At 52.6% G+C, this 230,686-nt stretch carries 207 protein-coding genes and 6 tRNA genes (1 of these 213 only partly in view); 129 read left to right on the top strand and 84 right to left on the bottom strand.

Going from position 1 to position 230,686, the window contains the following annotated elements:
* Positions 1-102 precede the first annotated feature (102 nt).
* Positions 103-1,479 carry an argininosuccinate lyase gene (argH, locus tag OGV77_RS22045; protein ID WP_087050906.1) on the top strand — a complete coding sequence of 459 codons (1,377 nt, stop codon included), beginning with the start codon at positions 103-105 and terminating at the stop codon, positions 1,477-1,479.
* A gap of 62 nt (positions 1,480-1,541) precedes the next feature.
* Positions 1,542-2,858 carry an anaerobic C4-dicarboxylate transporter family protein gene (locus tag OGV77_RS22040; protein WP_087050905.1) on the top strand — a complete coding sequence of 439 codons (1,317 nt, stop codon included), beginning with the start codon at positions 1,542-1,544 and terminating at the stop codon, positions 2,856-2,858.
* 124 nt (positions 2,859-2,982) lie between these two features.
* On the opposite strand, the gene OGV77_RS22035 is transcribed toward OGV77_RS22040, so the two are convergent.
* Complete coding sequence (locus OGV77_RS22035; RefSeq protein WP_043017138.1) at positions 2,983-4,299, bottom strand: anaerobic C4-dicarboxylate transporter family protein; 1,317 nt, start codon at positions 4,297-4,299, stop codon at positions 2,983-2,985.
* 144 nt (positions 4,300-4,443) lie between these two features.
* Here OGV77_RS22035 and OGV77_RS22030 point away from each other — a divergent pair, with 144 nt between their 5' ends.
* From OGV77_RS22030 to cysM, 7 genes are all read left to right on the top strand, one after another.
* On the top strand, positions 4,444-5,100 hold the full coding sequence (locus tag OGV77_RS22030) for a FadR/GntR family transcriptional regulator (RefSeq protein WP_043017137.1): 657 nt from the start codon (positions 4,444-4,446) through the stop codon (positions 5,098-5,100).
* A gap of 173 nt (positions 5,101-5,273) precedes the next feature.
* Positions 5,274-6,065: an SDR family oxidoreductase UcpA gene (gene ucpA, locus OGV77_RS22025; RefSeq protein WP_047409642.1), complete on the top strand. Its 792-nt coding sequence runs from the start codon at positions 5,274-5,276 to the stop codon at positions 6,063-6,065.
* A 158-nt stretch (positions 6,066-6,223) separates the two neighbouring features.
* Entirely contained in the window at positions 6,224-7,240 is a 1,017-nt protein-coding gene (gene cysP, locus OGV77_RS22020; RefSeq protein WP_087050904.1) for a thiosulfate/sulfate ABC transporter substrate-binding protein CysP, read from the top strand.
* On the top strand, positions 7,241-8,074 hold the full coding sequence (gene cysT, locus OGV77_RS22015; protein WP_003038061.1) for a sulfate/thiosulfate ABC transporter permease CysT: 834 nt from the start codon (positions 7,241-7,243) through the stop codon (positions 8,072-8,074). It abuts the gene before it with no gap.
* The gene (gene cysW / locus OGV77_RS22010) at positions 8,074-8,949 is read left to right on the top strand and encodes a sulfate/thiosulfate ABC transporter permease CysW (protein WP_043017134.1); all 876 of its coding nucleotides are present in this window, start codon (positions 8,074-8,076) and stop codon (positions 8,947-8,949) included. Before cysT ends, cysW begins: the two co-directional genes overlap by 1 nt.
* Entirely contained in the window at positions 8,939-10,036 is a 1,098-nt protein-coding gene (gene cysA, locus OGV77_RS22005; RefSeq protein WP_047409650.1) for a sulfate/thiosulfate ABC transporter ATP-binding protein CysA, read from the top strand. The genes cysW and cysA overlap by 11 nt, the downstream gene beginning before the upstream one ends.
* Positions 10,037-10,103: 67 nt before the next feature.
* Positions 10,104-11,015, top strand: coding sequence for a cysteine synthase CysM (gene cysM, locus OGV77_RS22000; protein WP_043017132.1), 912 nt, complete (start codon positions 10,104-10,106; stop codon positions 11,013-11,015).
* Positions 11,016-11,105: 90 nt separating this feature from the next.
* Here the strand turns inward: cysM and OGV77_RS21995 are convergent, their stop codons facing one another.
* Together OGV77_RS21995 and ptsJ are read right to left on the bottom strand one after the other, a co-directional pair.
* Entirely contained in the window at positions 11,106-11,822 is a 717-nt protein-coding gene (locus tag OGV77_RS21995; RefSeq protein ID WP_043017131.1) for a type 1 glutamine amidotransferase, read from the bottom strand.
* Positions 11,823-11,835: 13 nt separating this feature from the next.
* Complete coding sequence (gene ptsJ, locus OGV77_RS21990) at positions 11,836-13,128, bottom strand: MocR-like B6 salvage transcription factor PtsJ (RefSeq protein ID WP_087050903.1); 1,293 nt, start codon at positions 13,126-13,128, stop codon at positions 11,836-11,838.
* An 82-nt stretch (positions 13,129-13,210) separates the two neighbouring features.
* Between ptsJ and pdxK the strand changes: the two genes are divergently transcribed.
* Together pdxK and OGV77_RS21980 are read left to right on the top strand one after the other, a co-directional pair.
* On the top strand, positions 13,211-14,077 hold the full coding sequence (gene pdxK / locus OGV77_RS21985; RefSeq protein ID WP_047409657.1) for a pyridoxine/pyridoxal/pyridoxamine kinase: 867 nt from the start codon (positions 13,211-13,213) through the stop codon (positions 14,075-14,077).
* Positions 14,074-14,313 (top strand): hypothetical protein, encoded by a 240-nt coding sequence (locus tag OGV77_RS21980; protein ID WP_043017128.1) that lies wholly within the window; start codon positions 14,074-14,076, stop codon positions 14,311-14,313. The genes pdxK and OGV77_RS21980 overlap by 4 nt, the downstream gene beginning before the upstream one ends.
* Positions 14,314-14,518: 205 nt before the next feature.
* Here the strand turns inward: OGV77_RS21980 and crr are convergent, their stop codons facing one another.
* From crr to cysZ, 5 genes are all read right to left on the bottom strand, one after another.
* The gene (gene crr, locus OGV77_RS21975; RefSeq protein WP_000522253.1) at positions 14,519-15,028 is read right to left on the bottom strand and encodes a PTS glucose transporter subunit IIA; all 510 of its coding nucleotides are present in this window, start codon (positions 15,026-15,028) and stop codon (positions 14,519-14,521) included.
* 40 nt (positions 15,029-15,068) lie between these two features.
* The gene (gene ptsI, locus OGV77_RS21970) at positions 15,069-16,796 is read right to left on the bottom strand and encodes a phosphoenolpyruvate-protein phosphotransferase PtsI (RefSeq protein ID WP_008785405.1); all 1,728 of its coding nucleotides are present in this window, start codon (positions 16,794-16,796) and stop codon (positions 15,069-15,071) included.
* A 45-nt stretch (positions 16,797-16,841) separates the two neighbouring features.
* A complete protein-coding gene (gene ptsH / locus OGV77_RS21965; RefSeq protein WP_043017126.1) occupies positions 16,842-17,099 on the bottom strand; it encodes a phosphocarrier protein Hpr in 258 nt (85 codons plus the stop codon).
* A gap of 383 nt (positions 17,100-17,482) precedes the next feature.
* Positions 17,483-18,454 carry a cysteine synthase A gene (gene cysK / locus OGV77_RS21960; RefSeq protein ID WP_003038091.1) on the bottom strand — a complete coding sequence of 324 codons (972 nt, stop codon included), beginning with the start codon at positions 18,452-18,454 and terminating at the stop codon, positions 17,483-17,485.
* A gap of 163 nt (positions 18,455-18,617) precedes the next feature.
* The gene (gene cysZ / locus OGV77_RS21955; RefSeq protein ID WP_087050902.1) at positions 18,618-19,379 is read right to left on the bottom strand and encodes a sulfate transporter CysZ; all 762 of its coding nucleotides are present in this window, start codon (positions 19,377-19,379) and stop codon (positions 18,618-18,620) included.
* Between the two features lie 230 nt (positions 19,380-19,609).
* On the opposite strand from cysZ, the gene zipA reads away from it, so the two are divergent.
* From zipA to OGV77_RS21940, 3 genes are all read left to right on the top strand, one after another.
* Complete coding sequence (gene zipA / locus OGV77_RS21950) at positions 19,610-20,623, top strand: cell division protein ZipA (protein WP_043017124.1); 1,014 nt, start codon at positions 19,610-19,612, stop codon at positions 20,621-20,623.
* Positions 20,624-20,694: 71 nt separating this feature from the next.
* Positions 20,695-22,710: an NAD-dependent DNA ligase LigA gene (gene ligA, locus OGV77_RS21945; RefSeq protein WP_087050901.1), complete on the top strand. Its 2,016-nt coding sequence runs from the start codon at positions 20,695-20,697 to the stop codon at positions 22,708-22,710.
* A gap of 1 nt (position 22,711) precedes the next feature.
* Positions 22,712-22,930: a DUF3820 family protein gene (locus OGV77_RS21940; RefSeq protein WP_003038102.1), complete on the top strand. Its 219-nt coding sequence runs from the start codon at positions 22,712-22,714 to the stop codon at positions 22,928-22,930.
* On the opposite strand, the gene OGV77_RS21935 is transcribed toward OGV77_RS21940, so the two are convergent.
* A complete protein-coding gene (locus OGV77_RS21935; protein WP_047409665.1) occupies positions 22,927-23,925 on the bottom strand; it encodes a bile acid:sodium symporter family protein in 999 nt (332 codons plus the stop codon). The genes OGV77_RS21940 and OGV77_RS21935 overlap by 4 nt on opposite strands.
* Positions 23,926-24,014: 89 nt before the next feature.
* Here OGV77_RS21935 and OGV77_RS21930 point away from each other — a divergent pair, with 89 nt between their 5' ends.
* Complete coding sequence (locus tag OGV77_RS21930) at positions 24,015-24,941, top strand: LysR family transcriptional regulator (protein ID WP_087050900.1); 927 nt, start codon at positions 24,015-24,017, stop codon at positions 24,939-24,941.
* On the opposite strand, the gene OGV77_RS21925 is transcribed toward OGV77_RS21930, so the two are convergent.
* Complete coding sequence (locus tag OGV77_RS21925) at positions 24,932-25,273, bottom strand: FlxA-like family protein (RefSeq protein ID WP_087050899.1); 342 nt, start codon at positions 25,271-25,273, stop codon at positions 24,932-24,934. The genes OGV77_RS21930 and OGV77_RS21925 overlap by 10 nt on opposite strands.
* A 291-nt stretch (positions 25,274-25,564) precedes the next feature.
* Between OGV77_RS21925 and xapA the strand changes: the two genes are divergently transcribed.
* The 3 genes from xapA (at position 25,565) to OGV77_RS21910 (ending at position 28,695) form a co-directional block, all read left to right on the top strand.
* On the top strand, positions 25,565-26,398 hold the full coding sequence (gene xapA, locus OGV77_RS21920) for a xanthosine phosphorylase (protein ID WP_043017119.1): 834 nt from the start codon (positions 25,565-25,567) through the stop codon (positions 26,396-26,398).
* Positions 26,399-26,455: 57 nt separating this feature from the next.
* Entirely contained in the window at positions 26,456-27,712 is a 1,257-nt protein-coding gene (locus OGV77_RS21915; protein WP_043017118.1) for a nucleoside permease, read from the top strand.
* A 98-nt stretch (positions 27,713-27,810) separates the two neighbouring features.
* Positions 27,811-28,695, top strand: coding sequence for a LysR family transcriptional regulator (locus tag OGV77_RS21910; protein WP_043017117.1), 885 nt, complete (start codon positions 27,811-27,813; stop codon positions 28,693-28,695).
* 163 nt (positions 28,696-28,858) lie between these two features.
* On the opposite strand, the gene OGV77_RS21905 is transcribed toward OGV77_RS21910, so the two are convergent.
* Both OGV77_RS21905 and OGV77_RS21900 read right to left on the bottom strand, forming a co-directional pair.
* A tRNA-Lys gene (locus tag OGV77_RS21905) sits at positions 28,859-28,934 on the bottom strand.
* Positions 28,935-28,938: 4 nt separating this feature from the next.
* Positions 28,939-29,014 (bottom strand) — tRNA-Val (locus OGV77_RS21900).
* Positions 29,015-29,272: 258 nt separating this feature from the next.
* On the opposite strand from OGV77_RS21900, the gene gltX reads away from it, so the two are divergent.
* Complete coding sequence (gltX, locus tag OGV77_RS21895) at positions 29,273-30,688, top strand: glutamate--tRNA ligase (RefSeq protein WP_043017116.1); 1,416 nt, start codon at positions 29,273-29,275, stop codon at positions 30,686-30,688.
* Positions 30,689-30,744: 56 nt separating this feature from the next.
* Here gltX and OGV77_RS21890 read toward each other — a convergent pair whose 3' ends face one another.
* On the bottom strand, positions 30,745-31,137 hold the full coding sequence (locus OGV77_RS21890; protein WP_043017115.1) for a MerR family transcriptional regulator: 393 nt from the start codon (positions 31,135-31,137) through the stop codon (positions 30,745-30,747).
* Between the two features lies 1 nt (position 31,138).
* On the bottom strand, positions 31,139-31,501 hold the full coding sequence (locus tag OGV77_RS21885; protein ID WP_006683575.1) for a YfeC-like transcriptional regulator: 363 nt from the start codon (positions 31,499-31,501) through the stop codon (positions 31,139-31,141).
* A 221-nt stretch (positions 31,502-31,722) separates the two neighbouring features.
* Between OGV77_RS21885 and OGV77_RS21880 the strand changes: the two genes are divergently transcribed.
* Together OGV77_RS21880 and OGV77_RS21875 are read left to right on the top strand one after the other, a co-directional pair.
* A tRNA-Ala gene (locus OGV77_RS21880) sits at positions 31,723-31,798 on the top strand.
* A 42-nt stretch (positions 31,799-31,840) separates the two neighbouring features.
* Positions 31,841-31,916: transfer RNA gene (locus OGV77_RS21875), tRNA-Ala, on the top strand.
* A 143-nt stretch (positions 31,917-32,059) separates the two neighbouring features.
* On the opposite strand, the gene nupC is transcribed toward OGV77_RS21875, so the two are convergent.
* Complete coding sequence (gene nupC, locus OGV77_RS21870) at positions 32,060-33,262, bottom strand: nucleoside permease NupC (RefSeq protein WP_042306965.1); 1,203 nt, start codon at positions 33,260-33,262, stop codon at positions 32,060-32,062.
* Positions 33,263-33,535: 273 nt separating this feature from the next.
* Here nupC and OGV77_RS24930 point away from each other — a divergent pair, with 273 nt between their 5' ends.
* Positions 33,536-33,610: a hypothetical protein gene (locus tag OGV77_RS24930; RefSeq protein WP_418219455.1), complete on the top strand. Its 75-nt coding sequence runs from the start codon at positions 33,536-33,538 to the stop codon at positions 33,608-33,610.
* Positions 33,607-34,845 (top strand): Nramp family divalent metal transporter, encoded by a 1,239-nt coding sequence (locus OGV77_RS21865; RefSeq protein ID WP_043017113.1) that lies wholly within the window; start codon positions 33,607-33,609, stop codon positions 34,843-34,845. Before OGV77_RS24930 ends, OGV77_RS21865 begins: the two co-directional genes overlap by 4 nt.
* A gap of 52 nt (positions 34,846-34,897) precedes the next feature.
* Here the strand turns inward: OGV77_RS21865 and OGV77_RS21860 are convergent, their stop codons facing one another.
* From OGV77_RS21860 to mgrA, 6 genes are all read right to left on the bottom strand, one after another.
* Entirely contained in the window at positions 34,898-35,890 is a 993-nt protein-coding gene (locus OGV77_RS21860) for an ABC transporter permease (protein ID WP_087051275.1), read from the bottom strand.
* A gap of 13 nt (positions 35,891-35,903) precedes the next feature.
* Positions 35,904-37,430 carry a sugar ABC transporter ATP-binding protein gene (locus OGV77_RS21855; protein WP_087051276.1) on the bottom strand — a complete coding sequence of 509 codons (1,527 nt, stop codon included), beginning with the start codon at positions 37,428-37,430 and terminating at the stop codon, positions 35,904-35,906.
* 73 nt (positions 37,431-37,503) lie between these two features.
* Positions 37,504-38,466, bottom strand: coding sequence for a sugar ABC transporter substrate-binding protein (locus OGV77_RS21850; RefSeq protein WP_043017111.1), 963 nt, complete (start codon positions 38,464-38,466; stop codon positions 37,504-37,506).
* A gap of 43 nt (positions 38,467-38,509) precedes the next feature.
* Positions 38,510-39,718 (bottom strand): PfkB family carbohydrate kinase, encoded by a 1,209-nt coding sequence (locus OGV77_RS21845; RefSeq protein ID WP_043017110.1) that lies wholly within the window; start codon positions 39,716-39,718, stop codon positions 38,510-38,512.
* Between the two features lie 294 nt (positions 39,719-40,012).
* Positions 40,013-40,339, bottom strand: coding sequence for a DUF2502 domain-containing protein YpeC (ypeC, locus tag OGV77_RS21840; protein ID WP_003834889.1), 327 nt, complete (start codon positions 40,337-40,339; stop codon positions 40,013-40,015).
* Positions 40,340-40,476: 137 nt separating this feature from the next.
* On the bottom strand, positions 40,477-41,466 hold the full coding sequence (mgrA, locus tag OGV77_RS21835) for an L-glyceraldehyde 3-phosphate reductase (RefSeq protein WP_047409686.1): 990 nt from the start codon (positions 41,464-41,466) through the stop codon (positions 40,477-40,479).
* 181 nt (positions 41,467-41,647) lie between these two features.
* Between mgrA and OGV77_RS21830 the strand changes: the two genes are divergently transcribed.
* Complete coding sequence (locus OGV77_RS21830; protein WP_087051277.1) at positions 41,648-43,300, top strand: alpha-keto acid decarboxylase family protein; 1,653 nt, start codon at positions 41,648-41,650, stop codon at positions 43,298-43,300.
* Here OGV77_RS21830 and OGV77_RS21825 read toward each other — a convergent pair whose 3' ends face one another.
* Complete coding sequence (locus OGV77_RS21825) at positions 43,301-44,536, bottom strand: ion channel protein (protein WP_075145852.1); 1,236 nt, start codon at positions 44,534-44,536, stop codon at positions 43,301-43,303. It abuts the gene before it with no gap.
* A 204-nt stretch (positions 44,537-44,740) separates the two neighbouring features.
* On the opposite strand from OGV77_RS21825, the gene glk reads away from it, so the two are divergent.
* From glk to ptsP, 6 genes are all read left to right on the top strand, one after another.
* Complete coding sequence (gene glk, locus OGV77_RS21820; RefSeq protein WP_043017106.1) at positions 44,741-45,706, top strand: glucokinase; 966 nt, start codon at positions 44,741-44,743, stop codon at positions 45,704-45,706.
* A gap of 218 nt (positions 45,707-45,924) precedes the next feature.
* Entirely contained in the window at positions 45,925-46,251 is a 327-nt protein-coding gene (locus OGV77_RS21815) for a PTS fructose transporter subunit IIB (protein WP_003028254.1), read from the top strand.
* Positions 46,252-46,271: 20 nt separating this feature from the next.
* Entirely contained in the window at positions 46,272-47,519 is a 1,248-nt protein-coding gene (locus tag OGV77_RS21810; RefSeq protein ID WP_087051278.1) for a PTS fructose transporter subunit IIC, read from the top strand.
* A 17-nt stretch (positions 47,520-47,536) separates the two neighbouring features.
* The gene (gene ypdF, locus OGV77_RS21805; RefSeq protein WP_087051279.1) at positions 47,537-48,622 is read left to right on the top strand and encodes an aminopeptidase; all 1,086 of its coding nucleotides are present in this window, start codon (positions 47,537-47,539) and stop codon (positions 48,620-48,622) included.
* A complete protein-coding gene (gene ypdE / locus OGV77_RS21800) occupies positions 48,622-49,662 on the top strand; it encodes an aminopeptidase (protein WP_087051280.1) in 1,041 nt (346 codons plus the stop codon). The genes ypdF and ypdE overlap by 1 nt, the downstream gene beginning before the upstream one ends.
* A 23-nt stretch (positions 49,663-49,685) precedes the next feature.
* Complete coding sequence (gene ptsP, locus OGV77_RS21795; RefSeq protein WP_087051281.1) at positions 49,686-52,181, top strand: phosphoenolpyruvate--protein phosphotransferase; 2,496 nt, start codon at positions 49,686-49,688, stop codon at positions 52,179-52,181.
* A 368-nt stretch (positions 52,182-52,549) separates the two neighbouring features.
* On the opposite strand, the gene OGV77_RS21790 is transcribed toward ptsP, so the two are convergent.
* The 3 genes from OGV77_RS21790 to OGV77_RS21780 are packed head-to-tail and all read right to left on the bottom strand — an operon-like array spanning position 52,550 to position 55,875.
* Entirely contained in the window at positions 52,550-53,413 is an 864-nt protein-coding gene (locus OGV77_RS21790; protein ID WP_087051282.1) for an AraC family transcriptional regulator, read from the bottom strand.
* A 15-nt stretch (positions 53,414-53,428) separates the two neighbouring features.
* Positions 53,429-54,163, bottom strand: a complete 735-nt coding sequence (gene ypdB, locus OGV77_RS21785) for a two-component system response regulator YpdB (protein WP_043017099.1) — start codon at positions 54,161-54,163, stop codon at positions 53,429-53,431.
* A gap of 14 nt (positions 54,164-54,177) precedes the next feature.
* Positions 54,178-55,875 carry a sensor histidine kinase gene (locus OGV77_RS21780; RefSeq protein WP_087051437.1) on the bottom strand — a complete coding sequence of 566 codons (1,698 nt, stop codon included), beginning with the start codon at positions 55,873-55,875 and terminating at the stop codon, positions 54,178-54,180.
* A gap of 387 nt (positions 55,876-56,262) precedes the next feature.
* On the opposite strand from OGV77_RS21780, the gene alaC reads away from it, so the two are divergent.
* On the top strand, positions 56,263-57,501 hold the full coding sequence (gene alaC, locus OGV77_RS21775) for an alanine transaminase (RefSeq protein WP_043017098.1): 1,239 nt from the start codon (positions 56,263-56,265) through the stop codon (positions 57,499-57,501).
* A gap of 66 nt (positions 57,502-57,567) precedes the next feature.
* Here alaC and ypdK read toward each other — a convergent pair whose 3' ends face one another.
* On the bottom strand, positions 57,568-57,639 hold the full coding sequence (gene ypdK, locus OGV77_RS21770) for a membrane protein YpdK (protein WP_010723117.1): 72 nt from the start codon (positions 57,637-57,639) through the stop codon (positions 57,568-57,570).
* A gap of 343 nt (positions 57,640-57,982) precedes the next feature.
* Here ypdK and OGV77_RS21765 point away from each other — a divergent pair, with 343 nt between their 5' ends.
* Complete coding sequence (locus OGV77_RS21765) at positions 57,983-58,597, top strand: lysozyme inhibitor LprI family protein (protein ID WP_047409718.1); 615 nt, start codon at positions 57,983-57,985, stop codon at positions 58,595-58,597.
* Between the two features lie 41 nt (positions 58,598-58,638).
* Here the strand turns inward: OGV77_RS21765 and lpxP are convergent, their stop codons facing one another.
* The gene (lpxP, locus tag OGV77_RS21760) at positions 58,639-59,559 is read right to left on the bottom strand and encodes a kdo(2)-lipid IV(A) palmitoleoyltransferase (RefSeq protein ID WP_087051283.1); all 921 of its coding nucleotides are present in this window, start codon (positions 59,557-59,559) and stop codon (positions 58,639-58,641) included.
* Positions 59,560-59,998: 439 nt separating this feature from the next.
* Between lpxP and OGV77_RS21755 the strand changes: the two genes are divergently transcribed.
* Positions 59,999-60,241 (top strand): YfdY family protein, encoded by a 243-nt coding sequence (locus OGV77_RS21755; RefSeq protein WP_043017095.1) that lies wholly within the window; start codon positions 59,999-60,001, stop codon positions 60,239-60,241.
* Between the two features lie 107 nt (positions 60,242-60,348).
* Here the strand turns inward: OGV77_RS21755 and pgtP are convergent, their stop codons facing one another.
* Entirely contained in the window at positions 60,349-61,740 is a 1,392-nt protein-coding gene (pgtP, locus tag OGV77_RS21750; protein ID WP_043017094.1) for a phosphoglycerate transporter PgtP, read from the bottom strand.
* A gap of 416 nt (positions 61,741-62,156) precedes the next feature.
* Here pgtP and pgtC point away from each other — a divergent pair, with 416 nt between their 5' ends.
* Genes pgtC through pgtA form a run of 3 tightly spaced genes read left to right on the top strand, consistent with a single transcriptional unit; the run spans position 62,157 to position 66,599 of the window.
* Positions 62,157-63,356 carry a phosphoglycerate transport regulator PgtC gene (pgtC, locus tag OGV77_RS21745; protein WP_141110918.1) on the top strand — a complete coding sequence of 400 codons (1,200 nt, stop codon included), beginning with the start codon at positions 62,157-62,159 and terminating at the stop codon, positions 63,354-63,356.
* A gap of 11 nt (positions 63,357-63,367) precedes the next feature.
* Entirely contained in the window at positions 63,368-65,362 is a 1,995-nt protein-coding gene (pgtB, locus tag OGV77_RS21740; RefSeq protein ID WP_170928031.1) for a two-component system sensor histidine kinase PgtB, read from the top strand.
* Positions 65,352-66,599, top strand: a complete 1,248-nt coding sequence (gene pgtA, locus OGV77_RS21735) for a two-component system response regulator PgtA (protein ID WP_080626272.1) — start codon at positions 65,352-65,354, stop codon at positions 66,597-66,599. Before pgtB ends, pgtA begins: the two co-directional genes overlap by 11 nt.
* Positions 66,600-66,703: 104 nt before the next feature.
* Here pgtA and OGV77_RS21730 read toward each other — a convergent pair whose 3' ends face one another.
* Complete coding sequence (locus tag OGV77_RS21730; protein WP_043017090.1) at positions 66,704-67,243, bottom strand: DUF2058 domain-containing protein; 540 nt, start codon at positions 67,241-67,243, stop codon at positions 66,704-66,706.
* Positions 67,244-67,618: 375 nt separating this feature from the next.
* On the opposite strand from OGV77_RS21730, the gene OGV77_RS21725 reads away from it, so the two are divergent.
* Both OGV77_RS21725 and OGV77_RS21720 read left to right on the top strand, forming a co-directional pair.
* On the top strand, positions 67,619-69,517 hold the full coding sequence (locus tag OGV77_RS21725; protein ID WP_080626273.1) for a methyl-accepting chemotaxis protein: 1,899 nt from the start codon (positions 67,619-67,621) through the stop codon (positions 69,515-69,517).
* Between the two features lie 174 nt (positions 69,518-69,691).
* The gene (locus tag OGV77_RS21720) at positions 69,692-70,321 is read left to right on the top strand and encodes an ECs1377 family protein (RefSeq protein ID WP_043017088.1); all 630 of its coding nucleotides are present in this window, start codon (positions 69,692-69,694) and stop codon (positions 70,319-70,321) included.
* A gap of 51 nt (positions 70,322-70,372) precedes the next feature.
* Here the strand turns inward: OGV77_RS21720 and OGV77_RS21715 are convergent.
* Together OGV77_RS21715 and OGV77_RS21710 are read right to left on the bottom strand one after the other, a co-directional pair.
* Positions 70,373-70,444 (bottom strand) — tRNA-Arg (locus tag OGV77_RS21715).
* Positions 70,445-70,519: 75 nt separating this feature from the next.
* The gene (locus OGV77_RS21710; RefSeq protein ID WP_043017087.1) at positions 70,520-71,461 is read right to left on the bottom strand and encodes a formate/nitrite transporter family protein; all 942 of its coding nucleotides are present in this window, start codon (positions 71,459-71,461) and stop codon (positions 70,520-70,522) included.
* Between the two features lie 288 nt (positions 71,462-71,749).
* Here OGV77_RS21710 and mlaA point away from each other — a divergent pair, with 288 nt between their 5' ends.
* Positions 71,750-72,505, top strand: a complete 756-nt coding sequence (gene mlaA, locus OGV77_RS21705) for a phospholipid-binding lipoprotein MlaA (RefSeq protein WP_043017086.1) — start codon at positions 71,750-71,752, stop codon at positions 72,503-72,505.
* Positions 72,506-72,564: 59 nt separating this feature from the next.
* Here the strand turns inward: mlaA and fadL are convergent, their stop codons facing one another.
* Complete coding sequence (gene fadL / locus OGV77_RS21700; RefSeq protein WP_043017085.1) at positions 72,565-73,845, bottom strand: long-chain fatty acid transporter FadL; 1,281 nt, start codon at positions 73,843-73,845, stop codon at positions 72,565-72,567.
* Positions 73,846-74,216: 371 nt separating this feature from the next.
* On the opposite strand from fadL, the gene OGV77_RS21695 reads away from it, so the two are divergent.
* From OGV77_RS21695 to sixA, 4 genes are all read left to right on the top strand, one after another.
* Positions 74,217-74,501: a YfcZ/YiiS family protein gene (locus tag OGV77_RS21695; protein ID WP_003028186.1), complete on the top strand. Its 285-nt coding sequence runs from the start codon at positions 74,217-74,219 to the stop codon at positions 74,499-74,501.
* Between the two features lie 176 nt (positions 74,502-74,677).
* Entirely contained in the window at positions 74,678-75,988 is a 1,311-nt protein-coding gene (fadI, locus tag OGV77_RS21690) for an acetyl-CoA C-acyltransferase FadI (protein WP_043017084.1), read from the top strand.
* Positions 75,988-78,135 (top strand): fatty acid oxidation complex subunit alpha FadJ, encoded by a 2,148-nt coding sequence (gene fadJ, locus OGV77_RS21685; protein ID WP_087051284.1) that lies wholly within the window; start codon positions 75,988-75,990, stop codon positions 78,133-78,135. The genes fadI and fadJ overlap by 1 nt, the downstream gene beginning before the upstream one ends.
* A 208-nt stretch (positions 78,136-78,343) precedes the next feature.
* Entirely contained in the window at positions 78,344-78,829 is a 486-nt protein-coding gene (sixA, locus tag OGV77_RS21680) for a phosphohistidine phosphatase SixA (RefSeq protein WP_003028179.1), read from the top strand.
* 80 nt (positions 78,830-78,909) lie between these two features.
* On the opposite strand, the gene smrB is transcribed toward sixA, so the two are convergent.
* Positions 78,910-79,461 carry an endonuclease SmrB gene (gene smrB, locus OGV77_RS21675; RefSeq protein WP_003839296.1) on the bottom strand — a complete coding sequence of 184 codons (552 nt, stop codon included), beginning with the start codon at positions 79,459-79,461 and terminating at the stop codon, positions 78,910-78,912.
* Positions 79,462-79,627: 166 nt separating this feature from the next.
* Here smrB and prmB point away from each other — a divergent pair, with 166 nt between their 5' ends.
* From prmB to OGV77_RS21645, 6 genes are read left to right on the top strand one after another with little or no spacing between them, the layout of a single operon-like run.
* Positions 79,628-80,560 carry a 50S ribosomal protein L3 N(5)-glutamine methyltransferase gene (gene prmB, locus OGV77_RS21670; protein ID WP_043017082.1) on the top strand — a complete coding sequence of 311 codons (933 nt, stop codon included), beginning with the start codon at positions 79,628-79,630 and terminating at the stop codon, positions 80,558-80,560.
* A gap of 39 nt (positions 80,561-80,599) precedes the next feature.
* Positions 80,600-81,685 carry a chorismate synthase gene (gene aroC, locus OGV77_RS21665; protein WP_043017081.1) on the top strand — a complete coding sequence of 362 codons (1,086 nt, stop codon included), beginning with the start codon at positions 80,600-80,602 and terminating at the stop codon, positions 81,683-81,685.
* Between the two features lie 3 nt (positions 81,686-81,688).
* Positions 81,689-82,513, top strand: a complete 825-nt coding sequence (gene mepA / locus OGV77_RS21660; protein ID WP_043017080.1) for a penicillin-insensitive murein endopeptidase — start codon at positions 81,689-81,691, stop codon at positions 82,511-82,513.
* Positions 82,513-83,322: a sulfite exporter TauE/SafE family protein gene (locus OGV77_RS21655; protein WP_043017079.1), complete on the top strand. Its 810-nt coding sequence runs from the start codon at positions 82,513-82,515 to the stop codon at positions 83,320-83,322. The genes mepA and OGV77_RS21655 overlap by 1 nt, the downstream gene beginning before the upstream one ends.
* Positions 83,322-83,870, top strand: coding sequence for an elongation factor P hydroxylase (locus OGV77_RS21650; RefSeq protein WP_005129723.1), 549 nt, complete (start codon positions 83,322-83,324; stop codon positions 83,868-83,870). The genes OGV77_RS21655 and OGV77_RS21650 overlap by 1 nt, the downstream gene beginning before the upstream one ends.
* 32 nt (positions 83,871-83,902) lie before the next feature.
* Positions 83,903-84,181: a YfcL family protein gene (locus tag OGV77_RS21645; protein ID WP_087051285.1), complete on the top strand. Its 279-nt coding sequence runs from the start codon at positions 83,903-83,905 to the stop codon at positions 84,179-84,181.
* A gap of 110 nt (positions 84,182-84,291) precedes the next feature.
* Here the strand turns inward: OGV77_RS21645 and mnmC are convergent, their stop codons facing one another.
* Positions 84,292-86,292, bottom strand: coding sequence for a bifunctional tRNA (5-methylaminomethyl-2-thiouridine)(34)-methyltransferase MnmC2/FAD-dependent 5-carboxymethylaminomethyl-2-thiouridine(34) oxidoreductase MnmC1 (gene mnmC / locus OGV77_RS21640; RefSeq protein WP_170928029.1), 2,001 nt, complete (start codon positions 86,290-86,292; stop codon positions 84,292-84,294).
* A 159-nt stretch (positions 86,293-86,451) separates the two neighbouring features.
* On the opposite strand from mnmC, the gene fabB reads away from it, so the two are divergent.
* Entirely contained in the window at positions 86,452-87,666 is a 1,215-nt protein-coding gene (gene fabB / locus OGV77_RS21635) for a beta-ketoacyl-ACP synthase I (protein WP_003028160.1), read from the top strand.
* Positions 87,667-87,716: 50 nt separating this feature from the next.
* Here fabB and OGV77_RS21630 read toward each other — a convergent pair whose 3' ends face one another.
* The gene (locus OGV77_RS21630; protein ID WP_043017960.1) at positions 87,717-88,235 is read right to left on the bottom strand and encodes a YqhG/Tai3 family protein; all 519 of its coding nucleotides are present in this window, start codon (positions 88,233-88,235) and stop codon (positions 87,717-87,719) included.
* Positions 88,236-88,524: 289 nt separating this feature from the next.
* Here OGV77_RS21630 and OGV77_RS21625 point away from each other — a divergent pair, with 289 nt between their 5' ends.
* Positions 88,525-89,703, top strand: a complete 1,179-nt coding sequence (locus tag OGV77_RS21625; protein ID WP_003834805.1) for an MFS transporter — start codon at positions 88,525-88,527, stop codon at positions 89,701-89,703.
* Here OGV77_RS21625 and flk read toward each other — a convergent pair.
* The gene (gene flk, locus OGV77_RS21620) at positions 89,700-90,701 is read right to left on the bottom strand and encodes a flagella biosynthesis regulator Flk (RefSeq protein ID WP_043017959.1); all 1,002 of its coding nucleotides are present in this window, start codon (positions 90,699-90,701) and stop codon (positions 89,700-89,702) included. The genes OGV77_RS21625 and flk overlap by 4 nt on opposite strands.
* Before the next feature lie 108 nt (positions 90,702-90,809).
* Here flk and pdxB point away from each other — a divergent pair, with 108 nt between their 5' ends.
* From pdxB to purF, 9 genes are all read left to right on the top strand, one after another.
* Positions 90,810-91,946, top strand: a complete 1,137-nt coding sequence (gene pdxB, locus OGV77_RS21615; RefSeq protein WP_087051287.1) for a 4-phosphoerythronate dehydrogenase PdxB — start codon at positions 90,810-90,812, stop codon at positions 91,944-91,946.
* 67 nt (positions 91,947-92,013) lie between these two features.
* Entirely contained in the window at positions 92,014-93,027 is a 1,014-nt protein-coding gene (locus OGV77_RS21610) for an aspartate-semialdehyde dehydrogenase (protein WP_043017075.1), read from the top strand.
* The gene (gene truA / locus OGV77_RS21605) at positions 93,027-93,839 is read left to right on the top strand and encodes a tRNA pseudouridine(38-40) synthase TruA (RefSeq protein ID WP_043017074.1); all 813 of its coding nucleotides are present in this window, start codon (positions 93,027-93,029) and stop codon (positions 93,837-93,839) included. The genes OGV77_RS21610 and truA overlap by 1 nt, the downstream gene beginning before the upstream one ends.
* Positions 93,840-93,863: 24 nt before the next feature.
* Positions 93,864-94,523: a DedA family protein gene (locus tag OGV77_RS21600; protein WP_043017073.1), complete on the top strand. Its 660-nt coding sequence runs from the start codon at positions 93,864-93,866 to the stop codon at positions 94,521-94,523.
* Between the two features lie 149 nt (positions 94,524-94,672).
* Entirely contained in the window at positions 94,673-95,587 is a 915-nt protein-coding gene (gene accD / locus OGV77_RS21595) for an acetyl-CoA carboxylase, carboxyltransferase subunit beta (protein ID WP_043017072.1), read from the top strand.
* A 192-nt stretch (positions 95,588-95,779) separates the two neighbouring features.
* Entirely contained in the window at positions 95,780-97,048 is a 1,269-nt protein-coding gene (gene folC / locus OGV77_RS21590) for a bifunctional tetrahydrofolate synthase/dihydrofolate synthase (RefSeq protein ID WP_087051289.1), read from the top strand.
* The gene (dedD, locus tag OGV77_RS21585; protein ID WP_043017070.1) at positions 97,038-97,700 is read left to right on the top strand and encodes a cell division protein DedD; all 663 of its coding nucleotides are present in this window, start codon (positions 97,038-97,040) and stop codon (positions 97,698-97,700) included. The genes folC and dedD overlap by 11 nt, the downstream gene beginning before the upstream one ends.
* A 220-nt stretch (positions 97,701-97,920) precedes the next feature.
* The gene (gene cvpA / locus OGV77_RS21580) at positions 97,921-98,409 is read left to right on the top strand and encodes a colicin V production protein (RefSeq protein ID WP_005129678.1); all 489 of its coding nucleotides are present in this window, start codon (positions 97,921-97,923) and stop codon (positions 98,407-98,409) included.
* Between the two features lie 33 nt (positions 98,410-98,442).
* On the top strand, positions 98,443-99,960 hold the full coding sequence (gene purF, locus OGV77_RS21575) for an amidophosphoribosyltransferase (protein ID WP_016153855.1): 1,518 nt from the start codon (positions 98,443-98,445) through the stop codon (positions 99,958-99,960).
* A 102-nt stretch (positions 99,961-100,062) separates the two neighbouring features.
* On the opposite strand, the gene OGV77_RS21570 is transcribed toward purF, so the two are convergent.
* Positions 100,063-102,024: a glycoside hydrolase family 127 protein gene (locus OGV77_RS21570; RefSeq protein ID WP_087051290.1), complete on the bottom strand. Its 1,962-nt coding sequence runs from the start codon at positions 102,022-102,024 to the stop codon at positions 100,063-100,065.
* A gap of 7 nt (positions 102,025-102,031) precedes the next feature.
* On the bottom strand, positions 102,032-103,435 hold the full coding sequence (locus OGV77_RS21565) for an MFS transporter (RefSeq protein WP_080626278.1): 1,404 nt from the start codon (positions 103,433-103,435) through the stop codon (positions 102,032-102,034).
* Between the two features lie 339 nt (positions 103,436-103,774).
* Here OGV77_RS21565 and OGV77_RS21560 point away from each other — a divergent pair, with 339 nt between their 5' ends.
* From OGV77_RS21560 to hisP, 7 genes are all read left to right on the top strand, one after another.
* Complete coding sequence (locus tag OGV77_RS21560; protein ID WP_080626279.1) at positions 103,775-104,767, top strand: LacI family DNA-binding transcriptional regulator; 993 nt, start codon at positions 103,775-103,777, stop codon at positions 104,765-104,767.
* Positions 104,768-104,828: 61 nt separating this feature from the next.
* The gene (locus OGV77_RS21555; RefSeq protein ID WP_043017066.1) at positions 104,829-105,398 is read left to right on the top strand and encodes a UbiX family flavin prenyltransferase; all 570 of its coding nucleotides are present in this window, start codon (positions 104,829-104,831) and stop codon (positions 105,396-105,398) included.
* A gap of 287 nt (positions 105,399-105,685) precedes the next feature.
* Positions 105,686-106,468 (top strand): lysine/arginine/ornithine ABC transporter substrate-binding protein ArgT, encoded by a 783-nt coding sequence (gene argT / locus OGV77_RS21550; protein WP_043017065.1) that lies wholly within the window; start codon positions 105,686-105,688, stop codon positions 106,466-106,468.
* A gap of 247 nt (positions 106,469-106,715) precedes the next feature.
* A complete protein-coding gene (gene hisJ, locus OGV77_RS21545) occupies positions 106,716-107,498 on the top strand; it encodes a histidine ABC transporter substrate-binding protein HisJ (protein ID WP_003028120.1) in 783 nt (260 codons plus the stop codon).
* Positions 107,499-107,683: 185 nt separating this feature from the next.
* On the top strand, positions 107,684-108,370 hold the full coding sequence (locus OGV77_RS21540; RefSeq protein WP_043017064.1) for a histidine ABC transporter permease HisQ: 687 nt from the start codon (positions 107,684-107,686) through the stop codon (positions 108,368-108,370).
* Positions 108,367-109,074 carry a histidine ABC transporter permease HisM gene (hisM, locus tag OGV77_RS21535; protein WP_043017063.1) on the top strand — a complete coding sequence of 236 codons (708 nt, stop codon included), beginning with the start codon at positions 108,367-108,369 and terminating at the stop codon, positions 109,072-109,074. Before OGV77_RS21540 ends, hisM begins: the two co-directional genes overlap by 4 nt.
* Before the next feature lie 13 nt (positions 109,075-109,087).
* Positions 109,088-109,861 (top strand): histidine ABC transporter ATP-binding protein HisP, encoded by a 774-nt coding sequence (gene hisP / locus OGV77_RS21530; RefSeq protein ID WP_043017062.1) that lies wholly within the window; start codon positions 109,088-109,090, stop codon positions 109,859-109,861.
* A gap of 33 nt (positions 109,862-109,894) precedes the next feature.
* Here hisP and OGV77_RS21525 read toward each other — a convergent pair whose 3' ends face one another.
* The 4 genes from OGV77_RS21525 to yfcG form a co-directional block, all read right to left on the bottom strand.
* Positions 109,895-110,410, bottom strand: a complete 516-nt coding sequence (locus OGV77_RS21525) for a GNAT family N-acetyltransferase (protein ID WP_072033921.1) — start codon at positions 110,408-110,410, stop codon at positions 109,895-109,897.
* Between the two features lie 71 nt (positions 110,411-110,481).
* Positions 110,482-111,375: a TIGR01777 family oxidoreductase gene (locus OGV77_RS21520; RefSeq protein WP_087051291.1), complete on the bottom strand. Its 894-nt coding sequence runs from the start codon at positions 111,373-111,375 to the stop codon at positions 110,482-110,484.
* A gap of 19 nt (positions 111,376-111,394) precedes the next feature.
* The gene (gene folX / locus OGV77_RS21515) at positions 111,395-111,757 is read right to left on the bottom strand and encodes a dihydroneopterin triphosphate 2'-epimerase (protein WP_087051292.1); all 363 of its coding nucleotides are present in this window, start codon (positions 111,755-111,757) and stop codon (positions 111,395-111,397) included.
* Between the two features lie 54 nt (positions 111,758-111,811).
* On the bottom strand, positions 111,812-112,447 hold the full coding sequence (gene yfcG / locus OGV77_RS21510) for a GSH-dependent disulfide bond oxidoreductase (RefSeq protein WP_043017958.1): 636 nt from the start codon (positions 112,445-112,447) through the stop codon (positions 111,812-111,814).
* A gap of 134 nt (positions 112,448-112,581) precedes the next feature.
* Between yfcG and yfcF the strand changes: the two genes are divergently transcribed.
* Genes yfcF through yfcD form a run of 3 tightly spaced genes read left to right on the top strand, consistent with a single transcriptional unit; the run spans position 112,582 to position 114,435 of the window.
* Positions 112,582-113,226 (top strand): glutathione transferase, encoded by a 645-nt coding sequence (yfcF, locus tag OGV77_RS21505; protein WP_043017058.1) that lies wholly within the window; start codon positions 112,582-112,584, stop codon positions 113,224-113,226.
* Between the two features lie 55 nt (positions 113,227-113,281).
* Positions 113,282-113,833: a phosphodiesterase gene (gene yfcE, locus OGV77_RS21500; protein ID WP_043017057.1), complete on the top strand. Its 552-nt coding sequence runs from the start codon at positions 113,282-113,284 to the stop codon at positions 113,831-113,833.
* Positions 113,834-113,889: 56 nt separating this feature from the next.
* Positions 113,890-114,435, top strand: a complete 546-nt coding sequence (gene yfcD, locus OGV77_RS21495) for an NUDIX hydrolase YfcD (RefSeq protein WP_087051293.1) — start codon at positions 113,890-113,892, stop codon at positions 114,433-114,435.
* Positions 114,436-114,485: 50 nt separating this feature from the next.
* On the opposite strand, the gene OGV77_RS21490 is transcribed toward yfcD, so the two are convergent.
* The 4 genes from OGV77_RS21490 to ackA all read right to left on the bottom strand — a co-directional run bounded on the left by OGV77_RS21490 (position 114,486) and on the right by ackA (position 120,949).
* Positions 114,486-115,574: a fimbrial protein gene (locus tag OGV77_RS21490; protein ID WP_087051294.1), complete on the bottom strand. Its 1,089-nt coding sequence runs from the start codon at positions 115,572-115,574 to the stop codon at positions 114,486-114,488.
* 231 nt (positions 115,575-115,805) lie between these two features.
* Positions 115,806-117,326, bottom strand: a complete 1,521-nt coding sequence (gene yfcC, locus OGV77_RS21485) for a putative basic amino acid antiporter YfcC (protein WP_043017054.1) — start codon at positions 117,324-117,326, stop codon at positions 115,806-115,808.
* A 200-nt stretch (positions 117,327-117,526) separates the two neighbouring features.
* Entirely contained in the window at positions 117,527-119,671 is a 2,145-nt protein-coding gene (gene pta, locus OGV77_RS21480; RefSeq protein ID WP_043017053.1) for a phosphate acetyltransferase, read from the bottom strand.
* A 75-nt stretch (positions 119,672-119,746) separates the two neighbouring features.
* Positions 119,747-120,949: an acetate kinase gene (gene ackA / locus OGV77_RS21475; RefSeq protein ID WP_043017052.1), complete on the bottom strand. Its 1,203-nt coding sequence runs from the start codon at positions 120,947-120,949 to the stop codon at positions 119,747-119,749.
* 339 nt (positions 120,950-121,288) lie between these two features.
* On the opposite strand from ackA, the gene yfbV reads away from it, so the two are divergent.
* The 4 genes from yfbV (at position 121,289) to OGV77_RS21455 (ending at position 124,902) form a co-directional block, all read left to right on the top strand.
* Positions 121,289-121,744: a terminus macrodomain insulation protein YfbV gene (gene yfbV, locus OGV77_RS21470; RefSeq protein WP_003028087.1), complete on the top strand. Its 456-nt coding sequence runs from the start codon at positions 121,289-121,291 to the stop codon at positions 121,742-121,744.
* An 83-nt stretch (positions 121,745-121,827) separates the two neighbouring features.
* Positions 121,828-122,322 (top strand): YfbU family protein, encoded by a 495-nt coding sequence (locus OGV77_RS21465; protein ID WP_003028086.1) that lies wholly within the window; start codon positions 121,828-121,830, stop codon positions 122,320-122,322.
* A complete protein-coding gene (locus OGV77_RS21460) occupies positions 122,315-122,992 on the top strand; it encodes a sugar phosphatase (RefSeq protein ID WP_087051296.1) in 678 nt (225 codons plus the stop codon). Before OGV77_RS21465 ends, OGV77_RS21460 begins: the two co-directional genes overlap by 8 nt.
* Positions 122,993-123,069: 77 nt before the next feature.
* Complete coding sequence (locus OGV77_RS21455; RefSeq protein WP_043017051.1) at positions 123,070-124,902, top strand: SLC13 family permease; 1,833 nt, start codon at positions 123,070-123,072, stop codon at positions 124,900-124,902.
* A 63-nt stretch (positions 124,903-124,965) separates the two neighbouring features.
* Here OGV77_RS21455 and yfbR read toward each other — a convergent pair whose 3' ends face one another.
* Together yfbR and alaA are read right to left on the bottom strand one after the other, a co-directional pair.
* The gene (gene yfbR, locus OGV77_RS21450) at positions 124,966-125,565 is read right to left on the bottom strand and encodes a 5'-deoxynucleotidase (RefSeq protein ID WP_003028083.1); all 600 of its coding nucleotides are present in this window, start codon (positions 125,563-125,565) and stop codon (positions 124,966-124,968) included.
* A gap of 83 nt (positions 125,566-125,648) precedes the next feature.
* Positions 125,649-126,866: an alanine transaminase AlaA gene (alaA, locus tag OGV77_RS21445; protein ID WP_003028082.1), complete on the bottom strand. Its 1,218-nt coding sequence runs from the start codon at positions 126,864-126,866 to the stop codon at positions 125,649-125,651.
* A gap of 928 nt (positions 126,867-127,794) precedes the next feature.
* On the opposite strand from alaA, the gene lrhA reads away from it, so the two are divergent.
* The 14 genes from lrhA to nuoN all read left to right on the top strand — a co-directional run bounded on the left by lrhA (position 127,795) and on the right by nuoN (position 144,492).
* Positions 127,795-128,733, top strand: coding sequence for a transcriptional regulator LrhA (lrhA, locus tag OGV77_RS21440; RefSeq protein WP_043017049.1), 939 nt, complete (start codon positions 127,795-127,797; stop codon positions 128,731-128,733).
* A 627-nt stretch (positions 128,734-129,360) separates the two neighbouring features.
* On the top strand, positions 129,361-129,804 hold the full coding sequence (nuoA, locus tag OGV77_RS21435; RefSeq protein ID WP_003028077.1) for an NADH-quinone oxidoreductase subunit NuoA: 444 nt from the start codon (positions 129,361-129,363) through the stop codon (positions 129,802-129,804).
* A gap of 15 nt (positions 129,805-129,819) precedes the next feature.
* Complete coding sequence (gene nuoB, locus OGV77_RS21430; RefSeq protein ID WP_003028075.1) at positions 129,820-130,482, top strand: NADH-quinone oxidoreductase subunit NuoB; 663 nt, start codon at positions 129,820-129,822, stop codon at positions 130,480-130,482.
* Between the two features lie 85 nt (positions 130,483-130,567).
* Positions 130,568-132,370 (top strand): NADH-quinone oxidoreductase subunit C/D, encoded by a 1,803-nt coding sequence (nuoC, locus tag OGV77_RS21425; protein WP_075145879.1) that lies wholly within the window; start codon positions 130,568-130,570, stop codon positions 132,368-132,370.
* A gap of 2 nt (positions 132,371-132,372) precedes the next feature.
* Positions 132,373-132,873 carry an NADH-quinone oxidoreductase subunit NuoE gene (nuoE, locus tag OGV77_RS21420; RefSeq protein ID WP_003028069.1) on the top strand — a complete coding sequence of 167 codons (501 nt, stop codon included), beginning with the start codon at positions 132,373-132,375 and terminating at the stop codon, positions 132,871-132,873.
* Positions 132,870-134,207: an NADH-quinone oxidoreductase subunit NuoF gene (nuoF, locus tag OGV77_RS21415; protein ID WP_003834753.1), complete on the top strand. Its 1,338-nt coding sequence runs from the start codon at positions 132,870-132,872 to the stop codon at positions 134,205-134,207. The genes nuoE and nuoF overlap by 4 nt, the downstream gene beginning before the upstream one ends.
* Positions 134,208-134,287: 80 nt before the next feature.
* Positions 134,288-137,014, top strand: a complete 2,727-nt coding sequence (nuoG, locus tag OGV77_RS21410; RefSeq protein WP_043017956.1) for an NADH-quinone oxidoreductase subunit NuoG — start codon at positions 134,288-134,290, stop codon at positions 137,012-137,014.
* On the top strand, positions 137,011-137,988 hold the full coding sequence (gene nuoH / locus OGV77_RS21405; RefSeq protein WP_003028063.1) for an NADH-quinone oxidoreductase subunit NuoH: 978 nt from the start codon (positions 137,011-137,013) through the stop codon (positions 137,986-137,988). The genes nuoG and nuoH overlap by 4 nt, the downstream gene beginning before the upstream one ends.
* A 14-nt stretch (positions 137,989-138,002) precedes the next feature.
* Positions 138,003-138,545: an NADH-quinone oxidoreductase subunit NuoI gene (nuoI, locus tag OGV77_RS21400; protein WP_003028062.1), complete on the top strand. Its 543-nt coding sequence runs from the start codon at positions 138,003-138,005 to the stop codon at positions 138,543-138,545.
* Between the two features lie 11 nt (positions 138,546-138,556).
* A complete protein-coding gene (nuoJ, locus tag OGV77_RS21395) occupies positions 138,557-139,111 on the top strand; it encodes an NADH-quinone oxidoreductase subunit J (protein WP_043017048.1) in 555 nt (184 codons plus the stop codon).
* Positions 139,108-139,410, top strand: coding sequence for an NADH-quinone oxidoreductase subunit NuoK (gene nuoK, locus OGV77_RS21390; protein ID WP_006683663.1), 303 nt, complete (start codon positions 139,108-139,110; stop codon positions 139,408-139,410). Before nuoJ ends, nuoK begins: the two co-directional genes overlap by 4 nt.
* A complete protein-coding gene (gene nuoL / locus OGV77_RS21385) occupies positions 139,407-141,248 on the top strand; it encodes an NADH-quinone oxidoreductase subunit L (RefSeq protein WP_043017047.1) in 1,842 nt (613 codons plus the stop codon). Before nuoK ends, nuoL begins: the two co-directional genes overlap by 4 nt.
* A gap of 250 nt (positions 141,249-141,498) precedes the next feature.
* The gene (gene nuoM / locus OGV77_RS21380; protein ID WP_286502974.1) at positions 141,499-143,028 is read left to right on the top strand and encodes an NADH-quinone oxidoreductase subunit M; all 1,530 of its coding nucleotides are present in this window, start codon (positions 141,499-141,501) and stop codon (positions 143,026-143,028) included.
* A gap of 6 nt (positions 143,029-143,034) precedes the next feature.
* Complete coding sequence (gene nuoN, locus OGV77_RS21375) at positions 143,035-144,492, top strand: NADH-quinone oxidoreductase subunit NuoN (RefSeq protein ID WP_003027689.1); 1,458 nt, start codon at positions 143,035-143,037, stop codon at positions 144,490-144,492.
* A 58-nt stretch (positions 144,493-144,550) separates the two neighbouring features.
* Here nuoN and OGV77_RS21370 read toward each other — a convergent pair whose 3' ends face one another.
* Together OGV77_RS21370 and rbn are read right to left on the bottom strand one after the other, a co-directional pair.
* A complete protein-coding gene (locus OGV77_RS21370; protein ID WP_043017046.1) occupies positions 144,551-145,555 on the bottom strand; it encodes a chemotaxis protein in 1,005 nt (334 codons plus the stop codon).
* A 64-nt stretch (positions 145,556-145,619) separates the two neighbouring features.
* Positions 145,620-146,537, bottom strand: coding sequence for a ribonuclease BN (gene rbn, locus OGV77_RS21365; protein ID WP_043017045.1), 918 nt, complete (start codon positions 146,535-146,537; stop codon positions 145,620-145,622).
* Positions 146,538-146,604: 67 nt separating this feature from the next.
* Here rbn and OGV77_RS21360 point away from each other — a divergent pair, with 67 nt between their 5' ends.
* The 9 genes from OGV77_RS21360 (at position 146,605) to pmrD (ending at position 154,962) form a co-directional block, all read left to right on the top strand.
* Positions 146,605-147,066 carry a GNAT family N-acetyltransferase gene (locus tag OGV77_RS21360; protein ID WP_043017044.1) on the top strand — a complete coding sequence of 154 codons (462 nt, stop codon included), beginning with the start codon at positions 146,605-146,607 and terminating at the stop codon, positions 147,064-147,066.
* Between the two features lie 63 nt (positions 147,067-147,129).
* Positions 147,130-147,435 carry a stress response protein ElaB gene (gene elaB / locus OGV77_RS21355; RefSeq protein ID WP_003027683.1) on the top strand — a complete coding sequence of 102 codons (306 nt, stop codon included), beginning with the start codon at positions 147,130-147,132 and terminating at the stop codon, positions 147,433-147,435.
* Between the two features lie 104 nt (positions 147,436-147,539).
* A complete protein-coding gene (gene menF / locus OGV77_RS21350) occupies positions 147,540-148,838 on the top strand; it encodes an isochorismate synthase MenF (protein ID WP_075145882.1) in 1,299 nt (432 codons plus the stop codon).
* Positions 148,839-148,922: 84 nt separating this feature from the next.
* Positions 148,923-150,593 (top strand): 2-succinyl-5-enolpyruvyl-6-hydroxy-3-cyclohexene-1-carboxylic-acid synthase, encoded by a 1,671-nt coding sequence (menD, locus tag OGV77_RS21345; protein ID WP_087051297.1) that lies wholly within the window; start codon positions 148,923-148,925, stop codon positions 150,591-150,593.
* Positions 150,590-151,348 (top strand): 2-succinyl-6-hydroxy-2,4-cyclohexadiene-1-carboxylate synthase, encoded by a 759-nt coding sequence (gene menH, locus OGV77_RS21340; RefSeq protein WP_087051298.1) that lies wholly within the window; start codon positions 150,590-150,592, stop codon positions 151,346-151,348. The genes menD and menH overlap by 4 nt, the downstream gene beginning before the upstream one ends.
* Before the next feature lie 14 nt (positions 151,349-151,362).
* Positions 151,363-152,220 carry a 1,4-dihydroxy-2-naphthoyl-CoA synthase gene (gene menB / locus OGV77_RS21335; RefSeq protein WP_003027671.1) on the top strand — a complete coding sequence of 286 codons (858 nt, stop codon included), beginning with the start codon at positions 151,363-151,365 and terminating at the stop codon, positions 152,218-152,220.
* A complete protein-coding gene (menC, locus tag OGV77_RS21330) occupies positions 152,220-153,182 on the top strand; it encodes an o-succinylbenzoate synthase (protein ID WP_087051299.1) in 963 nt (320 codons plus the stop codon). The genes menB and menC overlap by 1 nt, the downstream gene beginning before the upstream one ends.
* Positions 153,179-154,603 (top strand): o-succinylbenzoate--CoA ligase, encoded by a 1,425-nt coding sequence (menE, locus tag OGV77_RS21325; RefSeq protein ID WP_087051300.1) that lies wholly within the window; start codon positions 153,179-153,181, stop codon positions 154,601-154,603. Before menC ends, menE begins: the two co-directional genes overlap by 4 nt.
* A 95-nt stretch (positions 154,604-154,698) precedes the next feature.
* Positions 154,699-154,962, top strand: a complete 264-nt coding sequence (gene pmrD / locus OGV77_RS21320; protein ID WP_043017037.1) for a signal transduction protein PmrD — start codon at positions 154,699-154,701, stop codon at positions 154,960-154,962.
* Positions 154,963-154,964: 2 nt separating this feature from the next.
* On the opposite strand, the gene arnF is transcribed toward pmrD, so the two are convergent.
* The 8 genes from arnF to nudI form a co-directional block, all read right to left on the bottom strand.
* Entirely contained in the window at positions 154,965-155,354 is a 390-nt protein-coding gene (gene arnF / locus OGV77_RS21315; protein ID WP_043017036.1) for a 4-amino-4-deoxy-L-arabinose-phosphoundecaprenol flippase subunit ArnF, read from the bottom strand.
* A complete protein-coding gene (gene arnE, locus OGV77_RS21310; RefSeq protein ID WP_043017035.1) occupies positions 155,354-155,689 on the bottom strand; it encodes a 4-amino-4-deoxy-L-arabinose-phosphoundecaprenol flippase subunit ArnE in 336 nt (111 codons plus the stop codon). The genes arnF and arnE overlap by 1 nt, the downstream gene beginning before the upstream one ends.
* Positions 155,686-157,344: a lipid IV(A) 4-amino-4-deoxy-L-arabinosyltransferase gene (arnT, locus tag OGV77_RS21305; RefSeq protein ID WP_075145884.1), complete on the bottom strand. Its 1,659-nt coding sequence runs from the start codon at positions 157,342-157,344 to the stop codon at positions 155,686-155,688. The genes arnE and arnT overlap by 4 nt, the downstream gene beginning before the upstream one ends.
* The gene (gene arnD, locus OGV77_RS21300) at positions 157,341-158,243 is read right to left on the bottom strand and encodes a 4-deoxy-4-formamido-L-arabinose-phosphoundecaprenol deformylase (RefSeq protein ID WP_087051301.1); all 903 of its coding nucleotides are present in this window, start codon (positions 158,241-158,243) and stop codon (positions 157,341-157,343) included. Before arnD ends, arnT begins: the two co-directional genes overlap by 4 nt.
* On the bottom strand, positions 158,240-160,222 hold the full coding sequence (arnA, locus tag OGV77_RS21295; protein WP_075145886.1) for a bifunctional UDP-4-amino-4-deoxy-L-arabinose formyltransferase/UDP-glucuronic acid oxidase ArnA: 1,983 nt from the start codon (positions 160,220-160,222) through the stop codon (positions 158,240-158,242). Before arnA ends, arnD begins: the two co-directional genes overlap by 4 nt.
* Complete coding sequence (arnC, locus tag OGV77_RS21290) at positions 160,219-161,202, bottom strand: undecaprenyl-phosphate 4-deoxy-4-formamido-L-arabinose transferase (protein ID WP_043017031.1); 984 nt, start codon at positions 161,200-161,202, stop codon at positions 160,219-160,221. The genes arnA and arnC overlap by 4 nt, the downstream gene beginning before the upstream one ends.
* A gap of 2 nt (positions 161,203-161,204) precedes the next feature.
* Positions 161,205-162,344 carry a UDP-4-amino-4-deoxy-L-arabinose aminotransferase gene (gene arnB, locus OGV77_RS21285; RefSeq protein WP_087051302.1) on the bottom strand — a complete coding sequence of 380 codons (1,140 nt, stop codon included), beginning with the start codon at positions 162,342-162,344 and terminating at the stop codon, positions 161,205-161,207.
* 282 nt (positions 162,345-162,626) lie between these two features.
* Positions 162,627-163,052: a nucleoside triphosphatase NudI gene (gene nudI / locus OGV77_RS21280; protein WP_043017029.1), complete on the bottom strand. Its 426-nt coding sequence runs from the start codon at positions 163,050-163,052 to the stop codon at positions 162,627-162,629.
* A gap of 317 nt (positions 163,053-163,369) precedes the next feature.
* Between nudI and OGV77_RS21275 the strand changes: the two genes are divergently transcribed.
* Positions 163,370-163,912: a YfaZ family outer membrane protein gene (locus OGV77_RS21275; protein WP_043017028.1), complete on the top strand. Its 543-nt coding sequence runs from the start codon at positions 163,370-163,372 to the stop codon at positions 163,910-163,912.
* A gap of 79 nt (positions 163,913-163,991) precedes the next feature.
* Positions 163,992-165,188: a nicotinamide mononucleotide deamidase-related protein YfaY gene (locus tag OGV77_RS21270; RefSeq protein WP_043017027.1), complete on the top strand. Its 1,197-nt coding sequence runs from the start codon at positions 163,992-163,994 to the stop codon at positions 165,186-165,188.
* Between the two features lie 38 nt (positions 165,189-165,226).
* On the opposite strand, the gene OGV77_RS21265 is transcribed toward OGV77_RS21270, so the two are convergent.
* From OGV77_RS21265 to glpA, 4 genes are all read right to left on the bottom strand, one after another.
* Positions 165,227-166,156 (bottom strand): Rpn family recombination-promoting nuclease/putative transposase, encoded by a 930-nt coding sequence (locus OGV77_RS21265; protein WP_087051304.1) that lies wholly within the window; start codon positions 166,154-166,156, stop codon positions 165,227-165,229.
* 185 nt (positions 166,157-166,341) lie between these two features.
* Complete coding sequence (glpC, locus tag OGV77_RS21260; protein WP_043017025.1) at positions 166,342-167,532, bottom strand: anaerobic glycerol-3-phosphate dehydrogenase subunit GlpC; 1,191 nt, start codon at positions 167,530-167,532, stop codon at positions 166,342-166,344.
* On the bottom strand, positions 167,529-168,788 hold the full coding sequence (glpB, locus tag OGV77_RS21255; protein ID WP_087051305.1) for a glycerol-3-phosphate dehydrogenase subunit GlpB: 1,260 nt from the start codon (positions 168,786-168,788) through the stop codon (positions 167,529-167,531). The genes glpC and glpB overlap by 4 nt, the downstream gene beginning before the upstream one ends.
* Positions 168,778-170,406, bottom strand: a complete 1,629-nt coding sequence (glpA, locus tag OGV77_RS21250) for an anaerobic glycerol-3-phosphate dehydrogenase subunit A (protein ID WP_087051306.1) — start codon at positions 170,404-170,406, stop codon at positions 168,778-168,780. Before glpA ends, glpB begins: the two co-directional genes overlap by 11 nt.
* Before the next feature lie 270 nt (positions 170,407-170,676).
* Here glpA and glpT point away from each other — a divergent pair, with 270 nt between their 5' ends.
* Both glpT and glpQ read left to right on the top strand, forming a co-directional pair.
* Positions 170,677-172,035, top strand: a complete 1,359-nt coding sequence (gene glpT / locus OGV77_RS21245; protein ID WP_047409846.1) for a glycerol-3-phosphate transporter — start codon at positions 170,677-170,679, stop codon at positions 172,033-172,035.
* A gap of 3 nt (positions 172,036-172,038) precedes the next feature.
* Positions 172,039-173,106 carry a glycerophosphodiester phosphodiesterase gene (glpQ, locus tag OGV77_RS21240; RefSeq protein WP_075145893.1) on the top strand — a complete coding sequence of 356 codons (1,068 nt, stop codon included), beginning with the start codon at positions 172,039-172,041 and terminating at the stop codon, positions 173,104-173,106.
* A gap of 172 nt (positions 173,107-173,278) precedes the next feature.
* On the opposite strand, the gene yfaE is transcribed toward glpQ, so the two are convergent.
* The 4 genes from yfaE to ubiG form a co-directional block, all read right to left on the bottom strand.
* Positions 173,279-173,533, bottom strand: coding sequence for a ferredoxin-like diferric-tyrosyl radical cofactor maintenance protein YfaE (gene yfaE / locus OGV77_RS21235; protein ID WP_043017020.1), 255 nt, complete (start codon positions 173,531-173,533; stop codon positions 173,279-173,281).
* On the bottom strand, positions 173,533-174,663 hold the full coding sequence (gene nrdB, locus OGV77_RS21230; RefSeq protein WP_043017019.1) for a class Ia ribonucleoside-diphosphate reductase subunit beta: 1,131 nt from the start codon (positions 174,661-174,663) through the stop codon (positions 173,533-173,535). Before nrdB ends, yfaE begins: the two co-directional genes overlap by 1 nt.
* Positions 174,664-174,774: 111 nt before the next feature.
* The gene (gene nrdA / locus OGV77_RS21225) at positions 174,775-177,060 is read right to left on the bottom strand and encodes a class 1a ribonucleoside-diphosphate reductase subunit alpha (protein ID WP_043017018.1); all 2,286 of its coding nucleotides are present in this window, start codon (positions 177,058-177,060) and stop codon (positions 174,775-174,777) included.
* Positions 177,061-177,477: 417 nt separating this feature from the next.
* On the bottom strand, positions 177,478-178,206 hold the full coding sequence (gene ubiG, locus OGV77_RS21220; protein ID WP_043017017.1) for a bifunctional 2-polyprenyl-6-hydroxyphenol methylase/3-demethylubiquinol 3-O-methyltransferase UbiG: 729 nt from the start codon (positions 178,204-178,206) through the stop codon (positions 177,478-177,480).
* Between the two features lie 158 nt (positions 178,207-178,364).
* Between ubiG and gyrA the strand changes: the two genes are divergently transcribed.
* Both gyrA and rcsC read left to right on the top strand, forming a co-directional pair.
* A complete protein-coding gene (gene gyrA / locus OGV77_RS21215) occupies positions 178,365-181,001 on the top strand; it encodes a DNA topoisomerase (ATP-hydrolyzing) subunit A (RefSeq protein WP_047409857.1) in 2,637 nt (878 codons plus the stop codon).
* A gap of 120 nt (positions 181,002-181,121) precedes the next feature.
* Complete coding sequence (gene rcsC, locus OGV77_RS21210; protein WP_047409860.1) at positions 181,122-183,968, top strand: two-component system sensor histidine kinase RcsC; 2,847 nt, start codon at positions 181,122-181,124, stop codon at positions 183,966-183,968.
* 112 nt (positions 183,969-184,080) lie between these two features.
* On the opposite strand, the gene rcsB is transcribed toward rcsC, so the two are convergent.
* Positions 184,081-184,731 (bottom strand): response regulator transcription factor RcsB, encoded by a 651-nt coding sequence (gene rcsB / locus OGV77_RS21205; protein ID WP_003027592.1) that lies wholly within the window; start codon positions 184,729-184,731, stop codon positions 184,081-184,083.
* Between the two features lie 16 nt (positions 184,732-184,747).
* Entirely contained in the window at positions 184,748-187,417 is a 2,670-nt protein-coding gene (gene rcsD / locus OGV77_RS21200) for a phosphotransferase RcsD (protein WP_043017014.1), read from the bottom strand.
* A gap of 739 nt (positions 187,418-188,156) precedes the next feature.
* On the opposite strand from rcsD, the gene OGV77_RS21195 reads away from it, so the two are divergent.
* The 6 genes from OGV77_RS21195 (at position 188,157) to mgtE (ending at position 195,504) form a co-directional block, all read left to right on the top strand.
* Positions 188,157-189,281, top strand: coding sequence for a porin OmpC (locus OGV77_RS21195; protein ID WP_043017013.1), 1,125 nt, complete (start codon positions 188,157-188,159; stop codon positions 189,279-189,281).
* A 115-nt stretch (positions 189,282-189,396) separates the two neighbouring features.
* Complete coding sequence (gene apbE, locus OGV77_RS21190; protein ID WP_087051307.1) at positions 189,397-190,449, top strand: FAD:protein FMN transferase ApbE; 1,053 nt, start codon at positions 189,397-189,399, stop codon at positions 190,447-190,449.
* 79 nt (positions 190,450-190,528) lie between these two features.
* Positions 190,529-191,593 (top strand): bifunctional DNA-binding transcriptional regulator/O6-methylguanine-DNA methyltransferase Ada, encoded by a 1,065-nt coding sequence (gene ada, locus OGV77_RS21185; RefSeq protein WP_043017011.1) that lies wholly within the window; start codon positions 190,529-190,531, stop codon positions 191,591-191,593.
* Positions 191,593-192,243 carry a DNA oxidative demethylase AlkB gene (alkB, locus tag OGV77_RS21180; protein WP_043017010.1) on the top strand — a complete coding sequence of 217 codons (651 nt, stop codon included), beginning with the start codon at positions 191,593-191,595 and terminating at the stop codon, positions 192,241-192,243. The genes ada and alkB overlap by 1 nt, the downstream gene beginning before the upstream one ends.
* 75 nt (positions 192,244-192,318) lie before the next feature.
* A complete protein-coding gene (locus tag OGV77_RS21175) occupies positions 192,319-193,962 on the top strand; it encodes a multidrug ABC transporter permease/ATP-binding protein (RefSeq protein WP_043017009.1) in 1,644 nt (547 codons plus the stop codon).
* Between the two features lie 105 nt (positions 193,963-194,067).
* Positions 194,068-195,504, top strand: coding sequence for a magnesium transporter (gene mgtE, locus OGV77_RS21170; RefSeq protein WP_043017008.1), 1,437 nt, complete (start codon positions 194,068-194,070; stop codon positions 195,502-195,504).
* On the opposite strand, the gene OGV77_RS21165 is transcribed toward mgtE, so the two are convergent.
* Entirely contained in the window at positions 195,467-196,714 is a 1,248-nt protein-coding gene (locus tag OGV77_RS21165) for a SulP family inorganic anion transporter (protein ID WP_043017955.1), read from the bottom strand. The two genes, mgtE and OGV77_RS21165, sit on opposite strands and share 38 nt — an antisense overlap.
* Before the next feature lie 278 nt (positions 196,715-196,992).
* On the opposite strand from OGV77_RS21165, the gene mqo reads away from it, so the two are divergent.
* Positions 196,993-198,654 (top strand): malate dehydrogenase (quinone), encoded by a 1,662-nt coding sequence (mqo, locus tag OGV77_RS21160; protein ID WP_043017007.1) that lies wholly within the window; start codon positions 196,993-196,995, stop codon positions 198,652-198,654.
* A 95-nt stretch (positions 198,655-198,749) separates the two neighbouring features.
* Here mqo and eco read toward each other — a convergent pair whose 3' ends face one another.
* Entirely contained in the window at positions 198,750-199,247 is a 498-nt protein-coding gene (gene eco / locus OGV77_RS21155) for a serine protease inhibitor ecotin (RefSeq protein ID WP_075146372.1), read from the bottom strand.
* Between the two features lie 413 nt (positions 199,248-199,660).
* Here eco and napF point away from each other — a divergent pair, with 413 nt between their 5' ends.
* From napF to OGV77_RS21080, 15 genes are all read left to right on the top strand, one after another.
* Positions 199,661-200,152: a ferredoxin-type protein NapF gene (gene napF, locus OGV77_RS21150; RefSeq protein ID WP_087051308.1), complete on the top strand. Its 492-nt coding sequence runs from the start codon at positions 199,661-199,663 to the stop codon at positions 200,150-200,152.
* Positions 200,142-200,405 carry a chaperone NapD gene (napD, locus tag OGV77_RS21145; protein ID WP_080626296.1) on the top strand — a complete coding sequence of 88 codons (264 nt, stop codon included), beginning with the start codon at positions 200,142-200,144 and terminating at the stop codon, positions 200,403-200,405. The genes napF and napD overlap by 11 nt, the downstream gene beginning before the upstream one ends.
* The gene (napA, locus tag OGV77_RS21140; RefSeq protein WP_043017005.1) at positions 200,402-202,888 is read left to right on the top strand and encodes a nitrate reductase catalytic subunit NapA; all 2,487 of its coding nucleotides are present in this window, start codon (positions 200,402-200,404) and stop codon (positions 202,886-202,888) included. Before napD ends, napA begins: the two co-directional genes overlap by 4 nt.
* 6 nt (positions 202,889-202,894) lie before the next feature.
* On the top strand, positions 202,895-203,590 hold the full coding sequence (gene napG / locus OGV77_RS21135; protein ID WP_043017004.1) for a ferredoxin-type protein NapG: 696 nt from the start codon (positions 202,895-202,897) through the stop codon (positions 203,588-203,590).
* A complete protein-coding gene (gene napH / locus OGV77_RS21130) occupies positions 203,577-204,440 on the top strand; it encodes a quinol dehydrogenase ferredoxin subunit NapH (protein WP_043017003.1) in 864 nt (287 codons plus the stop codon). The genes napG and napH overlap by 14 nt, the downstream gene beginning before the upstream one ends.
* Positions 204,437-204,886 (top strand): nitrate reductase cytochrome c-type subunit, encoded by a 450-nt coding sequence (napB, locus tag OGV77_RS21125; RefSeq protein WP_016153772.1) that lies wholly within the window; start codon positions 204,437-204,439, stop codon positions 204,884-204,886. Before napH ends, napB begins: the two co-directional genes overlap by 4 nt.
* 9 nt (positions 204,887-204,895) lie before the next feature.
* Positions 204,896-205,498 carry a cytochrome c-type protein NapC gene (napC, locus tag OGV77_RS21120; RefSeq protein ID WP_006683729.1) on the top strand — a complete coding sequence of 201 codons (603 nt, stop codon included), beginning with the start codon at positions 204,896-204,898 and terminating at the stop codon, positions 205,496-205,498.
* A 20-nt stretch (positions 205,499-205,518) separates the two neighbouring features.
* The gene (gene ccmA, locus OGV77_RS21115; protein ID WP_087051309.1) at positions 205,519-206,139 is read left to right on the top strand and encodes a cytochrome c biogenesis heme-transporting ATPase CcmA; all 621 of its coding nucleotides are present in this window, start codon (positions 205,519-205,521) and stop codon (positions 206,137-206,139) included.
* A complete protein-coding gene (gene ccmB / locus OGV77_RS21110; RefSeq protein WP_003027542.1) occupies positions 206,136-206,795 on the top strand; it encodes a heme exporter protein CcmB in 660 nt (219 codons plus the stop codon). Before ccmA ends, ccmB begins: the two co-directional genes overlap by 4 nt.
* 75 nt (positions 206,796-206,870) lie before the next feature.
* Positions 206,871-207,608, top strand: a complete 738-nt coding sequence (locus OGV77_RS21105) for a heme ABC transporter permease (RefSeq protein WP_043017001.1) — start codon at positions 206,871-206,873, stop codon at positions 207,606-207,608.
* Positions 207,605-207,817, top strand: coding sequence for a heme exporter protein CcmD (gene ccmD, locus OGV77_RS21100; protein ID WP_016157004.1), 213 nt, complete (start codon positions 207,605-207,607; stop codon positions 207,815-207,817). Before OGV77_RS21105 ends, ccmD begins: the two co-directional genes overlap by 4 nt.
* Positions 207,814-208,293: a cytochrome c maturation protein CcmE gene (gene ccmE / locus OGV77_RS21095; RefSeq protein ID WP_080626297.1), complete on the top strand. Its 480-nt coding sequence runs from the start codon at positions 207,814-207,816 to the stop codon at positions 208,291-208,293. The genes ccmD and ccmE overlap by 4 nt, the downstream gene beginning before the upstream one ends.
* Positions 208,290-210,245 carry a heme lyase CcmF/NrfE family subunit gene (locus tag OGV77_RS21090; protein ID WP_047409894.1) on the top strand — a complete coding sequence of 652 codons (1,956 nt, stop codon included), beginning with the start codon at positions 208,290-208,292 and terminating at the stop codon, positions 210,243-210,245. Before ccmE ends, OGV77_RS21090 begins: the two co-directional genes overlap by 4 nt.
* Entirely contained in the window at positions 210,242-210,799 is a 558-nt protein-coding gene (dsbE, locus tag OGV77_RS21085) for a thiol:disulfide interchange protein DsbE (protein WP_080626298.1), read from the top strand. The genes OGV77_RS21090 and dsbE overlap by 4 nt, the downstream gene beginning before the upstream one ends.
* Positions 210,796-211,845, top strand: coding sequence for a cytochrome c-type biogenesis protein CcmH (locus OGV77_RS21080; RefSeq protein WP_087051310.1), 1,050 nt, complete (start codon positions 210,796-210,798; stop codon positions 211,843-211,845). The genes dsbE and OGV77_RS21080 overlap by 4 nt, the downstream gene beginning before the upstream one ends.
* A gap of 96 nt (positions 211,846-211,941) precedes the next feature.
* Here the strand turns inward: OGV77_RS21080 and narP are convergent, their stop codons facing one another.
* From narP to OGV77_RS21060, 4 genes are all read right to left on the bottom strand, one after another.
* The gene (narP, locus tag OGV77_RS21075) at positions 211,942-212,589 is read right to left on the bottom strand and encodes a nitrate/nitrite response regulator protein NarP (RefSeq protein WP_016153764.1); all 648 of its coding nucleotides are present in this window, start codon (positions 212,587-212,589) and stop codon (positions 211,942-211,944) included.
* Positions 212,590-212,796: 207 nt separating this feature from the next.
* Positions 212,797-212,873 (bottom strand) — tRNA-Pro (locus tag OGV77_RS21070).
* 74 nt (positions 212,874-212,947) lie between these two features.
* Positions 212,948-214,708 carry an LPS biosynthesis-modulating metalloenzyme YejM gene (gene yejM / locus OGV77_RS21065; protein ID WP_043016996.1) on the bottom strand — a complete coding sequence of 587 codons (1,761 nt, stop codon included), beginning with the start codon at positions 214,706-214,708 and terminating at the stop codon, positions 212,948-212,950.
* A gap of 31 nt (positions 214,709-214,739) precedes the next feature.
* Positions 214,740-214,967: a YejL family protein gene (locus OGV77_RS21060; protein ID WP_003027506.1), complete on the bottom strand. Its 228-nt coding sequence runs from the start codon at positions 214,965-214,967 to the stop codon at positions 214,740-214,742.
* 134 nt (positions 214,968-215,101) lie between these two features.
* Here OGV77_RS21060 and yejK point away from each other — a divergent pair, with 134 nt between their 5' ends.
* Positions 215,102-216,109: a nucleoid-associated protein YejK gene (yejK, locus tag OGV77_RS21055; RefSeq protein WP_043016995.1), complete on the top strand. Its 1,008-nt coding sequence runs from the start codon at positions 215,102-215,104 to the stop codon at positions 216,107-216,109.
* Between the two features lie 101 nt (positions 216,110-216,210).
* On the opposite strand, the gene rplY is transcribed toward yejK, so the two are convergent.
* The gene (rplY, locus tag OGV77_RS21050; RefSeq protein WP_003027502.1) at positions 216,211-216,495 is read right to left on the bottom strand and encodes a 50S ribosomal protein L25; all 285 of its coding nucleotides are present in this window, start codon (positions 216,493-216,495) and stop codon (positions 216,211-216,213) included.
* Positions 216,496-216,619: 124 nt separating this feature from the next.
* On the bottom strand, positions 216,620-218,380 hold the full coding sequence (radD, locus tag OGV77_RS21045; RefSeq protein ID WP_087051440.1) for a DNA repair helicase RadD: 1,761 nt from the start codon (positions 218,378-218,380) through the stop codon (positions 216,620-216,622).
* A gap of 151 nt (positions 218,381-218,531) precedes the next feature.
* Between radD and rsuA the strand changes: the two genes are divergently transcribed.
* From rsuA to OGV77_RS21030, 3 genes are all read left to right on the top strand, one after another.
* Entirely contained in the window at positions 218,532-219,239 is a 708-nt protein-coding gene (gene rsuA, locus OGV77_RS21040) for a 16S rRNA pseudouridine(516) synthase RsuA (protein WP_087051311.1), read from the top strand.
* A 15-nt stretch (positions 219,240-219,254) separates the two neighbouring features.
* On the top strand, positions 219,255-220,445 hold the full coding sequence (locus OGV77_RS21035; protein WP_087051312.1) for a Bcr/CflA family multidrug efflux MFS transporter: 1,191 nt from the start codon (positions 219,255-219,257) through the stop codon (positions 220,443-220,445).
* Positions 220,446-220,778: 333 nt separating this feature from the next.
* Positions 220,779-221,123 carry a YejG family protein gene (locus tag OGV77_RS21030; protein ID WP_087051313.1) on the top strand — a complete coding sequence of 115 codons (345 nt, stop codon included), beginning with the start codon at positions 220,779-220,781 and terminating at the stop codon, positions 221,121-221,123.
* A 3-nt stretch (positions 221,124-221,126) separates the two neighbouring features.
* Here the strand turns inward: OGV77_RS21030 and yejF are convergent, their stop codons facing one another.
* The 8 genes from yejF to OGV77_RS20990 all read right to left on the bottom strand — a co-directional run.
* Positions 221,127-222,716, bottom strand: a complete 1,590-nt coding sequence (yejF, locus tag OGV77_RS21025) for a microcin C ABC transporter ATP-binding protein YejF (RefSeq protein WP_087051314.1) — start codon at positions 222,714-222,716, stop codon at positions 221,127-221,129.
* Position 222,717: 1 nt separating this feature from the next.
* Entirely contained in the window at positions 222,718-223,743 is a 1,026-nt protein-coding gene (locus tag OGV77_RS21020) for an ABC transporter permease (RefSeq protein WP_043016990.1), read from the bottom strand.
* Positions 223,743-224,837, bottom strand: a complete 1,095-nt coding sequence (locus tag OGV77_RS21015) for a microcin C ABC transporter permease YejB (protein ID WP_043016989.1) — start codon at positions 224,835-224,837, stop codon at positions 223,743-223,745. Before OGV77_RS21015 ends, OGV77_RS21020 begins: the two co-directional genes overlap by 1 nt.
* Positions 224,838-226,652 carry an extracellular solute-binding protein gene (locus OGV77_RS21010; RefSeq protein WP_043016988.1) on the bottom strand — a complete coding sequence of 605 codons (1,815 nt, stop codon included), beginning with the start codon at positions 226,650-226,652 and terminating at the stop codon, positions 224,838-224,840.
* A 99-nt stretch (positions 226,653-226,751) separates the two neighbouring features.
* Positions 226,752-228,311 carry a cyclic di-GMP phosphodiesterase gene (locus tag OGV77_RS21005; RefSeq protein ID WP_043016987.1) on the bottom strand — a complete coding sequence of 520 codons (1,560 nt, stop codon included), beginning with the start codon at positions 228,309-228,311 and terminating at the stop codon, positions 226,752-226,754.
* A 173-nt stretch (positions 228,312-228,484) separates the two neighbouring features.
* A complete protein-coding gene (gene mepS / locus OGV77_RS21000; protein WP_003027474.1) occupies positions 228,485-229,054 on the bottom strand; it encodes a bifunctional murein DD-endopeptidase/murein LD-carboxypeptidase in 570 nt (189 codons plus the stop codon).
* A 413-nt stretch (positions 229,055-229,467) separates the two neighbouring features.
* A complete protein-coding gene (locus OGV77_RS20995) occupies positions 229,468-230,187 on the bottom strand; it encodes a phosphatase PAP2 family protein (RefSeq protein ID WP_087051315.1) in 720 nt (239 codons plus the stop codon).
* A 28-nt stretch (positions 230,188-230,215) separates the two neighbouring features.
* A protein-coding gene (locus OGV77_RS20990; RefSeq protein WP_047409913.1) for a CobW family GTP-binding protein crosses the window boundary here: on the bottom strand, positions 230,216-230,686 show its 3' portion. It continues 516 nt past the right edge of the window; the window shows 471 of its 987 coding nt (coding positions 517-987); its start codon lies off the right edge, out of view; its stop codon occupies positions 230,216-230,218.

Raw genomic sequence — 230,686 nt, 5'->3', positions numbered from 1 at the left:
ATTTGTTGACAATTAAAATGACAGTCTTGTAATCTGAAAATGACCGAAAAATAACGGAATTTTTATTTAACTATTTTGCAACAAAAACTCCCTGGAGGTTTTATGTCTACAAAATTATGGGGTGGGCGCTTTGATATGCCTACAAATAAACTGGTTGAATCCTATAACGCGACAATTATGTTGGAACAACGTCTCTGCCCTTTCGATATTCAGGGGAGTATTGCTCATGCCACTATGTTGGGCCGTCAGGGAATTATTACGCAGGATGAAGCGAATAAGATTATTGCTGGCTTAAGGCAAGTAGATAAAGAGATTAAGGAAGGGCAGTTCGTTTTTGATACCGTTGATGAAGATATTCATATGGCGATTGAGAGACGTATGACAGAAATAATTGGTCCTGTTGGCGGGAAGTTACATACAGGCCGAAGTCGTAATGACCAAACGACTGTTGATTCTAAAATGCATATGAGATCAACTATTCGGGAAATTCAGCAGGATATCGTTAATCTGCAAAAAGTTATTATCAGCAAAGCTGAAAATAACATTAATGCGATTATGCCCGGTTATACTCATTTGCAGACCGGGCAGCCCATTCTTCTGTCGCACTGGATAATGGCATATTACTGGATGTTACGCCGTGACTGGACCCGTTTTGAAGACCTTTATCAACGCATGGGGGAATGCCCTTTAGGTTCAGCGGCCCTTGCTGGTACAACTTTCCCCATTGATCGTGATTTCACGGCTCAAGAGCTTGGTTTTGACAAGCCGACTGAGAATAGTATTGATTCTGTCAGCGATCGCGACCATATGGTTGAATTCACTGCTGCAGCGGCTATGTGTTTTATGCATCTTACCCGTTTGTCTGAAGAGCTGGTTTTATTCTCAAGTCAGGATTTTAAATTTATTGAGCTTTCAGATGATTTCTGTACCGGCTCCAGCATTATGCCACAGAAGAAAAATCCCGATGTGGCCGAAAAAATGCGTGGTAAAGGTGGGCGTATGTACGGAAATCTAATGGCGATGCTGACCATCATGAAAGGTATTCCTCTCGCCTACAATACTGATATGAGTGAGGATAAAGAACAGGTCTATGACTCTATGGATACCTTACAGACCAGTCTGAAAATTATGGCGCCGATGCTCGAGAAAATGGTTATTCTCTCAGAGAATACTCGCAGCGCAGCAGCGAGAGGTTTTTCAAACGCGACCGATATGGCTGACTACCTGGTTCGAAAAGGAATCCCTTTCAGGGAAGCTCACCATATTGTTGGCAGTGCTGTTAATTACTGTATAAAACATAGAAAAATGTTGGAAGAACTTACCCTGAATGAATTCCATTCATTTGATGATAAGATTGATAATGATATTTATGAGAGTATATCTCTCGAAGCATGTATTAAATCAAGAATGTCTTATGGTGGAACTGGCACTGACGCTGTTAAAAAACAGATCGAAGTTGCTAAATCATATTTAAACTAATCCTGAGCATAATAATTAATATCTCCCGGATGCAATATCCGGGAGATGCTTAGAGGTGAAAAATGGATGCTTTATTTTTTATACAATTATTAATTGTACTCGCCTGTATTGGTATAGGCGGGCGTTATGGCGGAATGGGGCTTGGTGCTGGTGGAGGACTTGGCGTTGCAATATTAGTTCTGGGCTTTGGACTTAAACCCTCCACACCATCTATTACTGCAATGTTAATTATTATTTGCGTGATTGGCGCTGTCAGCGTATTACAGGCCGCTGGAGGACTTGATTATCTTGTGCGTGTGGCTGAAAAATTACTGCGTAAAAAACCACAGGCTATTACTTTTGTTGCCCCAATATTAACTTCCATATTTACACTATTCTGTGGCACTACTTACGTTGCTTTCTCTTTGTATCCGGTTGTCGCTGAGGTTGCTGCTGAAGCAAAGGTCCGTCCGGAGCGAGCGTTGTCCGCAACGGTTATTGCGGCCAGTGTCGCGGTTGCAGCCAGTCCGATGAGTGCGGCAACCGCGGGGATGCTGGCAATCCTGCATGAATATGCTGGGATTACTCTTGGGCAAATACTGACAATTGCTCTCCCTTCATTCTTTTTGGCTGCCATTGTTACCAGCTTTTCGGTTTATAAACGCGGAAAAGAGCTGGAGGACGATCCGGAATTTCAGAGGAGAGTAGCCGCTGGCGAATATGAGTTCATGCATACTGAGCAGAAAAAAGAATATGTTGCTTCGGCCGGCGCTAAAAAAGGCGTTGTGATCTTTGCGATTGGCGTAGTACTGGTGCTTATTTTAGGTTCTTTTACAGGGTTACTCCCTTCCTGGGATGGAAAAAGACTGTCAACCCCAATGGTTATTCAGATGATTATGTTGACAGCAGCTTTGTTTATTATGATCGTCAGTAAAGTACCACGCAGTAGCTTGAATAGCGGCTCAGTCTTCCGTGCTGGTTTAATGGGGGTGGTGGCAATCCTTGGCGTTTCATGGATGACTGCGACGTTTTTTGATGCCTATCAGCCAGAATTGATTAAGGTCTTTGGTGGCATTGTAAATGGCGCTCCAATGCTATTTGGTGTGGTTGTATTCTTGTTCTCTCTGGTCATTATGAGTCCTGCGGCGACGGTAGCTGCCATCATGCCACTTGGTGTTACCTTGGGTATACCAGCCCCGTTTCTTATTGCTATTTTTGCCTGTACCTGTGGTGACTTCATTATACCGGGAGCAAATCAAATCGGTTGTGTTGCATTTGACCGAACAGGTACCACAAAGATTGGACGCTTTGTTGTCAACCATAGCTATATTCGTCCGGGCTTTGTCATGGTCATCTCTCAGGTAATTTTTGCTTATCTAATTGCTCAGGTTGTTCTGTAAAGTACGTTCTGTGGAAAACTGCAGTGGCGATATTCAATAATGAGTAATGGGCATCCTCTCTGAGCTCGTTCAGGGGGGATGCCATGAAGAAAAGGTATTACCACAATTAACGAGCTCTCTCGCTCTACATCAGCATTCTGGAAAAAAGGAAGCAAAAAAGGGTTGATGCTACAACAGTAACAAGGCCTGGTAGCATGTAGCTGTGATTAACCACATACTTGCCAATTCGAGTTGTCCCGGTTCGATCAAACGCCACACAGCCGATCTGTGCCCCTCCAGGAATAATGAACGATCCACAAGTAAGCGGGAGCAGGGCGACCAGGGTTTCTGCCGGATATCCCATTAACACGCCAGCGGGGAGTAGCGCTACAGCAGTTGCAGCTGGGCTATAAATTACGGCAGAAAGGCCAAAAACAATAATGCCAAACAATACGGGATTCTGAAAACCGTGGAAGGCAGTATTAAATAATTCGTGCCATGCCTCAAAGAAGGAGTTCATCATCCATGACAGACCAAATATGGCGACGACACCTACAAGACCTGCTTTAAAAACTGAACCTGAATCTAGTTTTGATGGAGAAATTCGGCACACCATCATAATAATACATGCTGTTGTCAGCATAACTATTTGCAGTGTGGTTGGGATACTCATACGTTCCATTCCGCTACCGTTATTCCACTGTGGACGTAACTCAGGAATTGAACCCATAAGCACCACCAGAATGATACCGGTAAGGAAAATCAGCAATCCTCTCTTCGCTTCTTTTGTCACTATATTGGCGGTTCGCTCTTCAGCTTTTACTGATTCAAACTCACCTTCAGCAACCCTGCGTTGGAATTCCGGATCGTTTTTAAGCTCATGACCTCTTTTAAAGACGAAAAGGCAGCCGACAATACAGCCCAGGAACGTTCCGGGAACGGTGACCAACAAGATATCTAAAGCAGAGACATGTAAGCCAGCAAGGACAGCAATTGTCCCTGTAACGACCGCACTGACTGGGCTGGCAATGAGCCCAAAATTGGCAGCGATTACTGACATAGACATGGCCCTTTCTGGCCGTACCCTGGCATCTGCTGCAATTTCAGCAATTACTGGATAAACGGAAAAGGCAACATACCCTGTTCCGCAGATAGCAGTAAAAAGGTAAGCGACAGCTGGGCCGAGAAAAGTGATAGCGCCTGGCCACTTTCTGAGGATCCGTTCTGCCATCGTAACGAATAAATCAAGCCCACCAGCCGCCTGGAGGATTGTGATGCATGTGATAACCGCAAGGATAATAGAAATAACAGTAATAGGAGGTGAGTCGGGGGGGAGCCCAAAACCAAAAGTCAGGATAGCGAGTCCCAACCCGCCAGCAGCCCCGAGGCCAATCCCGCCAAAACGCCCGCCTATACCGATACATATCAGTACTATCGCAAACTGAGTTACGAATAACACCATAATTAATTCCTTTTTATTAACAAATGACCTGATATAATTTGAATAATAGGGGCTATAATCTTACCATAACAGTATATTAATCAATCTAACTTATTAGATTATTTATACTCATGATTTTTACAGCACTTTAATCAGAGAGTGTTTATGGATAACAAAAACGAACTGTTTGAAAGTATTAAAAATTATCTGCTTGATGATGCTAACCGCAATGCTGATGGGCGCATTGAAACTGAAACTGAACTTGCTGTTCGTTTTAATACATCAAGATATAAAGTTCGTCAGGCGCTCAGTACGCTGGTACAGATGGGAATGCTTGAACGTTCTCCCCGTCGTGGTAGCGTCTTGAAAAATTTGGAACAGCACAATATAAATCACCAGTTATTAATGCAGTTTGATTTGTCCGGGTTTGATATCACGGAATTTACAGAGGCAAGGATCCTGATTGAGTGTGCGATTATCCCTCTGGCAACGCGTAGAATCTTCCCGGCAATGCTCTCCAAACTTGAAAATGAGCTAAGGCTTATTGAAGAAAATGCGGATAACCCCCTGGTGGCCGATCGTCACGATAGAGATTTTCATTTGCTCTTGCTACAGGCGAGTGGCAATCGAGTGCTGCAGGTTTTCTCAGATGTCCTGATTACTTATTTTGAGAAAACAAGGGAGTCGTTACCTGCGAACGATCGTCAGTATTTTCTTGATACGGCGACAAAGCAGAGGGAAATACTGCTTCATATTAAGAAAGGGGACGCGCAGATGGCGTCGGAGTTGATGAGAGCACATTTGCTGGAAAAACGGCTGTAAATCTTCTGATAACGTAGTCAGAACATGTTTGCTGTTGGGTCCCCGCATCGTCGGGGATTTTTTTACCTGAGATTAACCTGATTTAGTGAGCTATTCCTCAGCACTAATTTGTTATTGCTGTATCTTCTGCGTGAATGAAGTGAATGCTTCATATTCAAAAGGAGAATATTGAAATGGGAAAACTCACGGGCAAAACAGCATTGATTACGGGCGCATCTCAGGGTATTGGCGAAGGGATTGCCAGAACGTTTGCCCGCCATGGCGCGAACTTAATCCTGCTGGATATCTCCGATGAGATTGAAAAACTGGCGGATGAACTGGCTGGGCGTGGACACCGTTGCACAGCCGTTCATGCTGACGTCAGAGATTTTGCGTCGGTAGCGGAAGCGGTAAAACGCGCGAAGAAAATCGAAGGCAAAATCGATATTCTGGTCAACAATGCGGGCGTCTGTCGCCTCGGCAACTTCCTTGATATGAGCGATGAAGATCGCGATTTCCACATTGATATTAACATTAAAGGCGTCTGGAACGTGACGAAAGCCGTTCTGCCGGAGATGATTGCGCGCAAAGACGGGCGCATCGTGATGATGTCATCTGTGACTGGAGATATGGTTGCCGATCCGGGCGAAACGGCTTATGCGTTGTCGAAAGCCGCAATTATCGGTTTGACCAAATCCCTGGCGGTCGAATACGCGCAGTCCGGCATTCGCGTGAATGCCATTTGCCCGGGCTACGTTCGTACGCCGATGGCGGAAAACATCGCTCGTCAGTCTAATCCGCAGGATCCGGAATCCGTATTAGTCGAAATGGCGAAAGCTATTCCGATGCGCCGTTTGGCCTGCCCGCTTGAGGTCGGTGAACTGGCGGCATTCCTGGCGTCGGATGAGTCCAGTTACTTAACTGGCACGCAAAATGTGATTGATGGCGGCAGCACCCTGCCTGAAAGCGTTAGCGTTGGCGTCTGATTGATGCCGGTCTCCTCCCTGGTGAACCTGGGGAGGTGCCCCCCTTATTCTCTTTTCAACTTTCAAATCATCAAACGGTATATAAAACCGTTACTCCTTTAGCACTGGTTATAAATATGATGACCATAAGAAAGTCATTTAATTTATAAGGGTGCGCAATGGCCGTTAACTTACTGAAAAAAAGAACCCTGACGCTGGCAGCAATGCTGTTGCTGGTGGGTCAGGCGCAGGCAACGGAACTGCTGAACAGTTCATACGATGTTTCCCGCGAACTGTTTGCCGCCCTTAACCCGCCGTTCGAACAGCAATGGGCGAAGGATAACGGCGGTGACAAACTGACGATTAAACAATCTCATGCCGGGTCATCAAAACAGGCGCTGGCGATTCTGCAGGGACTGAAAGCCGATGTGGTGACCTATAACCAGGTGACCGACGTACAGATCCTGCATGACAAGGGCAAACTGATCCCCGCCAACTGGCAAAGCCGTCTACCGAATAACAGTTCGCCATTCTATTCCACCATGGCGTTTTTGGTGCGTAAGGGTAACCCAAAAAATATCCACGAATGGAACGACCTTGTTCGCCCGGACGTGAAGCTGATTTTCCCGAATCCGAAAACCTCCGGGAACGCGCGTTATACCTATCTGGCAGCGTGGGGCGCGGCAGATAAAGCGGATGGGGGCGATAAAGCCAAAACCGAACAGTTTATGACCCAGTTTCTGAAGAACGTGGAAGTGTTTGATACCGGTGGTCGCGGTGCAACGACCACCTTTGTTGAACGCGGTCTGGGTGATGTGCTGATCACGTTTGAATCGGAAGTGAATAACATCCGTAAACAGTATGAAGACCAGGGCTTCGAAGTCGTGGTGCCGAAGGTCAACATTCTGGCGGAGTTCCCGGTGGCCTGGGTAGATAAAAATGTGCAGGCCAACGGTACTGAAAAAGCGGCAAAGGCGTACCTGAACTGGCTGTACAGCCCGCAGGCGCAGACCATCATCACGGATTACTACTACCGGGTGAATAACCCGCAGGTGATGGACAAGCTGAAAGACAAATTCCCGCAGACCGAGTTGTTCCGCGTGGAAGACAAGTTTGGCTCGTGGCCTGAGGTAATGAAAACGCACTTTGTCAGCGGCGGTGAGCTGGACAAACTGTTGGCGGCGGGGCGTAAGTAAATGTTTGCTGTTTCTTCCCGACGCGTGCTGCCCGGCTTTACCTTAAGCCTGGGCACCAGCTTACTGTTTGTCTGCCTGATATTGCTGCTGCCGCTCAGCGCGCTGGTGATGCAATTGGCGCAAATGAGCTGGGCGCAATACTGGGATGTAATTACCAATCCGCAGGTGGTAGCGGCTTATAAAGTGACGCTGCTGTCAGCGTTTGTGGCATCGATTTTTAACGGCGTGTTTGGTTTGCTGATGGCGTGGATCTTAACCCGCTATCGCTTTCCGGGCCGTACGCTGCTGGATGCGTTAATGGATCTGCCGTTTGCGCTGCCTACGGCTGTGGCAGGCCTGACGCTGGCATCGCTGTTTTCAGTCAACGGTTTCTACGGCGAGTGGCTGGCGAAGCTGGATATTAAGGTGACCTACACCTGGCTCGGCATCGCAGTGGCGATGGCGTTTACCAGCATTCCGTTCGTGGTGCGTACTGTACAGCCGGTTCTGGAAGAGTTAGGCCCGGAATATGAAGAGGCGGCGGAAACGCTCGGCGCCACCCGCTGGCAGAGCTTTCGTAAAGTGGTGCTGCCGGAGTTGTCTCCCGCGCTGGTGGCGGGCGTTGCGCTGTCGTTTACCCGAAGCCTCGGTGAGTTTGGCGCGGTTATCTTTATCGCCGGGAACATCGCATGGAAAACGGAAGTGACCTCGCTGATGATTTTTGTTCGCTTGCAGGAGTTTGACTACCCAGCCGCCAGCGCGATTGCTTCTGTGATCCTCGGGGCGTCGTTGCTGCTGCTGTTTTCAATTAACACCCTGCAAAGTCGCTTTGGTCGACGCGTGGTAGGTCACTGATGGCAGACATTACCCAATTGAAACGCTATGGCGCACCCCGCATCAACTGGGGTAAATGGTTTTTGATCGGCACGGGCATGCTGGTCTCCGCCTTTATTTTGCTGGTGCCGATGATTTATATCTTCGTTCAGGCGTTCAGCAAGGGGTTGATGCCGGTATTAAATAACCTGGCTGACCCGGACATGCTGCATGCCATCTGGCTGACGGTACTGATTGCGCTGATTGCGGTGCCGGTGAACCTGGTGTTTGGTGTGTTGCTGGCCTGGCTGGTGACTCGCTTTAACTTCCCCGGCCGTCAGCTGTTGCTGACGCTACTGGACATTCCATTTGCCGTTTCGCCGGTGGTCGCCGGTCTGGTCTATCTGCTGTTTTACGGCTCTAACGGTCCGCTTGGTGGATGGCTGGATGAGCACAACCTGCAAATTATGTTTGCCTGGCCGGGGATGGTACTGGTGACGGTATTCGTGACCTGTCCGTTTGTGGTGCGCGAACTGGTGCCGGTGATGTTAAGCCAGGGCAGCAATGAAGATGAAGCGGCTGTGTTGCTGGGCGCGTCCGGCTGGCAGATGTTCCGACGCGTTACGCTGCCAAATATTCGTTGGGCATTGCTGTACGGCGTGGTGTTGACCAACGCGCGTGCGATTGGCGAGTTTGGCGCGGTGTCGGTGGTTTCCGGCTCGATTCGGGGCGAAACCTTGTCGCTGCCGCTACAGATTGAATTACTGGAGCAGGACTACAACACGGTCGGCTCCTTTACCGCCGCGGCGCTATTAACGCTGATGGCGATTATTACCCTGTTTTTGAAGAGCATGTTGCAATGGCGTCTGGAGAACCAGGAGAAACGCGCGCAGCAGGAGGAAAACCATGAGCATTGAGATTGCCAATATTAAGAAGTCTTTTGGTCGCACCCAGGTGCTGAACGATATCTCGCTGGATATTCCTTCAGGTCAGATGGTCGCGCTGCTGGGGCCATCCGGCTCGGGCAAAACCACGCTGCTGCGCATTATTGCCGGACTGGAGCATCAGTCCAGCGGGCATATCCGTTTTCACGGTACCGACGTCAGCCGATTGCACGCCCGCGACCGTAAGGTGGGGTTCGTGTTCCAGCACTATGCGCTGTTTCGTCATATGACCGTTTTCGACAACATCGCTTTTGGCCTGACGGTCCTGCCACGGCGTGAGCGCCCGAATGCGGCGGCCATCAAAGCAAAAGTGACCAAACTGCTGGAAATGGTTCAGTTGGCTCATCTGGCGGACCGTTTCCCGGCACAGCTTTCCGGCGGGCAAAAGCAGCGTGTGGCGTTGGCGCGTGCGCTGGCGGTAGAGCCACAGATCCTGCTGCTCGACGAGCCGTTTGGCGCGCTCGATGCTCAGGTGCGTAAAGAGCTGCGTCGCTGGCTGCGCCAGTTGCATGAAGAGCTGAAGTTTACCAGCGTGTTTGTGACCCACGATCAGGAAGAAGCGACGGAAGTTGCAGACCGCGTGGTGGTGATGAGTCAGGGCCATATCGAACAGGCCGATGCGCCGGATCAGGTATGGCGCGAACCGGCTACTCGTTTCGTCCTGGAATTTATGGGTGAGGTTAACCGCCTGCAGGGGACGATTCGCGGTGGACAGTTCCACGTGGGCGCACATCGCTGGCCGTTGGGCTACACGCCAGGCTATCAGGGACCGGTGGATCTGTTCCTGCGCCCGTGGGAAGTGGATGTCAGCCGTCGTACCAGCCTGGATTCGCCATTGCCGGTTCAGGTGCTGGAAGCCAGCCCGAAAGGACACTACACCCAATTAGTTGTGCAACCACTGGGGTGGTATAACGAACCGTTGACGGTGGTCATGCAGGGCGATAATTCCCCGAGCCGCGGCGAACGTTTGTTCGTTGGACTGCAAAATGCGCGTCTGTATAACGGCGACCAGCGTATTGAAACGCGTGAAGAGGAACTTGCCCTGGCGCAATCTGCCTGATAGGTTAATTTGCATAGTTATCGCCCGGTGGCGCTACGCTTACCGGGCTTTTTTATGAGCTGAAAACGTGAACACATTAGAACAAACAATTGGCAATACGCCTCTGGTGAAATTACAACGTCTGGTGCCGGATAACGGCAGTGAAATTTGGGTCAAGCTGGAAGGCAATAATCCCGCGGGTTCGGTGAAAGACCGTGCCGCGTTGTCGATGATCGTCGAAGCGGAAAAACGCGGAGAAATTAAGCCTGGCGACGTGCTGATTGAGGCGACCAGCGGTAATACCGGAATTGCGCTGGCAATGATCGCCGCGTTGAAGGGTTACCGCATGAAGCTGCTGATGCCAGACAACATGAGTCAGGAACGCCGTGCGGCGATGCGTGCTTATGGGGCTGAACTGGTTCTGGTGACCAAAGAGCAGGGGATGGAAGGGGCGCGCGACTTAGCCCTTGAGATGGCGCAGCGTGGAGAAGGTAAACTGCTCGATCAGTTCAATAATCCTGATAACCCGTACGCGCACTACACCACCACCGGACCCGAAATCTGGCAGCAGACATCAGGCCGTATCACGCATTTCGTTTCCAGTATGGGAACGACAGGCACGATTACCGGCGTGTCGCGTTTTCTGCGCGAGCAGGAAAAACCGGTCACCATCGTCGGTCTGCAGCCGGAAGAGGGCAGCAGCATTCCAGGCATTCGCCGCTGGCCAGTAGAATATATGCCGGGTATTTTTAACGCTTCGCTGGTGGATGAGGTGCTGGATATTCATCAGAACGATGCGGAAAACACCATGCGTGAACTGGCCGTGCGTGAAGGTATTTTTTGCGGTGTCAGTTCTGGCGGCGCGGTAGCGGGCGCGTTACGCGTGGCACGCGCGACACCGGGGGCAGTGGTGGTAGCGATCATCTGCGATCGCGGCGATCGCTACCTTTCGACCGGCGTTTTTGGTGAGGAGCATTTCAACCAGGGCGCAGGGATTTAATTTGTCGGCCTGATAAGCGTAGCGCTATCAGGCAAAGGTACGACACTATGCCGGATGATGACGCAAAGCGTATTATCCGGCCTGCCATGTTCAATCGTTACGTTTTTCTACCAGCTTATCAAGGAATTGCCACAGCTTCTCATTCATCTGCTGGTAATCACAGGCGCGCATCTCTTCCACAGAGCGGATGAAGCGTTTCCCTTTGGCTTCGGCAAGTTCTTGCTCAGAGTGCTGAATTAATCCTTCTACCGCTTCGGCGTTAAACTCCATATGGCACTGAAAACCATAGATGAAATTACCGTATTGCACGATTTGTCGCGGGCAGCCCTCGCTTGCGGCAAGAATTGTCGCCTGGTCGGTTAACCCTGGCATGTCATTGTGCCAGTGACCGACGGTGAGCGGTGAGCCGAAATGGTTAAATAACGGATGCTGTTGGCCTGCCTCGGTGAGGACGATCGGGTAGTGACCTATCTCTTTTTCCGGACTTTGGCACACCTTCGCGCCCAGCGCTTCACCGATTAACTGCGACCCCAAACAGATCCCCACCACGATTTTTCGTGCCGAAATCGCCTGGTTAATCAGATGCTGCTCGGCCTGAGAGTCAAAGTATGGGCACTCTGCCAGCGTGGTGCGGGGTGACTGCGGGCCGCCAAATACCACCAGCATATCGAAGCCATCGGCATTAGCGGGGACCGTTTCTCCGGCGTAAACGCGTGACCAGGTGATGGTATAGCCGCGTGATTCGGCCCACGGCAGGTACGCGCCAGCAGATTCGAAAGACTCATGAATAACAAAATGAACTCGCACTTTTTCTCTCCTGTTAGCGCTTTAGCGCCTGATGAATATCAGCCGCCAGCTTGTTAATGTCGCTGTCAGTTAAGGTTGACAGCGTAATGCGCAGGCCGTGCGCAGGCGTATTGACGCCAAACACTTCGCCTTCACGTACCAGCCAGCCAGATTTTGCCAACGCAAAAGCGGTCGCCTGGCTGTTATTTTCCAGCGGTAGCCATAGATTCAGCCCGTCACCGGCGGGCAGATCAATGCCATGTTGGCGCAGAGCCGCTGCCAGTTTTTGTTGCTGGGCAGCGTAAAACTGCTGAGTTTGCGCCAGCGTATATTGATACGTCTCGTCACTCAGGCAGGCGCAGGCTAAATCCTGGAGCAGATGGCTGACCCACTGACTGCCGGAGTTGAGCCGTAAACGCAGTTTTCCGGAAGTGAGCGGATCGCTGGTCACAATGGCCAGGCGTAAATCCGGGCCTAACGTTTTTGACATCGAGCGGACAACCGCCCAGTGTGTGGTTTCCTTAGCTATCACCGGATACCAGCGGCAAGCGGACAGCAGCGCAAAGTGGTCGTCGACAATCACCAGCGTTTGCGGATAGCGAGCCAGGATTTCCTGCAATTGCACCGCGCGGGATGCGCTCAGACTGCATCCTGTGGGGTTGTGCGCGCGCGGCGTCAGAATCACCGCCCGCGCGCCTTTCTGAAGCGCGGTTTCCAGCATGTCTGGCTGCATGCCTTCGCGGTCAACGCTGACCGGACTGGCGGAGAAACCGGCATAGCGCAGCATGTTTATGCTACTCAAAAAGCACGGATCTTCTACGGCAACGCTGTCGCCAGGCAGTAAATGGGCGCACAGCAGCCGCTCAATGGCATCAATGGCGCCACTGGTGATATCAATTTCACCCTTGCAAGGCATTACATCCTGCATCCACTGCGCGGCCCATGCTTTAAGTCCTGGCGACACGGCAGCATCACCATACAACCGCGGATTCTTATTTATCTTCGCGAAATAACTACTCAGATCGGGAAGACGCGAGGGCGCAGGATTACCGCCGGAAAGATCGATAAGCGGGGTATCCGGATCACCGCCTTCCAGCGCAACGGGGGCAGAAATTTCTTTGATCACCGTGCCATTGCGTCCCAGACTTTGTGCCAACCCGGAGGTGACCAGGCGTTTATAAGCCGCTGCGACAGTATTGCGGTTGACGTTTAATGCCGTTGCCAGTTCACGTACTGGCGGTAACGTTTCGCCCGCTGCCAGCGTGCCTGTAGCGACATGTTGACGAATACTGTCAAAAATTTCGCTAGCGGTTTTTCCGTCGATCATTATTGACCTATGACAAAATGAATTTTAGCATATGACGATAATAGTGAGGCGTAAGCCCGCTGTCCAGCGAGAGGAGAAATTTATGGAGCAGGGGAGTGATATTCAGTCGGTGCTCTTCGACGACAAGCATCGGGCGTTACAGACCGATATCGTCGCCGTCCAGTCACAGGTGGTGTATGGCAGCGTAGGCAACAGCATCGCTGTTCCGGCCATTAAGGCGCAGGGATTACGCGTGACGGCAGTCCCTACGGTGCTGTTCAGTAATACCCCGCATTATGAAACCTTTTACGGCGGCGTTATTCCGCCCGACTGGTTTAGCGGTTATCTCCGCGCCTTAAATGAGCGTGATGCTTTACGCGAGCTAAAGGCGGTGACCACGGGCTATATGGGGAGCGCGGAGCAAATCGCCTTGCTGGCGCAGTGGCTGGAAACGGTGCGGGCTACGCATCCGGCACTGTGCATTTTGGTCGATCCGGTTATTGGCGATACGGACAGCGGCATGTATGTGAAAGCTGAAATTCCGCAAGCTTATCGCAAGCACCTGTTGCCGCTGGCTCAGGGGCTGACGCCGAACGTGTTTGAGCTACAAATGCTGAGCGGAAAACCGTGTCGTACGCTTGATGAAGCTATCGCGGCGGCACAATCGCTGCTCACCGACACGCTGAAATGGGTGGTGATTACCAGCGCGCCGGGGGATAGCGAAGAGATTATTAACGTTGCGGTGGTGACGGCTGAAACGGTTGAGGTGCTGGCCCACCCGCGGGTGAAAACGGATCTGAAGGGGACTGGCGATTTGTTCTGTGCTGAGCTGGTGAGCGGTATTGTGTTGGGTAAAGCGCTGACGACCGCGACGCACGACGCCGCACAGCGGGTGCTGGACGTGATGACGTGGACCAACCTGTGCGGTTGTGATGAATTAATTCTGCCACCGGCAGGGGAGGCGCGATGAAAAGTTACCGGCTGGTGGTTCGCCAGAATGGGCGTATGGTTGGACATTTTGACACCAGCGGGGCTGCAGCGCTGGAAGATATCTGCGTGGCGCGGGCGATGTTTGGTATTACGGGTGGCTACGATTGTGAACTGTTAGTGGCGGATTCGGAACGACGGATGTTGGAAAGCGGGCCGGAAGGAATGAAAATCCTGATGCGCGAAGCGTGTTACCGACCGGTCATCTCACAAATTTAACGCTTTCCGACCTACAAAAAATCGTTGTCGGGGTATATACAAAATCATTCAGGTTGCATCAAGGCGGCAAAGGAGAGAATCCCCGGGAGCGTACATGAGTACGTGACTGGGGTGAGCGACTGCAGCCAACACAGAGGCAATCTGAAGGATGAAGTATATATAAAAGAATGGCGCCATCAGGCGCCATTCTTCTCTGCAACAAGAATTACTTCTTGATGCGGATAACCGGAGTTTCACCCACCGTCACGCTACCGGACAGTTTGATCAGCTCTTTGATTTCGTCCATGTTGGAGATAACAACCGGAGTCAGGGTAGACTTGGCTTTTTCTTCCAGCAGCGGCAGATCGAATTCAATAACCGGGTCGCCCACTTTCACGCGTTGACCTTCTTCAGCGATGCGTTTAAAGCCTTCGCCTTTCAGTTCAACGGTATCAATACCGAAGTGAACAAACAGCTCAATGCCGCTGTCGGATTCGATAGAGAAAGCGTGGTTGGTTTCAAAGATTTTGCCGATGGTGCCATCAACAGGGGCGACCATTTTGTTACCGGTTGGTTTGATAGCGATGCCATCACCAACGATTTTTTCAGCAAAAACTACATCCGGCACGTCTTCGATGTTGACGATCTCGCCAGAGAGCGGAGCAACAATCTCAATAGTTCCGGTGTCTTTCTTATCATCAGAAACCAGAGATTTCAGTTTATCGAACAAACCCATGATCTTCTCCTAAGCAGTAAATTGGGCCGCATCTCGTGGATTAGCAGATTGTTTTTTCTTCAATGAACTTGTTAACCAGCGTCATTAACTCGTCCGTTGTCGGTTGAGCAAGAGCCTGCTCTGCTAACACCTTCGCATCTTCGAAGTTCGTGTTACGGATAATCTTCTTAATGCGCGGGATAGAAATGGCGCTCATAGAGAATTCGTCCAGACCCATCCCCAGCAACAGAAGTGTAGCACGTTCGTCGCCTGCAAGCTCACCACACATGCCAGTCCATTTGCCTTCCGCATGAGAAGCATCAATAACTTGCTTGATCAGCGTCAGTACAGATGGTGACATCGGTTGGTAAAGGTGTGAAATCATATCATTACCACGGTCAACTGCCAGGGTGTACTGCGTTAAATCATTGGTGCCGATACTAAAGAAATCAACTTCTTTGGCTAAATGACGCGCAATTGTTGCCGCTGCCGGTGTTTCCACCATCACGCCAATCTCAATGCTTTCGTCAAATGCTTTACCTTCGTCGCGCAGTTCCTGTTTGTAGATTTCGATCTCTTTGCGCAGTGCACGCACTTCTTCAACAGAGATGATCATTGGGAACATGATGCGCAGTTTGCCGAAAGCAGAGGCGCGCAGAATAGCGCGAACCTGGTCACGCAGGATCTCTTTACGATCCATGGCGATACGCACAGCACGCCAGCCCAGGAACGGGTTCTCTTCTTTCGGGAAGTTCATGTACGGCAGCTCTTTATCGCCGCCGATGTCCATGGTACGGACGATGACCGCCTGAGAGCCACAGGCTTCAGCAACGGCTTTATACGCAGCAAACTGTTCTTCTTCAGTTGGCAGCGATTCACGGTCCATGAACAGGAATTCGGTACGGTACAGACCCACACCTTCAGCGCCGTTACGCTCAGCGCCTTCAACGTCACGAACGGTACCGATGTTGGCGCAAACTTCAACCTGATGTCCGTCCAGCGTGATAGCCGGCAGATCTTTCAGCTTAGCGAGTTCCGCTTTCTCGGTAGCAACCTGCTCCTGAACGGCACGCAGTTGCTCAATAACGTCGTTGGTCGGATTGACGTAAACCTGGTTGTTTACGGCATCCAGAATCAGATAGTCGTCGTTTTTCACCTGAGAGGTGACGCTACCCGTACCTACGATGGCAGGCAGTTCCAGAGAACGCGCCATGATAGAGGTATGGGAAGTACGTCCGCCCGCGTCAGTAATGAAACCCAGCACCTTGTTCAGGTTCAGCTGTGCGGTTTCTGACGGGGTCAGGTCAGCGGCTACCAGGATAACTTCGTCCTGAATCGCGCTCAGGTCGATAATTGCCAGACCCAGGATATTACGCAGCAGGCGTTTACCGATATCACGTACGTCAGCCGCACGTTCTTTCAGGTATTCATCATCCAGCTCTTCCAGGGCTGTGGCCTGACCTTCGATAACTTCATGCGCAGCTGCATCAGCCGTCATGTGCTTATCTTTAATCAGGGCTATGATTTCCTGCTCCAGCTCCTCATCTTCGAGCAGCATAATATGCCCTTCAAAGATGGCTTCTTTTTCTTCACCGAACGTTTCACCAGCTTTAGTTTTGATCGCTTCCAGTTGCGCAGATGCCTTGGCACGACCGCTCAGAAAACGTTCAACTTCCTGATCAACCTTGTCGGCAGAAATTTTTTTCCGGTCAATGACGATCTCGTCTTCTTTCAGCAGCAATGCTTTACCGAAAGCGATACCCGGGGATGCTAAAATGCCTGAAATCATAACCCTACCTTACTTGTGACTGATATTTAAAAGAACTCGTTGAACTTACTCGAGTTCAGCCATCAGTTTAACCAGATGCTCAACTGCTTTCTGCTCGTCTTCACCTTCTGCGGACAGGGTGACAACGGTACCCTGAGTCAGGCCCAGAGTCTGCAGTTTAAACAGGCTTTTGGCGCTAGCGCTTTTGCCGTTGGAAGTCACAGTAATTTCAGAAGAAAAGCCTTTTGCTTCTTTAACAAACTGAGCAGCAGGGCGAGTATGCAGACCGTTCGGAGCGGTAATGGTAACTTCTTGCTGGAACATTATATTTCCCCAACTTATAGGTTTAGTGTTGTGGAACTAAAGTCTAGCCTGGCGGCTCAACTTTAGCCTGTATTGTTAGCATCGGCGTAAACTGGACGCGACACAAAAGGAGTTCGGTGCAATCCGTTGCTGGCAACTTCTTGCCGCTGACGTTTCGTTCGTCATTAAACATTATGCCGCGAAAGGAAGAGTTGAACCAAATCATAAAATCGATTCAGCTAGCGCTTTTCCTGTAACGATTAATTTCGCGCATCAAAATAATTAGTTTGGTTAAATACCAGTTCCGGCGGGTTGAATCAATGCCAGGAGGGGTGAAACTTTGAAGCAGGCCACAAAAAAGCACCCAAAAGGGTGCTTTTTTACGCGTTTTTAACATGCTGGCATTACTGTTGCAGTTCTTTCTCTGTGAAGAGATCGGCAAACAGTGCAGTGCTCAGATAACGCTCACCCGATGACGGTAGGATAACCACAATATTCTTATTGGTAAAGGTTTCATCTTCCTGGAGCTTAAGCGCGGCAGCAACCGCTGCGCCGGAAGAGATCCCCGCCAGAATACCTTCTTCTTCCATCAGGCGACGTGCAGTAGAAATCGCTTCATCATTGGTGATGGCAACGACTTTATCGATAAGCTTCAGATCAAGGTTGCCAGGAATGAAGCCTGCGCCGATGCCCTGAATTTTATGCGGGCCTGGTTTAAGTTCTTCACCCGCCAGGGCCTGGGCGATAACAGGGGAGTCGGTAGGTTCAACCGCAACGGTGATCAGGTCGGTTTTACCTTTGGTGCCTTTAATGTAACGGGTCACGCCAGTCAACGTACCGCCGGTACCTACGCCGGAAATAAAGACATCAACCTGGCCATCGGTATCTTCCCAGATTTCCGGGCCGGTGGTTTTTTCATGGATTTCCGGGTTCGCCGGGTTGCTGAACTGCTGCAGCAACAAGAATTTTTCCGGATCGCTGGCGACGATTTCTTCCGCTTTCTGGATTGCGCCCTTCATGCCTTTTGCGCCTTCGGTCAGTACCAGGTTCGCGCCCAGCGCTTTTAAGAGCTTGCGGCGCTCAATGCTCATGGTTTCCGGCATGGTCAGCGTCAGTTTGTAACCGCGAGCGGCGGCGACGTAAGCCAGTGCAATACCGGTGTTACCGCTGGTCGGTTCTACCAGCTCAACGCCCGGTTTCAGCACACCACGTTTTTCGGCATCCCAAATCATATTGGCACCGATACGGCATTTGACGCTGAAGCTCGGGTTGCGTGATTCCACCTTCGCCAGAATGCGTCCGTTACCGATACGGTTCAGTCGAACCAGCGGCGTATGACCGATAGTCAGCGAGTTATCTTCAAAAATCTTACTCATGGCCTGTCCTTAACTGTATGAAATTGGGATACCGCTTCAGCATACCTGTTGAGAAAGTATGGGGAAGTAAGGAATTCGCATATCTATATGCTGATGAGAAATAATGCGTAGCAGTATGGAATAAGAGCGGGCATAAGCCAGCCCGCTTTTACACATTTTTGCATTACTTCCATAACGCGTGCTTAGCACGATAGCAGTCTACCCACATCGCCGTGGCACCACAAACCGCGACCGGCATGATGAACAGGTTGAGCACCGGAATCATGGTGAACAGACTGGTTAACGCGCCAAATTGCATATTGGTTACCTTGCGTGTGCGCAGCGCAACGCGCATCTCTTTAAAAGGCACCTTATGGTTATCAAACGGATAATCGCAGTACTGAATGGCCAGCATCCACGCGCTGAACAGGAACCACAGCACTGGGGCAACGGTCTGCCCAATGCCTGGAATAAAATAGAGGATCAGCAACACGAAGGCGCGCGGGAGATACCACGCCAGCTTTTGCCATTCGCGTTTCATAATGCGCGGAACGTCTTTCATGATGCCGAGAACGCCGGTGTCAGGCGGCGTGGCGCCCGTTAAGCGTGCTTCCAGCTGTTCCGCCAGCAGACCGTTAAACGGTGCGGCAATCCAGTTAGCAATAGTCGAGAACAGATAGCCGAATACCAACAGCACGGAGACAGTCACAATCGGCCACAGTAAATAGCTGAGCCACTGAAGCCAGTCAGGGACGTGGCTCATCAGCGCGGGGATCCAGCTATCGAGTTGTGCAAATAACCACCAGAACGCGCCGCCCATCAGCAGGATATTCACCAGTAAAGGCAGGATAACAAACCGACGAATGCCCGGTTGAGTGATGAGCTTCCATCCCTGAGAAAAGTAATATAGGCCGCTGCGAGGTACAACTGCAGATGATGAAACCATGGTCAGGACATACTCCTTGTTATATAAGCTCTGGTAAACTTTGCGTATCTTACCGGGTTGTTGAGCGTTAAGCTGTTCGGAAATGTTCGAAAAAACAGCAAAAAGCACAATTTTGTTCATCTTTATGCTGTGAAAGCCAAGAGTACACTTGCACTTGGCGTAATCGACAAATACTCTTAGTGAGTAAATGTTTGCCGTGGTGGCAAGGTGTTAGAACAACAGAGAATATAATGATGCAGGATTTGCGTCTGATATTAATCATTGTTGGCGCGATCGCCATAATCGCTTTACTGGTACATGGTTTTTGGACTAGCCGTAAAGAGCGGTCTTCTATATTCCGCGATCGCCCACTGAAACGCATGAAGTCTAAACGTGAAGACGAGGATTCGTTCGACGACAACGTCGAGGAAGACGAAGGCGTGGGCGAAGTTCGCGTTCATCGTGTGAATCATGCTCCCGGTAATGCGCAGGAACATGGGGTTCCTCCTCAGTCGCCGCAACACCAGTACCAGCCGCCTTATGCGTCTGCTCAGCCGCGTCAATCCGCGCAGCAGCCTGCACAAGCGCCGGTACCGCCGCCGCATGTTCAGCAGCCGCCGCAGCCTGTACAACCGCAGCAGCCGGTGCAACATCAGCCTGTTCAGCAGCAACCTGCGCAACAGCCGATGCAGCATCAACCCGCTGCGCCGCAGGTTCAGCAACCCGTGCAGCAAGCCCCGCAACCTGCGCCGCAGACCTTCCAGCCAGCTGAGCCTGTCGTTGAACATCAACCGCAGCCTGAGCCAGTAGTAGAAGAAGCGCCTGTTGCTGAAAAACCGCAGCGTAAAGAAGCGGTCATCATTATGAACGTTGCTGCGCATCACGGTAGCGAGCTTAACGGTGAAGTGCTGCTCAACAGCATTCAGCAGGCCGGTTTCAAATTTGGTGATATGAATATCTTCCATCGCCATTTGAGCCCGGATGGCAGCGGTCCGTCGCTGTTCAGCCTTGCCAATATGGTTAACCCGGGAACGTTTGACCCAGAAATGACGGGCGACTTCAGCACTCCTGGCGTGACCATTTTTATGCAGGTTCCGTCCTACGGGGACGAGCTGCAAAACTTTAAGCTGATGCTGCAGTCCGCACAGCACATTGCCGATGAAGTGGGCGGTGTGGTGCTCGACGATCAACGTCGCATGATGACGCCGCAGAAACTGCGCGAGTATCAGGACCGCATCCGCGAAGTTAAAGAATCTCACGCCTGATTTTCCTCTGGCGTGACATCTCCTTGCTAAACCCCCGCCTGTCGGGGGTTTTTTATCATTGATGGTGCGATATGGAATCAATCGAACAACAACTGACAGAACTGCGAACCACGCTTCGCCATCATGAGTATCTCTACCATGTGATGGACGCGCCGGAAATTCCTGATGCGGAGTACGATCGCCTGCTGCGTGAACTGCGCGAGCTGGAAGCACAGCATCCGGACCTTATTACCCCCGACTCGCCAACCCAGCGCGTTGGCGCCGCTCCGTTAACGGCGTTTAGCCAGATTCGCCATGAAGTGCCAATGCTGTCGCTGGATAACGTTTTTGATGAAGAGAGTTTTCTGGCCTTCAACAAGCGCGTTCAGGACAGGCTGAAGAGTACCGATAAACTGACCTGGTGCTGTGAGCTGAAGCTGGACGGGCTGGCGGTCAGTATCCTGTATGAAAACGGTGTGCTGGTTAGTGCCGCAACGCGTGGTGATGGCACCACGGGTGAGGACATTACTTCTAACGTGCGCACCATTCGCGCGATCCCGTTAAAACTGCGTGGCGATAACATTCCGACGCGTCTGGAAGTGCGCGGTGAAGTGTTCCTGCCGCAGGCCGGATTTGAAAAAATTAACGCAGAGGCCCGTCGCACGGGTAACAAAGTTTTTGCTAACCCGCGTAACGCGGCGGCCGGGTCATTGCGTCAGCTTGATCCGCGTATCACAGCGAAGCGACCGCTTACTTTCTTCTGCTATGGCGTGGGTGTGCTGGAAGGCGGCGTACTGCCTGATACTCACCTGGGCCGCCTGCTGCAATTTAAAGAGTGGGGATTGCCGGTAAGCGACAGAGTCATGCTTTGCGACTCTCCGGAGGAAGTACTCGCTTACTATCATAAAGTTGAAGAAGACCGACCAACGCTGGGATTTGATATCGACGGCGTGGTTGTCAAAGTCAATTCTATGGCGTTGCAGGAACAACTGGGCTTTGTTGCCCGCGCACCGCGTTGGGCGGTGGCCTTTAAGTTCCCGGCGCAGGAGCAGATGACCTTTGTGCGTGATGTTGAGTTTCAGGTCGGACGTACCGGGGCGATTACGCCCGTTGCCCGCCTTGAGCCGGTCCAGGTTGCCGGGGTGCTCGTCAGTAACGCAACGCTGCACAACGCTGACGAAATCGAGCGGTTAGGTTTGCGTATCGGCGATAAAGTCGTCATTCGCCGCGCGGGTGATGTTATCCCGCAGGTGGTGAACGTCGTGCTTTCCGAACGCCCGGAAGATACTCGCGAAATTGTGTTCCCAGAGCATTGTCCGGTTTGTCACTCTGACGTTGAACGTGTCGAAGGCGAAGCGGTCACTCGCTGCACCGGTGGTTTAATCTGTGGGGCTCAGCGGAAGGAGTCGCTGAAACACTTTGTTTCCCGCCGCGCGCTCGACGTTGACGGTATGGGCGACAAAATAATCGATCAACTGGTCGAAAAAGAGTATGTCCATACGCCAGCGGATCTCTTCACCCTGACCGCAGGTAAACTGACTGGTCTTGATCGTATGGGGCCGAAATCGGCACAAAACGTGGTGAATGCGTTGGAAAAAGCGAAGGCAACGACGTTTGCCCGTTTCCTCTACGCGCTGGGAATTCGCGAAGTCGGCGAAGCCACGGCGGCAGGTCTGGCGGCGCATTTCGGCACCCTCGAGGCGCTGGAAGCAGCCTCTATTGAAGAGCTGCAAAAAGTGCCGGATGTCGGCATTGTGGTAGCGACCCACGTATTTAATTTCTTTGCCGAAGAGAGCAACCGCGAGGTGATCGTGCAACTGCTGGCGCAGGGGATTAACTGGCCAGCGCCGGTGGTCATTAACGCTGAAGAAATCGACAGTCCCTTCGCGGGTAAAACAGTGGTGCTGACCGGGAGTCTGAGCCTGATGTCACGCGATGACGCCAAAGCGCGACTCACCGAGCTGGGCGCAAAAGTGGCGGGCAGCGTATCGAAGAAAACCGATCTGGTGATTGCCGGTGAAGCGGCGGGCTCGAAACTGGCGAAAGCGCAGGAGCTTGGGATTGCCGTGATCGATGAAGCTGAAATGATCCGCTTGCTGGGTGCCTGAGATGGAAAAAGAGCAGCTGGTTGAAATCGCCAATACCGTGATGCCCTTTGGCAAGTATAAAGGTCGTCGGCTGATTGATGTACCGGAAGAGTATCTGCTGTGGTTTGCCCGAAAGGATGAGTTCCCGCCGGGCAAGCTCGGCGAACTGATGCAAATCACGCTGCTGATTAAAACTGAGGGGCTGACGCAACTGGTGCAGCCCCTGAAACGCCCGCTTTAAGCCTTCGCGGCGCGGCTTTTCTGCTGCGCCTGTAATGCATCCGTCTGCTGCTTGTAGCGACGCGCCAGCACGGCGCACGCCATCAGCTGTATCTGGTGGAAGATCATCAACGGCAGCACCATCATCCCAATCACCGACGTCGGGAACAGAATATTTGCCATTGGGATCCCGTTCGCCAGGCTCTTTTTCGAACCGCAGAACACAATGGTGATTTCATCGGCTTTGTTGAAGCCGCATTTACGCGCAACAAAGACGTTTATACCAATCACGACGGCCAGCAGGATGATGCTGACCACCACGATAAACAGCAATGAACCCACCCCCACTTTATGCCAGATCCCGTTAACCACGGCTTCACTGAAGGCGGAGTACACCACCAGCAAAATAGAGGATTGATCCGTTTTCGCGATCCATTTTTTATGTCGTGCTACCCAGTTTCCAATCCACGGACGCGAAAGGTGACCTAGCACAAACGGCAGCAGCAGCTGCAGCATGATTTTTCCTACCTGCTCCAGACTGCCTTCTGCGCCGTGCATATTCATCACCAGCCCGACCAGAAGCGGCGAAAGAAAAATACCCAACAGGCTGGAAGCAGAAGCAGAACATACGGCGGCGGCAACGTTACCGCCTGCCAGCGACGTAAAGGCGATGGCTGACTGCACCGTGGCGGGCAAAATACACAGGTACAGGAAACCGGTGTAGAGCATTGGGTCAACGTTGACTGGCGCCCACCAGGCGAAAAGAACGCCCAGAACCGGGAAGACAACAAACGTGCTGCACATTACCCACAGATGCAAACGCCAGTGGCTACCACCAGCAATAATGGCCTCACGAGAGAGCTTCGCCCCGTGCATAAAAAACAGCAGGGCAATGGCGGCGGTGGTTAAGCCTTCAAAGAAAGGCACAAAGCCACCCTCGGCCGGGAAAAAGGACGCTAGCAAAACAACCGTAATCAGCGTTATCGTGAACGGATCAAGGATACGAAAAAGTTTCATAAAAGCTCCTGAAATTCGGTAGTAACATTTTGCGTTTTTCCGTTTGAGAAATAAAATTGATTTATTGCATCCATATATGAATCGAATAGATGAATTACTCTCTGCGTCAGCTGCGTATCTTTGTTACCGTCGCTCAGGCCAAAAGTTTTAGCCGGGCGGGGGATATCATTGGCTTAAGCCAGTCGGCGGTCAGCCATAGCGTTAAAGAGCTTGAAGCGCAGACGGGTGTGCGCCTGTTGGACAGAACGACGCGGGAAGTGGTGCTGACGGAAGCTGGCCATCAGCTGGCGGCGCGTCTGGAACGCATTCTGGACGAACTGCACAGCACCTTGCGTGAAGCAGGCCAGGTAGGGACGCAGTTAACCGGGACGGTCAGAGTGGCTGCCAGTCAGACTATCTCGGCGCACCTTATTCCCCAGTGTATTGCCCAGAGCAATCAGCTTTATCCGGCGATCGATTTTGTGCTGCACGACCGGCCACAGCAATGGGTACTGGAAAGTATTCGCCAGGGAGAAGTCGATTTTGGCATTGTGATTGATCCCGGCGCCGTGACTGATTTGCAGTGTGAAGCCGTGCTGTCCGAACCTTTCTTGTTGCTGTGTCGGCAGGACCATCCTTTAGCCCAGCGGGAATGGGTAAACTGGCAGGATCTCTACCATGAGCGTCTGGTGCTACAGGATTATGCTTCCGGCAGTCGGCCGCTGATCGATGCGGCGCTGGCCCACTTTTCCATTGATGCCAATATTGTTCAGGAGATTGGTCACCCGGCCACGCTGTTCCCGATGGTTGAGGCGGGAATTGGTATTAGCGTACTCCCCGCGCTGGCGCTCCCTTTACCGCAGGGCAGTCATCTGAAGGTGAAGCGTCTGACACCGGTGGTTGAACGGCAACTGATGCTGGCGCGACGTAAAAATCGTTCTTTATCGACCGCGGCTCAGGCGTTATGGGACGTGGTGCGGATGCAGGCCAGTGAATTAACCGCCGGTCGTGCTAGCGATCCTTTGTATCAGATATAAATATCGACCCGATGTGGGTCGGTAGCATTGTTGACGCCGCTAGCTTTTCTTTGATCGGCGCTTTGCTTTTGCTGTGACTCCTCGGCCTGCTGGCGCAACAATTGAGCCAGCTGTGCTTGTAACATCTTGATTTGAGTCTGAATAAGCTCCTGCTGCTCGCGCTTCTGCTCAACACTGCCACTGCTATTGGGGATATCTTTGAGCTGCTGGGTTAGCTTGGTTATCTTATGGGTGATTTGTGCAATCTGTGCGGAGATATCATTCCCGGCTGATGCTTTTCCACCGCCGCTACTGCTTTGAACAGTTGGGGTGGAAACGTTGATAGTTGTCATACGGATCCCTCGTGTCATAAAACATGAGTATCGGCATCAGCGAACAGAACTTCAGCAATAATACGGCCGAGTGGAGTTTAATCATAAAAATCCCAAACCTTAATGTATCTGTTTTCCTGTGCCATTTCTGGCTCGAAAATAATGTGATTTCAGGCTGATTTAGCGCACCTCATCGATACCGATTTACTATCGGTTGTCGGGATAAACGGTATTGGTAATCGATTGCGTAGTCTCGCTATAACTGTGCTGTACGCTACGTCATTTTCGATTACTCAGTGTTAAGGACATCTTATGAGCCACTCTCTTTTCTCGCAAAACCCATGGTACAGCGCCGATATTATTCGTGGTTACAAACCGGATTTCACGCCGCGTGTAGCGTTTATCCTTGGTTCTGGTCTGGGCGCGCTGGCGGATCAAATTGAGGATGCGGTGGCCATCTCTTACGAGAAACTACCGGGTTTCCCGGTGAGTACCGTACACGGTCATGCCGGTGAACTGGTGCTGGGAAATCTGTCAGGCGTACCGGTGGCCTGTATGAAAGGACGTGGACATTTCTATGAAGGGCGGGGCATGACGGTGATGACGGATGCCATTCGTACGCTGAAGCTGCTGGGCTGTGAGCTGCTGTTTTGCACGAATGCCGCAGGTTCTTTGCGTCCCGAAGTCGGACCAGGTAGTCTCGTTGCGCTTAGCGATCACATCAATACGATGCCGGGTACGCCGATGGTAGGGCCAAACGATGAGCGTTTTGGTGAGCGATTCTTTTCACTGGCGAATGCCTATGATGCTGACTACCGCGCGGTCCTGCAAACCGTTGCCGCTGAGGAAGGGTTCCCACTGAGTGAAGGGGTTTTTGTCTCTTATCCGGGACCGAACTTTGAAACCGCGGCAGAAATCCGCATGATGCAAATTATCGGTGGTGATGTGGTGGGGATGTCGGTGGTGCCGGAAGTTATCTCTGCGCGCCACTGCGGTCTGAAAGTCGTTGCGGTGGCAGCCATCACGAATTTGGCGGAAGGTCTGGGTGATGTGAAATTATCTCACGCACAGACGCTGGCGGCAGCGGAACTGTCCCGGCAGAATTTCATCAATCTGATCTGCGGCTTCTTGCGCAAACTGGCCTGAATAATTAAAAAATGACCCCGCTTGCGGGGTCTTACTTTTTTGGCAAGGAACGGAAAAATGGGTATCGCATCTCGCTTAAAGCTCATGTCGTTTTTGCAATATTTCATCTGGGGAAGCTGGCTGGTAACCCTGGGTTCTTACATGATTAACACTCTGGATTTTACCGGTGCGAACGTCGGTATGGTTTACAGTTCGAAAGGGCTGGCGGCGATTATCATGCCGGGCATTATGGGCATCATTGCCGATAAATGGCTACGTGCCGAGCGCGCTTACATGCTCTGCCATCTGGTGTGTGCTGGCGTGTTGCTATACGCCACAACCGTTACCGATCCCCAGACAATGTTCTGGGTGATGTTGGTTAACGCGATGGCGTATATGCCGACAATAGCGTTATCGAACAGCGTTTCATACTCGTGCCTGGCGCAATCGGGTCAGGATCCGGTCATTGCGTTCCCGCCAATTCGTGTGTTCGGCACGATAGGTTTTATTGTGGCGATGTGGACGGTCAGCCTGATGGGATTGGAGTTGAGTAGCGCGCAGCTGTATATCGCGTCAGGTGCTTCATTGCTACTGGCGTTATATGCTCTTACATTACCCAAAATTCCGGTTGCCGAGAAAAAAGAGTCCGCCACGCTTGCCAGCAAACTGGGGCTGGACGCCTTTGTCCTGTTTAAAAAACCGCAGATGGCAATCTTCTTTTTGTTTGCGATGATGCTGGGGGCGGTGCTGCAAATTACCAATGTCTTTGGTAATCCGTTCCTGCATGATTTTGCCCGTAACCCAGAATTCGCCGACAGTTTTGTGGTGAAGTACCCCTCCATTTTGCTTTCGGTTTCGCAAATGGCTGAGGTAGGCTTTATTCTCACAATCCCGTTCTTCCTCAAACGCTTTGGCATTAAGACGGTGATGCTGATGAGCATGCTGGCATGGACGCTGCGCTTTGGCTTTTTTGCCTTTGGCGATCCGTCACCGTTTGGTTTTGTGCTGCTGCTGATGTCGATGATTGTCTACGGCTGCGCGTTTGATTTCTTCAATATTTCAGGGTCGGTATTTGTTGAGCAGGAGGTTAGCTCAACTATTCGCGCCAGTGCGCAGGGGCTGTTTATGACGATGGTAAACGGCGTTGGCGCATGGGTGGGTTCAATCCTGAGCGGTATAGCGGTGGACTATTTTTCTGTTGATGGTGTTAAAGATTGGCAGACAATCTGGCTGGTCTTTGCCGCCTATGCGCTGGCCCTGGCAGTTATCTTTGCATTGTTCTTTAAATACAATCATGAGCCTGAACGACGGGTACAGAAATCACCGGCACATTAACGTCCCATTAGCGGCGGGTTCCGATACCCGTCGTTTCATTTTCTGCGAGCCAATATGGTAACTTTGCGCATTACCCTTATTTCAGGAGCGCATTATCCATGGAACGCACGCACCGCATCGATCTGAAGTTACTGCGTTATTTTCTTGCTGTTGCAGAAGAACTGCATTTTGGACGCGCTGCTGCTCGCCTGAATATGTCGCAACCGCCGCTCAGTACCCATGTTAAAGAGCTGGAACAGCAGCTCGGGACTTTGCTATTTATCCGTCATTCCCGCAGCGTAGCGTTAACCCACGCTGGAAAGATATTGATGGAAGAGTCGCGCCGACTGTTATCCAGCGCCAATCAGGCGCTGGCGAGAGTGGAGCAGATTGGTCGCGGTGAGGCAGGGCGAATTGAACTCGGGGTCATCGGTACTGCGATGTGGGGAAAAATGCGCCCGGTAATGCGGCGTTTTCTGAAAGATAATCCCAACGTGGAGGTGCTTTTTCGCGAGAACATGCCCGCGATGCAGATGACGATGCTGGAACGCCGTGAACTGGATGCGGGAATTTGGCGGATGGCTACGGAGCTTTCTCCCGGGTTTACCAGTTTGCGTTTGCATGAGTCCTCTTTTCTGGTTGCTATGCCTGAAGAACATCCTCTTACCGCCAGTGAATTCGTTCCTCTGGAGGCGTTGAGAAATGAATATTTTGTCACGATGCCCTCCATTCATACCGACTGGGCATTTTTGCAGCGCGTATGCCTGAGCGCTGGATTTTCACCGATGATTATTCGTGAGGTGAGGGAGCCGCAAACGGTGCTGGCGATGATCAGCATGGGGATTGGTATTACGTTGATTGCTGACAGTTATGCGCAGATGAGCTGGCCGGGTGTGGTATTCCGACCGTTAGAGGAACGTATTCCGGCGGATTTGTATATTGTGTATGACCAACAGCAGGCGACGCCCGCGCTGGAGAAACTGGTGGCAGCATTGACGGTATGATATCTGTGCCGGATGGCGACTAACGTCTTATCCGGCCTACGCGTGCGGTATTGTCTGTAGGCCTGATAAGCGCAGCGCATCAGGCAAGGCCCGAACCTGCTGCAGGTTCGAATCTTATAAATCGCAGATAGTAAAAAGGCGCCTTTAGGGCGCCTTTTTACATTGGTGGGGCGTGCAGGATTCGAACCTGCGACCAATTGATTAAAAGTCAACTGCTCTACCAACTGAGCTAACGCCCCGAAGTGGTGGGTGATGACGGGATCGAACCGCCGACCCCCTCCTTGTAAGGGAGGTGCTCTCCCAGCTGAGCTAATCACCCCCGCTGTGTGGAGTCGCATTATAGGGAGAGTTGAAAATGAGTCAACGCATTTTCTAAAGAAATTGTTCGTTCGTCGTAAATTTAAACAAAACGATCGCAAAACAATCCATGCGGCATGATTTGTATACGAAAATGGCAAAGCGTGATGTTCCAACCCGATCAACATTGAGGAATCAGACCACAGTGATAGAATACGAGCCTGATAATCTTCCCTGGATTTGCCGGTTGTCGGCATCTTTATAAACGTAAGGCCATTTCATGAAAATCAAAACTCGCTTCGCGCCAAGCCCGACAGGTTACCTGCACGTCGGCGGTGCGCGTACTGCTCTTTATTCCTGGCTTTTTGCACGTAACCATGGCGGTGAGTTTGTGCTGCGTATTGAAGACACCGATCTCGAACGCTCCACGCCGGAAGCTATTGAAGCCATTATGGATGGCATGAACTGGCTGAATCTGGAATGGGATGAAGGCCCGTACTTCCAGACCAAACGTTTTGATCGCTACAACGCTGTGATTGATGAGATGCTGGAAGCAGGTACTGCATATAAATGCTACTGCTCCAAAGAGCGTCTGGACGCGCTGCGCGAAGAGCAAATGGCGAACGGTGAAAAACCGCGTTACGACGGCCGCTGCCGCCACGGCCACGAACATCACGCTGCTGATGAACCTTGCGTGGTGCGTTTTGCCAACCCGCAGGAAGGTTCCGTTATTTTTGACGACCAGATCCGTGGGCCGATCGAATTCAGCAACCAGGAGCTGGACGATCTGATCATCCGCCGTACCGACGGTTCCCCGACCTACAACTTCTGCGTTGTGGTTGACGACTGGGATATGGAAATCACTCACGTCATTCGTGGTGAAGACCATATCAACAATACTCCACGTCAGATCAACATCCTGAAAGCGCTGAATGCGCCGGTACCGGTTTACGCGCACGTGTCGATGATCAACGGCGACGATGGTAAAAAACTCTCCAAACGTCACGGTGCGGTCAGCGTTATGCAGTATCGCGACGACGGTTACCTGCCGGAAGCGCTGCTGAACTATTTGGTGCGTTTGGGCTGGTCCAGCGGCGATCAGGAAATCTTCACTCGTGAAGAGATGATCAAACTGTTCTCCCTTGGTGCAGTGAGCAAATCTGCCAGTGCGTTCAACACCGAAAAATTGCAGTGGTTGAACCATCACTACATTAATGCGCTGGCGCCGGAATATGTGGCAACGCATCTGCAATGGCACATTGAGCAGGAAAATATCGATACCCGCGTTGGTCCGCAGCTGTCAGAGCTGGTTAAACTGCTGGGCGAGCGTTGCAAAACGCTGAAAGAAATGGCGCAGAGCTGCCGCTATTTCTACGAAGACTTTGCTGAGTTCGATGCTGACGCGGCGAAGAAACACCTGCGTCCGGTAGCGCGTCAGCCGCTGGAAGTGGTTCGCGACAAGCTGGCTGCGATTAGCGAGTGGACGGCAGAAAACGTGCACCACGCGATTCAGGCAACCGCTGATGAGCTGGAAGTGGGTATGGGTAAAGTTGGGATGCCGCTGCGCGTAGCCGTTACCGGGGCAGGTCAGTCTCCGGGATTAGACGTCACGGTGCATGCGATTGGTAAATCCCGCAGCATTGAGCGTATTAATAAAGCGCTGGCATTTATTGCTGAGCGTGAAAGCCAGCAGTAAGACCGATAGACCGATGAAAAAACGGCAGGAGTGCATCCTGCCGTTTTTTTTGCCTGTTATTCAGACTCATCAATATCCAACCGGGCAAGAAAATTACGAATACCTTCGCGCGAGATAAACTGCCACAACTTTTCTTGTTCCGTAGGGGACATGTTGTCCAAAGAGCTAATTATCTGGCGACAGGCGTGGCTGCGCACCACGGGGGTGTATTCTGCCAGCGATTCTTCAGCCTGATAAACCTCAGGGACTTTGCGAAAAGCCGGAATATTGAGCAGAAACGTGCGGACGCTGGAGTCGATATGAATCAGCCTTGCACGACCACCTTTAACGCCGGGAAATTTTTCGGTGGTCCAGTTTTGTTCCCTGATCCAACGATTGACGGTTTGTTTGGCAACCCCGAGACATTCCGCCAGTTCTTCGGTCGTCATTTTGCTGCGTAATTTTTTCATATTATTTGTTTTCGCGGATCCCTAAGCGTTGTAATAAACCCGTAATGCCTTCACGCAGGATCAGAGACGTAAACATTTTCTGTTCTGACGGCGTCATCTCTTTGGCGAGTCTAATCAGCAGTGCCTCAATAGAAGTATCGCCGGATAACGATAAGTTATCTGATAAACCTTCGGCTGAACGCTCAGCGCTGCGAATGTATTCACGAACTTGTTCGGTGACGTGAACCAGTCGGGCTTTACCGCCCTGTACGCCAGGTTTTGGTGATGTAGCCCAACCCTCCTTGCGCACCCATTTATTGATGGTCTGTCGGCTGTATCCGGTCAGATTAGCAAGTTCTTCTGGCGTCATCCGTTCCTTGAACATAACGATTCCCTGAATAGTCGTGGGGTTAATTAGTGGCTCATTTTATAGCACCATTTTAGTAGAAACCGTGACGCGTTTAACTACTGAATGCGAGTTGTTACGCAATGTTCTTCATTTGACTGCTTTTTCAGCGATTGAATTCTTTGAGTTAATTTTGCCGTTGACACACGCGAAGGGAATTCATATGATGCCGCCCGTCAACTCGACAAGCTTTACGTTGTGGGGCTATAGCTCAGCTGGGAGAGCGCTTGCATGGCATGCAAGAGGTCAGCGGTTCGATCCCGCTTAGCTCCACCAAATTTAATCCCAATAAATTTGGTACATACGTAAAAGCATCGTGGGGCTATAGCTCAGCTGGGAGAGCGCTTGCATGGCATGCAAGAGGTCAGCGGTTCGATCCCGCTTAGCTCCACCAAAATTGAAACCCTCGCTGAAAAGCGGGGGTTTTTTGTTTCTGTATCTTGCACAGTCTGTGCCTGTATCTCTTTGGATTGCTAAATAGCAGGCATAAAAAAGCCGGGGAATCCCCGGCCTTTTCACTACGACGTTGTCTTACGCTTACAGCACCAGTGCTGCGATAGATGCAGACAGTACGCTCACCAGCGTAGAGCCATACACCAGCTTCAGACCAAAGCGGGAAACCACGTTACCTTGCTCTTCGTTCAGGCCTTTAATCGCACCGGCGATAATACCGATAGAAGAGAAGTTAGCGAAGGAGACCAGGAATACAGAGATGATGCCTTCTGCGCGCGGAGAGAGCGTGGAGGCGATTTTCTGCAGGTCCATCATCGCAACGAATTCGTTGGAAACCAGTTTAGTTGCCATGATACTGCCCACCTGCAGCGCTTCGCTGGACGGCACACCCATTACCCATGCAACCGGGTAGAAGATGTAACCCAGGATGCCCTGGAAGGATATGCTGTAGCCAAACCAACCGGTCACGGTCGCGAACAGGGCGTTCAGGGCAGCGATCAGCGCGATGAAACCAATCAGCATCGCCGCAACGATAATTGCCACTTTGAAACCCGCCAGGATGTATTCACCCAGCATTTCGAAGAAGCTCTGGCCTTCGTGCAGGTTAGACATCTGGATATTTTCTTCGCTGGCATCAACGGTGTACGGATTGATAAGCGACAGTACGATAAAGGTGCTGAACATGTTCAGAACCAGCGCCGCAACAACGTACTTCGGCTCCAGCATGGTCATGTACGCGCCGACGATAGACATGGAAACGGTCGACATCGCTGTTGCAGCCATGGTGTACATACGGTTGCGAGACATTTTGCCGAGAATATCTTTATAGGCGATAAAGTTCTCGGACTGACCCAGGATCAGCGAGCTGACGGCGTTGAAGGATTCCAGCTTGCCCATACCGTTCACTTTGGATAACAGGAAACCAATTGCGCGGATGACAACCGGCAGAACACGGATATGCTGCAAAATACCGATCAACGCGGAAATGAAGACGATCGGGCAAAGCACTTTCAGGAAGAAGAATGCCAGGCCTTTATCGTTCATGCTGCCGAAGACAAAGTTTGTTCCTTCATTAGCGAATCCGAGAAGTTTCTCAAACATCTCGGAGAAGCCTCTCACGAAGCCCAGACCAACATCAGAGTTCAGGAAGAACCATGCCAGTAACACTTCAATAACAAGCAACTGAATAACATAACGAATGCGGATTTTTTTACGGTCACTGCTTACCAGCAGTGCGAGTACCGCAACCACGGCAAGGGCCAGGACAAAATGAAGAACACGGTCCATATTTGCTCCAAATATGAGGCAGGTTTAGTTTTCGTGCACATTCTATGTAACAACCATAAAGAAAACGAGATCAAACACACACTATAATAAGGACCTGTGACGAGATTCAAAATTAGTGATCGGTGATACACTTCTGTTATGTTTAGTATGGAAGTGAAAAGTTATGTCATTGTGCTAATCTCATAACAATAATTAAACATTTCACCAGTTTTTCCAGAATCCTTATCGATCCATAGACAAACGCTATCAGAGAAATCAACTTCACCCATTAAAATGAATTTGATAATCATTCTCAACAGGCGTAGCTTGAAACATAGCAAAGGCTATGTTTCTGAGGCACTAAAATGACTAACGATCGCGTTGAGAGTAGCAGTGGACGGGCAGCGCGCAAGTTGAAGCTCGCATTAATGGGACCTGCGTTCATCGCGGCGATCGGCTATATCGATCCAGGTAACTTTGCCACCAATATCCAGGCCGGGGCCAGCTTTGGCTACAAACTGCTGTGGGTAGTGGTCTGGGCAAACCTGATGGCGATGTTGATCCAGGTGCTGTCGGCAAAACTGGGTATTGCTACGGGTAAAAACCTGGCGGAGCAAATTCGCGATCATTATCCTCGCCCGGTGGTGTGGTTCTACTGGGTGCAAGCCGAAATTATCGCCATGGCGACGGACCTTGCTGAATTTATTGGCGCCGCGATTGGCTTCAAGCTGATCCTCGGCGTTTCCTTATTACAAGGGGCCGTGCTCACCGGGATTGCGACGTTCTTAATTCTGATGCTGCAGCGTCGCGGGCAAAAGCCGCTGGAAAAAGTCATCGGCGGCCTGCTGCTGTTTGTGGCTGCGGCTTACATTGTGGAGCTGGTTTTTTCGCAACCGAACTTCGCGCAGCTTAGTAAGGGAATGGTGATCCCAAGCCTGCCTAATTCCGAGGCGGTGTTCCTGGCAGCCGGGGTGCTCGGCGCGACTATCATGCCACACGTCATTTATCTGCACTCTTCCTTAACCCAACATCTGCACGGCGGAACGCGTCAACAGCGCTATGCGGCCACGAAATGGGATGTGGCTATCGCCATGACGATTGCCGGATTTGTCAATCTGGCGATGATGGCGACGGCTGCCGCGGCATTTCATTTTAGCGGACATACCGGTATTGCCGATCTCGATCAGGCGTATCTGACCCTTGAACCGCTGTTGAGTCACGCTGCGGCGACGGTGTTTGGTTTAAGCCTGGTGGCTGCGGGGCTCTCTTCTACCGTGGTCGGTACGCTGGCGGGGCAGGTGGTGATGCAAGGATTTATCCGCTTTCACATTCCGCTATGGGTACGCCGCACCGTTACCATGATGCCATCATTTATTGTGATTTTGATGGGATTGGATCCGACCCGCATTCTGGTGATGAGCCAGGTATTGCTTAGTTTCGGTATTGCGCTGGCACTGGTGCCGCTGCTGATCTTCACCAGCAACAGTCAACTGATGGGCGATTTGGTAAATACCCGCTGGGTAAAACAACTGGGCTGGGTGATTGTTGTGTTGGTGGTGGCACTCAATATCTGGCTACTGGTGGGAACCGCGCTCGGTTTGTAGTAGGGTTTGCTTTTGCTTATGGTTACCCGGATGTACCGGGTAACCATGGCATTTATTTTTTATTCAGGTGGCTACGGTAGGTATCCAGTACCACTGCAACGATAATAACCGCTCCTGTGATAAAGCGTTTTGTAGGCTCGCTTGCCCCAACTTGCGCCAGCCCTGCAGCCAGAACGGAAATAATTAAGGCGCCAAGAAAAGTGCAGATAATTGAACCTCGTCCTCCCATCAAGCTTGTGCCACCAATCACGACAGCAGCAATAACCTGTAGCTCCATGCCAACACCACTATTCGGGTCAGCGGCCTCAAGACGTGCCACCTGAAACAGTGAAGCCAGACCGGATAATCCCCCCATAAGCGCAAATACAGCGATCTTATAAGGTCCAGGATTAATGCCTGATAATCGAACTGCTTCTTCATTGGTACCAATACCAATTAAATGGCGGCCAAATACGGTTCGGGTTAATACCAGATGCCCGACAATAATGACTACAATAGCAATAATAAAAGACGGGGAGACGCCGAAGAAAATGGGGTCGGCCAGGTAGTCATAAATCGAACCGATATAAGCCGTTCGCGAATCAGTCAACTGGTATGCTGCTCCACGAGCCATTTCCAGCACCCCGAGAGAGACGATAAATGCCGGAATACGCCAGGCTACAGTAATCAAGCCTGTTAACGCCCCAACCAGTGTTGCGAGCGCTATACCAGAGAGGGCAGCTAGCCATGGCGACCACTGGAAATTTAAATAAGTAACGCTTACTACTGCGGCGGCAAGAGCCAGTAGCGACCCCACGGAAAGGTCGATACCGGCAATAATTAATATAAATGTCATCCCCACCGACATAACGATTAAGTCAGGGATTTGATTCGCAATAGTACTAAAAGTATTCATGCTCAGGAAATGCGTACTGAGGCATGAAAAGAGCACGATCATCGCTAATAATGCTCCGAGTAGCCCGATGTAGCTACTTAACCCTGTCCATGACGTCTGGGCGTTTCCCTTCTCTGCTGCCGTTTGTTTTGTCGCTAAGTTATTCTTCATTTTTTATCCCCGGCTATTCGGTGGAAGTCTTTTCTGCGTGCTGATATGCAGAAAATGCTGCTGCTAAAATTCGATCCTGGCTCCAGTCATCCCGCGAAAATGTGTTCACTAACTTTCCATCGGAAATTACCGCAATACGATCACAAACGAGCATCAGTTCGCGAAGGTCACTGGAAACGACAACCACGCCTTTCCCCTTTGCCGTCAGCGTATTCATTAATTGGTAAATATCTTGTTTTGCGCCGACATCGATACCGCGAGTGGGTTCATCAAATAATACAACGTCGCAATCTCGTTCCAGCCAACGGCTAATCAGCACTTTTTGCTGGTTGCCACCCGATAAACTCTCCACCGCCTGTAAAGTGTTGGTCGTACGGACACCTAAACTTTTAATGTGTTTGTTCGCTAACGTCGTTTCGCTTAAAGAGTTAACAACCGACAGATGACTTATTTTGTCGCTGTTGCCCAGCGAAATATTGGCTGCGACCGATTGAGGTAATAAAAGACCTTCACCTTTACGGTCTTCTGTGACTAACGCAATACCGTGCCGTATGGCGTCTGCTGGAGAGCGAATCGCTATAGGTTTTAATGGATCGCCAGTCTGTAATGTACCGCTGTCAATTTTATCTGCGCCAAAAATAGCGCGCAGAAGTTCGGTTCGACCAGAGCCAACCAGACCGCTAATACCTAACACTTCACCACTGTGCAACGTAAACGAAGTATCCCGAATGATTTTCCCACGCTTGAAATTTTCCACCTTCATTATGGGGCGGCCAGCCCGACGTCCACTTAAATCAAATGAACTTTCCAAATCACGTCCGACCATCAGGGAAACAATCTGATCGCTGGTAAAATGCTTGATCTCGTCTACGCAAACTAAATGACCATCTCGCAGAACAGCAATATCATCTGCAATTATGGCTAACTCATCCAGCCGGTGAGAGATGTAAATTATTGAAACCCCGCGGGCTTTGAATAACGCTATTTGTTTAAACAATAATTCAACTTCGCGGCTACTGAGCATGGCTGTCGGTTCATCCAGAATAAGCACCCGGCTTTCACCAATTAAGTTCCTCGCAATTTCAATCATTTGTTGATGGCCGATGCCTAATTCACCCACCAGAGTATTCGGGGCGATTGATTGTAGTCCGACCATTGCCATGACGGGGCGAGCCATTTGCTCTAACTTTTTACGATCAATCCAGCCAAATCGGTGAGGGAGTTGTTCGAGAAACAGATTCTCTGCCACCGACAGCGTAGGCAGTAAATTGAGTTCCTGCATAACCATGCGAATACCCAATTTTTCCGCATCTTTTCTGCTTGTTGGTGCGTAAGGTTGTCCCTGATAAATCATCTGTCCGGCGGTTGCGCTGGTGAGTCCCCCAATGATTTTGGATAAGGTACTTTTTCCAGCACCGTTTTCCCCCGTCAACGCTAATACTTTTCCTGGATATAATGCTAGCGTTACATCCACCAGGACAGGTTCACTATAGGTTTTACCTATTCCCTGTATTGCGAGGATCTCTTGTCCACTTTTCATATTCTGACCCTATCCGGTAAGCCGCTGTGATACCTGAGTCGTTGCAATATCACAGCGGCGTACTGTTATTAGCTTATTGTTTAACAATAAGTTTTATTGGCGTTTCAACGTTGCTGGACAACTCACTCTGCTTTTTGCCATTTTTTAGCGCGTCGAGTGCGGCATCAATGCCGAATACCGCCTGCTGGGACGCAAATTGATCGGCTGTTGCTAAGACGCGACCATCATTCAGCATAGGTTTAATCGCTTCGATATTGTCATAGCCAACCACCATAACCTGTCCTTTTTTTCCGGCTGAACGAATCGCAGAAACGGCGCCTAATGCCATATTATCGTTATCTGCTAGCAACGCTTTGATATCGGGATATTCGCTTAACATTGCAGCGGCTACCGCATTAGCGTTGTTAATTTCCCATTGACCGGATTGAACGGAGACCACCTTCATTCCACCCTGCGCCATTGCATTCTGGAAACCCAGAGTTCGTTGCTGAGAATTGCTGGAGGTTGGAATACCTTCGATAATACCAACCTGATCGCCCGGTTTGAGGTGTTTCGCTAAATAATCACCAATATCTTTAGCACCTTTTTGGTTATCTGGACCAACAAAAGGAATGTTTAATTTTTTATCTTTGAGTACGCCATCATCAAATTTATTATCAATGTTAATAACAATTATTCCTGCATCAATCGCTTTCTTAATTACCGGCAGGAGTGCTTTTGAATCTGATGGTGCAATAATGATAGCATCGGCTTTAGAGACGATCATTTGCTCTACAATCTGGATTTGATTTGCCGTATCCGTTTCGTTCTTGATTCCGTTAGAAATCAAGTCAAATTTGTCTGCATTTTTTTTCTGATAATCCTTTGCTCCAGTCTCCATTGTCAGGAAAAACTCGTTTGCTAGCGATTTCATGACCAGCGCGACTTTAGGTTTATGCGTCTGGGTATCAGCGGCAAAAGCAGGCGCGGCGAAGGCGGCGGAAAGCGTTAATCCGACAGTTGCACCGATAACATGATAAAACAATTTATTTTTCATCTAATTATCCTATAGGTGTAGGGGGGTATGATGCTCTAAATAGTTACTGCATTCGGTGATAAACGAGCGAGTTACTGGGCATGTTTGATGCACCTTTACGTTCAACTTTCAACGAGGCAAACGCAGAAGCATACTGCGCTGCATGGATGAGTCCTTTGCCATTTGCAATACATGCAGCCAGTGCTCCGGTAAAGGCATCACCTGCTCCACTGGTATCGACGACAGCTGATTTATAGGCAGGTATATGGGTAAAAACTTTGCCATCAAAGATCAGACAACCTTCGCTACCTAACGTGATAATGACGCATTTTGCGCCTTGAACATGAATGTTTTTGGCAGCATTTTTTGCCGAATAAATATCGACAATGGTGATGCCAGACAGTGCTTCAGCTTCAATTTTATTTGGGGTAATAATATCTATTAGATGTAATATTTCTTTTATTTCTGAAACATACGGCGCTGGGTTTAACACAACGAGAGATTTTCCAATTTTTGCCTGCATTACAGCATAACGGGTTATAGGGAAATTGTTTTCTAATTGAGTTAAAAATACCTTGCAATTGCGAATGGTATCAATATCCAACAAAATATCCTCTTGGGTAAATGTTTCATTGGCCCCAAGATCGATGCTGATCATGTTGTCTCCGGTGGCACCAGAAACCCATACGATAGCAATCCCAGTTGATGACATTTCATTTTCAAAAAAAGAAAATGATGAGATTTCAGTGTTTGTTAAATATCGCTTAGCTTTTTTGGAAAACTCATCGGCACCTAACTTTACCGTTAAGTGAACATTGTTATTGATTTTTGCCGCAGCCACGGCCTGATTTGTACCTTTTCCCCCGGCATAAAAATGGGTTGCTGATGCGCGTATTGTTTGCCCTACCTGGGGTAGTGTTGTTGTTTCAGAGACAATATCAACGTTAAACGAACCGAGGATGTAAATGCTTTCATCAATATAGTTGTTTTGTGTAGAACGGGTTGCCGCAGGCGCAATATCTTTGTCGCTTTTAAATCCATTCAATATCGTTTTTGTAAACGATTGTTCAAATAAGGATTCATCATCAGGTGTGTTTTTTAATTGTGCGCCACCATGAAATAATGAGAATAGAGTATTTTGGCATAACTCGTTTAGATCATTACGAATAGTTCGAGTTGTTACCGATAATTCCTTTGCTAATTCGCTAACATAAACTTTTTTATCCGTTACCAGCTTAACGCGAATGGCTTTATGTCGTTCTTGTTTTTTCATTAGCGCCCACCCCCAACTTTTATAGTATTAAATTTATGTTAATATTTATGGCGTAAAGCTCAAAAAAAGCACCATAAATCGGAATTTTTTTTTCCGATTTTGCGAATTAGTGAAATGATGAGGAAAGTTGAGAAAATCTGGGCGGCTTTGCTGCGAGTGAGCGAAGACTGGCTTTTGGGTAAGAATGACGCAAAAGGGTCCCTGTAAAGACATGGACCCTTTTTTTAAACCTGCCAACAAAGTATGGGATTGCTCCCTTGTAGGAAGGGGATTACATACTGGCTTTTTGTTACATTAATGATGATGCTTGTGGCCGCGCCCACGACCGCGGTGGTCATCGCGATCGTTCCAGCCTTCACGATAACCGCGCTCATAAGCTTTGCGTTTGTCCCAGCCACGATGGTAGCCGTTGTCATGACGCCACCAGCGATTTTTGCGCCACTCATAGTTATGGTGCCAGTAATCCCGGTCGCGCCAGCGGCCGCCATCCCAGTAGTTACCGTAATTATCGCGATCGCCAATTTGTAATTTTATGGATGGCAGCAGGGTGATTTCGCCGGCGTTCGCGGCCAGCGGTGTAAAAGCCAATAAGACTGCCGCCAGAATCAGTGACCTGAACATGTTTTCTCTCCTTCACGATCGAGCCGTAGCCGGCCTGTTAAGGTAATATTACGGGGCAGTAAAGCCCCGTTTCATCGCCACAACTCTTAAATCGCAAGTGAGAGCACTTTTTGTTAATAAATGTGTCTTTATTTCAATCAACTCAGGATGGCATCGATCTCCGCGCACTCTGCAGGCGTAAAGTGACGGTTTGCCAGCATCCCAACAGCATCTTCAATTTGCGCCGGTTTACTGGCGCCAATCAGCACCGACGTGACGTTGTCATCCCGGAGCACCCACGCGAGCGCCATTTGAGAAAGCTTTTGTCCGCGTCGCTCTGCCAGCGCGTTCAGCGCCCGCACCTTTTCCAGTTTTTGTGGGGTTAACTGGTCTGGGTTCAGAAAACGGCTGGTGCTTGCCGCGCGAGAATCCGCAGGAATACCGTTCAGATAGCGGTCGGTTAACTGCCCGCCAGCCAGCGGTGAAAAGGCGATACTGCCGACGCCTTTTTCTTTTAATAGCGACAGCAATCCCTCTTCGACCCAACGTTCAAACATAGAATATTTGGGCTGGTGGATGAGGCAGGGCGTACCTAAATCATCTAGTATTTCAATCGCTTGCTTTGCAAGATCGGCCGGATAGTTAGACAGTCCGACGTACAGCGCTTTGCCCTGACGGACGATATGATCCAACGCGCGCATGGTTTCTCTGAGCGGCGTTTCAGGGTCGGGGCGATGGTGGTAGAAGATATCGACATACTCCAGTCCCAGACGCTTCAGGCTTTGGTCGAGGCTGGCAATCAGGTATTTGCGTGAGCCCCAGTCCCCGTAAGGGCCTTCCCACATGGTGTAACCCGCTTTGGTGGATATAATAAGCTCATCCCGCCACGGTAAAAAATCTTCCTGCAGGATGCGACCAAAATTCCGTTCCGCTGAACCTGGCGGCGGACCATAGTTATTCGCCAAATCAAAATGACTGATCCCCAAATCGAACGCGCGCTGTAACAACGCCCGACTGTTCTCGACCTGCGTGGTATCACCAAAATTGTGCCACAAGCCCAGAGAGATAATCGGCAGTTTAAGACCGCTCTGACCGCAACGGCGATACTCCATTGTTTGATAACGATTTTCATCAGCCTGATAAGCCATGTAGCCTCCTGTCGGATAACGTGTATCTCTGAGTGTATACGTTTACACAAGGTGGGTAACAATGAAATTTTCGGGTGAAAACTGTACATCTTGCTTTCCACCCCTTCACTGCGACTTTCCTGGACAGTCATCACAGTTCTTCGATACTCAACATGAGGTTACCGTCAGAAGGATAGCTGTCATGCAAACCCCGTATTCCGTTGCTGATTATCTGCTGGACAGGCTGGCAGGCTGTGGCGTCGGCCATCTCTTTGGTGTGCCTGGCGATTATAATTTGCAGTTTCTTGACCATGTGATTGAACATCCCAGCGTACGTTGGGTCGGGTGTGCGAACGAGTTGAATGCGGCTTATGCTGCGGATGGCTATGCTCGGGTATCCGGGGTGGGGGCGCTGCTCACTACGTTTGGCGTTGGGGAGTTAAGCGCAATTAATGGTATCGCTGGAAGCTATGCGGAATATGTTCCAGTTTTGCATATTGTTGGCGCGCCCTGTCGCGGAGCGCAACGTCGTGGGGAGTTAATGCATCACACTCTGGGTGACGGTGATTTTCTGCATTTTTATCGTATGCAGCAGGCGGTGACGACGGCCAGCGCGGTGCTGGATGAACAAAACGCCTGTTATGAGATTGACCGTGTGCTGCGAACAATGCTTATCGAACGCAGGCCGGGCTATCTGATGTTACCTGCGGATGTGGCAAAACAGCCCGCTACGCCGCCGGATGACATTCTGATTGTTCCTCTGAGCGAGCCGGAAAGCAGTGTGGCAGAAGCGTTTCGCTATCATGCCCGCGAGCGATTGCTGGATAGCCCGCGCGTAGCGCTCCTGGCAGACTTTCTTGCGTTGCGCTTTGGCCTGCAGCCAGTTTTGCAACGCTGGATGGCGGAAACGCCGATGGCTCACGCCACGCTGTTGATGGGCAAAGGGCTGTTCGATGAGCGTCATCCGGCGTTTGTTGGCACGTACAGCGCTGGAGCCAGCAGCGACTATGTGCGTCAGGCGATAGAAGATGCCGACACGATAATGTGTGTCGGCACACAATTTGTCGACACCCTCACCGCCGGCTTTACGCAACAACTACCGCAGGAACGCACGATTGAGGTGCAGCCACATGCCTCACGGATTGGAACCAGATGGTTTAACATCCCAATGGAGCAGGCAGTCACCACCTTGCGGGAACTGTGTCTGGAAATGTCCTTTTCACTACCGCCAGAACGCCCGCCCACAGGACGTATTCAGATTGAGAAGGGGGCTCTGACGCAGGAAAATTTCTGGCATACGGTGCAGCAGTTTCTGGCGCCCAATGACATTATCCTCGTCGACCAGGGAACCGCCGCCTTTGGCGCGGCTGCGCTCACGCTACCCGGCGGAGCGGAAGTGCTGGTTCAGCCGCTGTGGGGGTCTATCGGCTACGCGCTCCCGGCGGCATTCGGTGCGCAAACTGCCTGCCCCGAGCGCCGGGTGATCCTGATTATTGGTGATGGCGCGGCGCAGCTCACCATTCAGGAACTGGGCTCTATGGTCAGGGACGGCCAGTCTCCCGTTATTCTGCTGCTCAATAATGATGGCTATACCGTGGAGCGGGCCATACATGGGGAAAATCAGCGTTATAACGATATCGCCGCCTGGAGCTGGACGCAGGTGCCGCAGGCGTTTAGTCGTGAATGTCAGGCCGAATGCTGGCGGGTAAAGCAGGCGGTACAGCTGGAAGAAGTGCTGGCACGGTTGGCCCGTCCGCAACGATTGTCGTTAATTGAGGTAGTGCTACCGAAAGCCGATCTTCCTGAGTTATTGCGCACGGTAACCCGTGCGCTGGAAACGCGTAACGGAGGATAGTTATTTATCCGGACGCTCGGCGACCATCATCGGTTTGCCCGCCAGCAGTAGCCAGGCGGGTAGCATGACGATACACAGTAGCGGCAGCAGGGTGGAGTCTGGCACCACCACTGCTGCCATAAACAGGCTCAGCCAGGCGTCACGGGTAACGACCAGCACCAGTCCAAGGATCGCGCAGGAGACCGTGATGGCCGCTGGCACCGCTTCAACGTGGGCGTGCAGCATCAGGCCAAGCGCGACGCCAACGAACACTGCCGGGAAAATTCGCCCGCCGCGAAAACCGCTCGCAGCTGCAACCACCAATGCCGCCAGTTTGATCACGGCGAGCATGAAATAATCCGATGTCCCCAGCGTCTGGCTGAACGCCATTTGCTGCATTTCGTCCAGCCCTTTAAACAAGGTGAGCGGTCCACCAATAACGCCCAGAATACCGAGGATAAAGCCGCCAACGCCAAGGATCAGAACCGGGTGTTTTAATCGATGCATTAAACGGTGTAAACGCGGCAGACACCAGACGGCCACCATCCCGGCGGCAATGGCGATGGCGGCAACGACCGCACCGCTGAGGATATCGATCAAGTGCATCTGCGTGTAGTGTGCAATGGGTAATGAAAAATGGGGGTGAAAAAACAGGCTGGTGGTCAGTGAACCCGCGGCGGCGGCCATTAACGGTGCAAACAGGCGATCCCACAAGGGCACTTCGTTCGAGCTATTCAGCGTTTGCGAAAATACCAGTGCGGCGGCAACGGGGGTGCCAAATAGCGCGCCGATGGTGCCGGCAGAGGCAAGGATAGTCCAGTCCAGCTTCGCAATGCGCGGAAACATGCGGCTGCCGAGTGCCACAGCCAGTGCGATGTTCACGGTCATAATCGGGTGTTCCGGACCCAGACTGACGCCTCCCGCGAGGCCAAGGATGAGCGCGGCCAGCAGGCCCGGTATTGCTGATGTTGGCACCGGCATACCAATTAACGGTTCACAGGCAGGATCCGGTCCCGCGTGGCCCTGGCTGTAGCGAATAACTAACCCGACCATGATCCCCGTGAGCGTCAGCATACCGATAATCCACAGCGCAGAGTCCTGGGCAATACCAATGCTAACGGGTAGGCGCTCCCACAAAAATTGCTGTAAAACGGAAGCCACTTTCATCACAACGATCAACACCAGGCTCGACGCTATGCCAATGATTAGCGCTGGAGTTGATAGCAAGAGCATCGTTCTGGCGCGCGGATGGAGCATTTTCTATTCCTTAAAACAGAGTCATAGACATAGTTTGCACAGCCTGCGTAACCGCATCGCTGCAAATGGTGCTGAAACGATAAAGTAATTATGTGATCTGGATCGATTTTCCACGGGCATCAGCCTTCAGGCCGTTGTTGTTATGCCCCCATGAATTTACAGTGTGGCAAAGATTTATTCTGACTTTAGCGGAGCAGTGGAAGAATGACAAAATATGCTTTAGTAGGTGATGTTGGCGGCACCAACGCGCGTCTTGCTCTGTGCGACATTGCCAGCGGCGAGATTTCGCAGGCAAAAACCTATTCCGGGCTGGATTACCCAAGCCTCGAGGCAGTGGTGCGCGTGTACCTGGATGAGCATAGCGTCAGCGTTGAAGATGGCTGCATTGCCATTGCCTGCCCGATCACCGGCGACTGGGTGGCAATGACTAACCATACCTGGGCATTCTCTATTGCTGAGATGAAAAAAAATCTGGGCTTCAGCCATCTGGAAATCATTAATGATTTCACCGCCGTGTCGATGGCGATCCCGATGCTGAAAAAAGAGCATTTGATCCAGTTTGGCGGCGCGGAACCTGTGGAAGGCAAACCTATTGCTGTGTATGGCGCAGGAACCGGGCTCGGTGTGGCGCATCTGGTGCACGTGGATAAACGCTGGGTAAGCCTCCCAGGTGAAGGCGGCCACGTGGATTTTGCGCCTAACAGCGAAGAAGAGGGGATTATCCTTGAGGTTCTGCGCGCGGAAATTGGTCACGTTTCTGCAGAGCGCGTGCTGTCCGGCCCGGGGCTGGTGAACCTGTATCGCGCCATCGTCAAGTCAGACGGGCGCCTGCCGGAAAATCTGCAGCCAAAGGATATCACCGCCCGTGCGCTGGCTGATTCCTGTATCGACTGTCGTCGGGCGCTGTCGCTGTTTTGCGTCATCATGGGGCGTTTTGGCGGCGATCTGGCGTTGACGCTGGGCACGTTTGGCGGTGTGTACATCGCAGGCGGCATCGTACCGCGCTTCCTCGAATTCTTTAAAGCTTCCGGCTTCCGCGGTGGTTTTGAAGATAAAGGGCGTTTTAAAGCCTATGTACAGGATATTCCTGTGTATCTGATCGTGCATGATAACCCGGGCCTGCTTGGTTCTGGTGCCCATCTGCGCCAGACGCTGGGCCATATTTTGTAAGACCAATGCCGGATGGCATTTAGCGGTCATCCGGCCTGCATTCCCACAAAACCGCGCTCCTGACGCGGTTTTTTTATGCCTGTTAACCGCCTTTCCGACCTTCGTCACATTTCCGAGTGACGGAATTATTTGTCCAGTAAAAGCATTATTTGTCTGATAACGGTCGTTACTTTCCCCGGACCATAATTTCACTCGTCAACGATTAAGAGGAAATGATTATGAGCAAAAAACTGATTGCCGTTTGCGCGTGCCCAATGGGTCTGGCCCACACCTTTATGGCGGCTCAGGCGCTGGAAGAAGCCGCAGTTGAAGCGGGTTATGAAGTAAAAATTGAAACCCAGGGCGCGGACGGAATTCAAAATCGACTGACGGCGCAGGATATCGCAGAGGCAACGTTAATCATCCACTCTGTTGCCGTTACCCCGGAGGATAACGAGCGTTTTGAGTCGCGTGACGTCTACGAAATTACGTTACAGGACGCGATAAAAAATGCGGCCGGCATCATTAAAGAGATCGAAGAGATGGTTGCCGCTGAACAACAATAATCATCGACAGGGAATTACTTATGGCCATTAAAAAACGCAGTGCAACCGTTGTGCCTGGCGCATCTGGTGCGGCAGCGGCAATAAAAAATCCACCGGCCTCCCGCAATAGCTTCTGGGGCGAACTTCCGCAACATGTGATGTCGGGTATTTCGCGCATGGTGCCGACGTTAATTATGGGCGGGGTCATTCTCGCCTTCTCGCAACTGATCGCCTATAGCTGGCTCGATATTCCTGCTGACACCGGCATCATGGATGCGCTGAACAGCGGAAAATTCACCGGTTTTAATCTCTCATTACTGAAGTTTGCCTGGCTGTCGCAATCTTTTGGCGGCGTGCTGTTTGGATTTGCTATCCCGATGTTTGCCGCATTTGTCGCCAACTCTATCGGCGGCAAGCTGGCGTTTCCGGCGGGGTTTATCGGTGGGTTGATGTCCACTCAGCCCACGCAGATACTGAATTTTGACCCCGCAACGCTGCAATGGGTTACCAGTGCTCCCGTTCCGTCAACCTTTATTGGCGCGCTGATTATCTCGATTGTCGCCGGGTATCTGGTGAAGTGGATGAATCAAAAAATCCAGTTGCCGGATTTCCTGCTGGCGTTCAAAACCACTTTTTTACTGCCCATTCTTTCCGCGATATTCGTCATGTTGGCGATGTATTACGTGATTACGCCGTTTGGCGGTTGGATTAACGGCGGAATTCGTACACTGCTGACGGCAGCCGGAGAGAAAGGCACGCTGATGTACGCGATGGGGATTTCCGCGGCAACGGCGATTGACCTCGGCGGTCCGATTAATAAAGCCGCAGGATTTGTCGCCTTCAGCTTTACCACCGATCACGTTTTGCCGGTAACCGCGCGCTCTATTGCTATTGTCATTCCCCCGATTGGCCTTGGGCTGGCCACACTTATTGACCGTCGCTTAACCGGCAAACGCTTGTTCAGCGCACAGCTCTACCCGCAGGGTAAAACGGCAATGTTCCTCGCGTTTATGGGTATCAGCGAAGGAGCGATCCCGTTTGCGCTGGAAAGCCCCATCACGGCAATTCCTTCCTATATGGTTGGCGCCATTGTCGGGTCGACGGCTGCCGTCTGGCTGGGGGCGGTGCAGTGGTTCCCGGAATCGGCTATCTGGGCATGGCCGTTGGTCACTAACCTCGGCGTCTATATGGCGGGGATCCTGTTAGGCGCGGTGATTACGGCGCTGATGGTGGTGTTCCTGCGCCATCTTATGTACCGCAAAGGCAAGTTGCTGATTGAAAGCCTCTGATTAAAAGGATTGTAACCATGAGCTTACTCGTCTCGCTGCGCGACTGGCTGACGGAGCAACATCTCGACGCGATGCTGCTGTCATCGCGGCAGAATAAACAGCCGCATATGGGGATCTCCAGCAGTTCAGGGTTTGTGTTTATCAGCCATGAAAGCGCGCATATCCTGGTCGACGGCCGTTACTACACCGATGTCGCCACGCGCACTCAGGGCTACCAAATCCATCGACTCGATGGAACGCAGACGCTGTATTCGCAGGTGAATCACATTATTGCGCTCGAAAAGCTGCAGACGGTGGGATTCGAAGGTGAGCAGGTAAGCTGGGACACCGCGCAGGTCTGGTCGGGCAAACTGCATGCCCGACTTGTGAGCGCTGTGCCGGACGTGCTTCGACAGGTGAAAACCGCGCAGGAGATAGCCTGCATCCGCGAAGCCTGCCGGATAGCTGACCTGAGCGCAGAACATATACGCCGCTTTATTCAACCCGGTCTTAGTGAGCGCGAAATTGCCGCCGAACTGGAGTGGTATATGCGTACGCTCGGCGCAGATAAAGCCTCTTTTGACACCATTGTCGCCAGCGGCTGGCGCGGCGCTCTGCCACACGGTAAAGCCAGCGACAAGCGTGTCGAGGCAGGTGAGTTCATTACGCTGGATTTTGGCGCACAGTATCAGGGCTATTGTTCTGATATGACGCGAACCTTTCGCATCCCCGACGCCAACCAGCCAGCGGAAGAAAGCGCGCTGTTTGCCGTGTATCAGATTGTCCTGGCGGCGCAACGTGCCGCGGTGGCGGCAATTCGACCAGGCGCGCGTTGCAATGAGGTAGACACTGCAGCCAGGCGGGTCATTATGCAGGCGGGCTATGGCGATGCGTTTGGTCACAATACCGGACACGCTATCGGTATTGAGGTGCATGAAAACCCACGTTTTTCCCCCACAGATACAACACCTCTGGCGGCTGGCATGTTGCTCACCGTTGAGCCGGGTATTTATCTGCCGGGCCAGGGCGGAGTGCGTATTGAGGATGTGGTGCTGGTTACGCCAGACGGCGGCGAGGTGCTCTATACCATGGCGAAAACATTGTTACACACGGGAGAGGCGTAATGGATTTGTCGCTACTGAAGGCGCTGAGCGAGGCGGACGCGATCGCCTCTTCTGAACAGGAAGTGCGTCAGATCCTGCTTGAAGAGGCGGATCGTCTCAATAAAGAGGTGCGCTTCGATGGACTGGGATCGGTGCTGATCCGGCTCAATGAATCAACCGGTCCGAAGGTGATGATCTGCGCGCATATGGATGAAGTAGGATTTATTGTGCGCAGTATTTCCAGCGAAGGGGCGATCGATGTATTGCCGGTGGGAAATGTGCGTATGGCGGCCAGGCAATTGCAGCCGGTGCGGATCACCACCCGTGAAGAGAGCAAGATCCCTGGTCTGCTTGACGGAGAGCGCAGCGGTAATGAAGTCAGTGCGCTGCGGGTGGACATTGGCGCGCGGTCCTATGAAGAGGTACTGCAGGCAGGTGTGCGCCCGGGCGATCGCGTCACCTTTGACACAACCTTTCAGGTTTTGCCGCACCAGCGAGTCATGGGAAAAGCCTTTGATGACCGACTTGGATGTTATTTGCTGGTGGCGCTGCTGCGTGAATGGCATGACGCCATTCTCCCTTGCGAGGTCTGGCTGGTGGCCAGTTCCAGTGAAGAAGTGGGATTGCGCGGAGGACAAACCGCAGCACGCGCGATCGCACCGGATGTGGCGTTTGTGCTGGATACGGCCTGCTGGGCCAAAAACTTTGATTACAGTGCGGCCAACCACCGACAGCTCGGTAAAGGCCCGATGCTGGTGTTGAGCGATAAATCACTGATTGCGCCGCCGAAGCTGACGACGTGGGTTGAAAACGTGGCCGCTGATGCGGGTATTACCCTGCAGCTCGACATGTTCAGTAACGGCGGCACCGACGGCGGTGCGGTGCACGTCAGCGGCACGGGGATCCCAACGGTTGTCATAGGGCCTGCCACACGGCATGGACACTGCGCGGCATCGATTGCCGACTGTCGTGACATCATCCAGACACAGCAGTTGTTGTCAGCTCTTATTTCACATCTAACGTGCGAAACCGTGGCTCATCTGACGGATTTCAGGTGCTGATTTCGCGCTAATCAGGAGTTGTTATGTTAACGATTCAATTTCTTTGCCCGTTACCCAATGGCCTGCATGCGCGTCCGGCGTGGGAGCTGAAAGAGCAGTGCAGCCAGTGGCAAAGTGAGGTGACATTTATTAATCATCGCCAGAATGCGAGGGCGGATGCGAAAAGCTCGCTGGCGCTGATTGGCACCGGGACGCTGTTTAACGACAGTTGTAGCCTGACCATTACCGGTCGCGATGAAGAACAGGCCCGGCGAACACTGGAGGAGTATCTCCAGCACCGGTTTATTGACAGCGACAGCGTTCAGCCGACGCCGGCGGAACTGGCGGCACATCCATTGCCGCGTTCGCTGATTCGCCTCAACCCGGACCTGCTGTACGGTACCGTGCTGGCAGGAGGCGTGGGGACCGGTTTGCTCACGCTTTGGCAAAGCGATAATCTGGAAAGTTATCGCACGATAGCGGCGAGTGCGGAAGATAACGCCCGGCTGGAGCACAGCCTGGCGACGCTTGCCGAGCAGCTCAATCAACAGCTGCGCGAGCGCGACGGCGAGAGTAAAACCATTCTCAGCGCGCATCTGTCTCTGATTCAGGATGATGAGTTTGCCGGGAATATTCGCCGTTTAATGCAGGGTCAGCATCTGGGGCTGGGGGCGGCGATTATCGTCAATATGGAACAGGTATGCGCCAGGCTATCGGCCTCCGGTAGCGATTATCTGCGCGAACGCGTCAGCGACATCCGTGATATCAGCGAACAGTTGTTGCACATCACCTGGCCTGAAAGACGCCCGCGCAATGCGCTGGTACTGGAAAAACCGACGATTCTGGTCGCTGAAGATCTGACGCCCAGCCAGTTTTTAAGCCTCGATTTGCAGCATCTGTCTGGCATGATCCTGGAAAAAACGGGGCGCACCTCGCATACCCTGATCCTCGCTCGCGCGTCCGCGATTCCGGTGCTTAGCGGCTTGCCGCTGGAGGCCATTAGCCGCTATACCGGGCAATATGCGGTACTGGATGCCCGCTGTGGGGTGCTGGCCATCAACCCAGACGAAGCGGTTCGCGGTTATTACGCGATTGCGCAGAAGCTGGCCGATGAATGCCAGCGTCGACAGGCGCTTGATGCCGCCCAGCCCGCGCTGACCAAAGATAATCAGCGTATTGACGTTGCGGCGAATATCGGTACCGCGCTGGAAGCGCCGGGAGCGTTTGCCAACGGCGCGGAAGGAATTGGGCTGTTTCGCACTGAAATGCTGTTTATGGACCGCGACAGCGCTCCCGACGAGCAGGAACAGTTTGAAGCCTACCAGCAGGTCTTATTGGCTGCGGGTGATAAGCCGGTTATCTTTCGTACCATGGATATTGGTGGTGATAAGAATATCCGCTATCTCAATATTCCGCAGGAAGAGAATCCGTTCCTGGGCTATCGCGCGGTGCGGATTTATCCAGAGTTTGCCGGACTGTTTCGCACCCAACTGCGCGCTATTTTACGGGCGGCGACCTTCGGTAACGCACAACTGATGATCCCGATGGTGCACAGCCTCGACCAGATTTTATGGGTAAAAAGTGAACTGCAAAAAGCGCTGGCGGCGCTGAAAGCGGACGGTTTACGCCATGCCCCGACGATTTCATTGGGGATTATGGTTGAAGTGCCGTCGGTGTGTTACATCATCGACCATTTCTGCGATGAGGTGGATTTCTTCAGTATTGGTTCAAACGACATGACCCAGTACCTGTATGCCGTCGATCGTAATAATCCGCGCGTTTCGCCGCTGTACAACCCGATTACGCCGTCGTTCCTGCGTATGCTGCAGCAAATTGTTCGCGTGGCGCACGAGCGCGGAAAATGGGTCGGCATTTGCGGCGAACTGGGTGGCGAAGGGCGTTATTTACCGTTGCTGTTGGGTTTAGGGCTCGATGAACTGAGTATGAGCAGTCCTCGTATTCCGGCGGTAAAAAGCCAGCTTCGTCAGTTGGACGGTCAGGCATGCCGCGAACTCGCTTTGCAGGCCTGCGAGTGCCGTAGCGCTCAGGAGATTGAAGATCTGCTCAACCAGTTTGCACCGCAGAAAGATGTACGTCCGCTGCTGGCGCTGGAGAATATCTTTGTTGGTGAATCTCTGAGCAACAAAGAGCAGGTGATTCAGTTTCTGTGCGGCAACCTTGGCGTTAACGGGCGAACTGAACATCCGTTTGAGCTGGAAGAGGATGTCTGGCAGCGCGAAGAGATAGTCACTACCGCCGTTGGTTTTGGGGTGGCTATCCCACACACGAAATCCCAGTGGATCCGCCATTCCAGCATCAGCATTGCCCGGCTTGCACAGCCCGTTGACTGGCAGTCTGAGATGGGCGAAGTAGAGCTGGTGATCATGCTGACGCTGGGTGCCGACGAAGGCATTAACCACGTGAAGGTCTTCTCGCAGCTGGCGCGTAAGCTCGTTAACAAGCAGTTCCGCCAGTCGTTGTTCGCCGCTGAAAATGCCGAGAGCATTCTGGCGCTGCTGGAGGCGGAACTGACATTTTAAGCTTCACTGAAAGAGCGCTATCCTGCCTGTGGCGCTGTGGTTGCAGGCGGGATAAAACGCTCCTGGAAAGCGAAATCATCAATGCGGCGCGTTGTGCCCCGGTAGTTTCCCGGCTCTTAACAGTTTCATCTCTTGCTTGCAGAGCAGAACCACCGCTTGACGACCTTTAACTCGGCGGGAGGTAAGGGCTCTTTTCACGGTTTGACGATCCGCACCTGATTCCAGCATCTGAAAACACATCAGGGAGAGTGCACGTCTGTTTTTCATCGCATATTCACTTTATTGAGTAAGCCAGTAGGATTGGGCTAAAGGCCGCTATTTTACAACGAGGCAAACGGATATGACTAACACCGTTGGTGTTGTCTCACTTAACGCGCTGACTGAAAGCGCGCGCCGTACTCTCCCGGCGTCAGGCCAAACTGACGTCGGAACAGGCGGCAGAAATAATCGCTGTCCTGATATCCACACCGCTGTGCGACTTCGCTAATCGACAGATGGTATTTCTGTAAGATGATGCGCGCCTTCGCCATTCTGACCCACCGCAGATACTCGACAAATCCCATGGTGCCGTGCTGGGTAAACACTTTTGACAGGTGATTGGGCGTGATATTAAAAAACTGCGCCACGCTTTCCCGGGTCAGCGGTTGGGCATAGTTATCTTGTACCCAATTACACATACTGTGATAGAGAAATTCAGCGCGAGGACGCTCTGTGTCAGGGCGGCTATTCACCACGCTACGACACAGATGCAGCAGGCTAAGCACCAGCGGCTGAATGATATCCTGGGCCTGAGGAGTGCGGCTTAAATGGGTTAATGCGGTCAGCATTGCCTCGCCTTCGCCGCGCTGCGGATGGGGTAACTCAATACGGCGGAGCGGACGTAACAGCGATGCGGTTCGGTTATCGTAAAAAGAGAGTCCCAGCCAGGCCGGAGAAAACACCAGGCTCAACAGCATCACGGGCTTGTCGCTGCCGGGCAGATTTGCCGCTTTCGTCGGGATAAACAGCATGTCGCCTTCTGGCAGGCTGTGCTGCTGTTTTTCCAGGAGGTTGCTGTATTCACCACGCAGCACGATATCGAGGCGCGGAAGGTCAATACATAAACTTCCGGTTGGTAATGTGGTGGGTTGGGTCGCGAACCACACGCGCCCCAGATGCTGCGGGTTTAATACCAGGCCGCTGAACAGATCGGCGAAAAACTGTTGGTCTGCGGGTAGGCCTGGTTCTTTCATCGCTCTTTCTCTGCGCTATAAGTGCATTAACTGTCTGAACTCTTTCACTTTACTCCGACTAACCGGGATTTCAAATTCCAGATCTTTTAAGCGCAAAATGTAGGTGTTGTTAAACCAGGGTTCGATCTCGCGAATTTTATTCAGATTCACGCAGAACGAGCGGTGGCAGCGGAAGAAATGCGAAGCCGGCAATTTGCTGCAAAATTCGGTGATGTTCATCGGCATCACGTACGATTCGCGTCGGGTGTAGACAAACGTCATCTTTTCATGGGCTTCTGCGTAGTAGATGTCGTTGATCGGGGTCACGATGATTCGCTCATCTTTGATCAGATTGATCGTGTCGTTTTCGCGTGCTACCGGACTGATGGGCGAAGTTCCCGTTTGCTGTTGTTGCCAGGCGGCTTCCAGCTTTTGCAGCATGCCGACGATCCGCGATTCCTGATACGGCTTCAGGATGTAGTCGAAGGCCTCCAGTTCAAAGGCTTCAACGGCGTGCTCTTTCCACGCGGTAATAAAGACAATAAAAGGCTTGTGCGCAAACTGGCTGATGTTTTGCGCCAACAGCACGCCATCCAGCGAGGGAATATTGATATCCAAAAAAATGGCGTCAACGCGGTTGTGCTGGAGATATTTCAGCACGTCCAGGCCGTCGTCGAATGTGCCGACAATTTCCATCTGGCTGTGCTCTTTTATCAGCCAGCTAAGTTCCTGTTGGGCCAGGAATTCATCTTCAACAATGATGACTTTCACGACTTCGCTCCTGGTTAAAGCAACAATGTGGCCGGTGCGGCTGCGGGCGAGTGCTGATTAGGCACGTAAAAGGCAATCTCAGTGCCTGGCTCCAGACGGCGGATATGTAAGCCCTCGCCGTAGAGCAGCTTAACGCGATGATGCACATTCAATAGGCCAATTTTGTTACCCGGCATTTCATTGGATTCGACCCGTTCAATGACTTTTGGATCGATACCGTGGCCCGTATCCCGCACGGCAATCCTTACCCGGTTACCGCATTCTGCCACGCTGATAGTGACCACGCCTTTTCCTTTGCAGGGTTGAATCCCATGGACAATCGCGTTCTCTACCAGCGGCTGAATCAGCAGGCTGGGGATATAACAGCTTACCTCTTCGTCGATATCATAAATAACCGTCAGCTTGTCGCCAAAACGAGCCTGCTCGATGGCGATGTAATCCTTGATTTGATACAGCTCCTTTTTGATATCTATCTGCTCATCGTCTTTTAATTCAATATTATAGCGAAGATAGCGCGACAAATTAAAAATGAGCTGGCGTGCGGTGTCCGGATTAAGCCGCACCGACGATGAAATCGCATTCAGGGCGTTAAACAGGAAATGGGGATTTATTTTACTTTGCAGTGCGCGCAGTTCTGCCTTATTTGCCATTTCACGAAGCTGCTCAGCCCTGGAAACTTCAAGCTGTGTCGAGATAATTTGCGACAGACCAATCGCCATTTCCTGCAGTGAGGAGGTTATCTGGTGGGCATGGCAGTAGTAGATTTTTAGCGTACCGGTGACAACGCCTTTCTCCCAGAGCGGGATCACCAACATGGAGTGTATTTCGGGCGTGCGGTGCGCTTCATCATTGTTTTTAATGATGATTTTTCCGTAATTGATCGCCTGCTGGGTTGTCGGGCTGACGAAGTCATCGTTATCGCGGTAGTTAAGTTCACCCACGCCAACGTACGCCAGTACGTGCTGGGTGTTGGTAATCGCGACGGCGTCTGCATGTATGTCATGGCGAATAATTTCGCACACCTGGCGGAGCGACTCGCTGTTAACCTGACGGAAAAGCGGCAGGGTTTTGTTGGCGATATCCAGCGCCAGCTTGGCCTGCTTCGCGGCGCTGGCCTCTTTCTCACCCTCCACGCTTTGAACCAGCATGACGATAAAGCCAATGCAGACGCTGCCCAGGATCATAGGGATGCCGATTTTCGAGACAATATCCAGCCCCAGCTCAGTGGTGGGCGCCCATGCGACGACGAGGATCATGGTCAGGGATTCGCACAGCATTCCGCCTAAAATACCTGCGCGCCAGTGCTGCGCTTTGGGGATCTTACGGTTGATCCACCCGGCAATACAGCCTGCCAGAATGCTGGTGATAAAGCAGGGCACAGCGGTTACGCCGCCGATGTCGATCAGGTAGCGATGGGTGCCCGCGATGAGGCCCGTAATGATGCCGACCCACGGACCGAACAGAATTCCTCCTGACATGACCGCAATAATACGTACGTTAACCAGTGAGCCTTCAACCGGTACGCCGGACCAGGTACTGAACAGGGCAAACATTGAGAAAATCGCGGTAACGGCGAGCAGCTCTTTTGGGGAGTGGGCTGACTTGTGCAACAGTTCGCGAAACAGACGGATACGAATCAGGAAAAACAGACAGAACAGCATCAGCGCTGCCCGGTCAAATACCGCCAGCAGCATATTGAATATTTCGTGCACGGGTGACTCTTGCGCAAGGGTTAAACCTCTATGATAGGTAACCTGAGGCTGGATGACCAGCACCCCCGCAACCTGGGTCTAATGAGGAAAAACCTTAACATTAAAAGGGGATTGTTGCATGATTGTTGTATTTACAATACCTGTCCTGTCAGTGCCGCGTTCAAAGTAATGTAGTTAACAACAAAATGTTAAATGATGGTAATTTTAAGCGGGCTGTGAAAATGGTTATTTCCCTATTTTTTCTTGTTGTTCCTCTTTTTCGTTAATAAAAAATATTTTGCTTTGCCTCTCGACAGAAGGAAATTATTCAGGCTATTTTCTAAACGTGCCACCATCGTGGCAGCGTCGCTCGGACGGTCCGGGCGCTAACGTTAATCTGAGGATATTATGGCTGACTCCCGCCCTGAACGTCGCTTTACGCGTATTGATCGCCTTCCCCCTTACGTTTTTAACATCACTGCTGAGCTGAAGATGGCTGCGCGTCGGCGCGGCGAAGATATTATCGATTTCAGCATGGGGAACCCGGATGGGGCCACGCCTCCTCATATTGTTGAAAAACTGTGTACCGTGGCGCAGCGCCCGGATACTCACGGTTATTCCACCTCGCGCGGCATTCCGCGTCTGCGTCGGGCGATTTCCCGCTGGTACCAGGAACGCTATGACGTTGAGATCGATCCGGAATCCGAAGCGATTGTGACGATTGGTTCTAAAGAAGGACTGGCGCACCTGATGCTGGCAACGCTGGATCACGGTGATACCGTCCTTGTACCGAACCCGAGCTATCCGATCCATATTTATGGTGCGGTGATTGCTGGCGCGCAGGTACGTTCAGTGCCGCTGGTCGACGGCGTCGATTTCTTTAATGAGCTGGAGCGCGCGATTCGCGAAAGCTATCCTAAACCGAAGATGATGATCTTAGGTTTCCCTTCTAACCCGACTGCGCAGTGCGTCGAGCTGGAGTTCTTCGAAAAAGTCGTGGCCCTGGCGAAACGCTATGACGTGCTGGTGGTTCATGACCTGGCCTATGCCGATATTGTCTACGATGGCTGGAAAGCGCCGTCGATTATGCAGGTACCGGGTGCTCGCGATGTTGCGGTTGAATTTTTCACCCTGTCGAAAAGCTACAACATGGCGGGCTGGCGTATCGGTTTTATGGTGGGTAATAAAACGCTGGTCAACGCGCTGGCACGAATTAAGAGCTATCACGATTACGGAACCTTTACGCCGTTGCAGGTTGCAGCTATCGCCGCTCTGGAAGGCGATCAGCAGTGCGTACGGGATATTGCGGAGCAATATAAACGCCGTCGAGACGTACTGGTAAAAGGGCTGCATGAAGCCGGTTGGATGGTCGAGATGCCAAAAGCCTCGATGTACGTTTGGGCGAAAATTCCAGAGCATTACGCCGGGATGGGGTCACTTGAATTTGCCAAGAAGCTGCTGAACGAAGCGAAGGTCTGCGTTTCTCCGGGGATTGGATTTGGTGATTATGGCGATACGCACGTGCGCTTTGCGCTAATTGAAAACCGCGACCGTACTCGCCAGGCGATTCGCGGTATTAAAGCGATGTTTCGTGCCGATGGCTTACTGCCTGCCAGTGCAAAATCGGCTACTGAAAGTACCGACTAACAATCCGATTCCCCAAAAGCAAACAGGAGCCTGATGGCTCCTGTTTTTTTTGCTGCGTCTTTTAATTTAGATCATCAGGGCGAAAGTACCGGCCCAAACGATGACCATAAAAGAAATGCCCATAAAGAAATATTTCACTTTTCATCTCTCCGCGTACCTGAGGTACGTCTAAATGAACATATGCTTACCTGACAGAGAGCTGATGCACGCGTAAACGAAAGGGAGAATTCCCCTCGTTTGCTTGGCTGCATCACCTCAGAATTCTGAGCTTTCATGCTCCAGACGGCGCTAATGTACGCCTAAAAATGAGGCGAGACAAGAGGCATTTTTTTATTTGATTTTAATAACTTACAAGTGTCGTGATTCGGCGACAGTTTAATTTCTGCCGGTAATAAATTGCTATTGAGCGACGTAATGGTTACTCGGAGAATTCTCATATCGCCATGATGTTAATGCGGTTAATTTTTCGCGGAATTAGATAATGAAAAGGTTAAAAATGACCAGATTAATGATGTTAGCACTCGTTCTTACGCCATTGACGTCGATGGCGGCCTCGCCGTTGGCATTCAATTTCAGCTGCGCAAGTATTGGTGGTGTGAATAGTGATGGTAAAGGCAATGTCTGGATTGATGGCACGAAGGCGACGGTGAAGGCCTTTAATGAAAACTATTGGGAAGCAAAAAGCGGTAACAATACCGTTTCTATCTCCCGCAAAGATGACGGGAATCCGGATGTTTCCTGGAGCGGGCCGAATCGAAAGCACGGGGTATGCCTGCCTGAAGACAATATTGACTTTTCCGGGGCAAAAAAACCGACCAGCAGCGGGCCTTCTTTTTCCTGTGCTGCGGTAGCAAAAGGCAGTATCGAAGAGGTTATCTGCCAGAGCCCTACGCTCTCAGCTATGGATATGGCGCTAAATGGGGCCTACAAGCAGGCGCTGGTGAAATCGGGTAATAACCCGACGCTCAAAGCAGAGCAGCGCGGTTGGGTGAAAGGGCGTAACGAGTGCTGGAAAGAGCAGGACAAGCCAGCCTGTATTGCCCGTAACTATAATGAGCGAATGACTGAACTCCAGAACAAGTGGGGAGTTAAGTAATTCAGACGCAGAAAAAAAGAAAGGCCTTACGGCCTTTCTTTTTAGATATATAACGAGGCTTCACCCATCGGGCGAGTTTTGAAGCGGCGGTGGATCCAGAGATACTGCTCGGGTGCGCGCATGATCTCTTTTTCGATAATTTTGTTCATATACGCTGCAGCCTGGCTTTCATCTGCCGGGTAACCTTCCATTTGCGGGGTGATGAACAGGCGGTAACCGGAGTTATCTGCTTTTCTCACCATGGTTACCGTCAGCATTGCTGCGCCCGATAACCGTGACAATACGTAAGTGCCGTTAGTGGTCGCAACGTTTTTGACTGCGAAGAACGGGGCGAATGAACTCCCTTTGCGACCGTAGTCCTGATCGGGGGCAAACCATACGGCCTCGCCTTTTTTCAGGGCACCGACAATACCACGCAGATTATTTCTGCCGATCATGGCCTTGTTAGAGCGCATACGACCGCGGGTTTGGATCCATTCCATCAACTTATTGTTGTGCGGGCGATAGGTTGCCATCATCGGTTGGCAAAGCCCCATTACGCGACCACCTAACTCGAGTGACATAAAGTGTACGCCTACAACCATCACGCCACGGTTTTGCAATTGGGCGCGTTTCAGGTTGTCGAGCCCTTCTACGTCAAACCATTTACGCACCCGGCGGTCCGGCCAGAACCAGGCCATACCTGTTTCAAGCAGTCCCATGCCGAGTGAACGAAAGTTCTCATCGACCAGCTTGTCTCTTTCATCTTGCGACAGATTCGGGAAACAGAGTTCGAGATTTTTACGTGCAATAGATTCACGGCGTTTCAAAAATGGACGAGCAAGCGTTCCTGTACGGGTACCAAGAAAACACAATACGGGATAGGGAAGTTGTACCAGTAACCAGAGCACGCCAACACCAAACCATGTGAGCCAGTAGCGCGGATGCAAAAACGCGCGTGAAAATTTACATTGGGGGAACATAAGCACCTGTTGTTGATACGAAATAGATGTATCGCGAAGATTCTTTGTCAGTCGCTTTACACTCTGCACTGATCGTTAGGCCGCCATGAACGACATTGGTTCCTGTAAAGAGTGTAAAACTGAGTCAGGACAAAACCACGAGGGGGCATGAATGATCGGACGCACAATGTACACCCGAAGATTAATGTCAGCCAGAAATAATTACTCAAGATTCGTAAATGTTTTTAGGGCGATTAAGAACAAAAATTAACCTATATATAATTCGTTGTTTTTATGCAGATTAAATAACAGTCTGTTGAAGAGTTAACAGTACGCAGGCGAATGACATATGTAACTAAGATGTTGCTTAAATTGCGTGAAGATAGGAACTATCTTAGAATATAAAGTTAAGGGAGTGTAAGGACTTAGGTTAAGTTTATGGCAGACAGGAGGTATCGCTATGTTCTATTTCTGGATCTTTCTTGCACTGAGCATTTTGTGTGTCAGTTGCTATATCTGGCAGGTTATGGGCGCTGCGGCGTCAATCAGCGCTTTTCTCGGTATGGCCATCCTTACGGCATTAATTTACGTTTTTACTATGCGGTTGACCAATGGTAACGAAATGGTAACCGGATTATTCCTTTTTCTTGCCCCTGCATGCGGTTTGATTATTCGCTTTATGGTTGGCTACGGTAAGCGATAATTAGGAATGTTACTATTAGCAATACATTATCACACAGAGCGACTTATATTTATCTGAGTTATTGAAGTGCCAGCATCGCTGGCACTTTTTTGCGAAACCTACATCGATTACCGGGCATCTGCCAACTGGAGTGAGGCTTCCTCTTGCTGAGCATTTTTTCGCTGTTGTTCGAGCTCCAGCGCGCCACGATGAGAGAGGTAGCAGAACAGGATGCAGCAGACAATCCCACCCATCAACAGATAGAATCCGCCATGCCATCCCATTTTGTCGACCATCACGCCAAACAGACTGGTTCCCAGGGATGCGCCAAAAATGTAGCTCATGAATCCGCGTAACCCGACCGCAGAACCTACCGCGAAACTGGGGACAATTTCCATCGTCTGAACGGACGCGAGGAACTGCGGAACATAAATCAGGCAACCCACGATGGCGGCAAAAATAGTGACCATCACTAACGATTCACTTTTCCAGTAGCCGATCAGGCAGACGAAAATCAGCGCCATACAGATCATAGCCAGCGGCATGCGGCGGCCTTTAAACAGTTTATCAGTGAGCCAACCCGCCAGTAATGTGGATGGAATTGCCGCCCATTCGAAAAACAGGAACGCTACGCTCATTTGTTCTTTCGAGAAATGTTTTTCGGTTAATAAATAAATTGGCAGCCAGCTAATCATGCCAAAACGCACCATATAAACAAAGACGTCTACCAGTGAAACATACCAGGCATTCTTATTGCGCAGGACATAGGTGCAGAAGATCTGGAAGGCGCTCATATTTTCTGGCGCTTCGACAACGTGTCGGGTATTTAATACGACTTTTTCTTCCGGCATCATTTGCTCTAGTGCCGGTAAGCCTTCCTGACGCGGTGAGCCTTTCCCCAGCAGCAGTACAATAAAAGCAAACAGTACGGCAACGCCGGCTGGGACAATATAGCTGGCGCTTTGCCAGTGTTCGCTCCCCAAAATGGCAAAGGCGGCACCAACAATCGGCGCGACAATACCTCCGCCAACGTTATGTGAGATATTCCAGAATGCGCCAACGCGTCCACGCTCTTTACGTGGAAACCAGTTAGCGATGGTAATAAATGAAGGGCCGACGCCCATCCCCTGGAACAAACCGTTGAAAACGACCAGAGCGGCAAAAATCCAGAATCCGGTACTGAACCCCAGGCCTACGTTGACGATAGCACACAGGATCAGGCCGCATGCCATGAAGACTTTTGGGCTGGCCTTATCTGCCAGACTGCTCATTATGCCTTTACTGATCCCATAGGCAATAAGCATGCAACTGCTAAGTAAGCCAATCTGCGTAGCACTGAGATCCAGATGCTCTTTCAGGTATGGAGTTGAGAGCGTGAAGTTATTGCGCACAATATAGTACGCAAGATAGCCAAGAAATACGCTGAGTAATGCCTGCATGCGGTATCGGCTATAAGTAGCCTGGACTTTCTCCGCCGGGACTTTATTTGCCGCTGGCCCTGCCTTAAATATTGATAACATATCATCACCTAAATTTATATTGATGTGAATATCAGGATTTTTCGCAGTGAAGAGTGAAATAGAAGGCAGGGAAACTCAAGTTGATGAAATGAGTCACTATTGACACAAATTGTGTATTGCGTAGCTGATTTTGACTCTTTTTAAATAAAGGATTTTAGAATCTATTCTTTTACGGGCATTTTTATCTTCGGTGTGTGCGGATATTAACAAATTCAGACCGCATTTTCGGGTATTCTTTACTGATGTCGTCACTTTCCGTTTGGTTATTGTACGAATAACCTTATTCTTCTCCCCCTGCGGTGATAAACGGGTAAGTTTTGTCTCAATATTATTTTTTGCACATGTTGGTATTTATGAACGGGATCACAAACAGACTTTTGGGTCGGGGGCGCTTTTGGGCGATCTTGCTCTGTTTTATGTCGCTGTCGGTGAGTAGTCTGGCTTTGGGGAAAGAACTGGTGATGGCGACTACTTTTTCCCCAGGGGCAACGGCCTGGATTATCCAGCGCTGGCAGACGGAGCCAGGGTCAGTGATGATTCGCACGTTAAACCGGACCAGCAGTTCACTGGAGCAACTGCTTGATACTGCCAATGCGGAAAACGTCGATCTGATTCTGACCTCGTCGCCCATGCTGTTGCAGCATCTTCAGGAGCATCAGAAGCTGGCGCCCTTCGATAATGTACTGCCGGAAAGCCAGCGGCTGGTGCCTGACTCGATTCGTTCTACCTCCGTGGCCGTTGCGATATCTGGTTTTGGTCTGCTAATTAACCGTTCTGCGCTGGCGGCGCGTCATTTGTCGCCTCCTGCTGACTGGGGGGATTTAACGCAACCTAAATATCAGAACGCGTTGTTAATGAGTAGCCCGTCGCGTTCCGATACCAACCACCTGATGGTTGAGTCGCTGCTGCAGCAAAAAGGATGGGAAGAGGGCTGGGCGACGCTGTTGGCCAGTGCCGGTAATCTGGTCACTATTTCATCTCGCAGTTTTGGTGTGGCCGACAAAATTAAGAGCGGTCTGGGCGTGGCGGGGCCGGTCATTGATAACTATGCCAACCTGTTGCTAAACGATCCGCACCTGGCTTTTACCTATTTTCCTCGCTCGGCGGTTTCGCCTACTTATGTTGCCGTTCTTAAGAACAGCCAGCACCCCAATGAAGCGCGTCGATTTATCCGTTATCTGTTAAGCCCTGAAGGGCAGCGGATCCTTGCCGATGCGAACACGGGAAAATATCCGGTTACTCAGCTCGCGGCTGATAACCCACGCGCGGCTCAGCAGGCAATTTTGATGAGCCAGCCAGCGCTTAATTATCGCCTGATCCTTAAGCGACAACGGCTGGTACAGCGGATGTTTGATACCGCGATCAGTTTTCGACTCGCGCAACTGAAAGATGCATGGCGGGCGCTTTATAGTGCCGAAGCGCGCCTGAAACGCCCGCTACCTGAAATCAGAGCGTTACTGACCAGCGTTCCGATAGATGCCAGGAACAGTGAAGATGAGGCCTGGCTTGCGCAATTTGATAATAAAAGCGTGGCCGAACAGCAGATGATGGAGTGGCAGTTGTGGTTTCTTAAAAATCAGCGTCAGGCGATTTCCAAACTGGAAGAGTTAAAATGAAAGGTGGATCGATACTGCAACGCCTGCGTCAGCTCAGCATCAGCAGCAGCCTGCGGGGCGCTTTCCTTACCGGCGCATTACTGACGCTGAGCGTAAGCTGCGTCAGTTTGTACTCCTGGCATGAGCAAAGCTCGCAGATACGTTATTCGCTTGATGATTACTTCCCGCGCGTGCATTCCGCTTTTTTGATTGAAGGGAATCTCAACCTGGTTGTGGATCAACTGAATGAGTTCCTGCTGGCCCCCAACACCACGGTAAGGTTGCAGCTACGCAATCAAATAATCTCCCATCTGGATAAGATTGAGGTGCTGAGCCGGGGCTTGCAACCGACAGAGCAGCAGCAACTGGCAGTGCTTTTGCAAGACAGCCGGGCGCTGATGGCGGAACTGGATCGGGTGCTCTACAACCTGTTCCTTGTGCGTGAAAAAGTGAGCGAACTTTCCGCGCGCATCGACTGGCTTCATGATGATTTTACTACTGAGCTGAATTCACTGGTGCAGGATTTTACCTGGCAGCAGGGGACGTTGCTGGATCAGATCGAGGCCAAGAATGGTGATGCTGCGCTGTATCTCAAACGTGCCAGAGAGGTGCAAAACGAGCAGCAGCAGGTCTACACCCTGGCAAGAATTGAAAATCAGATCGTTGATGATTTACGCGACAGGCTCAATGAACTGAAGTCGGGTAGTGACGACGGCATGTTGGTGGAAAATCACATCCGCTATCTGGAGAACCTGAAAAAAACGGCGGATGAAAATATCCGTACCCTCGATGACTGGCCCAGTACGATAACCCTGCGGCAAACTATCGACGAGCTGCTGGAAATCGGCATGATGAAAAATAAAATGCCCGATACCATGCGCGATTATGTCGCCGCGCAAAAAGCGCTGGTTGATGCCAACCATACCCGAGAGGCAACGCTCGGGCGCTTTCGAACGCTGCTGGAAGCGCAGTTGGGAAGTAGCCATCAGCAAATGCAGATGTTTAACCAGCGGCTGGAACAGATTGTTCGCGTCAGCGGCGGACTTATTTTGCTGGCTACGCTGCTCGCGCTACTTCTTGCCTGGGGGCTTAACCACTACTTCATTCGTTCGCGGCTGGTGAAGCGTTTTACCGCGCTCAACCAGGCCGTGGTGCAAATTGGTCTTGGCAGAACGGATGCTACTATCCCGGTTTATGGGCGCGATGAGCTGGGGCGTATTGCAGGCTTGCTGCGCCATACTCTGGGTCAGTTGAGTGCGCAAAAAAATCAGTTGGAGCAAGAAGTGACGGAGCGTAAGGAGATTGAGTCCGATCTCCGGGCGATGCAGGATGAACTGATCCAGACGGCAAAGCTGGCGGTGGTTGGTCAGACGATGACCACGCTGGCGCATGAAATTAACCAACCGCTAAATGCGCTGTCGATGTACTTGTTTACGGCGGGAAGGGCAATTGAGCAGGGCCAATCCGCTCAGGCCAGAAGTACGTTGGCTAAAGCAGAGGGGCTGATTACCCGCATCGATGCCATTATTCGTTCACTGCGTCAGTTTGCGCGTCGGGCCGAACCGGGCGCGCCTTTGCATCCGGTCGACCTACGACAAACGTTCAGCGCTGCCTGGGAACTGTTGGCTATGCGGCATAAGCCGCAGCAGGGCACGCTGACGCTTCCAGACCGGAGCGTGTGGGTGGCAGGTGATGAAGTGCGTATTCAGCAGGTGTTGGTAAACGTCCTGGCAAATGCACTGGATGCATGTCCGACTGCCGCGCGCATAGACGTTCACTGGCAGGCTGAGGGCAGCCAGTTGTGCGTCTTTGTCTGTGATAACGGTCCCGGCTGGCCAGAGGCGTTATTGCCATCACTGTTAAAACCGTTTACCACCAGTAAGGATGTGGGTCTCGGTATTGGCTTATCGATTTGTGTATCGTTAATGACGCAAATGGACGGCGAACTGCGCCTGGCCTCGACGCCGGGTCATAATGCCTGCGTCGTTTTGCAATTTAATCTGACGGATGTAAACGATGTTGAGTGATGAATATTCTGTTCTGCTGATTGATGATGATGCCGATGTTCTCGACGCTTACACCCTGTTGCTTGAACAGGAGGGGTATCGTGTCTGCGCATGCAGTAACCCTTTTGACGCCCGAAACTGGCTGCAGGCCGACTGGCCGGGAATTGTGCTGAGCGACGTGTGCATGCCTGGCTGCAATGGAATTGATTTGATGACGTTGTTTCATCAGGATGATAATCAGCTGCCGATCCTATTGATCACCGGACATGGCGACGTCCCTATGGCGGTAGAGGCCGTGAAGAAAGGCGCATGGGATTTTCTGCAAAAGCCGATCGATCCCGGCAAACTGCTGTCGTTGGTAGAAGATGCGCTGCGCCAAAGAAAATCCGTGATTGCTCGTCGCCACTATTGCCAGCAAAAGCTCCAGGTTGAACTGCTTGGCTACAGTGACTGGGTCAATCAGTATCGCCAGCGCCTCCAGCACCTGGCTGAAACGGACATTGCCGTCTGGTTTTATGGCGAGCCGGGAACGGGGCGTATGACTGGCGCTCGTTATTTACACCAGCTTGGGCGTAATACCGAAGGGCCGTTTATCCGTGGGGAATTGACGTTAGAGAATGCGGGGCAACTGAATGACCTTATTACTCAAGCGCAAGGGGGAACGCTGGTCCTGAGCCATATTGAGTGCCTGACGCGTGAACAACAGCACCATCTGGTACATCTGCAAAGCCAGGAACGGCGTCCGTTTCGCCTGATAGGTATTGGCGCTACATCGCTGGTGGAACTGGCGGCAACCAATCAGATTGTGGCCGAACTCTACTACTGTTTTGCGATGACGCAAATCGGCTGCCAACCTCTGTCACAGCGCCCGGATGATATTGAGCCGCTGTTTCGACATTATCTGCAGAAAGCCTGTCTGCGCCTGAACCATCCCGTGCCCGAAGTTGAAGGAGATTTACTGAAAGGCATGCGGCGTCGTGTGTGGTTAAGCAATGTCCGTGAACTGGCGAATGCCGCCGAGCTTTTTGCCGTTGGTCTGCTTCCACTGGCTGAAACAGCGAATCCGCAGCTGCATCTGCCCGAACCGACACCGCTTGACCGTCGGGTTGAAGAGTACGAGCGGCAGATCATTACTGAAGCGCTAAATATCCATCAGGGACGTATTAATGAAGTCGCGGAGTATTTACAAATCCCGCGTAAAAAACTCTATTTACGCATGAGAAAATACGGGTTGAGCAAAGAACACTATAAGTTTTAGTGGCCAGGATCGGGGAGGAGGAGACGTTGACAGTATTTCGGTGGCGGCGTTAGCGTTCACCGAAATATGCGATGAAATTCCGGGTGATTATTGGGATGTTTCGCTTACCACATCAGATCATCAGGAATGACAAAATCAGCATACGGATCGTCTTCATCCTTCGCTTCCTGGCTCAGTTCGCAATTAAGCACGATATAGCTTGCATCGCGCTGGGCAATCTTGTCGGCGACGACTGCCGGAATGATGGCGTATTCGCTCTCGCTACCACTTTCAGCCGTCAGACGGGCAATGGCCAGACGGCCCTTGATCAACTGAGACTGGGTCACCTTATCAACATAGACTTTTTTGATCAGATTATTGTCAGTAAAGTTGTAACCAATATCGCCACGGGTAATGGTGATTTTATTCATTTCAATCAGTTGTTTGATCTGCGCTTTATACTCTTTAGACAACGCGGCCTGCTTTTGTTGTTCGCTGAGTTGCTTATCACGCTCGATCTGCGCTTTTTTATTCTCTTCAACCGCTTCTCTGGCTTCACGAGCCTGAACGCGCGATTTCTTAGCCGTTCTCTGCACTTTCGCCATTTTTTTGCTGCTGACCAGACCTGCTTTAAGCATCTGTTCTTGTAGGGTAAGTTTTGTCATTGTCGCTTCTAATCCAAAAAAATCGTTGTAAGGATTATAACCTCAACGTTCGGCGGGATGCCAGATAATGGCCGTGTGACAACAGTTACCTCCAGCAATTGTAACTGTTATGGGGCTGACTCTTTTTTATGAATCGTGTTGATAGTTACCCAATTTCTCAAAATTTAATAATATGCTAAATAAATTGAAAAAATGAGATAAAGATTCAATGAGGCTTTGTGTTACAGATGTTTGTATTGCCGATTATAATCAAATAGAGTTATTTTGGCAGATATTCAATCTATAAAACAACCACTTGCTTCTTGATAAAATTTAAAGTGCAGCCTCTTCACGCCGATAACCATAATGAAAATATGGATAATGGAGGGGAGTAGCATGTGGTGGGTTTATCGAATGCCGATGAAAATGAAGTTAATAATCGCGCTACAACCACTATTATTGGCGTTATGTTGGTTTGCAGGTTCAGGAATATTGACGCGCATTGAGACAGAACGGCAGATGGAGAATATTGCCCAGTTGACAGCGCTCGCTCGCAGTGCCGGAAATGTGGTGCATGAACTGCAAAAAGAACGGGGAATGAGTGTCGGATTTCTGGGCGCTGCAGGGAAAACGTTCAAAGATGAGTTAAATGCACAACGGGCTTTGACCGATCGCGAGATTGAGGTTTTCGTGCGCTCGTTGTCCGATACTGCATTACCGGAAGGGGATGTTGCTACCTCTGTCGCTGCGTTTAAGAAAAACATTCTTTCGCTTGCCACCATCCGGGAAAATGTCACGCAGTTGGGGCTTCCAGCCGCAGATGTGGTGAAGTTTTACACCAACGTCATTGCTGATGTGCTGAGTTTTGTCGGCAAGTTGGGACAGTTGACGGATTCTGGCGAAATGGCAAACGCATTCGCCGCCTACTACAACCTGCTGAATTTGAAAGAACAAGCAGGTATTGAACGAGCACTGTTATCAAATATTTTTTCCTCCGGTCATTTCGCCGAAGGACAGTTACATCAGCTCAGTGATGTCGTCAGTAAACAGAACGTCTGGCTGGCACAATCGTTGCGCCTGAGCTCGCCGGAACAGGCGGCCATGTTGAAAAATCGCTTACAATCTGCAGAAGCGTCAAAAGCCCTCTCATTTCGTGAAACCGCGTTTAGCCATGCCGCCAACGGTGGATTTGATGTCGATCCAACTGTCTGGTTTAAAGTACAAACCCAGCGTATTGAAGTGATGCGGCAGATAGAAAATGTGACGGCGAATCTTCTGTTGGCGAATGCGGAAAAACTTGCACAGGATGCACGAAAAAACTGGCAAATATATATGGTCGTCAGCTTGTTAGCGCTACTGGCATCATTGACCTTTGCCGGAGCCATCGCAGTCAATATGCATCGCCAATTCAGCGACACGCTGCGCAAGATTGCGGGTATGAATGGCGATCTGACTCAACGTCTGGCGACGCCGGGTAAAGATGAGCTTTCCTCACTTAATCGTGCCTATAACACCATGCTGGAAAGTATTCAGCATATCGTACAGGAGATTAAACAAGGCTCCGTGGTTTTGTCCGATGCCAGCAGCAGTATTACGGCGGGTAATCAGGATCTGGCCCAACGCACGGATGAACAGGCAGCATCAATAGTACAAGCCGTGGCCAGTATGGAGCAGCTATCAACGACGATTACGCAAACGGCGGATAATGCCCGTGAAGCGGAGCATCTGACAATCAGGCTGGAAAAAGAAGTTCGGCAGGCGAGCAACGTTGCCAGTGCGGCGAACCAGAGTATGGGGGATATTCGCGCTTCCAGTGAGAAAATATCGAATATTGTCACCTCAATTGATGATATCTCGTTTCAGACCAATTTGCTGGCGCTGAATGCGGCAGTGGAAGCAGCGCGGGCGGGAGAGATGGGCCGGGGATTTGCGGTTGTGGCCAGTGAAGTGCGGAATCTTTCGCAACGTTGCGCCAAAGAAGCTAACCAGATCCGCGAGCTGGTTGCGCAGAATATGATCAAAATTAGTGAGGGCGTTGAGCGTGTCACGGCGTCTGCTACCGCGCTGGAAGCGGCGGCGGACAATACCACCAGTATGAAGCAATATATTGCGGATATCGCGCGTGTGGCGACGGAACAGTCGCAAGGGGTAACCCAAATAAACCTGGCGCTGCGACCGATGGAGCAGGTTACTCAGCAAAATGCGGCGCTGGTTTCTCAGGCTGCGAGCGACAGCCAGCGGCTGGACAATCTGTCGGTCACCATGAAGGGGCTGGTCAATCGTTTTGTTGTCTGACATGACGCCGCTGTACCGATCCGGTAATCGCGTCGGATCGGTCAGTTGTCTTCATCTTTGTGTGATGATATGAAGCAAATATTGGGCGGGTTAAGAAAAGATTCCTGACATAGCAATCTTGTCGCTGGTAAAGTGAGCAACCGATACCGAGATGTGGCCAGAAGGGAATTCCGTGTGACTGAACGTATTGATTATGAGACTGAAAAATACAGTTTTACTGAGGCGACTGAGAGTTCCCGCCTTAGGGGCCAGTGGGCTGATGTTATTACTGAATGTCGCGAATTGAAGGCGGGGCCGCAAGAACGTCTGCGTATTGCTTTATTGAATGTAGACTATGTGACCAGTTTTGAGCTGCCTTTCCGCTTGTTATTACTCCGTACTCCACAACTGATTGCCAGCGTGCGTGAAGAGCTGCAGCTTAGTCAGAAAAACGTCATCTTTAACGGCAAACGCTTTGGTTGTGTTTACAGCCTGAAAGCGAATCTCGACGGGATCCCGGATGAATTTCAATACCGTCTGTCGCATCGTATCCGACGCATTGGCCCTGCAGGTTCAAGCGAAGCGCCATATCAGCAGATTGCTAAAGCGGTAAAAGCGCCGCGTGAACGACTGAAGCTGGCTCTGGAATCTGGTCTTGATGTCACGGCTCTGGACGGGCTTTTCTGGTTTGGCAGCCAACGTATAGCTGCTGACGTACTGAGGCTGAGAAAATCGGGGATGCGGATAGCTACAGAGCAGACGATAGTGTCCGACAATCTGACTGCAACAGTGAGGAATGTGCCGTTTTATCGCCAGGCCCTGTGATGAACTGACCGGTAAATGATTGGATTTAAGCAGGAAGCATTAATTTCAGAGTGTCCCCTGCAGGAATCGAACCTGCAACTAGCCCTTAGGAGGGGCTCGTTATATCCATTTAACTAAGGGGACGAAGCGGCACGAGTATAGCGTTTTTTCCTCACAACGGTAAGTCTCAAGCCGCCCGACTGCTCAAACAGTCACCATTTAGTCCTGTTTTTTCTGGTTTTTCTGCTTTTGCTCATCACGCTTTGCTTGCAACCTGGCTTCTTCCTTGCGTTTGTTACTCATATCATTGCGGATCTGCGCATGGCTCATCAGCGCGAAGATAAATGTTCCGCCACAGATATTTCCGGCGAGCGTTGGTAGCGCGAAGGGCCAGAAAAAATCACTCCAGTGCAGCGTGCCATTAAAGACCAGATAGAGAATTTCCACCGAACCGACCACGATGTGCGTGGTATCGCCTAACGCAATCAGCCAGGTCATCAGAATAATGACCACAATTTTTGCTGCCCCGGCAGCAGGAAACATCCACACCATCGTGGCAATTAACCAGCCAGAAATAATCGCGTTAGAAAACATCTCTGTTGGGCTGTTTTTCATCACGTCCATACCAATTTTGACGAAAGCATCGCGGGTCTCTTCATCAAAAATCGGCATATGCTCAAACGCCCATGCTGCAACCCCGGTGCCAATAATATTACCCAGCAGAACCACGCTCCACAGGCGCATCAACAAGCCAAAATTGCCGAGGGTTGGGTTTTGCATCACCGGCAGTACGGCGGTGACGGTATTTTCGGTAAAGAGTTGCTGGCGGGCCATAATGACAATAATAAAGCCGAAGGTATAACCGAGGTTCTCCAGTAAAAATCCCCCTGGTACGCCTTCCAGTTGTACGTGAAAAATCCCTTTAGCCAGTAGCGAGGCGCCCATCGACAGCCCTGCAGCGATGGCTGACCATAATAGCGCCATCGCGTCGCGCTCCATCTCTTTCTCCCCATCCTGGCGGATATGTTCATGGATCGCCATGGCGCGGGAGGGGAGCCTGTCCTCGTCGACCTCAATCTTTTTACCCTCTAACTTTTCATCACTTTCGACCTGAAGCTCGTCGCTGTGCCGATCAATCTTTTCTTTCTCAATGTCATTCATAGCCGAATCCCGAATTAGCACGTATTGCTAAAGCGTAGCGGCTTTTGTCCGAAAATCAGCGGGAGAAAGTCTGAGATAGCAAAAATGGTAACGTTTGTTTTTATCGGGTTAGCTAGAATAGAACCGCCGCGGAGTGCGTATTACCAGGCTATGATCAAATCAGTAAGACAGGGTATATAGACATCATTTGACGTGCTGTTACAATCGCTCACATCTAAACAGGCGGATACGTCCTCGTTCCGTCATGGATGGCAATCAGCGATAGCCATAATACACAGGGAGACACTTATGAAGCTTCGCCTGTCGGCGCTTGCGCTGGGAACCACACTTTTGGTGGGGTGTGCGAGCTCCGGTACTGAACAGCAGGGGCGTTCGGATCCATTTGAAGGGTTCAACCGCACCATGTACAACTTCAACTTTAATGTTTTAGATCCATACGTTGTTCGACCGGTAGCCGTAGCCTGGCGTGATTATGTCCCGCAGCCGGCACGTAATGGTTTAAGTAACTTTACCGGCAACCTTGAAGAGCCGGCCGTCATGGTTAACTACTTCCTGCAAGGTGACCCTTATCAGGGAATGGTGCACTTTACCCGTTTCTTCCTGAATACTCTGTTAGGTATGGGCGGCCTTATTGACGTGGCAGGTATGGCTAATCCGAAGTTACAGCGCGTTGAACCGCACCGTTTTGGTAGTACGTTAGGCCATTATGACGTTGGTTACGGACCGTATATGCAGCTTCCATTCTATGGCAGCTTCACGTTGCGTGATGATGGCGGCGACATGGTGGATACGCTGTATCCGGTACTGTCCTGGCTGACATGGCCGTTGTCGATAGGCAAATGGACGGTTGAAGGGATTGAAACCCGCGCGCAGCTGCTCGATTCCGACGGTCTGCTGCGTCAGTCTTCCGATCCTTACATCATGGTGCGTGAGGCTTACTTCCAGCGTCATGACTTTATTGCGAACGGTGGGAAACTCAAACCAGAAGAAAACCCGAACGCGAAAGACATTCAGGACGATTTAAAAGAGATCGATTCCGAGTAAGGACTGATGAAAATAAAAAGGTGAGCTAAAAAGCTCACCTTTTTTATATCTGAAGAAAATCAGAATGCGTAGTTGAAGTTGGTACCGAACAACCAGGCTTTACCTTCAGAGTCGAAAGTATACGGGCCTTCTTTGACGGTCACTTTCTGACCGTGCATATAAGAGACGCCAACGTCGATGGACGCATCATCATTGAATGCGTAAGTCGTACCCGCACTCAGCCACAGGCGGTCCTGGTCAGGAATGGAGATGGAACGCTTGCTCGCAGGAACCGGGCTATCGTCATAGGCGATACCGGTACGGAAGGTCCAGCTTTTATCCATGTAATAAGTCGTACCCAGCGCGATGCGGTAAGAATCCTTGAAGCCTTCTTCTTTATAGAACAGCGTTTGTCCGTTGGTGCCGGTTGCTTTCAGCTCCTGGAACTGGCTCCAGCTGGTGTATGCGATGCTGTAGTGAATCGCCCACTGCGGGTCTACACGGTTGTAGCCTGACAGTTCCCACATTTCCGGCAGGTTAAGCGTCAGAGAACCTGGGACTGTGGCATTGGTTGTTCCCCACGGGAACGCCGTGCCTGCGCCAGGTAACGCGTTGGCCTGAGTACGGATACCACTTTTATAATCGCCATCAAAGTCGATTTTGACTTCAGAGCGGTACGTTAAGCCATAACGGTTATTTTTATCCAGCTCATACAAAATACCGGCGTTCCACCCGTAGCCCCATTCATCACCCTTCAGGCTGGCAATTTTCTGGTCCACTTTCGGCAATGCAGCAGTTTGTTCGCCGGAATAACGTTCAATTTTTGCATCGGCGTAAACGGCATTAAAACCAACACCAAAGCTCCAGCTATCATTCAGTCGATAGGCTCCGCTCAGGTTCAGGTTGACCGTTTTAAGGTCGGTTTTACCGCCGTATTCGCCGACGATGTAGCTGTCGTTAAATTCGGTTGCCAGGCCATAGTTTGACGTGACAGAAGCACCCCAACCAAACTGGTCGTTAATAGGCATCACGAAGTGAGCATTGGGAACCCACGCCGTAGGGGCGATGTTGTCCGCATCGGTGCTGCGTCCGGTGTATGGCGATCTACCGGAAATATTAACGTCTGGATCGATATACACCGCACCCGCAGAAAAAGTAGGGCGGTCGAACATCATAATCAGTGCCGGGTTACGACTGGCGTTACCTGCATCATCTGCAATAGCGCCTTCACCCGAATATGCCCGGCCAAGGCCAGAGGAAGAAAATTCGTTTAACTGAAAGCCTGCAGACCAGGCCTGTGTGGAGATAATTGCCACTGCGACTGCGAGAGCAGACTTTGTAAACAGGGTTTTCTGGCTCATGACCATAACCTCATTGATTTATTTTTATACAAACAATGTTACATACCGTAACAGGAGCGCGAAGTGTAGGGTCTGAGGTACGACTTAGAAATCAGACCAGTGCCGAGAGTATAGGTCGGACCAGCTGAAATGTTGCAAGTATGTTTATAAATATTTTCAATTCTGATCTCGGAAACGCGATCCAGCTGGCAAAATTGCGGGTATGCGCACTCACCTGTTTGGGTGATTTTTGTTTTAGATCATTTTTAAGTGTGATTTCGGTCACTTATCTCATTTCATACAATTAACGACTGGAGAGGCGAATAATGGGAGCGTAAAATATCCCCATCGTTTATCTGGCACCTCAGGTGCGAATACAGAGGAAATCTACAATGAGTAAATGCAGTGCTGATGAAACCCCGGTTTGCTGCTGTATGGATGTTGGCACCATCATGGACAACTCCGATTGCACCGCGTCATACAGCCGTGTGTTCGCGAATCGCGCAGAGGCAGAAGAAACGCTGGCTGCTCTGACTGAAAAGGCGCGTGGCGTGGAATCTGAGCCTTGCCAAATCACCTCGACCTTTACTGAAGTGTCTGAAGGTGTGCGTCTGGATATCGACTTTGTTTTTGCCTGTGAAGCTGAAACGCTGATTTTCCAGTTGGGCCTGCGTTAATCCCTTCAAAAAATGCCCTTGCTGCCTGGTAGCAAGGGCTTTTTCGTAACTGTCAGTGATTATTCACTGTGTCTTAGCTCCCACTTTCTTTTCTCTCCGCTTGGCTAAATGTAAAAAATTGGTTAAGACTGTGATCAGGTCAGACCACTTATTTTTATTTTTTACAGGGGAGTGTTATGAGTCAGGCTTTACCGCTGGTTACCCGCCAGGGCGATCGCATCGCCATCGTAAGCGGATTGCGTACGCCATTTGCCCGTCAGGCAACCGCATTTCATGGCATTCCCGCCGTAGATTTGGGGAAAATGGTTGTTGGCGAACTGTTGGCGCGCAGCGAAATACCCGCAGATGTGATTGAACAACTGGTTTTTGGCCAGGTGGTGCAAATGCCTGAAGCCCCCAATATTGCTCGTGAAATTGTGCTGGGGACCGGGATGAATGTGCACACGGATGCCTACAGCGTAAGCCGGGCCTGTGCCACCAGCTTTCAGGCAGTGGCGAATGTCGCGGAAAGCCTGATGGCGGGGACGATTCGCGCAGGAATTGCCGGCGGTGCGGACTCGTCGTCAGTTCTGCCGATTGGCGTCAGCAAAAAGCTGGCGCGGGTGCTGGTGGATGTCAATAAGGCCCGGACCACCGGTCAGCGTCTTAAACTTTTCTCCCGACTGCGCTTACGTGACCTGATGCCTGTGCCGCCAGCCGTCGCTGAGTATTCTACTGGTTTACGCATGGGGGATACGGCCGAGCAAATGGCCAAAACTTATGGTATTACGCGAGAGCAACAGGATGCCCTGGCGCATCGTTCTCATCAGCGTGCCGCTCAGGCGTGGGCTGAAGGAAAACTGGCAGATGAGGTGATGACGACCTACGCACCGCCGTTTAAAGATCCTTTTGCAGAAGATAACAATATTCGCGGCAACTCTACGCTGGCCGATTACGCAAAATTGCGTCCGGCCTTTGACCGCAAGCATGGCACAGTGACCGCGGCGAACAGTACCCCGCTAACTGACGGCGCAGCCGCCGTGATTATGATGACGGAGTCGCGTGCGAAAGAGCTGGGACTGGTGCCGCTGGGATACTTGCGTAGTTTTGCCTTTACCGCCATTGATGTCTGGCAGGACATGCTGCTGGGACCGGCGTGGTCAACGCCGCTTGCTCTGGAAAGAGCGGGTCTGACGATGGCAGATTTAACCCTGATCGATATGCATGAAGCCTTTGCCGCACAAACGCTGGCGAATCTTCAACTGCTGGGCAGCGAACGTTTCGCCCGCGACGTACTGGGCAGGGCGCATGCCACTGGCGAGGTTGATGACAGCAAATTTAACGTGCTGGGCGGATCGATTGCCTATGGACATCCTTTTGCGGCGACCGGCGCGCGGATGATCACCCAAACCCTTCATGAGTTACGACGTCGTGGCGGCGGTTTTGGTTTAGTGACAGCCTGTGCGGCAGGTGGTTTGGGTGCGGCAATGGTTCTGGAGGCGGAATAATGGAAATGACATCGGCTTTTACGCTAAACGTACGTCTGGATAACGTTGCTGTTGTCACCATTGATGTGCCCGGAGAAAAAATGAATACCCTGAAGGCGGAGTTTGCTTCTCAGGTGCGGGCCATTCTGAAACAAATTCGTGATAACAAAGCATTGCGTGGCGTAGTGTTCATTTCGGCTAAACCCGATAACTTCATCGCCGGGGCGGATATCAACATGATCGGTAGCTGTCGCAGCGCAGAGGAAGCCGAAACGCTGGCCCGTCAGGGGCAACAGATTATGGCGGAAATTAATGCCTTGCCGATCCCGGTTATCGCCGCGATTCATGGCGCATGCCTCGGCGGTGGCCTGGAAATGGCGCTGGCGTGCCATAACCGTATTTGTACCGATGATGCTAAAACCGTACTGGGTTTGCCGGAAGTGCAGCTTGGTCTGCTGCCTGGCTCCGGCGGTACGCAGCGGCTGCCCCGTCTGATTGGCGTCAGTACCGCGCTGGATATGATCCTCTCCGGAAAACAATTACGCGCAAAACAGGCGCTGAAAGTTGGCTTAGTGGACGAAGTTGTACCGCATACCATTTTACTGGAAGCCGCCGTGGAACTGGCTAAAAAGGACAGTTCCGCTCATCGAACTCTGCCGGTGCGAGAGCGTGTGTTAGCGGGGCCGCTGGGGCGGGCGCTGTTATTCCGCATGGCCAGTAAAAAGACGGCGCAAAAAACGCAAGGTAACTACCCTGCAACAGAACGTATCCTTGAGGTCATCGAAACCGGTCTGGCGCAAGGTAGCAGCAGCGGTTACGACGCAGAAGCCCGCGCGTTTGGTGAACTGGCGATGACATCTCAGTCTCAGGCGCTGCGGCACATCTTTTTTGCCAACACCGATGTGAAAAAGGATCCGGGAAGTGATGCGAAACCCGGCCCGCTTAACAGCGTAGGCATTTTGGGCGGTGGTCTGATGGGCGGCGGTATTGCTTACGTGACGGCCTGTAAAGGCGGCGTACCGGTGCGTATCAAAGACATAAACGCTAAGGGAATCAACCACGCGCTGAAGTACAGCTGGGAACAGCTTGAAACGAAGGTTCGCCGCCGTCATATCAAAGGCAGCGAGCGTGATAAACAGCTGGCGCTGATTTCGGGATCAACCGACTACCGTGGCTTTGCGCATCGCGACCTGATTATTGAAGCCGTTTTTGAAGATCTGGCCTTAAAACAACAGATGGTGGCAGAAGTTGAGCAGAATTGCGCATCTCATACCATTTTTGCCTCAAACACCTCTTCTTTGCCGATTGGCGATATTGCAGCGAACGCTGCCAGGCCTGAACAAGTCATTGGTTTACACTTCTTTAGCCCGGTGGAAAAGATGCCGCTGGTCGAGGTTATCCCGCATGCCACGACCTCTGAGCAGACCATTGCGACAACCGTTAAGCTGGCGAAAAAACAGGGTAAAACACCGATAGTGGTCAGGGATAAGGCTGGATTTTATGTTAACCGCATTTTAGCGCCTTACATCAACGAAGCTATACGTATGCTAACCGAAGGCGAGCGGGTTGAAACCATTGACGCCGCGCTGGTTAAGTTTGGTTTTCCGGTCGGGCCAATCCAACTTTTGGATGAGGTCGGAATTGATACGGGCACTAAAATTATACCAGTGCTTGAGGCTGCATATGGAGAACGTTTTAGCGCGCCTGCAAATGTTGTTGCTTCAATTTTGAATGACGATCGCAAAGGTAGAAAAAATGGTCGGGGTTTCTATCTTTATGGAGTGAAAGGGCGTAAAAGCAAAAAACAGGTCGACCCTGCAATTTATACGCTTATTGGCGTCCAGGGTCAGGGCCGGCTTACCGCCGTGCAGATAGCTGAGCGGTGCGTCATGTTAATGCTCAATGAAGCAGCACGCTGTTTCGACGAGAAGATAGTCCGCAGCGCGCGTGATGGCGACATCGGCGCTGTATTTGGTATTGGTTTTCCGCCATTCCTCGGCGGCCCGTTCCGGTATATGGATTCTCTCGGCGCGGGTGAAGTGGTTGCGACTCTGCAACGACTGACCACGCAATACGGCTCGCGGTTTACACCGTGTGAGCAGTTATTGCAGATGGCGGAACGCGGTGAAAAATTCTGGAATACTGGGGAAACTGACCTGAATTCATGAGGTCAAACGTAGGATGAATCCGCACTGAATGTATGGGTCTCGCTCAAAATGTAAACAGAGATTGACTATACTTACGTCGTTGAGGTAAAAAACAGCGTTTCATTCGGTGAATGGATAAGGCACAATGCCGGCCACCACATCGTTACCACGGTCAATAGGGGCTGCGGATAAAGGTGTCGGTGATTCTGGTTAACAAAAGCGGTGCAATATGCAAGTTTTTATCATGCGTCACGGCGACGCAGCCCTCGATGCCGCCAGTGATTCGGTTCGTCCCTTAACCTCTTGTGGTTGTGACGAATCTCGCCTGATGGCGAACTGGCTGAAAGGTCAAAAAGTGGATATCGAACGTGTTCTGGTGAGCCCGTTCCTACGAGCCGAACAAACGCTGGATGTGGTGGGGGAGTGTATGAACCTGCCAACCGGTGTGGATGTTTTGCCGGAGTTGACTCCCTGCGGCGATGTCGGTCTGGTCAGCGCCTATTTACAGGCTCTGGCCAATGAAGGTATCGCCACGGCACTGGTAATCTCTCACTTGCCTTTAGTGGGATATCTGGTGTCTGAGCTTTGCCCGGGCGAAACACCGCCGATGTTTACCACATCAGCGATTGCCAGCGTTACGCTTGATGAGAGCGGGAAGGGGACTTTTAACTGGCAGATGAGCCCGTGTAACCTGAAAATGGCAAAAGCGATTTAAAAAGTCTGGAATCGGATAAGGCGTAGCCGTCATTCGAAAAATCAAAGAGCCGCAAATGCGGCTCTTTCTGTTTTTTTGCATCACGGAAGTTCAGGCGGTAGCCACTCTTCCACTTCAATCAGCACCAGCAGCGCGGCGTCACCACCGTACTCTTTCGGCGCCTGATGAAACGCCATCACGTGCGGATGCTGCGCCAGCCAGAGCGGCGTTTGCTGCTTAAGAATATGCTTTCCGTGGCCATGCATCACGCAGGCACAAAACACATGTTCGCGACGACAGGCGGCAATCAGCGCGCCTAACTCCTGTTTGGCCTGCTGCTGGGTCAGTCCGTGCAGATCGAGAAACAGCTCCGGGGAGTAATCGCCACGGCGCATTTTTTTCAGTTCGAAATGGCTCACGTCGGCACGCAGGTATCTTACCGGGCCGTCCGTATTCAGCAGCGGCTGAAACTCGTCCGAGAAATAGTGGCTGGCATCAGCCTGCTCTTGTAGCAGCCTTTTAACCGGAACCTCGGCAATTTTTTTACGTGGGGGGCGGTGAACAATGGTGTCCTGTTTAATTTTACGCGTACCGGTCATCAGCTGGCGAAACAGCGTCTGATCCTCCTCGCTGAGCGATGTTTTCTTTTTCATTCGAGAGTCTCAACTTTTATTTTCCGCTAGTTTAACCCGACTCGGCGGGCATCCGATCGCTTAAAACGCAATTTTCGCTCTCAGGCCCTGTGTGAATGCTGATTTATCGCCGTCTTCGTGGCAAACTAGCCGCCGAATTTAATACGAGCATGCCCTGGAGGAATACGTGGATAAAATTTTCGTCGATGAAGCAGTGAGTGAACTGCATACCATTCAGGACATGTTGCGTTGGGCGGTCAGCCGTTTTAGCGCGGCGAACATCTGGTATGGCCATGGCACGGATAACCCATGGGACGAAGCTGTACAGCTGGTGCTGCCGTCACTTTATCTGCCGCTGGATATTCCAGAAGATATGCGTACCGCGCGTCTGACTTCCAGCGAGCGCCATCGTATTGTTGAACGCGTGATTCGCCGCGTCAATGAGCGCATTCCCGTTGCTTATCTGACCAACAAAGCCTGGTTCTGCGGGCATGAGTTTTATGTAGATGAACGCGTGCTGGTTCCGCGTTCACCAATTGGCGAACTTATTAATAATCGCTTTGCGGGTCTTATCAATGAGCAGCCGCAGCATATCCTCGATATGTGTACCGGCAGCGGCTGTATTGCCATTGCCTGCGCCTATGCGTTCCCGGAAGCCGAAGTCGATGCGGTGGACATTTCCACGGACGCGCTGGCGGTGACAGAACACAACATTGAAGAGCACGGCCTGATCCATCACGTAACGCCGATCCGCTCCGATCTGTTCCGCGACCTGCTGAAAGTCCAGTATGACCTGATTGTGACCAACCCGCCGTATGTCGATGCGGAAGATATGTCAGACCTGCCAAACGAATATCGCCACGAACCTGAGCTGGGTCTGGCGTCCGGCAGCGATGGGCTGAAACTGACCCGCCGCATTTTGGGGAACGCCCCGGACTACCTGTCAGATAACGGTATTCTGATTTGTGAAGTCGGAAACAGCATGGTACATCTGATAGAGCAGTATCCGGATGTACCGTTCACCTGGCTGGAGTTCGACAACGGCGGTGACGGCGTATTCATGCTGACCAAAGAGCAGTTAATCGCTGCTCGCGAGCACTTCAGCATTTATAAAGACTAAATACACGCGCACATACACAACACTCATAACGGAGCCGTGATGGCAGGAAACACAATTGGGCAACTCTTTCGCGTAACCACTTTCGGCGAATCACACGGGCTGGCGCTCGGTTGTATTGTCGATGGTGTTCCGCCGGGCATTTCTCTGACAGAAGCTGACCTGCAGCACGATCTCGACAGACGCCGTCCGGGCACATCGCGCTACACTACGCAGCGTCGTGAGCCGGATCAGGTGAAAATCCTCTCCGGCGTGTTTGAGGGCGTTACCACCGGCACCAGCATTGGGCTGTTGATTGAAAATACCGATCAGCGTTCACAGGATTACGGCGCGATTAAGGACGTTTTTCGTCCAGGACACGCCGACTATACCTATGAGCAGAAATATGGCCTGCGCGACTACCGTGGTGGCGGACGCTCATCCGCACGTGAAACGGCGATGCGCGTGGCGGCCGGAGCTATTGCCAAAAAGTATCTGGCAGAAAAATTCGGCGTTGAAATTCGCGGCTGCCTGACGCAGATGGGTGATATTCCGCTGGAGATCAAAGACTGGTCCCAGGTGGAACTTAACCCGTTCTTTTGTCCGGACCCGGATAAACTCGACGCGCTGGACGAACTGATGCGTGGGCTGAAGAAAGAGGGTGACTCCATCGGAGCGAAGGTGACCGTTGTTGCAAGCGGCGTTCCTGCGGGTCTCGGCGAACCGGTATTCGACCGCCTGGATGCCGACATCGCCCATGCGCTAATGAGCATTAACGCCGTTAAGGGCGTTGAGATTGGCGACGGATTTGACGTTGTTGCGCTGCGCGGCAGCCAGAACCGAGATGAAATCACCAAAGAAGGTTTCCAGAGTAACCATGCGGGCGGCATTCTGGGTGGGATCAGCAGCGGGCAACAAATCATTGCTCATATGGCGCTGAAACCGACGTCCAGTATTACCGTTCCAGGTCGTACCATTAACCGCTTCGGTGAAGAAGTCGACATGATCACTAAAGGTCGTCACGATCCATGTGTTGGGATCCGCGCAGTGCCGATCGCCGAGGCGATGCTGGCGATCGTATTGATGGATCACCTGCTGCGTCAGCGGGCGCAGAATGCGGACGTGAAGACCGATATTCCACGCTGGTAAGAGATGAAAAAAACGGCACTTGTGGCGCTGGCTCTGTTTGCCAGCACCGCCTGTCTGGCGGCGACGCCCTGGCAGAAAATTACCCATCCGGTTGCAGGTAGCGCGCAGTCTATCGGCGCGTTTTCCAATGGCTGCATTGTTGGTGCAGATACGCTGCCTGTACAGTCAGAACACTATCAGGTGATGCGCACCGATCAGCGTCGTTACTTTGGTCATCCGGACCTGGTGATGTTTATCCAGCGTCTGAGTAATCAGGCTAATAATCTGGGGCTGGGCACGGTGTTAATCGGCGATATGGGCATGCCAGCCGGTGGGCGGTTCAATGGCGGTCACGCCAGCCACCAGACGGGACTGGATGTCGATATTTTCCTGCAACTGCCAAAAACGCGCTGGACCCAGTCGCAACTGCTGCGACCGCAGGCGTTAGATTTGGTCTCACAGGACGGTAAACGTGTCGTGCCGTCACTGTGGAAGCCGGAGATTTTCAGCCTGATAAGGCTGGCGGCAAAAGATAATGAAGTCACGCGTATTTTTGTGAACCCGGCGATTAAGCAGCAACTTTGTCTGGATGCGGGTACCGACAGGGACTGGTTGCGTAAAGTGCGGCCATGGTTCCAGCATCGTGCGCATATGCATGTACGGTTACGTTGTCCTGCCGACAGTCTTGAGTGCGAAGATCAACCGTTACCGCCACCGGGTGACGGCTGTGGCGCGGAGCTGCAAAGCTGGTTCGAACCTCCAAAACCTGGAACCACCAAGCCTGAGAAGAAGACACCGCCCCCGTTGCCGCCTTCCTGCCAGGCGCTACTGGACGAGCATGTACTCTAATGGATCATTTTGCCTCTGTGTTTATGGTGTCGCCACTGCTGTTAGGCGTGCTTTTTTTCGTGGCGATGCTGGCAGGTTTTATTGATTCTCTGGCCGGAGGCGGTGGTTTACTCACCATCCCGGCATTGATGGCGGCCGGCATGCCACCCGCGCAAGCGCTGGCTACCAATAAGTTGCAGGCCTGTGGCGGATCTATCTCTTCTTCCCTCTATTTTATTCGTCGGGGCGTGGTTAACCTGGCGGATCAGAAGCTCAATATCTTCATGACGTTTATCGGGTCAATGAGCGGCGCGCTATTGGTTCAGCACGTGCAGTCAGATATTCTGCGCCAGATCCTGCCGGTTCTGGTTATCTGTATTGGCCTTTACTTTCTGTTAATGCCGAAAGTGGGCGAAGAAGATCGTCAGCGTCGATTGCACGGGTTGCCTTTCGCGCTGGTGGCCGGTGGCTGCGTTGGCTTTTACGATGGCTTTTTTGGTCCGGCGGCGGGATCGTTCTACGCGCTGGCCTTTGTCATGTTATGCGGCTATAACCTGGCGAAATCGACGGCCCACGCCAAAGTATTAAATGCCACATCGAATATCGGTGGGCTGTTGCTGTTTGCCCTCGGCGGCAAAGTGATTTGGGCGACCGGATTTGTGATGCTCATTGGCCAGTTTATTGGCGCACGGATGGGCTCGCGGCTGGTGCTCAGCAAAGGACAAAAACTCATACGGCCAATGATTGTTATTGTCTCCGCCGTGATGAGCGCCAAGCTACTTTATGATAATCATGGACAGGAGATTCTCCACTGGCTGGGGATGAACTAATGAATAATACCCATCACTATGAACAGTTAATTGAGATTTTTAACGGCTGCTTTGCCGATGAATTTAATACCCGTCTGATTAAAGGCGACGACGAACCGATCTATCTTCCTGCTGATGCGGAATTACCGTATCACCGTATCGTTTTTGCGCATGGTTATTATGCCAGCGCGCTACACGAAATCTCACACTGGTGCATCGCCGGTAAGGCCCGTCGTGAGCTGGTCGATTTTGGTTACTGGTACTGCCCTGATGGACGCGATGCGAAGACGCAATGCCAGTTTGAAGATGTGGAAGTGAAGCCGCAGGCGTTTGACTGGCTGTTTTGCATGGCGGCGGGATATCCGTTTAACGTCAGTTGCGACAACCTGGAAGGGGACTTTGAACCGGATCGCGTGGTATTCCAGCGCCGTGTTCATGCCCAGGTGATGGAGTATCTGGATAAGGGCATCCCCGAACGTCCGGCACGCTTCATTAACGCGTTACAAAATTATTATCACACGCCTGAACTTAAGGCGGAACAATTCCCGTGGCCCGAAGCGCTCAACTGAAGCCGCTACCACGTTTACAATGAGGAAAGAAGATGATCGCGGAGTTTGAATCACGCATTCTGGCATTAATCGACGATATGGTAGAGCACGCCAGCGATGATGAGTTGTTTGCCAGTGGCTATTTGCGTGGGCACCTGACGCTGGCCGTGGCTGAACTGGACGCTGGCGAGGACCATTCCGCTGAGGCATTGTACGCCAATGTGACCAGCAGCCTGGCAAAAGCCATCAGCGCAGGCGAACTCTCGCCGCGTGACCAGGCGTTAGTGAAAGAGATGTGGGACACGCTGTTCCAGAAGGCGACAAAACAATAATTGCAGTGGATTGTGCCGGATGGCGACGCTAAGGCGTCTTATCCGGCCTACAAGGACGGGAGTTGTAGGCCTGATAAGCGCAGTGCATCAGGCAATGATGAGAGGGTATCTTATTTCACCGCTTTTCCCTTCAATAACTTCCTGACCCACAACCGATTCGGATTCAGCGCCGCCAGCGTGCTGGCATCCATAGGGATAGGTTCATCGCTCATTTGTGATGCCAGAATTTCTGCACATAGCGGGGCAGTACACAACCCGCGCGAGCCCAGCGCGCCCAGCATAAACAAATCGGAATACACCGGGGCGTTTACGGCGTGCTCTTTGTCTTCGGCAAGAGTGGCATACTGGCTGAGCGTGGCGTCATAGTCCGCGACGTTGCCGACCATCGGCATGTGATCGCGCGTGGCGCAGCGCACTCCACAGCGGGCGGCATGCGCACTGACGTCCACCTCTTTTGCCCATGCAGCGTTAGGCAAGCAGTCGATTAAGCGTTGACGGTTTTGCTGCTGATCGTCCTCGCGATATGCGGTTTCCTCGCTCCCTCGATGATAGCTGGCACCAATGCAGTGCTGCTGATTTTGCGGGTTATGCGGCGTGAGGTAGCCGTCATAGCACAGCACCTGACGCAACGCTGAAAGCGCAGGCGTGGTGGGAATATGACTCACCTGACCGCCCACGGAGTACACCGGGAGCGACTGCGTCTGCTCAATGCTGTTAATTCGATGACCGTTAGCCAGAACGACAGCTGCGTGAGTGGCGGTTTCACCACTGGCAAACTGCAATTGCCAGCTTGCCGTGTGGCGTGTCAGTGAGGTCAGCGTATGTTGATAGCGGGTGCGTAATCCCAGCGTTGCGGCATAGTCCAGTACGGCGGCGGTTAACTGCGCCGGGTATAACCATCCTCCGCTCGGATACTGAATCCCGCCGCATCGGGTTTCCACGCCTGTCGTTTGTAAAACCTGCTGTGCGTCAACCCCGATGGCGAGCGCATCGGGCAGTTCAAGGGACAGCATCTGCGCGATTTTTTGCTGGCTTTTCTCATCCCATGCCAGTTGCGTCACGCCGCACCAGTCATGCGCGAACTCAACGGGGAGGGCGTCATACAGTCGACGGGCGAAGGTAAACGCGGTGGGGAAAAACAGATTAATGGCCGCGTCATGCTTGCTGAGTAGCGGATAGAGCGCGCCCTGGCGATTGCCGGATGCGCCCCCGGCGGGTTTTTCGTCTGCGCAATACAGCGTGACTTGCCAGCCACGGCGCAGTAACGCCAGAGACAACAATGCGCTGGCAATCCCCCCGCCAATAATGGCGGCTTCACGTTTATCTGTTCCCGTACGTGCAAACCATGGCGCTGAGGAAGGGAGCGCCTGAGTCTGTTCCATTACGCCACAGAGCATTTCGCGCTTGCGGCCAAAGCCTTTGCATTTTTGCATTGTAAACCCGGCTTCCTGCAACCCCCGACGTACAAAGCCTGCCGATGTGAAGGTCGCTAATGTACCGCCGGGACGAGCCAGTCGGGCCATCGCGTTAAAGAGTGTTGGCGTCCACATATCCGGGTTTTTTGCCGGCGCGAAACCGTCCAGGAACCAGGCGTCCACCTTTTGATTAAGAGAATCATCCAGTTTGCAGGTCAGCTCGTTAATATCGCCAAACCACAGATCCAGTGTGACACGCCCTTCATCAAGCAGCAGACGATGACATCCCGCCAGCGGCAGCGGCCATTGCTCTTGCAGCGCCGAGGCCCACGGCGCAAGTTCTGACCAGTGCTGGTGGGCTAAAGTAAGATCTTCACGCGTTAGCGGATATTTTTCGAAACTGATGAAATGTAATCTTTCCAGGGTAGCGTCAGGGTGAGTATCGCGAAACTCGGAAAATGCCTGCCAGAGCGTGAGGAAGTTAAGTCCGGTGCCAAACCCACTTTCTGCTACCACGAAGAGGGGGCGTGAATGTGAAGGGAATCGCTGTGCGAGATGGTTACCGCCGAGAAAGACGTAACGTGTCTCCTCCAGCCCGTTATCATTAGAAAAATAGACATCGTCAAAATCTCGGGAAACAGGTGTACCCTCAGAGTTGAATTCAAGGTTGGCAGGTTGTATAGCGTATTGTTTCACGTAAGTTACTCGTCTGGCAGGCTGTGCCCCGATCTTAGCGATGAGTGCCTGGCTGCGCAAATTTCCACATAAATTGGCTGATCGGACTTGTTCGGCGTACAAGTGTACGCTATTGTGCCACTCGAAACTTTAAAATAGTGCGACTTACAGAGGTATTGAATGAAACGTGCAGTGATTACTGGCTTGGGCATCGTTTCCAGCATCGGTAATAACCAGCAGGAAGTCCTGGCATCTCTGCGTGAAGGACGTTCAGGGATCACTTTCTCTCAGGAGCTGAAGGACTCCGGCATGCGTAGCCACGTTTGGGGCAACGTAAAACTGGATACCACTGGCCTCATTGACCGCAAAGTAGTGCGCTTCATGAGCGACGCATCCATTTATGCATTCCTTTCAATGGAGCAGGCTGTGGCTGATGCTGGCCTTGCTGCAGAAGATTACCAGAATAATCCGCGCGTTGGCCTGATTGCAGGTTCCGGCGGCGGCTCCCCACGTTTTCAGGTATTCGGCGCTGACGCAATGCGTAGCCCGCGTGGCCTGAAAGCGGTTGGCCCGTATGTGGTCACCAAAGCGATGGCGTCCGGCGTTTCAGCCTGCCTCGCAACGCCGTTCAAAATCCACGGCGTAAACTACTCCATCAGCTCTGCCTGTGCGACATCTGCGCACTGCATCGGCAATGCGGTAGAACAAATTCAACTGGGCAAACAAGACATCGTTTTTGCTGGCGGCGGCGAAGAGCTGTGCTGGGAAATGGCGTGTGAATTCGACGCAATGGGCGCGCTGTCTACCAAATATAACGACGATCCATCCAAAGCTTCCCGTACCTATGACGCAAACCGTGATGGTTTCGTTATTGCAGGCGGCGGCGGTATGGTTGTCGTCGAAGAACTGGAACATGCTCTGGCCCGTGGCGCGCATATCTATGCGGAAATCGTCGGTTACGGCGCAACGTCCGATGGTGCTGACATGGTTGCTCCGTCTGGCGAAGGCGCAGTACGTTGCATGCAGATGGCGATGCACGGCGTAGACACGCCGATCGACTACCTGAACTCCCACGGTACCTCTACTCCGGTAGGCGACGTGAAAGAGCTTGGCGCAATTCGTGAAGTGTTTGGCGACAACAGCCCGGCAATCTCTGCGACCAAAGCGATGACCGGCCACTCCCTGGGCGCGGCTGGCGTACAGGAAGCTATCTACTCTCTGCTGATGCTGGAACACGGCTTTATCGCGCCAAGCATCAACATTGAAGAGCTGGATGAGCAGGCGGCAGGTCTGAACATCGTGACCAAACCGACCGAGCAGGCGCTGACCACTGTGATGTCCAACAGCTTCGGCTTTGGCGGCACCAACGCAACGCTGGTCATGCGTAAGCTGTAAGTGTAAGTCTACAAAATGAGATGCAAAGGGGAGCCTGATGGCTCCCTTTTTTATTTTTTCATCTTTTCGTACTCCGGTGCGATCTCCGCAGACCATGCCCTGGCTTGCGCAATATCACCGGCGCTGTAGATTGGCTGTTCAAATTGATTGCCCAGATCCCGCACGCGATAAATTTTCCAGCGACCTTCTTCCCAACGGGTATACACTTCCAACTGCATGGGCGCTTCGCCTGTCGGTCCACCTAATTGTACTTCCACCTTTTCGCCACCGAGAAAGTGTTGCGCTGCTCCAACCCGTAGCCGCGGGATCCATTCAGGGTCGTAATCCTGCACGTACATAAAATAGTCAGAATTTATTATTTCCTGCTCGTAAAGGCTGTCAATCAGCGCCAGACGGTCGATAACGTCTTTCGCCACATAAAGTTGCATGAGTGCGGACGTATCCCGATCTTGTGTGTATGCGGACATCCACGCGAGATAGAACTGTTTTACATCTTGTGTGCTGTCCCGATGAGGCGCAGAGCAGCCGCAAAGCACCAGGATGAGAGCAATAAGCGAAAATGCTTTCATTTCCGTGTCCATAAAATATTCTGGCAAAACTGATCGTTGAGTGTCTTCCTTATTGACAACTTTTTCCTCATTGTTTGTGCTTTTCTTAGAGAGAATAACCATTTGTTTTGTGTGGTGTTCAGTGATTTCAAGGTTGACAAGTTTAGCCCCTCGCAGGCAGACTCCAGCTTCAACATTATCCTCTTGATAATGCGTAAGCGTTTAACGTTATCCAACGCACCTTAATCCTGATAGTCAGGTAGAGGGGGCGTGGGCATTCCTCGCCTTACTCTGCATTTTGGAGTAACGCATGACAGCTGTAACCCAACAAGAAAAAACACCTTCGGCGAACTTTTCGCTGTTTCGCATCGCTTTTGCGGTTTTCCTGACCTATATGACGGTCGGTTTACCTTTGCCCGTCATTCCTCTGTTTGTGCACCAGGAGCTCGGCTATGGCAATACCATGGTCGGTATCGCCGTAGGCGTACAGTTTCTGGCAACGGTATTAACGCGCGGCTACGCCGGGCGCCTGGCCGATCAATATGGCGCTAAACGTTCGGCGCTACAGGGGATGTTTGCCTGTGGGCTGGCGGGCGCGGCGTGGCTTTTAGCCGCGCTATTGCCTGTTTCTGTCCCCGTAAAATTTGCGTTGTTAATCGTCGGTCGTTTGATCCTCGGTTTTGGCGAAAGCCAGTTGCTCACCGGGACGCTGACCTGGGGACTTGGGCTGGTCGGGCCAACACGTTCGGGTAAGGTGATGTCGTGGAACGGGATGGCGATTTACGGCGCACTGGCTGCCGGTGCGCCGCTGGGCCTGTTGATCCACAGCCACTTTGGTTTTGCGGCGCTGGCGGGGACGACGATGGTTTTACCGCTGCTGGCCTGGGCATTCAACGGCACCGTGCGCAAAGTGCCTGCTCATGCAGGAGAACGTCCTTCGTTATGGAGCGTGGTAGGGCTTATCTGGAAACCGGGCCTGGGCCTGGCGCTGCAGGGCGTTGGCTTTGCGGTGATCGGTACGTTTATTTCACTCTATTTTGTCAGCAACGGCTGGACGATGGCGGGGTTCACCCTGACCGCGTTTGGTGGGGCGTTTGTGCTGATGCGCATTCTGTTTGGCTGGATGCCAGACCGGTTCGGCGGCGTGAAGGTCGCCGTTGTCTCCTTGCTGGTGGAAACCGCAGGACTGATTCTGCTGTGGCAGGCCCCATCGGCCTGGATTGCGCTGCTCGGGGCGGCATTAACCGGGGCCGGGTGTTCGCTTATCTTCCCGGCATTGGGCGTCGAGGTCGTGAAGCGAGTGCCCGCGCAGGTTCGCGGTACAGCGCTGGGCGGTTATGCCGCGTTTCAGGATATCTCCTACGGCATAAGTGGTCCGGTCGCGGGGGTGCTGGCCACCGCATACGGTTATCCCTCGGTATTCCTTGCCGGGGCGATATCCGCCGTGGTGGGCATTATTGTAACGCTGCTAACGCTGCGTAAAGGTTAAGCGACCAGCCAGAAAATGGCTAACGCAATCATCAACGCAATAAACAGCAGTCCCGGTCGTGCCGACAGAGATTTAACCGTTTCAATCATCGGCGCGAACGGGCTGTAAATGGGCTGCAGATGACGCGGATCGCTGAGCTCGCGTTCTCGTTCCACGCGGCGCAGGAAGATTTGATTCAGCAAGTCCTGCACCTGCACCGTGGTCAGAATCGTTTGTGGTTGGATCTGATACGTCTGCTGCGCGTACTCTTTTATTGCCGTCAGCTCATTCGGCTCTAATGGCAGCTTTAGCGCCGCCTGGAGCGTTTGCAGTGTTGGGGCGCTTTGCAGGCTGAGCGTCTGGCGCGCCTGCAGCCAGGTGACCAGATGCGTAAATTGTTTGGCGGGGATCAGCTCTCCGCTTTTTACGCCAGACAGCTCCAGCATCGACTGCCAGATCATCTTCCCGGATTCTCCCGTGGCCGCCGCCAGTTTGGTAACCAACTGGTTCAGCGTATTGTGCTCAGCGGGGAGCAACGGACGATCGGTGGCCGGGCGCTGCTGCGGTTGCGGTATCGAAAGTTGCCCTTGCTGCAGCAGCGTGAGCACGTTCTTCAACTGCTCAGGCGTGAGCTGGCTAAGCGCCGTTTGCCCATACTGCTGACGGATAAAATCACTTACCGCCTGGCGGTTATTTCCCTGACTCAGTAATTCAGTGAGCTGCGACAGTACCTGACGATTAGCATGATTTTGCTGAGCAACCCCCAGCCGTTGGTTAAGGTTTTGCTCAGCGGCAGGAAAGTGACGTGACTGCAATGGCGTATCACTTTTAACGCCCAGATCGTGCTTCATTCCGGCCCACACCTCGGCGCTTTGCTGTTGGGTGAGTGAAATCAGACGGGTAATCAGTCGCTCCAGCACGGTACGTTGTTGTGTGGATAACGGTTGTTCACCCGCCGCGGAAGGGGCATTTTGGCCTTCGCCGGGAGGGCGAGCGGGCGTACCTGAAATGGGCTGCATCATCTCTGTTCCTTAAATCTGTGCTGACCAGGTCTCGCAGTATGCCTGGCGGCGAGATTATGGCACACTTGCCCGGTTAACTCTCGTTCTCAAACAGGTGCGAAAGACGTGAAAATCCTCGTTGATGAAAATATGCCCTATGCCCGCGAACTGTTCAGTCGTTTGGGGGAGGTCAAAGCGGTTCCCGGTCGCCCGATTCCCGTTGCCGAACTGGATGATGCGGATGCCTTAATGGTGCGCTCGGTGACGAAAGTAAATGAATCACTGCTTAGCGGAAAACCGGTTAAATTTGTCGGTACGGCAACCGCAGGCACGGACCATGTGGATGAAGCCTGGCTTGCGCAGTCGAAGATCGGTTTTTCCGCCGCCCCCGGCTGTAACGCGATTGCGGTGGTTGAGTATGTCTTTTCCGCACTGCTGATGCTGGCGGAGCGTGACGGGTTTGCGCTACGCGATCGTACAGTGGGCATCGTGGGCGTGGGTAACGTGGGCGGACGTTTGCAGACGCGCCTGGAAGCGCTGGGGATCCGTACGCTGCTGTGCGATCCACCGCGAGCCGATCGCGGTGACGAAGGCAATTTCTGCTCGCTGGATGAAATGGTAGAGCAAGCCGATGTGCTGACTTTCCATACGCCGCTGTTCAAAGACGGACCGTACAAGACGTTGCACCTCGCGGATGACGCGCTGATTAGCCGACTGAAGCCGGGCACCATTCTGATCAACGCCTGCCGCGGGCCAGTTATCGACAATACGGCATTGCTGAACCGATTGAATGCCGGTCAGTCGCTGAGCGTCGTACTGGATGTCTGGGAAGGGGAGCCGGATCTCAATGTGGCATTGCTGGAGAAAGCCGATATCGGCACAGCGCACATTGCCGGGTACACCCTGGAAGGAAAAGCGCGTGGCACCACGCAGGTCTTTGAGGCCTATAGCAAGTTTATTGGTCGCGAACAGCACGTGGCGCTGAATACCCTGTTACCGGCGCCTGAATTTGGTCGTATCACTCTGCATGGCCCGTTAGATCAGCCAACGCTGAAAAGGCTGGCGCATTTAGTGTATGATGTGCGCCGCGATGATGCGCCGCTGCGTAAAGTCGCTGGAATTCCGGGTGAGTTTGATAAACTGCGTAAAAATTATCTTGAGCGCCGTGAATGGTCGTCTTTATACGTGATGTGTGACGACGCAACGGCTGCGGCCTTGCTGTGTAAGCTGGGTTTTAACGCGGTTCACCACCCGGCACATTAATGTCTTCTTAATGCTCCCTGTCGAATAATACGACAGGGACGCTTACGTATTTCTGGAGTAAATCACCATGTCTGAAGGCTGGAATATTGCCATTCTTGGCGCTACGGGCGCCGTAGGCGAAGCCCTGCTCGATACGCTGGCTGAACGCCAGTTCCCGGTCGGTGAAATTTATGCGCTGGCGCGTAATGAAAGCGCCGGCGAGCATCTGCGTTTTAACGGTAAATCGGTCATTGTGCAGGACGTTGCAGACTTTGACTGGACGCAGGCGCAGTTAGCATTTTTCGTTGCGGGCGCAGAAGCCACCGCCGCATGGGTCGAAGAAGCGACCAATGCCGGTTGTCTGGTTATCGACAGCAGTGGCCTGTTCGCGCTTGAGCCGGACGTTCCGCTGGTGGTTCCGGACGTTAACCCGTTCGTGCTGGCGGATTACCGTAACCGTAATGTGATTGCGGTTCCTGACAGCCTGACCAGCCAACTGCTGTCTGCGCTGAAGCCGCTGATTGATGACGGCGGTCTGTCACGTATTACGGTGACCAATATTATTTCGGCTTCCGCTCACGGTAAAAAAGCCGTCGATGCGTTGGCCGGACAGAGTGCGAAACTGCTTAACGGCATCCCGATTGACGAAGATGATTTCTTTGGCCGTCAGTTGGCGTTCAACATGCTGCCGCTGCTGCCAGATCGCGAAGGTAGCGTGCGGGAAGAGCGTCGTATTGTCGATGAAGTGCGCAAAATTATGCAGGACGACGGACTACTGATCTCCGCCAGCATCGTACAGTCGCCCGTGTTTTATGGCCATGCGCAGATGGTGAATTTTGAAGCTCTGCGTCCGCTGGCGGCGGAAGAAGCACGTGATGCGTTTTCACGCGGTGAGGACGTGGTGTTGTCGGAAGAGACTGATTTCCCGACCCAGGTTGGCGATGCCTCGGGCACTCCGCACCTGTCAATTGGCTGTGTGCATAACGATTACGGTATGCCGGAGCAGGTTCAGTTCTGGTCTGTGGCAGACAACGTACGCTTCGGCGGCGCGTTGATGGCGGTGAAAATTGCGGAAAAACTGGTACAGGAGTACCTGTACTAATGTCTGACCAGCAACAGCCTGCAACCCATAAAATTGCGCTGGGCATTGAGTATGACGGCAGCAAATATTATGGCTGGCAGCGCCAGAACGAAGTGCGTAGCGTTCAGGAAAAACTGGAAAAAGCGCTCTCTCAGGTGGCGAATGAACGCATCAATGTCTTTTGTGCGGGACGCACGGATGCGGGCGTTCATGGCACGGGGCAGGTTGTGCACTTTGAAACGACCGCCCAGCGTAAAGATGCGGCCTGGACACTGGGGGTAAATGCGAATTTACCTGGTGACATCGCTGTACGCTGGGTGAAAGCTGTACCCGATGATTTTCATGCCCGATTTAGCGCCACGGCTCGCCGTTATCGCTACATCATCTACAATCATCGGTTGCGCCCTGCGGTTTTGGGTAAAGGGGTAACCCATTACTATGAACCGCTGGACGCTGAGCGTATGCATCGTGCTGCCCAGTGTCTGATTGGCGAAAATGATTTTACCTCGTTTCGGGCGGTGCAGTGTCAGTCGCGCACACCGTGGCGCAACGTGATGCACATTAACGTCGAACGTTTCGGTGCATATGTGGTGGTGGATATTAAAGCGAATGCCTTTGTACATCATATGGTCAGGAATATTGTCGGCAGCCTGATGGAAGTAGGCGCCCACAACCAGCCGGAGAGCTGGATAGCAGAACTGTTAGCGGCGAAGGACAGAACGCTGGCAGCGGCAACGGCGAAAGCGGAAGGGCTGTATCTGGTTGCGGTAGATTACCCGGAACGGTTCGACCTGCCAAAACCGCCTATGGGCCCGCTATTTCTGGCGGACTAATTTGAGTCGTATAAAGGCAAAACTATGGACCTGATTTACTTTCTTATCGATTTTATCTTGCACATTGATGTGCATCTGGCGGAGCTGGTTGCGGAATACGGTATCTGGGTATACGCGATTCTGTTTCTGATCCTGTTCTGCGAAACCGGACTGGTGGTAACGCCGTTCCTGCCGGGAGACTCGCTGTTGTTTGTCGCTGGTGCGCTTTCTGCGCTGCCAACTAACGATCTCAACGTTCATCTGATGGTGATGTTGATGATTGTGGCGGCGATTATCGGCGATGCGGTGAACTACACGATTGGCCGGTTGTTCGGTGAAAAACTTTTCAGTAACCCGAACTCTAAAATTTTCCGTCGCAGTTACCTGGATAAAACCCATGCGTTCTACGAGCGTCATGGCGGCAAAACGATTATCCTGGCGCGTTTCGTGCCTATCGTGCGTACATTCGCGCCGTTTGTTGCCGGGATGGGGCACATGTCCTACCGTCATTTTGCGATGTATAACGTCGCAGGCGCGCTGCTGTGGGTATTGCTGTTCACCTATGCAGGCTATCTGTTCGGCGATCTGCCGATCGTTCAGGAAAACCTGAAATTACTGATTGTGGCGATTATCGTCCTTTCCGTATTGCCGGGCGTAATTGAAGTGATTCGCCATAAACGTGCTGCGTCACGGGCTGCAAAATAGAAAGTAACTCAGCGGTTCGACCACTTTTTTATCCAAAGTTTCGGGCTGTTATGTTTTAATGTGCAACATTCATGGTCTGTTAGGGGCAAAAATGGCATTATGCGCCCCTTATAACAAAGCTGACTAGGGTTCAGGCAGAAAGGTCACCAATGAGCTGGATTGAACGAATTAAAAGCAACATTACTCCCACCCGCAAGGCAAGCATTCCTGAAGGGGTGTGGACCAAGTGTGATAGCTGCGGTCAGGTTTTATACCGTGCTGAGCTGGAACGTAATCTTGAGGTCTGTCCGAAGTGTGACCATCATATGCGCATGTCGGCGCGCAATCGCCTGCATAGCCTGTTAGATGAAGGTTCTCTTGTGGAACTGGGTAGCGAGCTTGAGCCGAAAGACGTGCTGAAGTTTCGTGACTCCAAAAAATACAAAGACAGACTGGCTTCTGCGCAGAAAGAAACCGGCGAGAAAGATGCGCTGGTGGTGATGAAAGGCACGCTCCACGGTATGCCGGTCGTTGCTGCTGCATTCGAGTTCGCGTTTATGGGCGGCTCCATGGGCTCTGTGGTCGGTGCGCGTTTTGTCCGCGCCGTTGAGCAGGCGCTGGAAGATAACTGTCCGCTGATCTGCTTCTCCGCTTCTGGCGGGGCGCGTATGCAGGAAGCGCTGATGTCTCTGATGCAGATGGCGAAAACCTCTGCCGCGCTGGCGAAAATGCAGGAACGCGGTTTACCGTATATTTCTGTACTGACCGACCCAACGATGGGCGGTGTTTCCGCGAGCTTCGCGATGCTGGGCGATCTTAACATTGCAGAACCGAAAGCACTGATCGGCTTCGCGGGTCCGCGTGTTATCGAGCAAACCGTACGTGAGAAACTGCCGCCGGGATTCCAGCGCAGCGAGTTCCTGATTGAAAAAGGCGCTATCGATATGATCGTCCGCCGTCCGGAAATGCGCCTGAAACTGGCAAGCATTCTGGCGAAGCTGATGAATCTGCCTGCGCCGAATCCGGATGAGCCGCGTGAAGGCGAGGTGGTACCTCCGGTTCCCGAGCAGGAACCAGAGGCCTGATAGTTTACTCTATGGGTTTCGGGTTGCAGGCAGGCGATAAAAGCGTTGATCCCGATGAGCTTACACCGGTAAGTGATTCGGGAGAGCGAGTACAGCCAACGCATCTGCAACGTGAAAAACGACGTGTAAAAAAGGGCAGGCCGGTTGGCGCTGCCCTTTTGCTTTCCTCAACGTAAAGAATCTACAGCCATCATGGACAATAAACGTATTCCTCAAGCCGCGTCGCCCCTGGCATCGTGGCTTTCTTATCTGGAAAACCTGCACAGTAAAACCATCGATCTTGGCCTTGAACGCGTCAGTCAGGTGGCGCGCAAACTCGGTGTGTTGAAACCCGCGCCATTTGTTTTTACAGTGGCGGGAACCAACGGGAAAGGCACAACCTGCCGTACGCTGGAATCTGTGCTGACCGCAGCAGGTTATAAAGTTGGCGTTTACAGTTCACCCCATCTGGTGCGCTACACGGAACGCGTGCGCGTGCAGGGACGTGAACTGCCGGAATCCGCGCATACCGCCTCATTTGCTGAGATTGAAGATGCGCGTGGCGACATTTCTCTGACCTACTTTGAATACGGTACGTTATCAGCGCTCTGGCTGTTTAAACAGGCTCAACTGGATGTCGTCATTCTGGAAGTGGGGTTAGGCGGCCGCCTTGATGCGACCAATATCGTTGATGCCGATGTCGCTGTGGTGACCAGCATTGCACTCGACCATACTGACTGGCTGGGCCCGGATCGCGAAAGCATCGGTCGTGAGAAGGCGGGAATTTTCCGCGCAGAGAAACCGGCTATCGTCGGCGAACCGGAAATGCCTTACACCATCGCCGATGTCGCGCAAGAGAGCGGGGCGATTTTGCAACGCTGCGGCGTGGACTGGCGCTATGCGGTCACGGAGAATGACTGGTCGTTTACGGACGCTCATGGAACGTTGTCGCACCTGCCGTTGCCGCAGGTTCCACAACCTAACGCCGCTACCGCACTGGCCGCGCTTCGCGCAAGCGGGCTTAACGTCAGCGAGCACGCGATTCGTGAGGGTATCGAAAAAGCGATTTTACCGGGGCGTTTTCAGATTGTGAGCGAGTCGCCGCGGGTGATTTTTGATGTCGCCCATAACCCGCATGCGGCGGAGTATTTGACCGGACGTCTGAAAAAGTTAGTGAAAAGCGGGCGTGTACTTGCGGTTATCGGTATGCTACATGATAAAGATATTGCCGGTACGTTAGCCTGGTTAAAAAGCGTGGTTGACGCCTGGTACTGTGCGCCCCTGGAAGGGCCGCGTGGTGCAACGGCAGAACAACTGCTGGAGCACCTGGGCAAAGGCAACGCCTATGACAGCGTGGCGCAGGCATGGTCTGCAGCACTCGCTGAGGCGAAGCCAGAAGATACCGTGTTGGTGTGTGGATCGTTTCACACTGTCGCACATGTCATGGAAGTGATAGACGTGGGGAGAAGCGGTGGCGAGTAAGTTTCAGAATCGATTAGTCGGCACAATTGTGCTGGTCGCGCTGGGGGTGATTGTGCTCCCCGGGCTGCTTGACGGGCAGAAAAAGCATTATCAGGATGAGTTTGCGGCGATCCCTCTGGTGCCGAAACCCGGCGATCGCGATGAACCAGACATGATGCCTGCGGCAACGCAGGCGCTGCCGACCCAGCCGCCGGAAGGGGCGGCAGAAGAGGTGCGGGCGGGTGATGCTGCCGCGCCATCGTTGGATCCGTCACGTTTGACGACGGCAAACAGCGCGGAGTTAGATCCTGTCCCTGCGCCCGTAGAGCAGCCGAAGCCCAAACCGAAGCCGCAGCCTGTTGCCGTCGCTCCGACGCCTGCACCGACCCCAGCGCCTAAACCGGCTGTTGAGGAACCGCCAGCGCCGACTGGTAAAGCGTACGTTGTACAGCTTGGTGCGCTGAAAAATGCGGATAAGGTCAATGAGATCGTGGGTAAACTTCGTGGCGCGGGCTTCCGGGTATATACTTCCCCGTCGACGCCGGTGCAGGGTAAAATAACCCGTATTCTCGTAGGGCCTGACGCCTCCAAAGATAAGCTAAAGAACTCGCTGGGCGAGCTGCAGAAGATCTCTGGTCTGAGTGGCGTCGTGATGGGGTACACCCCTAATTAAGGGATTGCGCTGTTCTCGGCGCTGCTCTTATTCAGGCCGGATAGGGTGTTTTCACCGCTATCCGGCAGTGCCCGAAGAGGCATAAAACGGTATGGCGTTGAAGATTTTTTCAGCGCCATTTTTATTTACGCGTGGAAAGGAAATCCCTACGCAAACGTTTTCTTTTTCTGTTAGAATGCGCCCCGAACAGGACGACAGGGCGTAAAATCGTGGGACACTTATGGTCTGGATTGATTACGCCATTATCGCGGTGATTGGTTTTTCCTGTCTGGTTAGCCTGATCCGTGGCTTTGTTCGTGAAGCATTATCGTTGGTGACTTGGGGTTGTGCTTTCTTTGTCGCCAGCCATTACTACACTTACCTGTCTGTCTGGTTTACGGGCTTTGAAGACGAACTGGTTCGAAATGGGATTGCTATCGCGATACTGTTTATCGCGACACTTATCGTCGGCGCTATCGTTAACTTTGTGATAGGCCAACTGGTAGAGAAAACAGGCTTGTCGGGTACCGACAGGGTGTTGGGGATCTGCTTTGGTGCTCTGCGAGGAGCGCTGATCGTCGCCGCCATACTGTTCTTTCTCGATACCTTTACCGGTCTGTCGAAAAGTGAAGACTGGAGTAAGTCGCAGCTGATCCCGCAGTTCAGTTTCATCATCAGATGGTTCTTTGACTATCTGCAAAGCTCGTCAAGTTTCTTGCCCAAAGTATAAACTTTGGGTTGTTGCTGAACGAGGAAAAGACGTATGTGCGGTATTGTCGGTATCGCCGGTGTTATGCCGGTAAACCAGTCGATTTATGACGCGTTAACGGTGCTCCAGCATCGTGGTCAGGATGCCGCAGGCATCATCACCATTGATGCCAACAACTGCTTCCGCTTGCGTAAAGCAAACGGAATGGTGAGCGATATTTTTGAAGCGCGCCATATGCAGCGTTTGCAGGGCAATATGGGCATCGGTCATGTGCGTTACCCAACGGCTGGCAGCTCCAGCGCCTCCGAAGCTCAACCTTTTTACGTCAACTCACCGTATGGCATCACGCTTGCCCATAATGGCAACCTGACCAACGCGCATGAGCTACGTAAAAAGCTGTTCGAAGAAAAGCGCCGCCACATCAATACCACTTCAGATTCTGAAATTCTGCTGAATATTTTCGCCAGCGAGCTGGATAACTTCCGCCACTATCCGCTGGAAGCCGACAATATTTTTGCTGCTATTGCCGCAACCAACCGCCAGATCCGCGGCGCCTATGCCTGCGTGGCGATGATTATCGGCCACGGTATGGTTGCCTTCCGCGATCCTAACGGTATCCGCCCGTTGGTATTGGGTAAACGCGATATCGGCGATGGTCGTACCGAGTACATGGTGGCGTCCGAGAGCGTAGCGCTGGATACGCTGGGCTTTGAATTCCTGCGCGACGTGGCACCCGGCGAAGCGGTGTATATCACCGAAAAAGGTCAGTTGTTTACCCGCCAGTGTGCCGATAACCCGGTCAGCAATCCGTGCCTGTTTGAATATGTTTACTTCGCACGTCCTGACTCCTTTATCGACAAGATTTCCGTCTACAGTGCCCGCGTAAACATGGGTACTAAGCTTGGCGAAAAAATTGCTCGTGAGTGGGAAGATCTGGACATTGACGTGGTGATCCCGATTCCGGAAACCTCCTGTGATATCGCGCTGGAAATTGCTCGTATCCTCGGGAAGCCGTACCGTCAGGGGTTTGTGAAAAACCGCTACGTAGGGCGTACCTTTATCATGCCGGGCCAGCAGCTGCGCCGTAAATCCGTGCGCCGTAAGCTGAACGCCAACCGTGCGGAATTCCGTGATAAAAACGTGCTGCTGGTGGATGACTCCATCGTGCGCGGTACGACCTCAGAACAGATTATCGAGATGGCGCGTGAAGCCGGAGCGAAGAAGGTGTATCTGGCTTCTGCTGCCCCGGAAATTCGCTTCCCGAACGTTTATGGTATCGATATGCCGACGGCGACGGAGCTGATTGCTCATGGTCGTGAAGTGGATGAGATTCGCCAGATAATCGGCGCAGATGGGCTCATCTTCCAGGATCTGAACGATCTGATTGAAGCGGTCCGCGCGGAAAACCCGGATATCCAGCAGTTTGAATGTTCAGTGTTTAACGGCGTGTACGTTACTAAAGACGTCGACCAGCAATATCTCGATTTCCTCGACTCCCTGCGTAATGACGATGCCAAAGCGGTGTTGCGTCAGAACGAAGCGGAAAACCTTGAGATGCACAACGAAGGTTAAAACTGGACATGCCGGATGGCGACGCATTGCGTCTTATCCGGCCTACAGTCCATCATCGTTGTAAGCCGGATAAGGCGTAGCCTCCATCCGGCTTTTTTATGGCTACACCTCGTCGACCCAAATTCGCATTTCGCCTTCGCCGCGGTTGGCCCAGCTAAACCACGGGATAAAGGTCAGCGTCTGCTTCTCAACCGCCGTCTGGGGATTATCAAAGCTGTATAGCGGCTTATCCTCATGCGCGGTCAACACGCGTACGCCTTCCGCCTGTAGCAGCACTTTGCCCTTCAGCACGCCCACGCCCTGAATCTCACGAAACGCGCTCGCCTTCGGTAGCGACAGGTTGTGCAGCTGTGCGCCGTTATCCGCCTCTTCCAGACAGTAGACCAGCGGCCCGCGCTGAATCGCCACTTTACCCGCCGCATGGCGCACCAGCGGATTGGCATACACGCGACGAACGGGCATCGGCAGATTTAGGGTAATGATGTCTCCTTCCTGCCACTGGCGATGCAGGTGCAGATAACCTTTCACCATTTTGCCCTGAGCCGCTTCGCCGTTTACCTGCACCGTTGGTGCCGCGCACCACTCTGGCAGGCGTAGCGCCAGCGTGTGCTCGACTATCTGCGGCTGGTTAAAGCGAATCGAGACCTGCTCGTCCCACGGATAGTTACCCTCAATCTTGAGCGCCAGCGTCTGAGCGTCAACCGTAAACTGCGCCTCGCTACCGGCATAGAAGTTAATAAACAGCGCGTCCGGGCGTGGGGTAAAAATATAGTGACCAATGGCGACCAGCGTACGGGCGATGTTTGGTGGGCAGCAGGCGCAGCCGAACCAGCGTTGGCGCACGGGCTTAATGTGGTCGTAAATATGGTTATGCGGAATACTTTTGGGTTGCGTTTCCAGCGGGTTCACATAGAAGAAATGTTTGCCGTCCAGCGCCATCCCACCCAGCACCGTGTTGTAAAACGCGCGTTCCATGACATCGGCATAGTGCGCGTCGCCTTCCATTTCCAGCATGCGGCGGGCAAACATCATCAGGCCGATGGAGGCGCAGCTTTCTCCATAGGCGGTATCATTCGGTAAATCGTAATCGCTGGTGAAGGCCTCGCCGATCCCTTGCGAGCCAATACCGCCGGTGATGTACATTCGGCGCTGCACCATGTTATTCCAGATGCGCAAGCAGGTCTGGCGCTTTTCTTCGTCGTTCGTCATGCGGGCGATATGCGCCAGCCCGGTCATCAGATACACCGAACGTACCGCATGGCCGACGGCTTCGCTCTGTTGCGCCAGCGGTTTGTGGGCGTGGGTATAGGCTTTATCTTTGACCATCCATGCCTCGCCCCAGTTATCCCAGTGCCAGGTGCCCCCGCGCTGAGCAAACTCAATATCGTAATAGTACGGTTGCTGGCCGCGCTCTTCGAGAAAGAAGCGTGCCAGCGCCTGATAGCGTGGTTCCTGTGTGACTTCATACAGGCGCATCAGCGCCAGCTCAATTTCCGGATGACCTGGATAGCCGCGCAGCTGGCCTTCGTTTGGACCGAAAACGGTGTCGATGTGGTCGGCGAAGCGGCAGGCTATCTCCAGCAGCCGACGCTTGCCGGTGGCGTTAAAAAAGGCCACTGCGGCTTCAAACAGATGCCCGGCGCAGTACATCTCATGGCATTCCGCAACGTTGGTCCAGCGCAGCCCCGGCTCTTTAACGGTGTACCAGGTGTTGAGATAACCATCTTCACACTGCGCTTTTGCCAGCAGCTCGATGACCTCATCGGCGGTCTTCTCAAGCTGTGCGTCCGGCTTTTGACTGAGTGACCAGGCCACGGCTTCCAGCCATTTAGTCACATCGCTATCCTGAAATACCATGCCATAAAACTCACCGTGCTCAAGTCCGGCGGCAATGCGGTAGTTCATCAGCGCGTGGCTTGGCTCCGCTTCAGGGATCTCGTCGTTCAGCGCTTGCCATTGATAGGGGATAACCACGTCGCGGATCAGACGCTGGTACTCTCCTAAAAACGGGTCGGTGATGGTGATGTTATTCAGGTCGGCTTCAATCACATCAGACTGCATCATGTTTACCTCAGGAAATGTGTGAATGTCGTTGGTGAAGATCGGTTGAGATTTGCTGCATCATCGGGCCGTTGAGACGGCATTTGAGCAGGCACAGCGCCAGCGCGAGATGGAAAATTGCGGGTACGATGCTTTGCAGCAGGGTGATGCCCTGAATCGATGCCGCGGTCTGGTTTTCCAGCCCCGGTCGATAGGCCACCATAATCAGAATCAGGCTGATAATGCCCCCGGACGATGCCCAAGAGAGCTTGATAAAAAAGAGGTTGAAGGCGAAGTTCATGCCGGATGAACGAACGCCGTTTTTCCATTCACCGTAGTCATCGGCAAAGGCCATAATGGAGAAGTGCAGCGGCAGGGTGAAACCCAGCACCACGTTGTTGATTAAGATACAAACCAGCCACAGGGTCTGGTACTGCGGCCCGGTCGGCAGAAAGTACATGGCGATACCGAAGACGACCAGCGCCAGGTTGGTGTAAAAATACAGTTTCACCATATCAAAGCGGCGGGAGAGGGGATTGACGATAATCGCCCCGGCAATGGATGCCACGGTCACTACGCCAAAAAACAGCGACATAAACCCGGCGCTGCCCTGCAGGACATAAGAGATAAAGTACATGTAGCCGCCGCCGCGAATACACAGAATGTTTACCAGCAGGAAGGACATCACCAGCATCATCAAGAGCTGATCGTTTTTACGCAGCCCGGCCAGATGTTCGCGCAACGTAAAGCTGCCCGCCAGCGATAACGGTACGCGCTCTTTGACCCAGAAGAAGCACAGCAGAAACATCACCACGCCCACGGTACACAGTACCGTTACGCCGTATTGGTAGCCTTTTGCCAGGTTGCCCTGCCCAAAGACCTCCACCATCCACGGTAATCCTACCGCGACCAGGAAACCCGCAATGCCGCTTAATACAAAGCGCCAGGACTGACAAGACATCACCTGATCGTGTCGATTAGTCACTGCGTTAATCAGCGCACAGTATGGAACGTTGTTAGCGGTATAGCCGATGGAGAGCAGGAAGTAGGTGCCAAAGGCCCAGGCAATTTTCGCGTTTGGCCCCATATCCGGCACCGTGAAAGTCAGAATGCCGATTACGCCGAGCGGTACTGCGGTCCACAGTTGCCACGGACGAAAACGGCCCCAGCGGCTGCGGGTACGATCGGCAATCACGCCCATCACCGGGTCAGAAACGGCATCGAAAATACGCAGAACAAAAAACATCGCCCCCACAATGGCCGGGCTTAAGCCAAAAACATCGGTATAGAAAAAGAGCAAAAAGCCGCTTATCAAATCTGAGATGCAGTGCCCGCCGGCATCGCCTAATCCATAGCCTATCTTTTCGCGGGTCGAAAGCGTCTCGCCCGCGTCAATTGTCTGTACATCAGTATTCAGGTTATCAGCAATTGTCATAACCAATCCTCGAACAGGGGGATGATTTAAAGAGTCATTACGGCTTATCTCTGACATTTTTTACTAAACAAGTAACGGTGGTGAGCATAGATCTGCTATGGAGTATTGGTATATGGCGTGTTTCTTTCTCTGTGAAAATGATCGTTATTTTTACTAGAAAAATATTATTAATAGTGATCTTAATCACAAATGCAGGGTGGAGGAGCACGATTAGCGGTTCTGTTAGTGACTCTGTGGGGAAATTACGTATTGTTAATAGTCTGCTGTGAGAGTGATATTCTTACGGCTAATGGAATCAGACGTCGACTGAAGAACGCGTGACAGGTGCAAACAAACGGAATGGCGAAAAAGACCCGAATTAAAGACATTGCAGCGGCATGCGGCGTTTCTATTGCTGCGGTTTCCCGGGCGCTGAAAGGGCAACCCGGTCTTAGCGAGGAGACGCGTCAGAGAATACTGACGATTGCGCAGGCTGAGGGCTACGATTTTGGCCGTTTGCGTAGCGGTCGTATTAAACGCTTACTTTTTTTGCTGCATCGCGAACACAATATCGCCAGCGCGTTACCTTTCTATTCCACGGTGATGCTCGGCGTGGCTGAAGCTTGTCGGGAAAATGACATTGCGATGAGTTTCTTACCCATCGGACCGGAAGACTCGTTGGCAGAGCTGATTAACCTGCACCAGCCCGATGCGCTTATCTGCGCCGGTTATCTGGAAGCTGAAATACTTGCTGAATTGCGGAAGCTGGCATTGCCTGTGGCGCTGGTGGATCTGTGGGCCGCCGACTTTCCTTGCGTCAACCCGGATAATTTTCATGGCGGATTTATTGCTACACGTCACTTGCTTGAACAGGGACGCAAGCGCATTGCATTTCTTGGACATTCGCAACGACATTACAGTATTCGCCAGCGTGTAGAAGGGTATCAGCAGGCGCTGTTTGACGCCGGACTCTCGCTTCCTGAGGAATATCAGGTTGAAGCGCCGCCGGTCAAAAATATTGAGCAGGCGCTGATTGAGGGGATGGACAAACTGCTGGCGCTGGCCCAGCCGCCAGACGCGATTTTTGCCTATAACGATATTGCCGCGCTGGTGGCGATGCGGGTCTGTGCGCGCAAAGGAATCAGGGTGCCGGAAGATATCGCCATTGTTGGATTCGATGATATTGATGCAGCGGCCTGGGCGCATCCGGCGTTAACCACCGTTGCGGTTGATAAGCGCGAGCTTGGACAGGATGCGTTTCGTTTGCTACTCAATGAGCAAGGGGAACGAAATCTGCTGCAGCCGGTTCGTCTGGTGGTTCGTGAAAGCTCGCTCAGTTCAGCGCCACATTGACAGTTGCGCCCGACGCCGTAATCCGGCAAAGTCTCGCCATTACGACGAAAAGGCTCTCACAGTGAAACGACTCATCATTGGTATTTCTGGCGCAAGCGGGGCAATTTACGGCGTGCGCCTGCTGCAGGTTTTGCGTGACGTTAGCGATGTGGAAACCCATCTGGTGATGAGTGCCGCTGCCCGGCAGACACTGGCGCTGGAAACGGACCTCTCTGTACGCGACGTGCAGGCCCTGGCGAATGTGAATCACGATACGCGCGATATCGCCGCCAGTATCTCCTCCGGTTCTTTTCAGACCGCCGGAATGGTTATTCTGCCGTGTTCAATCAAAACGCTTTCTGGCATCGTTCACAGCTACACCGATGGACTGCTTACCCGTGCGGCAGACGTGGTGTTAAAAGAACGTCGCCCGCTGGTGCTGTGCGTGCGTGAAACGCCGTTGCATCTGGGTCATCTGCGGCTGATGACGCAGGCGGCTGAAATTGGCGCGGTGATTATGCCGCCTGTCCCGGCATTCTATCATCGCCCTCAAACGCTGGATGATGTGATTAATCAAACGGTTAACCGCGTACTTGATCAGTTTGATATCTCCCTTCCGCAGGATCTGTTCACCCGCTGGCAAGGGGCGTAAGCCGTTCCATCAGCGTGCAAAGAAACATCCGTTGCCCTGTTTCAGGGCAATTTTGTAACCGCGATCATATCCTCAACATTTAATTCGTTAAAACTCAACGAAACGCTGCGGTTCAACCGTCAGACCTGCTATCTTCAAAATCAGGACATTATTGCAACGTTTTATTAACATATTTAACGTCGAATATCCTCATCGGCGCGAAAATGGCATAAGACCTGCATGAAAAAGTCTGCAAACACACAACACAACGTAAAACATAATAAAATTACGCCACTTGAGGGTTATGTATGAAGAAGACGGTTCTTGCTTTGTCTTTGCTGGTAGGACTCTCCGCCACCGCGGCCAGCTACGCAGCACTTCCGCAGACGGTTCGTATTGGTACAGATACAACGTACGCACCTTTTTCCTCTAAAGATGCCAAAGGCGACTTCGTCGGCTTTGATATCGATCTGGGAAATGAGATGTGTAAGCGCATGCAGATCAAATGTACCTGGGTTGCCAGCGACTTTGATGCGCTGATCCCGTCGCTGAAAGCGAAAAAAATCGATGCCATCATCTCCTCGCTTTCTATCACCGAGAAGCGTCAGCAAGAGATTGCATTCTCAGACAAACTTTACGCTGCAGACTCACGTCTGATCGCCGCGAAAGGTTCCCCGATTCAACCGACTCTGGACTCCCTGAAGGGCAAGCACGTTGGCGTCCTGCAAGGCTCGACTCAAGAAGCCTATGCCAATGACAACTGGCGCAGCAAAGGCGTGGACGTGGTGGCCTATGCGAACCAGGACCTCATCTATTCTGACCTGACGGCGGGCCGTCTGGACGCGGCGTTGCAAGATGAAGTCGCGGCCAGCGAAGGCTTCCTGAAGCAGCCCGCTGGTAAGGACTACGTCTTTGCCGGTCCATCAGTGAAAGATAAAAAATACTTTGGCGACGGAACCGGGATTGGCTTACGCAAAGATGATGCAGAGCTGAAAGCCGCTTTCGATAAAGCGCTGGGCGAACTGCGCAAAGACGGCACCTACGACAAAATGGCGAGCAAGTATTTTAATTTCAATGTCTACGGCGATTAATACGCCGCAGCGGGGAATTGACTGCACCATTGCGGGTAACCATTACGGTGCATGATAAATTCAGTGCACTGTTTTGGTGCTTTTATCGCTGACTTAATAAGCATGAGTGCATACTTAAGCGCTTTTCATGCAAATAAATACCGCCGACAGGGTAGAATGCTTTGCCTTGTCGGCCTGATTAATGGCACGATAACTGCACCTGGTCCTGTAAAGATCCCCTATAAAAGACAGTCTGTTGAGGATAGTTATGAAAAAACTGGTGTTGTCTCTTTCTCTGGTCCTGGCTTTCTCCAGTGCTACCGCAGCATTTGCAGCCATTCCGCAAAAAATTCGTATCGGTACCGATCCTACTTATGCGCCGTTCGAATCGAAAAATGCGCAGGGTGAATTAGTCGGTTTTGATATCGATCTGGCTAAAGAGCTTTGCAAACGTATCAATACACAATGTACCTTCGTGGAAAACCCGCTGGACGCGCTTATCCCTTCGCTAAAAGCGAAGAAAATCGATGCGATTATGTCCTCGCTTTCCATTACTGAAAAACGCCAGCAGGAAATTGCCTTTACTGACAAGCTTTATGCAGCAGACTCACGTCTGGTTGTCGCTAAAGATTCTGCTATTCAGCCGACCATTGAGTCGCTGAAAGGCAAACGTGTTGGCGTGCTGCAGGGCACGACTCAGGAAACGTTCGGCAACGAACACTGGGCGCCAAAAGGCATTGAAATTGTCTCCTATCAGGGGCAAGACAACATCTATTCTGACCTGACTGCCGGGCGTATTGATGCCGCATTCCAGGATGAAGTCGCAGCCAGCGAAGGCTTCCTGAAGCAGCCAGTTGGTAAAGATTACAAATTCGGCGGCCCGTCTGTGAAAGATGAGAAGTTGTTCGGTGTGGGTACCGGTATGGGATTGCGCAAAGACGACAACGAGCTGCGCGAAGCGCTGAACAAAGCCTTTGCCGAAATGCGAGCTGACGGTACTTACGAGAAGCTGGCTAAAAAGTACTTCGATTTTGATGTTTACGGCGGTTAATCACCGCAGGTGCTGATAAAGCCCGTAGATTTTTGACGCGTTGAATTTATGCCTGATGGCGCTGCGCTCATCCGGCCTACGTTGATTTGTAGGCCGGATAAGGCAAAGCCGCCATCCGGCATTTAACGGTGAGTCTGAAATCAAAAGAGGCTTATTACTCCACCACACACGACAGGACAGGCAGCATGTTGTATGGCTTTTCAGGTGTTATTTTACAGGGCGCAATTGTTACGCTTGAGCTGGCACTCAGCTCGGTGGTACTGGCGGTTCTGATAGGCTTAGTCGGCGCGGCAGCAAAGCTGTCGCAAAGCCGGGCGCTGGCGCTTATATTCGAAGGGTACACCACGCTTATCCGCGGCGTGCCCGATCTGGTCTTAATGCTGCTCATTTTCTACGGATTACAAATCGCGCTGAACACCGTTACCGATGCCATCGGTATCGGCCAGATTGATATCGATCCAATGGTCGCGGGTATCATTACACTCGGGTTTATCTACGGCGCCTATTTTACCGAAACATTTCGTGGCGCATTTATGGCCGTGCCAAAAGGCCATATTGAAGCCGCGACGGCATTCGGTTTTACCAGCTCACAAATATTTCGCCGCATAATGTTCCCGGCGATGATGCGCTATGCCTTACCGGGAATTGGCAACAACTGGCAGGTCATTCTTAAGGCCACGGCGCTGGTATCGTTGCTTGGACTTGAAGACGTGGTGAAAGCCACTCAGCTTGCCGGGAAGAGTACCTGGGAGCCGTTCTATTTTGCCGTAGTGTGCGGGGTCATCTATCTGGTGTTTACCACTGTATCTAATGGTGTGCTGCTGTACCTTGAGCGCCGCTATTCCGTGGGTGTGAAGAGGGCTGACCTGTGATCGAGATTATTCAGGAATACTGGAAGTCCCTGCTGTGGACCGACGGATATCGCTACACCGGCGTTGCTATCACCCTGTGGCTTCTGATTTCATCAGTGGTGATGGGCGGGATACTGGCGCTGTTTTTGGCAATTGGTCGTGTTTCCAGTAATAAATTTATCCAGTTTCCTATCTGGCTATTCACCTATATTTTTCGTGGGACGCCGCTGTACGTACAGCTACTGGTATTTTATTCCGGGATGTATACGCTGGAGATAGTTAAAGGCACGGATTTCCTCAACGCGTTTTTCCGCAGTGGGCTGAATTGCACCGTGCTGGCGTTGACGCTGAACACCTGCGCCTATACGACGGAGATCTTCGCCGGGGCCATTCGTTCCGTGCCCCATGGTGAGATTGAAGCCGCGCGCGCTTACGGGTTCTCGTCGTTTAAACTGTATCGTTGCATTATTTTGCCTTCCGCGCTGCGTATTGCGCTGCCGGCTTACAGCAATGAAGTGATTTTAATGCTGCACTCCACGGCGCTGGCGTTTACCGCAACGGTGCCTGACCTGTTGAAAATCGCCCGTGATATCAACTCGGCAACGTATCAGCCGTTTACCGCATTCGGTATTGCCGCTGTACTGTATTTGATTATTTCGTATGTCCTGATCAGTCTGTTCCGTAGAGCGGAAAAACGCTGGTTGCAGCATGTATCCTCTAAATGATTCGAGTAACACGATGTCTGAAAATAAATTAAACGTTATCGATTTACATAAGCACTACGGCGAACATGAAGTGCTGAAAGGGGTATCGCTGCAGGCCAACGCGGGTGATGTTATCAGTATTATTGGCTCGTCAGGTTCCGGTAAAAGTACCTTCCTGCGCTGCATTAACTTTCTCGAGAAACCGAGCGCCGGGTCGATTGTCGTCAGTGGCCAGAATATTGGTCTGGTGCGCGACAAAGACGGTCAGCTTAAAGTTGCAGATAAAAATCAGCTGCGCCTGCTGCGTACGCGACTGACGATGGTCTTTCAGCACTTTAATCTGTGGAGCCACATGACGGTGCTGGAAAACGTGATGGAAGCGCCGATCCAGGTGCTGGGGCTGAGCAAGCAGGAAGCCCGCGAACGTGCGGTGAAGTATCTGGCTAAAGTGGGCATTGATGAGCGCGCACAGGGAAAATATCCGGTGCACCTGTCCGGTGGTCAGCAGCAGCGCGTCTCCATTGCCCGCGCGCTGGCGATGGAACCGGAAGTGTTGCTGTTTGATGAACCCACGTCGGCGCTTGATCCGGAGCTGGTGGGCGAAGTGTTGCGCATTATGCAGCAACTGGCCGAAGAGGGAAAAACCATGGTGGTCGTGACCCACGAAATGGGTTTTGCCCGTCATGTCTCCACGCACGTGATTTTCCTGCATCAGGGGAAAATTGAGGAAGAGGGCGACCCGGAGCAGGTATTCGGTAATCCGCAAAGCCCACGTTTGCAGCAGTTCCTCAAAGGTTCGTTGAAGTAAATCACCTGCCCGGAGGCGCTACGCTTTCCGGGCTTACAATTTTAGCGCGTCGCGCTCCAGCCGAAACACCCAGTCGTCGTAGGCGATGCCGTCAATCTCATATGCTTTTTCCAGCACCTGCGTACGCACAAAGCCCGTTTTTTCCAGAATCCGCACTGAGCCCTTATTCTCCGCAAGTGCGTAAGCATTTATCGCCGTGACGGATGTCTGCTCGAAGGCATACTGGCACACCGCGCGTACGGCTTCGCTGGCAATACCTTTCCCCTGAGCCTGCGGCATAATGGCGTAGCCGAGGTCGGCCTCGTGCGGGTACAGGTGACTGATTTGCAGGCCAATATCGCCGAGCGGCGTGGGGTTGTTATGCTCGCGGATGACGAAAGTGTGCTGTGCGGCAAGGCGTCTGGCGAATAACAGACGCGTATCTTTCGCTGGGGCGATATCGCCCATATAACGCATGACGTCAGGACATTCACGTAGTCTCTGGAAAAATGACCAGTCAGAAAACTGAAACAAAGAGAGGGTAAGTCGGGGAGTCGAAATTATCGCCATAACGTCGCCATTGCGGATATCTGGTCTATAACCTTACCACCGCAACGGCGACTGTGAATAGCGCTTAAGGGTTATCGAATGACATCCGCCAGCGCTTCTTCTAAATCGTACCAACGAAAGGCGAAACCAGACGCTTCCAGGCGTTTTGGCAACGCCCGCTGCCCGCCGAGAACCAGCACTGAAGACTCACCCATCAGTAGACGCATTATGCTGGCGGGAACGCGCAGAATGGCAGGACGGTTCAGCGCGTGGCCCAGCGCATGGGCAAACTGCTCATTGTGTACCGGATAGGGTGAAACCATATTGAAGGGACCGCGCAGATCGTTATCCAGCAGCCAGATAATTCCGTTGACCATATCATCAACATGGATCCAGGCCATATACTGCCGTCCGTTGCCAATGGGGCCGCCTAAGCCAAGACGAAACGGCGGGACCATTTTTGCCAGAATACCGCCAGCAGAGGCCAGTACCACGCCGGTACGCAGCATACACACGCGAGTTTTATCGCTCTGCGCAGTGCTGGCAATTTGCTCCCAGCGGGCGCACAGCTTGTGGGTAAATTCGTTATGCGGCGGCTCTTCTTCCGTGACCACAACTTCGCCCAAATCACCGTAGTAACCGGTTGCGGAACCGGAAATGAGCACCGCGGGCGGCGTCTCGCTGGCATTGATTAAATCGACCAGCTTCTGCGTAATACCCCAACGGCTCTGGCACAGGCGTTCCTTTTGCTGTGCGCTCCAGCGCTTATCTGCGATAGGCTCCCCGGCAAGGTTAATCACGGCATCAACATCATTGAGGTTTTGCCGCTCAGCCAGGCCTTTGGACAGCGCGACCCGGGAGTCGAGGATCTGACGCGCCTTATCAGGGGAACGTGTCACTACGGTTATCCGATGCCCCAGTTCCAGCAGGCGGGGGATCAGATGACGTCCAATCAGGCCAGTACCGCCGGTAATCAGAATCTGCATGTCGCCTCCCGGGTTACGTTTAGCGCTGCCAGCTCAGCGTTATAGACACTGAGTCGGCGTAACGCAATGCGTGAAGTTTATCTATCTCCACTTCAGCATAAGTGACCCAGTGATGTTCGCGTGCGATATCGAGCACATCTTGAGTTAATTTTTCCAACAATGAGAAGCGGTTACCCTCCACGTGGGCAATGATGCTCTTGGTGATAGTGCGATAATTCAGCGCGTCGTTGATATCTTCGCTGGCACGGGCTTTGTCTGCCGGATAGTGAATGGCAATGTTGATGACGATATCCTGGCGGTTAAGGATCTCCTCTTCTTTGATGCCGATAAAGGTGCGCAGACGAAGGTTTTTTATACGAATAATAGCGTCAGGTTGTGACATTGCAGGTTTCCTCCATGTATGAACCTTTGCATGATACACGAGAACCGATTCGCGTCACCGCTTCTCACTCTGTGCTTGCTGCATGGCGCGTTCCGTAGCGGGACGCGTACGGATGCGTTCGTGCCAGTTATTAACCGCCGGATAGTTGTCGAGGTCGATGCGCTGACGCTGATGGTCGTGGATCCACGGCCAGCAGGCAATGTCGGCAATGCTGTAGTGATCTCCTCCCAGCCAGGGGGACGTTTCCAGGCGTTTATTCATCACGTTGTACAGGCGCTGGGTTTCTACCTGGTATCTTTCAATGGCGTAGGGAATCGTTTGTGGGGCGTAGTGGCTGAAATGATGATTCTGGCCCAGCATGGGGCCCAGCCCGCTGACCTGCCAGAACAGCCACTGCAGCGTGGTGTGGCGCTCACGCAACTCACCGCTCAGCAGCTTACCGCTCTTTTCCGCCAGATAGAGCAAAATTTCTCCGGACTCAAACAGGCTGATAGGTCTTCCTCCGTCCGCCGGGGCGCTGTCGATAATGGCCGGGATTTTATTGTTCGGCGAGATCTGCAGAAAGTCAGGGCGAAACTGGCTGCCTTTGCTGATATCGACATGAATCAGACGGTATTGCAGCTGCGCCTCTTCAAGGAAAAGCGTGATTTTGTGACCGTTTGGCGATGGCGTGTAATAGAGATCGATCATTTTCAGCGTCCGTTTTGTCATGAACCGGGTCATAACAAGTATAGAGCCTGTTGGCGTGCGTGAGTTTTCATCAAGTGACAGCGAGAGAAAGACTCTATATTTTGAAGGCAAGCCAATACACTTCAGAGGACATTATGAGCAAATCTGCAATTACGCTGTGGTCAGATGCCAATTTTTTCTCCCCTTACGTGCTGTCTGTTTATGTCGCTCTGCAAGAGAAAGGGCTGCCTTTTACGCTGAAAACCGTTGATCTCAACAGCGGTGAACACTTGCAACCTTCATGGCAAGGCTATGCGTTGACGCGCCGCGTGCCGGTTCTTGAAATCGACGGTTTTGAGCTGAGCGAATCATCAGCGATTACTGAGTTCCTGGAAGAGCGCTTTGCGCCACCGCAGTGGGAGCGTATTTACCCACACGATGTGCAAAAGCGCGCGCGGGCGCGTCAGGTTCAGGCGTGGATCCGCAGCGATTTAATGCCTATCCGTGAAGAACGATCAACGGATGTGGTTTTTGCTGGCGTGAAGAAGGGGCCATTAAGCGACGCGGGAAAAGCCAGTGCGGAAAAATTGTTCGCTACTGCGAGCAGTTTACTGAGTCACGGTAAGCAGAATTTATTTGGCGAATGGTGTATCGCTGACTGCGATTTAGCGCTAATGCTTAATCGTCTGGTCCTTAACGGCGATGAGGTTCCGCAGGCGCTTGCGGAATACGCCGCCTTCCAGTGGCAGCGCGCTTCTGTCCAGCGTTTTATCGCGCTTTCGGCGAAGCGTTCCTGCTGAAAAACGGGGCGTAATCCAGTATCATTACAAGGTAATTTTCAACGAGGAGTGAGTGATGAAACTGATGTTCGCATCGGACATTCATGGTTCGTTGCCAGCCACGGAACGCGTACTCGAACTGTTTAGCGCAAGCGGTGCGCAATGGCTGGTGATATTGGGTGATGTTTTAAACCATGGGCCGCGTAATGCGCTACCCCAGGGCTATGCGCCAGCGCAGGTTGCAGAGCGGCTGAATGAGCAGGCCGCGCGAATTATCGCGGTGCGTGGCAACTGCGACAGCGAAGTGGATCAGATGCTCCTGCATTTTCCGATGACCGCGCCGTGGCAGCAAATTCTGACCGAAAATCAGCGGCTCTTTTTGACGCATGGGCATCTTTTTGGTCCGCAAAATATGCCGGCGCTCAACGCAGGAGATGTGCTGGTTTACGGGCATACTCATCTGCCGGTCGCCGAGCGGCAGGGGGATGTTTACCACTTCAATCCCGGCTCGGTAAGCATCCCGAAAGGGGGCTTTGCGGCAAGTTACGGGATTCTGGATGATAATGTTCTCAGCGTAATGGCACTCAATGATCAAAGTGTTATTGCACAGGTCGAGATTAATCCGTAATTTACCCCACAAACATAAACGCGCCGTAAGAGCGCCAGAAAAAAGAAGGTTTCCTGATGGTGGAACAGCGTCGTTTGGCAAGTACGGAATGGGTGGATATTGTGAATGAAGACAACGAAGTCATTGCACAATCCAGCCGGGAACAAATGCGGGCGCAACGCTTACGCCATCGTGCGACGTATATCGTTGTGCACGATGGTATGGGCAAAATTCTGGTTCAGCGTCGCACTGAGACAAAAGATTTTTTGCCCGGCATGCTGGATGCCACCGCGGGTGGCGTCGTTCAGTCGGATGAGCAAATGCTAGAATCTGCCCGCCGTGAAGCGGAAGAGGAACTGGGCATTGCGGGCGTACCGTTTGCCGAGCATGGGCAGTTTTATTTTGAAGACCAGAACTGTCGCGTATGGGGCGGACTGTTTAGCTGCGTCTCCCACGGGCCGTTTGCGCTTCAGGAAGAAGAAGTGAGTGAAGTTTGCTGGCTGACGCCGGAAGAAATTACCGCGCGCTGCGACGAGTTCACGCCAGACTCACTGAAAGCCCTGGCGCTGTGGATGACCCGCAACGCCAAGAATGAATCGCTGAAAGAAGAAGAAACGGAATAAGACGTTAACCGCTACCGCAATGCTAAAATTTGTTGCGGTAGCGATGTTTATTACGGATGAGTCAGGGTGATGACCGTCGGAATATTAACCGTTCCTCCGGTTAAGGCGCTTCTTTCGATAATCGCAAGGTGGGCAGATAGATTTAATGTTCCGTTGCCCGACGCGTCATAATTTAAATACCGGGAGTCAAGCGTCACTGCTTTCGTCAAATCTAAGCCAGAAAGGTAATCTGCTCCGCCAGATGTCAGTATATAACCTAATCCCACGCCAACACCCTTGGCGCTGCCGCTGGTATTGACCAGCTTATTATCTTTTACCTGGTTGCTGGAAAGATTTATCACCAGACTCGGGTTGCCGTAGCAGTTTTGCAGCTTTATTGAAAATCGCGTTTCATTAACAGTGTCCCAGGCATATAAATCATCCAGTGTTGTTTCACCTAAGTTGACGACTTCATCTGCTTTAAATGCGCCGCATCCGGCGGTAGTAATGGTGACCGGTCCGTTTAAATAGACATCGATTTGTCCTCCGGCCCCGGTACTGTTGGCCACTTCGCCTACTTTTTGCCGGGTGGCAAATACCTGCTTGCCGGCTGCCTGGGCCGGATCGAACTCGGCGGTGGTATAGAATGTCAGCGTAAAGGTCGCGGTGGCATTCATCAGCCACTGTGCGCTTGAGTTGTTTGCACAACCCCATATGAACTGTGGGTCAGTTTGGTTTACGCTGCTGTCATTGGACATGTAGATGGGCATTTTTTCCCAGCCGGTCCAGTAGCCAGCAGGCGGCGTTAAATTCGCGGCAAGCGTAAAGTAGAGACCGGGAATAGATTTGTCTACCAGTGCACCTTTATTGTTGTTAGGGTCCATCGGGAAAGTGGTATTGTCGACGCGGGTAAAAATGACTTTAGAGCTTTGTTTGTTTTCGTTTTTTCCCCAGTAGGAAATTCCGGTGTTATTGGTTTTTACCAGGACGTCGGCGGTATTGGGTAAATAACTTTGCCCGCTGGCAGCGATGCCAATATCTGCATTGACAGTAGCATTTTGGTCGGAAGTATTGCCAATCATAAACGTACAACCTGCTGCCCATACCGCACGTAAGGGGGCAATAAGCAGCATTAGCATAATAAATGTATTTCGCGTCATGATGTTTTTATAAGAGTGAATTGAGGAAGCAGGGTAACATGGCGGTTTTTCAAAAATCTATTGATGAAGTCTTATTTTATGATTTTATAAATATAATTTTTGTGAATACTTTAATTTAATATATATTGATGGTTGTATTTTATAATGTTATTAGCGAAGTTTTTTTATTAAGTAATGATAAATATCGGAAGCGTGATGAATGCTTCCGATATTAAATATATAAAGATTAAATTAATGGTAGCCCATTATCTGTGCGCCGATCACCACCACGCTGGACATAATAAACAGCAGTCCCAACAGCGTGGCGCCAACCTTCAGCCAGTTTCGAAAATCCACCCGGCAAACGCCTAACGTTGCCATCAGCGATGCTGACGTTGGATAGATAATATGACTGAAACCGTCGCCAAACTGGAAGGCCAGCACGGTGACCTGACGGTTTACGCCAACCAGATCGCCCAATGGCGCTAATAACGGCATGGTCAACGCGGCCTGACCAGAGCCGGAAGTCACAAAGAAATTAAATACCGCCTGGAACAGCAGCATAAACCACGCCGCGATGGCGTTATCCAGCCCGCTAATGCCGTTGGCAATGCTGTTTAGCAGGGTGTTTAGCACGCTGGCTTCGCCCGCCTCACCGTTGCCGACCAGCAGTAATATGCCTTTAGCAAAACCGACCAGCAGGGCAGGGGCAATCATCATGCGCGCCCCCTCGGTAAACGAGGAGGCCATGACGTTGACCGTCATGCCGTTGAGCCGAAAGACCACGCCGATAATGCCAATCACCAGCCCCATGGTGAAGAACTGGCTGGCGATTTCCGGAATAAACCACGCGTTGACGATAACGCCCCAGACCACCCAAATCATCACCGCTGTCAGCACCAGCAGCACCAGCCAGTCGCCCAGCGTGAAGCGTCGTTCCACAACCTCGTCCTGCTGCTCGCGAAAGAAGCGGTCGGACTCATGAACCCGGGACAATAGCGGATTCTTTTTGATGCGCGCCGCGTAGGCCAGCGTGAAGGTCAGGCCAATCATCGTGGCAATGATCCACACCACGATGCGCAGACCGGAACCAGAGAGCACCGGCACGCCCGCAATACCCTGCGCGACCACCACGCAGAACGGGTTCATCCACGAGCTGGCAAAGCCAATCTGAGTCGCGATATAGGTAACCAGAACGGTGGTGATACTGTCGTAACCCAGGCGCACCATCAGCGGAGCAATGATAATGGCAAAGGCGACGGCCTCTTCCCCCATGCCAAACACTGCGCCACCTAAGGAGAAAAGAATAAACAGCACCGGGATAAACAGGACTTCGTTCCCGCGCGTATGGCGGATCAGCGCCAGGATGCCGTTATCGATGGTTCCGGTACGCATAACGATGCCGAATGCGCCGCCAATCACCAGCATAAACATAATAATGCCGACGGCGGTGCCGAATTTCGATCCGGAGGTTAACCCTTCAAATGGAAAATTCATCAGGCCCGGGCGTTCATCACCGGTGGTGAAAAATTGCACCCGGTGATACTGCTCTTCACCCGCGTCGTTGGTCAGAATTCGAAAAGAGTGGGGGTCGACCACCTTACGGGTTTTGGTTTGTCCATCAACCTGATACTGTACTTCCTGACTGTCGAACATCCCGACGGGAACAACCCATGTCGCCAGACTGGTTAAAATGGCGACGAAAAAAATAATCACCAGCGTATCGGGCATCGCCCATTTTCTGGCTGGCTGTGATTCTGTTACTGCTGACATGAAAGACTATCCCTGTTGCAATGCAAAAGAGAGTAAGTATGCAAACAGGAGAATAGTTATTCATTGATGCAGCGCATCCTGACAAATGTTTCAGAATATGCCACAGGGAAAAACAGAGATAAAAAAACCGGAAATATCATCTATTTCCGGTTTGATAAGCACAGGTGTTGCCGGATAAGACATCCGGCACACCCGGCAGATTACTGCTGCTGTTGGGAAGACTGGATCGCGGTCAGAGCGATGGTGTAGACGATATCGTCTACCAGCGCGCCACGAGACAGGTCGTTCACCGGCTTGCGCATACCCTGCAGCATCGGCCCGATGGAGATCAGGTCGGCAGAACGCTGTACCGCTTTGTAGGTGGTGTTACCGGTGTTCAGATCCGGGAAGATGAACACGGTAGCGCGACCTGCAACCGGAGAGTTCGGTGCTTTGGATTTTGCTACGTCAGCCATAACAGCGGCGTCATACTGCAGCGGACCATCGATCATCAGGTCAGGACGTTTTTCCTGCGCCAGACGAGTCGCTTCACGCACTTTCTCTACGTCGCTACCTGCACCAGAGGTGCCGGTGGAGTAGGAGAGCATCGCTACGCGCGGTTCGATACCGAAGGCAATGGCGGATTCTGCGGACTGAATCGCGATTTCTGCCAGTTGCTCTGCAGTCGGATCCGGGTTGATCGCGCAGTCGCCGTAAACGTAAACCTGTTCCGGCAGCAGCATGAAGAACACGGAAGACACCAGGGAGCTACCCGGCGCAGTTTTGATCAGCTGCAGCGGCGGACGGATGGTGTTCGCGGTAGTGTGAACAGCACCAGAAACCAGGCCGTCAACGTCGTCCTGCTCCAGCATCAGGGTACCGAGAACCACGTTGTCTTCCAGCTGTTCGCGGGCAACGGTTTCGGTCATACCTTTGTTTTTACGCAGTTCGACCAGACGAGCAACGTAGCTTTCGCGAACCACATCTGGATCAACGATTTCTACGCCAGCGCCCAGTTCAACACCCTGAGAGGCCGCAACGCGAGTGATCTCATCCGGGTTACCCAGCAGTACGCAGGTTGCGATACCACGTTCGGCACAGATAGCCGCCGCTTTAACGGTACGCGGTTCGTCGCCTTCAGGCAGAACAACGCGCTTGCCGGCTTTACGTGCCAGCTCAGTCAACTGATAACGGAACGCCGGCGGAGACAGACGACGGCTGCGCTCAGAGGTCGCGGTCAGGGATTCAATCCAGTCAGCGTTGATGTAGTTAGCAACGTATTCCTGAACTTTCTCAATGCGCTCGTGATCGTCAACCGGAACTTCCAGGTTGAAGCTCTGCAGGCTCAGAGAGGTCTGCCAGGTGTTGGTATTCACCATGAATACCGGCAGGCCGGTTTCAAATGCACGTTCGCACAGCTTAGTGATGCGCGCGTCCATTTCATAGCCGCCAGTCAGCAGCAGGGCGCCGATTTCCACGCCGTTCATGGCCGCCAGGCATGCTGCAACCAGCACGTCAGGACGATCTGCGGAAGTTACCAGCAGGGAGCCTGCGCGGAAGTGCTCCAGCATGTGCGGGATGCTACGTGCGCAGAAAGTCACAGACTTCACGCGACGGGTATTGATATCGCCTTCGTTAACGATGGTGGCGTTCAGGTGACGCGCCATATCGATTGCACGAGTAGCAATCAGATCGAAGCTCCATGGCACCGCGCCCAGAACCGGCAGCGGGCTGGATTCTTGCAGTTTGGCCGGATCAACTTTGATCACTTTCGCTTTGGAAGAGTCGTCGAAAATCTCGGACAGATCCGGGCGAGTACGGCCCTGCTCATCAACCGGTGCGTTCAGTTTGTTAACGATTACGCCGGTGATGTTGGTGTTTTTCGCGCCGCCGAAGCTGCTGCGAGTCAGTTCAATACGCTCGTTCAGCTGTTCCGGGGTATCGGTGCCCTGAGACATCACGAAGACGATTTCCGCGTTCAGCGTTTTCGCGATTTCGTAGTTCAGAGACTGTGCGAACTGATGTTTACGGGTTGGGACCAGGCCTTCAACCAGTACAACTTCAGCGTCTTTGGTGTTCGCGTGGTAGTTCGCGATGATCTCTTCCATCAGCACATCTTTCTGATTGCTGGACAGCAGAGACTCAACGTGGCTCATCTTCAGCGGCTCAGCGGCTGGCAGAGAAGAGTTAGCACGGACGATGCTGGTAGTCTGGTCTGGCGCATCGCCACCGGCACGCGGTTGAGCGATCGGCTTGAAGACGCTCAGACGAACGCCTTTGCGTTCCATTGCGCGGATCACGCCAAGGCTGACGCTGGTCAGACCGACGCTGGTTCCGGTAGGGATCAGCATAATAATACGGGACACGGTTTATCCTCTTTCGTTACCGCCAATTTAGACGGGTTACAAAACAGCACCGCCAGCTAGGCTGGCGGTGTGAAATCAGGCAGTCAGGCGGCTCGCGTCTTGCGCGATAACCAGTTCTTCGTTGGTTGGGATAACCAGCGCAGGACGGGTACCTTCTTTGTTGATGAAACCAGATTTGCCGAAACGTGCGGCCAGGTTACGTTCGTGGTCAACGTCAAAGCCCAGAACGCCCAGTTTGCCCAGAGACAGTTCACGAACCATCGCTGCGTTTTCACCGATACCACCGGTGAAGACAACGGCATCCAGACGACCATCCATCAGCGCGGTGTAAGCACCGATGTATTTCGCCAGACGGTGGCAGTAAACGTCCATTGCACGTTTAGCGTCTTCTTTAGTGGCGTAGTTATCTTCAACATAACGGCAGTCGCTGGTGACTTCGGTCAGACCCAGCAGGCCGGACTCTTTGGTCAGCATTTTGTTGATCTGGTCAACGCTCATGCCCAGGGTATCGTGCAGGTGGAAGATGATCGCCGGGTCGATGTCACCGGAACGCGTACCCATCACCAGACCTTCCAGCGGGGTCAGACCCATGGAGGTATCAACACATTTACCGTTACGGATAGCAGATACAGAACCGCCGTTGCCCAGGTGGCAAGTGATGATGTTCAGCTCATCAACCGGTTTGTTCAGCACTTTTGCCGCTTCCTGAGTGACGAAGAAGTGGCTGGTACCGTGCGCGCCGTAACGACGAACGCCGTGTTCTTTGTACAGGCTGTACGGCAGAGCATAGAGGTAAGACTCTTCCGGCATAGTCTGATGGAACGCGGTGTCGAATACAGCTACGTTTTTGTCTTTCAGATTCGGGAAGGATTTCAGCGCTTCTGCGATACCGATCAGGTGAGCCGGGTTATGCAGCGGTGCGAAAGAGGCGGAATCTTTGATGCCCTGGATAACAGAATCATCGATAACCACGGAGCTGGTGTACTTCTCGCCGCCGTGTACGATACGGTGACCAATAGCGGTCAATTGCGCGGACAATTCTGGTTTTTGTGCCAGAATAGTGTTAACGATAAAGTTCAGCGCTTCACTGTGAGCGGCGCCTGCACCTAAAGCCGCTTCTTGTTTACCGCCGTCCATTTTCCACTTGATACGTGCTTCTGGGAGATGGAAACATTCGGCTAAACCAGAGAGGTATTCTTCACCGTTTACTGCATCGATGATGGCAAATTTCAGTGAGGAGCTACCGCAGTTCAGAACCAGTACTAACTTACTCGACATGGAAGTACCTATTTATGATACGTGGCTAAAAAAACGTCAGGGAGTCATAGAGCGTAGCGCATGATGACACCGACGTTTATGATTAACATCATGCGCCATTGTCTTTTTGGGCACGATGGAATAAATACCTTTGAGTCTATGTCATTTTGCGTATTTTTCAGGCAATGGCATACTATATGCCAATTTGACGACTCAATGATTTTGGACTAAAGGCCTTACAGGCCGGCACAGGATACCTGAATGTGGGTATCAAAGACAAAATGTTTTGAACGATGTCCCTTGTAGTTGTTGTTTTGCACAAATTTTTTAATTTTTATATGTGAAGTTGAGGTAACCGCCATGTCGACACCGGATAATCGTTCCGTCAATTTTTTTAGCTTGTTTCGCCGGGGGCAGCACTATGCGAAGACGTGGCCAATGGAAAAGCGCCTCGCGCCCGTGTTTGTTGAGAACCGCGTGATTCGCATGACGCGTTATGCAATCCGTTTTATGCCACCCATCGCTGTCTTCACCTTATGCTGGCAAATTGCGCTCGGCGGGCAGTTGGGACCGGCCGTGGCGACTGCGCTGTTTGCGCTCAGCCTGCCGATGCAGGGCATGTGGTGGCTGGGTAAACGTTCTGTAACGCCGCTGCCTCCTTCAATACTCAACTGGTTCTACGAAGTTCGGGGTAAATTGCAAGAGGCCGGGCAGGCGCTCTCTCCGGTAGAAGGAAAGCCTGATTACCAGGCGCTGGCTGACACGCTTAAGCGCGCCTTCAAACAACTGGATAAAACTTTCCTCGATGATTTGTAATTGACCCCTGATTACGCATATAAAAGAAGGCACAAGATGCCTTCTTTTTTTTCATCGCAGTAGCAGTGATACAGGAGTCCCAAATGGAAATGACCAACGCTCAACGTCTGATTTTGTCGAATCAGTACAAAATGATGACTATGCTCGATCCCACTAACGCCGAGCGTTATCGTCGTTTGCAGACGATTATTGAACGCGGTTACGGCTTGCAGATGCGCGAGCTGGATCGTGAGTTTGGTGAGCTGACGGAAGAAACCTGTCGTACGATTATCGATATTATGGAGATGTATCACGCATTACATGTGTCCTGGACTAACCTTAAAGACGCGCAGGCCATTGATGAGCGTCGCGTGACCTTCCTCGGTTTTGACGCCGCAACGGAAGCCCGTTTCCTCGGGTACGTTCGTTTTATGGTCAATGTGGAAGGTCGTTATACCCACTTCGATGCGGGTACGCATGGCTTCAACGCCCAGACCCCGATGTGGGAAAAATATCAGCGTATGCTGAATGTCTGGCACTCTTGCCCGCGCCAGTATCACCTGAGCGCGAATGAAATTAACCAAATCATTAATGCCTGAGGGGGCGAGCGTGCAGTGCAAAGGTTTTCTGTTTGATCTGGATGGGACACTGGTCGATTCCTTACCCGCGGTAGAACGCGCGTGGTGCAACTGGGCCGATCGTTTTGGCCTCGATCATGCCGAGGTGCTCGGCTTTATTCATGGCAAGCAGGCCATTACCTCCCTGCGACACTTTATGGTGGGAAAATCTGAGGCTGAGATCGCCGCGGAATTCACCCGCCTGGAGCAGATCGAAGCGACGGAAACCGCTGGGATCACCGCGCTGCCGGGGGCGGTTGATTTACTCAACCACCTCAATAAAGCGGGTATTCCATGGGCGATTGTGACCTCTGGATCTATGCCAGTCGCGCGGGCGCGCCACCGTGTCGCGGGGCTTCCTGCTCCTGAAGTGTTTGTCACCGCCGAGCGGGTAAAAAGAGGGAAGCCAGAGCCAGACGCCTATCTGCTCGGCGCGCAGCTTCTGGGTCTTGCGCCACAGGAATGCGCGGTGGTGGAAGATGCGCCTGCCGGAGTGCTCTCAGGACTGGCAGCAGGGTGTCATGTGATAGCGGTCAACGCGCCTGCGGATACGCCGCGTCTGGATGAGGTCGATTTTTCGCTGACCAGTCTGGAACATATTTCTGTGACCAAACAACCCAACGGAAATGTGGTCGTGGTAAGAAATACCTGATCATGATTTAGCCCCAGATTGTTGGGGCTTTTTTATGGCAGAATCGACTCATCCCTCTCATTTAACAAGGATATGTTGTGAACGGTGAATTGATATGGGTTCTCTCATTGCTGGCGATTGCCGTCGTTTTGTTTGCAACTGGCAGAGTGCGTATGGATGCGGTCGCTTTGCTGGTCATTATTGCCTTTGTTCTCAGCGGAACATTGAGCATCACAGAAGCCTTTTCCGGATTCAGCGATCCTAACGTTATTTTGATAGCGGCTTTATTCATTATTGGCGATGGCCTGGTGCGTACTGGGGTGGCGACGGTAATGGGAGCCTGGCTGGTGAAGGTGGCTGGCAGCAGTGAAGTCAAAATGCTGGTGTTGCTGATGATTACCGTCGCCGGGCTTGGTGCGTTTATGAGTTCGACCGGCGTGGTCGCCATCTTTATTCCGGTGGTCCTAAGCGTTTCCATGCGCATGGAAATTTCCCCTTCACGCCTGATGATGCCACTGAGTTTTGCAGGACTAATCAGCGGCATGATGACGCTGGTGGCGACGCCGCCCAACCTGGTCGTCAACAGTGAATTGTTGCGCGAAGGACTTAACGGTTTCAGTTTTTTTAGCGTTACCCCGATGGGGCTGGTAGTTCTGGTGCTCGGCATAATTTATATGCTGCTGATGCGCTTTATGCTCAAGGGGGAAGATTCCGGCCAGCCGGGAGACGGCTGGAAACGCCGGACCTTTCGCGATCTGATTAAAGAATATCGCCTGACCGGGCGCGCGCGTCGCCTGGCGATTCGTCCGGGTTCTCCTATGATAGGCCAGCGTCTGGACGACCTGAAACTGCGTGAGCGCTACGGGGCAAACGTGATTGGCGTGGAGCGCTGGCGTCGTTTTCGTCGCGTGATCGTTGACGTAAACGGGGTTTCTGAGTTTCGCGCCCGTGACGTACTGCTGATTGATATGTCTGCAGCGGATGTCGATCTGCGAGAGTTTTGCAGTGAGCAACTGCTGGAGCCGATGGTACTGCGCGGCGAATACTTCTCCGAGCAGGCGCTTGACGTGGGGATGGCCGAAATCTCTCTGATCCCTGAGTCGGAATTGATCGGCAAAACGGTACGGGAAATCGCTTTTCGTACGCGTTACGGGCTGAATGTCGTTGGGCTGAAGCGTGATGGTACAGCGCTGGCCGGAGCGGTGGTTGATGAGCCGCTGTTGATGGGCGATATCATTTTAGTGGTGGGAAACTGGAAGCTTATCACGCTGCTTGGACAAAAAGGGCGCGATTTTGTGGTGCTGAATATGCCCGTGGAAGTCAGTGAAGCTTCTCCGGCGCACAGCCAGGCGCCGCATGCGATTTTCTGCCTGGTGCTGATGGTCGCCCTGATGCTCACTGATGAAATTCCCAATACGGTTGCCGCGATCATCGCCTGTCTGCTGATGGGGAAATTTCGTTGTATCGATGCCGAAAGCGCCTATAAAGCGATTCACTGGCCGAGCATTATTTTGATTGTCGGGATGATGCCCTTCGCGCTGGCCTTACAAAAAACCGGCGGTGTCGATCTGGTGGTGAAAGGGCTGATGGACGTCGGCGGTGGGTATGGTCCGTATATGATGCTGGGCTGCCTGTTCGTGCTGTGCGCGACCATCGGGTTATTTATCTCCAACACCGCGACGGCGGTGCTGATGGCGCCAATCGCGCTGGCGGCAGCAAAGTCGATGGGTGTTTCGCCTTATCCTTTTGCGATGGTGATTGCGATGGCGGCATCCGCGGCCTTTATGACGCCGGTTTCTTCGCCGGTAAACACGCTGGTGCTCGGGCCTGGCAACTACAGTTTTAGCGATTTTGTGAAGATTGGCGTGCCGTTTACCATCATTGTGATGGTGGTGTGCGTGGTGATGATCCCGATGCTGTTCCCGTTTTGATTTTTATATGCCGGATGGAGGCTAACATCCTGTCCGGCATATAAAGGTAATGTCGGTGCAAACTTACAATGGTGAATCCTGGCTTATTTCATCTAATGAGAGGTGAAAGCTCGGGACGAATACGTCCATAAAGTAGTCCATCTCCTCGCTGCGTCGCGATTCCAGCGTTTTTTCCAGACGCGTTTTAGCCAGCAGAAACTCGTTGTTACCGGCGGAGAGTTCCTCCAGACACTTCAGATATGCGCACAGGGCATCGGCCTGTTTAACAATCGATCTCTCTTCTTCACTCAAGGCATGTTCATCAATGAGCGGCGCAAAAATATCGCGCAGTTCATCAGGAACCATATCGACCAGCTTTTGCTGGGCAATTTTCTCTATCGCTTTATATTCCTGGGCAATCTGCGAGTTGAAGTATTTCACCGGGGTAGGGAGATCGCCGGTCAACACCTCTGACGCATCGTGATACATCGCCAGTAGGGCAATACGCTCAGCATTCACCTGACCACCAAATTTACGGTTTTTGATCGCGGCCAGCGCATGAGCAACCATGGCAACCTGCAGACTGTGTTCGGACACGTTTTCGGTGCGCACATTGCGCATCAGCGGCCAGCGATTAATGAGTTTCAGACGGGAGAGGTGGGCAAAAAAGTGGCTCTGCTTCATAACGACCCTTACTCAGTGACTTCAGTAACGGTATTTTGCGCAGAGAGTGCTACCGGATGCAAACCCGGTAGCACTTTGCGGGGTTACAGCTGGCGATAACCCGACAGGAAACGCTCAAATTTACTCAACGACATTTCGATATCATCAATTCGCGGCAGCGTAACGATGCGGAAATGATCCGGCCACGGCCAGTTGAACGCCGTCCCCTGCACCAGCAGAACTTTCTCCTGCAGCAGGAAGTCGAGCACCATCTTCTGGTCGTCATGAATGTTGAAGCGTTTAGCATCAATTTTCGGGAACATATACAGTGCGCCGCGCGGTTTTACGCAAGAGACGCCGGGAATGTCATTGAGCAGTTCCCATGCACGGTTGCGTTGTTCATACAGACGCCCACCAGGCATGATGAATTCGCTGATGCTCTGGTATCCGCCCAGCGCGGTCTGAATAGCATGTTGCGCCGGAACGTTGGCACATAAGCGCATAGAGGCCAGCATCTCAAGACCTTCAATATACCCTTTGGCATGTTTTTTCGGTCCGTTCAGCACCATCCAGCCCTGACGGAAACCAGCGACGCGATAGGTTTTTGACAGGCCGTTGAAGGTGATGGTCAGCAGGTCCGGAGCCATTGCCGCGATGGAGTGGTGTTCAGCGTCATCGTAGAGAATTTTGTCGTAAATCTCATCCGCAAAGATGATGAGGTTGTTCTGGCGAGCAATCTCAACAATCTCCATCAGCAGCTCTTTAGAATAAACAGCGCCGGTTGGGTTGTTTGGGTTGATGATGACGATCCCGCGGGTACGCGGTGTAATTTTGGCGCGGATATCATCGAGGTCCGGGAACCAGTCTGATGATTCGTCACACAGGTAGTGAACGGCATTACCGCCGGAGAGCGAAACCGCCGCCGTCCACAGTGGATAATCAGGGGCAGGAACCAGCATTTCGTCCCCGCTATTCAGCAATGCCTGCATAGCCTGCACAATTAATTCAGAAACGCCGTTACCGATATAAATATCTTCCACGGTGACGTCGCGCATACCACGGGCCTGGTAATGCTGCATAATCGCTTTACGGGCGGAATAAAGACCTTTTGAGTCGCAATATCCTTGCGCTGTTGGCAAATTGCGGATCACATCCACCAGAATTTCATCTGGCGCTTCAAACCCGAATGGCGCCGGGTTGCCGATGTTCAGTTTCAGAACTTTATTGCCTTCTTCTTCCAGGCGCTTTGCTTCCTTCAGAACCGGGCCGCGAATGTCATAACAGACGTTTTCTAATTTGCTGGATTTTTCAATGGGGGACATGAACGTTGACCTTTTTAGCTGTGAATGCCACTCCCTGCCATGGAAGTCAGCCCAGCACAATGTACTCCCACGGCGGTGAGTTTTGAAGGGTCTTTAGTAGAACATTTTGAAAAGCCATGAAGTTATAATTAACTGTTAACAACTAAATGATGCAATTATCATAGAATAATAATCTGGTTAACTGTATTTTATTAGTTATATGATTTGCTATGAAGGTTTGGTTGTGGTGATTTGTCTGGTCAAAAAAAGTTAAGGTTGTAAAGCGAAATGTCACCGACGTCTAAGCTGGATGAGGCAATTCGAAAATACTGAGGTTTTAGCTGCGGGGGTTGTTATCGGTCTGATCCGTCCGTGATACGGTGTAAATCCATTGTTAAGCATAATTAATGAATTGAGGGATTCTTAATTAATTATTATTTAATATTTAAATGTCATCAAATTGAGTGGGCTAATAATAGGGAAACTGCTGCCAGGACATAACACGAATTTGCCTGGAATTATTCACGATAACACTTATAAATATAGTGGTTTTAGGTTAAGATAAGTCCCATGAAATGGTAAGTAGTCTGAATTTTAAGATAATTCAAATGTTGGTTGGTTGTTCCTAACATACTGAAAAGATAGTTCTTAATGTGTAAATTATTGTTCGTTAACTTTTTTTTAAATTTACAAAATTTACATGTTTTCCATAAGTCAGAATCATCCAGCAGCTAAAAATCCGGCTCTTTCTCGTTGCTATATTCCGATGAATATCACGGGTATTAAAATAGCTCAGAAAGAGAATTGTTTCGTTTGTTAAACCAAATACATCCTTATTTTCACTTGGTTACACTAAGCGAAACTGCGAGGGAGGCACATTACAAATGGAGTTGTTTGATTCCAAATGCACAGCATTAACCCGGTATGACCCGCGAGTAAGTGAAAAACTATGATAAATGCAAATCGTCCGATAATTAACCTCGACCTCGATCTGCTGAGAACCTTCGTTGCTGTTGCCGACCTGAATACCTTTGCGGCTGCGGCAGCTGCGGTATGTCGAACTCAGTCTGCGGTGAGTCAGCAAATGCAGCGTCTTGAGCAACTCGTGGGGAAAGAGTTGTTCGCACGCCATGGACGCAACAAGCTACTGACCGAACATGGTATACAACTGTTGGGTTACGCCAGAAAAATACTGCGTTTTAATGATGAGGCATGCTCATCATTAATGTTTAATAATCTTCAGGGAGTGTTAACTATCGGTGCTTCTGATGAATCCGCCGATACCATACTGCCTTTCCTGCTCAACCGTATAAGTTCGGTTTATCCGAAGCTTGCGCTGGATGTGAGAGTCAAGCGTAACGCTTATATGGTGGATATGCTGAAGTCGCAAGAAGTGGATTTGGTGGTTACCACCAACCGACCAGGCGATTTTGAATGTCTGAATCTGCGTACCTCGCCAACACACTGGTACTGCGCTGCCGAATATATTCTGCAAAAGGGTGAGCCGGTACCGTTGGTTCTGCTGGACGATCCGAGTCCGTTTCGCGATATCGTGCTGGCGACATTAAACGCCGCACAGATCCCATGGCGTCTGGCATATGTCGCTTCAACATTACCCGCGGTTCGTGCGGCGGTAAAAGCAGGGCTCGGCGTCACTGCGCGTCCTGTCGAAATGATGAGTCCGGATTTGCGCGTCCTGGGTGCCGCCGACGGATTGCCGCCATTGCCTGATACTGAGTATCTGTTGTGCTGCGATCCGTCCACGCAAAATGAGCTGGCAGACGTTATCTTTAAGTCGATGCAAACGTATCAAAATCCTTGGCAATACAATCAGTTTACCCCTGAAGGGGGAGATGACTCGCTGATTGTTGAAGGCGACTTTGAGTAACCCGTCACAAAAAACAGTTTTAAAATGTAAGTGTAAAAAAGAGCCGCTGATGCTGAAAGAACATCCAGCGGCTCTTTTTTTATGCAAATATTGCCGCTTTATGTCATTTGCTATACTAAAACTTAACAAAATCAGAAGGTAAAAAAATGGCCTGATGTTAGACTAAAAAATAATCAGCAGCATTGCTAATTGTTTCCATGTTAAAAAACTAGAGAAATTGTTGCTGTTTTTTATGGTGAATTAACAAAAGCGTGTCACAGATCAAGAAAATACTCCCATTTAGGGGGAGGCATCTGGGTGAATTCCTGTCAAAATAGACGAGTATTATCTTTTTTACTTCACTACGGACACGATTCAACAACGTTAAAAATGACCGATGATGCGATCGAAATTGGTCTAAATAGCACTTTATGTTAATGAAGTTGGATTGGTGTAAAATAATGTGAGGAAACTTTTGTTAAAGTTGACAAAAGGTTATAGAAAGGAGTAAAAAACCCCATCAATTAGCTGTATAAAATGGTTTTTCACAGTGATTGTAAGGTTTTTTTTATTCCTCCCCATGAATCGATGTGGCGTTCATCTGCCGAAAAGAGCAGAGAATTTGGCGCTACTTTTGATGAGTAAGCAATGAGTATGTCAACATCCACTGAAATCATCGCTCATCACTGGGCATTCGCTATCTTTCTTATTGTTGCCATTGGCCTGTGCTGCCTGATGCTCGTCGGCGGCTGGTTTTTAGGTGGTCGCGCGCGCGCGAGATCTAAAAACGTGCCGTTTGAATCAGGTATCGACTCGGTCGGCACCGCCCGCTTGCGCCTGTCTGCCAAGTTTTATCTGGTAGCCATGTTCTTCGTTATCTTCGACGTTGAAGCGCTGTATCTGTTCGCATGGTCAACTTCTATCCGTGAAAGCGGCTGGATTGGCTTTGTGGAAGCTGCAATTTTTATTTTTGTGTTACTGGCAGGTCTGGTTTATCTGGTGCGTATTGGCGCGCTGGACTGGACGCCCGCGCGTTCACGCCGCGAGCGTATGAACCCGGAAACGAACAGTATCGCTAATCGTCAACGCTAACCGCGAGGCATTAAGATGGATTATACGCTCACCCGCATAGATCCTAACGGTGAGAACGACCGTTACCCCCTGCAAAAACAGGAGATCGTAACCGACCCCCTGGAGCAAGAAGTTAACAAAAACGTGTTCATGGGCAAGCTGCATGACATGGTTAACTGGGGCCGTAAAAACTCAATTTGGCCATATAACTTTGGCCTTTCCTGCTGCTACGTTGAGATGGTGACCTCGTTTACCGCCGTGCACGATGTGGCCCGTTTTGGTGCGGAAGTACTGCGTGCATCGCCGCGTCAGGCTGACCTGATGGTGGTAGCCGGAACCTGCTTTACCAAAATGGCACCGGTTATTCAGCGCCTCTACGATCAGATGCTGGAACCGAAATGGGTTATCTCCATGGGCGCATGCGCCAACTCCGGCGGTATGTACGACATCTATTCTGTGGTGCAGGGCGTTGATAAATTTATTCCGGTTGATGTGTACATCCCGGGATGTCCGCCGCGTCCGGAAGCGTATATGCAGGCTCTGATGCTGCTGCAAGATTCGATTGGCAAAGAACGCCGTCCGCTCTCCTGGGTGGTTGGCGATCAGGGCGTTTATCGCGCCAATATGCAGTCAGAACGCGAGCGTAAACGCGGCGAACGTATCGCTGTAACGAATCTTCGTACACCAGACGAGATTTAATTTGCGCCTGTCGGCAGCAGCACTTCCTTCGCTTATCACTACATAAATAGCGCGAAGCACTGCCGACCACCACGGACCATTTGCAATGGTGAACAATATGACCGACTTAACCGCGCAAGACGCCGCATGGCAAACACGGGATCACCTTGATGACCCGGTCATTGGCGAACTGCGCAACCGTTTTGGGCCGGATGCCTTTACCGTTCAGGCGACTCGCACCGGGGTACCCGTTGTTTGGGTCAAGCGTGAACAACTACTGGAAGTTGGCGATTTCTTAAAGAGACTGCCGAAACCTTACGTCATGCTGTTTGACTTACACGGCATGGACGAACGTCTGCGTACGCACCGCGAAGGGTTACCCGCCGCGGATTTTTCCGTTTTCTATCACCTGATCTCCATTGAACGCAATCGCGATATCATGCTCAAGGTGGCATTGTCTGAAAACGATCTGCGCGTACCGACTTTCACCAAACTGTTCCCGAACGCCAACTGGTATGAGCGTGAAACCTGGGAAATGTTTGGCATCGATATCGAAGGCCACCCGCACCTGACGCGTCTGCTGATGCCGTCTACATGGGAAGGTCATCCGCTGCGTAAAGACTACCCGGCGCGTGCGACCGAATTCGATCCGTTTGAGCTGACCAAAGCCAAGCAGGATCTGGAAATGGAAGCGCTGACCTTCAAACCAGAAGACTGGGGCATGAAGCGTAGTACCGAAAACGAGGACTTCATGTTCCTCAACCTCGGTCCTAACCACCCGTCTTCTCACGGTGCATTCCGTATTGTGCTGCAGCTTGATGGCGAAGAAATCGTCGACTGCGTGCCTGACATCGGCTACCACCACCGTGGCGCTGAAAAGATGGGTGAACGTCAGTCCTGGCACAGCTATATTCCGTACACTGACCGTATCGAGTACCTCGGCGGCTGCGTTAACGAAATGCCTTATGTACTGGCCGTTGAGAAACTGGCTGGTATCACCACGCCGGATCGCGTTAACGTGATTCGCGTGATGTTGTCTGAACTGTTCCGTATCAACAGCCACCTGCTGTATATCTCCACGTTCATTCAGGACGTCGGCGCAATGACTCCGGTATTCTTCGCCTTTACCGACCGTCAGAAAATCTATGACGTCGTGGAAGCGATCACCGGTTTCCGTATGCACCCGGCCTGGTTCCGTATCGGCGGCGTGGCGCACGATCTGCCGCGCGGTTGGGACAAGCTGCTGCGTGACTTCCTCGACTGGATGCCAAAACGTCTGGATTCCTACGAGAAAGCGGCGCTGCGTAACACCATCCTGAAAGGCCGTTCGCAGGGCGTTGCCGCTTACGGCAAGAAAGAAGCGCTGGACTGGGGTTGTACCGGTGCTGCGTTGCGCGCGACTGGTATTGATTTCGACGTGCGTAAAGCGCGTCCGTACTCTGGCTACGAAAACTTTGACTTTGAAGTTCCGGTTGGCGGCGGTGTGTCCGACTGCTATACCCGCGTGATGCTGAAAGTTGAAGAGCTGCGCCAGAGTCTGCGCATCCTTGAGCAGTGCCTCAATAACATGCCGGAAGGCCCGTTCAAAGCGGATCATCCGCTGACGACGCCGCCGCCGAAAGAGCGCACGCTGCAACATATCGAAACCCTGATCACCCACTTCCTGCAGGTTTCGTGGGGACCGGTTATGCCGGCAAACGAGTCCTTCCAGATGGTGGAAGCGACCAAGGGTATCAACAGTTACTACCTGACCAGCGATGGCAGCACCATGAGTTATCGTACCCGTATCCGTACCCCGAGCTATGCACACCTGCAGCAGATCCCGGTAGCGGTACGTGGCAGCCTGGTGTCCGACCTGATCGTCCATCTGGGTAGTATCGATTTTGTTATGTCAGATGTGGACCGCTAATTATGCACGAGAATCAACAACCACAAACCGAGGCTTTTGAGCTGAGTGCGGCTGAGCGTGAAGCGATTGAGCACGAGAAGCACCACTACGAAGACCCGCGTGCGGCGTCCATTGAAGCGCTGAAAATCGTTCAGAAACAGCGTGGCTGGGTGCCGGATGGCGCGATCTATGCGATCGCGGATGTGCTGGGTATCCCGGCAAGCGACGTAGAAGGTGTTGCCACGTTCTATAGCCAGATCTTCCGCCAGCCGGTAGGTCGCCACGTGATCCGCTACTGCGACAGCGTGGTGTGCCATATCAACGGCTACCAGGGGATCCAGGCTGCGCTTGAGAAAAAACTCAACATCAAGCCGGGGCAGACGACCTTTGACGGTCGTTTTACGCTGCTGCCAACCTGTTGCCTGGGGAACTGCGATAAAGGGCCAAACATGATGATCGATGAGGATACTCACGCTCACCTGACCCCGGAAGGCATTCCCGAACTGCTGGAGCGGTATAAATGAAAGACATTATCCGTACTCCCGAAACGCATCCGCTGACCTGGCGTCTGCGTGATGACAAACAGCCGGTATGGCTGGACGAATACCGTAGCAAGAACGGCTACGAAGGTGCGCGAAAGGCCCTGACCGGGCTGTCACCGGATGAAATCGTTAATCAGGTAAAAGACGCTGGCCTGAAAGGGCGCGGCGGCGCGGGCTTTTCCACCGGTCTGAAGTGGAGCCTGATGCCGAAAGACGAATCCATGAACATCCGTTACCTGCTGTGTAACGCCGATGAAATGGAACCGGGCACCTATAAGGACCGTCTGCTGATGGAGCAGCTGCCGCACCTGCTGGTGGAAGGCATGCTGATCTCCGCGTTTGCGCTGAAAGCGTACCGTGGTTACATCTTCCTGCGCGGTGAATATATCGAAGCGGCCGTGCATCTGCGTCGCGCGATCGCCGAAGCGACCGAAGCCGGTCTGCTTGGCAAAAACATCATGGGCACCGGTTTTGACTTCGAACTGTTTGTCCACACCGGGGCAGGGCGTTATATCTGCGGTGAAGAAACCGCGCTGATTAACTCCCTCGAAGGTCGCCGTGCTAACCCGCGTTCCAAGCCGCCGTTCCCGGCAAGCTCTGGCGCATGGGGTAAGCCGACCTGCGTAAACAACGTTGAAACCCTGTGTAACGTACCGGCTATCCTCGCGAACGGCGTGGAGTGGTACCAGAACATTTCGAAGAGCAAAGACGCAGGCACCAAGCTGATGGGCTTCTCCGGTCGTGTGAAGAATCCTGGCCTGTGGGAACTGCCTTTCGGTACTACCGCGCGTGAGATCCTCGAAGATTACGCGGGCGGCATGCGCGATGGCCTGAAGTTTAAAGCCTGGCAGCCTGGCGGCGCGGGTACTGACTTCCTGACCGAGGCGCACCTTGACCTGCCAATGGAATTCGAAAGCATCGGTAAAGCAGGCAGCCGTCTGGGTACCGCGCTGGCAATGGCCGTCGATCACGAGATCGGCATGGTTCCACTGGTGCGTAACCTTGAAGAGTTCTTTGCCCGCGAGTCCTGCGGCTGGTGTACGCCGTGCCGTGACGGTCTGCCGTGGAGTGTGAAAATTCTGCGCGCGCTGGAGCGTGGCGAAGGCCAGCCAGGGGATATCGAGACACTTGAGCAACTGTGTCGTTTCCTCGGCCCGGGTAAAACCTTCTGTGCACACGCACCGGGTGCGGTGGAACCGCTGCAGAGCGCCATTAAATATTTCCGCGAAGAATTCGAAGCTGGCATCAAGCAGTCCTTCAGCAATACCCATCAGATTGGTGGTATTCAGCCGAACCTGCTGAAAGAGCGCTGGTAATTGCAGGTTAACCCCTGCATCGCGATAAGTAATTCGATTAACGCTCGGTTACGACCGAGCCAACTGGAAGCATGCTGACTATGGCTACGATTCATGTAGACGGCAAAGAATATGAGGTCAACGGAGCGGACAACCTGCTGGAAGCTTGTCTGTCTCTCGGCCTTGATATTCCGTACTTTTGCTGGCACCCGGCGCTGGGAAGCGTCGGTGCTTGCCGCCAGTGTGCGGTGAAGCAATATCAAAACGCGGAAGACACGCGTGGTCGCCTGGTGATGTCTTGTATGACACCGGCCACCGAAGGCACCTTTATTTCTATTGATGACGAAGAAGCGAAGCAGTTCCGCGAAAGCGTAGTGGAGTGGTTGATGACTAACCACCCGCACGACTGTCCGGTTTGTGAAGAGGGCGGTAACTGCCACCTTCAGGATATGACCGTCATGACCGGTCATAGCTTCCGTCGCTACCGCTTCACGAAGCGTACGCACCGCAACCAGGACCTGGGGCCGTTCATCTCTCATGAAATGAACCGCTGCATCGCCTGCTATCGCTGCGTACGTTACTACAAAGATTACGCCGATGGCGCGGATCTGGGCGTCTATGGCGCACATGACAACGTCTACTTCGGTCGTCCGGAAGACGGTACGCTCGAAAGCGAATTCTCCGGCAACCTGGTCGAAATTTGTCCGACCGGCGTCTTCACCGATAAAACGCACTCCGAGCGTTATAACCGTAAATGGGACATGCAGTTTGCGCCGAGCATCTGCCAGCAGTGTTCCATCGGCTGTAACACCAGCCCGGGCGAGCGCTACGGTGAACTGCGTCGTATCGAAAACCGTTATAACGGTACCGTTAACCATTACTTCCTCTGCGACCGTGGTCGTTTTGGCTATGGTTACGTGAACCTGAAAGACCGTCCGCGTCAGCCGGTACAGCGTCGTGGCGATGACCTGATCACGCTGAACGCCGAACAGGCGATGCAGGGCGCGGCAGATATTCTGCGTCAGTCGAAGAAAGTGATTGGTATCGGCTCCCCGCGCGCCAGCGTTGAAAGCAACTTCGCACTGCGCGAACTGGTCGGTGCGGATAACTTCTATACCGGTATCGCCCAGGGCGAGCAGGAACGTCTGCAGCTGGCGCTGAGCGTACTGCGTGACGGCGGTATTCATACTCCGGCACTGCGCGAAATCGAATCCTACGATGCGGTTCTGGTGCTGGGCGAAGATGTCACCCAGACCGGCGCGCGCGTTGCGCTGGCAGTGCGTCAGGCGGTGAAAGGTAAAGCACGCGAAATGGCGGCGGCGCAGAAAGTGGCCGACTGGCAGATTGCGGCCATCCTCAACATCGGCCAGCGCGCCAAGCATCCGCTGTTCGTCACCAACGTCGATAACACCCGTCTGGATGATATCGCCGCATGGACCTACCGTGCGCCGGTTGAAGATCAGGCGCGTTTAGGTTTCGCTATCGCCCACGCGCTGGATAACAACGCCCCGGCGGTTGACGGTATCGATCGTGACCTGCAGAACAAAATTGACGTTATCGTTCAGGCCTTGGCCGGTGCTAAGAAACCACTGATTATTTCCGGCACCAACGCCGGTAGCGCCGAGGTGATTCAGGCGGCTGCCAACGTGGCGAAGGCGCTGAAAGGTCGGGGCGCTGATGTCGGCATCACCATGATTGCTCGCTCTGTTAACAGCATGGGCCTGGGTATGATTGGCGGTGGTTCCCTTGAGGATGCGCTGACCGAGCTGGAAACAGGTCGTGCTGACGCCGTTGTGGTGCTGGAAAATGACCTGCATCGCCATGCTTCAGCTACACGTGTGAACGCCGCGCTGGCGAAAGCGCCACTGGTACTGGTCGTTGATCATCAGCGTACGGCAATTATGGAAAACGCCCATCTGGTGCTTTCCGCCGCGAGCTTCGCCGAAAGCGATGGTACGGTGATTAACAACGAAGGCCGCGCCCAACGCTTCTTCCAGGTCTACGACCCGTCCTACTACGACAGCAACACCGTCATGCTGGAAAGCTGGCGCTGGCTGCACTCGCTGCACAGCACCGTGCAGAGCCGTGAAGTGGACTGGACGCAGCTTGACCACGTCATCGACGCGGTCGTTGAGAAGCTGCCGCAACTGGCGGGTATTAAAGATGCCGCGCCGGATGCGACCTTCCGTATTCGTGGACAGAAACTGGCACGTGAACCGCACCGCTACAGCGGTCGTACCGCAATGCGCGCCAACATCAGCGTACACGAACCGCGCCAGCCGCAGGACAAAGACACCATGTTCGCTTTCTCGATGGAAGGGAACAACCAACCGTCTGCGCCGCGTTCACAAATTCCGTTTGCCTGGGCACCAGGCTGGAACTCCCCACAGGCGTGGAATAAGTTCCAGGATGAAGTGGGCGGTAAACTGCGTCATGGCGACCCAGGCGTGCGTCTGATCGAAGCTTCTGCGGATGGGATGGATTACTTCACTACCGTTCCGGCGAGCTTCCAGGCTCAGGATGGTCAGTGGCGTATCGCGCCTTACTACCATCTGTTTGGTAGCGACGAAATGTCACAACGTGCGCCGGTCTTCCAGACCCGTATGCCGCAGCCGTACATTAAACTCAATCCGGCTGATGCCGCGAAGTTGGGGGTTAATGCCGGTACGCGCGTTTCTTTCAGCTACGATGGCAACACGGTTACGCTGCCGGTTGAAATCGCTGAAGGATTAGCGGCAGGGCAGGTTGGTTTGCCGATGGGTATGCCTGGCATCGCGCCGGTACTGGCAGGTGCGCGTCTTGAGGATCTGCAGGAGGCACAACAATGAGTTGGATTACACCCGATCTGATTGAGATCCTGCTGAGCATTCTCAAAGCGGTCGTGATCCTGCTGGTGGTGGTCACCTGCGGGGCATTCATGAGCTTTGGCGAACGTCGTCTGCTGGGTCTGTTCCAGAACCGTTACGGACCGAACCGTGTTGGCTGGGGCGGTTCGCTCCAGCTGGTTGCGGACATGATCAAGATGTTCTTTAAAGAAGACTGGATCCCGAAATTCTCGGATCGCGTCATCTTTACCCTGGCACCAATGATCGCCTTCACCTCGCTGCTGCTGGCTTTCGCCATCGTGCCGGTGAGTCCGAACTGGGTGGTCGCTGACCTGAACATCGGGATCCTGTTCTTCCTGATGATGGCAGGTCTCGCGGTATACGCGGTACTGTTCGCCGGCTGGTCCAGTAACAACAAATACTCCCTGCTCGGTGCGATGCGTGCGTCTGCGCAAACGCTGAGCTACGAAGTGTTCCTCGGACTTTCCCTGATGGGCGTGGTGGCGCAGGCCGGCTCATTTAACATGACCGACATCGTCAACAACCAGGCTGATATCTGGAACGTAATTCCGCAGTTCTTTGGTTTTGTCACCTTTGCCATCGCGGGCGTGGCGGTGTGTCACCGTCATCCGTTCGACCAGCCAGAAGCCGAGCAGGAACTGGCCGACGGTTACCACATTGAATATTCCGGTATGAAATTCGGTCTGTTCTTCGTGGGTGAGTACATCGGTATCGTCACCATTTCTGCACTGATGGTTACCCTGTTCTTCGGTGGCTGGCATGGCCCGTTCTTACCGCCATTCGTCTGGTTCGCGCTGAAAACCGCGTTCTTCATGATGATGTTCATTTTGATTCGTGCGTCGTTACCGCGTCCGCGTTATGACCAGGTAATGTCCTTCGGCTGGAAAGTCTGTCTGCCGCTGACGCTCGTCAACTTGCTGGTAACGGCGGCTGTCATTCTGTGGCAGGCGCAATAAGGGACACAAAGACCATGACCTTAAAAGAATTGTTCGTAGGTTTCGGCACCCAGGTACGCAGTATCTGGATGATCGGCCTGCATGCGTTCGCGAAACGCGAAACGCAGATGTACCCGGAAGAGCCGGTCTATCTACCGCCCCGTTTTCGTGGTCGTATCGTTCTGACCCGCGATCCGGACGGTGAAGAGCGCTGCGTTGCCTGTAACCTGTGTGCGGTAGCGTGTCCGGTAGGCTGTATCTCTTTGCAAAAAGCAGAGACCAAAGATGGCCGCTGGTATCCGGAGTTTTTCCGCATTAACTTCTCACGCTGCATTTTCTGCGGCCTGTGCGAAGAAGCCTGTCCGACAACGGCTATTCAGCTGACTCCAGATTTCGAGCTGGGTGAGTACAAGCGCCAGGACCTGGTTTACGAGAAAGAGGATCTGCTGATCTCCGGTCCGGGCAAATACCCGGAATATAACTTCTACCGGATGGCAGGTATGGCAATCGACGGCAAAGATAAGGGCGAAGCAGAGAACGAAGCCAAGCCTATCGACGTCAAGAGCCTGTTACCGTAAGGAGAGGGGCAATGGAGTTCGCTTTTTATATCTGTGGCCTGATAGCCATTCTCGCAACCTTGCGGGTGATCACCCACACCAATCCGGTACACGCGTTGCTGTATCTGATTATTTCGCTGTTGGCGATTTCCGGGGTGTTCTTCTCGTTAGGCGCTTACTTCGCCGGTGCGCTGGAAATTATCGTCTACGCGGGCGCCATCATGGTGCTGTTCGTGTTCGTGGTAATGATGCTCAACCTCGGTGGTTCTGAAATTGAACAGGAACGCCAGTGGCTGAAACCGCAGGTGTGGATTGGTCCGGCGATTCTGTCGGCCATCATGCTGGTGGTCATTGTGTACGCCATTCTGGGCGTTAACGATCAGGGCATTGACGGTACGCCAATCAGCGCGAAAGCAGTCGGTATTTCCCTGTTTGGTCCGTATGTACTGGCGGTCGAACTGGCTTCGATGCTGCTGCTGGCGGGTCTGGTTGTGGCCTTCCACGTTGGACGCGAAGAGCGTTCAGGTGAAGTGCTGAGCAACCGCGCCGATGACCGCGCGAAAAGAAAAACGGAGGAGCACGCATGATCCCCTTACAACATGGACTGATCCTCGCGGCTGTCTTATTCGTACTGGGTTTAACCGGTCTGGTTATCCGCCGCAATCTGCTGTTTATGCTGATCGGGCTGGAAATCATGATTAACGCCTCCGCGCTGGCCTTTGTGGTCGCCGGAAGCTACTGGGGCCAGACCGATGGTCAGGTGATGTATATTCTCGCCATCAGCCTTGCGGCTGCGGAAGCGAGCATTGGACTTGCGCTGTTGCTGCAACTTCATCGCCGTCGCCAGAACCTGAACATCGATTCAGTAAGTGAGATGCGTGGATGAACATGCTTGCCTTAACCATTATTCTGCCATTTATTGGCTTTGTATTACTGGCGTTCTCTCGCGGTCGTTGGTCAGAAAATCTGTCCGCTACCGTGGGCGTCGGGTCGATTGGCCTGGCGGCGCTGGTGACGGCGTTTGTTGGCGTTGACTTCTTTGCCAATGGCCAACAGGCCTACAGCCAGCCGCTGTGGACGTGGATGTCCGTTGGTGACTTCAACATCGGTTTTAACCTGGTGCTGGACGGCCTGTCGCTGACCATGCTCAGCGTGGTGACCGGCGTCGGTTTCCTGATCCACATGTTCGCCTCCTGGTATATGCGCGGTGAAGAGGGATACTCTCGTTTCTTCGCCTACACCAACCTGTTTATCGCCAGCATGGTAGTTCTGGTACTGGCGGACAACCTGCTGCTGATGTACCTCGGCTGGGAAGGCGTGGGCCTGTGCTCCTATCTGCTGATCGGTTTCTATTACACCGATCCGAAGAATGGCGCTGCGGCAATGAAAGCCTTCGTGGTAACCCGTGTCGGTGACGTGTTCCTCGCCTTCGCGCTGTTCATCCTCTATAACGAGCTGGGCACGCTGAATTTCCGCGAAATGGTCGAACTGGCGCCTGCGCACTTCGAAGCGGGTAACAACATGCTGATGTGGGCAACCCTGATGCTGCTGGGCGGTGCGGTGGGTAAATCCGCGCAGTTGCCGTTGCAGACCTGGCTTGCTGACGCGATGGCCGGCCCGACGCCTGTCTCCGCGCTGATCCACGCCGCAACGATGGTTACCGCCGGTGTCTACCTGATTGCACGTACGCACGGCCTGTTCCTGATGACCCCGGAAATTCTGCATCTGGTGGGTATTATCGGTGCTATCACGCTTGTGCTGGCGGGTTTCGCCGCGCTGGTACAGACCGACATTAAGCGCGTTCTTGCGTACTCCACCATGAGCCAGATTGGTTATATGTTCCTGGCGCTGGGTGTTCAGGCGTGGGATGCGGCGATTTTCCACCTGATGACGCACGCCTTCTTTAAAGCGCTGCTGTTCCTGGCATCCGGCTCGGTTATCCTGGCTTGTCACCACGAACAGAACATCTTCAAGATGGGCGGCCTGCGTAAGTCTATTCCGCTGGTGTATCTCTGCTTCCTGATTGGTGGCGCGGCGCTGTCGGCTCTGCCGCTGATTACCGCAGGCTTCTTCAGTAAGGATGAGATTCTGGCCGGTGCTATGGCGAACGGTCATATCAATCTGATGGTTGCAGGTCTGGTCGGTGCGTTCATGACCTCTCTGTATACCTTCCGTATGATTTTCATCGTGTTCCACGGTAAAGAACAAATTCACGCTCACGCAGGGAAGGGGATTACCCATCATCTGCCGCTGATTGTGCTGATGATCCTGTCCACCTTCGTTGGCGCGCTGATTGTGCCACCGCTGCAGGGGGTACTGCCTGCGACGACCGAGCTTGAACATGGTCGCGTCATGACGCTGGAAATTACCTCCGGTATCGTAGCGATTGCGGGCATCCTGATCGCAGCATGGCTGTGGCTGGGCAAACGCACGCTGGTGACATCGATTGCCAACAGTGCGCCAGGTCGTCTGCTGGGGACCTGGTGGTATAACGCCTGGGGCTTCGACTGGCTGTACGACAAAGTGTTCGTCAAGCCGTTCCTGGGCGTTGCCTGGTTGCTGAAACGCGATCCGCTTAACTCAATGATGAACATTCCGGCCATCCTTTCCCGCTTTGCAGGTAAAGGCCTGCTGTTAAGCGAGAACGGTTATCTGCGCTGGTATGTGGCCTCAATGAGCATCGGCGCTGTCGTTGTGCTGGCACTGTTGATGGTACTGCGTTGAGTTTGTTGGCTGGATGAACGATTGCCGGATGGCGCTTCGCTTATCCGGCCTACAAACCCAAAGAGAATTTTTAAAATTCGTTGAAAATCAGGTCCAAAAGGACAGGCGTTATCGGCGAAGTCAGAGTGGACACCGCCTGCGCACAGCAACCGGAGCGTACTGAAGTACGTAAGGGTTGCGAGCACAGCCGGGGTTCGCTATGACGAGTGAGATAGCCTGAACGGGACTTAAACAAGGAACAAAGATCACCATGTTATTACCTTGGTTGATATTAATCCCTTTCATCGGTGGCTTCCTGTGCTGGCAGACCGAACGCTTTGGCGTGAAGGTGCCGCGTTGGATAGCGCTGATTACCATGGGACTGACGCTGGCGCTAGGCCTGCAACTGTGGTTGCAGGGCGGCTATTCACTGACGCAATCCGCGGGTATTCCGCAGTGGCAGTCTGAGTTTGTCCTGCCGTGGATCCCACGTTTTGGCATCTCTATCCATTTAGCCATCGACGGCTTGTCGCTGCTAATGGTAGTCCTGACCGGTCTGCTCGGTGTTCTGGCGGTCCTTTGCTCCTGGAATGAAATCGAAAAATACCAGGGCTTCTTCCACCTGAACCTGATGTGGATCTTAGGCGGCGTAATCGGCGTATTCCTTGCCATCGACATGTTCCTGTTCTTCTTCTTCTGGGAAATGATGCTGGTGCCGATGTACTTCCTGATAGCACTTTGGGGGCATAAAGCCTCTGACGGTAAAACGCGTATCACGGCGGCAACCAAGTTCTTCATTTATACCCAGGCCAGTGGTCTGGTGATGTTGATTGCCATCCTGGCGCTGGTGTTTGTGCACTACAAAGCGACCGGCGTGTGGACCTTCAACTATGAAGAGCTGCTGAATACCCCGATGTCCCACGGCGTGGAATACCTGCTGATGCTGGGCTTCTTCATCGCCTTCGCGGTGAAAATGCCGGTGGTTCCGCTGCACGGCTGGTTGCCGGATGCGCACTCTCAGGCACCGACCGCAGGTTCCGTTGACCTGGCGGGGATTTTGCTGAAAACCGCAGCCTACGGTCTGCTGCGCTTCTCCCTGCCGCTGTTCCCGAACGCGTCGGCGGAGTTTGCGTCTATCGCAATGTGGCTTGGCGTAATCGGCATCTTCTACGGCGCGTGGATGGCCTTTAATCAGTACGATATCAAACGTCTGATTGCTTACACCTCCGTATCGCACATGGGCTTCGTACTGATTGCTATCTACACCGGCAGCCAGCTGGCTTACCAGGGTGCGGTTATTCAGATGATCGCGCACGGTCTGTCCGCAGCCGGTCTGTTCATCCTGTGTGGTCAGCTGTACGAACGTCTGCACACGCGTGATATGCGTATGATGGGCGGCCTGTGGGGCAAAATGAAATGGTTGCCTGCGCTGTCAATGTTCTTCGCAGTGTGTACGCTGGGTATGCCGGGTACAGGTAACTTCGTTGGCGAATTTATGATTCTGTTCGGCAGCTACCAGGTGGTTCCGGTCATTACCGTGATCTCGACCTTTGGTCTGGTGTTTGCCTCTGTTTACTCGCTGGCGATGCTGCATCGCGCTTACTTTGGTAAGGCGAAGAGCCAGATTGCCAGTGTTGAACTGCCAGGGATGTCGCTGCGTGAGCTGTTTATCATCCTGTTGCTGGTTGTGCTTCTGGTACTGCTTGGCTTCTATCCGCAGCCGATTCTGGATACCTCGCATTCTGCGATGAGCAACATCCAGCAGTGGTTTGTTAATTCCGTTACTACTACAAGGCCGTAAATCGCCATGACAATAACTCCACAACACCTGATTGCGCTGCTACCGCTGCTGATCGTCGGCTTGACGGTGGTGGTTGTGATGCTCTCCATTGCGTGGCGACGCAATCACTTCCTCAATGCCACGCTGTCGGTCATTGGGCTTAACGCCGCGTTGGTTTCGCTCTGGTTTGTTGGCCAGGCGGGCGCCATGGACGTCACCCCGCTGATGCGGGTTGACGGTTTCGCTATGCTCTACACCGGGCTGGTGCTGCTGGCGAGTCTTGCCACCTGTACCTTCGCTTACCCGTGGCTGGAAGGCTACGACGACAACCGGGAAGAGTTCTATCTGCTGGTGCTGATTGCCGCGCTCGGCGGTATTCTGCTGGCTAACGCTAACCATCTGGCGGCGCTGTTCCTTGGTATTGAGCTTATCTCTCTGCCGCTGTTTGGTCTGGTTGGCTATGCGTTCCGTCAGAAACGTTCGCTTGAAGCCAGTATCAAATACACCATTCTGTCTGCCGCAGCGTCTTCTTTCCTGCTGTTCGGTATGGCGCTGGTGTACGCGCAGTCTGGCAACCTGTCATTTGTCGCGCTCGGTAAGAGCCTTGGCGATGGCATGCTGCACGAACCGCTGCTGCTGGCGGGCTTCGGTCTGATGATTGTTGGCCTCGGCTTTAAACTCTCGCTGGTTCCATTCCACCTGTGGACGCCAGACGTATACCAGGGCGCTCCGGCTCCGGTTTCCACCTTCCTGGCGACGGCGAGCAAAATCGCTATCTTCGGCGTGGTGATGCGTCTGTTCCTGTACGCACCGGTAGGTGATAGCGAAGCGGTACGTATCGTGCTGGGCGTGATCGCCTTTGCTTCCATCATCTTTGGTAACCTGATGGCGCTGAGCCAGACCAACATCAAGCGTCTGCTTGGTTACTCTTCTATCTCTCACCTCGGTTACCTGCTGGTGGCGCTGATTGCCCTGCAGAGCGGCGAAATGTCGATGGAAGCGGTTGGCGTTTATCTGGCCGGTTACCTGTTCAGCAGCCTCGGCGCGTTCGGTGTGGTCAGCCTGATGTCCAGCCCGTACCGCGGTCCGGATGCAGACTCTCTGTTCTCCTACCGTGGTCTGTTCTGGCATCGTCCGATCCTCGCGGCGGTGATGACGGTGATGATGCTGTCTCTGGCGGGTATTCCGATGACGCTGGGCTTTATCGGTAAGTTCTACGTACTGGCTGTCGGTGTGCAGGCTAACCTGTGGTGGCTGGTTGCCGCTGTGGTGGTAGGTTCTGCGATTGGTTTGTACTACTACCTGCGCGTTGCCGTAAGCTTGTACCTGAGCGCACCGCAGCAGTTGAACCGCGATGCGCCGTCCAACTGGCAGTACAGCGCGGGCGGTATCGTGGTGCTGATTTCAGCTCTGCTGGTACTGGTGCTGGGTATCTACCCGCAACCGCTGATCAGCATTGTGCAGTTAGCGACTCCGCTGATGTAATCGAAATGCAGAAACGAAAAAACCCGCCAAGGCGGGTTTTTTTATACGTGCAATACGGTCAGTTCAATAGCTGCCTGCTCACCAGCGGACCGCTGATGCCTTTCGCTGTGCGATCCATCACTTCCTGGATCACCGAAGAAAGCTCATTGACTTCGAATTTGGCCACGTAGCCATCCGCTTTTACTCGGCGAACGTGATCTTCGTTGGCGCTACCGGAAAGTGAAGAGTGGATAACGACCGGGATTTTCTTCAGGCGTTCGTCGGTTTTTATCTTACGGGTAAGCGTAAAACCGTCCATCTCCGGCATTTCCAGATCGGTGAGCACCAGGGCTATTTTCTCGCTGATTGGCTTACCTTCCGCTTCAGCTTCCTCAGATAACTGCTGGATCTTCTCCCACGCATCCTGGCCCGTCACATGCATCAGGTGCGGGATCTCCATGGCGGTAAGCCCTTTTTCCAGCATCGCGCGGGCCACTTTGGAATCATCTGCCACAATCGCCACCGCACCCGGCGTAATGTTGAATTTATTGGTTTTCAGGTTCGTTGCGCGCAGGTCATGGTTCGACGGTACAATGTCGTACAGAATCTGTTCGACGTCGAGCACCAGCGCCAGGTTATTGGTCTCTTTGTTATCGTCCAGACAGGCGATACTGGTAATATAGCGACCATTGACGGCTTTCTCAGCGGTATGCACCTGTTGCCAGTCCAGACGCATAATGTTTTCCACTGATTCCACCGCAAATGCCTGGACGCTGCGGGCATACTCCGTGATCAACAGGATGTTAAGCCCGGTCTCTGGCTTACAGCCCGCGACGGCGGGCAGGTCAATCACAGGGATCACCTGATCGCGAATGTTAACCATACCCAGCAGCGGGGCCTTCATACCTGCCGGACGCGTAAAGGTCGGCATCGGTACGATTTCACGCAGCTTGAATACGTTGATGCCAAACAGCTCTGATTTCTGCTCCTCAACAGATTTGCCAAGGCGAAACAGCAGCAGTTCAAAACGGTTAGACAGGGTTAGGTTTGTCCTGTCATCAATATCTTTCTGGAAATTGTTCATCCTGTCCTCAGTGTGAAAGCCAGCCTTTCCACTGTTATCGGCACTGAGGCGGAAAAATGGAGCATTAAACGGTGAAAATGGCGAAATCGTGAGCCAGTTCCGTGTCTGGAAATATTGCTTTGCACTCTTCGAGTAACCGCTGACAGCCTTTTTCATCGTAGCGTGAGCTAACGTGGGTCATGATCAGGCGTCCCACTCCGGCCTCAAGCGCCAGCTTTGCGGCTTGTCGGGTCGAGCTGTGCCCGCGGCTGTTGGCTTTTTCCTCCATTGAGGAGTCCAGCGTGGTTTCATGCACCATTACATCCACACCTCGTGCCAGTTCAATGGCGGACGCGCAGGGGCCTGTGTCGCCGAAAATAGCCACAGATTTTCCCCTGGTGGCCGGAGCGAGAAATTCGGCGCCGTTAATCGCGCGACCATCTTCCAGTACGATGGTTTTCCCGGCTTTCAAATCCTGAAACCACGGGCCCGATTTAACGCCTGCGGCCTTTAGGGCGCTGGCGTCGAGCGCCCCTGGCTTGTCGTGCTCTTCAATACGAAAACCGTAGCACTCCAGCGGGTGCGCCAGCGGGTACGCCGTTACTTTACGCAGGCCGTCATCGACAATCTCACCTGCAGTGATTTCTACAATATCCAGCGGATAATCGGTCCACGAGCCGCTTAAGCGCAAAGCGGTTTCGGTAAACTCTCGCAACCCCTTCGGGCCGTATAGCGTCAGCGGCTGGACATTGCCGGCCATCGAACGACTGCACAGCAGCCCCGGTAAACCAAACAGGTGATCGCCGTGCAGATGACTGATAAAAATACGATCGAGTTTTCCTGGGTTAAACGGCGTGGTCAGCAACTGATGCTGCGTTCCTTCACCACAATCAAAAAGCCACAGCCCCGCCTGAGTCGGGTGTTGCAGATTCAGTAAAATTGCCGTTACATTGCGGGAGCGCGTGGGGACACCCGCAGACGTGCCTAAAAATAGTAATTCCATCTTCGCGTTACACTTTTCGCCATCAACAAGGCAGGGTGTTCAGGTTATCACAACAAAGGGGCAGACAATGATCCACTGGCAAGATCTCCACCATGCAAAGCTCAATACCCAGCAGCTGTACGCCATTCTTCAGCTTCGCTGTGCGGTGTTTGTTGTTGAACAACAGTGTCCGTATCAGGATGTGGATGGTGATGACCTGGTTGGGGAAAACCGGCACATTCTGGGCTGGCATAACGATGAGCTGGTGGCGTATGCGAGGATTCTGAAAAGCGATGACGAGCTGGAGCCGGTGGTCATTGGCCGGGTGATTGTAAGCGAAGCGCTGCGTGGTGAAAAACTGGGGCAGCAACTGATGACCCAAACGCTGGCATCCTGTACCCAGCACTGGCCGCATAAGGCGCTGTATCTGGGGGCGCAGGCCCATCTGCAATCGTTCTATGCGCGCTTTGGTTTTGTTCCGGTCACGGATATCTATGACGAAGACGGTATTCCGCACATCGGCATGGCGCGAGAAGCGCATCAGGCATAAACAGGCGCAAACACGCCTGATTGTCTATAGTTAGCGGGTACGTCAATAGAAAGGGAGAATAAAATGTCTTTTCATTCTTATGAATCACGCATCGATGATGATCTGGAATTGTTGAGTGAAACGCTGGAGGAGGTGCTGCGTTCTTCCGGCGATCCAGCCGATCAAAAATACCTTGAGTTAAAAGCGCGGGCAGAGCGGGCGTTAGAAGAGGTGAGAAATCGCGTCAGCCACGCCTCTGACAGCTACTATTACCGCGCGAAAAAAGCTGTTTGCCGGGCCGATGACTATGTGCATGAAAAACCCTGGCGCGGAATTGGCGTTGGTGCCACGGTCGGTTTAGTGATGGGATTATTGTTAGCACGGCGATAAATTCCATTCCGTCAGCGCATTTGTACGTACTCCCTAACTGGGGGTACTGCTTTTTCTGCTCAGTACCCCGTATAATGTGAGGTTTTTAACAGGGAGAGGTCCGCGTGCATTCAATCACTACTGCGCTGGAAAGTCTGATGCGTCATTTGTCGCAAGAGATACCGGCAGCACCTGGAATTCGTATTTACGATATACCTTTCCCACTGAATGATGCGTTTGATGCTTTAGGATGGCTGGCCAGTCAACCCGTCTGGCCCCAGTTTTACTGGCAGCAGCGTAACGGCGACGAAGAAGCCGCCGTTCTGGGCGCTGTCGCCGCATTTTCCTCGCTGGAATCAGCTCAGCACTTTTTACGCCAGCATGATAATCATCCCGACCTGCGTATCTGGGGCCTGAATGCCTTTGAGCCCCAGCGCGGTAATTTGTTATTGCCACGGCTGGAATGGCGACGTTGCGCCGGGGCGGCGAGCTTACGCTTACATCTCTATAGCGACGTGTCGCTGCGTGAAGACGCCGCGCAGGCGATGGCGTTAATTTCATCGCTCGCCAACGTAAAGCCGCTACCCGCATTGCGCCTGCATTTGACGGGAGAACAGAACTGGCCGGATAAAGCAGGCTGGACAGATCTGATAAAACTCGCCACGCAAACAATCAATGCGGAAGCGCTTGAGAAGGTGGTGCTGGCGCGGGCGACCGACTTACAGTTTTCTCAGTCGGTTAATGCCGCGGCCGTGATGGCCTCCAGCCGTCGCTTGAACCTGAACTGCTACCATTTCTTTATGGCATTCTCTGCAGAGTGCGCGTTTCTTGGCTCTTCCCCTGAACGTCTGTATCGACGACGTGACACGGCGCTGCGCACCGAGGCGCTGGCCGGAACCGTTGCTAATCATCCTGAGGATCATCGGGCATGGCAGTTGGGTGAATGGCTAATGAAAGATGATAAAAACCAGCGCGAGAATATGCTGGTGGTCGAAGATATTTGCCAGCGTTTGCAGGGCTGTACGCAAACGCTTGACGTGCTGCCGCCGCAGGTGCTCAGACTGCGTAAAGTGCAGCACCTGCGTCGCTGTATCTGGACGGAACTGAATCAGGCCGACGATACGCTTTGCCTGATGCAGCTTCAGCCTACGGCGGCAGTGGCAGGTATTCCGCGTGAGCTGGCGCGTGAATTTATCCAACATAATGAACCCTTTGAACGCGAATGGTATGCCGGTTCTGCGGGTTACCTTTCTCTGCGCCAAAGCGAGTTTTGCGTGTCATTACGTTCGGCGAAAATTAGCGCAAACGTGGTGCGCCTGTATGCCGGGGCAGGGATCGTTCGCGGTTCAGATCCTGAGCAGGAATGGCAAGAAATAGACAATAAAGCGGCAGGACTGCGCACTTTATTACAGATGGAAGGGTAATGAGTTGTATATTACCGACTCATATCAAAAATCCATTTATTCGATTCTTTATACTGTGTCGCAATATTGATACCGGACAATCTCATGTCAGTAAGCGCATTTAACCGACGCTGGGCGGCGGTCATTCTGGAAGCACTCACTCGCCACGGCGTCAGGCATGTCTGCATTGCCCCTGGCTCTCGTTCTACACCGTTGACGCTGGCGGCAGCGGAAAACCCGGCTTTTATCCACCATACTCATTTTGATGAGCGCGGTCTTGGGCATCTGGCTTTAGGTCTGGCAAAAGTCAGCCGGCAGCCTGTCGCCGTGATTGTGACGTCCGGTACGGCGGTGGCGAATTTGTATCCCGCGTTGATCGAAGCGGGCCTGACCGGTGAAAAACTGATTTTACTTACCGCTGACCGACCGCCTGAACTTATCGACTGCGGCGCTAACCAGGCGATTCGTCAGGCCGGAATGTTTGCCTCGCATCCATCGCAAACGCTCTCCTTACCGCGCCCGACCCAGGACATCCCGGCGAGCTGGCTGGTGTCCACCATTGATAACGCCTTAGCTGCGCTGCATAGCGGGGCGGTTCATATTAATTGTCCGTTTGCGGAACCGCTGTATGGCGATATGGACGAAACGGGGATTGCCTGGCAGCAGCGCCTTGGCGACTGGTGGCAGGACGATAAACCCTGGCTGCGTGAAGCGCGTCGGCTGGAAAGCGACAAACAGCGTGACTGGTTTTTCTGGCGACAAAAACGCGGCGTCGTGATTGCAGGTCGCATGAGTGCCGAAGAGGGCAAGAAGGTTGCGCAATGGGCGCAGATTCTAGGCTGGCCGTTGATTGGCGATGTTCTGTCGCAAACCGGACAGCCGTTGCCGTGCGCCGACCTGTGGCTCGGGAATGCGAAAGCGGTAACTGAATTACAGCAGGCGCAGATTGTGGTGCAGCTTGGCAGTAGCCTGACTGGAAAACGACTCCTGCAATGGCAGGCCAGCTGTGATCCGCAGGAATACTGGATTGTCGATAATCTCGAAGGCCGCCTCGATCCGGCTCATCATCGTGGGCGCAGGTTGGTAGCAAAGGTTGGCGACTGGCTGGAGTTGCATCCGGCGGAGAAACGTCAGCCCTGGTGCGTAGAAATCCCACGCCTGGCGCAGCTGGCCTGGCAGGCGGTAGAAGCCCGCCGCGACGCGTTTGGTGAAGCGCAATTAGCCCACCGTATCCGCGAATACCTGCCGGAGCAGGGACAACTGTTCGTGGGCAACAGCCTGGTGGTGCGTCTGATTGATGCGCTGTCACAGCTTCCGGCGGGTTTCCCGGTCTATAGCAACCGCGGCGCGAGCGGTATCGACGGTCTGTTGTCAACGGCTGCAGGCGTACAGCGCGCCAGCGCAAAATCGACGCTGGCTATCGTCGGCGATTTATCTGCGTTGTATGACCTCAATGCCCTGGCGTTATTGCGCCAGGTATCCGCGCCGTTTGTCCTGATAGTGGTCAACAATAACGGCGGGCAGATCTTCTCCCTGCTGCCGACGCCGGCAAGCGAACGCGAACGGTTCTACCTGATGCCGCAGAACGTGCATTTTGAGCATGCTGCCGCCATGTTTGACCTTAAATACCAGCGTCCGGAAAACTGGGAGCAACTGGAGAGCGCGTTGAATAACGCCTGGCGTACTCCGGCGGCAACGGTGATTGAGCTGGTGGTAAATGAAACTGACGGGGCGCAAACCCTGCAGCAACTGCTGGCGCAGGTAAGCCATCTATGATCCTGCACGCGCAGGCAAACGAGGGCCAGCCAGGATTTCCCTGGCTGGTTTTCCTGCACGGTTTTTCCGGCGATTATCGCGAATGGCAGACGGTTGGCGAAGCGTTTCAGAATTATTCGCGGCTGTACATCGACCTGCCAGGACACGGCGGGTCCGCTGACATTAGCGTGAGCGGATTCGATGACGTAAACGCTTTGCTGCATAATACTCTTCTTAGTTACAACATACTTAACTACTGGCTGGTAGGATACTCTCTTGGCGGCAGAGTCGCGATGATGGCAGCCTGTCAGGAGATGCCGGGACTGTGTGGTCTGGTGGTTGAAGGTGGACATCCTGGCTTGCAAAGCGAGGAGGCGCGTGTGCAGCGTCGTCTCTCGGACGGTCGCTGGGCCGCGCGTTTTCGCGCTGAGCCGCTGCGCGAGGTGTTTAATGACTGGTACCAACAACCAGTTTTTTTCTCGCTGAATGCGGCGCAAAGAGAGGCGCTGGTCGCTCTGCGTAGCCAGAATAATGGGCATACGCTGGCGGCAATGCTTGAGGCAACCTCGCTTGCCGTACAACCTGATTTACGTGCGCAACTCCATACGCGCACATTTCCGTTTTATTATTTATGTGGTGAACGTGACGATAAATTCCGCGCTTTAGCGGCGGAAATATCAGTACCAAACCATGTGATTCGTAATGCCGGACACAACGCGCATCGGGATAATCCCGCTGGCGTGGTGGACTGTCTGGCTCAGATTCTGCGTCGCTGACTATAGGACATTTTATGATCTATCCTGATGAAACAATGCTTTACGCACCGGTAGAATGGCACGATTGCTCTGAAGGCTACACCGATATTCTTTATGAGAAATCCACCGACGGTATCGCAAAAATCACCATTAATCGTCCGCAGGTACGCAATGCCTTCCGTCCGGTTACCGTGAAAGAGATGATCCAGGCGCTGGCGGACGCCCGCTATGATGACAACATCGGCGTGATTATTCTGACTGGTGCGGGCGACAAAGCGTTTTGCGCAGGTGGTGATCAGAAAGTGCGTGGCGACTACGGCGGATACCAGGATGATTCCGGTGTGCATCACCTGAACGTACTGGACTTCCAGCGTCAGATTCGTACCTGTCCGAAACCGGTAGTGGCGATGGTTGCCGGTTTTTCCATCGGCGGCGGGCATGTGCTGCATATGATGTGCGACCTGACCATTGCGGCTGAAAACGCCATCTTTGGTCAGACCGGTCCGAAAGTCGGTTCTTTCGACGGCGGTTGGGGCGCTTCCTACATGGCGCGCATCGTCGGTCAGAAAAAAGCGCGTGAAATCTGGTTCCTGTGCCGTCAGTACGATGCAAAACAAGCGCTGGATATGGGCCTGGTAAACACCGTGGTTCCGCTGGCCGATCTGGAAAAAGAGACCGTACGCTGGTGTCGCGAAATGCTGCAAAACAGCCCAATGGCGCTGCGCTGCCTGAAAGCCGCGCTGAACGCTGACTGCGATGGTCAGGCTGGTCTGCAGGAGCTGGCGGGTAACGCCACTATGCTGTTCTACATGACGGAAGAAGGTCAGGAAGGTCGTAACGCCTTTAACCAGAAACGTCAGCCTGATTTCAGCAAATTCAAACGGAATCCGTAATGCGTAGCGCGCAGGTATACCGCTGGCAGATCCCCATGGACGCGGGGGTGATTCTGCGCGACAGGCGGTTAAAAACGCGTGACGGGCTGTACGTTTGTCTTCGTGACGGCGAGCGCGAAGGGTGGGGAGAGATCTCCCCACTGCCGGGCTTTAGTCAGGAAAGCTGGGAAGAGGCGCAAACCGAACTGCTGGTCTGGGTCAAAGGCTGGCTGCAAGGCGATGCCTCTTTACCGCAACTGCCTTCGGTCGCCTTTGGCGCAAGCTGTGCGTTGGCCGAACTGGCCGGCGCATTGCCACAGGACGCAGATTACCGTGCTGCACCGCTGTGTACGGGCGATCCTGACGATCTGGTACTGCAACTGGCGGATATGCCAGGTGAAAAAGTGGCGAAGATCAAGGTCGGACTGTATGAAGCGGTTCGCGACGGTATGGTAGCCAACCTGCTGCTTGAGGCTATCCCAGAGCTGCATTTGCGTCTTGACGCCAACCGAGCCTGGACGCCGTTGAAAGCCCAGCAGTTTGCAAAATACGTTAATCCGGAGTATCGCGGCCGCATCGCTTTCCTCGAAGAACCGTGCAAAACCCGCGATGACTCCCGTGCGTTTGCGCGTGAAACTGGTATTGCCATCGCCTGGGATGAAAGTCTGCGTGAAGCGGATTTCACCTTCGAAGCCGAAGAGGGCGTCAAGGCTGTGGTTATCAAACCTACGCTGACGGGCAGTCTCGATAAAGTACGCGAACAGGTGGCAGCGGCGCATGCGCTTGGTCTCACCGCTGTTATTAGCTCGTCGATCGAGTCGAGCCTGGGCTTAACTCAGCTGGCGCGAATTGCCGCCTGGCTGACGCCGCAGACCATTCCAGGTCTGGATACCCTGAGTCTGATGCAGTGCCAGCAGGTACGCACCTGGCCGGGTAGCGCGTTGCCGTGTATTGACGTTGAAGCGCTGGAACGTCTGCTATGACCCAGCAGGACATGCCCGATAGCGTGAGCTTATCGGGCCTGATACAACCGGGTGACTGGCCGTGGCGCCACTGGCGACAAGTGCGTGCGAAGGCGCCAGCCCTGCGCCTCAACGATGAGGTATTAAACTGGAGCGAGCTCTGCACGCGCGTTGACCATCTGGCCTGCGGTTTTGCCGCTCAGGGCGTGGAAGAAGGCGATGGTGTCCTGCTTCGTGCCTGGAACCATCCGCGGGCTTTGCTGGCCTGGCTGGCATTGCTGCAATGTGGGGCGCGGGTTTTACCTGTGAATCCACAGTTGCCCCAGCCGCTGCTAGATGCGCTGGTCCCGGACTTAACGCTGCGTTTTGCGCTCGATCTGGAAGCCGCTAACGCACTTTCAGGGCTCAGTCCGTTGCAGATGCAGGTAGTGCCAGGCACGCATGCCGCCGCGTGGTTACCCGAACGTTTGAGCACGATGACGTTAACCTCTGGTTCTACCGGATTGCCGAAGGCGGCGGTGCATACCTGTCAGGCGCATCTGGCGAGCGCGCAGGGCGTGCTGTCGTTAATGCCGTTTGGCGCTGAAGATGACTGGCTACTCTCACTGCCGCTGTTTCATGTTTCCGGTCAGGGCATATTGTGGCGCTGGTTGTTTGCCGGGGCGCGAATGACCGTGCGCGACAAGCAGCCGCTTGAGCACATGTTGGCTGGGTGCACCCACGCTTCGCTGGTGCCTACGCAGTTGTGGCGCTTGCTGGTCAACAACAGGCCGGTCACGCTCAAAGCGGTACTGCTGGGCGGTGCGGCAATTCCTGTTGAATTAACGGAACAGGCGCGCGAGCAGGGGATTCGCTGCTGGTGCGGTTACGGTTTGACGGAGTTTGCTTCTACGGTCTGCGCGAAAGAGGCGGATGGTCAGGCGGATGTGGGTTCCCCGCTGGTAGGCAGAGAAGTCAGAATCGTTAATGATGAAGTCTGGCTGCGTGCCGCCAGCATGGCGCAAGGTTACTGGCGTAACGGTAAGCTTATTCCTTTAGTGAACGCGGAAGGCTGGTTTGCGACCCGCGATCGCGGCGTGTTGAAGGACGGCAAGTTGACCATTGTCGGTCGTATGGACAATCTGTTCTTTAGCGGCGGGGAAGGCATTCAGCCGGAAGAGGTGGAACGCGTAATTGCAGCGCATCCGCATGTTCTGCAAGCCTTTATTGTGCCGATAGAAGACAAAGAGTTTGGGCATCGCCCGGTGGCGGTCATTGAGTATGACGCCAACGCTGGAGAAACCAATCTGGCAGAGTGGGTTAAAGATAAGCTGGCTCGCTTTCAACAACCGGTGTGTTGGTTGACGTTGCCTCCCGAACTCAAAGCTGGAGGGATTAAAATCTCTCGCCGCGCGCTGTCGGATTGGGTAACTGCTTCATTGTTAACATTAAGAAAACAGTAATTACATTTCTCACTTTCGCCGTTGCGTAGCCATTGTCCTTTTGTTTATCTGCTAATGTGTAACCTTGTGTGAAATTCATTAGCAAAAGGTGCGCTATGGAATGGCATGTGAAGAAGACTTGCTGTCACAAAAAAGCAAGGAGGCTCTATGTTGTGCTTTGTGATAGCGGCGGTTCGTTAAAGATGCTTGCCGAGGCGCAATCTTCTGAGCGGGTTAAGCCCGGAGATCTCCTTTCTCCCTTAAAAGACGCGCAGTATTGTATTAATCGCGATTTATCCCGGATGATTAAGATAATTGATGCCAGACAGTATATTTGCGACGAATGGGAACGCGTGTTACGACTGTCCGAAGATAAATAGTCTCAGGGCTGCTGGCGCTGATGTGAAGGCAGAAAAATCGTCATTAGCCCCGCCATGATGCACAGCACTCCGGCAAGTGCCTTCAATGAAAATGTTCCCTGCCAGCCGGGCAGAATCATGGATGCAACCCACACCAGCACATAGCTCAGGCTGAGCAGAGCATAAGCTTTGCTCAGTGCGAGCTGGTGCAGGGCTTTATGCCAACAAATAACCGACAGTAAATAGCCGGCCAGCCCGGCATACAGAGCAAACGCCCCGATGCTAAGAGAAAATACGGCTGTGATGAATTCCTGCGGCCGCAGCATTGGCGGCAGATTATCCATCGCGAAGCCGAGACTCAACTGGGCGGCGGAGGTGATAATAACGCTACATAATCCCCAAAATATGCCCATTACACCGCACTCCCAAGAATAAAGATGCCGGTGATGATGAGCCCAACCCCCAGCCAGTGGCGCGTGGTGACGGGTTCACGCCAGATTTTCCATGCGGCCAGCGTCACCCAGACAAAGTTAAGACTCAGCATGGGGTAGGCGATGCCGACAGGAATGTTCTGCAGTACCGCGAGCCAGAGCAGCATGGCCAAACCGAGACTTGCCAGAGCAAGCCCAATCCATTGCGAAATATGACGTTTTCGCGCTCGTGCGGACACCGGTCGGGTCGCCTGCTTCTGGCATAACTGGCCGCAGACGCTGAGCATGCTGGCGAGAACTAAGGCTATCCAGATCATTTGGGTCGATACTGAATCAGGACCAGACGCCCCTGATTATCAATGTAATCAGCGGGAGGGATGGCAAGTTGATTAATATCTTCATCCTTATCAATCGAGAGCACGAGCGTAATGTTTCCTTGCTGACGATGTTGCGCTAACCAGTCGGCAAAGTCTTCCCGACTGACAAAACGCCCCTGGGCATCCGGGTAGTTAAGGCCATATTTTAACTCGCCCGTTTGTCCGTACATCATGATGTCGTCACGCTTCAGGCTCCAGGCCAGCCCCGCGGCGACGCCAACGCTATCGGTGAGAATATAACGGCTCGAGTCCAGCGACTCTTTGGTCATCTCGACAAAAAACTGTGGCTGTTTAGATTCCATCACCCGGTCAGGAATGGAAAAGCCAAACAGCAGTGCCAGTCCCAATGGGCACAGCGCTGCGAATGGCCAGTTCTTCTCGCGGTTATTTAGCGTATACCAGCCGAACAGCGTCCAGACGATAAAAATACCCCACGCACAAAACACCTTATACGTTTCGATATGCGACCAGACCGGCGTCTTTAACGGGCCCAGCGTGGAAACAATAAACGTGGCGACAATCCCGGTCACACCGAACAGAACGTTGATCCAGCCATTGACGCGCAGCGCGGCTGAGCCTTTTTCCGCGGCCTGTAGGCCGAAACGCGCCACCAATATCGCCAGCGGCGCGAAGCAGGAAAGAATATAGGTTGGCAATTTTCCTTTCGCGATGCTGAAAAAAAGGATTGGCATGATAATCCAGCTTAGCAGGTACAGTGTGCTGCGCGGAACATCTCGCTCACACCAGCCCGTACGCAGTGCGCCGGGAAGCAGCCCGAGCCACGGTAATGCGCCCGCTACAAATATCGGGATGTAGTACCAGACTGGAGCCTTGTGTTGAGCATCATCCTGCGCGAAGCGTTGAATGTGTTCGACCCAGAAGAAATAATGCCAGAAATCCGGCTCACGCCGGGCAATCGCTATTCCCCACGGCAGCACAATCACGACGCAGCCGACGACCGCCAGCAGACCGTAGAGTATGAGATCTTTCCAGCGCTTTTGTGCGAAAACCCACGGCAGTACGCTGAGCACCGGAACGGCAAGCGCCAGGAAACCCTTGGTCATTACGCCCATGCCGCAGGTTAACCCTAACAGCAAAAAGGCAGTCATTTTGCGCGTTCTGGTGGTGGCCTGCATCCCCTGCCAAAAACAACACATGCCCGCCATCAGCCAGAGCGCGATGATAGGATCAAGTACCGCGTAGGTGCCGATGCTGTATACCAAAAAAAACGTTAAAAAGATAACTGATGAGAGTACGGCGGTACGCTTATCCTGCCATAACCGCATGGCAAGCCAGGCTACCAGTAGCGCCGTCAGCAAGGTGGCAAAAATGGCCCCCGCTCTGACGCCAAAATTATTGGCGCCAAACAACCATTGCCCGATGCTGTTTAACCAGTATCCGGCAATCGGTTTTTCAAAATAACGCAGCCCTAAAAAGTGAGGAACGATCCAGTCGCCAGAGGTCAGCATCTCCCGGCTGATTTCGGCATAGCGCGTCTCATCTGGCTGCCAGAGCAGGCGACTGTTGATGGGAAGAATAAAATACAGCGCAATAAAAGCGATGAACGCCAGAGTGTAGCGGGCAGCAGATTTCATTGTGTCACACTCACCGGTTGTTGGCAGCCGAGCCACCCCTCTCTGCCGGGAATTTTGCCGCGCACGATCTGTCCTGTTGGCAGCGTATTAATATCGTCTGGTAACAGGTCACCGAGCGGGCAAAATGTGATCCCCATGTCTGCGGCACGAGTAAGCAACTCGTCAAAATCCTGATGAAAGGCGATGCCTTCAACTTCCGCATGAATGGTGTACACCGGTGTTCCTCTGCTCATCTGGATGTGGGAGAGAATATAAGAGTTGAAGTCCACCGCCTGGACCTCCTGACCAACCACTTCATCCCATGTTGGTAACGTGACGGGAATTTGCGGTGTACCTGTTTTCCCGGACGCCAGCACAGGACGGAATAACGATGTTCCCCGACAGTCGCTGTTATAGCGCAGATGGAACGTTTCTTTGGCATGGATGACGCGGTTGTCGGCACGCCATCCGGCAACCGCAGAACAGGTGACAGGCTGTCCGATGATGGCTTCAAGGGCGGATATGCCTCGTGAAATATCATCAATTAACTGTTTATCATTCCAGTTTCCGCTTCGCGCCTGCCAGGCATGGTGATCCCAGGCATGCAAACCGGTTTCATGAAGCAGGGCGGTTTGTGCAATGATCGCCGCATTAGCCTGGCCGATTTCTTTACCCGGCCATGCGGTTCCCGCCAGCAAAATATCCCATCCGTAGAGTGATGCCGCGTTTGAGCGCAGCATCTTCCACAGAAATTGTGGTTTCACAAGACGCCAGAGATGGCGCCCCATGTTGTCAGGTCCAACGCTAAAGAAAAAACTTGCCCGGACGCGATGTCGGTTCAATGTCTCCAGCAGGCGGGGCACGCCTTCGCGCGTCCCCCTGAACGTATCGACATCAATGCGCAAGCCGACTTTGGTCATGATGTGTGTTCCGTGATATCCACGCTGCGTAAGAAGAAGTCCAGCGTCTCTTCTACCGTTTCCTGCATCTCAATGCCAGGTTCCCAGTTCAGGCAGCGTTTTGCGTTGCGAATATTGGGCTTACGATGCTCAACGTCCTGATAACCTTTACCATAGTAGGTACTGCTTTCGACGTCGCGGAAACCGGCAAACGGCGGGAAGTGGTTACGCAATGGATGTTTTTCAAAGCAGGAAAGCAGCATTTCTGCCAGTTCCTGAATACTCGCTTCGTTCTCCGGGTTACCGATGTTGATAATCTCGCCGTCGCAGCGTCCGCCTTCGTTTTCAATGATGCGGTATAGGGCTTCGATACCATCGCGAATGTCGGTAAAGCAGCGTTTCTGCTTGCCGCCTTCAATCAGCTTGATCGGTGACCCTTCCACCAGATTGAGGATCAACTGGGTGATGGCGCGTGAGCTGCCGATACGCGCGGCGTTAAGGCTGTCCAGACGCGGCCCCATCCAGTTAAACGGGCGGAACAGGGTGAAGCGCAATCCCTCTTTTTCGCCGTACGCCCAGATAACGCGATCCAGCAACTGCTTGGAAACAGAGTAGATCCAGCGCGGTTTATTCACCGGACCGACGATCAGATTCGAGCTGTCCTCATCGAAGACGTTATCGGTACACATGCCGTAGACTTCGGAGGTTGACGGGAAAATAATGCGCTTATGGTATTTCACGCAGTAGCGAATGATTTTCAGGTTCTCTTCGAAATCGAGCTCAAACACGCGCAGCGGGTTGCGGGTATATTCGATTGGCGTTGCGATCGCCACCAGCGGCAGCACGACGTCGCATTTTTTCACATGATACTCAATCCATTCGGAGTGAATGCTGATGTCACCTTCGACGAAATGGAATCGCGGATGTTGCAGAAAACGCCCAATGGCGTCGCTACCAATATCGAGTCCATATACTTCATAATTATCTTCTTGCAGCAGGCGCTCGGTCAGATGGTTACCAATGAAGCCGTTAACGCCGAGGATTAGCACACGAGTACGACGTTTGCTGGCGGTAACTGACTGGCTGTTCAGACGAGAACCTGGTACCAGGCCCAGAACCTGCGCCAGTTGTGACCCCTGCATTGCAATACCATCGCCAGCTTGTCCGGTAATAATCTCCAGTGCGCCATCGGCACAGGCGATCAGCAAAGGGGATACGGAGACGACGGTGCCCGGTTGGGCCGCAAAATCGTTTGTGCAAACCCGAGATGTCCAGACGGTGAACTTTTGCGTGCCGACGTAGCTAAATGCGCCCGGCCACGGATCGCTGACGGCGCGAACCTGGTTATGCAGCTCTGCGGCAGGCTTGTTCCAGTCGAGGAGGCTATCTTCCGGCGTACGGCGACCAAAGCAGGTGGCTTCTGCTTCCTGTTGGGGGCGTTCTGCATAATCTCCCGTTTTAATCGCAGGCAGCGTTTGTTCCAGCAACTGACGCGCAGCCTGGCATAATTTATGGTGCAGCGTTAACGCCACGTCTTCCGGCGAAATAGCAACGCGCTGCTGGGCAACTATGGCACCCGCATCCGCGCGTTTGACCATGCGGTGAAGCGTGACGCCGGTTTCGGTTTCGCCATTAACCAATACCCAGTTCAGAGGCGCGCGACCACGGTATTTCGGCAGCAGCGAACCGTGCAGATTAAATGCCCCCTTAGGCGCAAGACTGAGGATCTCATCACTCAGTAAATGACGATAGTAGAATGAGAAGATGACATCTGGCGCCAGTTGGCTAATGCGCTCAATCCACAGGGGATGATTGACCTCGTCCGGGGCGTAAACCGGAATACCAGCGCTGGCCGCCAGGCGGGAAACAGATCCAAAAAACGCTTTTTCACCCGGGTTGTCGGTGTGTGTAAAAATTGCAGCGATTTCATAACCTGCATCTAACAAAGCCTGAACACCCTGACATCCCATATCGTGATAGGCAAATACGACGGTTTTCATGCGCGGTTTTCCTCGTTTGACTGTGTGGTTTGTGGGCGAATAACGTGTTGAACAAAATAGCGGGGGCGGGCGCGGACATCGTTATAGATGCGACCGATATATTCGCCGAGTAAACCCATGCCAATAAACTGTGCGCCGATAAAGGTAAACAGGACGGCAAACAGCATGAATACCCCTTCCGCGGCCCACTGTGGGCCGAGCGTCAGGCGCAGAACAACAAGCACAACGGATAAGGTAAAGCCGGTGGCGGCAATCACGCTGCCCAACAGGCTCAACATACGAAGCGGCGTGGTGGTCAGACAGGTCACCAGGTCATACATCAGGTTGATCAGACGCATGAAGCTGTATTTAGAATCACCAAATTCACGCTCTGCATGATGTACCGGGATTTCGGTGGCGCGACGGGCAAAAATATTGGCCAGAATCGGGATAAAGGTGCTGCGCTCCTGGCAATGCAGCATGGCATCGACGATGTGACGGCGATAGGCGCGTAGCATGCAACCATAGTCGCCCATCGCTTTACCGGTGGTGCGCTGAATCAGATGGTTGATCATGCGCGAGGCGGTCTTACGAAATACACTGTCCTGGCGGTTCTGACGTACCGTACCCACCACATCGAAGCCTTCATCGGCGGTGGCAACCAGCCGCGGGATCTCCTCCGGCGGGTTTTGCAAATCGGCATCCAGCGTGATGATCAAGTCGCCGGTGACATGGCTGAAACCGGCCATAATTGCCGAGTGTTGCCCGTAATTTCGATTCAGTAAAATAGAGACAATATGGCTGTTCGGTGCCTGAGACGCGTCCATCATCAACTGCGCGGAGTTGTCGCTGCTGCCGTCATCAATTAGCAGAATCTCATAGTCTTTGCCCAATTTTTCGCAGGCGGCACTGGTACGTCTGATTAGCTCTGGCAGGCTTTCCTGTTCATTAAAAACGGGAATGACCACTGAGACTTTTTTGATCGGTGCTGCTTCAAACATGGTTATTGTCCTGCAATCTCGCGAAGTGCCGTAATCACCCGCTGGGTGTCCGCTTCGGTCATGTCGGGGAATAGCGGCAGCGAGCAGATGCGCGCGCTGTTCCATTCAGTATTTGGGAGCGAAAGGGTAGTGAAGCGTTCGCGGTAATATTTTTGCGTATGGGCCGCACGAAAATGCAGACCAGTGCCGATATTTTTGGCCTTTAGCGCCTCCATCAGGGCATCTCTGCTCAGGCCACAGCGCGCTTCGTCAACGCGAATGATGTACAGATGCCAGGCGTGAACGTGCGACCACTGGGGCAGGCCCAGCGGTTGAAACGGGGTATCGGCCAGCGCCTGTTGATATTTCTGGGCAATTTGCGCCCGGCGTGAATTCAGTTGTCCCAGCTTATTCAGCTGTACCAGCGCGATGGCGGCATTGATATCTGTGAGGTTGTATTTGTATCCTGGCGCAAGTACTTCGGCCTGCGGCGCCCGGCCATAGGTTTGTCGATCAAATGCATCGACGCCCAGACCGTGAAACTTCAGGCTGCGAAGACGCTGGGCAAGCTGACTGTCGTCGGTGACGATTAGCCCACCTTCTGCACAGGTGATATTTTTGATGGCGTGAAACGAGAAGATTGCCGTGCCGCGCGCGCCGACATGGCGACCCTTATACAACGTCCCTACGGCGTGAGCCGCATCTTCTATAACCGGAATGCCGTAGCGCTCGCCAATGGCATAAATTGCGTCAAGGTCGGCGGGGGCGCCTGCGTAATGTACCGGAATAATGGCTTTGGTACGCGGGGTGATAGCGGCTTCAATTTGCTCCGGCGTGATCATCAGCGTATCGCGGTCGACGTCGATCATGACTGGCGCCGCACCCAGCAAAACAATCATGTTGAGGGTCGAAACCCATGTCATTGACGGCGTAATGACCTCATCGCCTGCGCCTATGCCCAGCGCCATCAACGTGATGTGCATCCCTGCCGTAGCGGAGCAGACGGCGACGGCGTGCTGATTTCCGGTGAGCTGACAGAATGCTTCTTCCAGTTGTTGGTTTTTCGGGCCGGTGGTTATCCATCCAGAGTCCAGAACCGTCTTCACAGCGGCAAGTTCTTCAGCGCCCATGGTCGGGCGAGAGAAAGGCAAAAAGTCAGACATCATTATTCCTTCAAGCCATTTAACGCCACCGAAGTTTTATTTTTCGTGATAAACAGGGGGCGTTAATTATTTAATCAGGCTTCAAAGGTTAATGACTGAAGGTTAATTTATCCTTAAGAGTTTAAGGTTTGAAATTCAAAGATAAAAAGAGGGATCGGTGATTTATTTGTTTGAATATAAAGTATTTTTAGTCTTCATGGCGGTAATGACCTCTGTTGCTGAATGCTGAGAACAATACCGCTATTGTGCACATTGTTTATATTACGTTTAAACTTGTGGGATTTACAGTAACCCTTTCAAAGTTAACGTTTTACGCGTGGCGATATTTAAGTCGTAGGTGCGGAGATCTTCCGCTTTAACCCAGGCGAATGCCTGGAACTCTTCGTTAATGTTCACTTCGCGATTCGCCGCCACACAATCGAAGATGAGATAAATCATATAAATCTCTTCCTGGCTGCCATCGGCATAAGTTTTGGTACGAATATCGTCACTGAAGGTCCATGGCGTAATTTCTGATAACACCAACTGTTCACCCAGTTCTTCTCTCACTTCCCGGCGCAAAGCTTCTTCGATGCGTTCGCCTGGTTCAACACCGCCGCCAGACAGCGCCCACTGACCGGGAAACACACCGCGGTCGTCAGCCATTTTGCACAGCAAATAACAGCCATCGTTTTCAATTAATGGGCAAACAATCGTTCTTTGGCGCATAAGTTCAGTCCTTTAGGGGAGGTAGAAAAAAATTCCATCATGCACGCATCTTACCTTTTGCTGACGCTAGAAAAAATGCTTCATCAATGAATAACGCCACTTTGGCTGGGAAAACAGGATGTTTGTTGAAAACGGCCATTTGCTACGTTCACATGTATAAATGACACAAGAATTTAACCTTATCCACATCTTCTGAGTAGTATTTAGTTACAATATGTCGTTGCATCGCTTTTTTAGCTCATTGATTCCTCGTCATCTGACAGTACAATTCACCGGTTTTGGGGCTATGTTTTGATTCTTGCTGGAAAGGATAGAAAATGAAAAAAAGTTTAATGTTGGGTTTTGCCGGAATGCTGTTTTTTTCCGCGTCGGCGAGCGCGATTAGCATCAGCGGCCAGGCGGGCGAAGACTACACCAACCTGGGTTTCGGTATGGGTACTGAGACCACCGGTCTGGCTGTCAGCGGTAACTGGATGCATAACGATGACGACGGTGATGTTGCCGGACTGGGCCTGGGTCTGAATATCCCACTGGGTCCACTGTTAGCGACCGTTGGCGGTAAAGGCGTTTATACCAATCCAAACGATGGTGATGAAGGTTATGCGGCGGCGGTAGGTGGCGGTCTGCAGTGGCCGATCGGCGACAGCATTCGTCTGTTTGGTGAGTACTATTACTCGCCGGATTCGCTTTCCAGCGGTATCGACAGCTATGAAGAAGCGAATGCCGGTGCGCGTCTGACTATCCTGCGCCCGCTGAGCATTGAAGCCGGCTATCGCTATCTGAACCTGGCGGGTAAAGACGGCAACCGTGATAATGCGATTGCTGACGGCCCGTACGTTGGGGTTAATGCCAGCTTCTGATATTTCTGGCGCGGCGTTCAGTCGCGCCTTCCCCCCTCCATGCGTTATAGTGTTTTCATCATAAAAGCAGGAGAACACGATGTTAAACGTGGAGATGTTATCCACCGGGGATGAAGTGTTGCACGGACAAATCGTCGACACCAATGCCGCCTGGCTGGCCGATTTTTTCTTTAATCAGGGTTTACCGCTAACGCGTCGCAACACGGTAGGTGACAATCTTAACGATTTGGTCGCCGTCTTGCGTGAGCGTAGCGAACATGCCGATGTACTGATCGTTAACGGCGGTCTGGGGCCAACCAGCGATGACTTGAGCGCGCTGGCGGCGGCAACGGCAAAAGGCGAAGGGCTGGTGCTGCATGAAGCATGGCTCGCCGAGATGGAGCGTTATTTCCGCGATCGTGGACGCGTAATGGCGCCGAGCAACCGCAAACAGGCTGAACTTCCTGCCAGCGCGGAGTTTATCAATAATCCGGTGGGGACCGCGTGCGGGTTTGCCCTGAAGCTTAATCGCTGCCTGATGTTCTTTACGCCGGGTGTACCATCTGAATTTAAAGTCATGGTTGAGCATGAGATCCTGCCGCGTTTGCGTGAGCGTTTTTCGCTGTCTCAACCTCCGCTATGTCTGCGATTAACCACTTTTGGTCGTTCAGAAAGCGATCTGGCGCAAAGCCTGGATCCGCTGCCATTGCCTCCGGGAGTGACAATGGGCTACCGCTCCTCAATGCCGATTATTGAGCTGAAGCTGACCGGACCGGATTCCCAACGCGAAGCGATGTTGGCGCTGTGGCCCGAAGTTAAGCGGGTTGCCGGGCAGAATATGATTTTCGAAGGTACGGAAGGTTTACCCGCGCAAATCGCACGCACATTGCAGGAACGACAATACAGCCTGACGCTGAGCGAACAATTCACCGGTGGCCTGGTGGCGCTACAGCTTTCGCGTGCAAATGCTCCTTTGTTGGCAAGTGAAGTGGTGCCTCCCCAGGAAGAAACGCTGGCGCAAACGGCGCATTGGGTAACCGAGCGACGAGGCAATCACTATGCCGGGCTGGCACTGGCGATATCGGCTTTCGAAAACGAACATATTAACTTTGCGTTGGCCACGCCTAACGGGACGCATGCCTTACGCGTACGATTGAACGCTAATCGCTACAGCTTGCCGATTCGCCAGGAAGTGTGCGCGATGATGGCCCTCAATATGCTGCGCCGTTGGCTCAACGGCCAGGATGTTGCCAGCGAGCACGGCTGGATCGAAGTCGTTGAGTCGCTCACGATTTAATGATTGATAGGGAAGGCTACAAACCTTCCCTGTCTGACTCATTTGGTGACATCGTCAGGCAATAACCCAGTAATTAACCGAATCAAATCTCTATCAATTCCATTTTCCAGCATCATGCGAGCGATACGTAAGGCTTCTTCTTGCGTACCTTTTTGCACTCCCTGTTCTAATCCTTGCTGTATCCCTTCTTGTAGGCCATGGTGGTGGCCTTCTTGTCTTAGCCTCTCTGCGATTGTCATCAACCTCTCCTTGTGATGGGGAGAACGTTCGGCAACTTCATGGATAAATCCGCTGACGTGAGAAGCGTCACCGTACCGTAGCAGATAATTAAATAGCGTTTGTAGCTGGCTGTCATTAGCGGTACTTGTAACTAATAGCGAGACCAGTCGGTCCACTAACCCCATTAAATCATGATCGCGGATATGTTTTTGCATCAACTCAAGCAGCGCAATCCCCTGATGTTGTGCGATTTCATCGTCAGGTATTATGGTAATGTCGACCAGCGGAAAAGCCTCTGAATACAGTTGGCGCGCCAGTTGCGGATTATCAAATTCATCCAGCCAGTTGAGCGACCAGGGATAGGGACTTTGTTGACCGTGATAAAACAGCATGGGGATCACCAGCGGCAGCGTTTTATGCCCGGCATCAAGATGATGCTGCATCGCAGCAGTGGCATAACGCATCAGGCGAAATGCCATGTGCTGTACCGCGGTACTCTGATGTTCGATAACACAATAGATATACCCCTGACCTTCGCGTGTTTTTAGTGACCACAATACGTCTGAGTAGTAAGCACGGAGATCCTGTTCGATAAAACTGGTGGACTCCAGCTTCAGCGTTTGCATATCGCATATCTCACGTAATGCGACAGGGAGGTGAATATCCAGAAAATCCCGAGCCATCTCGGGGTAAGACATTATCTTTTTAAAAACCGCATCGTGCGGTGTAGGTGTGGTGGATTTAGCCATGGTAGTCCGTCACCAGAAAGAGAAGATGGCGTGACGGTATCCGCTTCTAACATGCGTTGCATGTGGAGAATGGGGGCTTTGCGTAGATGAATCAGAGATAAATACGTCCAATTGCAACGTATTCAGTTAAGCGGAACATGATGCGCAAAAATGCCCGGTAAGCAGGACGCCACCGGGCAACAGAGTTAACCTAACGCTTTGGCAAGCAGGGTGATGGGATGTTCGCAACGCTTACTGGTAGACATCTCAATCTGCCATTTGCAGGTTTCGCAGTCGGTGACGACGATATCAGCGCCGCTTTCTTCAATCTGGCGGAATAACGGTGCGCCAATCGATTGTGATGTCGGGTAGTTTTCCTTTTTAAAGCCGTATGTTCCGGCGATTCCGCAACACTGAGAATCTAACACCGTCAGCTCCAGTCCCGGAATTTGGCGCAGCAGCTCCAGCGTGTAGAGCGTCCAGCCCATTTTCTCCATATGGCAAGGCGTGTGATAGACCACTTTCAGCGGCAGCGTCTTCAGCGGCAACGTTTTGCCTTCATCCAGCTTGCGCCACAGCCAGCGGGTTGCCAGTTCAATGTGCTCGCGCAGGCCTGAGTTATCGACATCCAGCACTTCCGGATATTCATCACGCAGCGCAAAGGTGCAGGTGGATGAGGTGGCGATCACCGGAATGCCCTTGCCATCAATCGCTTCCCTAAGCGAAGCAACGTTGCTCACCGCCTGCTTACGCGCTTTATCGGTAAAGCCGTTGGCAATCAGCGGCACGCCGCAGCATTTCTCTTTGCTCAGCAGTTGCACCCCGGTTCCCATCGCGTTCAACACCTTGATCAGGTCTTTGCCGAGCTGGGGATGGTTGTAATTCACAAAACAGCCGTGGAAAAAGGCGACTTGATCCGGATACTGCGCCTGCTGTGCGGCAACGCTGCGATACCAGCGGCGGAAAGTACCAAAAGAGTACTTCGGCAGCGTACGGCGATGATCGATTTTTAGCGCGTAATCCAGCAGCTGACGCACCGGTTTTAGCGAGGTGGCGGTATTCACTATCGGGGCGAAGGGGGTGGATACGCTACCCATCAAATCGGTATGGCTCAGGACAAAGTTACGTAACGACGGACGTGTAGTGTCGTATTTGGCGCGCGCGCGCTGGATGATATCGCCAATTTTCACGTCTGACGGGCAAGCTACTTCACAACGCTTACAGTTAATGCAGTATTTCAGCGCATCGTCATATAACGCGCCATCTTTCAGGCGCAGACGCTCACCGTCCGGGCCGGCCTGTTTAGGACCAGGGTAGTTCGGATTGACGCGACTTACCGGGCAGGCCGTGGTGCACACCGTGCATTTGATACAACTTTCAAAACGTGTGTCGCTCATTGCTGGCCTCCTGCACGTTTCGCAATATGATGTGCGGCATGTAAAGCGCTGACAGCGCACACGCCGCCTCCGCAACCCTGGGCGATAGGGTCGAATCCGCCGAGAACGGAACCAATGGCATACATGTTCTCTATCGTTTGTCCCGCCAGTGACGGGCGTAACCCGGCATCGGTCGTAACACCAAACTGTTGCCATGGTTGTGGGTCGAAGACGTCACGCTGATACCACTCGGCGCGAGTGGTGGTTTGCTGTACATCCAGCCCCAGGATCGGTTCATAGATAGCCTCACGCGTGGCGACCAGTCCACTGCTGAAGAAGCTGCCGCTGGCGAGCACGGCGAAGCGTGGTCGCAAAGGAATATCGGCATGATTACGGGTCCAGATTTCGCTGACCACGCCATCCTGACAGGTGATTTTCTTCACTTCATCACCCGGCATCCAGACGCCGCCCTGACGCACAAACTTGCGCTGCAATTTGTTGTGCAAACGCATACCCAGAACAGAAGGCGGTAGTGTCGGTAGCAGCGACAGCGAGCAGGGGAGGCGCTCGTTAAGCCATTGCCAGAGTCGCTCATCTGCCAGACCGAAGCAGGCTGGCATGATTATCATGTCGCAGGTTTTTGCGACCGGTAATAAAGCGTCATAGAGTAGTGGCCATTTATCTTCGTTATCCAGCAGGCGCGCTATATTGACGGCGCGAAACTCGGTTGGGTTATCACGCAGGACGTCCAGCTCAGGCAGGTCGATTTCTGCCGTCTCGACGCTGAGATTGCGTTGACGCAGTGAGGCCGCGGCCAGATGCGCCTGGAAATCCAGTAAGCCGCTAATACCTACCACGCAGATACGCTGCGCGGGCAGCGGCCAGACCGGAACTTCCGGGGAACTTAACCAGGTTGAGCGCAGTGTTCCCAGCGGGGTTACGCGTTGATGTGACTGATGTACCTTGCCCTGCAAATTGGTTCCACATTCTTCCAGCAGATTTTGCGCCTGCTGGGCCAGTTCCAGAACGTTGTGGGTTCCGATGGTGCTATACGGATGCGCTGGTGCTTGAGTGCGCAGCGCATTCAGGCCCGCTTCTATATCAGTCACCGGTTGACCATCGGGTAAGTTACTGAGCAAATCCAGTGAGCCGGAGGAAAAATGCAGGGCACTTTGGCCGCGCGTGACAATCGTGCAGCGTAAACCGCTTTTTTGCAGTTGCAGGCCGCACAGCAGTCCGGCCAGACCGCCGCCGATAATGACGGTATCAAATTTCATCCTGGTGCTCCTTTTCCAGACCGCACAATCCCTGATAGACCCAGCGCGTGAATTCGCTTTCGCGCAGCGCATCTCCCCAGGCGATAGGCTGCACGCCTTTCCAGCGCTCGTTGAGGAAATCGGAAAGCTGGGTGATAGATTGCGCGGCGGTGGTGACATTAAAACGTTGCAGCAAACCTGCGGCGCGACAGGCACATAATTCGCCCTGGCAGGTCCCCATTCCAACACGGGTACGGCGACGCAAATCCAGCAGACTGTTGACGGTTAAATTTTCGACGGCGTATTGCACTTCGCCTGCAGTGACCGCTTCGCATTCACAGACCAGGCTGCGGTGTTGACGACCTTCACTAAGCCACGCAGGGGTGCGATCGCCGTGGCGGTAGACCGCCGAGCCGCGCAGTGGTGCGGGCAACGAGATCACGCGTTTAAGCGTATGCTCGGTAGAATCCTGTGAGCCAGGCAGCGCGGTGTCTGCCGTTGTACAAGGATGGGTATTACCCAGCTTACGGCAAACCGCATCGGTAGCCCATTCCGCCATCAGGCGGTAGGTCATCAGTTTGCCGCCGGTAATGGTGATAAATCCGTCCAGTCCGTCACGCTCTGCATGATCGAACAGCACAATTCCGCGGCTGACGTTACGTCCACTTGGATCGTCGTCACTGGCCACCAGCGGACGCACGCCTGAGTAGGCGCGTAAAATGCGCGTTTTCGCCATAATCGGCGCCAGTTTCTCACCTTCACGCAGCAGAATATCGACCTCTTCTGCGGTGACGCGGTTGCTGTCTATATCGTCGTAATCAATGTGCTGCGAGGTAGTACCGATTAGCGAAATGGTATCACCGGGCACCAGAATATCGGCGTCAGACGGCTTACGGCAGCGGTTGATGACATGCTGGTTAATACGATGATCCATAATCAGCAGTGAACCTTTGGCAGGAAACATACGGATGCTCAGATCGGCATATTCCGCGATCCGCTGGCCCCAGATCCCGGCGGCGTTGACCACTACTGGCGCATGCAGGGACTGCATCTCACCCGTAAGATGGTTACGCACGTTAACGCCGCAAACCGTTGCCCCTTCGCGAATCAGTCCCGTCACTTCATGCGCCGTTAAGATAACCGCGCCATGCTCACGCGCATCCAGCATGTTGGCGGCGGTTAAGCGGAAAGGATCAACCGTGCCGTCCGGCACTTTTACCGCACCAATCAGCTGTGGGTTAACGGAGGGTTCAATAATGCGGGCCTGCTGAGGGTCGATCGCTTCTGCGCGAATACCGGCCTCTTCACAGGCGCGAATAAAGGTAGCCTGAAAGGAGAGCTCATCCTCCGGCAGGGTAATAAACAGACCGTCCGTCGGCTCAACGCAATGACGGGCGATACGTTTCAGAATTTGGTTTTCGCTGATGCACTCACGGGCAGATTCAGCATCGGTGACGGCGTAGCGCGCACCGCTGTGCAGCAGGCCGTGGTTACGTCCGGTCGCCCCTGTGGCGATATCGTGGCGCTCCACTAAGATGACGCGCAACCCGCGCAGCGCACAATCACGTGCGATCCCTGCACCAGTTGCTCCTCCACCAATGATAATCACGTCACTTGTTTGCGAGTCGCGAGTTTTCATTGTTTTTCCTCACAGTTCGTTTTTTATCATTTAGCCACATAAAAAACATGGATTGTTTGATTTCGCGCATAATCGCTCATTATTCGAAAATGAAACGTGATTTCATGCGCCTTTATGAACATTTGTCATAAATCTGTAACAATATGTGCTGCGTTTCACATTTTTGTTATGTATCTTTCCTTAACATCGCGGCCACACTGGGAGCGGTAGGGTAGTAATGACGAACTGCAGTGTTTACTTCGAATGAAAGACGGCCACGGAGGCTACACTATGTTGAGCATTTTTAAACCAGCGTCACACACGGCGCGTTTGCCTGCAGCGGAGATCGACCCGACATATCGTCGATTACGTTGGCAGATTTTTCTGGGGATATTTTTTGGTTATGCCGCGTACTATCTGGTACGTAAGAACTTTGCCCTTGCGATGCCGTATCTGGTTGAGCAAGGCTTTTCGCGTGGCGATCTGGGTTTTGCCTTGTCCGGTATCTCCATTGCTTATGGATTTTCGAAATTCATCATGGGATCCGTCTCGGATCGCTCGAATCCGCGCGTTTTCCTGCCAGCGGGTCTGATACTGGCCGCCGCTGTGATGTTGTTTATGGGCTTTGTGCCGTGGGCGACGTCGAGCATTGCGATTATGTTTGTGCTGCTGTTCCTCTGCGGATGGTTCCAGGGAATGGGGTGGCCGCCGTGTGGTCGTACCATGGTGCACTGGTGGTCGCAGAAAGAGCGTGGGGGCATAGTTTCCGTCTGGAACTGTGCGCACAACGTGGGCGGCGGTCTGCCTCCTCTGTTGTTCCTGCTGGGCATGGCCTGGTTTAATGACTGGAAAGCGGCGCTGTACATGCCTGCTTTCGGTGCGATCGTCGTCGCGCTGTTTGCTTTTGCTCTGATGCGCGACACGCCGCAATCCTGTGGCCTGCCGCCTATCGAAGAGTACAAGAACGACTACCCGGACGATTACAACGAGAAAGCGGAAGAAGAGCTGACTGCGAAGCAGATCTTCATGCAATACGTACTGCCGAACAAACTGTTGTGGTACATCGCTATCGCCAACGTGTTTGTTTATCTGCTGCGCTACGGCATCCTCGACTGGTCACCGACCTATCTGAAAGAAGTGAAGCATTTTGCACTGGATAAATCTTCCTGGGCCTACTTCCTGTATGAATATGCGGGTATTCCGGGCACGCTGCTGTGTGGCTGGATGTCGGATAAAGTCTTCCGTGGCAACCGTGGTGCGACCGGCGTGTTCTTTATGACGCTGGTGACGATTGCGACCATCGTTTACTGGATGAACCCGGCAGGAAATCCGAACGTTGATATGGCTTGTATGATTATCATCGGCTTCCTGATCTACGGCCCGGTCATGCTGATTGGTCTGCACGCGCTGGAACTGGCGCCGAAAAAAGCGGCGGGTACGGCGGCAGGCTTCACCGGACTGTTCGGTTATCTCGGCGGTTCTGTGGCGGCGAGCGCCATTGTCGGCTACACCGTTGACTTCTTCGGTTGGGACGGCGGCTTTATGGTGATGATTGGCGGTAGCGTGCTGGCGGTAATTCTGCTGGTGGTCGTCATGATTGGCGAAAAACGTCATCACGAAGAGATGGAACTGAAGCGTAACGGGGGCTAATAGATGAAAACCACATTGAAAAGTCTCAGCGTAGCGCTAATGCTGGCAGGTATGGTGGTTAGTAGCGCAGCGGTTGCCGCTGATAAAATCGTGATTGCGCACCGTGGCGCCAGCGGTTATCTACCGGAGCATACGCTGCCTGCGAAAGCGATGGCCTATGCTCAGGGCGCAGATTACCTGGAACAGGATTTGGTGATGACCAAGGACGACCATCTGGTCGTCCTGCATGACCACTATCTTGACCGCGTCACCGATGTTGCCGAGCGTTTCCCGGATCGCGCGCGTAAAGACGGGCGGTATTACGCTATCGACTTTACGCTGGATGAGATTAAATCGCTGAAATTTACCGAAGGCTTTGATATCGAAAATGGCAAAAAGGTCCAGACCTACCCAGGGCGTTTCCCGATGGGTAAATCTGACTTCCGCGTACACACTTTCGAAGAAGAGATTGAGTTTGTTCAGGGATTAAATCATTCAACCGGTAAAAACATCGGTATTTATCCGGAAATGAAAGCACCGTGGTTCCATCATCAGGAAGGGAAGGACATTGCGGCTAAAACGCTGGAAGTACTGAAAAAGTACGGGTATACCGACAAGAACGACAAGGTCTATCTGCAGTGTTTTGATGTCGCAGAGTTAAAGCGCATCAAGAATGAACTGGAACCGAAGATGGGGATGGATCTCAATCTGGTACAGTTGATTGCGTACACTGACTGGAATGAAACTCAGGAGAAAAAGCCGGACGGCAGTTGGGTTAATTACAACTACGACTGGATGTTTAAACCGGGTGCCATGAAGCAGGTTGCGCAGTATGCGGACGGCATTGGGCCGGACTACCACATGCTGGTTGATGAGAAGTCGAAGAAAGGCAATATCTCGTTAACTGGCATGGTACAGGATGCGCATCAGAACAAGATGGTGGTGCATCCTTATACCGTTCGTGCCGATCAGTTGCCGGATTACACTACTGACGTAAACCAGTTGTATGACATTCTGTATAACAAGGCGGGCGTTGACGGGCTGTTCACCGACTTCCCCGACAAAGCAGTGAAGTTCCTGAATAAAGAGTAATGGCACAAGGCCTGTGACGCACCTCCGGTCACGGGCCTTATAGGATGAAACGTTATAAACCGCTAGATAAGGCCGTCTGCTGTCAACGTTTTCATACCTGCCTGCAGGAGAAATAAAGAGCTGCCGTTCACCGGCGGCTCTTTTGTCAGTAACGATTTTTCCCCACGATGCGTTACATTTCTATTTCAATATCGCCGTTTGCCCGACAGCAGCAGGGCAAAATTTCACCTGGTTGAATGAAGGCCAGAGGTTCGGCAATCCAGTCGACCTGGCCCGCTACCAGGCGGGTACGACAGGAGCCGCAATAACCTGCACGGCACTGATATTCTACTTCGACATTGTGCGATTCGAGCGCAGCAAGCAGGGAAGGGTGTTCATCCTGGCACAGCAACTGTGTGCCAGAGATGCGCAGAGTAACGCGGCCCATCAGAGCTGGAAGTTACTCAGATCGTCAGTATCAACTTCCGAGTCAATCTGCCCAACCAGATAGGAGCTGACTTCCACTTCCTGCGGCGCAACCTGCACGTTATCAGACACCAGCCAGGTGTTGATCCATGGGATTGGGTTAGAGCGCGTCTGGAACGGCAAATCGAGCCCGACAGCCTGCATACGAATGTTGGTGATGTACTCAACGTACTGGCACAGGATATCTTTGTTCAGGCCAATCATTGAGCCGTCACGGAACAGATAATCTGCCCACTCTTTTTCCTGCAGCGCGGCCTGGACGAACAGGTCATAGCACTCTTGTTTGCACTCTTCGGCAATTTCCGCCATTTCCGGATCGTCCACGCCGCTGCGCAGCAGGTTCAGCATATGCTGGGTACCGGTCAGGTGCAGCGCTTCATCACGGGCGATCAGACGAATAATTTTCGCGTTGCCTTCCATCAGCTCACGTTCAGCGAAGGCGAAGGAGCAGGCGAAGCTGACGTAGAAGCGAATGGCTTCCAGCGCGTTAACGCTCATCAGGCACAGGTACAGCTTCTTCTTCAGCTCACGCAGGTTAACGACAACCGTTTTACCGTTGACCGTATGTGTGCCAACGCCCAGCAAATGCCAGTAGCTGGTCATCTCGATCAATTCGTCGTAGTAGCTGGAAATGCCTTCCGCGCGTTTCTGGATCTGTTCGTTGGTGACGATATCGTCAAACACCACCGCCGGATCGTTCACGATGTTACGAATGATATGAGTATAAGAACGAGAGTGGATCGTCTCAGAAAACGCCCACGTTTCCACCCAGGTTTCCAGCTCAGGGATCGAGATTAACGGCAGCAGCGCTACGTTTGGGCTGCGTCCCTGAATGGAGTCCAGCAACGTCTGATACTTAAGGTTGCTGATGAAGATATGCTTTTCATGTTCCGGCAGCGCCTGGAAGTCGATGCGATCGCGAGAAACATCGACCTCTTCCGGACGCCAGAAGAAAGAGAGCTGCTTTTCGATCAGCTTTTCGAAGATGTCATATTTTTGCTGATCGTAGCGGGCAACGTTCACCGGCTGGCCGAAGAACATCGGCTCCAGAAGTTGGTTATTTTTCGTCTGTGAAAAAGTGGTGTATGCCATTGATGTGAATCCTTTGTGGGATGAGCGCCGGATGCGGTATAAAAACCTTATCCGGCCTACAAACCGTGCAATCGTAGGCCGGGTAAGCGTAGCGCCACCCGGCAACATTCATCAGATCTTACATGCGCCGCTTTCGCAGCCGTCGTCCTGAATGGACGGCACCAGATCGTCCTGAGAATCTTCCGCACCGTCACGGGTGTTCTGATAATACAGCGTTTTGACACCAAATTTGTAAGCGGTGAGCAGGTCTTTCAGCAACTGCTGCATCGGTACTTTTCCGGACGGGAAACGTGACGGATCGTAGTTGGTGTTGGCGGAAATCGACTGATCGATAAATTTCTGCATGATACCTACCAGCTGCAGATAGCCGTCGTTGTTTGGCATTTCCCACAGCAGTTCGTACGCGTCGTGCAGGTGTTCGTAGTCCGGCACGACCTGGCGCAGAATACCGTCTTTCGACGCTTTGATACTCACGTAGCCGCGCGGCGGTTCAATACCGTTGGTGGCGTTGGAGATCTGCGAAGAGGTCTCGGACGGCATCAGCGCAGACAGCGTGGAGTTACGCAGACCGTGCGTCTTGATGGATTCACGCAGCTGTTCCCAGTCCAGATGCAGCGGCTCGTTGGCAATAGCATCGAGATCCTTTTTATAGGTATCGATCGGCAGAATGCCCTGGGAGTAAGTTGTTTCGTTAAACCACGGGCACGCGCCTTGCTCTTTTGCCAGCTCGTTAGAGGCTTTCAACAGGTAATACTGAATGGCTTCAAAGGTTTTGTGAGTCAGGTTGTTCGCGCTACCGTCAGAATAACGCTTACCGTTTTTCGCCAGCCAGTAGGCGTAGTTGATCACGCCAATACCCAGCGTACGACGGCCCATCGCGCCGCGTTTGGCGGCAGGAATTGGATAGTCCTGGTAATCGAGCAGCGCATCCAGCGCGCGCACCGCCAGTACGGCCAGCTCTTCCAGCTCGTCCAGGCTATTGATAGCACCGAGGTTAAATGCGGACAGCGTACACAGCGCAATTTCGCCGTTTTCGTCGTTAACGTCGGTCAGCGGTTTGGTCGGCAGGGCGATTTCCAGGCACAGGTTTGACTGGCGCACCGGCGCGACAACCGGATCAAACGGGCTGTGGGTGTTGCAGTGGTCAACGTTCTGGATGTAGATGCGGCCGGTAGAGGCACGTTCCTGCATCATCAGGGAGAACAGTTCGACTGCTTTCACGCGTTGCTTGCGAATGCTGTCGTCGTTTTCATATTTGGTGTACAGACGTTCAAACTCGTCCTGGTCGGCGAAGAACGCATCATACAGGCCCGGGACGTCGGACGGGCTGAACAGCGTGATATCGCCGCCTTTCAGCAGACGGGTGTACATCAGTTTGTTGATCTGTACGCCGTAGTCCATGTGACGCACGCGGTTGCCTTCAACGCCACGGTTGTTTTTCAGGACCAGCAGGCTTTCAACTTCCAGGTGCCACATTGGGTAAAACAGCGTGGCTGCACCACCGCGTACGCCACCCTGGGAACAGGATTTCACCGCAGTCTGGAAGTGCTTGTAGAACGGAATACAGCCGGTGTGGAACGCTTCACCGCCGCGGATCGGGCTGCCCAGTGCGCGGATGCGACCGGCGTTGATACCGATACCGGCGCGCTGAGAAACGTATTTCACAATCGCGCTGGAGGTGGCGTTGATGGAATCCAGGCTGTCGCCGCACTCGATCAGCACGCAGGAGCTGAACTGACGAGTAGGGGTGCGCACGCCGGACATAATCGGCGTAGGCAGCGAAATTTTAAACGTAGAAACGGCGTCGTAGAAACGTTTTACATATTGCAGACGTGTTTCGCGCGGATAGTTAGAGAACAGGCAGGCCGCTACCAGTATGTAGAGGAACTGCGCGCTTTCATAAATCTCACCGGTAACACGGTTTTGTACCAGGTATTTGCCTTCTAACTGCTTTACCGCCGCGTAGGAGAAGGTCATATCCCGGTCGTGTACGATGAACGAGTCCATCTGCTTGAACTCTTCTTCCGTGTAGTCTTCCAGCAGATGATTGTCGTATTTGCCCATTTCAACCATTTTCACGACATGGTCGAACAGTTTCGGCGGTTCAAACTCGCCGTAGGCTTTTTTGCGCAGATGGAAAATCGCCAGGCGAGCAGCCAGGTACTGATAATCTGGCGCTTCGCGGGAGATCAGATCGGCGGCAGCTTTAATGATCGTTTCATGGATATCGGAGGTCTTGATACCGTCATAAAACTGAATGTGGGAGCGCAGCTCGACCTGAGAAATCGATACGTTATTCAGTCCTTCTGCCGCCCAATCCAGAACTCGGTGGATTTTGTCGAGATTGATGCGCTCTGTACTACCATCACGCTTTGTCACCAGCAGACTCTGATTCATGTGGTTTTTACCTGTCCGTGAAAGAAAAAATATCCCCCATATTATCCACAAAGTCATGTTGTGACTAAGTCTGTGGATAAATACTATATGTAGGGGTTGTTTGATAAAGTAGACGCTATATGGTGAGTATTCTAGTAGGGATTCTTTTCAGTACAAGAGTTGATTTTGAGGTTAAATTGAGGTTGCAAAAGGGTAATAATCGCTAAGTGCGCGTCTTATAAGGCCTGGCGAGGATGTCAATAATTGAGAAAAAAAATAGAAAATTTGATCGAGTGCTGATTTCTTCATCTAAGGCGAAGAAAGTTCTTATGATCTGGCACAGGATTTGTAAGCCTGATAAGCGGAGCGTCATCAGGCATTGTTCCCGTGAGCGTGCCGGATAGCGGCGTTGACGCCTTATCCGGCCTACAGGAGAGGTTAATCAACCCTGGCGGTAGTGTGCACCATATAATTCACATCAACCCCTGGGCCGAGTTTAAAGCTGTTGGTGATCGGGTTGTAGTGCAGGCCGGTCATATGACGCTCTTTCAGCACGGTCTGGTCAACCCACTCTAACAGTTCAGCGGGCTTAATGAATTTTTTCACATCATGGGTGCCTTTTGGCACCATACGCAAAACATATTCCGCTCCAACTACGGCCATCAGCCAGGATTTGCCGTTACGATTAAGCGTGGAGAAAAACACTTCGCCGCCCGGTTTGACCAGTCTGGCGCAGGCCCTGACCACCGACTGCGGGTCCGGCACGTGTTCTAACATTTCCATGCAGGTCACAACGTCGTACTGATGCGCATGTTTTTCCGCGTGTTCTTCAACGGTTTCTTGTACGTATTCCACCTGGATGCCGCTCTCCAGCGCATGCAGTTTTGCTACCTGTAACGGTTCAAAACCCATGTCCAGCCCGGTGACGGTTGCGCCTTCGCGCGCCATGCTTTCCGCCAGAATGCCGCCGCCGCAGCCGACGTCGAGTACCTTTTTACCAAACAGGCCGCCTGAGCGCTCAGTAATATAGCCCAGACGCAGTGGGTTAATACGGTGCAGTGGCTTAAATTCACCCTCAAGATCCCACCAGCGTGACGCGACTGCTTCAAACTTGGCAATTTCTTCATGGTCAACGTTGTGAGTTACCGGGGGTTTTTCGGCATTCATTGGGGCTTCTACTCCTAAATTTGCGATGCAAATGAGTATATCAGCCTGGCGGGATGAATAAAGCCTCTGTCTGGGGGAATCCATTTACCTGAATCTGTGCGAATGTGTTATAATTTGCGACCTTTGAATCCGGGATACAGTAGAGGGATAGCGGTTAGATGAGCGACCTTGCGAGAGAAATTACACCGGTCAACATTGAGGAAGAGCTGAAGAGCTCGTATCTGGATTATGCGATGTCGGTCATTGTTGGCCGTGCGCTGCCGGACGTCCGAGATGGCCTGAAGCCGGTTCACCGTCGCGTACTTTACGCCATGAACGTATTGGGCAACGACTGGAATAAAGCCTATAAAAAATCTGCCCGTGTCGTTGGTGACGTAATCGGTAAATACCACCCTCATGGTGATACCGCCGTTTACGACACCATTGTTCGTATGGCGCAGCCATTCTCCTTGCGTTACATGCTGGTAGATGGTCAGGGTAACTTTGGTTCTGTCGATGGCGACTCCGCAGCGGCGATGCGTTATACGGAAATCCGTATGTCGAAAATCGCCCATGAGCTGATGGCTGACCTGGAAAAAGAAACGGTTGATTTCGTCGATAACTACGACGGCACCGAACAAATTCCTGACGTCATGCCGACCAAAATTCCTAACCTGCTGGTGAACGGTTCGTCCGGTATCGCGGTAGGTATGGCAACCAACATTCCGCCACACAACCTGACGGAAGTGATTAACGGCTGTCTGGCATACATTGACGATGAAGACATCAGCATTGAAGGGCTGATGGAACATATTCCGGGTCCGGACTTCCCGACCGCCGCGATCATCAACGGTCGTCGTGGTATTGAAGAAGCCTACCGTACCGGCCGTGGCAAAGTGTACATTCGCGCACGCGCAGAAGTCGAAGCGGATGCCAAAACTGGCCGCGAAACCATCATCGTCCATGAAATTCCGTATCAGGTGAACAAAGCGCGCCTGATCGAGAAAATCGCCGAGCTGGTAAAAGACAAACGCGTTGAAGGTATCAGCGCGCTGCGTGACGAGTCTGACAAAGACGGTATGCGCATCGTGATTGAAGTGAAACGCGACGCGGTCGGGGAAGTGGTTCTGAACAACCTTTACTCCCAGACTCAACTGCAGGTTTCCTTCGGTATCAACATGGTTGCTCTGCACCATGGTCAGCCGAAGATCATGAACCTGAAAGATATTATCGCCGCGTTCGTACGTCACCGCCGTGAAGTCGTAACCCGCCGTACTATCTTTGAACTGCGTAAAGCTCGCGACCGTGCACACATTCTTGAAGCACTGGCGATTGCGCTGGCGAACATCGATCCGATTATCGAACTGATCCGCCGAGCGCCGACTCCGGCAGAAGCGAAAGCAGCGCTGGTCGCGCGTTCGTGGGAGCTGGGCAACGTTTCTGCCATGCTGGAACGTGCCGGTGATGACGCCGCGCGTCCTGAGTGGCTGGAGCCGGAATTTGGCGTGCGTGATGGTCAGTACTACCTGACTGAACAGCAGGCCCAGGCGATTCTGGATTTGCGTCTGCAGAAACTGACTGGCCTTGAGCATGAAAAACTGCTCGACGAATACAAAGAGCTGCTGGAGCAGATCGCTGAACTGCTGCACATTTTGGGCAGCGCCGATCGTCTGATGGAAGTTATCCGTGAAGAGATGGAGCTGATTCGCGAGCAGTTCGGCGACGAACGTCGTACCGAAATCACCGCGAACAGTGCTGACATCAACATCGAAGATCTGATTAGCCAGGAAGATGTTGTCGTGACCTTGTCTCATCAGGGTTACGTGAAATATCAGCCGTTAACCGATTACGAAGCGCAGCGTCGTGGCGGTAAAGGCAAATCTGCAGCACGTATTAAAGAAGAAGACTTTATCGACCGCCTGCTGGTGGCTAACACCCATGATACGATCCTCTGCTTCTCCAGCCGTGGTCGTTTGTACTGGATGAAGGTTTATCAGCTGCCGGAAGCGAGCCGTGGCGCGCGTGGACGTCCAATCGTCAACCTGCTGCCGCTGGAAGCGAACGAGCGTATCACCGCAATTCTGCCGGTACGCGAGTACGAAGAGGGTGTTAACGTCTTCATGGCAACCGCCAGCGGTACCGTGAAGAAAACGGCGCTGACCGAGTTCAGCCGTCCGCGTTCTGCCGGTATCATTGCGGTTAACCTGAACGAAGGCGACGAACTGATTGGCGTTGACCTGACGTCCGGTAGTGACGAAGTCATGCTGTTCTCTGCCGCGGGTAAAGTTGTGCGCTTTAAAGAAGATGCCGTTCGTGCAATGGGTCGTACCGCGACCGGCGTACGTGGTATCAAACTGGCGGAAAGCGACAGCGTGGTATCGCTGATCGTTCCACGCGGTGAAGGCGCAATTCTGACCGTTACCCAGAACGGCTACGGTAAACGTACGGCGGCGGAAGAGTATCCGACCAAGTCTCGTGCGACCCAGGGCGTTATCTCCATCAAAGTCACCGAGCGCAACGGTTCCGTTGTTGGCGCAGTGCAGGTTGAAGATACCGACCAGATCATGATGATCACCGATGCAGGTACGCTGGTGCGTACTCGCGTGTCGGAAATCAGCGTAGTAGGGCGTAATACCCAGGGTGTTATCCTCATCCGTACTGCGGAAGATGAAAACGTAGTGGGTCTGCAACGCGTGGCTGAACCTGTTGATGATGAAGAGCTCGACTCCATCGACGGCAGTGCTGCTGAAGGGGACGAGGATATCGCGCCTGAAGCGGAAAGCGATGACGATGCAGCGGACGACGCTGAAGAGTAATTGAGATGTTATAAGGGGGCCGGAGAAATCCGGCCCTTTTTTTAATGGCATTGCGACAAAAGACATTTACCGCTACCTTAACCACACTCTATTAATGCCCTGAGGCGGAGCTTCGCCCCTTTGAAATACCTTGCTTCCGTTCATTCAACGCTAAAAGTCTCACGCTACCTGTTCAGGGCCCTGGCGCTCCTGATCTGGTTTTTAATTGCGTTCGCTTCCGTTTTCTACATCGTGAATGCGCTGCACCAGAGAGAATCTGAGATCCATCAGGAGCTTAACCTCAGCTCCGATCAGGCCCAACGTTACATTCAGCGCACCTCTGATGTAATTAAAGAGCTGAAATATATCGCTGAGAATCGTTTAACGGCGGAAAACGGCGTGATGTCGTTGCGGTCGCGGGATGATAAAACCGTTGTGCCAAACTTTGAGCCGCTGTTTGCCGACTCCGACTGCTCGGTGATGGGCAACGCCTGGCGGGGATCGCTGGAATCGCTGGCGTGGTTTATGCGCTACTGGCGCGACAACTTTTCCGCCGCCTATGATTTGAATCGCGTGTTCCTGATCGGCAGCGACAACCTTTGTATGGCTAATTTCGGCCTGCGTGATATGCCGGTTGAACGTGACGAGGCGCTGAAGGCGCTACACGAGCGCATTATTAAGTATCGCAATGCTACGCAAGACGAAAACGGCAACAACTTGTTCTGGATCAGCCAGGGGCCGCGTCCGGGCGTGGGGTATTTCTATGCGCTGACGCCGGTTTATCTCGCCAATCGTCTGCAAGCGCTGCTCGGCGTCGAACAACCTATTCGTATGGAAAACTTCTTCACGCCTGGCAGTTTGCCAATGGGCGTGACCATTCTTGATGAAAATGGTCATGCGCTAATTTCGCTCACCGGCCCTGAAGGCAATATTAAGGCTGAACCACGCTGGATGCAGGAGCGCTCCTGGTTTGGTTATACCCCAGGTTTTCGCGATCTGGTGTTGAAGAAAAACCTGCCCCCTTCATCGCTGAGCATTGTGTATTCCGTACCGGTCGACCTGGTGCTGGAGCGGATCCGCATGATGATCCTGAACGCGATCCTACTGAATGTGCTGGTTGGTGCGGCGTTATTTATGCTCACGCGTATGTATGAGCGACGTATTTTTATTCCGGCGGAAAGCGATGCTCAGCGCCTGGAAGAGCACGAGCAGTTTAACCGTAAAATCGTGGCTTCCGCGCCGGTTGGTATTTGTATTCTGCGTACGATAGATGGCATTAACATCCTGAGTAATGAGCTGGCGCACACCTATCTCAACATGCTGACGCATGAAGACCGGCAGCGGTTGACGCAAATTATCTGCGGCCAGCAGGTCAATTTTGTCGATGTACTGACCAGTAACAATACCAATCTGCAAATCAGCTTTGTGCACTCGCGCTATCGTAATGAAAACGTAGCGATTTGCGTGCTGGTTGACGTCAGCGCGCGCGTAAAAATGGAAGAGTCGTTGCAGGAGATGGCGCAGGCGGCGGAGCAGGCGAGCCAGTCCAAATCGATGTTCCTTGCGACGGTGAGCCACGAGCTGCGTACGCCGCTGTACGGTATTATCGGTAACCTCGATTTGTTGCAAACCAAAGAGTTACCCAACGGGGTGGATCGCCTGGTGACGGCGATGAACAACTCTTCCAGCCTGCTGTTGAAAATTATCAGCGATATTCTCGATTTCTCGAAAATTGAATCTGAACAGCTGAAGATTGAACCGCGCGAGTTTTCACCGCGTGAAGTCATGAATCATATTACGGCTAACTATCTGCCGCTGGTGGTCCGCAAGCAACTGGGCTTGTACTGCTTTATCGACCCAAATGTACCAGTGGCGCTCAATGGCGACCCGATGCGTTTACAGCAGGTAATTTCCAATCTGTTGAGTAATGCTATCAAGTTTACCGATACCGGCTGCATTGTGCTGCACGTGCAGTGTAACGGCGATTATCTTAGTATTCGCGTACGTGATACCGGGGTCGGGATCCCTGCCAAAGAGGTCGTCCGGTTGTTCGATCCTTTCTTCCAGGTGGGAACCGGCGTCCAGCGTAATTTCCAGGGAACCGGACTTGGTTTGGCTATCTGTGAAAAACTGATCAGCATGATGGATGGAGACATTTCCGTCGATTCTGAACCGGGAATGGGGAGTCAGTTTATGCTGCGTATTCCGCTTTATGGCGCGCAGTATCCACTGAATAAAGGTATCGATGGGCTTGTCGGCAAGCGTTGCTGGCTGGCGGTGCGTAACGCGTCGCTGTACCAGTTTGTTGAATCCAGTCTGACGCGAAATGGGATGACGGTGCTGCGTTATGAGGGGCAACAACCGGATGCGGATGACCTGCTAATTGCTGACGATGTGCTGGACCAGCCGTGGCAGGGACGCGCCGCGGTGATTTTCTGCCGCCGTCATATCGGTATTCCACTGGAAAGGGTGCCTGGGGAGTGGGTGCACAGCGTGGCATCACCTCACGAGCTGCCTGCGCTGCTGGCGCATATCTACAGCGTTGAGCTGAACAGTGAAGAGCTTTCCACTGCGCTACCAGCCCCGGATAAAGTAGGGGCAACGAACGATGACATGATGATTCTGGTGGTCGACGATCATCCGATCAATCGACGTTTACTGGCCGATCAGTTGGGATCGTTGGGATACCAGTGTAAAACCGCGAATGACGGCGTGGATGCACTCAATGTACTGAGTAAAAACCATATCGACATCGTACTAAGCGACGTCAACATGCCGAACATGGATGGTTATCGCCTGACGCAGCGTATTCGTCAGCTAGGGTTAACGCTGCCGGTTGTCGGCGTGACGGCCAACGCGCTGGCCGAAGAGAAGCAGCGTTGTCTTGAGTCAGGTATGGATAGCTGTCTGTCTAAGCCAGTGACGTTGGACGTATTGAAGCAAACGCTGACGGTCTATGCGGAAAGGGTGAGGAAGGCGCGGGAATAACAGATGCCGGATGGCGGCGTTTGCCTTATCCGGCCTACGGAACACGCACCACGCAGTGTCATTCGTAGGCCTGATAAACGGCGTGCCATCAGGCACTTTTGTGCTAAAAGAATTACTCTTTGTCTGAGGGACTCAGCGTTACGGAAGAGAGGTAATTCAACAGGGCGATATCGTTTTCCACACCGAGTTTCATCATTGCCGACTTTTTCTGGCTGCTGATGGTTTTAATACTGCGGTTGAGTTTTTTCGCGATTTCAGTAACCAGGAAACCTTCAGCAAACAGACGCAGAACTTCACTCTCTTTCGGAGACAGACGTTTGTCACCGTAGCCGCTGGCGCTGATTTTTTCCAGCAGACGAGAAACGCTTTCCGGGGTGAATTTCTTACCTTTCTGCAGAGCGGCAAGCGCTTTCGGCAGATCGGTTGGCGCACCTTGCTTCAGGACAATCCCTTCAATATCAAGATCCAGTACCGCGCTCAGGATTGCCGGGTTATTGTTCATAGTCAGAACGATAATCGACAGGCTCGGGAAATGGCGCTTGATATACTTAATTAACGTGATCCCGTCACCGTATTTATCTCCCGGCATTGAGAGGTCGGTAATCAACACATGAGCATCTAACTTAGGCAAATTGTTGATCAGTGCAGTGGAGTCTTCAAATTCGCCGACAACGTTTACCCACTCGATTTGCTCAAGTGATTTACGAATACCGAACAGTACAATCGGGTGGTCATCGGCAATAATTACGTTCATAGTGTTCATGTATTGGGCTACCTTGCTACAGCAAGCTCTTGACGTAATCGTCAATGTCGCTGATGTATTTTTCTATACCTGGAGCATCTTTCTCTTGAATAAGATGTTCCAGCGCTTCACATAACTGCTTGCCGGGTACCAGATTAAGCATGGCAAACACGCCTTTCAGGCGATGGGCCGTTTGGGCTAACGCAGCGAAATCGCTGGTTGCTGCCTCAGTATACAACCTCTTAACATCATCCGGTACTGTGTCTACAAAGAGTGCATAGTAACCACTGGCATGAAGTTCGGCGTTTTCATCTCCGCCGAGGGGGAGTTCCTGGATCTCTTCTTGTGCCAGCTGCTCTTCTATCAGCTCGAGGACAGCTTCCTGCATAGCATTGCTCATATTAAAGTTGACGCGCAGCTGGCCAGGGCCAATTTTCCGCACGCCAGACTCATCATCGCTTAAAAGAAGGCCTGAGGCAGTAAGATTAGACGGATTATCTGTTAAAAAGAGATCATATTCTTGACTATTCAACCGTTCATCTGGCGTGATGCAGGTTGCGCCCCAGTTCTCCAGCTGACGTAATACAATGCTGCGTACGTCATTAGAAGTGACATCAACCATTATGCAGACGTCATCTAACAAACGTTCTTCACTTTCAGCATGTTGATCGTGCAGCGGCATTTTAACATGGACTATATAACGTGTTCCAAGTTCTTCCCGCGCTTTAATGTTCAGGTGTCCACCCAGCTTGCGGGCGAGCTGATCGCATAACCAGAACGCCAGCGGGTTGGCCTTGCCATATCGATCGCCCTGCGTGTCATTGATGAACGGGAAATGCAGGTTATCGACTTCATTCAACGTGACGCCTTCTCCGGTATCCAGAATGCGGAAGGTCAGGCGTTCAGCCTCCGACTCATCCTGGTCGACTTCCAGCGTGATTTTGCCGATTTGCGTGGTGGTTACCGCATATTGGATTAACAGCAGCAAAATACGGCGCAGGGCATCACGGTCGCCGCGGCGTTCATCATGGGCGCTAAGGTGATTTTTAATCAGCAGTTGCAGCCCTTTACGTTTGATAGCGGGCAGAACCTCAGGAACCACGTCATCAATTAACGCCTGCACGGAAAATAGCGTCGATTCCCCTTTCCAGGCGTCGCTTTCCAGCAGGTTGGCCAACTGGATTTCATCTACCATACGCACCAGAACGTCTGCCTGATTTGCCAGTTTCTGGCTGTCAGGGCTATTAAGGGCGGCGGCATTAGCGGCCAGGGTTTTAGCCGGGTCTTTCAGTGCGCTGCCGATATTCTGCATAAAGGCGGCGCGGGCCTGCTGGTTTTTCTCATACAGTCGCTGCGCTTGCTTCAGCTTTTTATTCACCAGCACTTCCCGATCCTGGTCACGAATAATAAAGATCTGGGTTCTTGATGAGATCTGGCTGCGAAATAGCCTGATTTCATACAGTTCATTATTGATGGTGGCCTGAATCACCCCCTGATGCTGCTCCGCCATGCTGGTAATGTTTTGCAGATTTAAATGCGGCAGCAGGTGGTCGGCAATTTTATTGCTGATAACCGTGCGGTTTGCTTCTTGATCGTGCACCAGCAAGCCCAGCGGCAGCAGAGAGACAATCTCTTCGTTGATCGCGCGCAGAACGCGCAATTCATTATTGGCCGCAAGGTTTGGCGCCACTTCGGTAGAACGGGCAGGGAGGTGGCGAAAGGTGGTATAGCCAAACAGCGCCAGGGCCAACAACGCAATGTTAAGCAACAGCGGTAGCAAAATGCTTTGCAATGTATCGAGCAGCAATGAACCAAACGGAACCTGCCACACCAGGCGCATATCCGTTGAATTTAGTGCCGAAGAGATCTCAATTTTACTGTTGTTGAAATTAATGCTGACGCTGTCAGGCGACTCTTTTTCATTCAGGTGCTCGGTCGTGGACGTGGCGTCAGGTTCGAGATGGAAGCTATCCAGCGGCATGCCGGGCGGGATCAAGTCATTAATCGGCAGGTCAAAGGCGACAACCGTTGCCAGATGTCCTGGTTGATTAAAGGTCGTGCGTAGCGTGAAGTAATGTCCGTTCTGCCAGGCCAGCCGGCGCAGTGAAGAGAAGCTTTCGCGTTCATCCAGCGCATTGGCCTGCTGTAGCATTTCCGCGCGCCGTGAATCGACAATATTACCAATCGTCGATTCTTTAAATCCAGAAGTCAGATCTTTTAGCGGCAACGTTGAGATAAGGATCAGGCTATTGTCCTGGCCATTCAGGTAATACATAGACCACGGAACATTTTCCGCGCCCCATAGCGTATCCAGATAGCTTGAGATGCGTTGGGTCATCTCCAGCGTCGAACTATCATGCGAGCCGAAAATCAGCGCCTCGGTCTTTCTACGCGGCTTCTCAAGATAGTAGACGTCTTGTTTCAGACGCGTTTCCTGTAGTCCTTCAGCACCCGACGAACTGGCTGAGGCGGCAATATTGTCATAGATTTGCCAGGTCACGTATCGCCAGGTATCGACCCTTTTATGAATGGCGTGGGTGATATCAACAATCTGATAGCTCTTATCCTTTAACCAGGTGTTGACGGCGCTTTGGACCATAACGCCCATCATCACCAACAGCACAACGATCAGTAATAAGAAGAAACGGGTAATACTTCCCGGTAGCAGGGAGAATCGGGTAGAAGCCGTTGTGTCAGACTGACTCATTCGTGTTTATGACCTGTTAAACGACGCCAAAGATGAAGGGGCAGTATAAAGGGTAATGTATGAATTGCCACACTTACACCACGCCGCATGGCCCGCATTTTTCCGCCCCTCATTTTGTTGCAGCCATCATGATGCAAAGGTGTACAGTGGATAAAAGCGAGTACAAATATTTGTACGGAATGTATACATTTAGCATTAAATAACAAGAAATTATTAATCAGATTTATATCTGGATACGACTCTATGAGATAGTTAATAGGCGTTATGGTTTTTCATCGGTAGCACAGAACGGTAGGTTTTGTGTAAAGAAGAGTAAAAAAAAACCGAACGCGAAGCATTCGGTTGAAATAGGGGTAAACAGACATTCATGAATGAATGACGGTAATAAATAAAGTTAATGATGATAGCGAGTCTATTTTAGTTGCGAGTGAAGATTTTGTTTTGTCATTCAGTGCTATAACTAATTGCATTATAACTTTCTGATTTTTAATTAAATTTCAATAATTCTTGATTATTTGTGCTTATTTTTCCTGTTTTTTGAATTTTAAAAAGTTCCCTCTTATTAACATTTAGAAACACCTATGTGGATAAATGAAACACCTTAAAAGTTTTAGTATCATATTCGTGTTGGATTATTCTGTGTTTTTGCGGAGAATGAAGTTGCCGACTGGTTAATGACCTTAATCAGTATGCAGTGGCATAAAAAAGCAATAAAGGCATATAACAGAGGGTTAATAACATGAAAGTTAAAGTACTGTCCCTCCTGGTACCAGCACTGCTGGTAGCAGGCGCAGCAAATGCGGCTGAAATTTATAACAAAGACGGCAACAAATTAGACCTGTACGGCAAAGTCGACGGTCTGCACTATTTCTCCGACAACAAAGGTGATGATGGTGACAAGACTTACATGCGTATCGGCTTCAAAGGCGAAACCCAGGTTAACGACCAACTGACCGGTTACGGCCAGTGGGAATACCAGATTCAAGGCAATCAGAGTGAATCCAGCAACGACGCCTGGACGCGTGTGGCATTCGCAGGTCTGAAATTCGCTGATGCAGGTTCTTTCGACTACGGTCGTAACTACGGTGTAACTTATGATGTAACGTCCTGGACCGACGTCCTGCCAGAATTCGGCGGTGATACCTACGGTGCGGACAACTTCATGCAGCAGCGTGGTAACGGTTATGCGACCTACCGTAACACAGATTTCTTTGGCCTGGTTGATGGTCTGAACTTTGCCCTGCAGTACCAGGGTAAAAATGGCAGCGTAAGCGGTGAAAACGAAGCTGGTCGTAGCCTGCTGACCCAGAATGGCGATGGTTACGGCGGCTCCCTGACTTACGATCTCGGCTCTGGCTTTGGTATTGGTGGTGCGATCACTACCTCTAAACGTACCGCTGATCAGAATGCTCTTGGCGTGTACGGTAACGGTGACCGTGCAACGGTTTATACCGGTGGTCTGAAATACGACGCTAACAACGTTTACCTGGCCGCACAGTACTCCCAGTCCTATAACGCAACCCGTTTCGGTACCTCTAACGGTAGCAACCGCACTGCTGCATATGGCTTCGCAGATAAAGCTCAGAACTTTGAAGTTGTGGCACAGTACCAGTTCGATTTCGGTCTGCGTCCTTCCGTGGCTTACCTGCAGTCAAAAGGCAAAGACATCAGCAATGGCTTCACCAACTACGGTGACCAGGATATCGTGAAATACGTTGATGTTGGCGCGACTTACTACTTCAACAAAAACATGTCTACCTATGTTGATTACAAAATCAACCTGCTGGATGACAATGCGTTTACCCAGGCAGCAGGTATTGCTACCGATGATATCGTAGCACTGGGTCTGGTTTACCAGTTCTAATCTGCGCTCATGTCGTTAAAAGGCCCTGCGGGGCCTTTTTTAATGCCGTTTTTTCGTCGTACAAACAACGATTTTTGGTGTACTCTTGCGCCCGTTCGCATGAGGATAATTACGTATGGAAGTGAATTTTTATCGCGCAGCGTTACTGGCTGTGACGATCTTTTTAGTCGGGTGCGATGAGGCCCCGAAACCCGCTCAGACCACGACACCTGCCACCGTTCTGGAAGGTAAAACGATGGGCACTTTCTGGCGGGTCAGTGCGGTGGGCGTAGATGCCAAACGCGTCGGGGAACTGCAGGCGAAGATCCAGACTCAGTTGGATGCCGACGATCAACTTCTCTCTACCTATAAAAATGATTCTGCGTTGATGCGCTTTAACCTGTCGACAAGCCTGTCGCCATGGCCGGTTAATGATGCCATGGCAGATATCGTGACTTCGGCGCTGCGCATTGGCGCAAAAACCGATGGGGCCATGGATATTACCGTGGGACCGTTGGTCAATCTGTGGGGATTTGGCCCGGATAAGCAACCGGTGCATATTCCCACTCAGGCGCAAATTGACGCAGCCAAAGCGCAAACCGGGCTTTCACATCTGAAGGTTGTTAATGAGGCTCATCGGAACTATCTGCAAAAAGATTTGCCCGAGCTGTATGTGGACCTCTCGACCGTTGGTGAAGGTTATGCCGCCGATCATCTGGCACGATTAATGGAGCAGGAAGGGATCGCCCGTTATCTGGTTTCCGTTGGCGGCGCGCTGAACAGCCGCGGTATGAATGCAGAAGGGCATCCGTGGCGAGTCGCGATTCAGAGGCCTACCGATCGTGAAAACGCGGTACAGGCGATTGTCGACATTAACGGGCATGGCATTAGCACCTCCGGCAGCTACCGTAACTATTATGAGTTGGATGGTAAGCGCCTTTCCCATGTTATCGATCCTCAAACCGGTCGCCCGATTGAACACAACCTGGTGTCCGTGACGGTGATTGCCCCAACGGCGCTGGAGGCTGACGGCTGGGATACCGGATTGATGGTCCTCGGCCCGCAAAAGGCCAAAGAGGTGGTACGTCGTGAAGGTCTGGCGGTCTATATGATTATGAAAGAGGGTGAGGGGTTTAAAACCTGGATGTCGCCGCAGTTCAAAAGCTTTCTGGTCAGCGAGAAAAATTAAAAAGCAAGATTGCGGGTTTTTGTATCCGCCTATGGGGACACACTGAGGCTAAGCGCTATGCTTAACAAAGGAGTCCATAATGAAAAATCGTTTACGTGTAACTGATGATGACCGCTGGCAGTCCGTTTTGGCTCGTGACGCCGACGCTGACGGCCAGTTTGTTTTCGCCGTCCAGACTACCGGCATTTTCTGCCGTCCGTCCTGTCGGGCGAAACATGCGCTACGCAAAAATGTCAGTTTTTTTGCCGATGCCAGGCAGGCGCTGGCTGCCGGTTTTCGTCCCTGTAAACGTTGCCAGCCAGATAAAGACAGCGCACAGCAGCATCGGCTGGAGAAAATAGCCCGCGCCTGCCAGTTGCTGGAGCAGGAACCCCCCCTTACGCTGGACGAACTGGCGCGGCAGGTGGCAATGAGCCCCTATCACTTACATCGCTTGTTCAAAGCTACGACAGGCATGACCCCGAAAGCGTGGCAGCAGTCCTGGCGTGCCCGCCGTCTGCGCGATGCCCTGGCAAAAGGCGATCCGGTAACGCAGGCGATTCTCAACGCCGGATTCCCCGACAGCAGCAGCTACTACCGACAAGCGGATCAGGCGCTAGGCATGACCGCAAAACAATTTCGTAAAGGCGGCGACAACGTTTCTGTACGCTATACCCTTGCAAATTGCTCCCTGGGTCGTTGTCTGGTGGCGGAAAGCGAGCGGGGTATCTGTGCGATCTTACTTGGTGATGATGATACGGCGTTGGTTGCGGATCTGCATGAGCTGTTTCCCGCTGCGCAGGATGTTCCTGCAGATGCCGATTTTCAGCAGCGTGTGCGCGAAGTGATCGCCGCGATCAATTCGCGTGACGCGTCGCTATCGCTGCCCCTGGATATCAGGGGCACCGCATTTCAGCAGCAGGTGTGGCAGGCGCTGCGCACAATTCCATGCGGCGAAACGATGAGCTACCAGCAACTGGCCAGCGCTATCGGTAAACCGAAGGCGGTACGCGCGGTGGCCGGTGCGTGTGGGGCCAACAAACTGGCGATTGTTATCCCGTGTCACCGGGTTATTCGCGGCGACGGGGCGCTTTCGGGCTACCGGTGGGGCATTGCGCGCAAAGCGCAGTTACTGCAACGTGAAACTACTGGCGAGGAAACATAATGCTCGATCTCTTTGCGGATGCTAAACCCTGGCAGGAGCCGCTGGCTTCAGGTGCGGTTATTCTGCGACGTTTCGCTTTTGATTCCGCGCCCCCTTTGCTGCAGGCGATAGCGGCTGTCGCCAGACAGTCGCCTTTTCGCCAGATGGTGACGCCCGGCGGTTACACGATGTCGGTGGCGATGACCAACTGTGGTCGTCTGGGGTGGACGACGGATCAGCATGGCTATCTTTATTCTCCGTTTGATCCACTCACCGGCGCGCACTGGCCGCCGCTGCCGGACGCATTTGCTGACCTGTGCCAACAGGCGGCGACGGCGGCGGGCTATGCTGATTTTCAACCCGATGCCTGCCTGATTAACCGCTACACGCCAGGGGCAAAACTGTCTTTACATCAGGATAAAGACGAGCCTGACCTGCGGGCACCGATTGTCTCGGTGTCGCTGGGGCTGCCGGCCATCTTTCAATTTGGCGGATTGCGCCGTAATGATCCCCTAAAGCGTTTGCTGCTGGAACATGGCGATGTCGTGGTGTGGGGCGGTAATTCGCGGTTGTTTTATCATGGGATCCAGCCGCTTAAAACGGGGTATCATCCGTTGACCGGAGACTGTCGCTACAATCTGACGTTTCGCCAGGCGGGTAAAAAAGAATAAAAATAAGAATTATTATTGCTGTCAGCGAAGAGATGTTTAAACTGCGGGCTGTTATTACTTGTCCGGGTTGTGTGCATGGAACTTTTACTTCTTGTCTGGCGGCAGTATCGCTGGCCATTTATCAGCGTTATGGCGCTCAGCCTCGCCAGCGCCGCGTTGGGAATTGGGCTGATTGCGTTTATCAACCAGCGCCTGATTGAAACGGTCGACACCACGCTGATGGTGCTGCCGGAGTTTCTTGGCCTGCTGCTGCTATTGATGGTTGTCACTCTCGGCTCTCAGCTGGCGTTGACCACGCTTGGCCACCACTTTGTCTACCGACTGCGTAGCGAATTTATCAAACGTATTCTGGATACCCACGTCGAGCGTATAGAACAGCTTGGCAGCGCCTCGTTACTGGCCGGTTTAACCAGCGATATTCGCAATATCACCATCGCCTTTGTTCGTCTGCCTGAACTGGTGCAGGGAATTATCCTGACCGTCGGGTCGGCGGCGTATCTGGCGATGCTGTCGACCAAAATGCTGCTGGTGACGGCAATCTGGATGGCAATTACCATCTGGGGCGGATTTGTACTGGTGGCGCGAGTGTATAAACACATGGCCACCCTACGTGAAACAGAAGACAAGTTGTACAACGATTATCAGACTGTGCTGGAAGGGCGCAAAGAGCTGACGCTCAACCGCGAGCGCGCCGAGCATATCTTTAATCAGATGTACGTCCCGGATGCCAAAGAGTACCGTCATCATATTATCCGTGCCGATACTTTCCACCTGAGCGCGGTTAACTGGTCGAACATCATGATGCTGGGCGCCATTGGCCTGGTGTTCTGGATGGCCAACAGTCTGGGCTGGGCGGATACCGCCGTGGCGGCGACCTATTCTCTGACACTGTTATTCCTGCGTACGCCGCTGCTCTCTGCCGTTGGCGCACTGCCGACGCTGCTCACCGCGCAGGTGGCGTTCAACAAGCTGAATAAATTCGCACTGGCACCTTTTAAAGCAGAGTTCCCGCGTCCAACCGCATTTCCTAATTGGCAAACGCTGGAGCTGCGTAACGTGGTTTTCCATTATCAGGACAACGCATTTTCCGTAGGGCCGGTGAATCTGACTATTCATCGTGGTGAACTGATCTTTCTGATTGGCGGTAACGGTAGTGGGAAATCTACGCTGGCGATGTTACTGACCGGACTATACCAGCCGCAGTCAGGTGAGATTTTGCTTGATGGTAAGGCCGTTGCCGTTGAAAAGCCGGAGGACTATCGCAAGCTGTTCTCCGCCGTGTTTACCGACGTCTGGCTGTTCGACAAACTGCTGGGGCCGGAAGGTAAAGAGGCTAATCCGCAGCTGGTTGCGAAGTGGCTGGAACATCTGAAGATGGGTCACAAGCTGGAGCTGAGCGATGGCCGTATCCTCAATCTGAAGCTGTCGAAAGGGCAGAAGAAACGCGTGGCGCTGCTGCTGGCCCTGGCGGAGGAGCGCGACATCATTCTGCTGGACGAATGGGCCGCCGATCAGGATCCTCATTTCCGCCGGGAGTTTTATCAGGTCCTGCTACCGCTGATGCAGGAAATGGGTAAAACCATCTTCGCCATTAGTCATGACGATCACTACTTTATTCATGCCGATCGCCTGCTGGAAATGCGCAACGGACAGTTGAGTGAACTGCTGGGCGATGAGCGTGATGCTGCCTCTCGTGACGCGGTGGCGCGCACGGCATGATCCCACATGCCGCTGGTTTTTTATCCACCCGGCGGCACTGTTTATTGTTATTTACATAAATCGGCATCATGATTAATGATATTTCATATCATGGATTTATGATTAATGTCCGTTACAAACAAAAACAGCGCCAGGCTGCGTGATGAAGAGCGTGCGCGTCTAATCTGGCTGCTGACCACAGATAAAGCCATTATTTCAACCCTGTTGGGCAAGCTTACCCTGGCTGAGCAATATGACGTCGGTACGTTAGCCGACGATATTGCTGAGGTAGGGGCGCTGGTAGCTCACCTGCCGCCGCCCGATTTGGCCGATACCCTGGAAGCCTTACCCTCTGAAGAGCGCCACGCCCTGTGGCGACTGGTCGAAAGTGAAAAGCGCGGTAACGTACTGCTTGAGGCGTCAGAGAACGTCTGGGACGATCTGATCGATGAGATGAGCGACCGCGAGCTGCTGGATGCGTTGCAATATCTTGATATCGACGAGCAGATTTATCTGGTCCAGCATCTCCCTCGTAACCTTACGGGACGACTGCTGGCAACGTTACCGGCCGAGGAGCGAGCGCGCGTCCGTCAGGTGCTGCACTACGAGAAGAACCGCGTCGGTGCGATCATGGAGTTCGAGGTCATCACCGTGCGTCCGGACGTGACGCTGGAAGTGGTGCAACGCTACCTGCGACGACTGGGGAAAATGCCGGAGAACACCGATAAACTCTTCGTGACCGATCGTAATAAAGTGCTGGTCGGTGAACTGACGCTAACCTGTATTCTGCTCAATGATGTGCAGCGAAAAGTCAGCGAGGTGATGGAAGATGACCCGCTCACCTTTTCTCCGGAGGATATCGCCGAAAACGCTGCGCGTACCTTCGAACGTGACAACCTTGTCAGTGCCGCGGTAGTTGACCCTTCAGGTAAACTGATGGGTCGCTTAACCATTGATGAGATCGTTGATGTGGTTTATGAAGAAACCGATACCGATCTGCGTCGAATGGGGGGCTTAAGCGCCGAAGAAGATGTGTTTGCTCCCGTTACGAAAGCGGTAAAAACCCGCTGGGCATGGTTGGCCGTTAACCTCTGTACTGCCTTTATCGCTTCGCGAGTGATCGACGGCTTTGAACATACTATTTCGCAATTGGTGGCGCTGGCCTCGCTGATGCCGATTGTGGCGGGGATCGGCGGCAACACCGGGAATCAAACCATCACCATGATCGTTCGCGCGCTGGCGCTACAAAATATTCAGCCGGGAAACCTGACGTTTTTGATCCTGCGCGAAATGGGCGTAGCGTTGATTAATGGCCTCGTGTGGGGCGGAATCATGGGCGGCATTACCTGGTGGCTGTACGATGACATGGCGCTCGGCGCCGTGATGACTTTGGCGATGATGCTCAATCTGCTGATGGCGGCGTTGATGGGCGTTATTATTCCGATGACGATGGTGAAGCTCGGGCGCGACCCGGCGGTCGGCTCGAGCGTCATGATTACGGCAATCACCGATACCGGCGGTTTCTTTATTTTTCTCGGTCTGGCGACGCTGTTTCTGATGTAGCCGCACGTTGGCGTCTGACGATACGCGGCAAAATGAGCATCGTCATTACCCCGGCAACCACGCCAATCGCCAGGTTGCCGGTCGACACCGTGGCCGCGACGGTCACCAGCATCACCAGGGTTTCAGTGACGGGGAGTTTCGTCAGCGTGGTGGGCTGGATGCTGTGCCAACTGAAGGTTTTCACCGCCACAATCACCATAATCCCCGCCAGCACCGACATGGGGATTTTCGCCATCACTTCGCTTAAGGCGGTGACCAGCAGTAACAATACCAGCCCTGCGGCAAACGTTGAGACGCGGCTGCGTCCTTTACCCATCTCAACGTTAACGATGGTTTGACCAATCATCGCGCACCCGGCAATACCGCCATAAAATCCGGCCAGAATATTGGCTATCCCCAGCCCGGCGCTCTCGCGATTCTTATTCGACGGCGTAACCGTCAGATCATCCACCAGACGGGCGGTTAACAATGACTCCATCAAACCAACAAAAGCGATGCTCAACGCGCAGGGCCAGATAATCGCCAGCGTGTGCAGGTTGAGTGGGACGAGTAGCTGCGTTAATCCCGGCAGGCCGCCGCTCATTGAACCTTCGTCACCGACGGTCGGTAACAGTTGCCCGCTGGTGACAGTGAACAGGGTCAGCAGCACGATGGCGATAAGCGGTGCGGGGATTGCTTTAATAAAACGCGGAACCCAAAGCACAATCAACAGCGTCAGGACAAACAGCCCCCAGATTAGCGGGCTTTTACTCCAGAAATGCGGGACTTGGGCAAAGAAAATTAAAATACCCAGCGCGTTCACAAAGCCGGTCATGACGGCCGTAGGGATGAATCGCATCAGACGCGCCATTCCTAATACGCCAAACAGGATCTGAATCATCCCGGCCAGCACCACCGCAGGCAGAATATATTGCACACCGAATTGATGCACCATCGGGCCTATTACCAACGCAACCGATCCTGCAGCGGCGGTTACCATTGCCGGACGTCCGCCTAAAAATGACATCGCCAGGCATAGTACGACCGAGGCTATCAGGCTGACTTTAGGATCGACGCCGGCGATAACGGAAAAAGAGATCACTTCCGGGATCAGCGCCAGGGCGGTTACCACACCGGCCAGCGTTTCGCGAACCAGCAGACGGGGTTGGCGCAGGACGGCACGGGTCGTGTGTTCCGCGACAGCGACAGAGGAAGGATGATTTGCAGACATAGTTACACTCAGGTCAAAAATGGCCTGATACAGCAGACCGACAGGCATCCGTGCGGTGAATAGCAAAGCGCAGCATAGTACCTGTCTGACGGACTGGTTTCCAGAAATGATTGTCAATAACCGTATAAACTATCAACGTATTAATAACATTTTTAAAAATTAAATATAATTTATAAACAATATTTAATTATTTTTACTTAAGTGTTACCGTTGATGCCGCTCGATTTTCACCTGCATTAAAAGCAAAAAAGCGATACTAAAAGTAAGGCATTAACATTATGAAAAAAGTGACTGCCATGCTCTTCACCATGGCTGTAGGGCTGAACGTTGTCTCAATGGCAGCAAAAGCGAAAGCGGCGCAAGAGCAGGAAACGGATGTACTGTTGATTGGCGGCGGCATCATGAGCGCCACGCTGGGAACCTATTTACAGGAGCTGGAGCCGCAATGGTCAATGACCATGGTAGAGCGACTGGATGGTGTAGCGCAGGAAAGCTCAAACGGCTGGAATAACGCCGGAACCGGCCACTCCGCACTGATGGAGCTGAACTACACGCCTAAAAAGGCCGACGGTAGCATCAGCATTGAAAAGGCAGTCGAAATCAACGAAGCCTTCCAGATTTCCCGCCAGTTCTGGGCCTATCAGGTCAATAATGGCGTGATGCATGAACCACACTCATTTATCACCACCGTCCCACACATGAGTTTTGTCTGGGGTGACGAGAACGTGAACTTCCTGCGCGCACGTTACGCCGCACTGCAGCAGAGCACGTTATTCCGCGGTATGCGTTATTCCGAAGATCATGCGCAGATTAAAGAGTGGGCGCCGCTGGTCATGGAAGGTCGCGATCCGCAGCAGAAAGTCGCGGCAACGCGTACCGAGATTGGTACTGACGTAAACTACGGCGAAATCACGCGCCAGCTGATTGCTTCGTTGCAGAAAAAGCCCAACTTTGCGCTGCAACTGAGTACCGAAGTGCGTGGCTTTAAGCGTAATGCCGATAATAGCTGGACGGTTACGGTCGCCGATCTGAAAAATAACGAAACGGAACACGATATCAAGGCGAAGTTTGTCTTTATCGGTGCCGGTGGCGCTGCGCTGAAGCTGTTGCAGGAAACCGACATTCCGGAAGCGAAAGGCTATGCCGGATTCCCGGTGGGCGGGCAGTTCCTGGTTGCGGACAATCCGGACGTGGTCAATCGCCACCTGGCGAAAGTGTACGGTCAGGCCTCCGTTGGCGCGCCCCCGATGTCCGTACCGCACATCGATACGCGTATCCTTGATGGCAAACGCGTCGTGCTGTTTGGGCCATTTGCAACTTTCTCCACCAAATTCCTGAAAAACGGTTCATTGTGGGACCTGCTCAGCTCGACCACCACCTCGAACTTTATGCCGATGGTCAACGTGGGTCTGGATAACTTCGATCTGGTCAAATATCTGGTAAGCCAGGTGATGCTCAGCGATGACGACCGTTTCGCCGCGCTGCAAGAGTACTATCCGCAGGCGAAAAAAGAAGACTGGCGTTTATGGCAGGCGGGTCAGCGTGTGCAGATCATCAAAAGTGATGCGGAGAAGGGCGGTGTGCTGCGTCTGGGAACCGAAGTTGTTAGCGATAAAGAGGGCACGATTGCTGCGCTGCTGGGGGCTTCTCCGGGTGCGTCAACCGCGGCACCGATTATGCTGCATCTGATGGAAAAAGTGTTTAAAGATAAAGTGGCCAGCCCCGAGTGGCAGGCGAAACTGAAAACCATTATTCCGTCTTATGGTACCAGGCTGAACGGTAACGTTGCGGCTACGGAACAAGAACTGCAATACACCAGTGAAGTACTGGGGCTGAAATATGACAAGCCGCAGGTTGCTGATGAAGCGCCGAAACCACAGCTGAAACCTCAGGCACAACCGCAGCCTGAGCAGAAAGCCGTCGCGGATATTGCACTGTAAATAAAATGCCGGATGGCGCTGTTGCGCTTATCCGGCCTGGTTTATGCGTCTGTAGGCCGGATAAGGCGGTACGCCGCCATCCGGCACATTCACACTTAGCGCGCCACAGCGTCCTGAATCTTTTCTTCCGCTTTCCAGATACGGTATTTAACTTCCACGTTTTCCGGGGTGTAGACCACAATCGGCAACTTGCTGTTGTAACGCAGCATGCCGTCATCACCCAGATGCGCAGTAATGAATTTCTTCTCTTTCTTACCGTCCGGGCAGGCCATCATGGTTGAAACCGGAGAGGTAACTTTGTCAAAAACATAGTAATCATATCCCCAACCTTCCAGCGTTTTGCTATCCAGTTCACCGCCCAAACGGTGTTGATTACAGTCAACTTCCAGCGTTTGTCCGATCAGCAGTTCTACTTTCAGAGTAGATTCATCTTTCTCAGGGGTAAGCTGGATAACCTGGCGCTTCATACCCTTTTCCGCCTTGGGATAAGGGGCGACTTTTTCCAGCGGCTGAGCGGCGGTATCGTTACTGGCAGCCCATGCAGAGGTGCTGGCAAAGGCGGCGAAAAGTACGGCAGGGACAATTGTCTTCATCTTATTGTTCACAGTGTTTCCTTTCTTCTGTCTTATGAACGAGTCTGTAGCAGGTTAACATATTTGTATAATCTATTAATCTGGATTTACTTATATTTAAAGTGTATTGGGTAGTGGTTTACTATCAAAGTAGCGATATGTTCCAGGAATTATCCTAATATTGAGATCTTCATCTTTTGGAGTTAACCGTTATATAAACCTTTATATAACTCATTGAAATGTGAGCAAAAGCGCATTTTTTTCCGCCAACTCAACACTCCTTTGATCCGGCAACAGCATTTACCCCGATTGGGGTATGCACCTCTAACACATCCTGAAATATCTTACGGCTAAAAATAACTACTCATAAATAGTGCAGTTTTTTATGTCGTTCAACCCGCCGAGGGAGGGCGTCATTATGGAAGGACAATGTCATGGTTGATTTATCCCGTCGAGGCATGTTGACAGGTAGCTGGCGAAACGCCAGCGCGGGGATCCGTCCGCCGTGGAGCAAGGAAGACTCTAACTTTCTCGCCCATTGCCTCCGTTGTGACGCCTGCGTCCAGGCGTGTGAAACCGACATCCTGCAGCGAGGCCAGGGTGGTTACCCGAGCGTAAATTTCAAACACGGCGAGTGCAGCTTTTGCTATGCCTGCGCTGAAGCCTGTCCCGAATCACTTTTTCTTCCGCGCCACACCAGGGCATGGGATCTGAATTTTACGATTGGGGAAAACTGTCTCGCACATCAGTCCGTTGAATGTCATCGCTGTCAGGATAGCTGTGAACCCATGGCCATAACCTTTCGCCCCACGCTGTCCGGCATTTATCAGCCGCAGCTCGACAATCAGGCCTGTAACGGATGTGGCGCATGTGTCGCTATCTGCCCGGTATCAGCCATTAACGCGGAGTACAACCATGGACAATAACTGGCAGGTCTGCAGTCTGGTCGTTCAGGCCAAAAGTCAGCATATCAATGATATCGCCACCCAGTTGCGTTTGTTTCCGGGTTGCGAAGTTGCACTCAGCGATGTCGAAAGCGGTCAGTTGATCGTGGTGGTGGAAGCTGAGCACAGCGAAACGTTAATGAAAACTATTGAGTCAGTACGCAACGTTGCGGGCGTACTGGCGGTGTCGCTGGTTTATCACCAGCAGGATGAGCAAGGTGAGGAAACACCATGAAACTCAGTCGTCGTAGCTTTATGAAAGCTAACGCCGTTGCGGCCGCTGCGGCGGCTGCCGGGTTAAGCGTGCCGGGCGTAGCCCGCGCGGTAGTCGGTCAGCAAGAAGCCATCAAATGGGACAAAGCCCCGTGCCGTTTTTGCGGGACGGGCTGTGGCGTATTGGTCGGGACGCAGCAAGGGCGTGTTGTGGCATGCCAGGGCGATCCGGATGCGCCGGTTAACCGTGGGCTTAACTGCATCAAAGGTTACTTCCTGCCGAAAATCATGTACGGAAAAGACCGTTTAACGCAGCCGATGCTGCGCATGAAGGACGGTAAGTATCACAAAGAAGGCGAGTTTACCCCGATTAGCTGGGACCAGGCCTTTGACGTGATGGAAGAGAAATTCAAAACGTCGATGAAAGAGAAAGGCCCAGAGTCTATCGGTATGTTCGGCTCTGGCCAGTGGACGATTTGGGAAGGTTATGCCGCTGCCAAATTGTTTAAAGCGGGTTTCCGTTCCAATAACATCGATCCGAACGCGCGTCACTGCATGGCCTCAGCGGTAGTCGGCTTTATGCGTACCTTTGGTATGGATGAGCCGATGGGCTGTTACGACGATATCGAGCATGCAGACGCTTTTGTCCTGTGGGGCGCGAATATGGCGGAGATGCACCCGATCCTGTGGTCGCGCATCACCAACCGTCGTCTGTCCGATCCTAACGTGAACGTCGCGGTTCTCTCCACCTTCCAGCACCGCAGCTTTGAGCTGGCGGATAACGGTATGGTGTTCACGCCGCAAACCGATCTGGTGATCCTCAACTACATCGCTAACTACATCATTCAAAACAATGCGATAAACCAGGATTTCTTTAGCAAGCACGTTAACCTGCGTAAAGGCGTGACGGACATCGGCTACGGTCTGCGTCCAACCCATCCGCTGGAAAAAGCGGCGAAGAACCCGGGATCTGATGCCTCTGAACCGATGAGCTTTGAGGATTACAAAGCCTTCGTTGCTGAGTACACGCTGGATAAAACCGCCGAAATGACCGGCGTACCAAAAGATCAACTGGAACAGCTGGCGCAGCTGTATGCCGATCCGAAGAAAAAAGTCATCTCCTACTGGACGATGGGCTTCAACCAGCACACACGCGGCGTGTGGGCCAACAACCTGGTCTATAACCTGCACCTGTTGACCGGCAAAATTTCCCAGCCAGGCTGCGGCCCGTTCTCTTTGACCGGTCAGCCTTCCGCATGCGGTACCGCGCGTGAAGTCGGGACGTTCTCCCACCGTCTGCCTGCGGATATGGTGGTAACGAACGAAAAACACCGCGATATCTGCGAGAAGCACTGGAATATTCCGTCAGGGACCATTCCGGCAAAAATTGGTCTGCACGCCGTAGCACAGGACCGTGCGCTGAAAGATGGCAAGCTCAATGTCTACTGGGCGATGTGTACCAACAACATGCAGGCCGGTCCAAACATCAACGAAGAGCGTATGCCGGGCTGGCGCGATCCGCGCAACTTCATCATTGTCTCCGATCCGTACCCGACGGTCAGCGCCCTGTCAGCTGACCTGATCTTGCCGACCGCGATGTGGGTAGAGAAAGAAGGCGCCTACGGGAATGCGGAACGTCGTACACAGTTCTGGCGTCAGCAGATTAAAGCGCCGGGCGAATCGAAATCGGATCTGTGGCAACTGGTGCAGTTTTCCCGTCGCTTCAAAACCGAAGAAGTGTGGCCGGAAGAGCTGCTGGCGCAGAAACCAGAGCTGCGCGGCAAAACGTTGTATGACGTGCTGTTTGCTACGCCTGCAGTGACGAAATTCCCGGTGGCTGAACTGGCTGAAGATCAACTTAACGATGAATCCCGCGAGCTGGGCTTCTATCTGCAGAAAGGGTTGTTCGAAGAGTACGCCTGGTTCGGTCGTGGCCACGGACACGATCTCGCACCGTTTGACGATTACCACAAAGCGCGCGGTTTACGCTGGCCGGTTGTTGAGGGCAAAGAGACCCAGTGGCGTTACAGCGAAGGTAACGATCCTTATGTGAAAGCGGGTGAAAGCTACAAGTTCTACGGTAAGCCGGACGGCAAAGCAGTTATCTTCGCGCTGCCATTTGAGCCTGCCGCAGAAGCCCCGGATAAAGAGTACGACCTGTGGCTGTCTACCGGACGTGTGCTGGAGCACTGGCATACCGGCAGCATGACGCGTCGCGTGCCTGAACTGCACCGTGCTTTCCCGGAAGCCGTGCTGTTTATCCATCCGCTGGATGCAAAAGCACGCGATCTGCGCCGTGGCGATAAAGTCAAAGTGGTTTCCCGTCGTGGCGAAGTTATCTCGATTGTTGAAACGCGCGGGCGTAACCGTCCGCCACAGGGGCTGGTGTACATGCCGTTCTTCGACGCCGCACAGCTGGTGAACAACCTGACGCTGGATGCGACGGATCCGCTCTCCAAAGAGACGGATTTCAAGAAGTGCGCCGTGAAACTGGCGAAGGTGTAACGCGTTATGTCCCGGTCAGCAAAACCCCAAAATGGCCGCCGCCGCTTTCTGCGCGACATGGTTCGTGCAGCGGGCGGGCTGGCCGTCGTTGGCGTGGCGCTGGGGTTGCAACAACAAACCGCTCGTGCAAGCGGCGTGCGGTTGCGTCCGCCAGGCGCACTGAGCGAGGAAGCATTCGCCAGCGCCTGCGTGCGCTGCGGTCAGTGCGTTCAGGCATGTCCATATGACACGCTGAAACTGGCGACGCTGGCCTCCGGGCTGGCAGCCGGTACGCCGTATTTTGTCGCCCGCGATATTCCCTGCGAAATGTGTGAGGACATTCCGTGCGCCAAAGTCTGCCCCAGCGGCGCGTTGGACAGGGAAATTGAATCCATTGACGACTCGCGTATGGGACTGGCGGTACTGCTGGATCACGAAAACTGCCTCAACTATCAAGGGTTGCGCTGCGATGTTTGCTATCGCGAGTGTCCGAAAATTGATGAGGCGATCACCCTGGAGCTGGACCGCAACATGCGTACCGGCAAGCATGCGCGGTTTATTCCAACCGTACACAGCGATGCCTGTACCGGCTGTGGGAAATGCGAAAAAGTCTGCGTACTGGAACAGCCAGCAATAAAAGTGCTGCCGCTGTCGCTGGCGAAAGGGGAGTTAGGACACCATTACCGCTTCGGTTGGCTGGAGGGGAACAATGGCAAATCGTAAACGTGATGCCGGGCGTGAGGCGCAGGCAAAAAAAGGATGGTGGAAGAGCCATCGCTGGCTGCTACTGCGTCGTCTGAGTCAGTTTCTGATACTGGCGATGTTCCTGAGCGGCCCGTGGCTTGGCGTGTGGATCCTGCATGGTAACTACAGCAGTAGTTTGTTGTTGGACGCCATTCCGTTCACCGATCCGCTGATTACCCTGCAAAGCCTGGCCAGCGGACACCTGCCGGCGACGGTGGCAATCACGGGGGCGGCCATCATCACGGTGCTGTATGCCCTGGCCGGTAAGCGACTGTTTTGCAGTTGGGTTTGTCCCATGAACCCGGTCACCGATTTAGCCAGCTGGTTGCGCAGAAGGTTTGACCTGAATCAGTCCGCAACCCTGCCGCGCCATATACGGTACGTCCTGCTGGTGGTTATCCTGGTCGGTTCTGCGCTGACCGGTACGCTGCTGTGGGAGTGGATAAATCCAGTCTCGCTGCTCGGACGTAGCCTGGTAATGGGATTTGGCAGCGGAGCGCTGCTGATCCTCGCGCTGTTTTTATTTGATCTACTGGTCGTTGAGCATGGCTGGTGCGGGCATCTTTGCCCACTGGGTGCGCTGTATAGCGTGGTGGGGAGTAAGGGTGCATTAACCGTTTCGGCAAAAGAACGTAACAGATGTAACCGCTGTATGGATTGTTTTCATGTTTGCCCGGAACCGCATGTGCTACGTGCGCCGGTGCTGGATGAGCAAAGTCCGGTGCAGGTAACCAGCCGCGATTGCATGGCCTGCGGTCGCTGCGTGGATGTCTGTTCTGAGGATGTTTTTACAATAACAACACGATGGAGTTCGGGAGCGAAATCATGAAAAGCCATGACCTGATTAAAGCGCTGAGTCAATGGACGGCTGCGCTGGCCCTGGTAGTCAGTGGGGCCGTTTGGGCTGCAAACGGAGTGGATCTGAGCCAGTCACCGGAAGTCTCAGGGACACAGGAAGGGGCGATTCGCATGCCGAAAGAGCAAGTGCGTATGCCGCTGAACTATGTGAATCAGCCGCCGATGGTTCCGCACAGCGTTGAAGGGTATCAGGTGACGACGAACACTAACCGCTGCCTGCAATGCCACGGTGTGGAAAGCTATCGCACCACCGGTGCGCCGCGCATTAGTCCGACGCACTTTATGGATAGCGACGGCAAGGTATTGGCTGAAGTCGCGCCGCGTCGTTATTTCTGCCTGCAATGTCACGTTCCGCAGGCTGACGCCGCGCCGATTGTTGAAAATACCTTCACCCCCTCGAAAGGTTACGGGAAATAAGAGGTCATTATGGAAAATTCTAACCGTAAACCAGGCTGGATTAAGCGCGTCTGGCAATGGTGGCGTCGCCCCAGCCGTCTGGCGCTCGGCACGCTGTTGTTAATCGGCTTTGTGGGCGGCATTATTTTCTGGGGCGGCTTTAATACCGGTATGGAAAAGGCCAATACAGAAGAGTTCTGCATTAGCTGTCACGAAATGCGCAATACGGTATACCAGGAATACATGGAAACCGTACACTACAACAACCGCAGTGGTGTGCGAGCAACTTGCCCTGATTGCCACGTCCCACATGAGTGGGCTCCGAAAATGATCCGTAAGATCAAGGCCAGTAAAGAGCTGTACGCGAAAGCACTGGGGTTAATAGATACACCGCAAAAATTTGAAGACCATCGTCTGACGATGGCGCAAAATGAGTGGCGGCGTATGAAAGATAATAATTCGCAAGAGTGTCGCAATTGTCACAACTTCGAGTTTATGGATTTAACCGCCCAGAAAGGCGTTGCGGCCAAAATGCACGACCAGGCCGTGAAAGACGGGCAAACCTGTATTGACTGTCATAAAGGGATAGCGCACAAACTGCCTGATATGCGCGAAGTCAAACCGGGCTTTTAACAGGATGTAGATAACCAGGTATGCTTGAAGCCAGAGAATTACTTTGCGAGCGGGATGACAGAATACTGTTCAGCGATTTGTCATTTCGCGTTAACGCAGGGGAATGGGTACAAATTACCGGCAGCAACGGCGCAGGAAAAACCACTCTGCTGCGGTTGCTTACCGGGCTGGCGCGTCCCGATGCAGGGGAGGTTTGCTGGCAAGAGCAACCGCTGCATCACGTACGGGACAGCTACCATCAGCAATTGCTGTGGATCGGACATCAGCCGGGGATAAAAACCCGGCTTTCGGCGTTGGAGAACCTGCGTTTCTTCCACCATGATGGCGACATCGCACAGTGCCTGGCAGCGCTGGCGCAGGCGGGACTTGCCGGATATGAAGATATCCCGGTGAACCAACTTTCCGCCGGGCAACAGCGGCGCGTGGCGCTGGCTCGTTTGTGGCTGACCCGCGCCCGGCTGTGGATCCTCGATGAACCTTTTACCGCCATTGATGTGAACGGCGTTGAGCGACTGACTCAGCGTATGGCGCAGCATACGGAGCAGGGCGGTATTGTTATTCTCACCACTCATCAACCGCTCAATGTCGAGACTAATAAAGTGCGACGTATTGCGCTGACCAGCGAGAGGGCAACGCAATGATGTGGCGAATTTTCCGTTTAGAACTGCGGGTTGCGTTTCGTCATAGTGCGGAAATCGCTAATCCTTTATGGTTCTTCCTGATTGTTATCACACTGTTCCCACTGAGCATTGGGCCGGAGCCGCAGCTACTGGCACGTATTGCGCCGGGCATCATCTGGGTTGCGGCGCTGCTGGCGTCGTTGCTGGCGCTGGAACGCCTGTTTCGTGATGATCTACAGGACGGCAGCCTTGAGCAACTGATGCTGCTGCCGCTGCCGCTACCGGCCGTGGTGCTGGCGAAAGTGATGGCGCACTGGGTCGTGACCGGCCTGCCGCTGTTAATCCTCTCGCCGCTGGTGGCGCTGCTGCTGGGCATGGATATGTACGGCTGGAAAATTATGGCGCTGACCTTGTTACTCGGAACACCGACGCTGGGCTTTCTCGGCGCGCCGGGTGTGGGGTTGACGGTGGGCTTAAAGCGCGGCGGCGTGCTGTTAAGCGTGTTGGTACTCCCGCTTACCATACCCTTACTGATTTTTGCGACCGCCGCGATGGATGCGGCTTCCATGCACCTACCGGTCGAAGGGTACATGGCGATTCTGGGCGCGTTGCTGGTAGGCAGCGCTACGTTAAGCCCGTTTGCCACAGCCGCGGCGTTACGGATAAGCGTGCAGTAGTGCAGTTAGATGTGCAGGCCGGGCAAGGCGCTCCGGCAAAACGGATATTAATTTATGGAGTCTGGTGACTGAACTATGTGGAAAACACTTCATCAATTGGCGATGCCTCCTCGGCTCTATCAGATCTGTGGCTGGTTTATCCCGTGGCTGGCAATTGCCAGCGCGGTGGTACTGATAACAGGATGGATCTGGGGCTTTGGCTTCGCGCCGGCGGATTATCAGCAGGGGCAAAGCTATCGCATTATTTATCTGCACGTTCCGGCGGCGATTTGGTCGATGGGTATTTACGCCTCGATGGCCGTTGCCGCGTTTATCGGCCTGGTCTGGCAGATGAAAATGGCTAATCTGGCGCTGGCTGCGATGGCGCCGATTGGTGCAGTGTTTACCTTTATTGCGCTGGTTACGGGGTCCGCATGGGGCAAACCGATGTGGGGAACCTGGTGGGTTTGGGATGCCCGACTCACCTCGGAACTGGTGCTGCTGTTTCTCTACGTTGGCGCCATTGCACTGTGGCATGCCTTTGACGACCGTCGTCTGGCAGGTCGCGCTGCCGGTATTCTGGTGCTGATTGGCGTGGTCAACTTACCGATCATTCATTACTCGGTCGAGTGGTGGAATACGCTGCATCAGGGGTCAACCCGTATGCAGCAGAGTATCGATCCGGCAATGCGCGCGCCGCTGCGTCTGGCGATCGTCGGCTACCTGTTACTGTTTGTCACGCTGGCGCTAATGCGCATGCGTAACCTGATTTTGATGATGGAAAAACGCCGCCCGTGGGTGAGCGAACTGATCTTAAAAAGAGGCCGCCAATGACCCCTGCATTTGCATCATGGAGTGATTTTTTCGCGATGGGCGGTTACGCCTTGTATGTCTGGCTGGCTGTAGCCATGAGCGTTATCCCACTGGTGGCGCTGGTGCTGCATTCTGCGTTACAGCATCGCGCAATCTTACGCGGTGTGGCGCAGCAGCGGGCGAGAGAAGCGCGCATGCGTGCGGCGCAAGTGCAACGGGAGGCGGCGTGAATATTCGACGTAAAAATCGGCTATGGATTGCCTGCGCGGTCCTGGCGGGTCTGGCTTTGACCATTACGCTGGTGCTCTACGCGCTGCGTTCCAATATCGATCTATTTTATACGCCGGGAGAGATACTCTACGGTAAGCGCGAGACGCAGCAGATGCCCGAAGTCGGTCAGCGCCTGCGCGTGGGGGGCATGGTCATGCCCGGTAGCGTGAAGCGCGATCCGCAGTCGTTGAAGGTGAATTTCAGCATCTACGACGCCGAAGGTGTGGTGGATGTAACTTATGAAGGCATTCTGCCGGATCTGTTCCGCGAAGGGCAGGGCGTCGTCGTTCAGGGCGAGCTGGACAATGGAAATCATGTGCAGGCCAAAGAAGTGCTCGCCAAACATGATGAAAATTACACTCCGCCGGAAGTCGAAAAGGCGATGCAGGAAAACCACCGTCGTCCGGAAAGCGTGTATAAGGATAAAACGTCATGATGCCTGAAATTGGCAATGCGCTGTTGTGCCTTGCGCTTGGCGTTGCATTACTGCTGTCGGTCTATCCGCTGTGGGGCGTAGCGCGCGGTGATGTGCGGATGATGGCCTCCGCGCGGCCCTTTGCCTGGATTCTGTTTATCTGCGTGATGGGGGCGTTCCTGATTCTGGTCAACGCTTTCGTGGTTAATGACTTTACCGTCACCTATGTAGCCAGTAACTCCAATACCCAGCTTCCGGTCTGGTATCGGGTGGCGGCGACGTGGGGCGCGCATGAAGGTTCACTGCTGCTATGGGTGCTGCTGATGAGCGGCTGGACGTTCGCCGTTGCGGCGTTCAGTCAGCGTATGCCGCTGGATATCGTCGCCCGCGTACTGGCGGTGATGGGGATGGTGAGCGTTGGCTTCCTGCTGTTTATTCTGTTTACCTCTAACCCGTTTGCCCGCACGTTACCTGACTTCCCTATTGAAGGGCGCGATCTGAACCCGCTATTGCAGGATCCGGGGCTGATTTTCCATCCGCCGTTGCTGTACATGGGGTATGTCGGCTTCTCTGTAGCCTTTGCGTTTGCGATTGCCGCGCTGATGAGCGGACGACTGGACAGTACCTTCGCCCGTTTTTCTCGTCCATGGACGCTGGCGGCTTGGGTGTTTCTGACGCTGGGCATTGTGCTCGGTTCGGCCTGGGCCTATTACGAGCTGGGCTGGGGCGGCTGGTGGTTCTGGGATCCGGTTGAGAACGCCTCATTTATGCCATGGCTGGTGGGGACGGCGCTGATGCACTCGTTGTCGGTAACTGAACAGCGTGCCAGTTTTAAAGCCTGGACGCTGCTGCTGTCAATCTGTGCGTTCTCGCTGTGCCTGTTAGGTACTTTCCTGGTGCGTTCCGGCGTGCTGGTGTCGGTGCATGCTTTCGCCTCCGATCCGTCGCGCGGAATGTTTATTCTGGCCTTTATGGTGCTGGTCATTGGCGGTTCCCTGCTGCTGTTTGCGGTGCGCGGTCACAAGGTTCGCTCACGGGTAAACAACGCGCTGTGGTCGCGTGAATCGCTACTACTGGGCAACAACGTCCTGCTGATTGCCGCCATGCTGGTCGTGCTATTGGGCACGCTGTTGCCACTGGTGCACAAACAGTTGGGGCTGGGCAGCATTTCGATTGGCGAACCGTTCTTCAATACTATGTTCACCTGGCTGATGGCGCCGTTCGCACTGCTGCTGGGGATTGGGCCATTAGTGCGCTGGGGCCGCGACCGACCGCGTAAATTGAAAACGTTACTGATTATCGCGTTTGTCACCACGCTTGTTCTGTCGCTGCTGCTGCCGTGGCTATTTGAAGATCGCATTGCCGCTATGACGGTGGTGGGGCTGGCGATGGCGTGCTGGATATTCGTGCTGGCGATGTCCGAAGCGTACCTGCGTGTTTCCCGCGGGACAAAACTGACGGCCAGCTACTGGGGCATGGTATCGGGTCACGTTGGGCTGGCGGTTACCATTGTCGGTATCGCCTTTAGCCAGAACTACAGTGTAGAACGCGATGTGCGCATGAAAGCAGGTGATAGCGTCAGTATCCATGACTATCAGTTTACTTTCCGCGAAGTGAAAGACATTACCGGACCAAACTACCGGGGTGGCGTTGCCATTATCGGCGTTACCCGTGATGGCAAACCGGAAGCCACGCTGCATGCGGAAAAACGCTTCTATAACAGCACCAGCTCGATGATGACCGAAGCAGCAATTGACGGCGGATTCACACGCGATCTGTACGCTGCGCTGGGGGAAGAACTGGATAACGGCGCATGGGCTGTGCGTCTGTACTACAAACCGTTTATTCGCTGGATTTGGGCCGGAGGATTGCTGATGGCGCTGGGCGGGTTGTTCTGCCTGTTTGATCCACGCTATCGCCAGCGCACACGTCCTCGCGCTGCGGTGCAAAAAAATGCGTCGGAGGCTGTATGAAGCGCAACGCACTGTTAATTCCGTTTATTATTTTTCTCATTATTGCAGCGGCATTGCTGTGGCAGTTAGCGCGTAACGCTCAGGGGGACGATCCCACGAATCTGGAATCGGCGCTGATCGGCAAACCTGTTCCGACATTCCGCCTGGAGTCGCTGGAAAATCCGGGTCAGCACTATCAGGCCGATGTGCTGACGCAGGGCAAGCCAGTATTGCTGAACGTCTGGGCGACGTGGTGCCCGACCTGTCGCGCCGAGCATCAGTATCTGAATCAGCTGTCTGCGCAAGGTGTGCGGGTAGTGGGCCTGAACTATAAAGACGATCGTCAGAAAGCTATTGTCTGGCTGAAAGAGCTGGGCAATCCATACGCATTAAGTCTGTTTGACGGCGACGGTATGCTCGGTTTGGATCTGGGCGTGTACGGCGCGCCGGAGACGTTTCTGATCGACGGCAAAGGCATTATTCGCTATCGCCATGCCGGTGATCTGAATGCCCGGGTGTGGGAGAGCGAGATCAAACCGTTGTGGGATAAGTACAGTAAGGAGGCTAAGCAATGAGATTTTTACTGGGCCTGCTGATGCTGGTTATCTCGGGATCTGCGCTTGCGACTATCGACGTGATGCAGTTTAAGGATGAAGCGCAGGAGCAGCAGTTCCGTCAGCTTACCGAACAATTGCGCTGTCCTAAATGCCAGAACAACAGTATTGCCGATTCTAACTCGATGATTGCCACTGACCTGCGCCAGAAAGTGTATGAACTGATGCAGGAAGGGAAAAGTCAGAAAGAAATTGTTGATTATATGGTGGCGCGCTACGGTAACTTCGTCACTTACGATCCACCCTTAACACCGCTTACCGTGCTGCTGTGGGTGATGCCGGTGGTAGCGATTGGTCTGGGTGGCTGGATTATTTTCGCCCGTACCCGCCGACGTGTCCGGGTGAAACAGGAAGCGTTTCCTGACGACGTTATTCCGGAAGGCAAGCGCGGTGGATTTGGGCTGTTTGTGCCTGGTATCGTGGTAGCGCTGGTGGTTGGCGCAGTGAGCTATTATGAAATCGGCAGCTATAAGCAGGTTCAGGTCTGGCAGCAGGCCACCGCTCAGGCTCCGGCCCTGCTGGAACGCGCGTTGGATCCGAAAGCTGACCCGCTCAATGAAGAGGATATGACACGTCTGGCGCTGGGACTGCGCGCGCGTTTACAAGCCGATCCCGCAAATGTTGAAGGCTGGATCATGCTTGGGCGTATTGGCATGGTACTCGGTAACGCCAGTACAGCCACTGAAGCCTATGCCAATGCCTATCGACTGGATCCTAAAAATAGCGATGCGGCGCTGGGCTACGCGGAAGCGCTGACCCGTTCATCCGATCCTGATGATAACCGTCGGGGAGGGGAGCTGTTACGTCAACTGGTGCGTGGCGAGCATGCTAACGTGCGGGTTCTCAGCATGTACGCGTTTAACGCTTTTGAACAGCAGCGCTTCGGCGAGGCGGTTGCGGCGTGGGAGATGATGCTGAAATTATTACCCGCCAACGATACCCGTCGGGCGGTAATAGAACGCAGTATTAAGCAGGCGATGGAGCAGCTAACGCCGCAGGAGAAGTAAGAGTCCAGATTGCCCGAAGGCGTGTTGCTTTCGGGCCTGTGCGGGCTTTGTAGGCCGGATAAGACGCTGCTGCGTCGCCATCCGGCATCTCATTGATTACTGCATGCCGCGCGTTTGCAAAAACAGGATGGTGGCAGCAACGCGAGAGCGCACGTTCAGTTTGCGCAGCAGGTTGCGAATATGCACCTTCACCGTCTGTTCGGAAATATTCAGCACCGATGCAATCTGTTTATTCGACAGCCCCTGAGCCAGCTCATGCAACACATCCAGTTCACGTTCGGTGAGAATGCTGAACGGATCTTCTTGAGCGCCGAACAGGTCGCGTTCGCGCAGATATTCACTGACGCGTGTGCTAAAAGCTTTACCGCCTTTGGCTCCGCTGCGAATGGCCTCCAGCAGGACTTCAGGATCGCTGTCTTTAAGCAAATAACCATCCGCGCCGGCATCAATTAGGGCGTACACATCGCTGGCGGCATCCGAAACGGTAAGAATAATAATTTGCGCAGTGACGCCATCCCGGCGCAGCGCATTCAGGGTATCCAGTCCGCTCATCCCTTTCATATTGAGATCTAACAGGATCACATCAAGGTCCAGGCGGTTTGCCAGATCGATAGCGCTGGCACCATCACCCGCTTCCGCGACTACGTTAAATGCGGGATCCAGTTGCAATAATTGACTAATTCCTCGCCGCATTAGTGGGTGGTCGTCAACAATCAGCACCCGAAAAGGCGTTGCTTCAGGCATACTATTCTCCTGAGTTTTTATTAGTATCATTATTGTTTTCAGCGCATCAATCGTCCAGATTCATCACGCTGATGAGAGGATAAATTTTACCCCAATTTGTGCATGGGTAAGTAGTAAAACCTGTGCTGAAGGTAGTGGTAATACTCAGGAAGACGGAATCGCAGACATAAAAAAACCAACCACAAGGGTTGGTTTTTCCGGGATTTTTGGTCGGCACGAGAGGATTTGAACCTCCGACCCCCGACACCCCATGACGGTGCGCTACCAGGCTGCGCTACGTGCCGACGCTATGGCTGCTAATACTACTGCTTTCCGCTGCGAATGCAAGAGGATGCTTCGCTAACTGATTTATAATTAATCAGTTAGCGATAAATCGTTTCTCGTCCGTCAGAACCTGTAGCAGCAGGCTTAGCTGTGGTTTCTGATCTTTTATTTTCTCGCCGCGTAAATCATAGGTTTGATAATTACCGTTGTTATTCAGCACCAGCGTCATTTCTGGCGTGGTAACGGCCATCGTGCTGCCGTCGGCGGCGGTAACCCAGTAATGACGGCGGGTTGCATTGAACAGATCCTGCCCCTGCGAGTACTCGTTAGCTGGCGTGCTGACGTGCAACAGGCGCTGCATAAGCGTTGTCATCAGGTCTGTATGATCGGTCAGGCTATTGATGCGCTGGGCAGGCGTTCCCGGCCAGTGAATAACCAGAGGCACCTGCAGATGACCGCGTGACCAGGCAAAATTGTTCTCTTCCTGCGTCAGCGGCACACCGCGTCCTGCGGTAATAATCACCACCGTGTTGTTCAGTTTGCCGGAGTCGCGCAGGGCGCTAAGCACGCGGTTGATGTTGGCATCCACATCCTGAGCGGCGTTGGCATAGCGTCTGGCAAAGTTCTTCTGGTTGCTGTCATCAAGGTTCGTGCCGTTAAAGGAGACCCACGAGAACCAGCGATTATCTTCCTGCGCGTAGCGTCCCAGCCAGTTAATCCACTGGCTTGCGGTTTGTTCATCAGATTGTGTTTGCACGCTCGGCATGGAGAAATCTGACAGCAGCGCCTGGCGATAAAGCGGGCTGGTAAAGCCATCCGAGGAGAACAGCCCTAACTGATAACCCTGCTGATTCAGTGCAGAAATCAGCGCCGCAGGCGTTCGGGTCGACAAAATGCCGTCCATGTAGCTTGGTGAGACACCGTAGAACAGGCCGAAGATCCCGTTATCCGTGGTGTTGCCGGAACTCATGTGACGCGTAAAGGAGATATTTTGCCCGGCGAATTCAGCCAGCGCAGGCATCTGCTTTTCAAAGCGTGAGTAGTTCAGGCCGTCGACGGTGATCAGCAGGACGTTCTGACCAGTGCCCATATCACGATAGCGCAGTTCGCTAAGCGGGTATTGCACGGAAACCGCTTCCGGATTGCCCTGTTCGATCAGGCGACGCTGATACTCTTGCGCGTCCAGCAGGCCATGTTTTTCCAGGAACTTACGTGCCGTCATCGGGTAGGAGAGCGGCAGGTTCGCGCGCTGCATAGTAATCGGGCGATAGAAATTGGCATCTGCCCAGATATACACCACGTGCGAGGCGATAAAGGAAACGAAGAAGAATGCGGCTAACGGTTTAGCAAAATGTCGACGACGCGTCAGGCTGCGCAGCTTTTGCCAGCTCCAGGTCGCAAACAGCATTTCAATTAACAGGATAACCGGCACGCTGATAAACATCAGCTGCCAGTCACGCGCCGCTTCGTTCTGGTCAGGGTTGATGACCAGTTCCCAGACAATCGGATTGAGGTGCAGGTGGAAGCGGGTGAAAACTTCGCTATCGATGAGCAACAGCGTCATGCCTGCCGTCGCCAGAATAGCTGATAAGAATCGCATCAGCCTCTGGGACATGACGATAAACGTCAGGGGAAACAGGATCAGCAGATAGGTGGCGAACACCAGAAAGCTAAAATGCCCGACAACGCTCAGGTAGGAATATACACGACCTGCAAGGGTTGTCGGCCAGTCGGCGACAAACAGGTAACGGCTACCGAGCACCATGGCCAACAGAATGTTGAACAAGGCAAACCAGTGCCCCCAGCTAACCATCTGGGAGACTTTCTCACGGTAGCGCTGACGATGAGTTACCATAAACTGTTGTTCGTTTCCCCGGAGCAGGCTCTTAATGCGCTTGGTCGTCGTTTACCGAAGACTGCAATGCGCGGGCAAAAGAGTTGGCAATCGCCTGGCGCTGGGCCGGTGCGATGCTTGTATTGATAAGGTTAGTCACCATATTTCCCAGTACCATCAGGGAAAGGTCGGTCGGCGCCTTATGTTTTTCCAGTACGTTGAGCATCTCATTCAGCAGTTGTTCAACGTGTTCGTCACTATAGCGGGAAATTTGTGGCATAAATCGAAATCAGTCTGTTCATGAAAGGGCAACATATTACCGTACGGACAGTTTTTTTTCTGCTTTTTTATCTTCTATTGCGTCACTGCCCGGCAGGTGGTTGAATACCGCCCGGTCTAAAAGGAGAGTTTATCATGAGTCTGGATATCAACCAGATTGCCCTGCACCAGCTTATCAAACGCGACGAGCAGAACCTTGAGCTGGTCTTGCGCGATTCATTACTGGAACCGACAGCGACCGTTGTCGATATGATGGCTGAGCTGCATCGGGTATATAGCGCCAAGAATAAAGCTTATGGCCTGTTTAGCGAAGAGAGTGAACTGGCGCAAACGCTGCGTTTACAGCGTCAGGGCGAAGAGGATTTTTTGGCCTTTAGTCGTGCAGCGACAGGGCGTTTGCGGGACGAACTGGCGAAATATCCTTTTGCCGACGGCGGTATTGTTCTGTTCTGCCATTACCGCTATCTGGCGGTAGAGTATCTGTTGGTCGCCGTGCTGAACAATTTAAGCAGTATGCGCGTCAATGAAAATCTGGATATCAACCCAACGCACTATCTGGATATCAATCATGCGGATATCGTGGCGCGTATTGATTTAACCGAGTGGGAAACCAACCCGGAGTCCACGCGCTATCTGACGTTTCTGAAAGGGCGGGTAGGGCGCAAAGTCGCCGATTTCTTTATGGACTTCCTCGGTGCCAGCGAAGGTCTTAATGCCAAAGCGCAAAACCGTGGGCTGCTGCAGGCGGTCGATGACTTTACCAATGAGGCGCAACTCGACAAAGCCGAACGCCAGAACGTGCGTCAGCAGGTGTACAGCTACTGTAACGAGCAGTTGCAGGCTGGTGAAGAGATTGAGCTGGAATCACTGTCCAAAGAGCTTTCCGGCGTCAGTGAAATTAGCTTCAGCGAATTTACCGCTGATAAAGGCTACGAGCTGGAAGAGAGCTTCCCGGCGGATCGCAGCACGTTGCGTCAGTTAACCAAATTTGCCGGCAGCGGCGGTGGGTTAACCATTAATTTCGACGCCATGTTACTTGGCGAGCGTATTTTCTGGGATCCGGCGACGGACACCTTGACCATCAAAGGTACGCCGCCGAACCTGCGCGATCAGCTCCAGCGTCGCACGTCGGGCGGGAAATAAACCGTGAATGTCGGATGGCAGCGTAAAGCCCTATCCGGCCCACGGATAAACCCCATAAAAAAACCCCGCCGGGGCGGGGTTTTTCTTCAACTTCCAGGCGATTACGCGCGAACGAAGTCGATGTGAGACAGCTTCGGCTTGAACGGGTGACGCTGTACAGCCTGAGCTTTAACTTTAACTTCTTTACCGTCAACAACGATGGTCAGAACTTCGCTGTAGAATTCAGCTTTAGCTTGCATGTTCATAACTGCATCGTGATCCAGTTCGATAGCAATCGGGGCTTCTGCGCCACCGTAGATGATTGCCGGGAACTTGTTAGCGGCACGCAGGCGGCGGCTCGCACCCTTACCCTGCTCTTTACGTACTTCAGCGTTGATAGTAAACATTTAAATCTCTCTTTAATAATTCCTGCTACAGGCGACCCAGCAACAGGTAAGTGATCTGCTTTGCGTATGCAAAAGCGGGCGAGATTCTATACTCAAACGGCTGGTACATCAATCAAAAGTACGATTAACCGCGTAATTCATGTGCCCGGCGAAAGCGACCTTCATAATCGAAGACCTTTTCACGCACCTGCCAGTACTGACCTTTCATACGCGCCACCACGAAATCAGGATGACGTAACAGCGCCTGCTGGGCGAGGATATCGGCGGCGGTTATCCAGCGTAAGGGAATGCCAGGCGTTCGGGTGTGCGGGCGAATAAACAGTTGTTCGAAGGCCGTTCGCTGCGCGGGAGTGTGCAGGCGAAAGCGTTCGCTGACGTCGGCGCCATCCTCATCGTAATAGGTGATTTTCAGCCATTCGCCTTTTTCATCCAGGCCATTTTGTAACACCATACCGCTACAGCGCAGAACCAGCGCATCTTTGAGTCTGAGCGCGGCTTTCAGCATGTCATCCGGGTCGACCAGCACCGTGTCGCACTCCCGACAACGGCGGGCGGCGATATCATTTTCCGCATTGCACTGTGGGCAGTTTTTAAAACGGAAACGAAAATCACACTGTTCGCGATGGCCGTCATCATCTTCAAACCATCCCTGGCAGCGGCGGCCAAAATGTTCAATCAGCGTGCCGTCAGCCGTTGTTTTGCCCCAGAAGGTGTTGGCAAACCCGCAGGCAGGACAGAATACCTGTACCGGAACGTTGTCGCTTTTTCCTTTCGGCGCTCCCACTTCCGGCGCGTACAGATCGTGTGGGTTGCCGGCGTAATCGAGGATCAGACAGTCGGTTTTACCCGGAGCAAGGCGCAGCCCACGACCGACAATTTGTTGGTAAAGGCTAACTGACTCTGTTGGGCGCAGAATAGCGATAAGGTCGACGTGCGGGGCATCGAAGCCGGTGGTCAGGACCGACACATTCACCAGATAGCGAAAGCGCTGAGCTTTGAACTCTTCAATCAGCACGTCGCGCTCAGCGCCTGGCGTATCTCCGGTGATTAGCGCGGCGTCGTCAGCGGGCAGCAGGCCCAGAATTTCTTTGGCGTGCTCAACGGTGGCGGCGAAAATCATCACCCCTTTGCGCGTCTGGGCAAACTCGACAATCTGGCTGATGATATGCGGCGTTATTCGCTGCTGTTTTTTCAATTCCTGATTCAGGTCCGCTTCGCTAAACAGGCCGTTACTCTGCGCCTGCAGGCGGCTGAAGTCATATTGTACTACCGGCATGTCGAGGCGTTCTGGCGGCGTCAGGTAGCCGTGTTTAATCATGTAACGCAGCGGTAATTCATAAATGCAGTCGCGAAACAGCGCTTTTTCATCGCCGCGCACCATACCGTGATAATGAAAATGATAAATCCAGCCTTTACCCAAACGAAAAGGCGTGGCGGTAAGCCCGAGCAGGCGTAAGTGGGGATTTACTTTAGTCAGGTGAGTGAGGATTTGCTGATACTGACTCTCTTCATCATCGCCAATGCGATGGCATTCATCGACGATAAGCAGCGAGAACTCTCCCTGAAAGGCGTCCAGATTACGCGCCACCGACTGTACGCTGCCAAACACCACTTTTCCGTGGCTCTCTTTACGCTTCAGCCCGGCAGCAAAAATATCGGCCTCCAGCCCTAACGCGCAATATTTGGCGTGGTTTTGCGCGACCAGTTCTTTGACGTGTGCCAGTACCAGCACGCGACCACGTGCCACGCGGGCCAGTTCCGCTATCACCAGGCTTTTGCCTGCGCCAGTTGGCAGGACGATAACCGCCGGCGTGCGGTGGTGGCGAAAATGGTTGAGCGTGGCGTCCACGGCTTCTTTTTGGTACGGGCGAAGAGTAAAAATCATGGGCTCATTAAGGTAAACAGCAACAATGTATAGTATGCCATGAATCATTTCCCTTGAGGGATGGTGTAACGCCGCTATACTGGGCGGATAATAGTCCAACTTGTCGGGCGCAAACCCGCTTCTCGTATTTTTACAGGCAAAAATCACACTCATGCGACTTGATAAATTTATCGCTCAGCAACTCGGCGTCAGCCGCGCTATTGCCGGGCGTGAGATCCGTGCTAACCGCGTTACCGTAGACGGTGAAATCGTCAGAAATAGCGCTTTTAAGCTGCTGCCAGAACACGACGTAGAATATGACGGTAATTCCCTGGCTCAGCAAAATGGCCCGCGCTATTTTATGCTGAATAAGCCTCAGGGTTATGTTTGCTCAACGGATGACCCCGATCACCCGACGGTCCTCTATTTCCTTGATGAACCGGTTGCCTACAAACTGCATGCGGCAGGGCGTCTGGATATCGACACTACCGGACTGGTGCTGATGACCGATGACGGACAGTGGTCGCATCGCATCACGTCGCCACGTCACCATTGTGAGAAAACCTATCTGGTGACGCTGGAGTCGCCAGTGGCAGACGATACCGCCGAACAGTTTGCCCGTGGCGTACAGTTGCATAACGAAAAAGACCTGACCAAACCGGCCGTGCTGGAAGTCATTACGCCAACTCAGGTGCGATTGACCATCAGTGAAGGGCGCTATCATCAGGTTAAACGTATGTTTGCCGCCGTGGGTAACCACGTTGTGGAACTGCACCGTGAACGGATTGGTGACATCAGGCTTGATGATGATCTGGAGCCGGGTCAATACCGTCCGTTGACTGAAGAAGAAATCGCCAGCGTTAACTTAACCCCGCGTTAATTTCAGGAGCTAAATGTGACCACCCGGCAGAACTCGTCAATTGCCATTGTCTTTATCCTTGGCTTATTAGCCATGCTGATGCCGTTGTCGATTGATATGTATCTTCCGGCGCTGCCTGTTATCTCTGAACAGTTTGGTGTGCCTGCAGGTAGCGCGCAGATGACCCTCAGCACCTATATTCTTGGGTTCGCGGTGGGGCAGTTGCTGTATGGTCCAATGGCTGACAGCATTGGGCGCAAGCCGGTTATTCTGGGCGGGACGCTGGTATTTGCGGCGGCGGCAGTTGCCTGTGCGCTGGCGCAAACTATCGATCAACTGATCGTCATGCGTTTCTTCCATGGTCTGGCGGCTGCGGCGGCGAGCGTGGTTATCAACGCCCTGATGCGCGATATCTATCCGAAGGAAGAGTTTTCACGCATGATGTCATTTGTCATGCTGGTCACGACAATTGCGCCGCTGTTAGCGCCCATCGTAGGCGGTTGGGTGCTGGTATGGCTGAGCTGGCACTACATCTTTTGGATCCTCGCCGTGGCGGCTATTCTGGCATCGGTGATGATCTTTACGCTGATTAAAGAGACCTTACCGGTAGAGCGTCGTCAGCCGTTTCGCCTGCGTACTACTCTTGGCAATTTTGCCTCGCTGTTTCGCCATAAACGCGTACTGAGCTATATGCTGGCCAGTGGGTTCAGCTTTGCCGGGATGTTCTCGTTCCTGAGCGCGGGACCTTTTGTCTATATTGAGATCAACCACGTTTCGCCGCAGCATTTCGGTTATTACTTCGCGCTGAATATTGTTTTCCTGTTCGTGATGACCATCATCAACAGCCGCTTTGTTCGTCGGGTTGGCGCATTGAATATGTTCCGTACCGGCCTGTGGATCCAGTTCGTGATGGCGGGCTGGATGGTCTTTAGCGCACTGTTCGGGGTTGGTTTCTGGGCGCTGGTGCTGGGTGTTGCGGTGTTCGTTGGCTGTGTGTCGATGGTGTCATCCAACGCCATGGCGGTTATTCTGGATGAATTTCCGCATATGGCGGGAACGGCGTCATCGTTGGCTGGGACATTCCGCTTCGGCATTGGCGCTATCGTTGGGGCGCTGTTATCTCTGGCAACCTTTAACTCGGCCTGGCCAATGATATGGTCGATAGCGTTTTGCGCTACCAGTTCAATTCTCTTCTATCTCTACGCCAGTCGCGCCAAAAAACGGTGATCTATTACACAACCTGGGGGTCATAAGGCCTCCAGAGTTGATGTACATCAACCGCAAATCTATCATTTCCCCTGCTTATGTTTATTTTATGTAAAATCAATTTATGTAAAAAGTCACATCATTGTAGTTAAAAAGGTTGAGTTAGATCGCAGAAACGAGTACATATAGCGCGGAAATATGCCAGAACCGTTGAATAAATTTAAATAGTGGGTTCGGAAAACGGCATAACGACAGGGTGTAAACGTTTACCAACTGTTTAAAGACGTATTGTCAATGATGTGTTAATATTGATGTAAAATAATTGTGAAGTAATTGTACTTCCAGGGAAAGAAAGTGATGACATTACAACTCTCAATCGTTCATCGTCTGCCGCAGTGCTATCGTTGGTCGGTGGGTTTCGCAGGTTCAAAAGTTGAACCGATTCCGCACAACGGTCAGAGCAATGAGAACAGCCTGGTGGCGCTCAAATTGCTTAGCCCTGATGGTGACAGCGCATGGTCAGTCATGCATAAACTCAGCCAGGCCCTCAGCGACATTGAGGTACCTTGTTCTGTACTGGAATGCGAAGGAGAGCCGTGCCTGTTTGTGAATCGTCAGGATGAATTTGCCGCGACCTGCAGGCTGAAAAATTTCGGCGTGGCTATCGCAGAGCCGTTTTCAAATAACAATCCGTTTTGAGCGTCAGCTTAGCGCAAGCAGCTGACGCGTATATGCCTGTTGTGGCGCGTTAAATACGTGCTCGCATTGTCCTTGTTCCACGACCTCTCCCTGCCTTAGTACAATAACCTGATGGCATAACGCGCGTACTACGTGCAAATCATGGCTGATAAAGATATAAGCCAGGCGATGCTTTTCCTGTAACGACTTTAACAACGTCAGGATTTGCGCCTGTACGGTTCTGTCGAGCGACGATGTTGGTTCATCCAGAATGATCAGGGAAGGCTTGAGAATCAACGCTCTGGCAATGGCTATACGTTGACGTTGGCCGCCGGAAAACTCCGCCGGATAACGATGCCGCGTTTCGCTATCCAGACCCACTTCCGCCATTACCGCTTTCACCTGCGCTTCGCGCTGTTCGGCTGACAGGGTTGGCTGATGAACGCGTAACCCCTCCTCAATAATCTGTAGCACGCTCAGGCGCGGGTTCAGCGAGGAATTGGGATCCTGAAAAACCACCTGAATGCGGTGACGGACCGGCAACAGCTGGCGACGATTTAAGGTATGTAGCGCCAGACCATCGAACACAATGCTACCCTGTGAGGTGATAAGTCTCAGCAGCGCCAGCCCGGTAGTACTTTTCCCCGATCCAGATTCCCCAACCAGCCCCAGCGTTTCACCGGGCCGGAGGGAAAAACTGACGTTATTAACGACGACGTTATGGTCCACCACGCGCTTCAGAATACCTTTGCGGATGGGAAAGGCGACGCGGAGTTTCTCCACTTCCAGCAGCGGAGCTTGCCCAGCAGGTACAGGCACCGGATCGCCGGAAGGTTCGCTGTTTAACAATTTCTGCGTGTAGGGATGCGTTGGCGCAGCCAACAGCTGTGCTACTCGATTTTGCTCAACGCACTGGCCGTTTTGCATGACTGCAACGGTATCGGCCAGCTTTTTCACAATGCTCAGGTTGTGGGTGATGAACAGTAATCCCATGTTCAGCTCACGCTGCAACTCTCGCAGCAACTGCAGGATCTGCGCCTGTACCGAAACGTCCAGCGCGGTGGTCGGTTCATCGGCAATAAGCAGCTCCGGTCGTGTTAGCAGCGCCATGGCGATCATCACACGCTGGCGTTCACCGCCGGACAGCTGGTGCGGGTAGTCTGCAAGACGTTTGGCCGCCTGACGGATGCCAACGCGATCCAGACAGGTCAGAATCTCGGCCCGTGCAGCCTCGCGACGCATCCCCCGATGCAGCGACAGCACTTCATAAAGCTGTTTTTCCAGGTTGTGGAGCGGGTTCAGTGACACCATCGGCTCCTGGAAAATCATGGCGATTTTATTCCCTCGTACGCCGCGAAGCGTCTGCTCGTTGGCGTGAAGTAATGATTCTCCATGAAAACGAATGTCGCCGGAAAGGTAGACTACCGGAGGGGAGGGTAATAACCGTAAAATAGAAAGCGCGGTCACGCTTTTACCCGAACCAGATTCACCCACCAGCGCCAGAGTTTGTCCGGCATCAACCCGCAGTGAGAGGGCGTTGACGACGGTGCGCACGGTCTCTTGTTGGCGAAAACCTACCGATAAATTCTCAATAGCTAACAGCGGTTGTGTCATCTTAAATCGCCTTATTGGGATCGAACGCGTCGCGTACTGCTTCACCGATGAAGATCAGTAGCGATAATAGCAGAGCGACGGAGATGAACGCGGTGATCCCAAGCCACGGTGCCTGCAGGTTGTTTTTACCCTGCAACAGGAGTTCTCCGAGCGATGGCGAGCCAAGCGGTAAACCGAACCCAAGAAAATCCAGCGAGGTCAGGGTGGTTATCGAGGCGCATAATATAAACGGTAAAAATGTCAGGGCGGCGACCATCGCGTTGGGCAGCATATGACGCAGAATAATACTGCTATCGCTTACGCCAAGCGCCTGAGCGGCACGAATGTAATCAAAGTTTCGGGTACGTAAAAACTCCGCGCGCACCACGCCAACCAGGCTCATCCAGCCAAACAGCACGGTAATGCCCAGCAGCCACCAGAAGTTAGGCTGGACCACGCTCGACAGCAGAATGATCAGAAACAGCGTTGGCATTCCTGACCAAACTTCAATGAATCGTTGCCCCCACAGATCCACCTTGCCGCCATAGTAGCCCTGGATTGCGCCAGCCATGATCCCCATCACGCTGGAGCACAGGGTTAGCATTAATCCAAACAGGACAGAAATACGTGTGCCGTAGAGGATCCGCGCCAGCACGTCACCGCCATTGGCGTCTGTGCCCAGCCAGTTTTGTGCCGAAGGCGGGGAAGGGAAGGGCTTATCGGTGGCAAAGTTAATGCTGGTGGCCCCAAAGCGGATTGGTGCCCACAGGATCCAGCCCTGGTTTTCCAGGCGTTGCTGTAGCCACGGATCCTGATAATCAGCCTGGGTCGCCAGCGGTCCGCCGAAATCGCTTTCGCTGTAGTTTTTGAACAGCGGGAAATACCAGCTATTGTCGTAGCGCACCAGCAGCGGCTTATCATTGGCAATCAGTTCTGAACACAGGCTAAGACCGAACAGCACCAGAAAAATCCACAGCGACCAGTAGCCGCGACGGTTGTGGCGAAAGCGCGCCCAGCGAGCCTGATTAACGGGGCTTAATCGCGACATTAGCGTCCCTCAAAATCAATACGGGGATCGACCAGCGTATAGCTGATGTCGCTGAGGATATTCAGCAGCAGACCGATCAGGGTGAAAATATAGAGCGTGCCGAACATCACCGGGTAGTCGCGTGATACGGTGGATTCATAACCCAGAAGTCCCAGACCGTTAAGCGAGAACATCACTTCAATCAGCAGTGAGCCGGTAAAAAACATGCTGATAAACGTCGCCGGAAAGCCAGCGATCACCAGCAACATGGCATTGCGAAACACATGTTTCCACAGAATATTTTTCTCGCTGACACCTTTGGCGCGCGCGGTGACGACATACTGCTTGCGTACCTCATCCAGAAATGAGTTTTTGGTCAACATGGTCAGCGCGGCAAACCCGCCAACCACCGTCGCCAGCACCGGTAGGGTAATATGCCAAAGGTAGTCGGTCACTTTCTGATACCAGGGCAGGGAGTCAAAATTGGCGGAAACCAGCCCGCGAAGCGGGAACAGGTCGTAGTAGCTTCCCCCGGCAAAAAAGACAATCAGCAAAATGGCAAACAGAAAGGCCGGTATGGCATAGCCGATAATAATAAATGCGCTGCTCCAGACATCAAATCGGCTGCCATTGTGTACCGCTTTGCGGATCCCAAGCGGGATCGACACCAGATAAATGATGAGCGTACTCCACAGCCCAAGCGTAACGGAAACAGGCAGGCTGTCTTTGATAAGCGTCAGCACTGAGGCGCTACGAAACAGGCTATCGCCGAAATCGAAACGAACATAGTCCCAGAGCATTTTGAAATAACGCTCATGAATAGGCTTATCGAACCCGTAGCGGCGAGTGATTTCGGCGATAACCTCCGGATCCAGACCCCGTCCGCCTCGATAATTACTGTCGCTGATGTTTCCAACGCCGGTTTGCGCGTGGCTGGCGCGAACGCCTTCGCTGCCCGCGCCGGGTAATGCCCCGCTTTGCCCGAACTCAATAGCGGCGACGGCCTGCTCAACCGGGCCGCCGGGGGCGATTTGCACGATAAAAAAGTTGATGGTGATGATGGCCCAAAGCGTTGGGATCACCAGCAGCAGACGTCGAATCAGATAAGCGCCCATTTATTCTCCCTGCCGCCTGGCTGCGGGCAGCTTCTCCGCTTTATTGACGTCATACCACCAGTTGTCGAGGCCAATAGTATAAATTGGGCGAATAGCAGGATGCGAAAATTTATCCCACCATGCAATGCGATCCTCTGCCATGAACCACATCGGCAACATGTAGTAGTTCCAGGTTAATACCCTGTCCAGTGCGCGGCCCAGCGGGATCAGCTTGGCTTTATCACCTTGTGCCGCGATGATCTGACCGATCAGTTTATCAATCACCGGGCTTTGCACTCCTGGAGCGTTATAGCTGGAGTCAATATAGTCAGAGGCCCAAAGAATTTGCAGGTCGGAGCTCGGCCACGGCATTGCGCGATACAACCTTGGCATCATGTCATAGTCGCGACTGCGCAGGCGGTTTGTGATTTGTGAGTTATCCACCTGGCGGATATTCATTGTAATGCCCAGGCGCTGCAGGTTGTGCTGGAACGGCAGCACCCACTGACTGTTGCTGCCCGCCGGGAGCAACAGTTCAAAGCTCAGAGGTTTACCGCTGGTGCTGTTTACGCGCTGCTGTCCCTTTAAGACCCATCCGGCCTGTTCCAGTAAGGTATCGGCTTTCAACAGGTTGTCACGATCGTAGCCATCGCCTTTTGATTTTGGCGGCTGGTATATTTGGCTAAAGACCTCAGGGGGGAGATCTTTTTTCAAAGGCGCGAGTATCACCAGTTCATCCGCATCGGGGTATTTTGTCGCGGCATATTCGGTATTCTGAAAATAGCTGTTGGTCCGGCTCCAGGCGTTATAGAACAGCGCTTTATTCATCCATTCAAAATCAAAGGCCAGCGTGATGGCTTCCCGCACCCGCCGGTCGCTGAACACCGGTCGCTGAATATTAAATGCCAGCCAGCGGGTATCCTGGGCGGATTCGTTTTTTTGCTCATCTTTGATGATGTAATGATTGGCGAAATTTTTCCCGGTATAACGCGTTGCCCAGTTTTTGGCATCGTTTTCAAGACGCAGGTCAAACGCCCCAGCCTTAAACGCTTCAAAGGCGACGTTGTCATCCAGATAGTAGTCGTAGCGAATGGTATCAAAGTTCCAGCGCCCGCGGTTAACTGGCAGGTTCGCGGCCCAATAATCTTTGACGCGTGAATAGACTATATACTGACCCATCTTCCATTTCGCGATGCGATAAGGGCCGCTGGCGAGCGGAGGCGATGATAAGGGATCGCTGAGCTTATGATCTTTCCAGTACTTCTCTGGCATCACGGGTAATGAAAACAGGCTGAGCATGTCCTCTTTACCCGGCTTGGCTAATTCAATGCGTACGGTTAATGGCGCGATCGCTTTTACCGTTGTTCCCTTATAGACCAGACGAAACTGCGGCACGCCTTCAGTCATAAATTTGTGGAAGGTGAATGCGACATCGCTGGCGGTAATGGGGGAGCCATCGTGAAAACGCGCCCGCGGATTGATGGCGATTTCTACCCAGGAATAGTCGTCAGCATAGCGTGCGCTGTCGGCGATGAGCGGATAGTAGCTGCCAGGTTCGTCGTCGGAGGTGGTAAACAGCGTGTCGTAAAGCGTTTCGGTACGTGCACCGGGGTTACCGCGCATCGCATAGCGGTTGAAGTTATCGAAGGTGCCGATGGCGGAGAGGGTGATTTGCCCGCCTTTGGGGGCAGCAGGGTTCACGTAATCAAAGTGATTAAAGTTAAACGCGTACTTCGGTTCGCCCAGTACGGCAAAAGCATAGCTTTCTTTGATGGACTGCGCCTCGGCGCTAAACCCGATGAGGGCGATGAACAGAAGCAATACGCGAGGGATCATTAAAAGCGATTTCCTTTTCCTGCTACAACCCGACGGGCATCATGCCTGAAAGATAAGGGATGTAGCGGCGAGTGAGAGTTTATGATTCGCATACTGCGATCACCACGTCGGCTTATTGGGCTGTGCCATCCAACGCACGAAATCAGCAAGCTTTAATGGTCGGCTAATCCAGTATCCCTGGAAAAAATGCACCCCACGATCGCGCAGCCAACGGGCTTGCTCAGGCGTTTCAACCCCTTCAGCAACCGTCAGCATATTAAGACGCTTAGAGAGTGTCAACACAGCGTCCAGAACCGGAGAGGTCAGGGTCTCTGTTCCGATGGCGTTAATAAAGCCGCGATCGATTTTCAGATAGTCAACGGTAAAGCGTTCCAGATAAATCAGTGCGCTATGACCGGTGCCAAAATCGTCAATGGCAATTTCAAAACCTGCTGAATGAAGCCATTCAAATAGCTTCGTGGCCTCGTGTTGATTGAGCATATCCCGTTCGGTGATTTCCAGCACCATCTGGAAATGGTTTGCGGGAAGCGAAGCCTGCAGGCGATGAATGTCGTCTTTAAACGTTTCGCCGTGCAGATGCGTTGGCGCGATGTTGATCCCCAATTTTGCGCCAGCGGGTAAGACTTTTTGCAGCATCGGCGCGTCCTGCGCAATCAACTTAAAGAGATGCTGGGTCAGCGGGACAATCATTTTCTGTGATTCGGCGTAGTGAATGAAGGCGTCCGGCGGGATTTCACCCGTTGTCGGATGATTCCAGCGTAATAACACCTCGGCACCTTTCACCTCGAGCGTTTGCACCTCTACAACGGGCTGGTACACCACATAAAATTGGTTATGTTTGATAGCGTTGAGGATATCTTTGCCCGGGCGTAAACGGATGGTGTAGATGTAATACCAGAGAAGAAGAGCGGCAATAATCCCCGCCATACACCCCAACATAATCGAATACCAGACGTCGGTGTAGGTCCACTCATCGGCATATAAACGAATCTGTAGCGGGATACCTTCCAGACTCGCCTGCCGCCAGCGAGATTTAGGCAGGGCGGAGACATCAATAATCCGTGATGAAAATGTCGAAATTGCGTTATCACCGACGACGATGGCAATGCCGTCAAAATCATCCTGTCGGGCGGTATAAAGCAGGTAAGGAGCCAGATTAATATTCAGTGAGGTAAACACGCCGCTGTCAGTAAACGATGGGTTGCGGTGCCAAATCATTATCGCCGGCTTGTTCGGCATCATGGGCGTGCCGGGGAGTAATTCCACGTCAATAGTTCTGCTGATATCAAGGCTTGGGACCAGATCTAAAATCGGGGTGAACATTGAACCCGTTGCGGAGGAGCAGAAAGCAATGCCGTTTTTGACCAGTAAAAATGCGCGGACGTTGAGGCTAAAGGCCGCGCTGGAGGTCAGTTTAGCGCCGACTTGTTGGCAACTGTTGGCGACCAGTGGCTGAAGGGCATCTGTGGTGGTTTGGAGATCGGCAAAGTAGCTACTGACATAATTCTGGATATCGGTAAGGAGCGTGTCGTACTTAACGTCTCGTTTATGCCAGGTCACGAAAAATTGCAGGGTACTCACAAGGAGCGCGACGATAAGCCCCGTTAACATACAGGAAAGCAGGATTTTCCGACCGGATGAAGAGGAGCGTCTGAACATAGTTCCTTATGTTTACCTGAGTTAAGCGCTTATTCTGTATGAATATAACCTGAAATGACTCACCTTGTGAGATTTTTCTTAGTCACGAGGCGAAGCCAAAAAAAAAGCACCGCCGAAGCAGTGCTTTTCAATATGTCTCATCAGGATAGCCAAGGGATAGCTGCCAAACGAAATTAACTGCGGCTCAGGACCCGGCGAGCTTCGTTGTAACGTTTTTTCCAGTAAGGTTCGTTCATGCTGGAAATGATAACGCCACTGCTGGTCGAGGCATGTACGAACTGGTTGTTGCCGATATAAATACCGACGTGACGGCCGGTGGAACCAGCACGGAACAGAACCAGATCGCCTGTGCGCAGGTTAGTGCGCGAAACGGATTTACCCGTTTCCTGTTGTTCGTAGGTTGAGCGAGGAAGCTCTAAACCAAATTGCTCACGGAACGTACGTTGTACGAAGCTTGAACAATCAATACCTTTTTTGGTGCTGCCGCCAAGGCGGTAACGCACGCCTTTCCAGTCAGCATACTGGTCCATAATACGTGATTTAACATCGATATTACGCACCATATTTTCAAATTCATCCTGAGAGGCTTGCAGTGAAGAGTTATCTCCATTGCCCACAGCATGCGTCTCAGAATGCATATTCCTGGCGGTGTTCGTTGTGCTACATGCAGAAAGCAGAACCGCAACTGCTATCGCGGGTATGCCCCGCAAGATATATCTCAAAATCGGTTGAGATTTGACCATTTTGTTTGTTTTCCCTTGAAGTCCTTAACGATAAATATCGTTATAAAAAATGCCAAACGTGACGAGACTAATTACCCTCGCACGATGAGACAATTCTTTAAGGTCAAATCTGTGGCAGAACGCACAAATTTATTCATAAAGAGAATAATTATCCCGCGAGGCAAAACGAGTTCGAGATTACCCGATCGTTCCGGTCATTGCGAGTGATTTTACGTGATTTCTTATAAGAAAAATTGATACAGAAAGTGAATAATCGGTATTGTATAAATTAAGAACAATTGGGGTAAAAAAGACGCAACTAACTCATTTTTAACGTGAATGAGATGACAGGAGAATGACAGCCACAATGATGAAATATCAGTAAGCATCATCAGGGAATCAGAAGTATCCCTGATGATGTTAATTACTCTGCGTTATTTGTTTAAAAATTGTTTGTTTTTGCCCGGCAGGTAATTCGCAAACAGAGTCACTAATCGGTCGCTTAAAGGCGTCATTAGCCACCAGGGCAGACCAATCAGGACGACCGTCATGGAACCGATCACGATATCGGTGAGCCAGTGAGCACCAATCATTACTCGCGGGAAGGCAAAAACCACAGCAATAATAAGGCCGATTATTCCGGCGGTTTTTCCGAAATAACGCAGCATAAATGCGGAAAAAATAAGCAGCATCATACCGTGATCGCCGGGGAAACTGTCTTTGGACGCATCTTTGGTCGGAATATGCAGCAGTTCGCTGACGCGGTAAATATTATCCAGCATCAGAGTGGGGCTGGCGCGTTTAACCGGAATAAGCGCCTGACCTAACTGATTTAATACCACTGCGGTGAGCAGCATAACCAGACCAATAGCGACAATGCGTCGGCGACCTTCCGACGTCTCTTTCAGCCAAAAATGCAGCATCAATGCGCCCATTGCCAGCAATGAGCAGCCATCAAATGCCCGGTTATTGGTAATAGCAACAATCCATAAGAATAGCGGGCTTTCCACCAGCTTCTGATTAAAGAAGCGGAAAACGCCCGTATCTATTGAAGACCAGATCCCATGCCCGGCAGGAAGATACCAGGAAAGAAACAGCGCCAGGCCCGCGATATTAAGCAGGAGGATAAGAGGGTATCGGGTTTTCATCGTCATTTACCATTGCTATAAAACGAAGGCAACCTTACGCGCTGGCGTCTAAACGAAGTCTCAACAATGCGCTCTGTAACGCATTCCAGTCGGTCTCGGTATCGGAGATGAGTTCAATACGACTATCCGGCGGCGCGACGTTTTGCGTCTCAATGTGCCAGTCGTCTCCCTGGCGGTTAATGCGCACCAGTCCCTCTTTTATACGCATTACACCTTTCACGCGCCCAACAGGAGCAAGACGCGACCACTCCAGCAGACCGATGGTATCGAATACCGTATCGGCGTCAAAAATCCAGCCGCAGGCCTGATGGCCCTGACCGCTGTTCAGGCTGCGCCGCCAGCGCTGCTGCGCCGGAAGACTCAACGCCGCCAGCCCCTTTTTGTCGGCATGACGATGATTATGCTCCGCACTTGTCGGAAGCTCCGCAAGGTTGAGTCGGGGTAAATCCAGTAGCTGCCCGTCAATTTTCCCATGGTCGGCATGAACCAACTGGCGATTGCCGCC

Origin of the sequence: Citrobacter sp. Ce129 (genome assembly GCF_030334545.1) — a bacterium.
In the GTDB taxonomy this organism is placed as follows: domain Bacteria; phylum Pseudomonadota; class Gammaproteobacteria; order Enterobacterales; family Enterobacteriaceae; genus Citrobacter; species Citrobacter europaeus.
This window is presented reverse-complemented; position numbering and strand designations above follow the sequence as displayed.

Bases quoted from the DNA above. Each gene is read 5' to 3' on its own strand.
- hisP (WP_043017062.1), top strand. From the start codon at position 109,088: ATGTCTGAAAATAAATTAAACGTTATCGATTTACATAAGCACTACGGC.
- menB (WP_003027671.1), top strand. From the start codon at position 151,363: ATGATCTATCCTGATGAAACAATGCTTTACGCACCGGTAGAATGGCAC.
- OGV77_RS21645 (WP_087051285.1), top strand. From the start codon at position 83,903: ATGATCGCGGAGTTTGAATCACGCATTCTGGCATTAATCGACGATATG.
- glpQ (WP_075145893.1), top strand. From the start codon at position 172,039: ATGAAAACCACATTGAAAAGTCTCAGCGTAGCGCTAATGCTGGCAGGT.
- accD (WP_043017072.1), top strand. From the start codon at position 94,673: ATGAGCTGGATTGAACGAATTAAAAGCAACATTACTCCCACCCGCAAG.
- folC (WP_087051289.1), top strand. From the start codon at position 95,780: ATGGACAATAAACGTATTCCTCAAGCCGCGTCGCCCCTGGCATCGTGG.
- yejF (WP_087051314.1), bottom strand. From the start codon at position 222,716: ATGACACAACCGCTGTTAGCTATTGAGAATTTATCGGTAGGTTTTCGC.
- OGV77_RS21460 (WP_087051296.1), top strand. From the start codon at position 122,315: ATGCCTGAGGGGGCGAGCGTGCAGTGCAAAGGTTTTCTGTTTGATCTG.
- nuoH (WP_003028063.1), top strand. From the start codon at position 137,011: ATGAGTTGGATTACACCCGATCTGATTGAGATCCTGCTGAGCATTCTC.
- nuoJ (WP_043017048.1), top strand. From the start codon at position 138,557: ATGGAGTTCGCTTTTTATATCTGTGGCCTGATAGCCATTCTCGCAACC.
- eco (WP_075146372.1), bottom strand. From the start codon at position 199,247: ATGAAGACAATTGTCCCTGCCGTACTTTTCGCCGCCTTTGCCAGCACC.
- OGV77_RS21915 (WP_043017118.1), top strand. From the start codon at position 26,456: ATGGGTATCGCATCTCGCTTAAAGCTCATGTCGTTTTTGCAATATTTC.
- napC (WP_006683729.1), top strand. From the start codon at position 204,896: ATGGAAAATTCTAACCGTAAACCAGGCTGGATTAAGCGCGTCTGGCAA.
- OGV77_RS21885 (WP_006683575.1), bottom strand. From the start codon at position 31,501: ATGTTCAAGGAACGGATGACGCCAGAAGAACTTGCTAATCTGACCGGA.
- OGV77_RS21165 (WP_043017955.1), bottom strand. From the start codon at position 196,714: ATGTCTGCAAATCATCCTTCCTCTGTCGCTGTCGCGGAACACACGACC.
- nuoC (WP_075145879.1), top strand. From the start codon at position 130,568: ATGGTGAACAATATGACCGACTTAACCGCGCAAGACGCCGCATGGCAA.
- ackA (WP_043017052.1), bottom strand. From the start codon at position 120,949: ATGTCGAGTAAGTTAGTACTGGTTCTGAACTGCGGTAGCTCCTCACTG.
- cysA (WP_047409650.1), top strand. From the start codon at position 8,939: ATGAGCATTGAGATTGCCAATATTAAGAAGTCTTTTGGTCGCACCCAG.
- OGV77_RS21730 (WP_043017090.1), bottom strand. From the start codon at position 67,243: ATGACAAAACTTACCCTACAAGAACAGATGCTTAAAGCAGGTCTGGTC.
- OGV77_RS21105 (WP_043017001.1), top strand. From the start codon at position 206,871: ATGTGGAAAACACTTCATCAATTGGCGATGCCTCCTCGGCTCTATCAG.
- nuoE (WP_003028069.1), top strand. From the start codon at position 132,373: ATGCACGAGAATCAACAACCACAAACCGAGGCTTTTGAGCTGAGTGCG.
- pmrD (WP_043017037.1), top strand. From the start codon at position 154,699: ATGGAATGGCATGTGAAGAAGACTTGCTGTCACAAAAAAGCAAGGAGG.
- OGV77_RS21790 (WP_087051282.1), bottom strand. From the start codon at position 53,413: ATGAAAGAACCAGGCCTACCCGCAGACCAACAGTTTTTCGCCGATCTG.
- menD (WP_087051297.1), top strand. From the start codon at position 148,923: ATGTCAGTAAGCGCATTTAACCGACGCTGGGCGGCGGTCATTCTGGAA.
- fadJ (WP_087051284.1), top strand. From the start codon at position 75,988: ATGGAAATGACATCGGCTTTTACGCTAAACGTACGTCTGGATAACGTT.
- OGV77_RS21865 (WP_043017113.1), top strand. From the start codon at position 33,607: ATGACTAACGATCGCGTTGAGAGTAGCAGTGGACGGGCAGCGCGCAAG.
- rcsB (WP_003027592.1), bottom strand. From the start codon at position 184,731: ATGAACACTATGAACGTAATTATTGCCGATGACCACCCGATTGTACTG.
- nuoK (WP_006683663.1), top strand. From the start codon at position 139,108: ATGATCCCCTTACAACATGGACTGATCCTCGCGGCTGTCTTATTCGTA.
- glk (WP_043017106.1), top strand. From the start codon at position 44,741: ATGACAAAATATGCTTTAGTAGGTGATGTTGGCGGCACCAACGCGCGT.
- hisJ (WP_003028120.1), top strand. From the start codon at position 106,716: ATGAAAAAACTGGTGTTGTCTCTTTCTCTGGTCCTGGCTTTCTCCAGT.
- OGV77_RS21765 (WP_047409718.1), top strand. From the start codon at position 57,983: ATGAAAAGGTTAAAAATGACCAGATTAATGATGTTAGCACTCGTTCTT.
- OGV77_RS21855 (WP_087051276.1), bottom strand. From the start codon at position 37,430: ATGAAAAGTGGACAAGAGATCCTCGCAATACAGGGAATAGGTAAAACC.
- OGV77_RS21935 (WP_047409665.1), bottom strand. From the start codon at position 23,925: ATGAAACTTTTTCGTATCCTTGATCCGTTCACGATAACGCTGATTACG.
- rbn (WP_043017045.1), bottom strand. From the start codon at position 146,537: ATGGAATTACTATTTTTAGGCACGTCTGCGGGTGTCCCCACGCGCTCC.
- alaC (WP_043017098.1), top strand. From the start codon at position 56,263: ATGGCTGACTCCCGCCCTGAACGTCGCTTTACGCGTATTGATCGCCTT.
- mepA (WP_043017080.1), top strand. From the start codon at position 81,689: ATGAAAAAAACGGCACTTGTGGCGCTGGCTCTGTTTGCCAGCACCGCC.
- OGV77_RS21090 (WP_047409894.1), top strand. From the start codon at position 208,290: ATGATGCCTGAAATTGGCAATGCGCTGTTGTGCCTTGCGCTTGGCGTT.
- pgtA (WP_080626272.1), top strand. From the start codon at position 65,352: ATGTTGAGTGATGAATATTCTGTTCTGCTGATTGATGATGATGCCGAT.
- OGV77_RS22035 (WP_043017138.1), bottom strand. From the start codon at position 4,299: ATGGTGTTATTCGTAACTCAGTTTGCGATAGTACTGATATGTATCGGT.
- mepS (WP_003027474.1), bottom strand. From the start codon at position 229,054: ATGGTCAAATCTCAACCGATTTTGAGATATATCTTGCGGGGCATACCC.
- OGV77_RS21020 (WP_043016990.1), bottom strand. From the start codon at position 223,743: ATGTCGCGATTAAGCCCCGTTAATCAGGCTCGCTGGGCGCGCTTTCGC.
- ptsH (WP_043017126.1), bottom strand. From the start codon at position 17,099: ATGTTCCAGCAAGAAGTTACCATTACCGCTCCGAACGGTCTGCATACT.
- radD (WP_087051440.1), bottom strand. From the start codon at position 218,380: ATGATTTTTACTCTTCGCCCGTACCAAAAAGAAGCCGTGGACGCCACG.
- OGV77_RS21830 (WP_087051277.1), top strand. From the start codon at position 41,648: ATGCAAACCCCGTATTCCGTTGCTGATTATCTGCTGGACAGGCTGGCA.
- arnF (WP_043017036.1), bottom strand. From the start codon at position 155,354: ATGGGCATATTTTGGGGATTATGTAGCGTTATTATCACCTCCGCCGCC.
- nuoF (WP_003834753.1), top strand. From the start codon at position 132,870: ATGAAAGACATTATCCGTACTCCCGAAACGCATCCGCTGACCTGGCGT.
- nuoL (WP_043017047.1), top strand. From the start codon at position 139,407: ATGAACATGCTTGCCTTAACCATTATTCTGCCATTTATTGGCTTTGTA.
- OGV77_RS21710 (WP_043017087.1), bottom strand. From the start codon at position 71,461: ATGAATGACATTGAGAAAGAAAAGATTGATCGGCACAGCGACGAGCTT.
- rsuA (WP_087051311.1), top strand. From the start codon at position 218,532: ATGCGACTTGATAAATTTATCGCTCAGCAACTCGGCGTCAGCCGCGCT.
- OGV77_RS21465 (WP_003028086.1), top strand. From the start codon at position 121,828: ATGGAAATGACCAACGCTCAACGTCTGATTTTGTCGAATCAGTACAAA.
- arnC (WP_043017031.1), bottom strand. From the start codon at position 161,202: ATGTTTGAAGCAGCACCGATCAAAAAAGTCTCAGTGGTCATTCCCGTT.
- ptsJ (WP_087050903.1), bottom strand. From the start codon at position 13,128: ATGATCGACGGAAAAACCGCTAGCGAAATTTTTGACAGTATTCGTCAA.
- nuoN (WP_003027689.1), top strand. From the start codon at position 143,035: ATGACAATAACTCCACAACACCTGATTGCGCTGCTACCGCTGCTGATC.
- OGV77_RS21910 (WP_043017117.1), top strand. From the start codon at position 27,811: ATGGAACGCACGCACCGCATCGATCTGAAGTTACTGCGTTATTTTCTT.
- yfbR (WP_003028083.1), bottom strand. From the start codon at position 125,565: ATGAAGCAGAGCCACTTTTTTGCCCACCTCTCCCGTCTGAAACTCATT.
- OGV77_RS21520 (WP_087051291.1), bottom strand. From the start codon at position 111,375: ATGCAGATTCTGATTACCGGCGGTACTGGCCTGATTGGACGTCATCTG.
- glpA (WP_087051306.1), bottom strand. From the start codon at position 170,406: ATGAAAACTCGCGACTCGCAAACAAGTGACGTGATTATCATTGGTGGA.
- nrdA (WP_043017018.1), bottom strand. From the start codon at position 177,060: ATGAATCAGAGTCTGCTGGTGACAAAGCGTGATGGTAGTACAGAGCGC.
- lrhA (WP_043017049.1), top strand. From the start codon at position 127,795: ATGATAAATGCAAATCGTCCGATAATTAACCTCGACCTCGATCTGCTG.
- yfcE (WP_043017057.1), top strand. From the start codon at position 113,282: ATGAAACTGATGTTCGCATCGGACATTCATGGTTCGTTGCCAGCCACG.
- glpT (WP_047409846.1), top strand. From the start codon at position 170,677: ATGTTGAGCATTTTTAAACCAGCGTCACACACGGCGCGTTTGCCTGCA.
- OGV77_RS21940 (WP_003038102.1), top strand. From the start codon at position 22,712: ATGGAAAAAGAGCAGCTGGTTGAAATCGCCAATACCGTGATGCCCTTT.
- ptsP (WP_087051281.1), top strand. From the start codon at position 49,686: ATGTTAACGATTCAATTTCTTTGCCCGTTACCCAATGGCCTGCATGCG.
- OGV77_RS21845 (WP_043017110.1), bottom strand. From the start codon at position 39,718: ATGAAAAAACAAGAACGACATAAAGCCATTCGCGTTAAGCTGGTAACG.
- OGV77_RS21270 (WP_043017027.1), top strand. From the start codon at position 163,992: ATGTTAAACGTGGAGATGTTATCCACCGGGGATGAAGTGTTGCACGGA.
- cvpA (WP_005129678.1), top strand. From the start codon at position 97,921: ATGGTCTGGATTGATTACGCCATTATCGCGGTGATTGGTTTTTCCTGT.
- nuoB (WP_003028075.1), top strand. From the start codon at position 129,820: ATGGATTATACGCTCACCCGCATAGATCCTAACGGTGAGAACGACCGT.
- cysT (WP_003038061.1), top strand. From the start codon at position 7,241: ATGTTTGCTGTTTCTTCCCGACGCGTGCTGCCCGGCTTTACCTTAAGC.
- glpB (WP_087051305.1), bottom strand. From the start codon at position 168,788: ATGAAATTTGATACCGTCATTATCGGCGGCGGTCTGGCCGGACTGCTG.
- rcsD (WP_043017014.1), bottom strand. From the start codon at position 187,417: ATGAGTCAGTCTGACACAACGGCTTCTACCCGATTCTCCCTGCTACCG.
- gltX (WP_043017116.1), top strand. From the start codon at position 29,273: ATGAAAATCAAAACTCGCTTCGCGCCAAGCCCGACAGGTTACCTGCAC.
- OGV77_RS21175 (WP_043017009.1), top strand. From the start codon at position 192,319: ATGGAACTTTTACTTCTTGTCTGGCGGCAGTATCGCTGGCCATTTATC.
- OGV77_RS21015 (WP_043016989.1), bottom strand. From the start codon at position 224,837: ATGGGCGCTTATCTGATTCGACGTCTGCTGCTGGTGATCCCAACGCTT.
- OGV77_RS21930 (WP_087050900.1), top strand. From the start codon at position 24,015: ATGAATTACTCTCTGCGTCAGCTGCGTATCTTTGTTACCGTCGCTCAG.
- ptsI (WP_008785405.1), bottom strand. From the start codon at position 16,796: ATGATTTCAGGCATTTTAGCATCCCCGGGTATCGCTTTCGGTAAAGCA.
- nuoA (WP_003028077.1), top strand. From the start codon at position 129,361: ATGAGTATGTCAACATCCACTGAAATCATCGCTCATCACTGGGCATTC.
- menH (WP_087051298.1), top strand. From the start codon at position 150,590: ATGATCCTGCACGCGCAGGCAAACGAGGGCCAGCCAGGATTTCCCTGG.
- argH (WP_087050906.1), top strand. From the start codon at position 103: ATGTCTACAAAATTATGGGGTGGGCGCTTTGATATGCCTACAAATAAA.
- OGV77_RS21010 (WP_043016988.1), bottom strand. From the start codon at position 226,652: ATGATCCCTCGCGTATTGCTTCTGTTCATCGCCCTCATCGGGTTTAGC.
- OGV77_RS21600 (WP_043017073.1), top strand. From the start codon at position 93,864: ATGGACCTGATTTACTTTCTTATCGATTTTATCTTGCACATTGATGTG.
- truA (WP_043017074.1), top strand. From the start codon at position 93,027: ATGTCTGACCAGCAACAGCCTGCAACCCATAAAATTGCGCTGGGCATT.
- yfcC (WP_043017054.1), bottom strand. From the start codon at position 117,326: ATGTCAGCAGTAACAGAATCACAGCCAGCCAGAAAATGGGCGATGCCC.
- OGV77_RS21625 (WP_003834805.1), top strand. From the start codon at position 88,525: ATGACAGCTGTAACCCAACAAGAAAAAACACCTTCGGCGAACTTTTCG.
- nudI (WP_043017029.1), bottom strand. From the start codon at position 163,052: ATGCGCCAAAGAACGATTGTTTGCCCATTAATTGAAAACGATGGCTGT.
- zipA (WP_043017124.1), top strand. From the start codon at position 19,610: ATGATGCAGGATTTGCGTCTGATATTAATCATTGTTGGCGCGATCGCC.
- OGV77_RS21980 (WP_043017128.1), top strand. From the start codon at position 14,074: ATGAAAAGTTACCGGCTGGTGGTTCGCCAGAATGGGCGTATGGTTGGA.
- ypeC (WP_003834889.1), bottom strand. From the start codon at position 40,339: ATGTTCAGGTCACTGATTCTGGCGGCAGTCTTATTGGCTTTTACACCG.
- napB (WP_016153772.1), top strand. From the start codon at position 204,437: ATGAAAAGCCATGACCTGATTAAAGCGCTGAGTCAATGGACGGCTGCG.
- crr (WP_000522253.1), bottom strand. From the start codon at position 15,028: ATGGGTTTGTTCGATAAACTGAAATCTCTGGTTTCTGATGATAAGAAA.
- ypdE (WP_087051280.1), top strand. From the start codon at position 48,622: ATGGATTTGTCGCTACTGAAGGCGCTGAGCGAGGCGGACGCGATCGCC.
- arnT (WP_075145884.1), bottom strand. From the start codon at position 157,344: ATGAAATCTGCTGCCCGCTACACTCTGGCGTTCATCGCTTTTATTGCG.
- gyrA (WP_047409857.1), top strand. From the start codon at position 178,365: ATGAGCGACCTTGCGAGAGAAATTACACCGGTCAACATTGAGGAAGAG.
- OGV77_RS21275 (WP_043017028.1), top strand. From the start codon at position 163,370: ATGAAAAAAAGTTTAATGTTGGGTTTTGCCGGAATGCTGTTTTTTTCC.
- arnD (WP_087051301.1), bottom strand. From the start codon at position 158,243: ATGACCAAAGTCGGCTTGCGCATTGATGTCGATACGTTCAGGGGGACG.
- ypdF (WP_087051279.1), top strand. From the start codon at position 47,537: ATGAGCTTACTCGTCTCGCTGCGCGACTGGCTGACGGAGCAACATCTC.
- OGV77_RS21540 (WP_043017064.1), top strand. From the start codon at position 107,684: ATGTTGTATGGCTTTTCAGGTGTTATTTTACAGGGCGCAATTGTTACG.
- cysW (WP_043017134.1), top strand. From the start codon at position 8,074: ATGGCAGACATTACCCAATTGAAACGCTATGGCGCACCCCGCATCAAC.
- nrdB (WP_043017019.1), bottom strand. From the start codon at position 174,663: ATGGCATACACCACTTTTTCACAGACGAAAAATAACCAACTTCTGGAG.
- OGV77_RS21565 (WP_080626278.1), bottom strand. From the start codon at position 103,435: ATGACAATTGCTGATAACCTGAATACTGATGTACAGACAATTGACGCG.
- OGV77_RS21630 (WP_043017960.1), bottom strand. From the start codon at position 88,235: ATGAAAGCATTTTCGCTTATTGCTCTCATCCTGGTGCTTTGCGGCTGC.
- purF (WP_016153855.1), top strand. From the start codon at position 98,443: ATGTGCGGTATTGTCGGTATCGCCGGTGTTATGCCGGTAAACCAGTCG.
- mgtE (WP_043017008.1), top strand. From the start codon at position 194,068: ATGTCCGTTACAAACAAAAACAGCGCCAGGCTGCGTGATGAAGAGCGT.
- ucpA (WP_047409642.1), top strand. From the start codon at position 5,274: ATGGGAAAACTCACGGGCAAAACAGCATTGATTACGGGCGCATCTCAG.
- mlaA (WP_043017086.1), top strand. From the start codon at position 71,750: ATGAAGCTTCGCCTGTCGGCGCTTGCGCTGGGAACCACACTTTTGGTG.
- OGV77_RS21060 (WP_003027506.1), bottom strand. From the start codon at position 214,967: ATGCCACAAATTTCCCGCTATAGTGACGAACACGTTGAACAACTGCTG.
- nupC (WP_042306965.1), bottom strand. From the start codon at position 33,262: ATGGACCGTGTTCTTCATTTTGTCCTGGCCCTTGCCGTGGTTGCGGTA.
- alaA (WP_003028082.1), bottom strand. From the start codon at position 126,866: ATGTCCCCCATTGAAAAATCCAGCAAATTAGAAAACGTCTGTTATGAC.
- folX (WP_087051292.1), bottom strand. From the start codon at position 111,757: ATGTCACAACCTGACGCTATTATTCGTATAAAAAACCTTCGTCTGCGC.
- yfcG (WP_043017958.1), bottom strand. From the start codon at position 112,447: ATGATCGATCTCTATTACACGCCATCGCCAAACGGTCACAAAATCACG.
- OGV77_RS21695 (WP_003028186.1), top strand. From the start codon at position 74,217: ATGAGTAAATGCAGTGCTGATGAAACCCCGGTTTGCTGCTGTATGGAT.
- yejM (WP_043016996.1), bottom strand. From the start codon at position 214,708: ATGGTAACTCATCGTCAGCGCTACCGTGAGAAAGTCTCCCAGATGGTT.
- arnB (WP_087051302.1), bottom strand. From the start codon at position 162,344: ATGTCTGACTTTTTGCCTTTCTCTCGCCCGACCATGGGCGCTGAAGAA.
- OGV77_RS21610 (WP_043017075.1), top strand. From the start codon at position 92,014: ATGTCTGAAGGCTGGAATATTGCCATTCTTGGCGCTACGGGCGCCGTA.
- xapA (WP_043017119.1), top strand. From the start codon at position 25,565: ATGAGCCACTCTCTTTTCTCGCAAAACCCATGGTACAGCGCCGATATT.
- OGV77_RS21925 (WP_087050899.1), bottom strand. From the start codon at position 25,273: ATGACAACTATCAACGTTTCCACCCCAACTGTTCAAAGCAGTAGCGGC.
- sixA (WP_003028179.1), top strand. From the start codon at position 78,344: ATGCAAGTTTTTATCATGCGTCACGGCGACGCAGCCCTCGATGCCGCC.
- mgrA (WP_047409686.1), bottom strand. From the start codon at position 41,466: ATGGCTTATCAGGCTGATGAAAATCGTTATCAAACAATGGAGTATCGC.
- ada (WP_043017011.1), top strand. From the start codon at position 190,529: ATGAAAAATCGTTTACGTGTAACTGATGATGACCGCTGGCAGTCCGTT.
- OGV77_RS21525 (WP_072033921.1), bottom strand. From the start codon at position 110,410: ATGGCGATAATTTCGACTCCCCGACTTACCCTCTCTTTGTTTCAGTTT.
- ubiG (WP_043017017.1), bottom strand. From the start codon at position 178,206: ATGAATGCCGAAAAACCCCCGGTAACTCACAACGTTGACCATGAAGAA.
- OGV77_RS21850 (WP_043017111.1), bottom strand. From the start codon at position 38,466: ATGAAAAATAAATTGTTTTATCATGTTATCGGTGCAACTGTCGGATTA.
- pgtC (WP_141110918.1), top strand. From the start codon at position 62,157: ATGTCGCTGTCGGTGAGTAGTCTGGCTTTGGGGAAAGAACTGGTGATG.
- OGV77_RS22030 (WP_043017137.1), top strand. From the start codon at position 4,444: ATGGATAACAAAAACGAACTGTTTGAAAGTATTAAAAATTATCTGCTT.
- menE (WP_087051300.1), top strand. From the start codon at position 153,179: ATGACCCAGCAGGACATGCCCGATAGCGTGAGCTTATCGGGCCTGATA.
- nuoG (WP_043017956.1), top strand. From the start codon at position 134,288: ATGGCTACGATTCATGTAGACGGCAAAGAATATGAGGTCAACGGAGCG.
- fadI (WP_043017084.1), top strand. From the start codon at position 74,678: ATGAGTCAGGCTTTACCGCTGGTTACCCGCCAGGGCGATCGCATCGCC.
- cysZ (WP_087050902.1), bottom strand. From the start codon at position 19,379: ATGGTTTCATCATCTGCAGTTGTACCTCGCAGCGGCCTATATTACTTT.
- fadL (WP_043017085.1), bottom strand. From the start codon at position 73,845: ATGAGCCAGAAAACCCTGTTTACAAAGTCTGCTCTCGCAGTCGCAGTG.
- yfcD (WP_087051293.1), top strand. From the start codon at position 113,890: ATGGTGGAACAGCGTCGTTTGGCAAGTACGGAATGGGTGGATATTGTG.
- OGV77_RS22040 (WP_087050905.1), top strand. From the start codon at position 1,542: ATGGATGCTTTATTTTTTATACAATTATTAATTGTACTCGCCTGTATT.
- OGV77_RS21650 (WP_005129723.1), top strand. From the start codon at position 83,322: ATGAATAATACCCATCACTATGAACAGTTAATTGAGATTTTTAACGGC.
- OGV77_RS21560 (WP_080626279.1), top strand. From the start codon at position 103,775: ATGGCGAAAAAGACCCGAATTAAAGACATTGCAGCGGCATGCGGCGTT.
- OGV77_RS20995 (WP_087051315.1), bottom strand. From the start codon at position 230,187: ATGACGATGAAAACCCGATACCCTCTTATCCTCCTGCTTAATATCGCG.
- OGV77_RS21005 (WP_043016987.1), bottom strand. From the start codon at position 228,311: ATGTTCAGACGCTCCTCTTCATCCGGTCGGAAAATCCTGCTTTCCTGT.
- ccmB (WP_003027542.1), top strand. From the start codon at position 206,136: ATGATGTGGCGAATTTTCCGTTTAGAACTGCGGGTTGCGTTTCGTCAT.
- OGV77_RS21490 (WP_087051294.1), bottom strand. From the start codon at position 115,574: ATGACGCGAAATACATTTATTATGCTAATGCTGCTTATTGCCCCCTTA.
- napA (WP_043017005.1), top strand. From the start codon at position 200,402: ATGAAACTCAGTCGTCGTAGCTTTATGAAAGCTAACGCCGTTGCGGCC.
- yejK (WP_043016995.1), top strand. From the start codon at position 215,102: ATGAGTCTGGATATCAACCAGATTGCCCTGCACCAGCTTATCAAACGC.
- cysP (WP_087050904.1), top strand. From the start codon at position 6,224: ATGGCCGTTAACTTACTGAAAAAAAGAACCCTGACGCTGGCAGCAATG.
- yfcF (WP_043017058.1), top strand. From the start codon at position 112,582: ATGAGCAAATCTGCAATTACGCTGTGGTCAGATGCCAATTTTTTCTCC.
- arnE (WP_043017035.1), bottom strand. From the start codon at position 155,689: ATGATCTGGATAGCCTTAGTTCTCGCCAGCATGCTCAGCGTCTGCGGC.
- OGV77_RS21360 (WP_043017044.1), top strand. From the start codon at position 146,605: ATGATCCACTGGCAAGATCTCCACCATGCAAAGCTCAATACCCAGCAG.
- ligA (WP_087050901.1), top strand. From the start codon at position 20,695: ATGGAATCAATCGAACAACAACTGACAGAACTGCGAACCACGCTTCGC.
- ccmD (WP_016157004.1), top strand. From the start codon at position 207,605: ATGACCCCTGCATTTGCATCATGGAGTGATTTTTTCGCGATGGGCGGT.
- OGV77_RS21815 (WP_003028254.1), top strand. From the start codon at position 45,925: ATGAGCAAAAAACTGATTGCCGTTTGCGCGTGCCCAATGGGTCTGGCC.
- napG (WP_043017004.1), top strand. From the start codon at position 202,895: ATGTCCCGGTCAGCAAAACCCCAAAATGGCCGCCGCCGCTTTCTGCGC.
- ccmA (WP_087051309.1), top strand. From the start codon at position 205,519: ATGCTTGAAGCCAGAGAATTACTTTGCGAGCGGGATGACAGAATACTG.
- OGV77_RS21080 (WP_087051310.1), top strand. From the start codon at position 210,796: ATGAGATTTTTACTGGGCCTGCTGATGCTGGTTATCTCGGGATCTGCG.
- OGV77_RS21725 (WP_080626273.1), top strand. From the start codon at position 67,619: ATGTGGTGGGTTTATCGAATGCCGATGAAAATGAAGTTAATAATCGCG.
- cysK (WP_003038091.1), bottom strand. From the start codon at position 18,454: ATGAGTAAGATTTTTGAAGATAACTCGCTGACTATCGGTCATACGCCG.
- smrB (WP_003839296.1), bottom strand. From the start codon at position 79,461: ATGAAAAAGAAAACATCGCTCAGCGAGGAGGATCAGACGCTGTTTCGC.
- arnA (WP_075145886.1), bottom strand. From the start codon at position 160,222: ATGAAAACCGTCGTATTTGCCTATCACGATATGGGATGTCAGGGTGTT.
- mqo (WP_043017007.1), top strand. From the start codon at position 196,993: ATGAAAAAAGTGACTGCCATGCTCTTCACCATGGCTGTAGGGCTGAAC.
- pdxK (WP_047409657.1), top strand. From the start codon at position 13,211: ATGGAGCAGGGGAGTGATATTCAGTCGGTGCTCTTCGACGACAAGCAT.
- OGV77_RS21195 (WP_043017013.1), top strand. From the start codon at position 188,157: ATGAAAGTTAAAGTACTGTCCCTCCTGGTACCAGCACTGCTGGTAGCA.
- menC (WP_087051299.1), top strand. From the start codon at position 152,220: ATGCGTAGCGCGCAGGTATACCGCTGGCAGATCCCCATGGACGCGGGG.
- dsbE (WP_080626298.1), top strand. From the start codon at position 210,242: ATGAAGCGCAACGCACTGTTAATTCCGTTTATTATTTTTCTCATTATT.
- apbE (WP_087051307.1), top strand. From the start codon at position 189,397: ATGGAAGTGAATTTTTATCGCGCAGCGTTACTGGCTGTGACGATCTTT.
- OGV77_RS21755 (WP_043017095.1), top strand. From the start codon at position 59,999: ATGTTCTATTTCTGGATCTTTCTTGCACTGAGCATTTTGTGTGTCAGT.
- alkB (WP_043017010.1), top strand. From the start codon at position 191,593: ATGCTCGATCTCTTTGCGGATGCTAAACCCTGGCAGGAGCCGCTGGCT.
- OGV77_RS21370 (WP_043017046.1), bottom strand. From the start codon at position 145,555: ATGAACAATTTCCAGAAAGATATTGATGACAGGACAAACCTAACCCTG.
- OGV77_RS21655 (WP_043017079.1), top strand. From the start codon at position 82,513: ATGGATCATTTTGCCTCTGTGTTTATGGTGTCGCCACTGCTGTTAGGC.
- napF (WP_087051308.1), top strand. From the start codon at position 199,661: ATGGTTGATTTATCCCGTCGAGGCATGTTGACAGGTAGCTGGCGAAAC.
- aroC (WP_043017081.1), top strand. From the start codon at position 80,600: ATGGCAGGAAACACAATTGGGCAACTCTTTCGCGTAACCACTTTCGGC.
- napD (WP_080626296.1), top strand. From the start codon at position 200,142: ATGGACAATAACTGGCAGGTCTGCAGTCTGGTCGTTCAGGCCAAAAGT.
- pgtP (WP_043017094.1), bottom strand. From the start codon at position 61,740: ATGTTATCAATATTTAAGGCAGGGCCAGCGGCAAATAAAGTCCCGGCG.
- OGV77_RS21265 (WP_087051304.1), bottom strand. From the start codon at position 166,156: ATGGCTAAATCCACCACACCTACACCGCACGATGCGGTTTTTAAAAAG.
- OGV77_RS21860 (WP_087051275.1), bottom strand. From the start codon at position 35,890: ATGAAGAATAACTTAGCGACAAAACAAACGGCAGCAGAGAAGGGAAAC.
- flk (WP_043017959.1), bottom strand. From the start codon at position 90,701: ATGCAGCCCATTTCAGGTACGCCCGCTCGCCCTCCCGGCGAAGGCCAA.
- lpxP (WP_087051283.1), bottom strand. From the start codon at position 59,559: ATGTTCCCCCAATGTAAATTTTCACGCGCGTTTTTGCATCCGCGCTAC.
- napH (WP_043017003.1), top strand. From the start codon at position 203,577: ATGGCAAATCGTAAACGTGATGCCGGGCGTGAGGCGCAGGCAAAAAAA.
- argT (WP_043017065.1), top strand. From the start codon at position 105,686: ATGAAGAAGACGGTTCTTGCTTTGTCTTTGCTGGTAGGACTCTCCGCC.
- OGV77_RS21890 (WP_043017115.1), bottom strand. From the start codon at position 31,137: ATGAAAAAATTACGCAGCAAAATGACGACCGAAGAACTGGCGGAATGT.
- nuoM (WP_286502974.1), top strand. From the start codon at position 141,499: ATGTTATTACCTTGGTTGATATTAATCCCTTTCATCGGTGGCTTCCTG.
- fabB (WP_003028160.1), top strand. From the start codon at position 86,452: ATGAAACGTGCAGTGATTACTGGCTTGGGCATCGTTTCCAGCATCGGT.
- OGV77_RS21570 (WP_087051290.1), bottom strand. From the start codon at position 102,024: ATGATGCAGTCTGATGTGATTGAAGCCGACCTGAATAACATCACCATC.
- yfbV (WP_003028087.1), top strand. From the start codon at position 121,289: ATGTCGACACCGGATAATCGTTCCGTCAATTTTTTTAGCTTGTTTCGC.
- rplY (WP_003027502.1), bottom strand. From the start codon at position 216,495: ATGTTTACTATCAACGCTGAAGTACGTAAAGAGCAGGGTAAGGGTGCG.
- OGV77_RS21810 (WP_087051278.1), top strand. From the start codon at position 46,272: ATGGCCATTAAAAAACGCAGTGCAACCGTTGTGCCTGGCGCATCTGGT.
- yfaE (WP_043017020.1), bottom strand. From the start codon at position 173,533: ATGGGCCGCGTTACTCTGCGCATCTCTGGCACACAGTTGCTGTGCCAG.
- elaB (WP_003027683.1), top strand. From the start codon at position 147,130: ATGTCTTTTCATTCTTATGAATCACGCATCGATGATGATCTGGAATTG.
- narP (WP_016153764.1), bottom strand. From the start codon at position 212,589: ATGCCTGAAGCAACGCCTTTTCGGGTGCTGATTGTTGACGACCACCCA.
- nuoI (WP_003028062.1), top strand. From the start codon at position 138,003: ATGACCTTAAAAGAATTGTTCGTAGGTTTCGGCACCCAGGTACGCAGT.
- OGV77_RS21825 (WP_075145852.1), bottom strand. From the start codon at position 44,536: ATGCTCCATCCGCGCGCCAGAACGATGCTCTTGCTATCAACTCCAGCG.
- glpC (WP_043017025.1), bottom strand. From the start codon at position 167,532: ATGAGCGACACACGTTTTGAAAGTTGTATCAAATGCACGGTGTGCACC.